Genomic DNA, 216,055 nt, shown 5'->3' on the forward strand with positions numbered 1-216,055 from the left:
AGCACCAGACGCCTCCGCCTCGACCGGCTGCAAACCTGTCGCCGTCATAGCGTTCCGCGGGTCTGGGGAGAAGAACCTCGTCGAGACTGTCACCTCGAACGCCGGGAAGGATCATCGCTACGGCAAGACCAACCTCGTCACGAACGGCTGGGAGGGGTGGCGGCTGAAAGGGATGCTCGAGGAGTACGCCCCAATCACCTACAAAGACGGGTTCAAGGCTGACTCCGTTCCCGTGATCGCGATCGCGCCGCCGGACTCCACCACCGATGTCGGGTACCCGGCAGTCGAAGCATGGACCGAGGTGTTCTCGAAGCTGAACGGATCAGCTGTCGCCGGAACCAACGCAGCTGTCAAGAAGATGACTGCGTTCAAGGCCAGCCAGCCCGCCGGATGCCCGTCCCCGCAGTTCATCGCGGTCGGCTACTCACAGGGAGCGATGGCGGCACGGCTCCTCGCCCAGGCGAACCCGAAATCCGTCATCGGGGTTATCGACATCGGCGACCCATACCAAAAGCCTGACTCCGCCGGCAACGAAGGGTCGAAGAAAGCCGGGAACGGCTTCATGCGGTGGAACTACCCGTTCCTGCAGTCGACCATCGACAAGTTCTACGGCGAGTCCTTCGCCAAGGCGGCCATCTGTCATGACGGCGACGTCATCTGCGACTTCCGATGGGGCACGTCGTACAAGTTCGCGACAGGGGACTTCAAAGACCACGGTTCGTACTACACCTCCGCCTACCCAAACGAAGCGAAGGACAAGGCGAAGCAGGTAGCCGACCTCGCCCACACATCGTGGAAGCGGACCACGACGACCACACCGCCGACCACCAGGCCCGCGGATGTCGTGTTCGTCATCGACACCACGGGATCCATGTCGGGATACATCGACCAGGCTGTCGCAACCGCAGCCAGCGTCGCTGCGTCAACGCTGGCCGCGGCGCCCGGCTCACGTGTCGGTCTGGTCCAGTTCCGAGACCACGGGGACGACATCGTCGCCCAAACAGTGGTGCCGCTGACCACGAACTTCTCCTCATTGACGGCTGGACTCTCCACCCTCTACGCCGACGGCGGCGGCGACTGGCCTGAAGCCGTCTACTCAGGAATTGTGGAAGGAGCCCGCCAATCCTGGAAGGCTGGTGTCTCGCGCTCCATCATTCTGATCGGAGACGCCCCGCCCCATGACCCGGAGGACGTGACGGGCTACACGGCGGCTCAGGTCACAGCAATCTTGAAGGGCGGGCCGATCCCGGCAGCCAAGATGCTCGCCCGCAGCGCTCCGGTCGAAGATGACTCCCTGGGGCAGGGAACCCAAGACGGACCCGATGCCGTACCACCGACAGCGGACGTTCCGGTTGACGCAGGCGACGCTCCAGCCGAGCCGCATGTGGATGACACAGGAGACCCAACTCCAGCAACAACACGCTTGGCGCCCACCAGCCCGGTGGCCGCCGCAGAAGAGGCTGGAAGCTTCGACCCGATCGTCCTGTACGCAGCATCTGCCGTGCCGGAGCTCACCGAAGCTCTGACCCCCATCACCGACGCGACAGGCGGTCAGGTGTTCCCGATCGACGATCCCGATGGCCTCGACGGAGCGCTGGAGGAGGCGCTGGAGGACACCACTGAGGCACCATCAGCTGCAGTGCGGGTCGGTGAACCGGCCATCGCAGGCTTGCAGACCGTCATCTCTGCTGTGGACTCCGCCACCTTCGACAACGCCGGAACCTTCGAGTTCGACTTGGACGGAGACGGGACGTTCGAGTTGACTCCATCGGAGCCGTCGTTCGCACACGCCTTCCCAACAGCTGGGACGTACACGGTGGGCGTCAAGGTCACCGACACTAAGGGTCGGGCAAGCGTGGCTCAGACGACTGTCGATGTCCTGCCTGAGTCCGCCACCGAACCGTTGCTGGACTTCACTACTCCGACCCTGACAGTGAAAGCGAGCCCGGGAACTGTGGTCCAGGGCGCGTTCGCGCCAGTGACAGTCGAGGGCGGAGAGCCATCCGAGTACCTCCTCGTCCCGGAAGGGGACGACGTATGGACCACCGCTCCGACCTACACCGCGCCGGTTCCAGAGAACTGGGCAACTGCAGGCCTGGAGATCCCCGCAACCGTACCCACCGGCTCATACAGCCTCGTCATCGGTTCGGAAACTTCCGGCTGGGGTCAAGGGACACTGCAGGTCACGGCGGCACCCGCCGGACCGACCACCCCGCCGACGACACCGCCCAGCGCCGGCCCCGCGGGGGCCGACGGCCCTACCCCGATAGCCGGGCCGTCCGGAAGCTCGGGAACTACGCAGCTTTCATCCACCGGTGCTGATCCGTCGGCCGCATTGCTGACCGCATCCCTGCTCGCTGTCGCAGGCTTGCTTCTCGCAGGGTTCGCTCGCCGCCGGAAAGTTGGCGGCGACCGGTAGCCCCGCGGTTAGCAGCCCCGTCAGGAGCCAGGAAATCGACGCGTGACCTTCTGGTGAGGAACGCTCACAGCTTGCTTCCAACGTTCGTACAGACGTCACTCACTCCCGCCATGTAGCTTCGCCGATTGGGGTGAAGTAGCCTCGCGCCCTCTTCCCCTCACCTGAAAACCGTTGATGACTCTTAGCACTCCGATCGTCGCGAGCTCCGCGACGCTCTTCCTCGCTGCTGCCGCAGTTGTACTGTTCGCGGCTTCCCCTGCCTCTGCTCCTGGTTACAGCGCCGACTCAGCAGACCAGAATCTCTCGAACGTGGTCGTCACCGAGTCGGACTACAGCACCATCAGCGACGGCACGACGCCGATCGACAACGAAACCAAGCGGTTCGTGCATCGGCACAACGAGCAGTCAGCTGGCCGTGATCAGGTTGCGTTCCCGGCTGAGCCGACGGTTGCGCCGTCGACGTCCGAACCGGTTTCCGCCGAGCCCGTCGACGAGACGTCACCCACCGTGAAGCCGACCCCGCGCCCGGAACCCGCGAAGCCTTCCGAGCCGACCGGCGCGGTGGAGACGCCGGAGCCGGCCGCCCCTGAAGCGGAACCTGACCCTTCGAAGCCCAACGTCGGCTCGTCAGCACCTGCCAACGACGACGAGGCCGTGGAGCCAGGCCCGACCGTCGGCTGACGCTTCGTCTACCTGGTTCGGTCTCGCTTGGCCCTGACCATCGTGTAGATGGTGAGCGGCGCGATCCAGAGCAGGGCGAGCGCGGTGAGGATGATGGCGACCACCTGCATCGCCCCGGTCGCACCGTCGAGGTAGCTCAGGATCGCGACGGTCAGGCCGAGGGCGAGCAGTGCGGTCGCGGTCAGCCCCCACCGAGTCGGGATCATCCACCATTGACGGTTCTGCTGTGGTGTGGTCATCGGCTTCACCATAGGGCTTTCTGTGTTCGGATCTCGCTCTGGGGCTCGATGGCGTGTCTGTGCGCGCCTGCGGAGGTCACGCCGCCTCGAGCATCTTCTGCTGGGCGAGCACCTGCTGCGCTGCGCGTTCCACCGCCACGGTCACTGGGTCGGTGATCTCCGCGTCGGGGCGGGCGTTGAACCGGCCGTAGAACTGCCGCACCTTCCCGTCGGTGGACAGTTCGATGTTGGCGAGTAGGCCGCCGGTCTCCTCGTTGGTGACGGCGAGCAGGTACGTGTGGCCGCTGATCGCCTGTGACCGGTACGACGCGATGCAGTGCTGCATCTGGTCACCCCAGTCGAGCAGCTGGTCGGTCTCCCGTGCCGCTTCGATGATGTGGCCGGCCGCACGGATCCCGTCGACAGCGTCGGTGACCGGGTGCGACGGGATCGGCAGGTTCATGTTCCTGAACCGGCGGACGGTTGACGCCAGGGCGTCGTGGAGTTCACGCCACGTCTTCGCCTGCGCCACAGCGGGTGGCGGTGTGGTGGTCCACGCTTCGGTGCCGGCAGCGTCGGTCAGCGTCTTGTACGAGTAGACGGCGTCTTCGATCCAGCGGAACCCGTCCTTGGTGATTCCGGGGATCAGCATCAGCAGCCGTCGGCGGCGTTGCGGCGGGACGAGCGCGAACAGCTTCCCGAAGCTTGGTAGCTCACGCTCACCTCCCCACCCGAACTTGCGGACCTTCGCCCAGTCGGTCGGTGTGGCGACGGACGCTCGGAGGAACTCCACCAGCCAGTCCACCTCAACGTGCTTCGCTGCCTCGCGGGCGATCTGGACGTCGAACATGTTGGCTGCGGCCACGGCCTTCACCAGGTCTTTCCGGGTGCGGCGGACGCCGAACGTTGCAGTGGTGAACTCCGCGGCGGTCTTGGCCCGAAGTGCACGTGCCGGGATGTGTCGGTGGCGGGGACCGGTGAGGATCCCGTCCTGACCTGCCTTCGCCAGCTCCAGGAGGTACGGGTGGGCGACGGCACGGAACAGCTCAGACTTCTTCATCGTCTCGTGGCCCTCGGGGACACCAGTGGTGCGGTGCAGCATTCGTGTGGCGGCTTCCAACAGCTCCGGCGGGAAGGTCCTGTCGTTGTCCAGCAGATGCCGTGTCTGCTCCCACGATTCCGTCATCACCGACGGTTTGTTCCTGGTGGCGGCGCTGCGGCTGCGGATCCGCAGCAGACGTTCGCCGGACTTCGTCGGCTTCGCGGAGAAGAACGTCCGCGCGCCGTAGTACCAGTAGCTCACCTCGCGCCCATCCTTCAGGGGGCGGGTGCGAGTCTGCGACTCGGTGAACGTGACGGTGTCGAACTTCTCGATGATGATGCCGCGTTCGGGGATGACGGTGTGGCGGTCCACCCAATGCTGGGCGGGCAGGGCGATGGTGGCGGGCGCGGTGGGCATGGTGGAACCTCCTTGGTTCCTACATGCGCGGAATCACCAGCTCGTGAGGAAGGCGATAGCCAGGCTCAGGTGTTCGGCGGTTCCACCAGCAGCACCGGCCCAGCCTTCGGCGCCGGCCACACCTGCACGACGTACACCTCGTCGAGGTCGTCGCTGACACCGTCGTAGTGGAGTTCGCGGCCGCGGGCTGAGATCCGCACCCGGTAGTCACCGGGTCCGTTGATCGCTGCGCTGCGGATCTGCGCTGCATCTTCGAACGAGGTGATGTCGATGATCCCGAACTCGGAGTGGATGGATGCCTCCCCGACCCATTCGCCGTCCAGCATCGGCGGTTCCTCACGGGTGGCTTCCACCCGGATGGGGACCAGTCCGGTGTTCAGCCCGGTGAACACCACCACCCCGGTGTCGGACAGCGCGAACAGACGGTTCTGGTAGTTGGTCGTGGTGAAGATGCTGCCGTCGCCGTCCGGGTGGGCTCCGTCGACGGAGAAGAACCCTTCGTGGATGCGGATGGTGGCCGCCGCCGTGAACGGCTCACCGCCCGTGTGCGTCTTCGGCGGTCTGACGCCGAGGTTCGCCCTGATCGCCGCCGCCCGCTCCGCGTCGGTCATCGGCGGGTGGAGTTCGTGTGCCCGGATCAGCGCCGCCCGCGCCGCCGCGGCATCTTCATCGTCCTGCAGAGGCTGGATGATCTGAGCGAACAGGTAACTGTCTCGGTCGCGGTCGTCTGTCACGACGGTCAGAGTATCGCGGGCTTCCCACACTGGATCTCGGATCCATTGGTCAATCGGGTCTGAGCGGCGTACTACTCGGTGCAGCCACTCAGCAGCAGCGGCTCACACCCTCCCGCCAAATTGGGTCGGTGAAGCGCTGGCCACAGCGCCGCCAGCTGCGTATGAGTAGTCGGGACCAAATCGGCCCCAGCACCGAAACGAAACGAGAACCCCATGACCAACCCCTTCAACCCCAGCTTCGACGACATGCTGCGCGACCTCCTGTCGACGCTCGAGGCGACCGGCACCCACCCGGTCCCGGACGGCATCACCGACCCGACGGACGCCGGCGGAAAGATCCTGTCGGCGATCGAGAGCCTCCGCTCGACCGCCGGCATCCGTCCCGGAGACTGGAAGGTCGCGAACCAGCACCGTCTCGGCGGGATCGTCGAAGCGTTCACCGTACTGCTCACCGCTGTCCCCGGCACCGTCCTCATGGACATGCCGACGTCGATGGTCGAGGACGACGGGCCGTCCATCGGGTTCTTCGCCCTCCTCCCCTACGGGACGTTCGCACCGATCACCGTGATGTTCCTCGCCCAGCACCAGGCCGTCACCAACCCGTGCTCGCCGTTCACCGGCTTCGTGGAGGAGGAGATCCAGGTGACGCTGGCCGGGGTGCGCCCGGACGCCGAGACGCAGCAGGTGTGCGACCAGGTGGAGGAGTTCTTCATGGCGCAGCTCCGCCGCGGTCGCGGTGTGGCCGGGTACTACGGGATCGCCGACCAGCTGGTGTGACCGAAGGCGTGGCCGGGGTGGGAGCGGAACTCACCCCGGCCTGCCTGTTCAGCTGAAGGACTACGGTGCGAGCAGCGCCGCGACAGCGTCAACCCGATCCTGCACTTCCTGTTCCGGTGTGCCGAAGCCGACTGCGGGGAGCATCGACAGCATGGTGATCCAGGCGTTCTGAAGTGACGGCGTAACGTCGACGCCGGCTTTCCAAAGCTGGCCGACCCGGACGGCGACGGAGTTGCTCCGCTCCCGGTACTTCCCGTGTTCCGCCACCTCTGCCGGCGACCATTCCCTTGCTGCGGACACCCGGTTCTCGGCGACGAGGATGAACAGGCACACGTCGTACCCGTCGGACCGGATCGCGGAGAACGTCTGTGAGCTGCTGGTGTCCGCGGCGACGTTGCGGACCTTCACCTGCACACGCCGGCCATCCTCGGCGATGAGGTCGTAAGACTTCGCGGAGTTGTTCTCCAGCGTCCCGCCGTAGGCGATCGCAGCCGCGTATTCGGCGAGGTCACCGACGGGTGCGTTCTTCGTCCGGACGAGACCGCGCCGGCGGAGCTCGTCGAGGATCCCGGAGTACGTGTCGAGGAGCTCCCCGACGGTCAAGGTAGTGAGGTCGATGCTGGTCACCGGTCGATTGTGTCAGCACCGTGCGACGTAAACGGGCGGCGCCACCGAAGTGACAAAGTCCGCACATGTCGGTGGTGAATCCCAACCCCACCGTCGAAGGAGCCACCTTGGTCACATTCACCGGCATCGACGCCACCGTCGAGCTTCTCGCCCCGTTCCTCGGACAGCCCGTCGTCATCACCTCGAAGATTCCGGGCGACCGTGAACTCCAGGCCTTCGGTGTGTTCGGGTCCGCGGTCATCGATCCCATGCACCACCGCGGCATCAGTGCGGACATCACGTTCTCGGGCGGCGGCTCATTCAGCTGGCACCACTCCGCTGCAGTCACCGTCGACCTGCTCGACCAGACGGCTGACCTGATCCCTCCCGTAGCTCAGGTCGGCAGCCGGTCCGACAACGACAAGACCACCATCACCCTGTACACGGCGAACCGCGGCGACGTGATCGTCACGGAAGACGTGCACAACGACGACAACTACAGCGCGTACCCCGGGCATTACACCCCACGACAGGCCCTCAGCGCCTACCTCGGCCGGGACCTCCTTCTCCGCGACATCGTCAACGGCGGGCAGCGCGTCGCCAACGGTGAAACGTGGGACATCTTCCACGTCACCCGCTAACCACGAAGGACAACAACTCATGATCACGTTCACCGGCACCACAGCCACCATCGAGCAGCTCGCTCCGCTCATCGGGCAGGTCCTCACCGTCAAAGTGACCGACGCGATTCAGGGCACCACGGTCGCAGCTGGCGTCGTCGCTTCGCTCGAACTGCGGGATCTCTCACCGCACCCCGAAGACAGGACCCAAGGCCGGATCTACTTCGCCGGCGGCGGCCACATCGGCTGGAAGCGCAGCAACGAGATCGTCATCACCCTGCCCGACGACATGACCTGGAAGCCAGCGCCTGCCGCCGAGAAGGACGAGCCGGACAACGACAAGATCACCTCCACCTTCTACGTCCGGTACACCACCGAGGGCACCATCGTCACCACCGACCCGACGGCCACCGGTGTCACTTACAGCGACATGCCGTCACCGCTCAAGGCGCTGTCCCATCAGGTCGGCCGGAATCTGAAGCGCGGCGACATCGAGGACGGCGGCCAGCTCGTCACCCCCCACGCCACCTGGGAGGTCTGGCACGTCCCCACGAACGCCACCGCCCACACTGACAAGCCGGCCACCGCCGACAACACCATCACGCTGTACGCCCAGTACACCGAGGAGGGCACCGTCGTCACCGCCGACCCCACAGAACCCGGCATCACCTACGAGCGGAACCTCGGCGCTGTGCGAGCCATCCGCAAGCACCTGAACGACCTCCCCGGCGACGACATCTACTCATCCGGCATGTACACGCTCCTCGGCGAAGAGTGGATGGTCTGGCACGTAACCGTCTGACCTGACCCGCCGCCACCCATCACAACTTCGAAGGAACAACACCTCATGGTCACATTCACCGGCACCGCCGGCTCTCTCACCGAGCTGGCGCCGTTCCACGGTCAGCCTGTCTTCGTTGTCGTTCGCGGCCGCGAGTACGTCAAGCAGGCGTTCGGTACTGTCAAGTCGATGAACTTCAGCGACGCTGCAGATGGCTTCGCGCGCATCGGAATCATCAGCTTCACGAACGGTGAGGTCAGCTGGGAAGCCGGTCAGGAAGTGACCGTAGACCACATCGCCAACCTCGACGCCGTGGACACTTCACCGATCCCCGAGGTGGACATCGAGATCCCCGACACCCTCTACTCCCACTACGACGGCCGATGGTTCAACGTCACAATGAGCACCGACAGCACCGGCGGCCGATACCCCGGACGGGACGGCCTCGCGGAAGTGTTCAGCGAGTACATCGGCCGGGAGGTGCACATGTCCGACTTCGAGCGCGGCGAAGACACCGACTTCCTCAAGAGGACGTGGATCGCCTGGCACAAGAAGCCCCAGCCAGCCGAGTAGCGTGGAGCCCAGCATGAGCAGGACAGACGACCACGACGGCGGCGCCCACCCGCGCCCCACACCCTGCGCGTCCTGCCCCTACAGAAGATCCGCCCCATCGGGTGTGTGGCATGGGGAGGAGTACGCGAAACTCCCCCGGTACGACGGTGAGACGTTCGAGCAGCCGATCGCAGCGTTCATGTGCCACCACGGGGCAGGGGACGTCTGCTCAGGATGGCTCGGCCATGCCGACCCGACACAGCTGCTCGCTGTCAGGCTCGGAATCATGCACGGGAACCTGCACCCGGACTGCGCCGACTACACCACCACTGTTCCGCTGTTCCCTACCGGCGCCGCGGCCGCCGAGCATGGGCTGGCTGAGCTGCGGGAGCCCGGCGGTCGAGCGCAGGACACCATCGACAAGCTGGTGAAACTGCGTCAGCTGAAAGGCTGACTTCACTCTGCGGCAACGGGCCTTTGCTGTCGCCGAAGGCCGAGGCGTACGATGGCGCCATCGCGGGGGAACACGCGCGGAGGCGCAGCATGGATATCGGATTCTGGATCCTGGCAATCATCATCCTCGCCTTGGTCGTACTGCTCGTCGTACGAATGGTGCGACGGCGGTCAGAGCCGCCATCAGAGGACCTGACCGGCGAGCGTCTCGCAAGACAGCGAGCGTCAGAGGAGCACGAACGCGGCACGGCCGGGAACGGACCGGGGCAAGGCAGCGCCGACTTCTGAGCTGATCCAGGCATCGAGAATGCCCGCAACGCCATCAGGCCGCGCATCCCAGCTCCGTGTCGCTGCTGCCGGCAGTGCGCGCCGAGTAGGTTGGAGTCCGCGACGCGATCGGAGTGGACTGTGAATGCAACTGAACCGGATGCCGGCGTGAACCCGGAAGACGAGTACGACGAGGTCGTCGAAACGGTCGACGACCGCGACTACGGGACACTTCAGGAAGCGTTCCAGCAGCACCGCCGCTCCTTCGCGAACCAGCAGTTCCTGGCGCCGATCGCAGAGAAGTTCGATGCGGCCGGCTACTCGGGGCGCTCCGCTTACATCAAGGTGTCACGCCGCGACGGCGGGCCGGCGTTGGAGATCCACGCCGGCTACACGAACGGGTTCGCATCCGAGGATGAGATCGTCCGCATCTTCGGCGACGTCGAACGTTGGCACAGCGGCCGCGGGACCGGGCTCTGGGGTGTCACTCACCCTGACCATGGCTCCCCCAGGAACGGCACCGGCAGGTCGACGAAAGACAAACGGTACGGCGGCGAATGCCCGACATGCGGTGCTGTGCTTCCACTGTCCGGAACCTGCGACTTCTGCGGCTGACCCGTTGGTCATGGCTCCTGGTACTGCGCCGCCAGGTCGGTGATGAAGCTGTCCCGCGGCATCTGCAGCTGCCTCCGGGTGGTGTTCCCGTTGTTGCTGACGACGAACACCTCCAACCCGAGGGCCACGAAAGCCATCCGATACTGACTGACGGTCCGGATTGGAAGACCGCTCTGCTCCGCGAGTTCGGCAACGGTCAGGTCGGTGCGCCCGAACTGGTCAGCGCCGCCAGCTTCGGCTTCCGCGACGCGACGTCCAAGTTCCAGGTCGAGCTCGTGAAGATCTGCGACAGCGGAGACGTCGGGCCGGCCTGTGGCGGCGACACAGGCTTGAAGCCAATCCTCAGCGGTGGTGAACCGCGCCAAGGGCATACCCAGAGTATGGACCGATCGCACGTGCGCCGCCAGTGACCTGGTCAGCCGTCCGGCGAGGTCAGTTCCCGGTGGCGTGCTCGCATCGGTGAGGGTCGCCGAACACGAGCGCTTCCTCGCAGGTCCGGCATGGGTTCGCGGACCGGCAGCAGCCGCAGTCCGGTGAACCCTCCAACAGCCGGCGCCACCACTTCATCAACTCAGCTCACCGCCATCGCTGGCACAGCCGTCCGGGGCTTCGAATGCAGGGTGGGGCATGTCAACTCCTCACTGAGTTGGTCCGCCCGCCGAGCGGGGCGGCCGCGGGTCTGAGGTGAACGTATCGACGGGCAACTGCGCCGGGAGAGCCCCGCTTGAGGGGACAGCGCCCAGCAAACAACTGGGAGTTGCGGTGAGGCGGTGGCCCCAGAACGCCCACAGTCACCCCTCTAGGTCTCAGCGCGACGGCGGCGGCCCGAAATCCCGGGGCGCCGCACATGAAGGTGGCGACACCAAACCGTGACGTCGGGCGAAGGCCTGACGATCACGGCAACTGGAAGGATGACGCCATGACCGCCGAGCAGCCACCCACAGTCCGCACGCCGCTGTACCGCCGCACGGTGTTCTGGCTGGTGATGGTGATCGCCGTCCTGGTCATCGCCCTCGCAGTCACGGCCGGTGTCGCCTTCCGGAGCCCCGGAGACACGGCGCCGACCGCCGGGACCCCTGCCGCTTCCGACCCGCCTGCATCCACGGCAGAGCCGACACAGGAACCGACTGACCCTCCAGCCACGAGCACACCGTCCCCGACTACCCGTGCGGTCGCGATCCCCGGCGACTGCCGGAACATCTACACGAAGGACTGGACGCCGGAGATGCACGGCGAGGTCCTGAACCCGGCATGGTCGCTGGAAGAACAGAACGCCAACACCGGCCGCGCCCACGACGAACAATTCGCCACCCTGCTTGATGCAACATCGGAGATCACCTGTGCATGGCATGGACCTTACGGCGGAAACGACATGATGCTGCGAACCGACATCGCTCGTCTCACCGCGGAACAGTTCGACGGTGCTGTCGTGCACGCCCAGGATCTCGGCTGGAACTGCTACGAAGAGCTCGGAGGCACCCGATGCGTCACCGAAACCGCCATGACAGCTGACGGGAACAACGGGTACTCATACTTCTTCCGGGACGGAATCTGGATCTCCACCAGATGGACAAACCTGCAACCTGACGGGTACACACACGACATCGTGAAGGCGCTGTTCGGAAACTGATCAGATGCCTACGGCGACATGATCCTCGCACCGGATCTGAACATCCGTCTCCGCCAGAAACCGGCAGGAGTATTCTCGGTGGCGTGACAGACGGTGAACAACCGAAATCCTTCTGGCTCCGTATCCCCTGGTGGGTGTGGGTCGGTGGGATAGTGGTCGTGTTCGTGATCGGTTCGATTACCAACGCGCTCAACGGGACGGCTGGGGCCGGCACCCCGACAGCCGCTGTGGCGACGTCGCCGACGCCGAGCCCAACGGTTGTGCCGGCGCAGTCACCGACGATAACGGAGTCAGCGACACCCCTGCCGTCTGCACCTGAACCGGCGCCCACAGCGGCGCCGCCGGCCGATCCGACGCAGACGACCACCGGTCTGACCGGTACCTTCGCGCAGTCAGCTTGCGACCAGGAGGGGCAACGCCTGTTCGAGTTCGGGTGGAACCCGGCGTTCATCTTCGGGCTGCTCGGGGAGAGCATCGACGGGGCGAACTACTTCATGAAGTTCACCGCAGAGGTGACGAACGAGTCGAACGCCGAGCGGGAGGTGACGGTGGAGTGCACTGTTACCGGGACGAATGACGCACCGGTGATCGTGTCGTTCTTCGCCTACTGACAATGTCGGGGCGCGGGTTGAGGTCAGGTGCAGGGGCAGGACAGGACAGCTAGATGACCGTGTCCGGGGCCAGGTCGTTCAGCTCTGCGAGCAGCTGCGCGTACGTCTTCGTGGCCATCTTCACTTGGTATGCGGGGCCAGGGAAGTCGTATCTCTGCCCGTAGGCGTGGACCGTCAGGACGCCTTCCGGCTGGCCTTCGGTGACGGATGCTTCCATCCGGTCGACCTTCCCGAGAGGGATCTGCGAAACGCTGATGTTGGGCCGCTTCGTTGCGTTGTCGGCGACGGCGTCCCATTCGAGCCTGTCATCCCATAGTCGCACCTGCAGCTCCGGTTGGCCTCGGCGCTTCTTCTGCCACAAGAAACCGTGCAACATTTGGTGCCCGTCGGATCCGGTGACAGGCGTTGCGTTCTTCCACAGCAGAGCCGCCTCGAGAGGGCTGATCGGCTGAGGTGCGACCGCTTTCAGCAACGCCTGGTGCTCGGCGCTGGAGACGGCGGCCAAGACCTTCCGTCCGTCACGGAACCGAACCTCGATCAGGGAGCCAGCTCTGTCCCGTGTTGAGAACACCACCCCAGCTGCAGCGCCGACAGGTCCCGCGACAAGGGCGCCGACAGCGGCTGAGCCCAGCGCTGAGTCGTACTGCTTGGACGTCGCGGTGTCGACAGTGTCAACGGCGACGACTGTGTACGCATTCACCTGGACGATCCCGGTCGGCCCGGTGATTGCATACCGACCAAGGACGTAGTCGCCGGGTCGCATGTCCCCGCTCAGGATCTTCACTGTCCGCTACCTCCGTCGGCACGCTTGATGTTGTAGTGAGAGTATCGGCATCTGCGATCCCAGCTTCTAGGCGCGAACCCCGAACTCAGTCATGACCGTCTCGCCGTGCCCACGTTCGATGTACAGGGTGAGGATCGCTTTCGCTTCGTCGTCGTAGTTGATCGCTGCGTGCGCCTGCTCGAAGGTCAGGCCGTCGGCGGCGAGCATCCCGATGAGGTTGCTGGTGGCGGTTGTGGAGTAGGCGATCGGGGTTTTCCGTCCGGGGACGTGCCACTCGACAGCGCCGCGGCTCTTGCGGGCGCCCATCAGGCGTCCTGGCCGATGACTTCGTGTTCCAGCTTCGCGGGAACCATGATGAGGGTGTCGTCCTTGCCGCCGGTGGCGGTGGCCCCGTCTTCGAACGTCAGCACGGTGTGGTCGGCGGTGATCGTGATCGACTCCGCCCGCCCGAGGACTGCACCGTCGAGGGTGGCGAACACCCGGCTGATGTGAGTACGGGACAGGGAGTGGAACGAGGTCGGCTTCACGTTGAAGAGGCGACGCTTCTTCCGGTGGGCGAGCGCGCTGGTGTCGCAGCGGTCGCAGGCGTTGTACGCCGGCATGTCCTCGATGTCGGCGAGCGTCACCATGGTCGGGAGGAGCGGCTCGACCCATGACATCTGCAGGTTGGTGTTGAAGTGGGCGTCTGTGCGCCAGCGATCCTCGAACTGAGCCCACACTGCGGGGCGGTCGAGCTCCTTGCGCTGCGAAACGCAGTCGACGGAGTGGATGACTGCGGAGCTGTTGCTCTCGCCGGCGTGGATGTAGATGCGGCCGGCGGCGATGTTCTCGGCGATCTGGGCGGTGTCGGCTTCAGCGCGCTGCGAGATCCCATCCCAGTACGCCCGCGTCTCTGCGGTCTCCAGGGCGAACGGGTCCTCCGGGACGGGCTGCACCTCGGTGAGCCCGGACTGGGCGCGGACGAGCCCCATCACCTGGATGAGGGAGTCGATGGTGGACGGGTCCAGCTCGGTGAGCTTGTTGGCGATGGTCGCGGTGTCGGCGTTCATGAACTTCCTTGCTTCTCGGTCATAGCTTTCATGCGCGGAGCAGCGGGGTTCTGCACGGCTACACAAAAACCTGCGAATACCGCGCATGATGGTGTTGAGAGCCGCAGCGCCGGCTCCTCTCCGAGACGACCAGGCCCGCGCCGACGGTCGTTTACGAGGACAAGGTCCTGAGTGGATTGCGCAGCAGCATCACCACGTCGACCGACTGCGGCGGGTGCGCGGGAACCCAGCCGAGATACGGATACGACCATGGACAACGCCAACATCAAGAAGACCGCCCGCGCCTACGCCGCCGAGCACGGTGTCACCTACACTGCAGCACTCCGTGCTGTCTCCGCCGCCGACAGGGCCACATCTCCTGCCGACCGGTACTCGTTCAAGGCGTGGATCTCCGACAAGGCTTACGACCCGTTCATCGGCGACCTCGCCGAATGGGTGAACGCTGACCCGGAGTTCCCGACCTCCCGCGACTACGCCACCGTGCACGCCTACTTCACGGCGAACGGTGACAGCGGCATCAGCCAGTTCCACGACGCCTGCGAGAAGTTCCGGTACTGGCTGGACACGCAGGGCACCGCAGTCGCTGCGCTGATCGCGCACGACTGGTGGAACCACGGCACCGGCCCCACCTGGTTCCAGAAGCTCCGCCTCGACCCGCAGTTCCCGGACACCGCCGACCACGACACCATCCTCGCGTTCGTGAAGGAGGCCGCCGCCGGCATCCCGGAACACCTCGACCGGTTCGAGCTGTTCTGGGAGTCCTGGTCGCAGAACACCACCACCCTGTCCGGGCTCCCCGGACGGTACACGATCTTCCCCGCCGACGACGCCGAACCCGGCGGGCCGTACATGCAGACCACCAGCCTTCCCGACGCCGGTGAGCGCGGGTACGTCCTCTACACGAGCCCGACCGACTTGGAATGGGCTGACCGGCACGTGGAGAGCGGCATCTGGTCGTTCCACGAGACGCGCCCCGAGGTGCCGCCGATGTCGGCGGTGTTCGACGCGAGCCGGATCGACAACCCCGACTACGGTGAGATCGTGTTCTACATCGTGGATGCCGCATGACCGAGCAGATCACGGCTCCCGCCCCGAGCCGTCACGTCACCCTCGTCAGCGTGATCGGGTACACCGTCCTGATCGGAGCCCTCACCGCAGCTGTTCTGTCGACGGTTCAAGTGATGGTGTCGTCGAGCAACCTGATGAACGGTTTCGCGAACTCGTTCATCGCTCTGCTGTACGCGGTCCCGGTCGGTCTGGTGACGGCGTTCGCCGCACTGATCACAGCTTTCTGCCTCCGCTCGGTGACGATCCGGCTGTCGAAGTCCCGGCTCGCTGGAAGCATCGCCGGCGCCGTTGGAGTGCTACTCATTGGTGTCGGCGTGACCCTGCTCTTCACCGTCGGCTACATGCTGCCGGTCGCCTGGATTGCTTTCGCGGGGACCGCGGTCGGAGCAACTGCGTTCTTCCTGTGGTCGCTCCGGTGCCTGGATAAGGTTGCTGCTCTGGCGGACTGAGAAGCTCCGGCTGGTGGCGCAGGAACCCTCGCTACCGCGCATGTTGGTGGTGAAGAAGAAGTTCACCTCAGCCTTGGAGCATCAATGCCCGCCAGAGTCCCCCGCACCGCCGCTATCGCTTTCGCAGCCGGAGCCGCCACAATCTTGGGTCTCTTCGTGGGCTGCGCCGTGATCAGCACCGTCGCCGACAACCTCGAAGCGGACCGGATGGCACCCATCGTCCGAGAGACCGCAGGTGAGGACTACGGCATCGCCCGGACCGCCGCGGACGCACGCCAGCTGTGGACGGACTCCAACTTCATCGGGTCGCAGATCCGTGTCCACGGGAAGATCATGTGGGTCAGCGCCATCACCCTCGGCGCCGGCGACGAAGTCGCCCTCCTCGACGTCAACAACAAGGAACTCCCCCGCCGCCAGTAACGGGCCCCGATGGGATCGACCCCGGAAAGCTTGAGCGGCCCCGCCCTTGCTTGGCATTATGGTCCCCGAACGGCGGCCACCCACCTTGGTCAGCCGAAGCCGGGGGTTCACCTTGAAGGAGCGATCTGTCGACGACCCGAAACGCACCTGGGATGAGTCGTTCCCGTTGTTCGTCGCGTGGGTTGCGGAGCATGGCCGGCTGCCGATGAAGACGGCGGAGCCCGGTGAGGAGCACCGCCACGCCACCTGGATGCAGTACCAACGTCGGCACCTGTCCCGCGGTACGTTGCTCCCCGATCATCAGGAGAAGCTCGACGAAGCCACCCCGGGCTGGGAAGGACCTGCCGTGCCTGGCGTTCCGACCGCCGACCGGTATGAGCAGCTGTGGGGCGCCCGCCTTGATGAGCTGGCGACGTGGGTTGCGCAGCATGGCCGGTGGCCGAGCTCGTTGAGCAGCGACCCGGTCGAGGCGCATGCTGGCCGCTGGATCGGGGTGCAGCGCGGAGCGAAGGCAAGCACCGGCCGACGCTACAACGAGCGGTGCGTCCGACTGACCGCTGCGCTGCCCGGATGGGATGCGGAGAAGCTGAACCGGCGCTGACCCAGCGTCCGGGCCCAGGCTTCAGAAGCAGGCTTCAGCCAACTCGATCGAGGTCGTCCCATGTTCGACGTATTCGGTCCCGCCGACGGTGTACCGGATCTGAACACTGGATGCCGTGCCACTCGTGTCGCCGGTCCGTTCGAGGACGAGGAGCAGGTTGCTGGTCGTGTCTTCCGGCAGCGTCGCCCCGGTCGCGTCCCGCCGCAGCGTCCACGCCTCCTCTGTCGGCGGGTACGCGGATGCTCCGATTCCTGACTGATCGATGATCGGCGCGATCGACGCTTCGGTCAGCTTCAGGTTGCTGGGGTCGACGAGGGTGACGTCGATCACTGTCGCTTCGACTCCGTCCGGAGCGGCGATGGTCTCCCCCACGACCATGCTGGTGTCCGGGACAGCGGGCACGCACACCTCGTTGTGCTCAGGGCCTTCGTATTCCAGTGGACCTGAGCCGGGGCTGGCGCTGCAGCCGGAGAGGGCGAGAAGGACGGCTGTGACAGCGGCCGCCTTTCCGCCAAGGTGAGTCACTGCGGGCTCGCCGTCAGTTGTTCGTGACGTCGCCGTCGTCGTCCGCCAGGAGGAGCGTGATCTTGATCTCCTGCGCGCGGCGGTAGCTCTGCAGCGCCTGGGTGGCGACGAACATCAGGCGACCGAGGAGAACCAGCAGCGTGAGCGTCCCGAGCGTCAGCAGGACGAGGAACGCGATATACGGGATGGTGAACCAGTCGACGGTGTACATGCCCTGAACCTATGGGCATGGTGCTAGTCGCCGATGGCAACTCGCCGCGCCTGATTGCGCTTCACTCTGGGCCGCATGAACCACAGCACGATGAGTGTGAGGACGCTCAAGGCGGCGGCGGCGAGCCCGTAGAACATGTGGATGCCGGCGAACGGGTCAGCTGAGTGGAACTGGTCGGATGTGCTGGCCGCGGTCATCGCCATCCACCCGAACAGCGGTGGGACAACGACAACAGCTGCGGCAGCCCACAGGTAGAACCATGGCCTGGACACGAACCGAGGATTCAACACTCGGAGCACCGACCACAGGATCGCGAGGAAGACCGGCACGATCAGGGTTGGGATCAGCAGCAAGATGATCATGGATGGCCCTCCCGCCGTTCCCGGAATCGTATCGGGCGGAACTAGAGCCCGTGCTCCCTGTTTCTCCTGGCGATCTCGTCGTGCCAGTACCGGTTGTTGTTGATCGACTCCCCACCGCGTGACGAATGGTCGTAGGGGAATTGCTTCACGCGGGGGTGCTCGCTGAGCTCGATCACGTTCTTCGTGTTCGATTTCGCAGTCTGGGAGATCACCTCGTACGGCCCGTCCGGTGTCGGGTAGCCGCGCAGCTTCCAGGTGTCGCCTTCCACGTTCAGGTGGATGAAGGTGTCCTCCCGGATCCTGGGGATGTACACCAGGTAGAACTCCTTCCCTGCCATGGACGCAGTGGTTCCGCCCGGCGTCCGCCGTTTGGGTGCGCACGCATCGCAGCGGTCTTCCTCGAGCCCGTGAATGCATTCGGTCATGTCCGCCATAGTGCCACGATCTTCGGCGACGACGTCGGCCAACGACAGCCGAAGTTCGCAGCCAGCTTCCAGCCTCCGCGTCGGCGGTCGGGTCTAGGCTCCGATCACTGCTGTTCGACTTTCATCGAGGGGGCTGACCGTTGACAGATGCGCTGTATTTCACCATCACCGGAATGGACGCCGGAGGGCGCACCGTTCAGATGTCTGCTCGTCCGTCGTCGGAGCCGCGCGGCATCATCCATGACGTATTCGAGTCGTTCGCTGCGCTGCACACCGAGACGGTGGCCATCCATGCGGTGAAGGCTGAGGACGGGTTCCCCGCCGCGGCCATCTTCGACGGCACCCATGTCGGGCTGCGGGCGTTCGACCAGGACCACCCCGGCGAATGGCTGCTGGTGGCGACGTTCGCGGAGCCGCCATTCTCCGACACCCCTGGCACATTCACCCCTGCTGGCGGGATCCTCTGGCAGGTAGTCACGCAGCTCGGCCGTCACGACGAGCAGGGGATCCTCCCCGATGTGTTCGACGGAGTTCGGGCCACTGCCAACCCCGCCCACCTGGTCGTGCCGCCACGGCTACACATCCCGGTCGCGGTCGATGACGACGGGCAGCCCCTCGAAGGGGCCGGAGCGTCGATCGGCTGAGCTGACGCCCAGCGACAGCGGGTAGCGTTGATCGGATGGCCGACCCCGACATCCCCGACGCCCGACGCACCCGTGACGAGGCGATGGCCCGCCTGAACGACGTGTTCAGCCGACGCACCCGGCTGCTGTGGGTTCTGGTGTTCCGGAACCCTTTCGACCCGGGAGAGCCGACGATCTCCGCGTCCACCGTCGGGCTAGGCGCGAACACGAAGTTCCGTGACGCCGCCCGGAAGAACACCGACGTCGACGTGGAGTTCTGGTTGCTTCTCGCCAGCCACCCGACAGCCCCGGAAGACGCCGCCGACACCGCCATCGAGTCAGTCGAGGATCCGGAAGCCGAATGGGTGCAGCTCCGCACCCGACGTGCCGGGAAGACCGGGTACCGGGACACGGAGCAGTGGAAGCTGCTCACGACGTTGGAAGCCCGCGGCGATGACGGGGCCGACCCGGAGGCGACTGGCCGTGACCGGTTCCGTCAGCTGGTGGCCAGCCTCACGCCGAGGACCCGGAACCGCCGGCCGTGGTGACGCGGTCCTTCTGACTGGGCCGGGATGGTCAAGCGCGGGACGCGAGCCATTCGGCTTTCCAGGCTTCATGCGCGGCTCGCTCCTCTTCTTCAGCGACTGCGCGTCCGCGCATCCATTCGTCGATGAACGCTTCGGAATCGGTGATCCGGTCGTGAGTCTCTACGCTTCCGGTTTGACGATCGACATTCCCGATCATCCCGGCTCGGCTTGCAAATGACCTCAGGTGAGCTGGCCAGTTCTTCTGCGGAACCCTTTTTGCCTTGAGTTCGTAGACCTGCTCCGGGTAGGTGTAGAAGGACGGGGTCGGCAGGGGTTCCGTGCTGATCCTGTTCAGCAGAAACCATGCCACCTCGAACCTATCCAGAAGATCGCGGAAGTTGGACCTCCTGGCGGACCAGGACGCCGCTTGGTCCGCCAGGCCGGTGTCACGCTCCTCGAAGCTGTCTCCTCCGGCAGGGTCGACGTAAGCGGAGATGAGCTGGCCGAGCTTGTGGATCTCGGATGCTTCTTCTTTGTGCCGTCCAACCCACTTGACGGCGGCCTTCCGCCTCGCGGCGGTGTAGTGGTATGGATCAATCCCGATGAACGGCTTCAGCTTCTTGGTGCCGAACGGTCCAGACAGAACGTAGTACTCGTGCTCGACGGACGAGGATGTTTCAGTGACGGTCACTGAGACGACATCGCGCATGTAGCTGTCGCCCTCCCAGTCCCACATTTCGACGAGGTCGTAGGAGACGGTGAAGGGGCCATCGGGCCACATAAGTGGGACGTTGTCCCCCTGGAAGTTGTGGCCCTCCATCTCTCCGAAAACGTTCCGCTTCAGTGGCGGTGCCGGTGTCGGCTCTTCGATGTAGGCGATCACCTTGTTGAGGTTCGGGGCGTCCCAGGGTTCGGGGGCCCTCGAAGGATCGGCGCTCATGGTCATCTCCAGTTCTGTGCGGGAGGCCCGCGGCGTTGTCGGGTCCAACATGCGCGGATGGCAACCCAATTGTCAATCGTCGAGCAGCAACGACGAAGCGCCCCGAACCGAAGTCCGAGGCGCTCCCCTTCTAGCCGATCCCGATTCAGGCCGGGATCGGCTCCAGCTGCGCGAGCTCCGCTGCGGCGTCAGTGTCCCAGATGATCGCCCCGGCCTTCGTGTGGGCGACCATGAAGGTGCGCCCGTCGACGGTGATGATCGAGTTGACCAGGAGTGCGGTGGCATCCGTCTCGTCGAGAGTGAGGTCGTACCGGAAGGCCGCCCAGTCGATGAATGCAGCCAGGTGCTCCTCGGTGGGGACGGGGTCGTCAACGATCTGCTTGGCCACGTTGATCCAGGAGAACAAGCCGGCCAGCACTGTGATGACTGCAGCGACCGCCAGCCAGATGCCGGGAGCGTCCTCGCCCGGGAGGAGGCAGAAGAAGAATCCGACGAGCCCGCCGGCGGATGCTGCCAACGGGCCGATGGCTCGACGTCCTGCGAACCGGGCTCCGCGGCTGAACTGCTTGCCTGTGTGCACGAACGGGGTGCCGGGGAGGTCGGGGTTGATGGGGTCGGGGTGTGCGTTCATACCCAGACCATCGGGGTGGTCGGCGGTTGCGGTCAGGCCGGAAGGCTTGGAGGTTGCTGGGAGGAGACGGTGAGTCAACTGGATCCGATCGGAAGGGTGCAAGGTCGTGGCCTTCATGCGCGGACCGGACCAGTTCAGCTGGTCGTCGCCGGCCGTCCGTCGTCTCGGACGTCGTCGAACCAGTGCACCTTCCCGGTGGTCTCCGCCGCCAGGTCCACCAGCTCCGCCGTCCGCTTCGAGGCTTCAGCAGCGTCGACGAGTTGGGCGGCGGCGGTCAGGTCAGCGGGCAGTTCCAGCTCACTGCTGTTCCCGTCGTGATGCACGCCGGCCTCCGCGCGGAGGTGCCAGCCGGCGAGCTGCTCCAGCACCGTGGTTAGCGACCACTGGGCCGCCGACAGTTGACCGAGCAGGTCCGTAACTTCAGCCGGATGCGGCACATGCTGTGTCGAGTCCGCCAAGGTGCGAGCATCCTCCGCCAGCTCAGCGGCTGCTTTCACCTGGCGGAACTCCTCGAACGTCGCCATGCTTCACAGTGTGGCACCGACAAGCGGCGGGCGACAGGGCCACCCGCCGCTGACGTCATTTGACGACCGCTGCCGTGGCCGCGCTCATCTTCGCCACCGGGGCGTACCCGACCTTGGAACCGGTCACCTTCACGGTGAGCTTCTTCCCGACGACCGCCGCGGTCGGCGTGAACGTGGAGTTTGTCGCACCGCTGACCGCTACCCCGGCGGCGTACCACTGGTACTTCAGTCCGACCGTCGCCGGCGACCAGGTGCCAGTCACCGCGGTCAGCACTCTCCCGACTTTCGCGGTGCCGGTGATCTTCGGAACCGGGGTGGCGGTCAGCTTCTTCGCAGCGGGGACAGTGATCGTCGTCGCGCTCGTCTTCAACACCGTCGTGTAGCCGGTCTTCGTTCCGGTGACCGCCACCAACAGTTTCTTCCCGATCTGGGCGGACGCCACCTTGTATGTGGATGCGGTCGCCCCGGAGATGGCCGTACCGTTCGCGTACCACTGGTATCTCAACGTGACCGGCGCCGGAGCCCACCCGCCAGGAGACGCGGTCAGAATCCCGCCGAGCGCCACTGTGCCGGTGATCTTCGGGACCGCTGAGATCAACGTCCCCGGTTTCACGGGCAGGGTCGCCAAGCTCGTCTTCGTCACGGTGACGTACCCCGCTTTGGTCCCGGTCACCTTTACGGTGATCTTCTTACCGACCTGCGGCGGCATCGGCGTGTAGAACGGCGCGGACGCAGACGGGATCGCCACCCCATCGGCGTACCACCGGTACGCGAAACTGACCGGCGCGGGAGCCCATGTTCCAGCCGACGCGGACAGCCTGATTCCGACCTTCGCTGTGCCGGTTATCTTCGGCGCGGGTGTGGCCGTGAGCGGCAGTACCGCCGGTGCATACTCTGCCGTCCCAGCCGACGTGCCATCCGTCAGGAACACCTTCCCCTCCAGGTACCCCTGCGACGCGACAAGAGCACGGTCGTTGGTGAGCGCGGCGGCGACAACCTCGGGAGCCCCGTTCACGAATCCCGAGCCGAGGTCTTTGACGAACACCGTCCCGGCGGCCGTCCCGTTCGACTTCCACAGCTGGGTGGCAGCGCCGATGTAGAGCACGTTCGTTCCTCCGCTGAATGGTGACGGCCCTCCGTACCGGGTGGGCACAGTCGCCAGGTCGATAGTTCCGGCTGCGGTTCCGTCGGTGGAGCGGATGATCTGCTGCTTGGGTACGTTCCCGTCAGAGGTGGCGAGGTACAGCCGCCCTTTCCACAGGTAGGAGCCGTTGAAGTACCAGCCGGCGCCGAGCGTCTCTTTAGTGCTGCCGTCCCATGCGTATGTGACGGTGCCCGTGTCGGTGCTCTGGGAGTAGACGAGCTTCCCGTTCACCCCTGCCATCGTCAGAGCGTTCTTCGAATCGGGCACCATGCTGGTGCCAGCGGTCGTCCCGTCAGTCACCCACAGGTTGTAGACGTGGCTGGCTTCTTCTTCATGGGTGATGGCAAGGAAGTACACCTTCCCGGCTACCTCCACAGGGTCCGCTCCTGGGATCGGTCCGGTGATGGGATCGCTGATGGTGTGGGTGCCTGCTGCAGTGCCGTCGGAGACGTACATCTTGGCGTTGGTCGGCGCCCACGGGGTGAAGTACGCACGGCCTCCCGCGGACGCGAAGCTGCTGGACGAGGAACCGTAGGCACCTTCGTAGACCTTGGTCGCGGATGTTCCGGCGGCGTTCGTCGCCCAGACGCCGCTCTTCCCCGTCGTGGTGTCGGTCGCTCCGAAGTACACGAGGCCGCCGGCTGCTCCCAGGATTCCGTACACCACCGATGTTGTCGAGCCGCTCACTCGTGTGGTCCCGGCGGCTGTGCCGTTGGTCCGCCATAACTCCTTCCTTGTGCCGTCCGACGCTGCGACGAAGTACGTGTACCCGCCGGCGTCGGTGAACCCGACGTCGCACTGGTCTCCATTGTTGGAGCACATGGATCCGCTGGCGCCGGGCGTGATGTCTTTCACCAGGCCGGTGCCGGCTGCTGTCCCGTCGGTCTTCCACAGCTCCATGCCGTAGGTGGCGGTGTGAGCTGCGAACAGGACTGTGTTGCCGGTGCTGTGCAGGTTCGAGTACGGGGTGATCCCATAGGACGAGTCAGCTCGCGCAGGTGCAGCCCCGACGAAGATGGTGGCCATGGCGACGGCCGCCGCGACAACCGCTCCGACAATCCGACGTGATGCGGTCAGGCGTTCAGACATGCGGGTGCTCCCCAGTTGTCGGCAGTCCACCTCGAGCCACTCGGGAACTGTTGCAGGCTGGGGTTGGTGCCGGTGCCCCAAACCGTATTGCGGTTCAAGCTGGTGTGTCTATGACCAGTTCGCGTGGTAGCTGCCGCCGGCGGCTACTCCCCCTTGGCCTCCCAAACCTCTTCACCGGTGGTGACGAGGGTGGCGACGCCTTCGCGGATGACGCGGTGGCAGCCGGCGGAGCTGACGGAGGTGATGGGTCCGGGGACGGCGGTGACGGGGATGTTGAGGGCGTCGGCGCACGCGGCGGTGGTCAGTGACCCGGAACGCATCCCGGCTTCGGTGATGACGAGCACGTCAGACGCGGCAGCGATGAGTCGGTTGCGGCTGAGGAAACGCCATTTGGTGGGCTGGGTTCCCGGCGGGAGTTCGCTGACGACAGCGCCGTGCTGGCCGATCCGGTGGATGAGCTGGTCGTGTCCGGCCGGGTAGGGGCGGTCGACACCACCGGCGAGCAACGCGATCGTCTTGCCGTCGGCGGCGAGGGCGGACCGGTGGGCCATCCCGTCCACTCCGTACGCTGCGCCGGAGACGATGGTGGCGCCGCGGCTGACGAGGTCGGCGGTGATCTCCTGCGTGGTGGTCTCCCCGTACATGGTGGCGGCGCGAGCGCCGATGACGCCGGCGCGGATGCCGTCGGTGAGGAGGGTGGGATCACCCTTCACGAACAGGATGATCGGGGCGGTGTCGCGTAGCTTCCCAGCCCATGACGGCCAGCCGTCACCCTCGGGGGTGAGGACGGTGATGCGTTCACGTTCGATGACCTTAAGCGCGTAGTCGACCTCGGTCTCGGACGGCCTGCGGCCGGTGCCGGGGATGGAGGTGCCCGGCAGCTTCGCCAGAGCGTCGACCGGTCCGTGGTCTGCGATGAACCGTCCGACCTCAGCGTTCCCCGGCTCGACGATGAACGACAAGGCGATCCGGGCGGTGGTCGGGTCGGTCGTGGTGAAAGCAGTCATGGTCGAACTCCAAAGCGTGAGGGTGTCGGTTCTTCTGACACCTACATGCGCGGAGAGCAGCCGTTCTGTGCGGTTGTGCACACACTCGATGTACGTCAGTGAGGATGCTCGCAAGGGGGTGTACCCGAGGCGTAAGGTCAGGGACCATGGAGTATCTCGAACCGGCGACGCATTGGTTCGCAGCATGGCGGGATGCGCAGGGTTGGCCTCACATCGATGTGCCCGACGATCTCGACGGCCGCACCTGGTTCAAGAGAGTCGCTCGCGCTCACCCCGACGTGGATGTGGAGTTCTGGCTGGCGAAGTTCGATCTGTGGGTCCTCCGCCAGTCGTTCCAGCCGATCGGCTTGAAGCAGGTTCGCTTCCCGCTGTCGATCAAGTTCGACTCCGCCGTCGAGGACGACGACGACGGATTCGGTGGGTTCAAAACCGAAGAGGGCGAAGCTGCCGACTCGGTCATCGAGTCGATCCTGACGGGCGAAGGTCGGTTCATCAGGTTCCGGGTCCGGAAGGCAAACTACGGACGGTACACCGATGAGCCCGTGTGGAAGCTCTGGTCGGAGCTCCCCCGCGACGAGAGTCTCTGGACCGAGGACATCGGCGGCGAATGGACATGGTTCGACGAGCGCAAGGCTTTCGAGGTTGCCCATGAAGCTGTGGGCGACGATCGACCGACGTTCCCGTTCATCGGCAGACCGGAGCGGACCTGGCCGGACCTGCTCACTCAGCACGAGCTCAACCCGGACGTGCGAACGAACATGTGACCGCCAGTGGTCGTGTCCTCCAGCGGCCCGTTATGTCAAGACCATTGCATGCGTGCAATGACTTTGGCCGAAACCATTGCGTGCATGCAATGACTTTCCCGATTCGGCTTCCAGCGGCTTGCGACACCTCATAGGTTTGCCCGCATGACCACAGACTGGCCCGAATACCTTGCCCAGATCACCAACGGGGACACCCTCACCGAGATCTCGAAGCGCACCGGTGCGAACATCGCCAGCGTGCACCGGTGGCTGCACGGGAAGACCAACCCGACCCACACCCAGATCGCTGCCGTGTGCCGCGCATACAACGTCTCCCCGGCTGCCGCGTTCGTCACCCTCGGCGTCCTCGAAGAGGCCGACCTCGACCCGGGATTCTGGACGCAGGACGCACCGGTCCGCCTCGCCGACTTCGACACCGACGTGCTGCTGCGGGAGCTCGGCCGCCGCGTCCAACCCCGCCCTGAACCCAAACCGAAAGGCCACGCCCGCCCGAAGGTGAAGACGCTGCCGGACTACTCCGAGACGGACCTCACCAAGGAGATGATGCGGCGCGCACGCGAACGGGAGAACGCCAACTCCTGACCGAGACCGGGCGCGGGCAATGCCCCCTCGGTAGGCTCATCTCATGAGCACCGACCAGGCTCACCGGAACGCCCGCACCGCCCAGGAGAAAGAAATCGCCTGGCGGGAACGATCCGCCCAGCTCGCAGAGTTCCTACGCGTCCACGGCCGGAAACCATCCCGCCGCTCCTACGACCCGATCGAAGTGCAGCTCGGCGAATGGCTCCACCATCAACGCCGCATCCAACGAACCACCGGCCTGCCCGACGAACGATGGCACACCCTCGACGACAACGCACCCGGCTGGGAAGACACCGTCGACAAATGGCAGCTCCGACTGGAGATGCTGATCGAGTTCCTCGCCACCGAACACCGGTGGCCCCGGCAGTCGGAGAACACCGAACCGCTGGAACACACCCTCGGGAACTGGCTCGGGAGGCAACGCACCGCACTCCGCACCGGCGAGCTCAGAGAATCACGGCTCGCAACACTGGACGAACGAGTGCCCGACTGGGAGACCGGGAACGGGCCGATCGGATGAATGGCCGACGTCGGAGAACGCGGGCGGCGAGGCATCAGCGAAGCAAAGCCGACCCCGGGTTGATCCTTGCCTTCGCGTTCAGCGGTCGGCCACAATGACCTCAGGTGTTTCACTCCCAGCCTGAGGAGAAGAAGTGACCGAACTCGACGTACTCGACGACCAGCAGGTCGCGTCCCCCAGCAAGATCGAAGCGGATCTCGGTGTGGGCGGGCGCAGCCTCATCATCGCTTCCGGGATCGCCATCCCCTCATGGGGCATCGACGACCCGAAACAGCACCGGGAACAATGCGTCGTCCACCTTCGAATACCAGCGGACCGAATCGAGCACGTCACCACTCACGTCGGTCTGGCCAGCATCGGCAACGACGACACCGGTTTCGGGATAGCTGTCGACAAGGCAGACGTTTCGATCAACCCGACCACCGGTGAGCTCGATTTGACCACTGAGCTTTCCTTGGCTGGCGACTCGGTCATGTGGAGGTTCTCCTACCAGGTGGTCGCCACTGTTGTCCGCACAGTGAACGAGATCACAGGAACGATCGGCTGGCCGAAAGACCGTCTCGACCCGGGCAGCACGTCGCCGTCGGCCGTCGCCCCGCATTTCCTCATCCAGCTGAACGACCGCGTCATGACGAAGATTGAGGGAGAGCCGGGCACCTTCGGCGGGGAGACCGAAACCCTGACCCCTATCGGCGTCGGAGAGATCACAGCTGTCAAGTACGGGTCGAAGAACATCCAAGCCACCTACCGGATCAACAACCCGCCGAAAGGCCGTGAGCTCCGGGTGACAGTGACCCCCATCGGTTTCCCCATTGGCGCTGGTGAGACGGTGGGCGCCGGTGCGGTTCCGGCTGGCACTGACGTGTTCACCTTGACGATCGATCAGCCGTCCAGGTCGAACGTCGACTTCAAAGTCGCATTCTCGAGGGTCCGATGAGCAGCTGGGACATCGAGTATGGGACCAGGTCACCGTGGGCTGTTTGGGAGGAGTATGCCATCGAACCGCCTGATGACCATGCTCAGCCCATCGTGAAGATCCCCGTGACAGGGCCGGCACCGTTCAACACGTTGGCGGTTGTTCGTGGCCGAGCAATTGTCGGAGACGGCTTCGTCTCCAACGACCGGCCGAAGCCAGAGCGACGGTTGGTGAGCACTCACCTGAAGATCCCGGACTACGACATGGAGCGGCCCTGGCAGGAGCAGCTGCAGCACTCCACCACAGCTTCCCTGTTCCACTTGTCGCAGACAGACCAGACCGGCTCTACCGATGCCGGCGCACACTTCATCGCCGCAATCGACTCGATCGTGTTCGAACCTGTCATCAACGAAGACACCGGCCGTCTCAGCATCAACATCGACACCAACAAGCTGGGCGACCAAGTCACCGCCATCCACTTCCTGGAGATGACCAGCTGGGTTCTCTACTTCGACCCGAAGACTGTCAAGCCGGGAACCCCGAAGCCACGTGAGCATCCGCCGGTAAGGACCGGACGCGGGGAAGGCACCGGCGGGCAGATCGGCCTCGACAACATCGGCGGCTGATCCCGCGACTGAGGTCGCGCCGGCGGTAGCCGCCCGCCGGACGGCGCCGACGTCGGAACCCAACCCGAGCGCAGCGAGGCAACCCCGGCGCGAAGCGACGGCCGGCGGTAGCCGTTCGCCGGAGGGCGGCTGGCTGGATTGGTGATGGGGTCGAGGCGAAATGGGTGTTAAAAGATTGAGGCTCGAAGGCTTCGCCTTCTCGCTCTCGTATTGATGAGCTCCTCGTTGGTCTTCATGTTCGTCGTCTCGTTCAAGTTGATCTTCTTGTTCGTCTCCTAGTTCGTGCGTGCTGGTGCACGGCGACGCGTAGCGTCGCTCGTGCGCATGCTGTCCGGAGCGGATGCGGAGGACAGCGTATGCGCGGCTCGGGCGTGGCTCGCCCTGGCGGGCTCGCCTGAGCTTCTGCTCGTTGGTCTGCTGGTGGGTCTTTACGTTCAGGCAGGTGTTCGTCGGTCTGTGGTTCGGTGTGTGGGACTTGAGCTCGGGCTTCGCCCTCGGCGTCCTGCGGACGCTGTCTCGGCCTGGCGGCCTCGGTTCGCTGCGCTCACGCATGCACCCTGCGGGTGCATGGCTCACCCCTGGCGGGGTTCGCCGGATCGCAACGTTGTTGCGATGGCTGCCGCCGGCGGCTTCGCTCTTCCGTGGTTCCAAGGGAGGGGGTCGTTGAGTGCAGGCGGGTAGTTCAGGCGTCATGTTGATCCGGGTGTTGCTCGTCCAGTTGGTCGGGGCGTTGTTCGTATCGGGTGTTGTTCGTGTCGTTCGTCGGGGCGTCAGTCGGATCGATGCCGTCAAGGGGTTCTGGGCGTTCACGCTTCACGGGGACCGTCACGGACTGAATGCTTCACCCTGCCGGGGGCGGCTTCGCATGGTTGGGTGGTGCTGTCTGGTGGCGGAACGATGGACGGGGCGGTGGCCTGCTCGATCATCTTCACGGTGGCGACGGACGCGTCTGTGGCTTGGTGGCGTATGCCCGCCCCCGGCAGGGAATGGCTGCGCAGCAGACATGCAGTGAGCTCGTTCTACGAGCGAACGATGCACCGCAGGTGCATCCCACGAGCGAGCGCCAGCGAGGGAGTACACACGGTGCCGCGAAGCGACATCGGGTGCATCGACGGAAGCTGCACACGGCAGCGACCAGACGACGGGAGTCTGCACACGGCAGACGAGCCACCCACGCCCCGAAACCGGGACGGTGAGGCGGTGACGGGAACCTCCCTTCAGGAGGTACACGGAATCGAAGAACTGGAAGACGTCCGTAAAGGGCGCCTGACAGGTGTGAGACGCTTCACGCCGCAGGCGGGAAGGCCGACAAAACGAAGAGCAGGAGGATGGCACCGACCGAGAAGAACCTATAGGGGTTCAGAAGGGAGGTGGCGGCGGGCGCGGAGCCGGTTCCACAGCGGGCGATTCCAGGAGCCGCTTGCGGGCTTGCTGAAAGTGGTTGCAAGCCGCTGGAATCCTTGCGTTGTTTTGACGTTTTCGCTGGTCGGTGGCCGTTTCCATTTGCGTGATTCCGCCGGATGCAAACGTGGCATTTGCCGGGATTCTCATTGTGACGAAATGCGGGGTGTTCGCTGCACGAAAAGTGGCCGCCGCACGCAACCCAGCTGTGACCGAAACGGCGGTTGTCGCCACATGTCAAAGGGGCATGTTCAACCTCAGCTCCACGATCCGCGCATGGAAGTTGACGCGCTCCGGAAGCCTCAACGCGAACCCTCAGGTGTTCGTCCAAACTGCCGGTGTTTTCGCTTCCGGAGTTGTGCCGGGAACCGCGATCGTCGCGCACCGAGATGAGCGTGGACTGGCTCACTACATGTTGACGCCGGAGCACCAGAACGCAGCGTCGTTGGCGTCGCATCTGTCGAGGGCTGTCGCGGCCCGCGTCGACCCTGTCGACCACCTGCCAGACCTCGGTTCCGTGGCGAAGGTTGTGTCGCTCCGCACCGGCCGCCGGCCGCAGCTGATCGCCCGCGATACACAGTTCGGTGCGGACCCGGCAGCGGTGTCCCGCGCTCTGTCGGTGTCGATGGCTGAAGGCGAATGGGTCGCTGCTGTGCTCCGCCGCCCGACGAACTCGGAACGCCGGTGGATGTTCGACTGGCTGGCCGGACAGTTCGGTCAGGCGAACCCGACGTACCACGCTCGCCGCGGCGAAGCGTTGCTGGTGTCGCTGTATGCCGGATCGGATTCCGTGGAGTCCGCCTCTCAGCTGCTCGCTGGGGTGACCGCTGCGATGCCCGGGTTCGACTTGGACGCCCGGCCGGTGGCACTGTCCCGCAGCCGCGACGCACTCCCGATGCTCGGCTTCTCCGTCGCCGCTGGTGTCGCCGCCTGGTTCCTCAGCCACGGTGTCGCCGACACCGCCCACCTGCCGGAGTTCACCGGGACCGCCGCCTGGGCTGCCGCCGGCGCTTCGCTGCTCGGAGCTCTGGGCCTGTCAACCGGACACATCCGTGGCCGGTACGCGAAGATGCGCGCTGGGCTGTCGGTGGGACGGTTCCCGAAGATCCGGAAGAAGGCGCTGCGGCCGGCCCGAGCTCAGGAGCCGACCTTCCGTGACGGCGTTCAGGTGACCGGCAAGTCGAACGCCGGGTACGGACTCGTGAACGACGCGTTCATGCTCGGCCAGGAACTGCCGGTGTCGCTGGCCGCCCCGCACGGCGGCACCGCATCCGGTGAGTCATCCACCGCAGTCCGTGAAGCGCCGGCGGTGATGAACCAGATCATCGGCCCGCGCATCGGACGCTCCGCCGGCAAATGGGTGGCACTGTCCGCGAAGGACCTGTGGCAGGGGATCATGTTCCTCGGTGTTCCCGGATCCGGTAAGTCCGTCGCCCTCCGCAACCTGTGGGCGTGGATGTGCATGGAGCGAGCACGACCCTCTGGCCGCGACGGGTACCCCGGCGCCCGCAACGTCGTCATCGCGTTGGAGACGAAAGGTGAAGGCGCCGCCGCGTACAAGCAGATGTCCCAGGAGGTCGGCGACAGTGTCGGCGTCTGCGACCTCGCCGATGACACCACCCCGGCGATCGACATGTTCCCCCGCATCGGCTCACTGGAGAACCAAGCCCGCACCATCACGAACGCGATGCGTTACGTCTGGGGCGACAACAGCATCGGCCACCACTCGTTCAACATGCTCGCCCGTGTGTTCACCGCCGCTCTCGTCGTCGACCCGGCGATCGCAGCTCAGGCCGGCACCATCCGGGTGGGCGCCTCCCCGTTCTACTACGCCTACATTCTGCTCGGCGGCCACGGCGACGACCACGCCGTGAACCTCGCCGACGCGATCCGGTCGCAGGCGGAACTGATCAAGGCTGTCGAAGGGTCCGACCTGGCTGTCGCCTGCAACGAACTGTCCACCATCTTCGGACCCGGCGTCACACCGAGCGCCCGGAAGACGATGACGGAAGCTCCCCGGAACAAGGCAGCGCTCCTCCTCACCGCTGAAGGCTGGTGGTCCCGCCCGGCGAAGGTGTCCTGGGATCAGATCCTCCAGCAGGGCTGGGGCGTCATCGTGAACGTCGGCCCCACCCCCGGCGGTCAGCCGGTCGACAAGCAGCTGAAGGAAGACATGGTCGCCATGCTCATGTTCTCCCTGTACGAGGCCATCGGACGCAACTGCTCCAGCTGGGAGTCCGAAGGCCGCCGCGTCTCCGTGTTCTCCGACGAGCTCACCGAGGTCGCCGGGCAGTCGCCGGAGATCATCGAGTGGATGAAGGACAAGGGTCGTTCGTTCGGCATCCAGCCGGTGTTCGCCACGCAGCGTGCCGGCCAGCTTGACCCCGCCGTCCGCGAGTCCGTCCTCGGCTTCGGCACCATCCTCGCGTACACGCAGGATGTCCCCGCTGTCATGCAGCAGCTCGTCGCTGACTTCTCCGCCGACGGCACCGAATGGTCCACCGCCGACGTCGCCAACCTTCCCCCGTTCGAAGCGATCGTCCGTTCGCGTGTGAACCGCGCCCGGCAGCCTGCGTTCACGGTGAAGCTCGCGAACTTCGAGGACAACATGTCCGACTACAGCCGCGTCCAGTTGGAAGCTGACGCTGAGGACATCCTGCTGTGAGCGAATACCAGTCGTGGGGTGACCTGCTCGAGGAGCACGGTGAAGACGCCCTCATCGAGACGTACCTGGACACCGCCCCCGCCGACATCGACGACTCCACCCCGGCGGAGAAGCTGGACACCGGCGACGGCGAACTCCCGGAGGCGGACGACGCCGACGACACGGTTCCGCACCAGACCCCCGGCCTGAACTACTCCCGCCGGCTGCACTTGGTGGAGGACTCCTTCACCGACTCGATCGACGAGGCGAACATCAAAGTCCGGGTGGACCCGTTCTACCAGGACCTGTGGCCTGTCGGCTCCCGCGCCTCCTGGGTGGACGTGAAAGCAGCCCGCGACCAGGTCGCCGCCGGCATCGGACGTCTCCCCGCCCACCTGAAAGGGAACCCAGCTGACGCAGGCCGGAAGATCCTCCGGAAGCTGAACCCGTACCTGGACGTCATCGCCGCCCTCGATCAATTTCGTGTGCTGACCGCCGGGCAGCTCGCCGCGGTCACCGGCAACCCCGCACTTGCCTCCGGCCGTTCCGCGCTCATGACTGACCTGTTCACGGTCGGCGCGATCGAGGTCGGCATCTTCTCCAACGCCCTCTTCCACACCCGCGACACCCCGTCCCTCACCCTGTACCGTCCCGGGAGTTCATCGTTCTTCGACAAGAAGATCAGCCCGGAGCTCACCTACGCCGAATGGCTGTCCGTCACCAGCGGGAAGACCGAGAAGATGGGCGGGCAAGGCCATGACCGTCACGCGGTCCTCAGCGCCGAGCTGGCGTTGCGTGTCGCCGAGCTCGGCTACAACGTCCAGAACGTCGTCGGCGAACGTCTCTCCTCCGCCGCGCTTCTCGGGTTCACCGGTCTCGGTTTCAAGCAGCCGGACAAGGCGAAGTTCACGAAGGCTGGCGACTTCACCATCCTCCGCGCGGACGGCGCCCGCGTCGTCGTGGAGGTCACCGCCACCATCGGCCGGGCCCTGCAGCAGAAGATCGAAACGTGGGCGCAGCTGCTCGCCGGCCGCCGCATGGACGAGTCCGGCCTCGCAGTCATCTTCGTCATCGCCGAGCACGGGGCGACCGGGTCCGGGAAGGTTCGGAACGCCGTCTACAAGATGCTGCGCGACGCCTGCCGGAAGTACCCGGGTCCGAACTTCGACCGCACCTGCAAGAGGTTCGGTGTCGCCGACTGGCGCGAATGGTTCCCCGCCTCCACACACCTGTCGGAAGACTTCTACAACCTGGTGTGCGACCGGCCGACCGCGCCGGGCGCCGCCGACTTCGAACGCGCCGGGTTCCTGAACCCTGCCGACCTGCCGTTCAACCCGGAAGGTGACTGGGCTGACGCAGCGCTCGACAACGTCGCTATGCTCCGCGGCACACCCGTCTGGCTCCGCGGCCACCGGAACCCGGTTGACCTGCTCCCTGTCCTTCTCGAGAAGAGCGAATGGAAGACCATCCCGGTCCCGCCGCTGCACCGCCCCGACCTGACCGACGGGAGCAGCGTGTTCGGTGTCACCCCGATCGCGGAAGCGAAACCGCCGAAGCGGATGCGGGTGTAGGCGAGGCGTTCAGGGAAATCCGGTGGCGTCCGCACATGTGTTGGGCGAAGCAGATCAACCTTTCGAACGGACATCTCCCATGCACGCCATCTTCTCCCCGACCGCCGGCATCGACCTCCTCACGGCTCACCTCCACAGCGAGATCGACTCGGCCCTCGCCGAGCTCGCCTTGTCGGACGACGCCGTGTTCATGGAGTTGTTCATGTCTTTGACTGCTGTGGCGTTGATCGCTGCGACCCAGGTCGAGATCGAGAACGGGGCTGAGGGCGGCCAGTCGACTCAGGCGATGGAGTGGGCAGCGGAGCAGCTCCACGACGACATCCACGCCGGGTCTGAGGACCGGTACGTGATGGGAGGCCGTCTGTTCCCGTCCGGGACAAGCGACCACACCAGGGTCACCGAGTTCCTGGTTCACATGCACCTCACCCTCGACACGTGGATGGGGAACCCGCCCATACAGATGCCGCTCAGCTACGTGGTGACGGTGAAGGAGCGCACCCGGATGTTGCGGATCGCCGCCCACGTCACGAACTTCTATGCCGCCGCGCTCAGCCAGAGCCTGCAGCTAGATGCCGAGTCGATCCTCGTCTGGTTCCACAACACCAACTCGAACCTCTCCCGCGCTGCAGCCTGAACACCCTGCACGATTCTGTCTCGTCCCAGCTCGTCACCGGGCAGGAGCCTCTACCGCTGCCGACACTTTCGTGGGTGAATAGGCCGCATGGCTGACTTCATCATCGCCACAGCATCCGCAGCCCATCTGAATGCGATCGCGGAGATGCTGGCGATCGGCGATCCAACCGCGTCGACGCTGGCGAAGTATGTGGTGCAGGACACAGCCCAGCGCCGCGGGTTGTCGATGGTGGCGGAACGTCCGGACGGCTCGATCATCGGGATGGTGGTCGGGAAGATCCGCGCTTCCGACGACGAACCGGTCGATGTGACGACACTGGACGTGAAAGCGGAACGCGTCATCGAGACGGCTGATGCGGCTCGGGTGTGGGATGCGCTGTTCCAGCAGTACGCCGTGACCGCGGCCGAGCTCGGGTTCCAACGTGTCCTGTTCCGCACCGATGAGGCGACTGCGGCGAGGATGGTCGCGCTCGGGTGGACCTTGCTGGATTCCGGACTGTCGTGGAACGGCGCCGGCGGGCCGACGGACCTGCATACGGCTTCCCCGGAGGACGGGCACCAACTGGTGGCGTACCCATGTGATCCGGAACGTTTCGGATGGCCAGGACCTCAGCCCTCTAGGGCGTGAAGGCACCGACGCTTCCCGCCTGGCTCCGGCTTGCCGCACCTAAGCGGCACGTCCTCTACCGCCGGCCCCGGTTTCGTGGGTGAATGGGCGCATGGCCGATTTCATCATCGTCAAAGCGTCAGGTGTTCACCTTGAAGGGTTGACGGAGGTGCTGGCGGAGGCTGGCGATAACGCACCGCAGATGGCGCATTTCCTAATCGAAGACACCGCGCACCGTCGTGGGTTGACGTTGATCGCTGAACGGCCTGACGGGTCGATCGCTGGGAGCGTCTCGGGCACTGTCCGGCAGACTCCGGACGGAGACCAGCCACGGGATGACCTGACGACATTGGATGTGCAGGACGTTCGGGTCACCGATCACGATGACCCGGAGGCTGTGTGGAACGCGTTGTTCCGGGAGTATGCCAAGGTCGCCACCGCCCGCGGCTACCACCGTGTCCTGTTCTCAGCGCCCGCACCCGTTGTGGAGCAGCTGGCGAGCATCGGGTGGATGGCGTTGGAGGCTGGGCTGGCGTGGAACGGCGCCGGCGGCATGATGGACATCTTCGCTGCGTTCCCGGAGGACGGGCACCGGTTGGCGGTGTTCCCGTGCGACTTGGAACGGTTCGGTTGGGAGGTGACGTCTCCACCGTTGTTGGCTCACGGGGTCGCCCCGGAACTGTTCGCACGGTTGGCGAATGAGTCCCTCGCAGAGGAGGGCGGCTCGAAAGCGCGCGGGCTGGGCGAGCTGGACATCAACAACGTCGACCGTGGCCTGCTGATCCAAGGGAACGTGGACCTGGTGTCGATGCTGTTCGACGACCTTGCCGTCCTCGACGCCGTGACCGAAGGGGAATCCGCCACGTTCGACCAGGTGGATCAGGAGTCGTTGGACATCATCCCGCTGCTGCCGAAACGGTTCCTCGGCCAGTACGACCGGAGGTTCGCCCGTCAGTTCATCGCCGCAGCACTCGACGTCGGCGGCCGGTTCGCACGCCATTGGGATGGCCCGGCGTCCGTCGCTGAGGCATTGGCGGTCCGATTGACTCTGCTGGTCGCGAAAGCGTATGCCGATGACGTGAACGTGGTGCTCGACCCGGAGACCGGGTGGATAGAACAGATGATGGAGGAGCTGCTCGAAGACACCGACCACATGTACCTGTACGAAGATGAGCTCCCACCGTCAGTGGTTCAGGAGTCTCTGGGTTTGAACAACCTGGCGTTCGACGAGTGGTTCGACCCGTTCACCGACGAGATCACGTCGACGCCGTTCGCGGACGGTGAAGTGTTCGGCCGCGATGACGCAGGCTTCGACAACGAGGACGGAACCTGGCCGGTCTAGTGAGCATCGAGGCGGCTACGCAGCCCACTTCACGGGGACCGCGACATCGGTGAGCCGGAACGGGATGAATGCGGGCAGCAGTATCTCGAACGAGACGACATCCAGCACCACGATCGCGGCCGATGCGAGCCTGGCAGCTTCACGCAACGCCAGCTCGTCAGAGGCCGCCCAGCTGAGGGATCTCACCGCGGCACTCGCTGCCTCCCGTGCGGCGTCTGCTTGCCTGGACCGGCCGATAGCGTCGATCGCCAAGATGATTGTCTGCTGTGCGGAGTCGAGGCCTTCCTCGAGACTGACAGTGGTGTTGATCATCGACACGATGCTCGCGTCCCATTCCTTCAGAGAAAGGGTTGCCAGCGAAGTGATGAACGGGTTCACATACGCTGACATCGGTCCGAAATCCATGCCCTGAGCATATGACCGGGGCGCAGTTCAGCCGCGGAACTCCCACCCGTACCGTGGGTCGTTGTCGATGACGACGGCGTGGAAGAAGCTGACGGACGCAGGCAACTTGGTGGGTGGGGTGAGCATCGGGAGGACTGTGTCGTCGTCGATGCCGTAGCCGGCCGCGATCAGCAGCTCAGGGTCGTCGAGCAGCTGGACGATCGTGGCGTGGACGGCTTCCTCGGAGTTGACGGTGATCCGCAACTCGCGGGTCATGTACCCGACGTGGATCTCGTATCTGCCGCTCATGCCAGGTGGACATGTGGCGTGGCCCCTCGTCTGGGCGGTTCCCGGTGTCTGATCGGCCCGGTACGCTCAAGCGACTCGCCGATCTTGGAGGCTGCCGTGCGCCTGACCATCCCGCTCACCGTGCTGCTCACCGCTGCCGCTCTGACCCTGACCGGTTGCGCTCCGACGAGCACGGGCGCGGCGCCGACGAAGACCGCAGCGTCAGAGATCGCGGAGACGCCGACGCCCACACCGACACCGACACCGACACCCGAGCGGATGACGACAGAAGAGGCTGCCGACTACTACCTGGACACGGTGTGCCCACAGAACCGCTTGATCGGCGACTCGAACTTGGCGCTCACCGATTACGACACCACCGGCAACTACGGACCGATTGCCGGCACCGCAGCGAAAGCAAGAGACGGAGCTCAGGCCGCCGCATTGCGTCTCGATGACAAAAACGTGCTGTGGCCGTCTGATGAGATCGCCGAGGACATCGTGAAGATCCGGGACGACTACTTCGCCACCATCAGCACCTATGACGCCTGGTCGTTCGCGACCGACTTCACTGCAGTCGAGAACACCACCTGGCCTGACCGCACTGAGGTGAAGGCGGCAGCGCAGCGCGTCCGCGCTCGGCTCGGATTAGCTCCCGACATCGTCGAGAGCTGCACCGGCCACTGAGCTCAGCCTGCCAGGTGCGCCACCGGCCGAGCCTGGCTCACCGGCTCCGGCGCACAGAGCTTGTACGAGTCGGTGACAGTTGCCGGATGCTGATCCCAGCGCTGACGAAGCCGCGCTCGGGCCCTGGACAGGAGCACCGCGGCGTGGCCGGGGGTGACTCCGGTGGCTTCGGCGATCTCGGCTGTGGTCTTCTGCTCGACTTCGGCGAGCCAGATGATGGCTCGCATCCGGTCGGGCAGCAGGTTGAACGCGTCGATCGCGTGACGGCCGCGTTCGGTGGTGATCGCCAAGTCCGTCGGGTCGGGCAGCACGGGGTCGAGGACGCCGTCGTCGACGTCGGTTTCGAACTCAGCTGCTTCCCACATAATGCCGGTGGTCAGCACTTCGGTGAAGGTGGAGCCGATCCCTTTCCCGCGGGCGACGTGCTCAACGACTCGGGTGAACACGTTGGCGACGACATCGTCGGTGTACCCGATGTCGAGTGATCTCACGTCCAGCTCGCGACGGGCCGCGGCGACAGCCCACGGGTAGGAGCGGCGGAGCATCTCGTCGAGCGCGGACATGTTGCCGGCGCTGACTTGTGTGGTGAGCGCCTTGTCGCTCATGCGTGCGTAGAGCTGGTCTGTCCGGGGCGCGGACGGGTGGTGCTGCAAAACTTCCCCCATTGAAAGCTGTGTGACTGCTGTGACGATTAGACATTAGTGATTGTCGGCGCGCCGTGAACCCCGGAAGGTACCCCCCAACCGCGGAGGTGCCGTCGGGCGACTGGCGGCATCCCCGGAATCTCGGGCATCCTGGCGAGAGCCGGTTGTCACGGTGTCACCCGAAAGCCCCCGCACTGGGGCGGGCTGACGATCACCTACAGGTGTCAGACGGAAGGAAACCGGCCCGGACCGCGCATGAAGGTGGTGACCAAGGAGACCCTGTGACCGCCGACGTGCCCACCATCACCAGCCCCGACGAAACCCACCTCGCCGGATTCATCCGCTTCTTCGCCGCGAACGGCCACGACGCAGCACTCGCCACGAGCATGTTCCGGAAGATGCTGGCCGGCGCTCATTCCCCCGGCGTTGTCGGGGTGGTCGCCGAGGGTTCCGACGGTGACATCATCGGATTCGCCAGCGCCTCCGTCTGCCTTGGCGGAATCGCCGACGGCAACGCTGTGGTCGACGACTCCACCCTCCGCATCGACGTCGTGGACGGGTACACACACGACCGGTTCCCTGACCTCGACCTCGCCGTCGCGTTGTTCGAGGGAATCGCCGCCGTCGCACGGAAGCGCGGATTCGCTCAGATCGTTGCGTCAGCCGACCAGATGACAGCGACCGCTCTCGGCGAGAACTGGACAGTCGCCACCAGCTGGCGATGGACTGGCGCCGACGACTTCCTCGTGACCCAGTTCCCGATGGCTTTCCTCCCCGCTGAAGACGACGGCCATGTCGTCGTCCAGGTGTTCCGCGACGTGCACGGCACCGGGTTCGACATCCCCGACACTCTGGCGGACATCACCAGCTGAGCTCAGGCGGTCAGTCGGAGCCTGGTCTTCGCCAAGCAACAAAGAACGCCCGGCAGGGATCCCCCGCCGGGCGTTCTTGCTGTCACCGTGGCGCGGTTACGCGTCCGGGTTCAGGTGGATCAGGTCAGCCTCGTCGACCTGCGGGATCTGGAACGCCCAGTCGGGGATGAACCCGCTGTCGGTCATCGTCTTCAGCAGGGCGGGGAACGTGTAGTCCGGGTCGATGGCGATCGACTGGTCGGCGAACACGGCGGCGCGGGACGACTGGCCGAGCGCCCAGGCGCACCAGCCGGCCATGACCAGCGGGGCGGCGCGCTTCTGGGTGGGTGCGGACGCGGCGAGGAGCAGCGCGACGTCGAGTGCATTCTTGAGTCGGTCCACGTCCGGTCGGTCTCCCATACCTGCGAGGGTGGCGCCGAGGGTGTCGTGGATGACGGTGTGGTTCGCGACGTTCAGGAGTGCGTGTCGGGCGATCTTGTCGGACTCGTCGTCGCGGCCGCGTGCCCACTGGATCAGGGCGACGTCGCGCATGGTGGGGCTGTCGAAGATCAGCAGGAGTCGTGCCCGCTCCGTGGCGGTCAGGGCGTCCGCGGTGATCGCGTCCTCGAACAGGGTGAAGATGCTGTCGAGGTTCCCGAGGTCGGTGGACGGCTGGTCGACCAGGGCGGCGATCTCGTCACGGATGGTGGCGTCGACGTCGGGGAGCTTGGTCTCACCGAGGTACGTGGCGGTGGGCGCTTCGACGAGCTCGCTCACGGCGGACTCGCCGATCTCCGCCAGCGGGTGTCCGTCGGCGGGTGTGTCCTTGTCGACGAAGGACATCCACCGGGTCGGGGTGACCATCAGGAAGTCGCGGAGGGGCGGGCCGACCATGTCGGAGTACGCGGTGAGGTCGGCGGCCACCTGAAGGTGCGGTGCGTACCCGTCGACGTAGTCGTCGTTGGTGTAGATGACGGGGACGATGTGGGTGAGGTTGTCGACGCGGGTGACGATCTTCAGCATGTCGGTGACCCAGTTCGGGCGGTTCGTCGCTTCCAGGTCGAAGCGGATCCCACCGATGGTGCGGTTGCCGTTGAACGCGACGAAGACGATGCTGTCCGTCGGCGTGTATCCGAGCATGGTGGGGAGCAGGGCGAGGAAGTCGTTGCCGGACTTGGCTTTGATGACGTTGGTCATGAGGTGATTCTCCTTCTGGGTCGTCACCCACATGTGCGGAACAGCCGCAATCTGCGCTCCCGCATAGCCGATCTGATTCAGCTCAGAGTGCGAGAAGCTCCAGCACCAGCTCAGCACGCTCCGGCGGCAGAACCCCAGCGTTCGACGCCACCTTCTGCTTCGACAGCCACCGGCCGAGCTTGTCCTCAGCGGCACGCTCCGGCGGCAACGTCGACGACGGCAACCGATGCGTCAGCGGCTTCCTGCCTGTCGAGTCGATGAACTCCCGCACAGCTTCCGCTTTCGACTCCCACCGGTGATCCCGGGGAGCGCACTCAACCCACAGATCACCCAGCGCAGACTTCAGGTACGCCCGACGCGGATCGGTGAGAGTTCCGTGCCGGTCAGCTTCACGCTGCTTCGACACCCACCTGCCCAACCGGTCCTCCGCCGCCAGATCAGCCGGCATGTCCCGGGCAGCACCCATCCGCGACAACGGCAGATGGCCGTGCTCGCCGAGGAACGCAGCGACCGAGTCAGCGGTCTCACGCCAACCAGCGCCGACCACCTGGTCGACGAAGGAATCAAAGGGGAAGTCCATACATCTTCTATGCGCGAGGGAGGGTGCCGGCTGCTGATGCCAGCCGGGTGCAGAGGTCACGCATAGAACCGGTGGAACGAATACCGGAGACCCATGATGATAGACATCGACCAGATCCTTACCGACGCTGCAGAGGCGGTGACCGCCGAGATGCCCAAAGACACAAGTGCGCAATGGCGTTCCCGCTTGGACGCCTTCAAGGCGTGGAAGGAGGTCTCCGGGAAGTGGCCGTCCATGAACTCTGTCGATCTGGACGAACGCAGCTTCGCCCAATGGCGCAACAAGCAACTGCGACTTCCAGCTGGGTCTGACCGGCGTGCCACCCTCGACAACGAGGTGCCGGGCTGGGTCCGTTCGCAGTCCCGCTGGGATGAGGCGTTCGCTGCGCTGCTCGACTGGTCCGCCGACCATGACGGTGCCACCCCGCGCGTCGGCGCGTCAGGCGATGAAGGGCCCCACGCCACATTCCTCAGGCACAACCGACTTCACCCGGACCGGGTGACCGCAGAGCAGCGTGCGCTTCTGGATGTGGCTTACCCAGGTTGGTGGAAGACGCAGCACGACAAGTGGATCGAGGAGCTCGACGGGTTCTGCGTCTGGTTCGACGAGAACGGCAAGACGTTCCCCCGCCGATCGGTGAAGGGGACAGAAGAGTTCCGCTGGAACCGCTGGCTGGAAGGGCTACGCCGCCGCACCAACGACCCGAAGAAGCTGGAACTCCTCGACGCCAGAGTTCCGGGATGGCGAGAGTCGGGAAGCGTCGCGGAAAGAATCACCACCCCAGACCTGACATGGATGTTGGGGTTCAATGCGACATCCGACTGGGTCGACGAGCACGGAGCGCTCCCACGTTCCAACGGCGACGACACCGATGAGTCGTTGCACGGGAACTGGCTGAGACTCCAACGCCGCCTCGCTGATGGTGAATGCGCCGAACTCCTCGACGAGCGGCTCCCCGGATGGCGGACAGGCCGGGCCTCTTCCCCTCGCTGGCACATGTTCGTTGCGAACGTGGAAGCGACAGCTGCTTGGCTGGAACAGAACCCCGGCCGCACGCCGACATACTCCGAACCGAGTGTTGAAGGGCGCGCCGCGCACCAGTTCCTCACAAGGCTGAGGCACGCGTCGGACAACTACTCAGAGAAGGCCCTCGCCCTCGCCGATAAGCGATTGCCTGGATGGCGGACCACGAGACAGAGCTGATCTCGGAGGAGCCGCGGGCCTCCAACCCGACGCTGAAACGCGCAGCCGGCCTGTTACGCCACGCATAGGACCCCTATGCATGACACAACAACTACCGATCAGGCGTTCACCGACGCGCTGGACGCCCTTGCCGCTTTCGTGACTGACCACAGCCGCACCCCCAGCATCAAAGAGACCTCAGACGGCGTCCGCGTCGGCGAGTGGCTCGCAACGCAGCGCGCCCAGTACCGCAACGGCCGGCTCACCGGCGAGCGTGCCACCGCGATCACCGCGATCATCCCCGGAAGCCTCGACACCCTCGAAGACGCATGGCGGGCACGGGCTGCCGACCTAGAACGCTTCATCCAGGTCCGTCACCGCACACCACTCCGCAACGGCCGCGGCGAAGCATCCCTCGCCATCTGGCTCATGAACCAGCAGACCGCAGAGAAGAAGGGCACCCTCCCGGCACCCAGATCCGAGCGCCTCGCCCAGATCCTCAGCCAGTCCGGCGAGACCCTGGCGAAAGGTGCCTGGTCGACCACGCTCAGCAATCTGGAGGCGTTCGTCGCCGCCAACGGCAGGCTCCCCCGACGCGGCAGCTCAGACATCGTCGAGCGCCGCCTCGCCGATTGGGTCAACACCCAGCGCCACCGCCACAACACCGTGAAGAACCTCACCATCGACCGGATCAACCGGCTCGCCGCCATCCCCGGATGGGCATGGTCAGCGAAGGAACCCAGCACCGTGCTGAACGCCGGACTGGCCTGAAACTGCCGAAACACGTCACGGCCGCGCATGTCGGTTATGACTGAACGGATCCACCCATGAACCCCTACACCACCGTCGAGGAGCGCTTGTCGCTGCTTCGAGTGTTCGTCGACCGTGAAGGTCACGCTCGTGTCCCTGCCCGTCATGAGGAGTCGGGCCGCGGGCTGGGTAGATGGGTCGACAAGTGGCGTCGCGCGCATCTGAATGGCGCCCTGGACACTGACCTGGCTCGCACCCTGGAGGCTCTGCCCGGTTGGGTGTGGTCCGGCAATGAGTTCATGTACGAGCGCGGGCTGAACGCCCTCCGCGAGTACGTTGCTGTGGCCGGCCACTGCAACCTCAGGTCCGAGGAGATCCTCGGCGGTGTGGAGCTCGGCAAGTGGGTGCGGCGCCGCACCCTGGAGTTCGAGCGCGGCGAACTGTCCGATGACCGGCGTGCTGCGCTTGAAGAGATCCCCGGCTGGTTCTGGGACCGCCGCGACCGGCAGCTGTTCGCTGAACTTCGAGTGTGGGCGCGGTGGTCTGAAGCCCGGAACCTCCTCGTCCCCGCCCGGAACGAAGCGTTCCGCGGGTTCCCGATCGGGCATTGGCACCGGGACCTGGAGAAGAAGTCAGCTGCGGGGAAGCTCTCACCGTCGGCCGCCGCGATGGTCGAGAAGGCCGGCATCATCCTCGATGTCGACGCCGCCCATTTCGCGACGTTGCTCCGGGCGGTGAAGGAGCATGCTGATCGGACCGGGTCGTTGGACATCCCGTGGGATGTCCGTGTCGACGGTGTGCTGCTCGCCCGGTGGTTCTACAGGCAGCAGGAGCTTGCCCGGTTCGGTGACCTTGACATGCCTCGCGTTCACGCGTTGGCGCGGGTGATCGAGGAAGGTACCGGTGAGGACGTCCCGGACCGGTTCTACTTGCTGGCGCAGTCCCGCCGGCTGGAGCATGAGTTTCGGCAGGCGCCTGCTGGACTCGTGTCTCCTCCTGCCCGGCGTGCGACCTGGGCCCGGATGCCGGTCCGCGAGCTGCACGACGTCGTCATCGGCTGAGCACTCCTACCCGACGGCGTCCCATCCGTTGACCCGTCGGACGTAGTCGGCGAACCCGGGGACGGAGAACTCGAGGATCCCGGCGGCGGGCGATGCGATGATCCCCTTCTTGATGATCCGGTCGCGTGCGGGCGCGAGCGCTTGCGTGGATTTCCCGAGCGAGTCGGCGACGTTCCCGGAGAATGCACGGTTGCCGGCTCCCATCTGGTGGACCATCGTGTCGACGTACTCACGCTCGCGGGGCGACAGGCGGGAGTACCGGATCTGGTACAGGCCGTTGTCGAGCTGTCGGCGTCCGGCCGCCACTCCTGCTTCAGCGTCGGCCAGTGTGATGGGGCTTCTGTCGGCGACTTTCCACGCTTCGCTGGCGAAGAGCTGCACCATGAACGGGTAGCCCTCGGACTTGTCGGCGATGAGCTCCGCGGCTGCTGGTTCCCAGATGACACCCTGACCGAAGGCCGGGGCGGTCACCGCTTCGATGCTGTCGGCTCGGGCCAGGAACCCGATGCTTTCGTAGCGGAACCTTTCGGCGTAGGTGTTCGCTTTCGCCATGTCGGCGGGGAGGTACGGCAGGCCGGCTCCGATCAGGACGATCGGTTCGTCGCGGACGGCGCCGAGTGCCTGGATGAGGAGTGCCAGGTCTCGGACCAGGAACTCCTGGAGCTCGTCGACGATGAGCGCGACGCCGACGCTGTGGCTGCGGGCGGTCTTCCCGAGGGAGCGGAGGAACAGGACAAGGTCGTTGTACGGGTCGGTGATCGGTTTGCCGGATGCGACGGAGAACGACACCCCGGCGGGCCCTGCGGTGAGTCGCATCCCGCCGATCTTCGCCAATGCTTTCGGCAGCGCTGCCCTGAGTCCGCTGTTGGGGAGCTGGTTGGTGCTGTCGGTGACGATGGTGCGGATCGCGTCGCCGGTGTCTGTGTTGCGTCGCACTTCGAAGTAGCCGGCCATCCACCCGCGGGCGCGGAGGATGTCGCGGACTTCGAACAGGAGGCTGGTCTTCCCGACGCCGCGGTATCCGGTGAATATCATCGGGTTCACTTCCCGGCCGCCGTCCACCTGGTCGGCGATGGACATGGCGATGGCGGTCTGCTCGAACCGGCCGGGGAGATCGCCTGGTCTGGTGCCGGCGCCTGGGGTGTACGGGTTGATCAGGTCCATCCTGCTCCGATGCTCAGTTTTGATATACGCTACTGGATCGCAACATGATGGTGTTGGCGATTTTCGCTCACCGAGACCGCGTAGCTGACCGTGAGATCCGTGGATTTCCGGGCATCTCAACCACCTCCCCCGAAGTGGGGGTAGGGCTTAACCCTCTCGGAACGTCATTCCTGCGCATGAGAAGGGTGCAGGTCGCATCCGCCTCCTGCATCACTCAGCAGGAAGAAGCCCATCATGACCGAGAACACCAACCGCAGCAACAACGTCGACACCCATTGGAACGCTGTCCGCGCCGCCGCGCTCACCGTCCAGGACTGGACCGAGTACACGTACAACTCCCAGAACCTCTGGCAGCTCGACTTCGAGGACGGCTGGCGCGACACGTACGCCGGGTTCGTCTCAGTCGCCCGTACTGTCGTCATGGCATGGGCAGTGGATGAGTCCGGCCTCACGAAGGAGGAGCACACCGGGTGGGCGGCGTCGATGATGTGGGGCATCGCGGAGGACATCTCCGCGGGCGGGTTCACCCTCGCTGACGGCCGCCGTGTCGACCCGGGCTCCCAGAACGCCGACCGGGCAGCCCAGTTCGCAGCTCTCCTCGCCAACAACCTCGACGGCGCCAACGGTGTCGGCGGGTTCAAGCCGCTCCGTCACGCAGACTACGACGAAGCGCGGATGGAGACCATCGACATGGTGTGCGGAGTGGTGGCGCACTTGGTGACGCTCGCCGAGCGGAAGTCCCCGGTGTACGACGCCGACTACGGGGTGCTGGACGCTGTCGTCGACGACGTCGACGAGATGCTCGCCTGAGGACGGCTCGGCCGACATCAGCAGGTGTTCGAATGACGGCGGGTTGCCAGTACTCTGACGCCATGAAGGTTGTCGCTGGTCCGTTCCCCGCTACGGACGGATACTCCATCTCCGCTGGCGCGATGGCCTTGGTCGTGAAGACCTGGGCTCTCGACAGCAGCACGGTCGAGCGTGTCCAGTTTGTGGATTCCGGGAAGAGCTACAACTACGCGAAAGGCGGCGCCGGCGTTTTCGTCGGCGCCGCTGTAGCCGGCCCGGCGGGCGCGCTCGTCGGCGGGCTGCTTCCGAAGGCGTTCAAGGACTCAACGGTTCGCTTCGTGATCGAGTTCAAGGACGGACGTCAGGCGCACTGTGTTGGTTCCCCGAGAGAGTACGAGCGGGCGCTGAAGTACTCACTTCGTCCGCCGCACGATGGATCGCCAGAGAAGTTCGTTCCGTCTGTGGCTGACAGAGATCGGCTCCGTGCTGAGCTCGATGCCGATGAAGCTGCGAAGAGGACTGAAAAGAGGACTGAAAGGGACCGGCTTCGGGCGGAAGCGGCCGCAGGCAAGGCGTCGAAGAAGATCGACAAGGCCCAGCTCCGTGCAGACTCCGCTGCTCAGAAGTTGACCCCCGAGCAGAAGGCGGAGCGAAAGGCCCGCATGAAGGCCGTCATCGATCAGAACCTGCCGTTCAAAGAGGCAATGCGCCGCAGCGCGGAGATCGACGCGGAGTACCGCTGAGCCTGGACAGCCACCCCGATTACGCCTGGCAGCCGCCGGCACCGGAGGCGTCGTGACAGCCGGCCCGATCCGCCACGCATAGAGATAGGTTGCGGTTCTGCAAAACGTTCCGTGTCCGCACATGAAGGGGGCACGACTGTACCCACAGTCGGACCAGCCCACCAACTTGTAGGAGCACCACCCTTGAACCCGACCAGCACAACACCCGGAAACGTCCTGAACGACGCCAGCTACGCGTTGGAGGCGTGGGTGACGCAGGAGCAGCTGTTCGTGAACCACGACGTCACCGTCGACACGTTCCAGTACCTGTACTCCGGGTTCGTCACCCTCGGCGCGTTCTCGCTGTTCTCCTCCGCTTCGCTGGCTGTCACTGACGACGCCCAGGTGGCGTTCACTCTGGCCGGCAGCACCCTCGAGGCGATCCTCGACGACGTGTACACCGATGGTGACCCGGCCGACCTGGCTGTCGCCGCAGCTCACCAGTTCGGTGCTGCTGTCGCGGAGTTCATCACCCGCGCGGCCGCCGGCGCCGGCGACACCGCCGATCTGCAGATCCCCGCCACGTCGGAGGAGCGCGCTGTCGTCCTCGACGAGGCCGCCCGTCTGGTGGAAGCGATCGTGTCGATCCACGCTGAGCTGACCGAACTGTCGCTCGACGAGATGCTGTACGAGTACCGTGCTGAGGCCGGGCTGCTAGCTTGATTCCATGGTGGGTGAACCGCCGCGGGAACTGAACCCGCGGTACGTGGAACAGCTTCTCGGCTTCGTCGAGAAGAACGGCCACGCCCGTGTCCCGTACAGGGTGCCGGGGTTGGGGCCGTGGGTTTCCGGTCGAAGGAAAGCGCGTCGGGCTGGACGCATGGATCCGCAGACAGTGAAATGGTTCGAGTCGGTACCTGGCTGGGAGTGGGAAGGAACCCTCCCCGCAGGCGTCGACGGTGAACGCCGGCAACATCTGGAAGCGTCACTTCGCACCGGTTGGGGCAGCGCCCGCGCGATGGAAGCGTTCGACGCTTTCGTTGCCCGTGAAGGGCATGCCCACATCCCGATCGACCATGTCGAAGGGGACTTCAAGCTGGGCCGCTGGGTGATGGTGCAACGAGATCAGTACCGCACCGGGCAGATGTCCGAGGAGCGCCGTGAGGTGCTGGAATCAGCTCCCGGATGGCGGTGGAATGGTCGCGTGAACAGCCGGGAGGAGAAACTCCAGGCGTTGGACGCGTACGTCGGCCGTGTTGGTGACGCCAAGGTTCCGAATGCTCATGTCGAAGACGGTGTTGCGTTGGGACAGTGGGTGGGAGCGCAACGCGTCGCCCACAAGGCAGGGAAGCTGCCGGCGGAGTTCGAAGCGAGGCTGGAGGCCTACCCGGGCTGGGAATGGCGTTCAACTCGAACCCAGTGAGGATTTCTGTCCGCATCCGCACATGACGGTTCCAGGTCGCATCTGTCCCGACGATGCCCTGTTAGGAGCTCCCCCTCATGTACGGTGCCCGTACCGTCCTCATCGGCTGCGCAATCGCGGCCGGCGTGGTCGCACTATGGCCGCAGTCGGCGACCCCTGACGAGCCGGTGAAGAAGGACGAACCGGCCGTCTCCGCACCGGCTGAACCCGTCATCGGTGACGAGCCGGTCCTGGAACAGACGACAGCGTTCATCCCTCCGAAGCCGGAACCTGAAGTGGCGCCCCCGCCGCCCGTGAAGGTGAAGCCGGACCCGCCGAAGACCCACATTCCAGATCCTGACCCGTCAACCGACGACGGTGACGACCCGGCCGACCCTGACACCGACCCTGGCACCAACCCCGATGACGGTGACGAAGATCCGACCCCGGAAGACCCAGACGGCACAGACCCCGATGACACCGACCCGGACAACCCCGACGATCAGGACCACTCCGCGGAGATCGTCCTGGCTGCTGAGACGGCAGTCGCCGACGGCCGTGTGCTCTACGCGGCCGGCGACGTCGACATTGCTGTCCGTGTCGACTTGCTCACAGCGATCGACGCAGTCGACTCCGAACTGCTGAACCCGTCACGGAACATCGACCTTCTCGCCGAGCTCACCGACACTCTCCTCGCTGCCATGCAGACGGTCCGCGACTACGACCTGGCGAACACCGACATGTGCCTGCCGGATGGCGAAGACGAGCCAGTCGACGAGGTGCCCACCGGAGAGCCGGAAGGCCCTGCCGGGGACTCGGCCGCCGCAACCACCATCGTGATCGCAGACGAGTCCTCAGACCAACACACCGCGGTGACCACCGATCCGGACGCTGAGCCCGAGGACGAAGGCGAAACCTCTGACGGCGAAGACCTCTGCGAGCCAGACGAGGACACCGACGGAACAGCCGATCCCGACGACACCGAGATCACCATCACCCCGGTCCCCGACGACCCCGACCTGGCCGACCCGGCGAACATCACCGCCATCCTCCGCGACCCGTTCGGCGACAGCGAGTAGACCCTCACACTGGGTGTCGCGGCACTCTGAGGCCGCTGCTACCTTCACGTCGTGACCCCGAACGAAGCCGCCATCACCCTCGGAGTCCGTCCCGGTGCCACCGAACCGGAGGTCCTCGACGCCTACCTGACGGCTGTCACCCCGTCGCACCCGCACCTGTACGAACCCGGGTCACCGGAACGACGGACAGCGCAGCTCGCGTTCGCGCAGCTGACCGGAGCGCGTGACGTGCTCCTCGCCGAGACGCCCCGGCTTGTGCTGGCGCCGGCGCCGTCCGTTCAGCCACCCGACTACCAGCCGGCCGCCGGCGCTGTGACATCCACCCAGCCGACCATCGCTGCCGCACAGGCGTACATGGCAGTCCACCCGCTGCCGGAACCGCCACCACTGCCGCCAGCCCCGCGAGACCCTTCCCGCCTCATCGGGTTCATCGTGCTGGGCGTGCTGGTCATCGCACTCATCATGGGTGTGGCCTTGGCCGTCAGCCGGGACAACGCCCAGCAGTCCTCCACGTCGTTCCCCTTCACGGACGTCACCCCGGACGGTGAGCCATCCTGCGAGGATGACGTCAACGACTGCTGGGAGTGGAGGCTCAACTTCAACGACGACTGCAGCAGAGCCATGGTGCGTATCGGCTTCTCCGACACCGAGGACGGGGAAACGAAACGGACGACCATCCGGTGGATCACAGGCATCGAAGCCGACGAGACAGCGACCCTCCATGTCGAGAACAGCACCGGCTACCCGGAATGGGCCGGCATCGAAGACATCACCTGCGAGGACTGACGTGACCACCATTGAACAGTTCCGATACGCCATCCTGAGCCCCGCCGGCCGCAGCAACGTCGGCGTCACCATGACCGACGAAGACGCCACCTGGATCGCCGCGGACGGAGAACGCCTCCACGGTGCTTTCACAGCTTGGTCCTCCACCCGGCCCGCCGCCCTCGCGCAGGCGGTACCGGCGTTCGCTGCACCACCGCCGTCCACCCCGCCGGTGTTCAGGGCACCACCTCAGGCTGTCACCGCGCCACCTCCGGCGCCGGATCCGGTCAGCGCGTTCTGCATCTCCCTGGTCGGGTTGGTGCTGGCCGCAGTCCCGTTCCTCGCTCTCCCGCTGGGGATCGTCGGCGTTGTGGTGGCACGGAAGAGTTTGAGCCGAATGCCTGCCGGGGCGCCCCGCCGAGCTCTCGCCTCCTGGGCTTTCGGTCTCGGGGTCGCCGCAATCTCCATTACCAGCGCCCTCGTGCTGCTGGCGATCTCGGGAGCTATCAGTCAGAGCTTCTGGTGAGCTGACGCCACACACCTACAGGTGCATGACCACCACAGCTTTCACAGCATCTGAGCACCCCCGCGGCCGCGACCTCGGCATCATCGTCGGCAACGGCACCTCCGGCAGCTTCGCCGAGAAGGAACAGCCCGCCGGCGCCCCAGTCAGCACCCTCGGTTTCGACCCGCACGACCCGAACATCGTCGGCTACCGGTTCCGCAGCGGCGACATCTACGACCTCGAATACCTCCTCGCCCGCGGCAACGCAGTCGCCGGCACCGACCACACAGACCTCACCGCGCTGATCGCCGACCTCCAGGTGAAGCACCCCGACAAGCCGTGGTTCGTCCCCGAGCCGATCGCAGCGATCGACGACGAGATCACCAACCAGCTCGAATACGCCGAGCAGGCAGTCGGGTTCGCCTTCCGTGCCGACATGCACCCCTCCTACGACCTCGGCGACACCCTGGCCGCAGCGTTCCCCGAGGACGTCGCCGCGATCACAGCGGACGGCCTGTACCGCACCGACGCCCACGTCCTCACTCTCCTCGCTGACCGTCTCGGCTACGACATCGCCGATGAGACGTCCTACGACAGCGACGAGTTCCCGAAGATGGTGTTCGACAGGAACCCCGACGGAAGCGGCCTCGACATCGCCTCCCACCCCTACCTCAACCTCCCCTACTACGAAGGCGCCGACGGGGAGCCCATCACCGGCGACGCCGCCTGGGACGTCTGGTGGGCGGATGTGTCCAGGAACCACGACCACAAGCCCTGGTTCGACGGGCTGAGGGCCCGGTTCAGCTCCGCGTACGGCGGAGGATGGGGTGACGACCACTTCGCAGAGCTGCTGGAGGACTACGGCACCGAGTCCACGTTCCGGCGTCGAGGCGTCCCGCTCCCCACCCGCCACAACGTCTGGCAGCTCGAAGACGGACGCACCGTCGACGGCGCCGAGGCATTCGACGAGTGGTGCGACAAGGTGAACCTCGACGACGACCTGTTCAACACCATCGCTCGCAGCACCGACCACAACGGCGCGCACAACCTCCGGCTCGTCGAGAAGGAAGCCCGCCGACTCGGCATCGACCTGGACAAGATCGGAGCTGGGCTCCCGGCGTTCAAGGCCTGAACGCGGCCCGGTGGGAGCCCTGTCGCCACATGGCTCCCTCCCGTAGGACAGGAGGTGCGACCATGCCGTCACGGGTCATGGCTACAGTTCGACGCACCCGAGCAGCGATAGATCTCGCCTCGATCATGGTCGGCGTCCTCGTCATCGCCATCGTCGCCGGCGCCCTCAGCGTCACCACCTTCGGGGTGATCCCTTGGGCTCAAAACGAAGCCGCGAAGGCGTACCTCACAGAAGTGTCGGACGCGGAAAGCGCAGCGAAACTCCCCAACCCGACAATCCAGCAGTCCGGCCGCTACCTACCCAATGACCTGTTGGCTACCGCCGGCTTCCTGGATGAACGGGCCGGCGCAACAGTCGCGACCGACCTCGGCGGCACCTGCTTCGCCGCTGTCGCGAAATCGGACAGCGGCCCTGTGTACTGGGTGTCGGACCGGTCACCGAAACCGTTGCTGTACCTCGGAGATCACGACCCATGCACCGACCTGAGCGCGATGGTCGCCGCGGTCGGCGGCGCGCAAGGTCTCACGTCCGTTACCAACCTGCTGACCAACCCGTCATGGGAAGCGGTCACCCCGGGCACGGCGTTGCTCCGCTCGAACCTCACCCAGAGCCCGGCAGTCCAATCCGTTGCCGGCTGGTCCGTGTCGGCCGCTGGCGGGGCCGCGCAAGGCAGTGCCGGTGGGAAGATCGGACCGGCAGGAGCGTCGTACAAGGGCACGGTCGCCGCCACGAGCGGCTCAGCATCGATCGCGATAGCGGCGACAGCCCCGGGCGGTTTCATCCCGGCAGCCTCATACACAGCGTCGATTTACGGCACCGTCACCTGGAACGCTGTCACGTTCGCGTCCATCAGCTGGTTCGACGCCTCCGGCACACTCATAGGCACCACGTCTGGGTCGGCATCAGCCCAAACTGCAGGTGCGGTTGCGCGCCGTTCCGTGGCGGGTGTCGCACCGACCAACGCTGCGACAGCCACAGTCCAGTTCGTCACCGACTCATCCGCCCCACCGAAGGTGGGCGACACCGCCTCCGCATCCGCCGCACTCTTCGAACGGACCACCTCACTTCGCACGTACTTCGACGGCAGCACCGTCGACACGAACGGATGGGCTTTCGCATGGGACGGGCCTGCATCCGTGGCCATGGCAACCCCGGTGGAATCCCGGCGGAACCTCGCGTCGTACACCAACGGGCTCGGTTTCATGCCGGACGTCACCGGTGCCGGGTTCCGGAACAGTCGGGCACCCGCGAACGTCACCTACTCGATCGTCCCCACCCCAACCGACGCCGCCGCCCTCTCAGCACGGTCCTATGTTCGGAAGACCTGGAAAGCTGTCACGACCGGCGCCGGCAACGGATTCGCGCTCACCCAAGCCGACCCCGACTCAGCCTCACCCGGCACTGACACAGGGCTCCCCGTCGACGCCGGCCAGACGTACACGATCAGTTCGTACGTGAAAGCCAGCGCCACCGGCAAAGCAGCCCTCGTCCGGGTCAGGTTCTTCACCCCCGGCTCCGGGTGGGTTGGAGCAGCGACATCCGGGGCCAGCCTCTCCCTGTCAGCGAACGCGTGGGCGCGCCCACGACTCACCATCACCGCACCGACCGGCGCGACGATGGCGGCGATCGTCGTCGACACCGGTGCCGGCACGACCAACTGGAAGGCCGGCGACACGTTCGACGCCACCCAGCTCCTCATCGAAGAAGGCTCCGCCCTCCAGTCGTACTTCGACGGAACCACCGGCAGCGGAGGCGGAGCATCCCAGGAGTGGGTCGGCGAGGAGGGGAAGTCCCCGTCTCGAGCGATGTCGCCCCTGCCCGCCGGAGCGGAATCATCACTCTCCGGAAACGACAGGGTCGCAACGGTCGGCGGCACCGCCTGGAAGACCGACGGTGCACAGAGCATCCGGATCTCCGCCCTCGGTGACGGAACAGCCACGTCAGTGACCGTCGCGGGGAGTGGAGCGGGACTCTCCGGCCATGGTGTGACATTGGAGCCGGGGAAGACCTACACGATGGTCGGCACCGCCCAGCTCAGCGTCACCCAGAAGGGAACGCTGGACTCTCGGGCCCGCTCGATCGTGTTCGCAGACTCCACAACCGGGGACGCCGGCATCCGCTCCGATCAGCTCCCGAACGTCGTCGGCGCAGGCGATCTGCGTCTCACCTTCACGGTGAGCCCCTCAGCGACCTGGGCGACCATCCGGTTGTTCAACGGCGCATCCGTGGGGAACGGAGACGTGTCATGGGACCACCTCGCATTGATCGAAGGCGAATACACCGGACCTGCGTTCAACGGCAACACCCCACGGACCGATCAGGTCCGGTACGACTGGGCAGGACCTGGCAACGCGAGCGCATCGACGATGCACCGGTACCGGTGAAATGTTCGCCACATGCCCATAGAGCATGACCAGTCCGTCGCCGACACCCTCGCATGGCGCCACGATTCTGATCGGGCAGCTGACAGGGAACCACATCCGTTCCTGCGCTCCGGCTCTGCCGTTCGGGCAGTCAGTCCGCGGGAGCCGTGACCTGTTCTACGACCCCGTGTCCCGGTCGAACCTGCTGCTCGCCGGCCCCGCCCGGTCCGGGAAGTCGAACGCCGGCGATGTGCTCGCTGCGGTCGCCCGCGTCCAAGGAGCATCAGTTCTCGGGATCCGCGCCCAAGGGGTCGAGGATTCCCGATTCAGCTCATTCGCGAACGGGCTCGAGGACGCTGAGCGCATCATCGTGAACCTGTACACGGAGCTGCGGAAGCGGATGGCGACACTGAAGAAGAAGGACCTCCGCTCCGTCGAATACCTTCCCGCCCGGCAGCAGCCGGAGCACATCTTCCTGTTCGTCGACGGGCTCGCAAAACTGCCGATGCAGACCAGCCTCCACGGGGAGGAGCTGAAGGAAGCCAGGTCGGAGTTCTACTCGTACCTGAAACGCGCCATCGACCTGCTTTCCCGTGTCGGTGTGCTGGTCCGCATCCATGTGATCGTCGTCACCGACCGTCCGGTCGCGAAAGCACCGTGGAACACCGGGGTGCTGAAGATGCGCACCGCCGGAAAAGGCACATTCGATGACGGGTTCACCGTCCCGGAGTCCGTCGATGTGTGGCCTGCTCCGTCCGACCAGGAGCTCGTCGCGGAGCTCGTCTAGGGCGGTCACCTCGAACCCGGCTCTGCTCGTCGTTCTGAGAACGTTCCGCGCATGAAGGTGGGGAAGAAGGGCGCCACGCCCACCCAGCCCAGACAAGGACCCCGAATGTCAGTGAACCAAGCCGCCGCCCGCGTCGCCCGAGCCGAGAACAACCTCAAGGAGGCGACCGAGTTCTACTCGATCCCCATGGAGGAGCGGCTTCAGCCGCTGCATCGGAAGGCTCGCCGCGCTCACCTCACGGTCGTCTTCGGGCTCGTGGCCATCGCCGTCGGTGTGGTGGTCATCCTGGTGAACAGCAGCGGATTGGGCATCTTCGTCTCAATCGCCGGCGTGCTCATTGCGGCCTTCGCAGGGGCGCATGCCGGTGACATCGGGGATGAGATCTACTCCATTGACAGGGACTACCAAGGACGCATCCCGACGGTCGAAGAGGCCACAGCTCGTGTCGCCAGCGCCAAGGAGAAGCTGACGAAGGAGGTCGAGAAGAAGGAAGCCGCTGACGCTCAGGAGGCAGCGGCCGCCCAGGAAGCGGCTGACGAGCTGGAGTTCCGACGGGTCATCCGCCGCCGCGTGATCGAAGGTGACCTGTCCGAAGAGTCGATCTCCGCGCTACTCGCGAAGCTCGCCTGACGGTCACGCGGCAGTCCGCGCATGTAGGTGTCGTAGAAGCCGCCGTCGGCGGCATCCTGTAGAACAGGACCATCGATCGAAGGACCAGCCATGCCTCAGCCTCTCACCGTGACCGACACCCTCCGTGACGTGCAGTTGGCCATCAGCGGCCGCCAAGCCGAAGCCCGCGCGGAGGTCTACGCTGTCCATCAGTACCTGACCGGACTGTGGGCCGGCGGGAACCTCACTCCCAGCCATTCACTTCCGCAGCTGGAGACGGCCGAAGCGCGCCTGAAGGTGCTCACGCACGTCCTCGACTTCGGCACCACCTACGAGATGCTCCAGGAGCTGCACCGGGTCGCGATGCACAAACGCCACGACCCGGTCGGGTCGACCGCTGCAGCGTGGGAGGAAGTCTGGGCGACCCTCGGGGAGCTCGGCGTCGAGTGACCACCGCCGACCATCAGCGTCACCGCATCACGGCTCAGACGGGCTGGAGAACCCCGCCGGACTCACGCAGGTAGCACTTGCCGCACAGCGACTCGTACTCGACCGCCTGCCCGTCGATTGCGACCTGGTCGCCGTCGAACACGTAGGCGCCGTCGATGCGTCGACCGTTGAACATCGCCTTCGAGCCGCACCTGCAGATCGTCTTCAGCTCCTCCAACGAGTGGGCGATCTCCAGCAGGCGGAGAGAGCCGGGGAACGCCTGGGTGCGGAAGTCGGTTCGGATGCCGTACGCGAGCACAGGGACGCCGTCGAGCAGGGCAACCCGGAGGAGGTCGTCGACCTGGGCGCCGGTGAGGAACTGCGCTTCGTCGACGATGAGGGCGGCGACATCCTGGCCATGCTCGTAGAGCACCGCAGCTCGGCGAGACGCGAACGCCTGTCGGAGGCCATCGTCAGGGGCGACGGTGAAGTCGACAGGACGGGACACACCGAGGCGGGACACCACCCGGGTGTCACCCTTCGTGTCCACAGCCGGCTTCACGAGCAGCACACGCTGTCCGCGCTCCTCGTAGTTGTACGCCGCCTGCAGCAGCGCGGTGGTCTTGCCGGAGTTCATCGCCCCGTAGCGGTAGTAAAGCTTCGCCATCGGGACGCGCTCCTTCTTGTTGTCGATTCGAGGAGGAGCCATGTGGCGGAGATCGGCGCCTCTTTACGAGAACCGCCCCCTCCTGCGTAAAGAAGTCGCCGCTACGCCCGAACTCTTTCCGAGACGGCCGGCGGGTGCCCCCAGCACTGGAGATAGCGGGCGTCTGCGGCTCGCGATAGCTTCACGGGATGGCCATCCTCGTCTTCCTCGCTCTCGCCGGCGTCGTCATCCTCGTCGTCGGAACGCTCGCAGGATGGGCAATCGCGGTGTCGATCGGCGGACCCGTCGTCGACGTGACCCCTGAACCGAAGCCGGAGCCGATGGACCGCACCCCACGGTTCGCATCCCTGGCCGACCAGATGGCTGACGTCGAACGGAACCGCGACTAACCCGGTGCGCCACATGCCATCAGGGCAACCCCGAGGAGCCCCGATGACCGCGCAAACCCCCACCACAGAGCAGCTCGCTGAACGTCTCGACTGGCTGGCTAACGCCCGCACCGAGTACCTCTCCCCTGAACTGCGGAAGATCATCGCCGCCGACGAGAACTACTCCCACTGGGCCCAGTCGGAGGCCGACAAGACTCTCCTCGGGGAGATCTCCGGAATGAAGTCCGCAGCCCGGGCTCTCCGCGGTGCTGACATGCTCGGTTGGCTGCCGTCGTGGCGATGGGATGACTGGGAGCCGATCAACGACGGTGCGGCGCGAGTCCCAGCCCGTAGCAGCTGACGCCGCTACAGGGTTTCCGGTAGCCGGCTCAGCCTTCGGGCGATTCAGCGACTGCGGCCGTCTCTTGCTTCGCCGGCGCCGAGGTGCGGCTCTCATCAGCGACCGGTTCGCTGCCGAACTCAGACATCCACTTCACGATGGCTGCGTGCCCGGCGAGGGCGTCCGCTTCGGATGAGTACCGACGGGTTTCATGGTCGAAAGGTGCGGTGAAGTCAGGAGTCTGGGTGGTGCCGTCCTCGGATGCGTCGGCGCTGGCGAACACCATCGTCTCGAAGATCAGCGGCGCTTTGTTCGGATCCCGTCCGTGGTCGATCCCGAGGAGAACCGTCGACACCGTCGCTTTCGCGCCGTTCGGGGTGACGACGTCGGTGATCGCAACCCGGAAGTTCTTCTCCCAGTCCCCGTCGAGCGCAGCCCACTGCTCGAGGGTGATGGCCTCGCCGCGGCGGTTGTAGAACAAGGACATGCCCACGATCGTAGCGTGGGCGCCGGAAACGGTCAGGTCCGCGCATGTAGGAGGCGAAGAACTGCCGCAACGGAGAACCCCGTGGTGCGAACACGTCGCCCTGATCCGTTGCATGCAGGTGAGGAGCGTCGGTGATCAAGTCGTCGAAGGACTACGACCAGAAGAACCTGCACGCGAACGGCTGCTCCTGCTGCAACACCAAGCAGGAACGCCGCACCGTGAAGAAGGCGACCAAGCGCAGGGAAGAGACCCGTTGGCGCCGCGAAACCCAAGACGAGAAACGAGGAGGCTCCGATGCCTGAGGCAGCTGAGATCAAGGTTGGTGATGTCGTCCGCGGATTCGGTTGGGGCTTCTTCGGCCGCGACAGCATCGACGACAAGGAATGCATCCAGGTGGGTGTGCATAACGGCATCCGGTACGCCGTGTTCGCCACAAAGGAGTCCTTCTTCGTGTCCCCGATCACAGCTGTTTCCGGGCACGAACTGGATCGGCTAGAGGCCCTCCAGGCCGAAGCTGCGGAGGAGAGCCGATGAACGCAACAGAGCGAACCGCTGAGCAGCAGCTCGCCGACGCCCGCGACTGGTTCCTCGCCAACCGGGAGGCGCTGTACCGGGCAACCCCGCACGTCGCCCGGCAGCTCGCCGAGGCCATCGACATGACCATCATCGACATCCCCGGAGTCTGCTCCCTCGACGAGCCCGAGGATGAGCTCCGCGGAGTCGTCGAGGATGCCGTCCGGAAGACGCTGGCGGAGTGGCACACCTTCGACGGAAGCCCCGCGCGCCTCACCTCGACCGGTGAGTTCACCGACGATGTCTGGGGCCGTGTCGAAGCCGCGCTTCCGACCATGGTTCACCGTCCGTCCGAGGTGCGCCCCACTAACCAGTCCGCCCAGCGGGAAGCGTTCGAGTCGCTGCAGCTGACCCGCACCGTCAACGGTGTCGACGTGCCGTTCGACGCGAACGACCCCGCCTACTCGGTCGCGCTCGGAGTCGGGTACGCCATGTTCGACAAGGGGTACCGGGTGCGCCGCGCTGAGGAGGAGCGCCGATGAGGCACCTCCCCGAAGGCACATGCCTGCAGTGTGAACAGACCCGTGACGAAGTCCGCCGTGAGCACACCATCTGCGGCATCGAAGGCGGCTACGAATACCGCGAGCTCATCGAGCAGTGGGACCGTCACCACTGGCGTGACTGGTCCGACGCCGAACTGCGAACCTTCGGCATCCGGGAGGAACGCTGGGCGGATATCCGCCGTCTCATCCTCGCCGACCTGGACTGGGTCGCCGTGGAAGAGCGGTGCGCCCGCGACGGTCACACCCCACCAGACGATCTCGACGCGTCCGGTCGCTGCGCCACCTGCTTCAGCCTGATCCCTCAAATCGCGACCGCTGTGGAGGCACGATGACCGCCGACTGGAAGCCGATCACCTACCCGCCGCTGAACGGTGCGATGGACCTCTCGACCGCCGACTGGCAGGAGTGGCGGTCCTCCCGCCGCTGCCGTGACTGCGGCCGCCAAGGTGCTCCCGGCCTCGACTCCCGCGGTGGAACCAACACCGCCGGCGGCGGCACCGCGTACGGGGTCTGCGACGACTGCTCACCCCTCGACGGGTGCGACGAACGCTCCGCCCGACACCCCGAAGACATCCAGCCCGGCACGAAGCTCTCTCACTGGGGCGACCGGGTCACCGACACCGAACACGACCGGCTCCTGGCCCTCCAGGCCACCCGCCGCACCAACTACCTGAACACCACCGAAGGAACGAACTGATGGCCGACCAGACCGACACCGCCGCCGCCGAACTCGCGCACCTCCGCGGGATCGTCGCCGAGCTCACCGAATACTGGCTGCACGGCCCCGTCGGGAAGAACGACTACTACGTCAACGGGTTCCCCGACCGACTCTCCCAGCTCGGAGAGTTCTTCTCCGAGGACGCCGAGAAGGTCAACCGCGACATCCTGACCCGCGCCGGTGCCGGTGTGCCGGTGAGCACACACCCGGACGCCGAGACGATCGTCACCTCGGCACAGAGGTACCTCCGCCAGTGTGGGTTCCTCCGCGCCGAACCGAACAAGTACGTGCTCACCGCCATCCTCTCCGGAGAGGAGTCTCCGTTCGACCAGGCCGTCTCCGCTGAGCTGACCGCCGAGTTTGACCGACGTGTCGGCGTCATCGTCGACGTGATCACGGAGAACGGCGGGAGAGGGCCCGCCGGAGGGATCATGCGCGAGACCGCCACCCGCCTCGGACTCGCCGACAACGAGACCGGCACCCTCTTCGACGAGGCGATCGCGAACAACCTGATTGGCGCTGAAGAACTGAGCGGCTGCATCATCGCCTACACCCTCGTGGACGACGCGCGATGACCGCCGAGTGGATCCGCCGCAACTACCGCGTCCCGGTGAAACGCGGCCAGCGCGTCACCGTCGAAGGCCGGTGGGGCACTGTCGTGTCGTTCCCCGCCCAGTACATCGGTGTGAGGTTCGACGGTGAGAAGCGCACCTCCCGGTGCCACCCCACCTGGGAGGTCGACTACCACCCGCAGCGATCAGACCCGGCTAAGGCTGCCCCCGAGGTGCTCGCATGAGCGCCCTGAAGACGGCCCACGGCGGTGACAACTTCTCCACCTGGACGATCAGCCACACCGGCGACGGCTACGACATCCTCGTCAGCTCAACGCTGGAGACGGAACGTCAACCCAACCCGGCCGGCTGGGGGCCGAAGACGATCGCCGAGGAGCACATCTCCGACCCGATCGGCCACCAAGCCATCGACCGTGCCATCGCATTGGCCGCCGAGTACGAGAACAGGATGACCGCATGAACGCCGACCGCCGCCGCGCCAAGCTGACCACTGAGGCGTACAACGAGGTGACCGACTCGGACTTCACCCCGGAATCCATGCAGGCTGCAGTGGAGAAGCTGTACGACGCCGCATACGCCGCCGGCCGCCGCGCCACCCTGAAGGAGGTTCGGGACGAGATCAGGACGATCCCCTGCTGGATCGCACCGACCGGCGCGAACGGGTTCGACGTCGACGGGAACGAACGCCAGATCGTCCTCGACTACCTCGACGAAGCGATCACCCCCGGGTCCGTCGCCTCGAAGGTGCCGGCTCGGCGCAAGCCGGTGCGCATCCCCGCGGCGTCACCTGTCGAAGCGCCTAAGCCAGCCGAGGATCAAGGGCGCACCAAGGTGCTGCGCCGGCCGCCGATGTGGGGCCTCACCCTGATCGATCCGTCCGGGAAGTACGGCCAGCACAACGCGTTCGTCGAGTTCGGTGAGACCGCAGAGGAGGCGATGGCCAGCGCGATCGGCCGGTACCGACCTGCCGGCGGTGGGCACGCGGCCGCAGACCCGGCAAACCCGCCGTACCTGATGTCGCCTGCCATCGACCGGTGAGTGCGCCACATGCCACAGCTGTGACTAAGAGCCCGACCCCTGATCACCCGATCCTGTAGGAGCACCCCGTGGGAACCACCCGCACCTTCCAGCACCACGACGACGTCGTCGCGCTGCACGGCATCCTGACCCGCGCGTGGGCGAAAGCGGAACCCGACCACACGGTGACGCAGAACCCTGCCGCGTACTCCGAGACGTTCCTCGATTTGGCCCGCGCCGCTGTCGACTCCGGGTACCGCCACCCCGACTCGAAGCAGGAGTGGGTGGTCTACAACTGGGCGAACGGCACGCGCTACCTCGTTGACGGCGGGACGCAGGAGAACGCGGAGAAGGAAGCCGCCCTCTGTGACCACGACCACCAGGCTCAACCGGCGGAAACGGCGCGGCTCCTCAGCAATGCGTTCAACCACGGCCGCCACAAAGGCGTCCGCGAGGCCGGTGACCGATGAGCGCCAGCATCTTCAGCCCAAGGCCGTTCCTCTCCGGCCGCTGCCGGGACCGGGAGCCGGTCAGCTTCGGCTGCGGCACCGCCAGGCTGAACGCCCGCATCCAATTCTACGAATGCGACCTCGACGTCGACCACGACGGCGACCACTACGACAAGCGCGAGAAGCGCAGCTGGGAACGCTGGCCGGAAACCGCTGCCACCCCGACACTGGAGGACACGAACCATGCCTAGCCCGCTCCCTGCGTACCGCACCGACCGCACCCACTTGTACCGGATTCGCGGGAACTGGACCACCGACGCCGGCATCCACCTGTCGGAGGATGCGCTTCTGTTCGACCACCTCCCCGTCGACCAGCTCGGACCCGACGACAACGTCGTGGTGAAGATCGACGTCACGAACAGCGGACGCCCCCGATTCGACTGGAATGCGCCGGACAAGTCCTGGCTCGGCCGGACTCGCGACGCCGTCGCAACGAAGATCGCGATGTTCGCGTACCGGTTCATCGCCACACAGTTCTACCGGGAGAACGTCACCGCCGCGTTGACGTTCGGGCTGAAGGATGCCCGTGCCGACTACGAGAAGTCGATCCCGAAGGTGTCCGTCGACGACCTGTTCAATACGAAGCAGCCGCAGCCGTGACCCTCTGGGCCACCGCGCTGATCATCGCGGCGTTCGTCCTCGGCGGAGCGTCCGTCGGCGTCGTAGTGGTGAACCACTTCCGCGGCGACGCGAAAGCCATCTCGGACGCTCAGGTGTGGGCGGTGTTCAACTGGGACTCCGGGGAGCTGTTCAACGTATCTCCGGCAACACAGCTGAACGCAGAGCGGGAGGCTCAGCTCGCCGGGCCCGGGCATGAGGCGTTCGAGATCGTGACCGCCGCGTACCTGCGGCGCGCGTACGCGCACGGCCGCGATGGTGCGCCCGACCGCCACATGCCTCACGGCTGATGACATCCAAGAACCCTGTACTCGACGCGTTCCTCAACAACTGGGACGGCTCCGCCTCGGAGGTGTCTGAGGCGATCCACAATCTGGTCACCGACCCGGAGTCCGCTGACGGTCTCGGCTGGAGCAGAGACGAAGTCCGGAACGCGATCGCGAACCTCCGCCGCCTCGAAGCCACGGCAAGCGTCGATGCTGTCCTGGTCTGAACGACGGCTGATCCGTCGTGCCCGGAAGGCAGCGGAAGCTTCCCGATGGCTCCACGAAGCGAACCTGCAGGCCATCCGCGCTGTCCATGAGGCAGAACGCAACGGCTCCTGCCCGTTGGCGTGCTGCTCTTCCTATGCGTACGCGGCGATGCTCGCCTGGGAGCAGGAGAAGCTCGGCGGGTACTACCTGTCCGGCACAGAGCAGGACGCGTTCGAAGCCGGATGGGACGCCCGCGGCCCCGGATGGCGGACCGGGACCCTCACCGTCGACTTCCAAGTCCTAGCCGGCCCCGCCTCCTACCAGGAGGCCGACGAGAAGATCAGGGCTCTGCTCGAGGAGGCCGGGTACACGATCGGGTCGTTCGGCATCTCCGGCCAGCTGCCGAAAACCGATCCGTCGGACTGACCGAAAACCAGCCGATCCGCACATGTTCGTGGTGAAGAGGAAGGACCACAGACAGTGGCTAAGAACGCAGACCGGATCGTCAAGCACGCCGGGTACAACTACGCATCCATGACGGTGAACGCGTATCGCGCGCAGGGTTCCCAGACCGGTGAGATCAGAGCATTCGGTCGCACCAACGCTGCGGAGCGTCAGGATCTCGCCGACAAGATGGCGTCCGTCGTGGAGACGGCGACGATCACCGAAATCGAGAAGAGCGTCTGGCGGGTCGACTTCGAGGTTACCCACAAGATCGTCCCGATCGCCGCCTAGGAGAACAACCGCATGCCAGAGCTCACTACCCCAGCCCAGACCATTGAACCCTCCCTCGGAATGGTCGTCACCTTCGACGATCCGTGGTCCAACCCGGAGAACCCCTCGCGCGTCGTCGTCACCTGCCTCGCCCGCACCAGCGAAGACCGAGTCGACGACGACCTGTTCTGCTGGAAGGACATCCTCCGCACCGAATGGTCGCTGGCTCAGATCAACGCCGGCCGCCCAGAGATCGAACGGGCCGCGTGACACCCCTGCGCCAGACGCCCCCACCGGAAACTGTTGCCGTCCTGAACTCGGACGACCTGTTCACACCTTTCGGGTTCCACCGCGGGAACATCATCACCGACACGTTCGCAGCTGAGTTCACCGGCGACGACCTCGACATCATCGAAGGCCAGACCCACGCCGTCCTCTACCGGGCCGTCTGCAACCTGCTGCTCCCCGAGGTCCGCAAAGCCGGCCACGACATCGACGTCATCTGGGCCGACACCGACAACAATCCCGTCCGTGCCACCACAGTCGACGGTGTTTACCTCAGCCGCCAGGACGCGAAGCCAGATGCGCTGCCATCAGTGTCGGTTGAAGTGAACCGCGACGCGCTCCTCGGAGTGCTCCACTACATTCGGATCGCAACCCGCGTCCCCACCTTCGCCTAGCCCACGCGGGAACAAACCCGCCAGGGTCCGCACATGACGGTTGTGAAGAAAGAAGGATCTCCCTATGAGCACTGACACCAACGGCACCCGCGTGCGATACGACGTCCACCTGTTCGTGACCGGCAACGACGGCACCCCGGTCGTCGCCATCCAGGTAGACGACGTCACCGAGAAGCCTCTTGCCGAGGGGATGACCACCGCCCTGATCGGGATCAGTGTCGCTGAACTTCGCCACCACCCCGTCGCCCGGGCCATCGCCCGCCCCGACAGCTACCCTGCTGACGCCGTCGTCGTGTCCGCCACCGTCGTCGAATCGACCATCCTCGTGGAGCACACCTCCGCACCGAAGCTCAACGCCGCGCAGATCGCCGAGGACCTCTCCTACGCGAACCAGGCCGGCACCTGGTTCCAGTACAACTACCCGGAGGACCCGGAAGCCGACTTCATCGACATCGGCGAGTACAACGACGAAGGCCAGATCTTCCGAACCCACCGCGCCACCATCCGAATCGAAACCATCGACCCGGCAGCGGAGAGCACCCCCGTCCAGATCACCGAGCCGGCCGTCGGCATGGTCGTCACGTTCGACGACCCGTACGACGGAACAGACGGCCGGTTCACCGCCTCGTTCATCCCCGGTGCTGTCTCCCAGGACGGTGAGTTCATCGACTGCGTCTTCGTGGACGTGTACGGCGGCTCGTGGAAGCTCGACGTCATCAACGCCAACCACCCCGAGATCATCGTCCCCGGGATCGTCGGCGCGAAGCCGACCACCGGAAGCCGCGTCGGGCCTGTCGATGAGTGAATAGCGGCTCTCTCCTATCAGTAGGGCCCTTAGGGCCACTGGGTAAAGCTTCGTCGGTCCGCACATGACAGTGGTGAAGAAGACAGTGCCGCTCATGGCCGAACTGAGAAGGAAGCCCAACCCTTGATCATCACCCAGACCCCCGCCGTTGACGAGGCAAACCAGCCGATCACCGACCCGGAGCCCGGCTCCACGTTCGAACTGGAAGCCGTGATCGTCGACAAGACCGGGAAGGGCTTGACCGTCGGCGTGTTCGGGAAGTTCACCGACCTGCACGAAGCCCGCAGCAACGCGGAGGACATCGCCGGCCTTCCGCTCGACCAGGTCGCAGCATCCGCCGAGTACCGCTCGTTCGGCTTCGACGCCGCCGAGTACGGCTACGACTTCGACGCGGACACCCAGGTCGTCGGCGTCACCGTCGTCTGGAACGACGGCGAAGACAACACCTACGCCCACGAGGAGTTCAACGTCAGCACGGCCCGTGCGGAGCCGAACATCGGCCAGGTCGTCACGTTCGACGACCAGTGGGACGAAACCATCCGCATGGTCGCCACCTACGTGCCCGGTTCTGTCGACGAGGACGGCGAGTTCATCTCGTGTGACTGGGTGGACTCCTACGGCGGCACCTGGGACCTCGACCACATCAACAACAGCCGACCCGAAATCGTCGTCCCCGGTGTTGCCGACGCCCGCGCCAAGACAATCGCCCGTGGCGCCGGCCGGCTGCAGCCGGGAAGGGTGAGCGCATGACCGCCAGGCTGATCGTCTACATCGACCTCGACAACACGATCGTCGACTTCCCCAGCTCGTTCGAGCGGCTGGAGCAGCGCGTCCACGACGAGTACGACGGCCGCATGGATGAAGTCCCCGGCATCTTCGCGCTCATGGACCCGCTGCCCGGCGCTATCGAAGCGTTCCACGCCCTCGCCGAGGTGTACGACGTGTACATCCTGTCGACCGCTCCGTGGTTGAACCCGAGTGCCTGGAGCGACAAGCTCGAATGGGTGCAGCGCCACTTCGGCACCGACGAGGGAACACCCGCGTGGAAGCGTCTGATCCTGTCGCACCACAAGAACCTCAACCGCGGCGATTACCTCATCGACGATCGCCCCAACAACGGGGCCGCGCAGTTCGAAGGCGAATGGCTGCACTTCGGGCCCGGCAACGCCTACGAGACATGGGCTGACGTCCTGGAGCGTCTGCTGTGAGCGCCGGCACCCACCCGAACGTCGACGCGATCGTTGTCGCGATCATCGCTGATGCCGTATCGAAGTGGACCGACCCGACCACCGACCATGAGCGCCGCAGTCAGGAGATCACGAAGGTGCTCCTCGCCAACCTTCTCGTCCCGGAAGTGCGGTTCTACCTGACGTTCGCCGCCGAACACCCCGGCAGCCTCCCCAGGGATGCGTCTTTCGCGTGGGCTGAGCTTGGCCGGCTGTCGGCCAATGAACCGACTGTGAAGAACCAGGATGCCGCTGACGATCTGGTCGGAAAGGTTGCCCATCTCTCCCTGCCAAACGCTGTGTTCACGTACCGGCACGCCGACCTTGAAGGGGTGACCGCATGACCGACCTCCTCCCTATGGACGAACTCACCGAGCGGATCGCTTCCGCTCTGGCCCAGCACTTCCCGACTCGCGGCATGTCCGTGTCGATGGGTGTCACCTGCGAATGCGGGTACTGGACCGGCGCCGAACCGGAAGCAGGGAAACGCCCGCTCCCGTGGGGTCGTGACCAGCTCGGTCTGCACCGAGCCCGCATCATCCGCGAGCTCCTCGGCCTGCCGACAGAGTACGAATACGGAGTCGCCTCACTGGATCTGGACGGCGGCATCTACATCGTCGACCACGCGACCACCACCGCCGACGTACCCGTCCTGCTCCGCTGGGCGCTTGAAGACATCGCCGATCAGGACCACCTGAGCGACGCCGTCGTCGTGCGCCGCATCGCTCAAGGCGAATGGGAACGGCACGGGGCGACCGCCGTCTGATCAAAACACGGATCCTCCGCGCATGTGGGTGGTGACAAAGACACCCCGACGATCCGGAGCTCCGATGACCGATCACTTCCTGCAGCAGCTCGCCGAGAAGATCTGCACCACCCGAACCGGGCATGTGCTGCTCAGCTACGAACCGTTCGCCGGCGACTACGCCATGGCACGAGCACTCATGCCGATGATCGAGCAGGCCAAGCAGGACGCCGCCGACGCAGCCCGCGCCAGCTTGTTCGAGTACGGATCCGGCATGCTCTCCCCGGAAGGCACCATCTGGGATGAGGCGCCCGCCTGGGACGTCACCGACGCTCAGAACCAAGCCGCCCGCGCCAACCTGGAGAACGCCGACGACCCGGACGCCAACCTGTGCGTCCCCATCCGCCGCATACGCGCGAGCAACTGGTCGCAGATCCCGGGGATCCCCGCCGACACCGACACCACATTCCCGGTCGTCGGAGAGGGCCTTCGCGCCCACTGGGACGCCCTCATCCCCGCCGGCGCCGCCTACGAACTGGTCCGCCGCGACAGTCTGAAGCCCGGCGACCATGCCGTCTCCAGCCACTACGGCGCAAGCATCGTCCGTTCGGTCTTCTTTGCCGGCGACAACAACCAGACCACTGTCATCCAATGGGAGAACAACTCCACCTTCCACCCGTTCTCGGAGCGGTACGACAGCGCCTCCGTCATCCCCCTTCTCACCCGAGCGGCGGTGTCAGCGTGAGCCGCCCCGGCCGTCTGCTGAAGGACACGCTGGTGTACACGGTGAAGAGCCGCGGCATCCCGGACAAGCATCAGTACGCCACCGCCGGCACCACCATCACGGTCCTCCGCGAGAACCCGAACGACCTCGACCACATGTACGGCGGCCGGCACCTGTGGTGGTCCGAGGTTGACGGCCTGTCCGTCGGCGTCGAAGAGGGCGTCGACTTCGAGTTCACAGACCGGACCGCCGCATGACCACGCTCGCCATCGTCCTCATGAGCGTCTTCGCGATCCTCATCCCGATCTTCATCGCCTACACCGCCCACGGCTACCTGAACGACGCGGAACGTCTCCGCGGGAAAGCGCCGACCTGCGACAACTGCGGCCGCCGCATCCTCTGGCAGGACGGAACCGCCGGCGAGCCCTCCGACCGGCTCCGCGACCACACCAAGGCCTGCCTGGCGTAACGCCGGCACCCGCCCGCAACCTGAAACGAGGACACCATGACCATCACAGACCCGCTCGCCCCGATCACCGACCTGGACGAGCTCATCAAGGCAGCCGACCACGACCTCGGCCTCACCTCCGCCCGCCTCACACCGGAGGTTCTCCGCACGAAGACGCTGCTGTTCAGCGCCGTCGCGCTGCTGAAGGAAGCCCGCACCGCAACTGTCGCAGACGTCGAACCGGACAAGGATTGGGACTGGGCCGATGCGGCCGGCGACGACCTCCGCAACTTCAACGACCCTGACGACGCCGAGGACGACCGATGACGAAGCTCCTCCCCTACTTCTCCTACGAGACCATCTCCGAGCTCGACTACGACGGCGGCATAGGCTCCACCACCGGGATCCTCATCGACGGCCACCTCGACCTGTTCGAGGTTGAATGCTTCCTCGCCCGCGACGCCGAGGAGGAGTTCTACGACGCCCCCAGCCGCGGGTTCGACGTCGAGCATGTCTACTGGCGGACCGAACCGTACGCCGGCGAAGATGGAGACAACGAGTACGACTCCTACGTCTACGTGTGGGACAAGGACGATTCCAAGGGCGGGAAACCCGCCACGAAGCTGGAGATCGAAACCACCTGGGATCGGCGCTGCGTCAACCATGAGTTCGAGGTCGCGAAGTCCGGTGTGCCCATCGCCACCATCGTCGAAAGCCAGCATCACCTCGCCGACGACCACGGGTACATCTACCTCTGCGAAGACTGCGCCACCAGCTATGACGCGCGCCTGAAAGCCGCCCGCATCGCCGCGATCGCTGAGCTCTCCGCAGCAATGGAAACGGTCGGATAGCGCGTGAGGACTTCAGCAGCGCGTCGCCTCCGCTACCTGGCTGTGGAGCGCATCCGTCGACAGAGGCTCGACGTCGATCTCCCCGGCTTCTACGACCGGAACCCGATCGGCGCCCAGCGGTGTGTCGACGGGGGATGGCAGTACGGGTCGTCCGTCTCTGGATACGGTTCGGCCATCGGGCATTGCAAACGTCATCGCCCGCACCTCACTCGTCTGGCGGCTGAACTGTGCGGGTCACGGTTCGAGTCAGGTGCGCCGTCGTGGGCGTTCTGGAGGGTGTCGCTGGCAGAGCTCCCCAGATAGCCTCGCGTTCCTTCCGAGGTCCGCGCATGTAGGTGGAGACGAAGGACATCCGCCACCTCTGAGGAGCCCCAATGACCCTGCTCAACTACGACGCAGCCGCCCGCGCTGCCTGGAAAGCCATCCACCCCGAAGGCGACTGGGACAGCATCCCGTCCGACGAGCACACCAACTGGATGAGCCTCGTCGGTGACGCCGCCCGCCGCGCCGAAACCGCAACCACCCGTCAGCGCTCCGGTGAGCCGGACCACATCTACCGCGCCGGGGTCCTCGGCGACACTGAACGCGCCGCCATCGACCGCGGATACCGGAACCGCACCGAAGTCCGCACCCCCATCACCGTCAACGAGTACGACTTCGCCGTCAAGTGGGACGACGAGCGCACCTTCCCGTTCTTCGAGGACGAGCAGGCCATCGGCATCTTCGGGTACGGCCACACCGACAAGCAGGCGTTCGCCGCCGCCGTCAACGACTACGACGTGTACGTCGGGAACGTCGACCCGGGAGAAGCGACCTACGACGCCTCCGTCGTCGAGCACGACTGGGCTGTCGCCTACACGGTGAACGGCGACGTGAACTCCTGGCTGCTGTCCACCCACGATGTGACCGAGACCACCAAGGGTGCGTTCCCCGTGACGGTGGTCCCCCGATGACTGTGTTCGAGGAGGCAGCCCGCGCCGCCTGGCAGCACCTCCACCCCGACGAGAACTGGGACAACCTCACCCCGGCAGACCAGCGAAGTTGGACACAGTACGTCGGCTGGTCCGTCCGCCAGGCCGAGTACACCACCAACCCGGACCGGTTCCAGCAGCCTCCGTACATCTACCGCGACGACCGCGACGTCCTCCACAACGGTGTGATCAACGACGTCACCCGACGGTTCCAGGACGACACCGAGGTCCGCCGGGTGATCGACGTCACCGCTGAGGATTTCCGCACCCAGTGGGATCCGACCACGTCATACCCGTTCTTCGACGACCGCGAAGGAACCGGTATCTACGGGCACGGGCACACAGACCAGGCCGAGTTCGTCGCAACCGTGAACACCTGGAGCAACTGGTTCAGCGAGGAGGAACCCCGCTACTACGCCGCGGACGTTCAGCACCTCTGGGGTGTCGCCATGACCACCGGTCCTGACAGCCCCCGCGAGGAGTGGATGCTCCTCCTCGACGAGGTCACCGCTGAGACCCCCGGTGCGTTCCCCGTGACGGCGATCCTGTGGTGAACGCGATCATCACCGACATCACCACCGCCCGCCGGCGCCGCGACCTGAACGTGTTGCTGGACCGATGCCGGAATGGACTGGATCAGCCGCTGACCGAAGACACTCGCGACCGTATCGTCGAGCTCGTCGCCGACCCGTCCGAGCAGACATGGGATGCAGCCCACGGCGTCTTCGTCGACGGGCGCACCACGCTCTGGCAGGCGCTGCTCGCTCACACCCGCTACCGGCACGGCGCCGCACCGCAAGACCGGGTCACCGACGCCGGCTTCGAGCCGTTCCGCCCCCCGCAGATCGCCCGTGTCCGAGGGTGGGAGAAGGTGCCGACGCCTACGCAGGTGCTGGCAGCGATCGGCGCGCAGCTGGACGCCGCCGACACGCACCCGCACGAGAACCTCAACTAGCCAGCAGGGCCGTACTCTGAGCCGTCGCCGAACGAAACGGGAACCATGAAGAAGTACATCCTCGCCGCCGCCATCACCCTGGTCGCCACCCTCGCTGTGATGTGGGTTCTCATCCAGGCCGTGCCGAACGCGTCCACCCAGGCGCACCAGCAGTGCTTCCGTGCGACCAGCCACAACATGGACCTGTGCAGCGCCATCTTCCCCTTCCCCGGAAACAGCTGGCTCAACGGCACCTCACTGATCGGCTGAGAACACGTCGGCTCGGCTCGGCTCGGCTCGGCTCGGCTCGGCTCGGCTCGACCGGAAAGCTCCGCGGCAGGGCCACACACCTACGAACGCATGACCAAGAACCAGAAGCCAGTCACCCGCCGCGACCTCGGCCTCGAGCGACAGGACGGCCACTCCTCCACTGAGTTCGCCGCCCACAAGAACACCGCCGCATCGGCCGCAGCCGCACCCCTCACCGCTCCGCAGCAGGCGATCGCCGACGCGGAAGCAGCCTGGTGGAACGCCATCGACGAGAAAGCTCGGGTGATGATCGCCGCCCAGAAGACTGTCGACGACGCGAAGGTGGCGCTGGTCAGCGCGCGGATCACCGCCGTGTACCCGGATGCTGTGTCCGCGAAGTTCGAACTCACCGGCGTGCAGAGTGGCAAATCCCTGCGACTTGTCGAGGTGACCGCCGGGAACGGATCTCAGACGTTCACACTCCAGGACGGCGACGCCACCCTCTACAACCAGGTCGCCCTCGACCTGAAGAACCTCCATGACGGCTTCGACGCCATCCCGATCGACACCGGAGGGTGGGGCGGCCGAGGATTCGGCACCATCAACCTCGGCCACAAGCACCGCGCCGACGCCGCCTTCGGAACAGCTGCCGGTGAACTCGACATGCGCAAGATGATGCCCGGCATCCTGGTGGAAGCCCGGAAGCTGCAGAAGCTCGACGACGAGAAGCTCGCCACGATCACCGACGATGACCTGAACTTCGTCTACAACACGACGCTGGCTTTGGCGCTCGGAGACCTGCGGACGATGGAAGCGTCGTACCTGGTCGGGCAAATCCCTGAGGACATGGACGGGTTCCTTCGCGAGGTGACCGTTGACGCTCCAGTCATGCATGGGATCTTCGCCCAGCTGAAGGATTGGGGCGTGCTGAGGGACGAGAACCTCGCAGCCGTCAGCCGAACGCAGGCCACCTGGCTGTACAACTCGTATGTCAAAGGGCCGCTGGAGGACTTCGCCTATGACCTGTGGGCGAAGTACGGAAACGACACCGAAGAGGGCTGACGGTCAGTCAACGCAAAGGGGTCCGCATCCGCGCATGTAGGTGCTGAAAGAGAGGTCCCCTCCCATGGACAGCACCGAACTCGAGTACAAGGCGAAGTGGCGGAACAACCGCACCGGCCGCACGTACTTCATCAACGCCTGGCACGACACCGACGGCGGATTCATCCAGCTGCTGTCTGATGCTGAGCCGCAGATGCTGCACTGGCTGACCATCAAGGGGTTCCGCCGCGACTACCGACCCGTCACCGACGAGAACGAGGCATCCGCATGATCGACATCGACACCCTCCCCACTGCTGAGAACAGCATCCCCAACGTCACCCCCCGCGCCGAGGAGATCTACGTCATCGAGACCGGCTACCCGTCCCTCGAAGACGTCGGCTTCGGCGAGTACACCTATACCCTCGCCACCGAGGAGGGGTTCTTCACCTCTCCGCGAGCAGCGCAGCTAAGGGTCGACGAGCTGAACGACTACGCCGACGACTACGCCGTGCACGTGAACACCATCGAGCGGTCCAACTGGAAGGCCCGCGACACGTACAACCAGCTGATGGACCAGCGCGCCTACCTCCGGAAGAACGGGGTGATCCCCGCGGGCGACGAGCCGCGCGAGCCGATCCCCGCGAAGCCGCGCGTGCACCACGAGTGGCTCATCATCATGCAGAAGAACCTGCACCGCGCCACGAAGCTCGGAGCCGCCGCATGAGCACCCCCGTCACCCTCGCCGACGCGCTCGGCGGCGACATGATCACCGTCCAATTCCGTGACACGTACGAGCGGACCACGGTCATCACCACCGAAGGCGGCGCCCTCTACGCAGACGATCGTGCACTCCGGTCCAAGAACGGACTGATCGGCAAGGACGTCGAGTCGTACACGATCACCCGCCGCGACCTTCCCGATGATGGAAAGGAACGCGAGTTCGCAATCCGGATGATCGACGGCCGCATCATGAAGCAGTCCGTGTCTCCGACGTACGAGAAGGCCACCGACTACTTCTCCTCCGACCTCGACACGATCGTGTTCCGCGAGGTCAACCCATGGCAGAACATCGTGGAGGCCACCCGATGACCGACGACGAGCTCGACTACGCCATCTCCGAAACCCGCAACACCCTCACCGAGCTGCTCCAGGACCGCGCCAACCGGAGAGCCGCCCGCGGCGCCGAACTCCTCGCGAAGAACCCGTGGACGGTCGGCGAGTGGGTGTCCACGAAGTGGTCCGTCCACAACTACAAGGTGCTCTCCCTCAACCCGAAGAGCGTGGTCGTGGAGGCGACGTTCGGGATGAAGGAGACGATCCCGCTGCACCGTGTGCACCCGGCGGAAATCACCAAAATCGGCGGGCCCGGCATCCAACTGCCAGCACCGATCAGGCCGCCGGCGCGCACACCGGGTAACTGGGGCTGGCAAGACGATGAGTGACTTCAGCATCAACGGAGGACCGCCATGGCTCAGCGCCGGAATCTGACGACGATCGAGACCGGGACGAAGTTCGCCGGTCTGATCAAGTACGCCCGAGTCGTTGAAGGGGATGTTGTCCACTACTCCTTCCGCAGCTTGAACGCCGCGAAGGTCCTTGAGGAAGCGCAATTCCGGTCCCGATTCCAGGATGAAGCGATCCGAGCCCACAACACCATCGTCGACGGACCATCGGACGCCGCAAGGCAGCGCGCTGACGTCGCCGACCTGCTCGCCGCCTACCCCACCGGGAACCCGAAGCTCGACGCGGACATCCTCCGCGCCCGCGACGCCCTCGACAAACTCGACAAGACCATCGCCCACACCACCTTGGTCACCGCCATGGCCAACGGGATGACCCTCGAACAGTGGAACAACTCCTGAACCCGGTCGCCCACGACCCTGACACAGAAGAGACACGCATGCCCAAGACAACCGACCCGCAGGACGCCCTCGCCCAGCTGTTCGACCAGGTGCTCCACACCGCCGGCGATGACGCCGGCCGACAGCTCGCTGTCGACCACTACGACCTGATTCGCGACGCCATCACCCTGAACGACGAGGCTCGGGCTGAGAACCGGCGCTGCACCATCAATCACCTCGCCGACCTCGCCGAAACAGGCGACGAAGAAGACCACGCCGACAAGTGGGCCCAGTGGCTCCGCAACCAAGCAGACCGAGGCGCCGTATGAGCATCTACCTGATCAACCGCACGGCGTACGACCACGAGACGGGTGCCTGGGCCACCAGCGCCAACATCGACTCCGGCTACTACACCGACGCGGCGGCTGCAGAAGCGGAAGCCGACCGGCTGAACGCCCGCGAGCACGAGTACACGACCTACGCCAACATCGAACGCGGCACCATCCGTATGGAGCAGCTCGCCTACGACGAATACCTCCTGCAGAAGAAGGCGATCGCCGACGCCGGACTCACCTCCACCATCCCCGCCGTGCGTCCGCCGGCCCGAACCGAGCCACTCACTCACGAGCGGTGGCTGCAGGTCCACCCGTCCGACACATACGCCGTCGTCGAGGTGGGCCCCGCCGGCACCGGTCAGGCCGCCGCGCCCGGAATCCCGTCCCGCGAGGCCCTGGTCGCCGCGTTCACCGAAGCCCGACTCACAGCGCACAGGTTCCGCGGCGAGGATGGCTACACGTCCGTCGCCATCCACACAGACGAGACCGCCGCCGAGCTGGCCGCAGACGTCGTCATCAAGTTGATCGGTGCTGCCGACGCGGGCCCGGCCGAAGCCACCGCAGCCGACACCACCGAGACCACCATCGACGAGGAGCAGCCGGTCGCAACCTGGTACGACCTGGACCGGCACCGCCAGAAGCAGGACTGCTCGTACCGGGACGCCTACAAGTACTTCCGGACCAACGGGTACGACATGGCCGCCGTCCCGGAGCCCTGATCGACAAGAATCTCGGCGGTCCGCGCATGTAGGTGTCGAAGAAAGAAGGACACCCATGCCGCAGCCCACCCAGGAGCCCACCGAACCGCCCTGCTCGTTCCAGCCAGAGATCTGGTCGATCGAGTTCGTCGACGGCGCCCCCGTGATGCTCTGCAACACCCACGGCCACGCCGGCTGGGGTGAAGTGTACGAGTTCGAGCCCGGCGAAGCCGTCGGCACCTGCCAGTACTTCGACGACCCCTCCACCGGCGACCTGACCCGGTACGACCAGGACGACGTCCACCGGATGCGCACGAACACCCAGCACGACCTGTACTCGGTGGTCGGTCGATGAGCGCATTCGCTGAAGTCACCATCAACTGCGACGGTCCCGCCCTCAGCCACCGCGCCCCCAACCTCCCCTCCGACCTCGGCGGCTGCCCCGGCTGGTTCCAGTCCGACACCGCCCGCACCGGCGAAGCCCGCCGGCAAGCGAAACGAGCCGGATGGCGCACCGAACGCGTCGACGGCCGCACCTACGACATCTGCTTCGCCCACCACCCTGAAGGGAACCCCTCATGAGCGCTTTCGTTGAATGCTTCCTCTGCGACCAGCGGATCACCACCCACGCAGACCACCTCACCGACAAGCAGATCGCGAAGGAGTTCGCGAAGAAGGGCTGGACGGTCGGACCGAGCCGCTGCCCCGAGCACGTCGGCCTGGACGCAGCACCTCCGAAGGAGGACTGCACCCTGGAGCACGACCCGGAACCGATGCTCCGAACCGGCATGGCCGCATCCTGCCAGACCGTATGGATGAAGAAGGCCCGGTTCTCACCCCGCGAAGGCACCTGCCGCTGGTACGACCACTACGTCACAGACAAGGCAGCAGCAGCATGACCATCTTCATGATCGAAGTCGGAACGCTCGACAACGACCGATACATGAAGTGGGCGGTCTATCCGGACTTCGGCTACTTCACCGAACGCAAGGACGCTGAGGCGAAGATCGACCGGTTGACCGACCGCACCGCTGAGTACAAGAAGTACGTCGCCTCCCGGTACCGAGTCACACCAGCCGACACGGAACGGTACGAGTCGTACCTCGCACAGAAGGCAGCGATCGAAGCCGCCGGCCTCACCTCCACCATCCCCGTTGTTCGGGAGCCGAAGGATGCTGTCGCCGTCAGCTACGAGAAGTGGCTGGCTGGGCAGCCGGCCGACACCAGGTACGACGTCTACGAAGTCGAGCCTGGGAAGGCAGCGTAGCCGGGCGCTCACGCCACATGGCTCACCTGTATGCCAGTGAAATCCGGACCGATGCACGCGTCCCGGTGCGATCGCACCGACGTCCACGAACGCCACCGCCACACCTATGGTGTCGACGACGAAGACGGGTACGAAGTCTGCGACGGGATCGAACCGCCCCCGCCGCCCCGCCTGCTGCCGCCGGAACTGGTGGAGCTCCGCCGTCTCGCGGAAGCCGCAACCGACGGCCCCTGGAACACATACGAGACTCTGCACGGCGAAAACCACGTCATCGACGGCCGCGGGTTCCTCGGAGGCGGGATCATCGCCACCACCACGTACAACCGGGAGGACGCTGCGTTCATCGCAGCCGCGAACCCGGAAGTCGTTCTCGAGCTGATCGCCCGCATCGCGAAGCTCACCGGAGTGAACACGTAGCGACCAAATCCCCAGCAGCACGCAGAAGCCCCGCACCAGATGATCTCGGTGCGGGGTTTCTTGTTGTCCTGGGGTCAGCGTTCGATGAACCCGGCGGGGATCCCGTCGCGGTCGCGGCCGGCGAGGAACTCGCGGAGGTTGGTGAGGATCGTCTCGTGGTTGTCGCGGGTCATGCCGTCCACCTTGGAGTTGTTGTGGAACCCGTCCACGAGCTCGTCGACTGTGGTCGGGAACGTCCCGCCGAGGTCTTCGGTGTCGAGCTCGATGATGACGTCCTGCTCCTCCCAGTTGCCGGTGCCGCCGGACTCCAGGCGGGCGTCGTCGAACGCGTCACGGATCCACTGGTCGATGACGTTGGTCCGGTCGTTCAGGTAGGCGGTGGAGTCCGTGACTCCGGACGGGACCGCGTCGTAGAAGTCGAACCGGACGTGGCCGGTGGCGACGAGCTCCGAGCCGCCGGTCTCCTCGTAGATCGTGGCGCTCTCATCGGTGCGGAACACCGCGATCGTGTGCAGGGCGTCGTCCTCGACGTCGAACATCCACTCGGTTCCCTCGCTGATGTCGTCGAAGTCGCTGGCCATCGTGATGTTCAACCCAGCTTCAGGGGAGGTCTGCACGTTCGCGTACCTGCCGTCCTGGTTCCGCAGGACACCCTCATCGAGGTAGGCGAATGTCCCATCCGGGTTGGTGTGCTTGGGGCGGTTGATGTTGTTCATGACCTGTAGGTGTGTGGGCTGGTTCCAGCGATTGCCTGGCTGTCCGCACATGTAGGGGGCGAAGAACACTCTCACCGAAGGAGCACGCCTGTGCCGACATCCACGAAGTTCACCCACCGCATCCTCGCGGCGCTCGAGGGCGCCTCAACGGAAGGCGCCACCGGCCGTGAGCTCGCGAAGCAGCTGTGGCCGGACTCCCCCGCCTGGGATCGCCGCACCCGCGGCCGCAGCGGCAACAGGAACGGCGCCCTCGGCGGAACCCTCCCGATGAAGGGCGCGAAGGCGGGCCACGACATGGTGAACCTCGGGTACGCCCGAGTCCTGTACACCGAGTACAGCCAGCCGCTGTTCTCGATCACCGACACCGGACGCGCCGTCCTCGCACGAACGGAAAACGTCCCCGCATGACCCATGTACTCACGATCACGAACGTCGACCATGACCCGGAGTTCGGGCATCAGGACGACGACGTCGCATGGACGGCGCTGTGCGACAACACCTGCAACCTCTGGTGGGAATGCACGGAGTGCAGCCCGCCTGCCAACATCGACTCGTACGAGAGCTACGAAGCACACGGCGACGAGCACGAACACCGCGAGGGCTACTGGGCGATCATCAACCAGAAGATCTGCGCAGTCGGCCAGTGCGACGGCGCCTCCGAGGCGATCAACGATGCGATCAACACTCAGCTGTTCCGCCACAACCGCACATTCGTCGTCGGCGAGACGATCCCGTTCGACCTGGACTTCGAGGGCGACGACTACTGGACTGTCACTTTCACCGAGGCCGCAGAGAGTGCGGCAGCCTGATGGGGTTCCGCCGTAAGAGCGCCCCGTCACGACAGCCGGTGATCCCCGGCGAACGCTGCCCAGCGGTCCGCACGAACTCCTCCCGCGACCCCAACGTCACCACCACCCGCACCCTCCGCGGTGGCCGGGAAGGAACCACCACCTGCGCCATGTGCGGATCCACCGTCGCCGTGTCGCAGGCCACCTCCGATGACGGCGCCCCGATGACCGCTTGGTACTACGGCCCGCACACAGTACCTACGAAGGAAGGCTCGCTGCCATGACCACGAAGAAGGTCGGAGAGATCGTCATCCGGATCCCGCTCATGCGCGGCGAAACCGGACGAGCAGATTTCATTGAAGCCGGCAACGTCGACATCCTCGCCCTGGACTTGAAGGGCGACAACATCGAACTCGCCCGCAAGGAGCTCGCCGACGGCGACTTCTGGGGTGAGACGGACCTGTACCTGAAGGTCCGAGACGCAGTGAACGCCCGCCCGACCGGGCAGGAGATCGCAGCCCAGATCCTCGCGCAGCCCTGGCTGCAGGAGATCCTCGCCCAGACGCGGGCCGAGCAACACGAAACGAAGCGTGATGCCTGAAACGCGCGCAGCCGAGCACTCTGAGCTCCCCGAGCTCCCCTACCTGACCGGACCGAAAGTCGAATGGGGAGTCATCCTCGACGACGTCGGATCCACAGACATCTTCGACACCGAGCATGAAGCCCGCACCGCCCAGCTCGACGGCGGGCAACTGGTGAAGATCACCACCGAACCGGTCATCGACTAGAGAGCGGTACGAGCTCCTCCAAGGGTGCTCAGGCGAACCCGTCGTCGCTGTCGCCTTCGTCGTCCGGACCGTCGTGATCCTCCATGCGGACCGGGACAGCATGCGGTTCCCACAGCACCAGAGCTGGAACGCGCCAGGACTGCTCAATCCCGCACATGAAGGAGATGAGGGACGGACCGCCCGGACCTCAGTTCAGGGATTCCTCATGCAGATCGGCGATACTGTCACCACCGAAACGGAACTGCGAGCCCTCCCGGCTGGCACTGAGTTCATCGACGGACGTGGACGCCCGTGGGATTTCGGTTCCGAGCAGTGGTCCACGGATCTACGTGAACGGCATCTGGTCGTTGGTCTCATCCCCAACCTCCCCATGCACATTCGGATGCTCCGGCATCCGGCTGAGACATCCCGCCCTGACCTCGTAGCTGAGGCCGACCGGATCCTCCGGCTGTCCGAGCACGATCGCCGGTGGGCCCTCCTCGACCTCCTGGTCGCGGCAGACCACCCCAACGGGGAATACCGCTGACCGGCGTGCCCCCGATAGCCTCCCACCAGCCCGACCCGAACGAAGGAGCCACTGTGCGCACAGCCGCGCCCACCCGCAACCCCGGCACACGCCGCGCCATCGCCGCCGCCACCACCGCAACCCTCGCCCTTCTCGGCGGCCTGCTCAGTGCAGCGCCAGCCCATGCTGATGAGGACACCGCTGTTCCCCTCGTGACCGCGAGCAACATCTCTGTCACCAGCAGCTACAACGGCGCCGACTACGACGTCCATGTCGCCTACGACGCCGCCTTCGCGGACACCTGCACGTACGGTCAAGTGAACCCGGTCGTCATCACCCCGAACCCGTCCGGCTTCGACGACCCCGCCTACCGGGTCCAGGACAACGGTTGGGTGGACGTGACCGCCAGCGGCGCGAACACCGTCGACTTCACCCTGCCCGCCGCCGGCACCTACCAGCTCGGCATGTTCACCGCTGTGAACGCTGCCGGCAGCTGCGACGTGACCAGCGACGTGAACCCGACCCTCGCCGGCACGGCTGACTTCACTGTCGTCGCCCCGGTCACCCGCAACGAGACCGCACCCACGATCTCCGGCACCGCAACGGTCGGGAAGACCCTGACTGCGACCCCCGGCACGTACTGGCCGGGCACCGCTGTCGTCACCTACCAGTGGAACCGGAACGGCGCGCCGATTGCCGGAGCGACCAACTTGGCGTACGCGCTCAGCGCAGCCGACAGCAAGACGAAGGTCACCGTCACCACCACAGGCGCAGACGAGCAGTTCGGTTCCGCATCCGCGACCTCCGCCGCTGTCACCGTGCAGCCAGGGACGATCACCGCGTTCACCCCCACCATCACCGGCACGAAGACGGTCGGGCAGACGCTGACCGCTGTCACGCCCGCCGGTCTCACCTACACCTACCAGTGGTACCGCGGGTCGTCGAAGATCTCCGGAGCCACCGGACGCACCTACAAGCTGGTGACCGCTGACGGCGGGACCACCGTGAAGGTGGCCGTGGTCGGCTCCAAGTCCGGGTACACCTCCCTGACCCGCACCTCCGCATCGACCAGCACCATCGTGAAGCTGCTCACTGCGACTCCAACCCCGAAGATCACCGGCACCGTGAAGGTTGGCTACAAGCTGACCGCTGTCGCCAGCACCTGGGCTCCCGCAACCGTCTCGTTGAAGTACCAGTGGTACCGCGACGGTGCCGCGATCAGCGGCGCCACCGGCTCGACCTACACTGTTGCCGGGTCCAGCGCCGGGAAGCGCATCACCGTGAAGGTGACCGGAGCCAAGACCGGGTACGCAACCGTCGCCAAGACGTCCAAGTCCACCGCCGCCGTCGCGAAGGGCACCATCACGATGGGCGCCCCGAAGATCAGCGGAACCGTGAAGGTCGGGTACACGCTGACCGCCGCACGAGCCTCCTCCGCACCCACCACCGGCGTCACCTACAAGTACCAGTGGTACCTGAACGGCGCAGCAGTCTCCGGAGCAACCAGCTCCAAGCTGGGGTTGAAGACGTCCATGCAGGGCAAGCAGGTCCAGGTGCGGGTCACCGCGTCCGCGACCGGCTACGGCACTCTCGGGGTGTCATCGGCGAAGACCGTTGCTGTCGCAGCGGCCGCATCCGCCATCAAGGGCGACGGCACCTACCGTGTCGGCATCGACGTGAAGGCCGGCACCTACTACACCGCCTCCACCACCAACTGCTACTGGGAGCGGTCGTCCTCCAGCCGCGACATCATCGACAACAACTTCGGCTCCGGCCGACAGATGGTGACGATCTCCGCGACGGACAAGTACTTCGAGTCCGACCGTTGCGGTGCGTGGTACCGGTACGACGGCACCGGCAAGAACGCCTCCTCGTTCCCCGGTGACGGCATGTACGCAGTCGGGGTTGACGTCCGCCCGGGCACGTACAAGTCCTCCGGCGGGAATGGTGGCTGGTGCTACATCGCATCACTTTCTACCCTCTCCGGAGGCTACGACGACATCATCGACAACGACGGCAGCGGCAGCGGAACCAAGTACTGGGAAGTGCACGCCGGCGAGTTCGTCGACACCAGCGGCTGCGGAACCTGGACACGCGTCAGCAACTAGCCGAGGAACTGAATGAACGGCGGGCACCCTCATGGTGTCCGCCGTTCGTCACTCTCAGCCCCTACGTCGGCAGATCTGGTCACGACCGCACATGATGGTGACATGAACGACGAAGCCCAGCCGGCATCCCTCACCCTCGATGGCAGCAGCCTGCTGTCGAAGTGGGGTTTCGGCGACGGTGACCTTGTCCACGACTGGTACGCAGATCAGGCGACTGTGGGATGGTGGCCCAGGCCTTTCGACCACCACGACGTTCTCATCGACCTGGTCAAAACCCACCTGATTCCTGCGGTCGCGGCCGCCGGCCATGCCTTCATCGTCTACGTCATCCCTACGAACCACAACCCGATCCGGTTCAGCGAGCTCGACGGGCAGATCGTCGAACACAGGCGATCGAAGCTGACCATCGACGTGTACGTGACGGTGACCCCGGAGCAGATCCAGGAAGCGATCGACCGAGTGAAGGGGGCCGCAGCATGACCACCAAGTACCACGGCTACGACCTGGTGTACGAGGACGGGCGCACCTTGGTCCGCGGCCGCCACCCCCGCGGCCTGTACCAGGTGTTCATCGGCTTCACCACGGAGAACATGTCGAGCTCCTCCGACGAGGAAGCTGCGACTTTCCGTCGTGCGAAGAGGATCGCGCGCAGGCTGCGACGACGCCACGGGTACCACACGAGGATCCTGTACAGCACCTACCGGTACGACTTCGACGCACCGGATAGCTTCTGGGACTCCCTCGCCAGCCTGGTGCGCCCATCGACACGCGACGAATGGGATCAAGCAGCCACCGCGAGCCTTGCGGCCGCGACCACGGCAGCCACCGTTTCAAGCATCATCTGACCCGTCATCGCCGCACCCGATATGGAAGAGACCAGCATGAACACATCCCCGACTGACGAGCGTCTCGCCGACAGCGGACCCACGTACCGGTGGGCCATGCCCGCCTGGTGGCTTCCGTTCTCGACTGCGCTCCTGCTGTTCATGGTCGTCTGCGGCGCCTGGGGAGCTCCTCGGATGATCGAGAAGAACGGATGGCCTGCCGCCCTGTTCATGGCTGCATGGTTCGGTGCTTTCCTCTGGAATGTGTACTGGTGGTACTTCCGGGTCGCCTACAAGCTCGAGCTGGACGGTGACACCCTCCGCTGGCAGGCGCCGCTTGCCCGCGGGGAGCTGTCGGTGCATTCGATCACTGGCGTCACCCCGTTCCTGAACACCCAGGAGCAGATACCCACCATCCGCGCCGTCGGTCACCGCAGCATCCCCGTGTTCGCCCGCGGTGACCTGTCCTCGTTCCTGGCCCGCCTGAACGTCATCAACACCGCCGTCCCCGACCGCGTCGGCGGGTTCTCCGGGTTCTTCGACAGGGCCGGCAGCCGCAAACGTCCCCAGTAGCGAGCCGGCAGCCTCGCGACAACAACCCGTTCGCGCCCACACACCTACGGTCGCATGAACTCCAAGAAGATCCCGGCCAACGCCGAGCTGTGCACCTCCGATTGCCGGAACAGCAGCGGGACGAAGATCCAGTACCACTTCCGCGGTGAGCAAGCGCTGACCGACTGCCGAAACCGACGCGACAACGACGTCAGTCTGGTGGCCGACCTTCAGGTGATCGAGCCGCTCAACGCCTCCTTGGGCGATCTCACCGTCATCTGGTCCCGCTACGTCGGTGGTCTCATCGGTCACGAAGAGGACATCGAAGACGTCACCGAGATCCCCGATGACGTGATGCACGCGGTGCACGCGGCAGCGCTCCAGCACCTCAGCTCCGCCACCCTCGACGTGGAGACGTTCATCCGACACACCGGTGTGAAGGTCAACTACAAGAACCCGCACAATGACGAGCTCATGCGAGCAGTCCGGCTTCTCCATTCTCTGACTCGTGTTGGTAGAGCCAAGACCGAGCTCGCCCACCCGGAATACGACGAGGCCGCCGTGTACGAGAACGCGCCGTTCGCTTGGCCGGACGTCTACGAGGACGAAGCCTGGGACGCCGCGCAGGCGACGTTGGACAAGCGTGACCGTCTCCGCAGCAAGCAGCCCAGAAACGACGAGATGACGGCGCTGCAGATGAAAGAGAAGCAGAAGGCTGACGCCTGGCAGGAGAAGCAGTACGCCGACCGGACGGCGCCTCGGAAGCGTGGTTTCTGGTCCCGGCTGATCGGCCGATAGCCTCATGCCGGGAATCCCCGCCAACGCGGAGCTGTGCACGTCCGACTGCCGGAACAGCAACGGCACCAAGATCCGCTACCACTTCCGGGGCGAGGCAGCCCTGACCGAATGCCGCGCCCGCACCAGCGGTGACCTCGGTCCCGCCTCCCTCACATTCGAGGAGCACCCCCGGATCACCGATGCGCAGTTCCACGAGTTCATCGACAAGATCTGCGGCAGGCCGTTCGGCAGCCATGGGCTGTGGGCGAAGTTCTACGGCGAGTTCGGCGGTGAATGGGAAGGCAGCATCCGTGACTCCGCCGGCAACGCAGTCGGCTGGTTCATGCGCTCATTCAAAGACGACGGCACCGTCCGGAACAACAACCTGGACATCGCCGCGGAACACCAAGGAACCGGGTTCGCCACCGCATTCAACAATGCCGCCATGGAGCTGTACGCGGAGATGGGGATCCGGGAAGTGAAACTGATGGCGACCGACGACGGTGCTTACGTGTGGGCGAAATCAGGGTGGCTGTTCGACGACACCGACGACGGATACAGCGACGGAACCGCCGCGAAAGCCAGGAACGGCATCGCCGACAACATGATCGGGTGCGCTGACGGAACTGCGGAGAACAGCGACGGGACTCCCCTCGCGGAGGCCGACCGAGTGCTCATCCACGAGCTCGCCGAACAGTTCCGCGCCAGCGACGACACCGTCACCATCCAGGACATCGCCAACCTCACCGCCGAAGGACGCCCCAAGCTCGGGGAGGACATCCTGAAAAGCGGTGTGAAGTGGCCGGCACGACAACCAGTGTCGGCGGCCCAGTAACCAGTGGATCTTCGATCCCCAGCGGCGGACGTCTTGCCACATGCCCTCACGGTGAATCCACCGGAGGAGAACAAGAATGCTGCGCCTGCGCCACGCCATCACCGCTAGCCGCGCAGCCATTGACCTGGCCTCCATCATGGTGGGCGTGATCGTCATCGCGATCGTCAGTGGAATCATCGGAGTGTCAGTGTTCGCGGTGATCCCATGGGCACACGAGCAGGCGGCGAAGTCGAACCTGCAGTCGGTGGTCCTCGCCGAGCAGACAGCACGGGTCCCATCAGCGGTGTGTGAGAAGTCCGGCAGGTACCTGAGCCGTTCCGACCTGAACGAATGCCATTTCCTGGACGCACCCGACAACGTGACGGTCGGCGCTCCCGCAGACGGCTCCTGCTACCTCGGCATCGCCACAACCGGGAACAAGGTCTTCTGGGTCGACAACAAGACGCCCACTATCCACGACGCCAAGACCGAACCGGGAACCAACGACTGCGTCAACTTCGCCGAGCTGCTCGCCGAGCTCGCCCCCGCGCAAGCCCCGGAACCGGTGCCGGTCGCAGACCCGTTCACCGTCCTCACGAAGTACGACCACCGAACCCCGATCTCCTCGAAATGGGCCGCGGTGGACATGTCCACGGACGGCGCAGTGATGGTCGCCGCTCTCACCGACGGTGCCCTGTACCGGTCCACCGACGTCGGCCAGACCTGGGATCCGATGACGGCGGCCGGGCAGCTGGCCTGGTCGTCCATCGCTGTGTCCCCGAACGGCGACCACATCATCGCGTCGGTCACCGGCGGTGACCTGTGGACGTCAGACGACAACGGAAAGCACTGGAAGGCGCTGGGTGTCGGAACCCAGGACTGGACCGACGTCCAAGTGTCCTCCGACGGGAAGACCGTCATCGGCACAGCCCGCGGCCAGAACATCTTCCACTCCGAAGATGCCGGCTCCACCTGGACGACAACCCCGACCGGCGAGTTCACCGCCGTGGCCACCTCCAAGGACGGCGCCCACTTGGCAGCGGCAGTCAAAGACGGACCGCTGTACACGTCAGCTGACTCCGGGAAGCATTGGGCAGTTCGGACGGCCGCCGGCCAGCTCACCTGGTCTGGTCTGACCTCATCCCAGGACGGCGACATGCTGGTCGCTTCCGTCGCCAATGGGTTCCTGTACCGGTCCACGGACTACGGCAAGACGTGGACCCCGCTCCTCTCGGACTCCGCCCGAAACTGGTCGTCGGTGTCCTCTTCGTACAACGGACAGAAGATCGTCGCAACCGTCTCCGGCGGCACCGTGTGGCACTCCACTGACGGCGGGGCGAACTGGGTGCAGCGCACCAACCCGACCGGCACCATCACCTGGTCAAGCTCCGCGTACGCCGGCAACGGCAGCATGTTCATCGTCGGGAACCTGACCGGCAACCCGTACACCTCCGTCGACGGTGGTGCGACATTCACGAAGCAGACGGCAGGCGGAAGCCTCATCAACGCTGTCGCCGCGAACAAGGACGGGTCGAGGATCGCAGCGTCCCGCTCCGGATCCTCGGCGGCCGTGTACTCATCATCGAACGGCGGGACCAACTGGGTCACCAGCAGCAACTCCCCAGCAGCCTCGTCGATCGCCATCGACCCGGACGGCACCACAATCCTCGCGGGCCGTGCGACATTCGCCGAGTACTACCTGGCGGTGTCAACGAACGGGACAACCTTCACCGACCAGACGCAGGAGCGTAAACGCGACTGGGGCCCCATCGCCCTTGCCGACGGCGGGAAGATGATCGCCGGAGTCAGCGGAGCAACCGGGCAGATCATCCTGTCCTCGAACAGCGGCACCACCTTGCGATCAGTCGGTTCCGATCCGGCGTCCTGGGAGGACGTCGACATGTCCGACGACGGTGTGCACGCCGTAGCCGGGCAGAACACAGGGACGTTCGGGGCAGCAACCACTGACGACGGCGGGTTCACCTGGCGTGCGGCTACATCTCCCGCAACCGCGGAAGCTGTTGCCATCTCCACTGACGGCCAGCGCGTCCTCGCCTCCCGGAACTCAGGCAACTACGCCTATGTGTACCTGTCCACGGACGGCGGAGTGACATTCTCCCAGACAGGCTCGCAAGCGCACGTACCCACCGTCGCATGCGACAAGGACTGCAAGGCGATGTACTCCCCGAAGATCTTCAACGCCACCCAGGGCTACGACCTGTACAGGTCGCCGGACGGCGGAGCAACATGGCCTAGCGTCGGGAACCTGCTCAACAATGAGAGCCTCTACCAGTCGATCGCCATGTCCAAAGGCGATGAAGGCAAGATCGCCGTCATGGCTACAGCCGGCACAGTCGGACAAGTGTTCGTCAGCACTGACAGCGGCACCACCTGGCGGACAACAAACCTCCGCGCGGGCGGCTGGACTGCCGTGTCCGCATCCGATGACGGCAGTCACCTCGTCGCGGGGATCAGCACATCCAGTCAGTACCTGTACGAGTCGAACGACGCCGGACAGACATGGTCGCAGCGCACCACTTCGTCGGACATCACGACGGCGGCGATCAGCGGCGACGGCAAAAAGATCTTGGTCCGAGCCAACACCAGCTACCGCAGGGTCGACGCGGACGGCGGTGCTTGGACGGCGATGACGGGAGGAGGGGGCACCGCAAAGGTCGCAGCGCTCAACCGAGACGGCTCCATCGCCTACACCGGCTCCTGGTTCTCTGCCACGACCGGGTACGGCCTCTACCGCGGCAACACGACAGCGATGACCACCACCGGAGTCACCAACTCGCTCTGGACTGGGTTGGACACCAGCTCCGACGGGAAGCTGGTGCTGGCACCGGTGAAGACCGGGCAGATCTTCCGCACCGTCGACGGAACAGCCACCACGCCCGTCTGGACACCCGTCGGCCCCACCGCAACCTGGAAGGGTGCGACCATCGCATCCGGCGACAGCACCATCGCCTACGCCGTCGCCGACAACCGCAAGGTGGTGAAGTCCACCGACAGCGGAGCCACCTGGTCTGACAAGGAGTCTGGTGAGCACCCGTTCGTCGGAGTGGCCACCTCTTCGGACGGCTCCAAGGTCGTAGCTGCCGCATCGGACGGACACATCCACACCTCCGTCAACGGCGGTACGGCCTGGCACGACTGGGATGCTCCCGGCGCCTGGCAGTCGGTGGCGATGTCCGGAGACGGGGCACACATCTACCTGCAGTCCGCTGACGGCGTCGTCCGGTACGACTTCAACCAGGGCTGACCCGCCGCACACCTACGTTTCGAAACCCTGAGGAGGGAGACGAATGACCGAACAGAAGCGCGGCAACAAGACCGTGATCACCAACCCCGACGGCACCACACAGATCGTCGACAACGCTGGCGCGTTCGCCGGCAAGGACGCGCCTGGCGCGAGCGAGTCCAGCGTGTCGAACCCGCTGGCCGGCCTCGGCAGCAAGCCGGTGCCCGCGTCTGCGTTCACCGAGCAGTTCACCGGCCACTTCAAGAAGGACGGCGTCTACCGCCCGAACGAGTTCCCGCAGTTCGCCACCGCGGATGAGATCCCCGATGACATCCCCGCGAACCGAATCTGGTCCGCCACCTCCACCGCCGGCGAGGTCGCGTACACCCCGGGTGTGCAGCCCGGTGCGACGTCCTTCACGGTCACCGATGAGCCGCACTCGTTCAACACCCCGTACACGTTCGACCAGTTCGACAACTTCTACGAGCAGGTCGAGACGATGGACGGCGATTTCGCCCAGTACGACACCATCGACCAGGTACCCGACGGGTACGACCCGTCGGAGATCTTCGCTCTACGCGACAGCAACGTCACCGACCCCCGCGGCCCCGAGTACGAGGTGGAGTTCGTCCACGGGTACGACCAGGACGCCATCTACTACACGGTCGCGGTCGCGAAGTAGGCAGCGGAACGACGCCGGCCGTTGGAGAGATCCACGGCCGGCTTTCTGCGTCTAGTAGTTGACGGCTTCCCCACCGAGCTCCGACTGGTATTTGCCGGGGTTCTCGTCTTCGGGTGCGATGACCCAGTTCTCTCCGACGAGCAGGTGCCTTCCGAGTCCCAGGTCGTTGTCCTTCATCTTCTTCAGGAACGCATCCTGCTGGTCGGTGTCCTCGAACAGCGCCAGCCGTGACTCGCCACCGTTGCAGTCGCCGTAGGCCATCGTGAACGCCGGGCGCTCCCCGATCTTGCTTTCGGTCAGCAGGCCGCATTCACCGTCGGCGGCCATGTAGTCCTGCCGCAGCTCCTCCAGGGTGTCGTACGCCTTCGACGGCTGAGGCGCAGCTGCGGCGCATCCGACTGTCACGAGCACGAGCAGGACGACGGGAAGGAGCTTGAGCATCCCGGCAGTCTACGAAGCACGGGAACGCGGCGTACACGCCCAGTCCGGGGGCGGGCCTTTCACCTCGCGTACGCCACTGCCAGTTCATCCCAGTGCGTGGTCGCTCGCGGGCTGAGCTGCTCCCGTCGCATCTTCCATACCGGACCTTTCCGGATCCCACCGAGCCCGAGCCCGATCGCGCCGGTGCCGACCTTCTTGGTGACTGAGTCGATGACCGCCCCCAGGTCTTTCTGGTCGTACAGCGGGGTGAACGGTTCCAGGAATGCATGCGACGCCTTCGGCGTGATCCCGGTCAGGATGACGCCGGCCCGCACGTACTTCGCACCCGGCACCAGCTGCGGACCCAACGACTGGATGGCTGCTTTCGACAAGGTGATCGGGTCGTCCGTCGGGACGGAGAGTGTGACGGACACGGCCGGGTAGGACTGGACGGCGTCCGGGTTGAACCCGTGCGTGCCCGCGAACACTTGCAGGTGCTGGGCGACGGACCCTTGCTTCCTGAGCCTGGCTGATGCCCGTTGGGCGTAGACGGACAGCATCTGCTCCATGTCCTCCGCCCGGGTGACCGGCTGCCCGAACATGCGGGAGTAGATCAGCTGCTCCTTCGCCGCCCGCGTCGGTTCGGTGACGATCGCGTCCGTGCCGCGGAGCTCGTACACGGTGCGCTGCAGCACGACGCTGAACTTGGTGCGGATTAGCTTCGGGTCGGCGTCCCGCAGGTCCTTGATCGTGTGGATGTCGAGGACGTTGAGTCGCTTCTCGGTGCGGCCGGCGACACCCCAGATTTCGGTCACCGGCAGGCTGTCCATGATCACGTCCTGCTGGGCGGGTGTGTACGCATCCCAGTGAGCGACGCCGCCCAACGCGGGTGTCTTCTTGGCGCCGTGGTTCGCCAGCTTGGACAATGTGCGGCTTCCGCCGAAGCCGACGCAGACCGGCAGGCCAACGTTCCGGAGGACCGCGGCGCGGATCTTCCGTCCGGCGGCTACGAGCTCGTCGACGTTCCCCCGCAGATGGACGAAAGCTTCATCAATACTGTACGGCTCAACACCGGCACAGAACCGGCCGATCACTTCGAATGCCCTCGAGCTGAGGTCGCCGTACAACTCGTAATTGCTGGACCGGTGCTGCAGGTTCCAGTGTTTCGCGAGCGGCGCCAACTGGAACCATGGGTCGCCCATCTTGATGCCGAGGGCTTTCGCTTCGGCGCTGCGGGCGACGACACACCCGTCGTTGTTGCTGAGGACGACGGTGGGGACGCCATGAAGTTTCGGGTCGAACACCCGCTCGCAGGACACGAAGAAGTTGTTGACGTCGACGAGGCCTATGCGGCGGGGGCCTCGGTCACCGGACATGGTGCAGGCAGATGGTGACGACGCCCCAGATGCTGAGGTTCGCGTCGCCGCGCAAGATGATGTCGGGGAAGTCGGGGTTCTCGGCGTGCAGGGCGACGGACCCGCCCCGCATGCGCAGGCGTTTCAGGGTGAGGTCGCCGTCGAGGATGGCGATGACCACCGACCCGTCGGTCGGGGTGAGGGACCGGTCGACGATCACTTCGTCCCCGTCGTAGATGCCGACACCGGTCATGGATTCGCCGGACACCCTGATGATGAACGTCGAGGTCGGGTCTTGGATGAGGTGGGTGTTCAGGTCGACGGGCCCGTTGTAGTAATCCTGGGCTGGGGATGGGAAGCCGGCTGGGACGGCGACGGGTGCGTAGAGCGGCAGTTGGCGGCGGAGTGACTTAGCCGGGTCGATGGGGAGCACGGCGAGGGTCATGCGGTCTCCCTTCCATCGAACAAGCCTTCGAAAGTCTGATGGTACGCGCGACGGCTGACGGAAGGAAGTTGAGGGACGCTCCCCAGTACGGGGACGCGGCTTGCTACCGTTTGCCACATGGCCTCTACTCGTGACTACCCCAACGACGCAGAAGACCCCGCACAGAGTGCTGGCATGAGCGAACGACGTCCACCGAACTGGCCTTTGGCGATCACACTGAGCGCCATCCTCATCGCCGGCCTGACGGTGCTCGCAGTGTTCTTCATCGCGGTCATGCCCACTCTGGGCCCGTAGCCCACGCGACCGCACCTCGGCCCGCCGCGAGAGAACGGAACAGCAACGTGCTCGAAATCCTGCCCGCCGTGTTCGATGCGCTCACGGTAGTTACCGCCCGGCAGCGCGGAACCCGAGCTCAGCGCGCTGCGGCACGTGCAGCGGGACGTCGCCTGAACTTCACCGGGCACCCGTCTGGGCTCTCCGCCGTGCTGTCTCCTACCAAGTACCGGGAGGAGTTGGAGGCGTGGAAAGCCCGCGAGGACGCCGCCAACAGACGACCCGATTCACCCGCGCAGTAACCGCGGTGACGTGTCCCCACACTGCCGGTGCCCGGTGGTCGATGTTCACGGTTGCTGTTTCTCGTATCGCCAGGCGATCAGCTTCTTGAACCATTCCGGGTCGTCATCGCCGACGACATAGTCGTCGAGTGCTGATCTCCGGTGGGGCAGCCCTTGCTCTTCCCGCCAGGCGTATTCGATCTGCGCCCGCTTCTCCGTCTTGGCGATGATCTGGACGATCTTGAGGTGAGCTCGGGCGTCTGGGTCGTTGTACCACTCGACAGCTTGGGCGAACGCGGCTGCCATCCGTTGCGGGTCCGGCTCACCGTACGGGGCGTCGCTTCTGACCTGGTTGCAGTACTGGTGGACGACACGGACGTTCCCCCAGATGTCCGGGCCCAAGTCGACCTGCGGGATGATGTGGTCAACCTCGGCCGCGCCGGGGTGCGGACGGCGCAGGTCAATGTCGATCGGCGTCTCGCAGATGTCGCATCGACCGCCGAACGCGGCGTGCAGGAACACTGCCACCAGGCGCCGGTCTTTCGGGACCGGCGTCTTCAACCAGACGTTGTACGCGACGACATCGGCAGGGTCCGGGTGAGCGTTCTTCGCGGCGAACTTCGCTGCGAGCTCCTGCTCGTACCACCGGGTTTCTTCCGGGTCGGTGGGCACGTATTTCATCCCCGCAGGCTACTGGCGGTCGCCGACACGCTCCCCCGCCACACACCTAGGAACGCATGACCGTCGACGTACGCAACAACATCCATGACCTCCTCGGCCGGTTCGCCGGCAAGGTCCCCACCGCCTCCAACTCCGTCCTCACCGCACTCACGCCGGTGGACACCACAGCCCCGCAGTTCGACGGGTTCACCTACCAGGGCATCCACTTCGTCGACGAGTTCTCCCTCCTCGAACACATCGAAGACACCACCGGCGGGTACCGACCCGAGAACCTCCAGGAAGTGATGGAGAACCTCACCCACCGCTACGGGGGCGCAGCCGCCACAAACTCCTACGTGTTCCCGCTCGCTGGAGCCGGCATCGACCCCGAGCAGGTCCCAGCATCCGACGCCCTCTACGGTGCCGTCGGATGGGACTACGAATCCCAGCCGGTCGACCACGACGAGGTCGTCGGCAACCTCACCCGCAACCACCCGGACGAAGCCCACCGCGTGAACTCCGACGGTCTCCACCGCACCACCGAGCAGTTCATCGTCGCGATGGCCGTCGAGCTCGGCATCGACCTGACCGACCAGAGCTCCTACGACGTCGACGACTTCCCGAAGCCGATCGCATCCGAAGCTGTGGGCGCGGCCGACCTGCCCGCCCTCCGCCTCCCGTACTTCTCCGTCGACCACGGCCCGGAGACCGGAGAGTACGAAGAGCTGAACCCGACCGCCCACACTCTCCAGGACTGGGTCGACAAGTACGACGACGAGATCGGCGACTTCGGCCAGCGCGGCCAGCTCCTCGACGGCGTCAACTGGCACGAAGACCCCATCCACTGCCTCGAAACCATCAGGGAGAACGCCGCCAAGCACAACATCGACCTCGACGCCCTCGGCGTGGAGCTCCCGAAGCCGCACAACTTCTGGCGCACCCCCAACGGGTTCCTCGCCACAGCCCAGGACGCCCTCGACGAGTGGGTGAACAACGCCGAGTTCCCCGAGTACGGCGACGCGAACCTGTCCGACGTCCTCTGGGACGGCACCGACTACGCACGCCGCGACATGGGCTGGAACATCCGCCAGATCCGCTTCAACGCGAAGAACCTCGGCATCGACCTGGACAGCTTCGGCACGAAGTTCCCGCAGGAGGTCTGAACGACTGCCGACCGACACGTTGCATGAAGCCGCTGCCGCCCATCACCCGGGCGCAGCGGCTTTTGCGTTGCCCCAGCTGGTCGCACTCACTAACAGGTAGCGCGGATGCCCCCGGGATTCAGCCCGGGGAGGAAGCACTGCCTGTCACGTCTGACATTTCGGTGCAATGCCGCACATGAATGCACTGATGATTCGCCGTTATCGCTACGAGATCATGCCGGGCCCTGCCGCCCAGCAGTCTCTGGCGCGCGCCTTCGGGTGCGCACGAGTGGTGTTCAACGACTACGTCGCCGCGAACCGTGCCCGACACCTGAACAATCAGCCGTTCCTGTCCGATGTGGAAGCCCAACGCCTCCTGATCACGGCAGCGAAAAAGGCCCCGGAACGGGAATGGCTGGCTGAAGTGTCTGTCGTGTTGCTGCAGCAGTCGATCCGTGATGCCGGCACCGCGTACCGGAACTTCTTCAACTCCCTCTCCGGCCGCCGCAAGGGACGCCGGGTGGGGCTGCCGAAGTTCAAGTCCAAGCACCAGGGCGAGCAGTCGATCCGGTTCACCGTGAACGGGTTCTCCATCCGTGGCGGCCACACCAACACCCACCCGGACAACCCCACACCGGGACGCCTGTATCTGGCGAAGATCGGCACCATCCCCGTGCGCTGGTCACGAGCACTCCCGTCGGCACCGAAGTCGGTGACGATCACCCACACCCCGGATGGACGCTACTTCGCCTCCTTCACCGTCGACGTGCCCGAGAAGGCTGCGGTTGCGCCTGCCCATCCGGGCCGGGTCGCCGGCATCGACCTGGGGTTGAACGAGTTCGCTGCTGTGGTGTACTCCGACGGCACCCGGGAGATCATCGACAACCCTCGCTTTGCTCGTGCTGCCGCCCGCCGGCTGTCCCGAGCGCAGAAGTCCCTGAACCGTAAGGTGAAGGGCAGCAAGAACCGTGCCAAGCAGAAGCGCCGTGTGGCTTCTCTGCATCGGCACGTCGCCAATCAACGCCTCGACCACGCCCACCAGGTCGCTGCCCGGCTGATCCGTGAGAACCAAACGATCGCCGTGGAGACCCTGAGCATCACCGGGCTGGCCAGGACGAGTCTGGCGAAATCCATCCACGATGCCGGCTGGGGCCAGTTCCTCAGCATCCTCGGCGCGAAAGCGGTCGAGCAGAACCGCACCGTGGCAGCAGCACCCGCCGGGTTCCCATCCACCCGGGCCTGCACCCTGTGCGGGACCAACAGCGGTGCGAAACCGTTGCATGTGCGCATCTGGACGTGCGCGTGCGGTGCGGTCCTGGACCGCGACTACAACGCCGCCACCAACCTGCTGATGGTCGCCGGAGGACATTCGGAGACCCTAAACGCCTGTGGAGCAGATGTCAGACGACACCTCGCCCGACCCCGGTCGGACCGAGATGCCGCAATCCGCGACGAAGCAGGAACCCGCCCCACCCGCACCCCCTCGAGGGTGCGGTAGAGGGAATCCCCGGCATTCATGCCGGGGAGGATGTCAAGAATCTGACAGCCGACATTCAGGCTCGCGCATAGGAACAGGGAGGCACTACCCCGCACTCCCCGCCCAACGAAGGACCAGCTATGCGAAACACCCTGAACCGTCTCCGCCGCGACCAGCGCGGAGCCATCAATGTCATGAGCGTCATGGGCGCCATGTTCGTCGTCGCCGCTGTCGTCGGCTTGACCCTCGCGATCGTCGCCACTGTCTGGGTCCAGAACCTTCACGACGATCTTCGTGACGACATCCGTCACGCCGCAAGCCAGGAGTACGGGCTCAAGCTGACCGATGCGCAGGCGGAGAAGTTGATGCCGTACGACGCTCGACGCTCTGACGTCGAGGTTCACCCCGAGTACGGCGTGAAGATCGACGGCAAGCAGTACACCGTCCACTACGTCGACTCGACCGACGGTCCGCGTCTCGTCCAGCCGGACGGAACGGAGCTGCCGAAGTCATGAAGACCATCCTCAGCTTCCTCGACCACGGCCGTCCGGGAGGCATCGACCTCGTGTCCGTCTCGATCGGCGTGATCGCGATCCTGCTCGTGTCAGTCATCGCGACCGCAGCCATTGCTGGGCTCACCAACGCACTCGTCGGCCACGACGTCATCGTCTGGGGCTAACAGCCACGACGCATCGCGGCCCATCCGCTGAATGCCAAAGGTCGCGCAGTAATCCAGCATCCCAACTCCCCTGACCCCGCACCTCGAAGGACAACCACCTATGAACGACATCACCACCCTCGGCGGCATCACCCTCAGCGCTGCAGACACATTCTGGCTCAACAGCATGACTGTCGCCTGCTTCTTCATCGCCTTCATCGCCGTCTGGTCGACCGCCAGCACTGCCTCTGAAGGCATGGCTAAGACGGCGGCAATCTCCGCCGTCGTGCTCGTCCTGGCCATCGTTGGCGGGATCGTCGGTGCGACCAGCGTCGGAAGCGCGGAGAGCAAGGCAGACAGCGCCAACCAGAAGTCCGTCATCGAGTGGGCTGGGGACCGGTACGACGTGGATCTGTCGAAGAACGCAGCAAACCTCCTCATCGACGGCGAGGTCGTCGCCGTCGACGGTGCCGGCGTGAAGCTCACCGTCGGCCAGGACGACGGCTACTACCTGCTGAACGTCAAGGGGCTCGTCGAGCTCCCCGTTAAGTAACCCAACCCCGCATCTTCTGAAAGGCATCATCATGCTGCACCTCAACAACGGCGGATTCGCCTTCACACTCCTCAAGCCCGACATGACCGCGCCGCTGGTTGCGGCCGTCGCCCTCATCGTTCTCAGCGCAGCCGCAGCGGTCATCGCGTACATGTTCCCGACCGGGCGCATCAAGGCCGCCCTCGTCGTTGGGATCGGCGCCGTGCTGCTCTTTGCCGGCGGGGTCACAACCTTCGCCGTGTTGGCCGGAAATGTGATCTACGCCCAGCAGGATGCCCTCGCCGCGGACCACGCCCGGTTCATCGACTGGGCTGCCGACCGGTACGACATCACCCTCGACCAGGACACCGCCGACCAGATCATCTCCGGCCACACCATCCTCGTGAACGGCCGCGGCATCAGCTTCATCAAGTCCACCGACAAGAGCTACTACCTGCTCGCCGACGGCACCGAGCTGCCGCGCGCCCACTAACGACGACCCCAGCGTCACCCATCCACTTTCGAAAGGCATTCCCATGCGAACCATCCGGAACCGTCTCCGCCACGACCAGCGCGGAGCGATCACCCTTGAGGCAATCGCCTCCGCCGTCATGCTCCTCTGCATCGCCGGCCTCATCACGTTCGTCGCAGTGACTCTCGTCCAGGAGCAGCAGCACAGAGCGGAAGTCCAGGCGGAGTCCATCGCGGCCGAGGCTGCACAGAAGGCCGCATGGGACGACGCCACCGATCAGCTGCGCACCGGCGCCGCCCTCGACTACGGGCTGAAGCTCTCCGCACGCCAGGTGGACCGGCTCGTCAGCAGTAGCCACAACGAGGTCTCCGTCACCGTGAACGGCGAGCAGTTCACAGTCCACGCCGTCCCCGACCGCGGCGGGGACCTGGTGCTCGTCATCCCCGACGGCACTGAACTGCCGCACATCAACTGATCGTCACCGACTGGCCCGTAACTCCACCTCCGAAAGGCACCATCCTCATGCTTCACCTGAACACCACCGCCGGCTTCGTCAGCCAGAACCTCCCCCTGTTCCTCATCATCGCCATCTACGGCGCTGTCGGCGGCATCCTGCTCGCCGGCCTCATCTGGACCGCCGGATGGGTCGCGAAGAAGGCGGTCACCAACCGGGCGCCCGGCTGGATCCTCAACAAGACCGCCAAGGGCACGACCATCGCCGCCGGCGCCCTCCTCTTCGTGTCCTTCTTCGGAACAGCCATCGGCGTCCCCGCCACCGCGGCCGCGAACACCGCCAGCATCACCGGCTGGGCTGCCGACCGCTACAACGTCGACCTGACCGGGGACCTCGCCGAGCACCTGATGCGGCACGGCACCGTCAAGGTCGACGGCCGCACCCTCGCTCTCGCCCTCTCCGACGACGGCTCCTCCTACCTGGTGTCCGGCGGCCACGAACTCCCGACCGTCAAGTAGCACACCACCCACGAAAGGCATGAACCCATGAGCACCACCCAGGAACTCAATCGACGCATCTTCCGCAAGCGGATCGGCATCGGCGTCGCGGTCGCTGTTGTCGTGGCCGGAGCGGCCGTAGCACTCGGCTCCGCCGCAGGCTCCTACAACGAACGCGACGCAGCCATCCAGGCCACAGCGGCGGAGTACGGCATCACCCTCACCACGAACGACGCCGGCAAGCTCGCCGGGCACTCCGAATGGAACGAGACCACCCCGGTGCGCGCCAACGGGAAGATCGTCGACGTGACCGTCATCCACCTCAACAACGGCGAGTACGCGATCGTCAACGCTGACGGCAACGAACTGCCGAAGCGCTGACACGCCTCGTCCGCACCACAGCGCCAAAATCCCCCGCACCCACCAACCGCGCAACCCCGAAGGAACCCCTCATGCCCGCACCAGGCAAACAGGAATCAACCGGCCGCACCCACTGGCCCACCGTCTTTGCCGTCTTCGGCACCGTCCTGAGCCTGGCGGTTGTCGTCACGTTCGTCCTCGCCTGGTCAGTCGCCTCCCGATCGCACTACGCAGCCATCGAAACAGCCGCAGCGGAGTACGGGATCGTCTTGAGCACCAAGGACGCGAACACCCTCGAGTCTACGATGGCCGACCACGGAACCATCCCCGTGCGGATCGACGGGGAGGTCGTCCAGGTGGGGCTCGTGAAGCTCGCCGGCGGCGAGTACGCCCTCGTCGACGCTGACGGTGACGAGCTCACCAAGCGATAGCGCCACAAGCCCCGTCGCGGGACGACCCGCGTACGGGACACGGGGCCGCTCCTCCGCGTCCGAGCACTCGCCCAGCAGACAGCCTGAGCCCTTCGCCACATGTCGAACACACGTGGCAGGGCTCAGGCCCACTGGGCTGTGCTCATCGCCGCATACCTAAGGATGTGCGTCCGTAGGAGGGGCGAAGACACATGAAATCATTCACCAGCAAGGCAGCCATCGCCTGCACCATCATCGCCGCCATCACCTTCAACGGTGTCGGCGCGTACGCCGCCACCCTTTCAGACGCACCCGAGCTGTCGGCGCAGTCCGCAGAAACCGCTCCTGCAACCGACAAGTACAACTTCGCGGCCGCGTACCGGGCGTCGAACGCCTTCAGCGCTTCCGCTGCCACCATCGCCGAACTCGTCGCCGCGGCCGACGCCTTGAAAGCTGCGATCGACACCGATTCAGACGATGAGACCCTCACCGGCCTGATGAGCTCCACCGATGTTGCGTTGGCCGCAGTCCAGAAGTCCGTTGCGGTCTACGCCACAGCCCGGACGGCTCTCGCTGACCAGACCTCGTTGACCGCCAAGGACCTGCCGAAGGGCACCATCGACGCGCAGAGGACCACCGCTGCAGCACTCACGAAAGCGCTCACCGACCTGGCGCCCGACGCCACCGTCAGCGCAGCGACGAAGACAGTTACGGCCTGGACCACGAACGTCCGCGGCTACCGGCCAGCGAAAGCAGCAGCCACCACCGTCTCCACCCAGATCACCGCGCTGCGGAAGGCGAAGGCCTACCCCGCAGCGACGATCGTCACGACAAACGAGGCGGCGAACGCACTGAACGCCGTCAACGCAGCGCTGAACGCCACCGTCCCGCAGACCGTCACACTGAACGCAGCCACCACCCGCGGGAAGAACGCCGTCGCCGCCTGGAAGAAGAGCGACGCCGACCGCGCCGCCACCTACAAGACAGCCGGCACCGTCTACAGCGCCGCATCCGCCACCTACAAGAAGTACGCCACGACCGTCAGCACCGTGTACTCGAACCCGCTGAAGACGACGATGGCAGCTCTCGCCGCAGGGATCCACACGGCCACCCCGTCGCAGCTGACGACGCTCACCAGCAAGGCGAAGACCGCCACCGCCAACGTCACCGCGGCCGCCGCGAAGCTCGCCATCGCGAAGACAACATTCGCGAACGGGTCGACCTCACAGAAGGTGTACACCAGGGTTCCCGCTGCGCAGAAGGCCGCACTGGCGAAGGCTCTTGCTGCGCTGAAGTCGTCGATCAACGCCAAGTCGTCACCGGCGACGCTGCAGGTTCACATCACCGACGTGAGCTCGAAAGCTGCAGCTGTCAAGCAGGCCCACATCAACGCCCCGGTGCGTGAACAGCTGGAATGGGTGTCCGCGTATGCGTGGGCTCGCGGGTACGGCTGGGGTCACGAGTACATCTACAACGAGGACTGCGCCAACTTCGCATCCCACTCCCTCTACATCCGTGGTCTCGGACCGCAGGTGCTGAACATCTCCTCCACCGCCCTTCGCAACCACCTCGTCGGCCGCGGGTTCCGGGAGACTGCAGACAGCCAGGCTGCTCGCCGTGCCGTGAAGCTCGGAGATGTGATCCAGTTCGATTGGCAGCCGAACGGGAACACCTCGGACCGTGACCACACCGGCATCGTCACCCGGATCGACAAGAACGCCAACGGCACGATCACCATCCGGTACACCGCTCACACCGACCCTGGGAACGACCCGAAGGTGAACCAGACCATCGAGGCGTCCCTCGCCGACAACGGTCACGACCGCAACGGCCGGGTGTACTTCATCAGCATCTAACCCGACAGCACGAAGACGGAAGCCGGCCGCGGCCCACACTGCGCGGTCGGCTTTCGGCATCCTCCGAGGCTGAAATCCAGTCATCCGCACATGTTGGTGGCATGAAGAAGAACTCACGCCAGGCCCGATCCGCTGAACGACGCCTCAGTCGGGTCGTCCAGATCTCCACCATGTCGAAGAAGCGTGCCTACGCTGCACCGCTGATCGCCTTGACGTCCGGGGCAGCTGTGTTCCTCATCGCCATGGCCGGGCTTGCGATCTCCGATCTGAACGGGACCAGCGAGGAGCTGTTCAACCCGGTCGCAGCCATCGGGTCGCTCCTACTGCTCGCCGGGTTCGGGATGGTGCTCCGTCTGCACTACATGGACGTCCACGCGGAGATCCTGCACGCCGAAAGCCGCCTCGACCGCGCCACCAACGCCTGAGCCGCACACCTACGAGAGCAACGGGAAGGTCACCACATGTCCGAGTTCAACGCCCAGCATCCGCGCCGCAACGACGGCACCAAGGAGCGGACCCTGTTCGCCGTGAAGGACCAGCCTGCCGGCGCCCCGATCGACCCGACCCCCACTCCGCAGGAGCGGATCGAGGCGACCGTGGAAGTCCAGTGGATGGACTACTCGAAGAAGCCGAAGAACGGCGACCTCCGCACCGGAGAAGCCACCATCGGAGTGGACTCGTACACCTCGGACGAAGCCCCGATCGCATTCGTCGCCACAGTCAGCTCATACCGTTCCGACGAGAACGGCGAGCCGGCATTCGTTCCGGTGCAGCACCTGTTCCGTGAGATCGACGGTGAGCTGTACGGGCAGCACTTCGAGGGCCGTTTCCGCGACAACCCTGTCGCCGTGGACGCCGCCTGGTTCGAGAGGAAGGCAGGCGAGCTCTCCTACCGAGGCGAACGGTCCATCGAATCGGCGGCCCGCACCGCCGAGCTCCGCATCCAGGACTTCATCGCCATCGACGGGCAGCTGTGGGAGAAGACCCGCGAGCCCGCCTACCAGGTGATCACGTTCGGTCTCAGCGGCCCGAACAGCACCAGCCTCTCCATCGTGAACGCACCCCACCCGGAGGACAACGAAGACAGTTGGGACGACAACGTCTCGGATGAGTGCTACTTCCCGGCAGACCAGTACGAAGCCGCCGTCGAGTACGCGCTGAAGGTCGCGGAGAAGCGCGGCGACACCGGCGCTCTTGGGCGCATCCGCGGCACCGTCCCGATCGAGATCACCGGCGGCTACAAGCCCGGGACCGTCTGGACTCCCGCACCTCGCCTCGACTACGTCCCCGTCTACGACTCCCGGTTCGGCACCGCGGACTTCGCTGAATCGCTCGCCGATTTCCGCCGGCAGCTTGCAGAGCTCCCCGGCGTTGTCACCCGGACCGACGACGGGTTCGGCGGCACGAGCGTCACCATCGACTACTCGAAGCTCACGACACGTCAGGCAGGCGACTACAAGGAGTACCTGGCCCGCGAAGAGGAGCTCCGCCGACTCGGGCGCTGAACCCGCCACACATGTAAGGGGATGGTCGGGCGTTCATCGACACTGGTCTGGGCGCCCGATACACCCTCGCCACACACTTACAGGTCATGACCACTTCGAAGCGCACCCCTGGCCCCCGCACCGGCACGTTCTGGCACCTGGAACAGGATCCTCGAACCGGCGCCCCCGTGAAGGTTCTCCGGGACGAGGCCGGCAAGTGGGCCGATGCCCCGTCCGAGCCTGGCGTGGAACTTGTCAGCCCGTCGGCAGCCGCTGGTACCTTCTCCGATGTGAACTCTCAACGCGACAGCCGGTACCTCCTCGAACGAGTCCTCGCCTACGACGTGTTCCAGTCGACGTTGTGGGGGATGTGGAACGACGGTGACGTCCCCGTGAACGCTCAGGCGAACGAGACACCGTCCCCGAAGGACGACGCCTGGGTGAAGTCCGTTGTCGCGCAGGCGACGCTGGACCCGAACTTCCAGAAGTTCGAGGACATCTCCGACCTGACCGAAAGCTCCGCCGAGCTCGACGACGTGAACGACCTGTCGTACGCCCTGATGCAGGACGCGATCATCACGGTGGGCCGGATCGGATCCGCCGGTGGCGACGTCCGCCCGGCCGTGGACGAGAGCGTCTACCTGACGCTCCCCGCCGGCGCCGAGACGTCGGTTGTGCAGCGCGTGAAGCTGACGCAGGTCAGCGGCGAGGAGACGCTGATCATCGCTGAGCAGCGGATCGACTTCTCCCACGGCGTACCTGCCGGCGCCGACAAGGCCGCCTGGCTGAAGGAGAACGGCGACCGGATCATCGACGACCTCCGCAACGAGCTCCACGTCACCCCGTCGGCCGACAACACCACCTGGGATGAGGACGGCCGCATCTGGATGTCCGCCCAGCCCATCCGACACTTCGGCCCTCTCACCACCGAGCTCGCAGTCGCCCGCGCGCTGCACGAGACACCACTCCTCGAGCTGTTCGACATCGACGAGGAACCCATCGAAATCTGAGCGCATCGCGCCTTCAGCTTCCTGGCAGCGTTCCGCCTCCGGCCTCCCGTACCCTATGGGAGGCCGTTGTGGTGTGCGCCTGTTTGCGCTTCACTAGCCGATTCCGCGACGACTGCCCATAACCGGGTGAGTCCGCTCATGTAGGTGGTGAGATGAAAGACGTCTCCACACAATTTGCTCCAAAGGATGTACCCACAGATGAAGAACGAGATCGTCAACGGCACCAGCTTCAAGGTTTGGCCGAAGCTGAACGGAGACCAGCAGGTCGGAGGGAGCTACAAGTGCGAGGCCTGCGGCACACGTCGTGAGTACGTGTCGATGAGCTCCGCAACGAAGTTCATGGAGGAGCACTCGACGCCGGGCCCGTTCGCCTGCAAGAACCTGCCGGCTGAGACCGCAGCTGCCGTCTGAAGGCGGCTTGTAACGAACTGATCACAACCTGATCAGATACTGGGTGGACCCTGTGAGCCCGCCACATGCCTTATCTGTGAAGCGCCGAACACGATGAAGTGATCGGCGTTTCGTTGTCCCAGCGGTGAGTCCTCAGAACCGGTCGTACACGTGCAGGTAGTACTGGTCGTCCTGGTAGTCGTCGTCGGTGTAGTCGTCCTCATCCTCGAACGGCTTCAGCATCTCGCCGGACTCCAGGTCCCTCTGCTCGGCACGGGACCGGAATCGTTTCGGCACGCGGTCACCGGCCTCCCAGATGTTCGAGTCGATCGCCACCTCGGCGTCTGCTTCTACGAGGACGACGGGCACCCACGTCATTCCGAGCTCGATGGCCGCGGCGAGGCGATGTCCGCCGTCGCAGAACATCGGCTCGTACTCATCCGACCAGCGTGCGGTGAGCGAGCGGACCCAACCGTTCTCCGCCAACGACTGCTTGATCCCCTCGTATCGCGGGTCTGCTCGCTTCACCTCGAGGAGAGCTCCCCACAGCACGTTCGGATCCTCGGACTCTGCCGCGGCGACGTACTGCTCCAACGCAGCGATCTTCGCTCGGAGCGCCGCAGCGACTTCCTCATCGCCGTCCTCCACCGCCATGCCCAGGTCATCCCTGGCGTCCGCGAGCTCTCCCGCCGCGTTCACCTTCAGCTGTGCGCCGTCCATCGACACCCATTCGGACAGGATGCCGGCAATCGAGACGGGGCGTTCCTCGTCGACGTCCCAGTAGGTGAAGTCGTGCAGCGATCCGTCAGAGATCTCCCTCCCGTCCTCTGTCAGCGGCGGCAGTGTCGACAGTTGGTTGAACACGGCATCGTCGGCGCGGCCGCCGTTCGTCATGTCGATGCCGGGAAGGACACGACCGTTCGCCAGTCGATGCTGGACGGTGTTTCCTTGGACGAGGGGTGACGGCATGCGCCGTATGTGTGTGGCCGGACCGCGAACTGGGGGCCGCGCTGCCTGCCGTCCCGTCCGTAGTGTGGTCAGCCGAGGAGGGCTTCTTGACCGCACCAACGCCCGCAGCAGCATGGTTCCCTGACCCGCTCGACGCCACCCGTCAGAGATGGTGGGACGGGACGAAGTGGACCGACCACCTCCACGTTCCGGAGCCTGTTCCGGTGCCGGCACTGCTGCCGGCATACGCCTCGTTCCCGCCGCCGGCGGCGGCAACCGTGGTGTCCGCCCCTGCCGCGGTGGCAGCAGAGCCGTCACTGCCCGCCGAAGAGCCAGCGCAGCTTCGGCCGCGCGGCGCCGACCGAGTTGCAGCTCCTCCACCCAAGGGGAAGTCGAAGCTGTACTGGTCGAACCTGCTGTCATTCCGGCAGTACTGGTTCACCCTCGCCAGCACGTTGGTGATCGCGTTCGTCGTGACGTTGATCATCCCGCCGGTCGGGCCGGTGATGATCCTCTTGGCGCCGCTGATCTTCTGGGCGTTCCTGCATGTTCAGATGCGCTGCCACCACTGCGGTTCGGCGCTGAACACCAGCAAGGTCGGCGGGGTGGAAGTCTGCAAGCGATGCCAGCAGCCGACCGATGCTGGTCTGGCCGCAGGGCGCGGCTAGACGACCGGGGAGACTGCAGCCAGCAGCTCTGTCAGCCCGTCCCAGATCCGTCCGCTGAACTTCCCGTCGTCGCCGCTCAACACCTCGGCTGCGACGTTGTCGTCACGGGAATGCTGGATGCTGAACCGGCGGCCGTCGACGCCGAGCGCGAGGACGATCTTCACCTCGACCCTGTTCGGGTGATCCCGAACACCGTTCGTCGCCAGCCACCCTTGCAGGTCGTCGGAGGCGGGGCCGTTCTTCACCCGCACCTCCCAACCTTCGGTGAACAACGCCACCCCGTCCAGGGTGGCGCCGGCTGAATCCAGTTGGTCGTGGAGGCCGGGGGTGCCGCCGAGAATCCTCGCCAGGATCGGCAGCATCTGATGGACCTCCACCCTCTCCCAGAGCTCGTCCGGAATCGGGATCGGATCCACCTCCAGGATGCCGTCATGCGAGATCAGGAGCGCCACGGAAGGCCGCCCATCCCAGCTGTTCACAGCCGCCTCCGCGGCGGCGAGAGCGGCGAGAGTGTCGAGAATGGTTGCGGGCTGCATCCGGTCCTTTCTGCGGAAGCTCCAGTATCCAGGTCGGCTGCGACATCGGCCACGCACATACGCACAATGGCGATCACCCGAAACCGTGCAGGTCAGCTGTACTCCACCGCAGACGGCCGGTGGGTCGAAGACCAGACCGCGGCCGCGAACGAGGCCGCCCTTCGCGACCCCCTGCCGGAGCTCACGTTGGGCGGACAGACGGCAGCCGTACCGGATGCTTCCAAGGGTGAAGTTGAGGCGTTCGCCGCCAGGATCTCAAACAGGCCTTTCGGGTCTGACGGGTTCACCGTGGATATCGACGGGATCTACCCGTGGAGGTCGGGCGATGGGCCCTGGTCGACCGAGTTCAGCGGCATCGTCCGTGACGCTGGCGGTGAGGCAGTCGGCTCGTTCACGCGCACCTTCGACGGTGAGCTCGGCACTGTCGCCCACAACAACCTCTACATCGATGAGGACTTCCAAGGGACTGGGTTTGCGACCGAGTTCAACGCGGCGGCGTTCGAGCTCTACGCAGAGATGGGCTACACAGCTGTAACCACTATCACCGACGATGATGGCGGGTACGTGTGGGCGAAAGCCGGCTCCGGGTTCGAGTTCAATAGCGACCACGACATGGCCGACGGAGCGCGCCTGTCAATCGCCCAGTCCATCAATCGGCATGCAGGAGGGCCGGATCTGGACGTGTTGCTTGCAATGGCCGACGAGTTCAGGTCAGGCGATGGTGGCACGACCATCCATGACATCGCAGCGCTCCGCACGAAGGAGAACCCGAACCTCGGCAAGGACATCCTCACGGGCATCAACTGGCCTGGAATCAAGAGATTCGCTAACTAGGCTAGTAACTCTCAAGATTCCGGACATGGATGCAACACGCGTGCGTGGGCGCCGTGACATTCTGATGCGGATGTCTCCCGAACACCTCCCCCAGGTCGCTGCCACCCCGTTACCGCGGCGCGGTTCGTCGTACTCAGACGGCTGGGATGCGATCCGCACCTACGCCGCGAAGAACGGCCACGCTCACCCGCCGCGCGGTACATCGTCCGGCGGGCTCGACCTTGGATCGTGGGTGGCGCAGCGCCGCAAGGAGTACCGCTCAGGGAAACTGACCGCAGATGAGATCGCCGAGTTCGAACAGCTCCCGTTCTGGTCGTGGGACCCGCGGACGGAGATGTTCTCCGAAGGGATCCACGCACTCGACGCGTACATCGCCCGGGAAGGCCACGCCCGCGTCACCTCCATGCACATGGAGGCTGGGTTCGCTCTCGGCCGTTGGGTGATCGACCGGCGCACCGAATATCGCCGCGGACAACTGACCGAAGGCCGAATCAAAGCGCTCGAAGAACGCCAAGGCTGGGTCTGGGATGCCGTCGCAGACAACCGCCGCGCCGGCCAGGAAGCGCTGCTGGCGTTCTACACCCGCGAAGGCCACGCCCGTGTCCCGGCCGAGCACATCGAGGGATTCGTCAACCTCGGGTCCTTCGTGCGATGGCGCCGCCGCGAATACCAAGCCGGCACCATGTCGGAGGAACGCATCCGCCGCCTGGAATCGCTGCACGGGTGGGTGTGGGAAGCGCGCTGACGCGCTGAACCTGGCGGGCCACATACCTAAGGAGGTATGCCCTCCAACACCGTCACCCGTCTGCACCCGGACGGCTCTTGGCGACTCATCGCGAACGGTCAGTTCACGTTCGCGCCGGGCAGCAGATTCGAACCGGCCGTCGAGGTCAAGCATGTCGCGACCCTGGAGAGCTGGTTCGCATCAGAGGACTCCGGAAGCCCGGACGAGTTTCTTCTCACATCCCTCGGGCTGCATCATGAACCAGAGACGCAAGCCGAACTCAGCGCGGCCGCCTCCGGCCTCCCCGCCATCGCCGATGACATCTCCGACACCGTGTTCGCCCTGGGTGTGGATGGAGTCTCCTCCGCCGTACACAACCTCCTCGCGGATGCCGCCACGCTGCGGTTCCGGATCATCGATGACGTCTTCACCCTCACCGGCGCCGAAGACCGGGACGGCACCACCATCTGGCGTCACAACACCACTGACACCCGGACGGACCGAGCCGTGAGCACAGCCGTGGCGGAGTTCGCCCCGTTCCTCCGGCACGGATCCAACCTCCGGTTCGGCCTGGCGGAGCACCCCGACGGGTCCGTCACAGTTCCCGCGGCCGCAGACGACGATGACAGCTACGACCACATGGACCGTCAAGGACTGGACGGCATCCGCGCGAAGATCGCACGCGTCGCACCGCTCACCACCGCCGTCAAACGGCTCGCCGCCGTCACCGCGGAGCGCGGCATCAGGGAGGCAGCCCTGGACTGTGTTCCGAACGTGGCCACCGTCGAAGTCATCCACGACAGCGGGCGCGCAACCATCGGGACTCTCCGCGATCACAACAGCTCCGCCCTCCACCCGACCGGGCGGTTCTGGGACGCAACCGAACCGTTCGAGCATCTCCTCAGCCACGTCAGCCCAGACACCATCACCCAGTACGCAGCAACCCCGGACGGCACCGTCCGCACCTGGACCGGGTACATCCTCGGCACCTGATCGCCACATGCCCACTGGACATGGAACACCCCGCACCACTTGAACTGATCCAGCGCGCCACCGACTCGACCGACCCCGTCGAGCTGCTCCACCTCGCCGACAGCTACGCCACCACCACGGTGACTGTCGCGGTTGCAGGCAACCCCGCCATCGACGACGAGACTGTCGGTCTGCTGATGGCTGAGGACTCCAAGGTCCGAGCCCAGTTGGCGAAGAACCCAGCCACCGGCCGCCGGCACCTGGACGTTCTCCTGAAGGACGGGCGGATGCGTGCCCACCTCGCCCAGCGCGTCGGAGACCCTGACGTGCTCCGCGAGGTGTACCTCGGCGGCCGTGACGACGAAGTGGTGTCCTGGATCTGCCAGAACCCCTCCACCCCCGCTGACGTGCTCGCAAGCGTCGCCCGCGACGAGAAGGCGTACCGGCGGATCGCGCTGGCCCACAGTGTCCGCGGTCCTCACACCGGGGAGATCCTCACCGCCCTCGCCGACGACCGCAACCCAAAGGTGCGCTACGAAGCCGTCCGGATGCTGACTCTGCTCCAGGCGGCATGACGGACAGCCGGCCGATCGTCCGGGCTGTCGCGCTCTGGCTGGTCGCCCTGTTCCTGTTCGGATCCCTGCTGACCTCTGTCGACTCCCACCGACGTCGAGCAGCCGAGCACTGGATCGACGCTGACGGCGCCTCGCCACATGCCCAGAAGGCATGAGCGACAACTACGACAAGAAGAAGCTGCAGCGCGACCAAGCCGAGTCGGTGTTCACCTCCGGCATCGGTGTGATCGCCGTAGCCATCCTGCTCGCCGGCGGCATCGTCTACACGATCGTCAACACGATCATCGGGGCGGTCCAGTGACCACCCCACGGGTGTACGGGAACGCCGGCGGGTCGCTCGAGGGCGGAACGTTCGCTGCGAACAAGCACGTCGCCCGTTTCGGAGCCGCCGGAGAGAAGAAGACCGCGGCGTTGCTCGCTGAGCTGGCCGCCACGGGCCCCACTGTCCTGCATGACCTGAAGATCCCGAACCAGAAGTTCACCGCGAACATCGACCACGCCATCGTCTCCGGCAACAAGGTCGTCCTGGTGGACACGAAAGCGTGGGCGGGGAACTTCTACTGGACGTTCGCCGGAGCCACCTACCGCGGCCTGAAGCGTTTCGCCACCGTCGACAAGCAGGGGAAGACCACATTCCCGGCCGAGAAGAAGACGTTGCCGATGGCGAAGGACGCGATCGCTGCGTACCTCGGCGTCCCGAAGGAGAACATCCGGCTCGCCCTCATCATCTGGCCGACCGGGAAGAAGCCCCTCACCACATGGCTGATGCGTTCACCTGGCGGAGCCACAGTCCTGAACGGGCCTGTGCTCACTGTCGGACGACTCCGCTCCCTGGCAGGTAAGAAGGAAGCGAACGAGTTCATCGTCCGGAAGCTCGCCCAGCTGGTGATCCGCTAGCTGTGAACGAATCTCACCACTCGCCGCCGAGAAGCAGTGCGTCCGTGCTTGGTGAGATCAAAGCGACCGTAGACAGGCATGCTCGGAACTTCGAGGCTGCCGTGGGGCAACGAATGGTCGACATGGAGCTCGACAACCACGACCACCACCTGGCCTATCGGCTACTTGGGGTGGGATCGACAGATGGGCAGTCCATCGACCGACATCAGAACACTGGTCGATTCCTCTACCGGCACGCCGGGTCACTCATGGAAGAGGTCACCATCGCCTGCTTCGCACACGCCTTCCCCGGGTCTGGAAAACAGATGATCGACAACACTGTCGGGACAAAACCCGCGCAGTTCGAGATCGACTGCCTCGTCGGACAGGACGCGATTGAGATCAAGTGGCGCGACGCGACGACGGACGGAGATCACGTCTCCAAGGAGCTGGCCCGACTCACGACAATCGCGGCAGCGGGCCTTCGGCCGGTTCGGCTGATGTACTTCGAGCCCCAGAGGCAGCAAGCGCGTAAGATCCAAGGTCGTCTCCGCGAGAGCTACCTGCAATCGGGCGGTGAGTACCATAGCGGCGACGACGCGTGGATCTACGTCGAGAGCCGAACCACCGTCGACCTCCGCTCCGTCCTCGAAGATCTTTCATCGCACCTTCGCTAGTGCGCCCCTACTTTCAGCGCCCGGCGGCGTAACCCTTCGCGAACGCCTCACGGAACGCCAACACCGTCATCGTCTGCGTGTACTCGCCGTGAGGGAACTCAGACTCGGCAAGCTCGTCGACGTTCCCGTCCGGGGCGGTGTACCCGCGGATGAAAGCGTCGCGGAATGCAGCGAGGATCGCTACGTGCAGGTCCCCGGTCTGAGGGAAGGCAGCCTCGGCGGCTGACTGAGCTGGATCGAACGGCATAGGTGGGTCTCCTTCTTCACCACCATCATGCGCGGCGCCGCCGATTTCCGCGAAACACCCCGGACTTGCCACATGTCTTCATGTCGGTTGCACCGGATGTCGACGTAGTAGTCCCAGCCTGTGCGACCCGCTACCAGGAGGACCCACCCCGCATGGCTTCGAGAGCTCAGACTCCAGAACCGACTACGAACATCGCACCGTACGTGGCGCTGCTCGGCATCGCCGGCGCCGGCGTCGCGCTCTTCTACCAGTACCCCGGCTTCGCCCTCCTCTACATCGCGTTCATCGCGGCCGGCCACCTCGCCACCCCGCCCGTCCTGACCGGCCTGATGGGCCGCACCAAGGACTCCGGTGCCAAGCCCGGCAACCCGCAGGAGCAGAAGCAACTGCAGACATACCGGCTGTGGTCGAGCCTGAAATGGTCGCTGATCACCCCGAAGCCCACCTGGATGCCGTTCTGGCCGGGAAAGCGACGCCAGCCGGTCGGATGGATGGCGAACTCGAAGTTCAAGCCGCTCCAGATCCTCTCCGGCGTCACCCTGTCCCAGGTTGAGACGCAGTTCACGTTCTACATCGCGCTGGGCGCCGCCGTCATCGCATCCGCGTTCCCCACCACCCCGCTCGGCGAATACGCCGGAATCGGGCGGATCGCAGACGCCGTCGGCATCTACATCGTCATCATGCAGGTGTCCGCCGCATTCCGGCAGAACTCCGCACCTGAGGATGCAGCACCGTCCGCAGGGTTCGAGCACTACCTCGCCATGTTCAACAACCCTGAAACTCGCGGCAAGGCGATCGGGGCGGGAGTCGCTGCGATCATCGTCTCCGGCATCGCCTGCCTCGGCTTCGGCATCTGGGCCACCAAGTACGACCTCTGGTACGACGTGTACCCGACCCAGCTGTGGCAGATCACGCTGGGCATCTGCGCCGTCGTGACCGGTCTGATCCTCCACGCGGCGACCCGCGGATCCGCGCTTCAGGAATGGCGGGACCTGGTGCAAGCCCGCGCCGAATGGGAGCCGCGCTGGCAGGCGTCGGAGTTCAAACTGGACACCCCTCCTCGGATGACCTCGCACAAGCTGATCGCCGACATGGTCACCGTCGACTCATTCGAAGTGCCACCGACAGGCGGCGGCGCTTCCAACCTCATGATGATGACGTCACAGCTGAGCATCCTCATGGGCTCCGGCCGGAAGATCGCCATCCTCGAAGAGCCGGACGTGGACGTGCAGGGGCAGCCGGTTCCCGGGTCCATGCACCCGCTCCGGTTCCGGGTCGTCTGCTGGCTCACCGGCGAGCTGCCGGACCTGTCAACCTCCGACGTGGACCCGGAACTGCTGAACCTCGCCGTCGCCAGCGCATTCACATGGGCTGTCACCGACGACGGCAAAATGGGCCGCTGCATCCCGATGGCGATCGACAACATCGCCGCCGGAGTCGCCGACGCCGGCGACCAGCCCGTCTGGGAAGGCGAAGCCGCGACCGGCGAGGACATGTACGAGGACATCGACGCTGACGGTGAGCCAGAAGTGTTCCAGCCGGGCCCGCCGCCCGTGCAGCGGATCCCCGGAGCGTGGGCCTCCCAGTGGGCGTTCCCTGACGGTGGACAGCTCGGCTACGTCCAGATGTCGCAGGGCGGCATCGGTGCGTACCTCGGCGTTGAAGTGATCGTCGACGCGAAAGCGGGCGTCGCCTACTTCGGTGCACTCACATCCGGAGCTCCGGAGTTCACCGACCCGGGCCTCGCGAAGCACTTCGTCGAGATGGAAACCGAACAGCGATGGAACCGACGCTGGACCGACATTCTCAAAATGGGCGCGAGGCAACCGGTCCCGCAGCACAACGTGTACATGGAGGAGAAGATCCCCGTCGGCCCTGGTGGTCGCAAGGAGACCATCAAGTGCCAGCCGATGGTGATCCCACAGGGTGTGTCCATCCTGGAGTACCTGCAGCCGCCGAAGCCGTACGAGCCGCAGCTGTCCACCACCCTGGTCGCCGCACCGTTCGTCTCCATCACCGGCCTCAGCGGACTGTCCGGCATCAAGCCGGGCGACCGTCACCAGCAGGCGATCGCCGTGTACTGGTCAGAGCGCCAGCTGCCGAACAGCCCCGACCAGGTGATCCCGTCCGACAACAACCGGGCCGCCGGCTGGCTCCTCGCTGCGCTCGTCAACAACGCCTTCGATGTGTCCCGACTCGCCCGCCCGGAACTGATCGACGCGCAGCCGATGTCCGAGAAGACCAGCCGCGGTCACATGTGGAAGATGCGCATCAAGCTGTACGGCGGCGTCACCATCGGCGAGGTCCGCAACAACCAGCAGAAGATCAAGCAGACGCTGCGGTCCCAGTGGCTCCGCGTCGCTGACGCCGGCGAAGGTGTCGTCGTCCTCGTCGCCGGCGTCGACCCGGCAAGTGCCGGCTTCAAGTTCGCTGAGGTCCGCGGACGCCGGATGCCGCACCAGGATTACGTCACCAGCCTCGACTGGGAGCAGGCGTTCCTGGTGTCGAAGGTGGTCGGCGACGGCGGAAAGCTGCCCGTGCTGTTCAAGTCGGCGACGCTGCCGAAGAACGAAGACGTTGCCGTCCTCGACTTCGAGCTCCCCGCCGGTGTCGACCCCCGCCAGATCAAGTCCGCGGTGCCCGCGCTCCGGTCAGCGACCGACAACTCCTACGTCGACGTCCGCCCGTCCCCGAACGGCGCGAAGCAGGTGCGTCTGCTGGTGGCGAAGAACAGCCCGCTCCCGAACGGCGCCCCTGTCGACTGGGAAGTCATGGAGCAGGCCGACGGCGTCCTCCCGTTCGCCACGGGTGTCGAAGGTGAACCGGTCGTGTTCAACCCGCGAGAGACCCCTCATGTGCTGGTCGCCGGAATGTCAGGTGGTGGAAAGGCGCAGCCGCTGTCTGCTCTCATCCCTGTGCCGGTCTCCGAACGGTTCCCGACCGGCTGGGCCACCAACCGTGACCTCACCGTCGGTGACATGGTCTACACGGCGAACGGCGCCACCACCCGGATCATCGACTTCTCCCCCGTTACCGTCGAGACCGCCTACGACATCACCTTCGCCGACGGCCAGGTCGTCCGCACCGGAGCGAACCACCTGTGGAAGGTGACCCGCACCAACGGCCTCACCGGCGCCCCAGAACGCGGCGACGACTTCCGCGCACGGGCCAGGAGCCTCCGAGATGCAGCTGCCGGCTACACGGCTGGTACGGTCGCCTCCCTCGAAGCGATCGCACAGATTGCCGGCTACGCGCCGCTGTCCCTGTTCCAGGTGGAAGAGATCCGGCCGCTTGCCGTGAAGGCACTCCGCCCCACCCAGAAGCCAGCACAGGTCTTCGACGGAAACGCCATCCACGCCTACCTCCGCTCAGCGGCGATCAAGCGCGGCGGAACCACCACCTTCGCAGGCACGTCATTGACCGTTGAGATGATCGACAAGTCTGACCTCCGCGGCCAGTGGCTCTCCATCCGCGACCTCGCCGAGCTCGTCATCGGAGAAGTCTCCGCGCGCCGGCACCGGTACGCGGCGAAGAGCGTCGTCACGAACAGCGGCGCCGAAGCCCGACCCGGCTACGCAAAGTCGCTGGTCACCGCCTACCCCGTCGATGAGGTCCTGCATCTGCTCGCCGACCGCCTCGACACCCAGGCCGGCCGACGCCCGGCAGAGACGATCCTCGACACTAAGGGGATCGCCTCCGCGAAGCACAGCTACTCCGTCCGGGTCGCCTCACCCATCCCCGGCGACGATGTCGAGCTACCGGTCTCCCCAGGCCTGCTCGGAGCGATGGTCGTCGTCGAAGGTGCCCGCATCACACCGGAGTACCTCCGCGCCTCCGAGGCGCAGCGACGGGAGCTGCTGGACTCCATCGCAGCCGCCTCCGGCTTCCCGTCCGACGACGTGGTCACCCTCATGCTCGGCGACGCCGACGTAGCTGAGAACGTCACAGAGCTGGTCCGATCCCTCGGCCACTACGCCACCACGACCGGACGAGTCGTCGCGTACAGCACCCAGACCCGGAACCGGATCGTGGACGTCACCGAGGTCGGCACCGACGAGATGCGCTGCATCATGGTCGAAGACCCGGAGCACCTGTACCTCACCCACCAGTTCATCCCCACCCACAACTCCGTCTCCCTCCAGGTGTTGCTCTACCCGGCCGCGTTGCAGGGGAACGAGATCTACGTCGTAGACCCGACCAAGGGTGGTGCCGACTTCGGTTTCGTGAAGCCGTACGCGAAGGCGTTCGCCACGACTGTCGATGAGGCGGCAGCGTTGATGCGTCACCTGTACGGCGAAGTGGTGCGCCGCAAGGAGCTGAACATGACGCACAACGTCGGTTCGTACCGCGACCTGCCGGAGGAGATCCGCCCCGCCCACGTGTACCTGCTGATGGATGAGTTCACCTCGTTGATGCAGCCGGACCCGGTGTCGAAGACCCCGTCGGACGACCCGGAAGTGGAAGCGGACCGTCTCGCTCAGCTGCAGTCGAACACCGCGAAGCAGTACATCGGAACGATGACCGGAAAGATCGCCCGTGAGGCCCGATCCGCCGGCGTCACCCTGATCCTCGCCACGCAGAAGCTGACCGCGAAGATGCTCGACACCATCCCGGGCAGCGGTGACCTGAAGACGAACCTGAGCCGCATGCTGCTCGGAAACGCCACCCAGGGCGACCGTGCGTCCGCTCTGAAGAACTTCACCGACGCCCCGTCCCTCGGAGACACCATCCCGAAGGGCCGCGGCCTGTACGAAGGCGAAGGCATCGCCGAGATCATCCAGGTGTGGTTCGAAGCATCCCAGGAGACGTACGCGGCGAAGCTCGCGGAACGTCTCACACCGCTCACCCCTGACGAGCAGGTGGACCTGCACGCCCTCATCCCGAAGCCGACGCAGGTGTCTGAGTTCAGCATCGAAGGCGGCGCCCCGCCGAAGGATGACACCGCAGCGGCGCAGCCGTCCGGGGAAGGCGAGACCATCCACGTCATCGACATGGGCGAGATCGAGGTGGACTTCGCTGCGTTCCTCGCAGAGATGGAAGCCGAGCAGGAAGAAGCGGTCGACGTCGCCACCGCCGCGGTCGACGAAGCCGGAGAGTCGATCCCGATCCCCCGCGGTGACTACGAGATCAGCGAGTTCGGCGGGCAGGCGTTCGATGAGGACGTCGCAGTCGATGAGGAAGATGAAGAAGAGGACACCATGACCGACCACCAGCCCGCCGTCCGGGTCAACAACCACCCGAACCAGCTGTTGCTGCTCTCCGTCGACGGTGTCATCGCCCCGCTCGGAGGGAACCCCGGAGACCCCGGCTACGGCGACTGGCAACCCGTCGACGTCCCCGGCACCGGGGTCCGCGGTGTCAGCCGTTCGATGCTCCGACGCATCGGTGAGATGAACGCGAAGATCGTCTGGGCGACCGACTGGCAGGGTGACGCGAACAGCATCCTCGCCGAAGCTGTCGGCCGCGGCGAACTGCCGGTCCTCACACCGGCCGGGGAGTCCGAGTACGGCTGGTGGAAGATCGACGCTGTCCTCCGGCACCTCGAAGCGAACCCCAGCATCCGCCGTGTCTTGTGGGTCGACCACAAGCTCCCGGAGGAGGACCCGATGGGTCTCACCTACGGCGAGCTCGCTCAGGAGGCGCTGGAGGACACCGGTGTGGAGCTGCTCCTCGCCCCCACCCAAGGCAGCCTCGGGTTGCGGATCTCCGAGCTCGAATACATCGAATGGTGGCTCGACCAGGGTGAGCACTTCACAGCGGCGGAGGCCGCGGCTGAGCTGCTGTACCAGCCGGCCGAAGAGCCCTCTGGGCCGGCGGTCACCGATGACGGGTTCGCGTCCATGGAGGATGCGCTCGACTGGGCCGAGGAGCTCTTGCCGAAGGGCCCCGTCGCGCCGTCTTCGCTGGAAGCGGCGCCGGTCTTCGATGACGACGACGACGACCCCGGATTCACGAAGCCGCAGTCCCGCCGCACCCTGAACGTCGACCGTGACTTGTGAGCTTCACCGGGTGATTTCCCAGGGGTTCTGCCACATGCCTGACAGGTATGAGCAGAACCCCTGATCCGGAATCATTCACCCACGCCATCGACTGGGCCGTGGTCGACCACGGCGGCGTCTTCTTCGCCTCCGACGAGCTCGGCGAACCCGTCGAGCTGCCACTGGCCGTCACCGCGCACACCCTCATCTCCGGCCCGGAGACCACCGCCCGGACTCGTGCCCTGAACACCGTCGGCTACGCCGCGCTGGTGAACGGCTACGACGTGCATCTGATCGCCCCGTCGAGCGGTGGCGCCCACGCACCCCTCGAGCCGTACCTGGCCGGGTACGCGACCAGCCTGGACGCCGCCGAGGCGTTGACCGCAGACCTGGTCGCCGAGGTGAAGCGCCGGGCAGCGCTGACGGACCCGGAACACGTGCGTCCCATCCTGGTGATCGTCGACTACCTTCCCGCCCTACTCACCCTCGAGAAGCTCCCGCGCAAGGGCAGCTCCGCAGTCGAAGAGGAACGCAACGAGATCGGCAGCCGCAACCTCGTCCGGAAGTCGATCGCATCCGATCTGGGCATGCTCGGACAGGCCGGAGCACCCGCCGGTATCCACTTGGTCCTCGGCACCGACTCCCCCGACAAGCTGCGCTCCCACCTGCCAGCCGCAGCAGCGTTCGACCTGACCCGCCTGACGACCGGCCCTGGCAACCTGGCTGGCCTCACCGTCGCCGGCCACCAGGACAGCATCCACATCTGGGAGGCGAGCGACACCGAACTGGTCGTGAACCTCCTCGGACGCCTCACCCCGACGGTGGCCGCAGGCCCGGAGCCCGAGGCTGCCGAACAACCTCACCACGCGTCCAAGGCCAGCGACACCGTCACCCTGTCGCGGCCTGTGTTCAACACCGCCGTCGTCCTCGGAGCAGCACTTCTGGCGTTCAGCGTCGGGACCACCGCTGCTGTCCTCGGCGGCCACGGCCCCCACCAGCACTCCGAGTTGCGGGGTCACCACACCCACTGGGTGCACGAGCAACAGGTCCCGCAGGACGGCTGGACGTTCCAGTACGAGCACGACACACCCAGGGTCACGCCGGACTTCGGCGCACCGGACATCGCAGTGGACCCCGGCCCACTGCACGACCCGTACACGGCGCCAGGCGGGCCGGAATGGGTCCCCGTCGAACGGTGATGCCCTACGAACGTCGCGGGTGGTGACGGACGGTCCAGACCGTTGTCAGCCGTGAACGCAAGAAGCCCCGCCATTGCTGGCGGGGCTTCCTGTTTGGGGCGAGGTTACTGCTTACGCAGCGGCGACAGCAGCCGCCTCAGCCGGACGCTCCACCTTGGGCGGGACGACGTACGACTCGACCTTGCCGAGGTCCTTGAACAGACGGACGACGCGGACGTTCTTCGAACCGTTGCCGATCGGCTCGTTGATCTTGTAGAACACGGCGCGGTGTCCCACGAGGCCGGAAGCCTGCGCGGCGAGGTTGTAGCCGTCGATCGCGTCGGTGCGCTGGGTGCGGATGCACTCCAGTCCCTCGGGGAGCTGGTACTGCTGGCCGTTGGCGCGAGCCGCGACGAACGCCTTGTGGTGCGCGAGCACCGTCTGGAAGTCGAACGTGGGGACGGGCGTCTCGCCCTGGCCGACGCGCGGCAGGACCTGGAAGTACACGAGGCCGCGGGTGGAGCTGCGCTCCGGACGGACCAGCGAGACGAGAGCGACGAACTTCGCCGACTCCTCGATCTCCTCGATCGCCTTCGCGAAGATGTTCGTGTCGTCGCCGAGGATCGCGGTGATCTGGCGCGACCCGGCGAGAACGCGGGCCTCCCAGTCCTCGATGCTGTCTCCGACGGGGCCTGCGCCGCTGATGGCGCTGAGGATGATGGAGTCCTTCACTGCCTTGTCGAGTGCCATGGTGGTTTACCTTTCAGTTGGGTGATGTGCCGGAGGCGGGCGCCTGCCGACGTTTCTTCTTCTTTGGTGAAGTTGTTGGGCCGCCGGTCAGGCTGCGGCCTTCCTTGCGACCGTGGCGGGGCTCGGAGCCGCGACAGGGAGCAGGGCGGAGTAGGACGGCTCGGGGATGACGTCGAGCTGGTTGTAGGTGCGGATCGCCTTCGTGACGAAGACGTGGGTGCGCTTGGTGGCCTTCGCCCTCCACGCCTTCCACTCGTCCTCGCTGGTGGCGTCCCACGGGAGCGGGAGCGTCTCGAGGGTCGTGCGGAGGGCACCGCGGATGCGGGTGTTGATCCCCGCTGCCCAGTCGAACTCGCCGCCGCGGAGCGGCTTCTGGACGTCGACGATGATTCCAGCGAGCAGGTCGGTGAGCGCGTCCACAGATGCGCCGGTGATGTCGCGGCCTGCCTCGTGGAGGAGCTCGCCGGCCATCTGCGGGAGGCTGATGACGGCGATGGCAGCGTACGAAGCGCCGTTCAGGGTGCCGTTGATGGTCGGCTCCCAGGGCTTGCCGTCAGAGAAAATTGCGGCGGGGTTGGTCACGATGTCTTCCTTTGCGTATGTGGGGTACTTGTCGTTACCTGCATGTGCGGATCCGGCCGGTTCTGCTGCGGTGGCGACGTCAGACCAGGGGATGTCGGCGTACGGGTCGGTGGGCGTAGACACGGCGGAAGCGGCGATCTGGTGCAGCTTCTGGGCGACGTCGACAACGACCGGGGCGACCGGTGGGAGCTTCGAGCCGAACTTCTTGGCGTCGGGTCGGATGGTCGGGATTCCCAGCTGAACAGCCGGGTAGGCGGTCGCCTCCAATGTGGGGTCGACGACACGGCGGCCGTTCACCTTGGTGGTGTTGGTCAGGTCGACCTTGCCGGCGGCTTTCGCTGCGGGGCAGGCGTTCACCAGTGGGCACCAGCCGCAGAGCGGTCCGACCTCGGTGGTGAACTCGCCGGTCTCCATCACCTTGTTGTGGGTGTCCCAGGCGGATCGGAACTGCTCACGGGTCTTCTGCATCGCCGCGTCGGTGAGGGGGATGTCGCGTGCGACGCCGAACTGGGTGTAGTGGATGCGGCCGATGGCTGCAGGCTTGCCGGTGACCTCGCGGATCGCGTCGGAGTACAGACGGATCTGGTCGCCGTGGTCGTCGCCGTGCTTGTTCAGCTCGAAGGCGTTCTTCATCTTCCCGGTCTTCAGGTCGATGACGAGGTACTCGTCCTTGTCTGCGACCTTGACGACCTCAACACGGTCGATGAAGCCCATCGCGGGCACACCAGCGATGTGGACGCCGTCGAACGGCAGCTCCGTCTTGTAAGTGGTGACCTGTGTCGGGTCGGTAATGTCGAACTCACCGAGCCCGAGACGGCTGACTTCGTCGATCCAGAACTGGCGCTTGCCGGCCCACGCCTCCGGGGTCTCCTCCGCTTCGAGGCGAGCTTTCTCGCTCCACATCTCGTCCGCGTGCTTGTCGCGGATCTCCAGGAACTTCAGCTTCGTGCGCTTCTTCGGGGTGACGTTGTAGAGGTCTTCGAGGACGGCGTGGGTGGAGGTTCCGAGGGCGGAGACGGTGAACGGGTCGTCGTCGCGCGGGAGGAGTTTCTCGCCGGCGAAACGGGCGAGGCATCCCTTCATGGACTTGGACGTGGACGCCGACAGGGCCTTGCGGCGGATCCTGTCGTCGACCACGTCAGGGTCAATGGCGACCAGGTTTTTACCTGACCAGGCCACACCCTGTAGGAGTGGTTCTGTTGCTGTGATTCTCATACCACCTGCATGTGCGGTATGAGTTGGGAATGTTGGGTTGGCTATGGAAGTTCTGAGCTCTGACAACCAAGGTGGAGCATGTCGAGGTCCGGGGTTCTACCTAAGGGGTGGAAAGCAGAAGGGCTGCCACGAGTTCCGGGTTCTCCGTCCGCCAACGCTCCCAATCAGGGTCGACCAGCAGGTGGCCCGCCAGTCCCGGTAGCTCCGGCTTCGGAGCGACGCCACGGTGATAGTGGATTTCGGTGAGGTGGGCCCAGCAGAAAAACAGTCCGCAGCCCGGTGCGATGACCTCTTCCATGGACTCCATGTCTGGGTCCCACCGGTATCGGAAGTGCTCGTCACAGAGTTGTGCGGGGCCACGGTCAATCACTTCAGAACAGCTGGGATGGTCGCAGTGGGCGGGGACGCCGCGGCCGATCCAACGGCCGTCTCTGCGTTCTAGCGTGTTCTCCACTCGAACCTCCAGGTCAGCGTCCGTGCAGTGGACATGTGGCGCAGCTGGGTCACGTGAGTATGGCTCGGAGGCTGTCGAGCTCGTCGAGACGTGAGGCGATATCGTCACCGCGTGCTGCATGCGTGCAGGCCTGACGGAATCGCTTCACCCACACCACTCGGTCGAGGACCCTCTGGTCGAAACTCAGCGGTCCGTACCCGGCGAAGAACTGCGCTACCGCGCCCTCATCTCGAAGGTGGTGCCGGTATGACAGCAGGCCAGTTGCGAGGTCGACCGTGCTCGGACCTGGCGACGATGAGTCGAAGTCGATCAGCACCAGTCCATCGGTGGTGGAAAGCAGATTGTGGTTCAAGGAGTCGCCATGCAGGGCGACGTTTGGAAGTTCGCCTTCTGCTTCCAGGAACGTCTCTGCGTCCGTCAGATAGGTACGCAGCACATGTGCGGTCGATCGGTCAACGGAACACAGTTGATCGATCCGGCGCCGGGCGGCCGACAGTTGGTCATTCGCTGCGAAACGTTCGTCGCCGCGCAGGCTGACGCGGTCGTGGAGCCGCCTCAAAACCTGCCCGTGTTCGAAGGCATGAGCGCCCGTGACTTCGCCGGACGCGACCACGTGCTCCCACACCGTCGCCGTCCAGGATTCGAATCGGATCGGAACTGCAAGGAGTGGCCGTTGAACTTTGACGTGCTCGGCAAAGCGCAATGCCCAGTCCAGTTCCGTTTCAGCCGGTTGGATCCGGTCGTCACCTGTGTCGGCGCATCGGACCACGAAGCCGGTGTCGGACAGTGCTGTCCACCGCTTGCTTCCACCTCCGCGACCTGCATCGTCGAATGGGGTGAGAGTGCCAGCTTCGAAACCCGCCAGGGAGAGGGCTGCGAGAAGGGCCGGAATGTGGGGAGCGGCGTCCATGTATTCATGGCATGTGGCGACCGCGTTGGCTACGTCACCCCCAGATGAGGGTGGCCGCGTAACCGTCGACTCAAGTTACCCAGCTACCCGAAACGAGTCGATTCATTAGCTGCGGTGATGGTTTCGACCGACTCGTAAGCTGTGCTTATGAATGCCCGAAGTAAACCCTGTGGGGTGAATGGAGCGCGCAGCGCAAAAATGCTGCCTCAGGATGGGGCTCATCGACGAATTACTGCCCGGCGTCACCCGGATCACCCAGAGTTACCACCTCTGGGTAACGCCGAAATCCCAGTAAATACAAGGCCTCTAAGTACTACTTACTACTACTGAAACCTTGTTACCTATTAAGTTAAGTAGTTAAGGGAGACCAAGCTCTTTCTTTCATCCAGAGGCAAGCAAGTGTCTATGCCCTCATATCTATATACCCTCCCCTCCGGCAGGTAACTGGGTAACGCCCTCTGGAACCGCACTCCCATCAGGGAAAATGCCGTGACCCACGGGCGGTATCAGTTGGTGACACGGGTACCGAGCACCGCAGCAAGCGCCTGCCGGCTGCAAAGTCGAGGATGTGCCACATGTCTCACCGACAGCCCGGCGCACCCTGAAGCCGGCCGACACTTCTGGACCACGAACATGGAAACCCGCCGCCGGCAGTACCTCACCAACCCAGGTGAGTCGCTCGTCCTTCCCCTCGTCGCGCACGACGTCATCGACCGTCGCATCGAATGGGCCGCTACCGTCGGAACCCCCGGAATCGACATCGTCACCTCCGCCCTCGTCTCCATCCCCATCCCCCTTCGAGCCCCCGGCGCCAAGCACCACCCCGACACCAACGCGGCGGCGTTCTGGCACCCGATCCTCTGGCTCGGAGACCACCTCGCCCACCCGATCCCCGGCGAGCCTCTCGATGTCTGGGCTGTTCGGGTCGCACTCGAACTCACCTACACCGGCGCCTACGACGCCGAGACCGGCACCTTCGTCGACATCCTCTCCATCTTCGAGCTCGACTCCGACGACCCGGTCGTCCAGGCGCGGATCACCGAATGGCTGGCCGGCGCCCCAGACAAGGAACTCGACAGCGTCACCTTCGCTGCAGCATTCGGTGCCCCCGAAGATCTCGGCCAGCAGCTGCTTCACGCCACCGAGTACACCGACTACCTCCGACCTGCATCCTGGGCAGTCATGACCAACAGCCTCCTCGAGATCAGCTACGCCGCCGCGGCCGACCCGGAGATCAACGCCGAGATCCTCGCAGCCGTCGCAACCCGCATCATCCACCTGGCACAAGCCACCCTCGGCGAGTCCATCCCTTCCGTCGAAGGTGAAGTGCCCGCCCACTCGCTCTGGCAGCAGGTGCTCGACGACACCGTCCACTGGGAAGCCCGCCCCATGCAGGCGAACATCGACGGGCCCTGGAACGCACTCATCGAATCGCTCAGTTCCATCCGGTCCGACTACTGGGTGTTCGTCGACGCGCTCCGCGAAGTCGAGAACGACGCGCCTGCTCGCACGGCCGAAACCGTCTAGGCGGCCGCACACCTACGCTGCATGACAATCACGCAGCCCCGTCTCGCCGGCGGACAGTTCACCTTCTGGGACGGCCTCCCGTCCGACGCCGCACTCTCCCACCGCAACCCCGACGAGGTCTTCACCGCTACCGGCGGCGAAAAGGACGGCCGCTGGTTCGTCCAGTCGCTCCAGACTCACCCGGCACCGGTGCAGGATGGCGCGTTCATGCGCTACACCCTCCACATCGGCGGCCAGCCGCACGTCAACGCTCGCATGTCCACCGCCGCAGCTCTCGTCCCCGACGAAGTCAAGGCAGAAGCCACCGAGAAAACCCACGAGCTCGCCACCGCCGGAGAGCGCTTCACCGTCCTCTCCGAAGTCGACGGGACCGTCCGCATCGACGAGCTCCGCGGCTACGTCAACGGCTCCAGCGTGTACGGGCTGGTGAAGAACAGCCGGACCAAGGGCATCGCCCTCGACAAGCTGAACATCCTCGCCGTCGAGAAGGGGTACGGCAAGCAGGAGAAGCTCGCAGCCAAGTTCGACCGAGTTGCCTCCACCGTCCCCGTCACCGAGGAAGTCACCTTCGACGGCATCCCCGACCTCGGCGAAGACTACTCCGAGACCACCGAGTTCGCCGCCGCCTACCTCGTCGACGGCCCCAACTTCGGCACAGCAGCACCCGGCTGCGTGTTCCTTGCCACCGACATCCAGGCCGAGGACGGCATCGTCAACGGATTCCTCTGGGCCCCGAACGACACCCAGCTGTTCAGCGAGTTCGGCTCCCAGTACACCGACAACGTGCACTACGACGAGGAGAACTCCCGCGGCATCAAGGTGACCAAGACCCGCCTCGGCCTGAAGCGCATGGGCGGCCGCATCCGCGACTTCGACCCCGCCAAGGTGGACCTCAACACGTTCTACGGGACCGTCCCCGAGGACCGCGCCGATGGCTACCGCTTCATCATGGGACAGGACAGCTGATGGCTGACGTCAACGACCGCAGCCGGCACGACAACGGTCAGTTCGCCACCGAAGCCGAGACGAAGACCGCCGCTGGACAGTTGGACGGTCTGACGGCCGCCCCGACAATCTTCACGATCGACGCCAGCATGGTCCGCGCCGGCGACTCCGTGTTCCTCGACGGCGAGTTCGTCGGCCACGCCATGCAGGTGTCCCCGAAGATCGGCGGCGGCACCTCCATCCGCATCCACAACGGCGGGATCGTCACCGCGGACGAGGACGACGTCGTCGGGATCGAACGAGCCACCCAGCCGATGGAGTGGGACGAGAACCTCACCTACTGGGACAAGGTCTACTACGCCAACCACCAGCTCACCGACACGGATGGGCTCCAGCACATCCTCGACACCGAAGCTGAAGACGACTTCATGTTCGCCGTCGCCAGCCACCGGAACGCCACTCCCGACCAGATCGAGCAGGCCTCGAAGCACCACTCCCTGTGGGTGCGGACCGCTGCACTCGACAACCCGCTCTGCCCGCAGCACACCGCCAAGCGGATCCTCGCCGAATCCCTCCACCTCGCTGAGGCGGAACGCGCAGTGATCCACAAGGAGGGCCGGAACCCGATGACCCCGTACCGCGAGGAGCAGGTCAAGGCCTACGTGAACCTCGCCGACCTTGCCACAGCGCGTCTCGATGAGTTCCTGGCAGCAGCCCGCATCAACGAGATGCTCACGGCTGCCGAAGCCGAGTAGAACCACCCACGGAGGCTCAGTCTCCGACGCTCGAACACGGTGAAAGCCGCTGCTTCGGCGCCGGGGACTTGCCACATGTCTTGATCCCGTGCCCACGCAAATCGAGAAAGCGACGTTGAAGCTTCCGCCGGACTTCAACCCGGACACTCACGCGCGCCTTCTCGACAAGTACGTCCTCCAGAAACTCGGCGAGGGCTGGGAGGTCGACTACATGACGATCGGCGATGGAACCGTCACCGCATCACGGCAGATGGTCGTCCACTCCGTCGGCGAGGAGTCGAAGAACTCCAACGTGAAGCAGGTCAGCCTGAAGCGCGGCACGAAGCCGGCCGAAGGCGACAAGATCGCCACCAAGCTCGAATCTGACGCCCCCGGCTTCTTCATGACGAAGTTCGAGCCTTACCTCGGGTGGGCTGAGCTCTCCCGCATGCGACCCGAGACTGTGCGGGCCCGCGGTGCCATCGCCCAGGTGCTCGGCGTCAAGCCCTGGGATGTCGGGATCAGCGACCGCGCTGACGGCGGGTTCGACATCGCCCTGCCATCCAACAAGTACTCCTCCGCGAAGCACGATGAGAAGCTGCAGGCGACGGTGGAGACGGACATCGGCCGCGAGGGCTGGTACATCAAGACGGACTCGAACCGGCTGACCGCTGAGATCATCCCGAGCGAGCCGCCGACCTTCAGCCCGATGATCGGATACCCGATCCAGAACCTCGGCCGCCTCAGCCGTGAGTTCACCCCGTTCGGGATGAAGCTTCCGAAGCCGGGCGAGGAGACCGGCGAGCTCGCCGGCATCGACTGGGTCAGCCAAGCGTTCGGAATCGTCGCCGGAACCCCCGGCGCCGGCAAGTCGGTGACCCTGAACGCCCTGATCGCAGGAGCCCTTGCAACCGGCGCGATCCTCAGCATCGTCGACTTGCCCGAGAAGGCCATCGACTTCTACCACTACCGCGACATGTGCGGCCCGCACCTGTGGGGATGCGACAGCCTGTCATCGGCCGTCACGACCCTCTCTCTGATCTACGAAGAGGGGAAGCGCCGGTCAGAGATCCTCGCCGAGAACGGTGTCGTGAACTGGCTGGAACTCCCGAAGTCCCAGCAGTTCCAGCCGATCCTCTGCGTCGTCGACGAAGTCTCCGGCCTCCTGGTGACCGACAAGATCCCTGCCGGCGTCCCACGCGATCACCCGCTCGCCGTCGAGGTGGCAGAGGAGAACCTGCTGAAGGTCGCACTCGCATCGTTGATCACGAAGATCATCTCGCAGCAACGCTTCGTCGGAATGCGAATGATCCTCAGCACTCAGGTCCAGAACAACAACACCGGCATCGGCCCGAGCCTCAAGGCGAAGATCGGCCACAAGATCCTGCAGGGCGTCAACCCGTCGAAGACGCAGCGCGCCCAGGCCTACAACGACGAGACTGCGGTCCCCCTCATCCCCGCCAACATCCGCGCTGACGCGAAAGTTGCGAAGGGTGTTGGAGCTGCCGAGCTCGAAGGATCCGAACCCTTCATCTACAAGTCGTTCTACGCTCCTGCGTCCGCCTACCGCGAAGCCCTTCTCGGCATGGGCGTCCCCACCATCAGCAACTTCGCGCCCACCCCGGAGCAAATCGACAAGTTCGCGCCCCGCCTCGAAGCGCCGGAGGAGCGCACCGCTCGACCCAAGTCCCGGTTCGATGAAGGCGGCTTCGGCCACACCACCGACCGCGAGGAGCCTCGCCTCCGGGGAGCGGCTGCCGCAGCGCATCAGCTGAAGATGGAAGAACAAGCACACCGGATGGGCGCCGTCACATTCTGAGCTCCGGGCCACCTCTGATCTTTCAGCTTCCTCCCAGTTTTCTCCACATGTCCTCAGGTTGTCGCGACGACGCGACCTGACCCTGGGGAGATCACCTTGTCCAACGTTTCGAGCGTTTCGAACACTGAGCTGCACGCGAAGGTGCAGTACTACGTTCCGCGCCTCATCATCGGTGCGGTTGTCGCCGTCGCCGGCGTGCTGATCTTCGCGATCATCACCGGCAGCTGGGACTTCCTGATGTGGAGGATGATCGGGACGGTCGCGGTGTTCGCCTCCTACGTCGCCGGCCTCTGGGCTGTGTCCCGGTTCACGCTGTCACGTCCGCTGTGGGCTTTCGCTACGCAGTTCGCGGCGATCAGCTTCGTGCTGTTCTTCGCCCTGTGGTCGTTGTGGATCAACCCGACTGGCTTGGCGGATGTCGGCTGGCTGTGGGCGATCCTGGTGGCGGTTGTCGCTGTTGCCCATGTGGAGCTGGTGGCGTTCAACGCCTCGCAGCAGTGGGGGAAGCTGGTCGGCTACGTCTCCGCCGCCACGTACGTCCTGATCGCGTTGCTCGCGGTCGGCCTGACCATCCCGTTCTACTCGTTCACCGCATCCCACTCGGAGGTGTTCTGGAAGTCGGTCGGAGTGATCGGCGTCCTGGACCTACTCGGCACCGTCATCATCCCGCTGGCGTGGTCGCTGCTGCACCGTGAGGAGATTGTCCGGTCCCGCACGCTGGCATGGCCGGTGTTCGAGGACGGCACGAAGCTGCCGAAGCTGTCGAACGGGAAGCCCGACTGGGCGGCAGCCGTTGCACCATCTAGGACCGAGTCGGGTCCCGTCGGTGAGCTCCGTCGCATGGCGTGGCCGAGCTACCTCGACGGGCGCGAGCTCGCCGCTTTGTCGGACGGCACCCCGGACTGGCCGGGCACCCGCTGACCTGATCAGATAGCGAGGGGCGCACCGCATGGTGCGCCCCTTTCTTCTGTCTCCGGGCCGCACACTTATGCCGTCATGACTCAGACCTCCGACTACGACGCCCAGAACAACGTCGTCAGGAACCCCAACGGTGACGGCACCTTCCACGAGCACACCCGCGACCTCGGCGGGGTGACGTTGGAGCTGAAGAAGTACCGGACCGGCTCGATCACCGCACAGGACTTCTCGGAGCTGGCCGCAGCCGCCCGCGACCGTCTCGGCATCGCCGTGTCGGTGTTCGGACGTGAGGATGTGATCGGCGTCGCCGGCGACTACACGTCCACCCCTAGTGAGGCGGAGAAGGTGTGGGAGCAGTTCCGTGACGGGTCCGCCACCCGCACCATGGTCGACATGATGACGGAGGCAGGGAACGAAGCTGTCGCTGACGGCATCCGTGAGCTGCGTGAGTCGCTCACCACAGGCACTCTGACGGATGAGGATGACCGCTGGGTTCCTGGGACGTTGGATTTCACGACCGAGTCGATGACCGCTGCGGACTTCGCTGAGGCTGCCCGACAGGACCGTCTGCTGAATGGTGAGGTGGTGGTGTTCTTCCAGAGAGCCGACTTCGACTCTCACCTCGCGGACGCCGGCCTGTCCAACGTGGACGCCGATGACGCGTGGGCGAAGTTCCGGTCGAACGGCGGCAACGGGGCGGTCGAGGATGCCATGGTGTACGCCGGGTCCGACTCCCTCCCCGTCCTCATCTCCGACATCGCTGGGAGCCTCCGATGACATACGAGTACGACGCCCGGAACGGTGTGATCCGCAACCCGAACGGTGACGGCACCTTCCACGGTCGCGAGACCACGCCGGCCGCCGACGGCACCGTGAAGAAGGTCCACGGCGAGTGGATGATCCGGGAAGCACCCCGTTTCGACGCCCGCCCCGCCGGCACCCACCTCCAGGACAACCTGGACGACTACGGTCACCCGTTGGACGGCAGCCCCGACGGCGGTCTCGACTTCTTCGTCGAGACCATCCGCGACGGGCACCTGTCCCGCGGCGTCCCCGGCGCCGGCCCGGTCGACTCGATCCGCGCATGGCGATGGTGGTCCGGCCTGAACGGACGCCTGAACGACGACGCCCGCTATCAGTCGTTCTCCGACGGAGTCGGCGGAGCGGCCGTGTGCCTGTCCCTGTCGAAGCTTCGGGAGCAGTGGACCATTTCCGATGAGGACGCCCGCGCATACGCGACCGGGCTGAAGGCAGCGCCGGTGCATCTGATGACGTCAGCGGAGCAGATCCTCCAGACGAAGCGTGTCACGAAAGAGGACCGGGAGCGCTGGATCGCTTCGGTGCACCAGTCGGTTGACCCCGAGAACTGGCGCGGCCAGTGGGTTGCCGCGGCGGCCCTGTCGAAGACCGATGAATGGTGGGGGTTCCGGGACAACCTGGAACGCACCGTCCTCGGCTGAGCCGCACACTTACGACGTCATGACCAAGAGACACGACGACGGCCGCCTCCGCGACGCGAACGGCCAGTACGCCATCGACCCTGCAGCGAACCAGGTCCCCACCGGCCTGCTCACCCAGACTGAGCTCCCCCACCGTCAGCACATCCAGTCGGTGTGCAAGGAAGCCGGCCTGGAGATGATGGTCGGTGTGTTCGAGGTGATCGACGACCGTGAAGAGGTCGCCACCGTCGCTTTCCAGCGGGTCACCACGGACGACATCGACGGGTTCTACGACGAGTTCATCGGCCCGGCTGTCGACAAGATCGAAGCTGAGCTGGTGCGAGACAACCCGAACGAGGACGACTTCCCCACCGCGGACCTCGACGCTGTCCGCACCCACCTGCACCAGGTGTCGGACGAAGCCGGCCTCGACGTCATGAAGGGGTTCTTCGACGTCCTCGTCGACCGTGAGACCATCGCCGATGACGTCCTCACCGGCGTCACCGTCGAGCATGTGGAAGCGTTCTACAGCTGGCGGGTCGCTCCGGCGATCGGTCAGGTCCAGAACTCCCTCTCCGCCACCTCCGACCGGTTCTGACGAACGAGGGTGAGCACCCTCTGACAGCCGCACACCTAAGTTCGACACCCACGAACTGAGGAGAACAGCACATGCCCCGTCAGGGAGACAACAACGTCCAGGCTGCGAAGCCCGGCTTCAACGGGACGGACGGTTCATTCGCGTCCCCGATCCCCTCCGCTGACGAGCTCGGCGGCCTCCACCGGACACCGAAGCAGCACATCACCGTCAGCATGCTCGTCGAAGCTCCGGCCGTCGACCAGATCGAACTGCCGGAATGGCCGGAGCAGCTGCCGTTCCCGACGATCGACGTCGACAACGGCAGTGAGCACGAGGGCCTGCAAACGTACATCTCTGTTGGTGGGGCGTCCGCTCACTTCTACGGCAACGCGGCCTACAGCGTCGAGGACTCCATCGAGAACTCGTCCGACGGTCAGGGCGACGGTGACTGGGACGGCGTCGCCAACCCCGCCACCCTGCAGCAGATCCGCCGGTTCGGTCGTGCCGTGCACCGCCGGAACCTCGCCATCGTGGCAAGCGCCACCGAGGAGCTCCTGAACGACGAGAGCGCGAAGGCGCAGTTGATCGCCGCAGCGTCCGGCCGCCCCGTCGAGCTCTCAGCCACCACCATCGACAGGTCCACCGAACGAGCAGCCCGCATCCTCGAGGTGGTTTCCGGCAGCGGAGTGTCCCGTCAGGGCGACGCGACCGAGGACGACACCTCCGCGCTTCAGGATGCTCTCTCCGACCTGATGCACTACGCCCACGCCCGCGGCATCGACTGGGGAACCGTGTCCGACAGCGCCAAGTACATGTTCGAGGACGAGATCCACGACCCGACCATCTGAGCCACCCGCGTCCTGCCAAACGCCGCACCTGTCCTGAAAGGGGTGCGGCGTTTCGCTGCCGGCGGGCGACCGATCCAGCCCCAAGTGGCCATTCGCCGCCACATACCTACAACTCGGACGCAATTCAGCGGGACGACAAAGGGGTGGGCAACGTGGGTGGATCGAGTAGCAAGGCAAGTTTCGGCAGATGGGGTGCGGGGCTCGCCGCCCTCATCGTCGGGGCGCTCGTCGCAGGGCTCGTTGTCGTGTCACCAGGCAGCGCCGCAATCGCTGCCGAATCCTGTGTCCCCTTGGCGATGATCGCCTTCCGCGGCACCGGCGAAGGCCAGGTTCAGTTCGACACCGAGTGGGATGGCCAGGCCTACAGCTACGTCCCGTTCAAGCACATCAAGAACGCAAGAAATGACCTCAACGGACAACGTCGCGCCACTGGCTGGGAAGGCATAAGGCTTCACGAACTGCTCCGCGGATTCGAAGCTATTGAGCCCGTCCTGGCGGAATCCATTCCACTCATCGAGATGGGCAATGTCAATGACCCGAGGACCCTGACGGAAAACGGGTATCCCGCCGACGTTAGCTACGACTTCTGGTCCGCAGGCGAAGGAGTCAAAGAGGGCCGAGCCAGAATTGAAGCCTTCCAAGCTCAACAACCCGCGCCGTGCGCTCCAACCAAGTTCATCGCCATCGGATACTCCCAGGGAGCGATGGCAGCGCGCGCCCTCATCCAGCAGAAGCCGACATGGTTCGCTGGGAGCGTTCTCGTTGCAGACCCATACCAGAAACCGAACGCCGAAGGTGTGTCGGGCGAAGGAGCTTGGGGCAACGGAATCGCTCGGACAGGATTGATGATCGCGCTTACTCGCCTAGCCTCCGCCAAGCCAAGCGCCACGGCCCTCTCTCGCTTGGACAGTTACTACGACACCTCAGCAACGAAAACCTCGTACTGCCACAAGATCGACCTGGTCTGCACCAGTGTGCCTTGGGGTGGCGCAGACCACCTGACCTACTTTCACGATCGGGATGAGCGGACCGCTCAGGCCGCTGAGCTCGCCACGCTAGTCAAGAGGTTTACATCCACGCCACCAGTACCCGAAGCAGTCTTCCCGAACCGGAAGCTCGACGTGATGGTCTTCTTTGACACGACGAAGCCCTCGGACCTACCCAAGATCGCGGCCATGCTCGAAGCAAACCGCAAGAAGTTCACCACAGGACGCGACATTCGGGTCGGCGTCGTGGAGATGGGTACGGGATGGCCGTGGCTGGCGCCCACGACCGACTTCGACGCGGTCCTCAACTTCATCAAGACCTACAAAGCGCCGACATCAACACAAGGAGACTGGCTCGACATGATCGAACACCAGGTGTTCGGTAAATGGGCCTATGACACCCAGCTCTTCAGGGCAGACGCTGACAGGGCGATCCTCGCGATTGGCGACCGCGGCGACCAGGCGGTCAGGTCGGAAAACTCTCTTTACTCCTGGACGCTCGAAACCTTCGTCGCAGACATTGTGGGCAGGTCGAAGGGGACCGGCAGATCGGTTGGCGGAAGTGGTGGGCGTCGCATTGCTGCACCAGTAACCAGGTTCTATGGCGAACCGGACGTTGGCAAGAAGACTGGAGGATCCTCAGCCACGCTTGAGCCCGGAGACACAGCGGGGCTGACCTCGATCATTGACCGCGTAGTATCGCCGCCAGTGGCCGCCATCACAGTCCCTGCGCTCGCACTTTTCGGCGGCAAGGGCGGCGGAACCGGGAGCGCTGCGGGCGCCCCATCCGTTGCCGCTGCGGTGCCGGTTTCCTCTGAAGGTTCTACTGGATCCAGCACCCTGACCACGGAGTACTCAGTTGACGGCGCACCGTTCTCAAAGCCAGTACTCAGCGCCGTTGCGACTTTGAACATCATCCAACCGGGAGAGCACGAAGTAACGACCCGTGTGACAGATGCGAGCGGCGACAGCTCCACCACAACTGAGACCGTCCTTGTTCTGGATCAAGAATCCCTGCGTGAGGCAGAGGAGTCGGTCGCCCGGTCTCTCGCTGCGTCAGTTTCTTGGAGTGGGACCGGCGCGACGGTTCAGGGAGGAACTATCAGCGCCATCCCCGGAACAAACAGATTGATCTCGGCACGCATCATCAAGGGGGCCGAGAGTGCCGACCTCAGTAGCGCCGCGGCAAGCGTGATCGACTTGGGGTACTCCAAGCCGGCCGGGACGGACGGAGTGGCGTCGATAGCGTTCAGCCTCCCAACAGGAATCCCTCGTGGGGAGTACACCATCCAAGTTGCTGACATGAATGGCAGGTTCGCACTCCTACCATTCTCCGCCCCGGTCCAGCTGTTCACGGGCTCAGCCCTGCCTGCGGTCTCAGGTAGTCACGTGGTCGGGGCGACACTGACAGCGGCGCCCGGCCTCGGCTGGGCACCCACTGCGACGTCGTTCACCTATCAGTGGCTGCGCGACGGCGTTGCAATTGCGGGCGCAACGAAGAGTTCCTACCTCCAGACAGCTGCCGATGCGGGGAAGGCTTTGTCGGTATCGGTGACGGCGATCAAGGCCGGCTATGTCAGTCGGTCCTTCAACTCGATACCCACGGTCACGGCAAATGGCACCTTCACCGGATCAGCGACTCCAACCGTCACGGGCACTCACTCAGTCGGGAAGCTCCTAACTGCCGCGCCAGCGGTCGGCTGGGCACCCACTCCGACGTCGTACACGTATCAATGGCTCCGCGCCGGGTCCGCAATCACTGGGGCGACAGCCCAGACCTACACGCAGTCGATCGCCGATCTTGGCTCAGCGATCTCCGTTCGCATGACAGCACTGAAGGCCGGGTACACGAGCAAGTCGTCGATCTCCACTGCTGTCATCACTGCAAAGGGGATCTTCGCTGGCTCGGCGTTGCCCACTGTCACCGGGACGCACACTGTCGGAAATACCCTGACCGCTGCGCTCGGGGCTGGCTGGTCGCCTACCGCGACGTCGTACACGTATCAGTGGCTCCGTGCTGGGGTCGCGATCTCTGGCGCCACGAGCAACACCTACAAGCAAGCCGTGGCCGACGCGGGAAAGACGATTGCGGTCACAATTACGGCCGTCAAGTCTGGGTACGCGAGCAGGGCACTAACCTCCGCAGCAGCGACGACTGGATATGGATCTTTCGCCGGGGCTACCGTCCCCACTGTGATCGGCACGCATGCCGTCGGAAAGACGCTGACTGCTGTACCTGCTTCCGGGTGGTCGCCAGCTGCGACGTCGTACACGTATCAGTGGCTCCGCGCTGGAACTCCGATTGCGGGTGCGACAGCCTTGACCTACACCCAGACAGCTACCGACGCCGGCAAGGCTCTTTCGGTGCGTGCGGTGGCGGTTAGGGCCGGTTACACGAGCAAGTCGTCAACCTCGACCGCCACTATCACTGCCAAGGGCACATTCGCCGGAACCGCACTGCCTGCCGTGAAGGGAACCAGGAAGGTCGGTTCGACTCTGACCGCAGCACCTGGGTCTGGCTGGTCGCCCGCAGCAACGTCGTACTCGTACCAGTGGCTCCGTGCGGGGGTTGCAATCCCTCGGGCGACATCTTCCTCGTACAAGCAGGTGTCCGCAGACCTCGGGAGGGTCATCACGGTGAAGGTCACCACGGATAAGGCCGGATACACGAGCAAGTCCCGGACTTCGGCGAGGGCCGCAACGACAACGAGGTGACCGCGCTCCGCCACATGCCTCCCTGGCACCTGCACCCCAAGGAGTAACTCATCGTGGACCGCCTAGCCACCCTTCGACAGGCCGCCAGCATCGGCGGCGTCAACCTGCACCTGCCCCATGAAGCGCTCGTCGGTCCGACCGGTCGTGGTGTCGCCACCGGCTGGGTGGAAGCCCAACCGTGGGTGGGCACAGAGCCTGGTCGGCACCTGGTCGACGCGCTCGATGTGATCGCCGGCGACCTGTTCGACGCCAGCATCAACACCGCGGTCATCCCCGAGGAGGACCGTCTCCATTTCCTTGTCCCGTTCTCCCCTGGCGGCACCATCCACGTCCATGTCGCCGGGACAGTCGACAGTAACGACACCCCCGGCCTCCTCGCCCGTGTCGAGGTGGAGCAGCCTGCTGTTCCGAACGGCCGGGAAGCGCATCTGGCCGATGAAGCTCACACCCGCACTCTGCGGCACATCTTCCAGCTTTGGGGTTCCGCCGTCGCCGCCTGACAGCCGAGCGTGTCACTCGCGCATAGAACCGTATGACTGAGAGCCCCACGCGCCCCGATGACCCGTCCGAACTCCCGGACCCGATCGAGGTCCCCGAGACGTCGTACGGTTACGCCGACGACGACACCGACTGGCCAGACGACCCCTACCGGAACGAAGCGCCAGCGGACAGGAAGCGCCGCCTCCGCACGAACCTGATCGTCGCCACGGCCGTTGTGGTCGCCGCGATCTTCGGCATCTCCGTCCTGATCTTCTCCCAGCTCTCCGATGCGGAGGTCGCTGACACGAAGGCTGCTGCGGCTGGGTACCGGTCTGCTGTGACTGTGTTCTTCGCGGATCAGATGGATGCGCAGAAGTCGGTGAACGAAGCGGAGGCTGCTGTAGCTGAAGCCCAGGAGGTGTTGGACGGTTCGGCTGGGAAGACGTTCGACAACATCGCCCGCGAGCAGCTGGCGGATGCGATCAAGATCCGGTCGGCTGAGGTGAAGGAGGCCGCCGACGCCGTATCCGCTGCAGCGCTTCCGGATGTGAAGCCGAAGCATGTGGCATGGGACCACGGTGTCGAATACGTGAAAGCCGCGAAGAAGATCGCTGCGATCGAGCTGCCGACCGCCGCCGCCGCCGCCGCCGCCAAGACCGACATCCTCGCTGCTCCGGCCGCTGCGGTGGTCGCCGCTCAGGCCGCGTGGCGGAAGGAGCAGGACCGCCTGAACACGATCGCCCACACGGAGTGGGTGCGCACTGCGGGGTTCCAGTCGGAGATTGACGCGTGTGACGGGTCGGTGGACATCTCTGACAACTACTGGGGGAAGCGGACGGTTGCTGAGCACTGGTCGTGCGGCGGCCGTGATTTCCCGACGGCTGCCGGGGCGATCGTGGAGTTCTCCGGGGTGGTGTCCGGGAAGTTCGAGGTCATCGGTGTTGTGGCCAGGTTGAACGTGAACACGGACGGTGTCGCGGATGTCCCGTCGGGCTTCGATCTTCTGTACCAGACGTGCTGGGCGGGTGACTCGTCGGACATGACGTTTGTCGGTCTCAGACGGGTTGCCTGATTTCCGCACATGTAGGTCGTGAAACTGCGAACCGAGCCCGGACGGTCCTCCCACCTCTCCCTTTTTGCCTTAGATCGGATCCACCTTGACTGCTGACACCCGCACTGACGACGACCGTAAGAAGCGTCGGTTCTTCATCTTCCCGTTCCTGCCGTGGTTCGGCGGGTTCGCTTTGACGACCGCCCTGTTCTTGGGCATGGCCGGCGCTGTGCTGCTGTGGCAGTTCAACGATGTGAAGCTCGATGAGGCGCACGCGTCGATCAACCGGTACAAGGAGTCTGTCGCCCTGTTCGAGGTGAAGCACCGTGTCGCGTCGCAGAAGCTCGCTGATGTGCAGAACGCCCTCGGTGACGCCGGCCTGCTGCTGGAGGAGTCTGACGGGCAGGTCGGCGATTCCGGCGCCCGGCAGGTGCTCGCTGATGCGATCGCTGCTGTGGAGGCTGACATTGCCGGCCCGAAGGGTGGGATCGCTTCCACGAAGCTGCCGAAGGGGAGGCCCGGGTCGACTTGGTTCGACGGTGGCGCCCAGTTCCTCACGGCTGCTGACTCCATCGACGGTCTGGTGTTCCCGGAGTTCGATGAGCATGCTCTGATCGCGAAGCTTGCCGGACCTGCTCAGGCAACGGCGGATGCTGTCGCTGCGGCGGGTGGGACGGTCTCGAACGGGCAGGGTGGTTTCGGTCCCGGGACCGGGCCGATTGAAGGTTCCGGGTCGGCTGGCTCCGGTTCCGCGGGCGGCGACGACGGCGGCGTGGGTGACTCAGATGACCCCGGGTTCATCGAGTACGTGAACACCGCCGGGTGGCAGCCGGAGGTCGACGCGTGCAAAGGATCGGTCGACGTCACCGCCCACTACAAGGTGAAGACCGTCGCGGAGCACTGGTCGTGCGGCGGGAAGAACTTCCCCCAGGAGCGTGGCGCGAAGGTGACGTTCACCGGCGGCCTCACCGGCCAGTACCGAGTGCTGGGGATTGTCGCCCGCGCGAACGGGTGGACTGATGACGCCCGCAACCTCCCGAAACGCTACGACGTTCTGTACCAGACCTGCTGGGACGGAAAGACGACCGACATGACGTTCACCGCGTTGGAGCGGATCATCTGACATGGGCGCCCATAGTTACCAGGTGACCGCCCGGCCGGTCGCTGACCGGCTCGTCGACGCTGCCCTGGTGACTGCCCGCATCACGTCGATCGGCGCCGCACCGGTCGCAACGAAGCTGAAGCCTGTAGCCCGGAAGGTGAAACCCCATCTGGTGTCCGCCGCCCGGTGGACAACCGATTCCGCGTTCGCCCTCAAACTCCGATGGATCGTCCTGGTCACCGCGGTCGTCACCGCGGTCACCGGCTCACGCCTCTGGATGTTCGTCTCCGGCCGGCTCGCCGGTCATGTGTACCGGCAGTACCGGTACGGGGTGATGCTCGGGAAGGAGGTCGCCGGCGGCGGTCTGGCGAACCTGGCTGAGCACCGCGAAGCCATGGATCTCGGGTTCCCGTGGACTCACCGCCAGTATGCCTACCTGCTGCAGTCGAAAGCTCGTGACCGTTTCGTCCGCACCCGCCTCCATGACGAGCTCGCCGCATTGCCGCCGCAGCTCCGGCTCGCCCACAAGGAACAGCTGGTCGCCGAGGCGACCGAAAGGTTCTCAGCTCGCCGTTCCGAGTTCATCCACTTCTGACCCCCCACAAGCCACACACCTACGTGTCATGCCAGAAAGCACACTCACCCGGTACAAGAACGTCGGCCTCGTCGGCAACGGCGGATGGATCGCACCCAAGGAGCACCAAGGCGCTTCCGCGCAGGTGATCGACGGTATCGTCGCAGCTCCCGCCTACCCGTTCAACGTGTTGGAGTACGAGACGGTCGGCGACGCGATCGCCCGCACCGTCCGCACTTACACCGGCAAGGACGGTGTGAAGGAGACCGTGAACACGTTCTACTCGGACGCCGTCGACGGGTTGACCACCGACCAGATGGACGCGATCCTCCGCGGAGAGGTCGCCGACGTCCGCGAGGAGATGAAGGAGCGCCTGGCTAAGGCGCACCGCGCAGCCGCTGAGCAGGAGGCTGAAGACATCACCCGGAAGCTCGGAGCTGACTGGCGTTCGATGGACGACGACGACCGGAACGAGATCGTCGAAGCGGTCATGGAGGTCGACCGTCACGACGCCGTCGGCATCCTCACCCACATGACCGAGAAGCAGCTGTTCCGTCTCCCGCTGGGGAAGACGATCGTCGAGCAGGCTGCCGGCACCGGGATCACCGGCATCGAGTTCTTCGACGAGGCGAACGCTGACGCTCAGGCCGCCGCCCGCCGGCAGGTTCTGCTCGGGATCTTCGCTGAGCACGGCGCCGACCCGGAGCACCCGGAGACGGTGGAGGCTGCACGCCGACTCGTCGAGGACGGCCCGAAGGACTGGTCTGAGCTCACTGTCGACGTCGCCTGGAACGGCACCCTCCACGAAGCTCGCATCCCATCAGACGAGTTCGGCCGCACCAACCCTGACGGCCGTGAGTTCGAGTTCGTCGGCGTCACCGTCATCATCCACGACCCGTACGACGGGGAGACCGTCGACGCTGTCCTCCCGACATTGAAGGCACGAGCCACGGACCGGAACCCGGTGACGGTCGACACTCCCGACAAGCCGGGCTCCTGGTCTGCACAGTCGGGCCGGCAGCACCGCGGCCTGACCCCGGATGAGTTCCGAGCGTCCGCTCCCGGCGGCACGTACTGATGAAGAACGCATTCCTGCAGGGAGCCGACGGGAAGATGGTCGGCTCTCTGCCTCAACCGAAGTCCGCACCCGAGGTGACGCTGTCCACCGTGTACGGCGAGCAGCAGGTCACACCCGGTCGGCTGGATGCCGGCGCCCGCGAAGCGTTCCTGAACGGGCAGTGCGTCGCGTTCGCCGCGGCCGCCGCCCGCCGGTTCAACGTGGACGAGATCGTCCTGTGCGTCGACACAGAGGATGAGTTCATCATCCACGCGCTCGTCGAAGTCGGCGGGGAACTGTTCGATGTCGACGGTGCCACCGATCAGGAATCGTTCGCTGAGGTGCACGGCCTCGACGAGGACGACTTCCGCTGGGAGCCTTGGACTGTCGCTGACCTAGACCGGTTGGCGGAGTCCGAGCTCGGGTTCACCCTGCCGGAGCAGGACGTTCAGACCGCCTCGACGATGATCGACCAGTGGCTCGAGGACGGCTTCGGACCGGAAGGGTTCCGGGAGATCTGATGAGCGTCTACCTGCAGAACGCTGACGGGAAGCTGGCCGGCTCACTCCCGCAGCAGAAGTCGGCGGCTGAGGCGGAACTCGTCTCAGCGGACACCGTGACTGTGGAGATCGCTGGCGGCTCCACCTACGAACTCACCCCCGGGGTGCTGAACTTCGATGCCGAATGGGCGTTCCAATCAGGGCAGTGCATCGCTTTCGCCTCAGCCTTGTCGAAGCGGATCGGCAGCGACGACATCCTCGTGTACCTCCGCGAGGACCGTTCAGTCATCCACGCCCTCGCGTACATGCCCATCGATGGCGGCGAAGGCGTCGCCTACGACATCGACGGGATGATGGACCTCGACTGGTACGAACGCGAGCTGAACGACAAGTACGGCGCGTACGGATGGTCGTTCGAGAGCTTCACCCCGGAGACCATCGACCTAGATTCCGACACCGGGATCGGCGCTGGTCTGCCGACCCAGAACTTCGAGATCGCAGAGTCGATGATGGACGCTTACGCGGACCTGGGCCGCTGCGATGCGATCGGCGTCTGACTACCGCAGCTCACGCCGCCACCCTGAGTTGACGGCCGACGCCACCTGCTGGAGCGCTTCGGTGGCCGCTTCATCGACGGTGTTCATGTCCGCCGCGGAAGCTCGCAGGTCAGTGTCGAACTGACCGGTCTCCGCGGCGAACGACGATCCGACGCGGCCGAGCTCACCGGCGAGCCCGGCGATCGCACGGTCGAGACGGAGTGTGGCGGGGAGCATCGCCAGGTTGGCTGCGTCTGATGGGCTGCCGGCGGCGCTCAGCCCAGCGGCTGCGTCTGAGAGTTCATGTTCAACGGCTGACAGCCGATCTGCGTGCAGTGCGATCTGCGTCATGCTCAGTAGTCCTTGAACCGGCTCTGACCCTCGGCAAGCTGCACGCACGGTGAGTACGACGCGATCGTCAGAGTGAGTCCGTCGTCGGCGCCGGAGGAGATGATGAGCATCGCCCCGTCCTTGGTGCCGACCGACACACGGTCGTACTTGTCACTGGGGCGGTCCAGCTCCAGCCGGGCCGGGTCGGTGGCTTCCAGCTTCTTCTTGATGGACTGCACCAGTGCGTCACCGTCTTGCGCTGTTGTGAACGTCACCACGGTCTCACCGGGCCAGGTGACGCCGTCTTCGACTTCCTCGCAGTTGGACAACCGCATCTTGGTGCGCTGGTCAACGTTCGCAACGATCTCAGCGGGAATCATTGCGACGACATCGTCTTCGAGCTGGAGGGCGCGCGCTTTGGCTTCTTCGACGGTCATGGTCGTTCCGCTCGGTTCAGGGGCTGGCTGGTCGGCGCATCCGGCGAGGACACCGAGCAGGAGTGCCGCTGCGACGACGGCGACAGGGCGGATGTGTCTCATCCGAAGAGGTCCCGCTTCATAGTGTCGATCACCAGGCGATTCTCCCAGCTCTTGGACGCCACCAGGTCGTGGTTCTTCGCCGCGGCGTCCAGGTCGAGTACCGGTCCGTTCGGGGTTTCACCGATGACGATCGGTTTCGGTCCTTCGTAGTAGTCGTCGTACTCGAACCCGGACCCGTCTGAGCGTGGGGTGTTCCCGTCACCGACCAGGCCGGTGGCTTGCGCCATCTGGAGGACATCGTCGTAGGAGTAGTCGCTGTAGTCGGTGCTGGTGTCCGCCTGCCAATCACCGGGCATCCACGCGCCGGACAGGGAGACGACATCGTCGTAGTGGGCGCCGAGGGTTTCGGATCCGGTAATGTTGGTCAGCCCCCACGAGTGACCCATGCCGATGGTTCGGGCGTCGTCGATGTTCTGGTCTTGGTCGAGCCCGTTCTGCAGGGAGACGAGACGGTCGCTGGTGACTTCGTAGGAGTTCGAGTCGTTCGCTTCCAGGATCCGGCTGTAGTCGACACTGCCGTCGGCGCTTTCGCCGGGGTATAGCCCGTCTTTCACGACGAACGCGAGACGGGTCGGGTCGCCGCCGGTGAGTTCGGATGCGATCATCTGGGCGCCGCCGCTGTAGAACAGTGGGCTGCTGGCGAAGGTGCCGGGCGAGTAGGTGAGAACGTCGGTGACCTGTGGGCCCGGGGTGCCGATCATCTCGATGATTCGACTGCGAGCAGGGTCGTACAGGTACAGCTGGATGTCGCCGTCCGCGACCCCTTTCAAGTACTCGAGCTCAGCCTCCTCTGCTGTGCTGAGCCCTCGATTGGCTTCCCGTTCGGTGAGGTCGTCAGCGCGGTCGGCGGCCATCACCTGGTTGGCTGCCACGCGTGCGGTCGCGGGGATCCCGTCGAGGGAGCCGACCAGCCACGGTGCCTTCTTAGTCAGAAGCAACATGGTTGCTGCGGGCAGGCTCGCCCACCAGGCGGCTGCGGTTTCCGGGTCCATCGACCAGCGCAGTGCCAGGTCCCGAAGTTTGTCGTCGGACAGGTGCGCGAGCTGGTTGGAGGTGTAACCGCCAAGCTTCAACGGGCTGGTAGCTGCGCCGGCTGCGCTCTGCGCGTTGGTGGTGATCGCGGCGAGCTCGGCGGCGGCAGCTTCCACCTTCATCGCCAGCTGGTCGAAGTCATCCTCTATGCGCTGGAGAGCTTCGTCGGGGTAGCCGATGTAGGAGTGCGGGATCTTGTTGAAGGCTGAGGCCGCATCGGCACGGATGCTGTCGGCTTCCCGCAGGTACCCGCGGACCTTCTCGACGATTTGCTGCACGTCGTCGTATCGGCGGGCGCGGGACGCCGCTGAGCGCGTGATGGCGTCGCCGGTCAACCCTTCGATGCCGGGGTCAGCGGCTGCGGACCGGTACGCGTCAGCCGCCTCCTGGAGGGCACCGACCATCTTGTGCAACGGGCCGTCGCCGTCCGTGTACGGGCTGGCAGCGGCGATCGAGCGAAGCTCCCTGAGCGCGTCGGCCACGGTCCCCCCATCCGGTCGAAGAGTCAGCCTATTCGCTGACCCCGGAAACCCTCGAGTCCTCTCTTGAGCGGACACCCGGCCACACACCTATGACGGCATGTCAGAAACCAACGACTTCCGTCTGAAGAACACCGCCCAGATCACCCCGCCCGGCGTCTCGTCCGGCCAGTACGCCACCCAGAACCTCAGCGAGACGGAGGATGCCGCGAAGCCGCAGGTCTCCGCGCTGCAGCTCCGACTCGAAGCCCTCGACCGCCAGAAGGCGGAAGCTGACCGCGCCCGTGAGGAGGTCATCGTCCAGATCATCGCTGAGCGTCTCGCCGAGGACTTCCCGAACGTCGCCCAGGTTCAGGTCAACCTCGACGATGAGGGGTACGCCTGGTACACCGTCGCTGACATCGCCGGTGTCGAGCTGTACGACGGTATGGGCGACGACGACCTGGACTCCGAGGTGCGCCACCTCATCTACGAACTGGGCATGGAGTGGGACAACGCACGCGTCTACGACGTCCCGGCTTCCCCTGAGAAGTCGATCCTCGCTCAGATCGAGTCCGATGGCCGGATCGCCGACGAGGCGTTCCGGCGCATTCAGGGCGGCACCGCACGAGGCATCTCCCACGTGGTGAAGAACCAGTTCCCGACCGCAGAGCGGGTACGTCTGGTGTGGCACTCCACGGACTCCTCCGCTGCAGTCGAGTCGATCCTCGACAAGGACGGCAACGTCCTAATCACCGGGATCGACCTGGAAGACGGTGAGACCGAGCTCCCTCAGGTGGACGGAATCGACTTCTACACCCACCTCGAGGACTTCTACCTGATCCAGCTGCCCTCATCCGACGAGGCCCGCTCGATCCTCCGTAGGGACCAGTTCGGCGACAACACCGACATCGTCATCTCCGAATGGGTGTGACCCACACCTCCTGACCAACAAGAAAGCGGCGGCCCCACTGGGACCGCCGCTTCCTCTTTGCCGTGTTCGGGTCACGGTCCCGTGTTCGGGTCACGGAGCTGCGCGGTTGGCGATGTCGTGCATCGTGTTCGCGATCCCTCGGGCAGCTTCTAGGTCGGCGCGGAGGGTGTCGTACTGCTCGTCAGATACGTCGCTGCTGATCGTGGTGGTGGCGGCGTCGAGCGCCACGATCTGCGGATCCCATTCAGCTTTCACAGCCGCGGGGACGTCGAGGCTTTGCAGCTGGGCGACATTGAACGCCAACTCCACCTCGTTCGTCAGAAGCCGGAAGAACCCGTTCTCGTCCAGGGTGGTGACCATGTCGTCGAGGTCCTTGGTGTAGTCGTCCAGGTGCCCGTTCGCGGTGGTCTTGAAGAAGGTGGCATCCGGGACCGGCGCTTCGCTAGGCTCCTCGACGACCGGCTCCTCTGACGGTTCCGGCGCGACCTCCGCCGGGGTGGCTGAGGTGGTGGCCTGAGCTACAGGCTCCCGCCTGTCCTGCCTGTCGCTCGCCCCACGGATCAGCGCGGACACCATGCCGATGACCACGATCGCTACGACCACGACGATGATCCACGTGATCGTCTTCCGGGACATCGCAGGCTTCACCTGGCCGGCCACGTTCGTGGACTGGTACACCGACGGGTCGTACCCGACAGCCTGCTGCGGGGATTGGACGACGGGGGCGGCCGGAGCGGCCGGGATCACCTGTGTGGCGGCCGGCGGCGCCGGTGCCGTCTTCGGTGCCGTGTGCGTCGTCCAAGCTGCACCATCCCAGTAACGCTGGATCGTCTGATCGCTGGGGTCGTCGTACCAGCCGGCGGGTGGGGTGGGTTGACTCACAGATCTCCTCAGGTGGGCGGCGCAGGGTGCCCGGTGAGTGTATCGACGGCCCACCGACACTGGCACCACCCCGTTGTGGGCGGCGGCAGCCACACACCTACGGTGCATGTCCTCTTTCAAGCACTCACAGGCGACAGTCCTGAACCGTGAAACCGCACGCCAGCGCGAAGGCGCTGTCGCCGCCGGCGGGAAGAAGGTCGGCGGCCAGTTCGGCGCCCAGATCTTCATCGGCGGCGTCCCCGTCCAGATCTCCGGCAACCCGGAACGCGTCGCCGCGTACCAGGAAGCGCTGCAGCAAGCCCGCTACTACGACCTCGCCGGCGAGATCCTCGGCGTCGACGACGTCGCCACCCGCCTGAAGACGAAGGAGAGCCTCGCCACCGCGAACGCCCTCATCTCCGACGAGATCAAGAACTCCGCCAACCAGAACGACTACATCGCCGTCCTCGCCGACCAAGCCGGCTACGACCCCACCGACCCGAACACCAACACCGACGACTTCCCCGTCATGTCCGGCGTCTCCCGCTTCTACGACGCCGAGCAGTACGCCACCGTCGACCAGGCGTTCTCCGACTCCGGCCTCACCCCGGACAAGAACCTTGAAGCGTTCGACAAGGTGTTCACCGAGATGACCGACAACATCTACATGCGCGACTTCGCGCTGGGCACCGACGAGGAGACGTTCTCCAACTCCGTCCTCATCATCGAGGAAGCCGAAGGCGCGATGGCCGGCATCGACGAGGACAACCCCGCATACGCCGCCGTGATGAAGGACGGTGAGAAGCTCGCCGAGCTGCAGAACGCGTTGGCCGTCGCCGGCCTATACGGAGCGATCCGCGAGAAGTGGGAGGCGTACTCCCCGAAGCCGATCCCGAAGGAAGGACCGAACGGTGTGAAGCAGCTGTTCAGGAACGCGGACTCCATCAAGGTGGAGAACCACACCAGGTGGAACAGCGAAGGCCAGATGACCGGCACCGGCTGGTCCACTGACCGCCGGCCCGTCGGGGAGACGAAGGCGGACGGCAGCGTCAACGCCGGCGACTCGTGGACGCCCGGGATCGACGGAGCACACATCAAGACCCGCCAGGACCTGAACGGTGACATCCTCGTCACCACTTACCACGACAATGGGCGGCCCGCGTCGGAGCTCCGCTACAAGGTGGAGAACTTCCCCCGGTTCCAGGACACGAAGGACCCGGGGGCCCGCCGCTACGCGCTGGAGAACCCGAAGCTGAACGCCGACTTCCTCAACGAAGCCGCTCGCACCATCATCGAAGGCCGAGCCGACGGGCTGGAGCGGAAGGACGGGATCGCGTTGGAGAACATCGTGAAGCACCCGAACGTCTCCCCCAGACTCCTGAACAACCTCGCGGAGATCTCCGACGACGGCCTGATCTTCCGGATTATGGAGTCGAAGAACATCACCCCCGAGGTGGTCGGCAACATCGTCCAGATGTTCGGTGAGGACAGCGAGGACCGGTTCATCCGGGCGCAGCGAGCTGTCGCCGAGTTCCGATACCCGCAACCGAACCGGTCCCCTGAACAGCGGGAAGAGGACCTGACGAACGCCCGAGCCGCTGTGAGGTACGCCCAGAACGTCGACGCGGTCATGGCCAAGGGCCTGTCGTACATGTCGACCAACAAGGTGGACTCGATCGCCGGCCTCAGCTACAACACCCTGGACGCCGCCGTCGAAGGGTTCATGGGCGGTGTGGAGAAGCTCCGCGACGAGCTCCGCGAAGGCGAGACGCTCTGGGGCGCCGCGGCTTAGCCGGTGAGTAGATGAGACGGGCGGGGTTCTTCGGAGCCTCGCCCGTTCGTCATCCAACCGCCTGCACCCCGTACTTCGATGCGAGCGCCGGGTCGACGAGCCGGACGGTGCAGCCGGAGTAGGAGCCGGTGAGCGCTGCCTTCTTCACAGCAGTGGATTCGGTGACCATCAGCTTGTCGCCGGGTGACTGGATCTTCGTGATGGCGTACCCGCTGACCAGGTTGCTGGTGAACACGATGTTCTTCGTCTTCGCGGCGTCGTACGTCTTCATCGCAGCGTCGTACTTGGTGCCGTTCCGCTGGGCGAGGATCGCGTTGCCGTACGAGTTGATGTTCTGGGAGGCGAGGCCGGAGACGATGCCGGTGCCGGCGTACGCCATCGTGTTGTACCGGATGATGACGTCGTTGGCTGAGCCGGTGACGTTGGATCCGCTGACCTTGATGTTCGCGCCTTCCGGAGCTCCAGCGAGGAGGTTCCGTTCGACGATCCCGCCTTTGGAGTACAGGGTCGGTTGAAGGTAGATGTCGTGGTACTGCCCGTGGATGCCTTTCCCGAGGTTCTCCCGGATGCAGTTGTTCGCGACGGTGTACGACTGCGGTGCGGCTTTCGTCCGTTCGGCTGTGGTGCCCTTGACGACCTGGGTGGCGTCTTCGCGGATCATCAGGTTCGCGTACCCGCGGCCGCCGGCGATCTCGTTGCGGGTGAACTTCCAGCCGCGGCCGCCGAACATGGCGACCACCTGCTCGCCTTTGGTGTGGACGGCGTCGTACTTGAAGTGGATGCCGGTGATCGTCCAGTAGTCCCCGGACTTCAGGTAGAACTGCCCGGCGAGTGTCACCGTCTCCTTCGGTGCTGCCTGAAGGACGATCGGCTTCGACGCGGTGCCGGGGCGGGCTCCGTACCCGACAGCTTCCTTGTAGGTGCCGGCACGAACAACGATGACGTCACCGGGCTTCGCCACCTGAACACCGTAGGAGATGGTGGCGAGCGGATGGGACGCGTCCGGCGCCTGGCATCGTTCCGGCCTCGTAGCCTCCCATCCGATGTTGATGCAGGAGCGCCGGTCGGTGTTGAACGCCTTGTCGGTGCCGGTCTTCGCAACGTAGATGTACCTGCCGCCGGGAGCAGGTTTCGCCAACGAGGTGGTGCCGACGGAAGTGACCGGCCCGAGCTTCGGGGTAGTCGCCGCTGTCGCCGGTGCTGCGCACCCGAAGGTGACGGTCAGCGCGAGGAGCGCCGCCGCAGCGAGGGTCCGCGCTCGTTTAGACATGGCCGATGCCGAAGTTGTACGGGGCGAAGATCACAGAGCCTTCATGCTGGTATCTGTTCTGCCCGGTGACGGAGTTCGAGTTCGAGTACTTCTCCATGTACTTCGGTCCGATCGGCGGTCCGTGCTCCGCCTGCACCTGGTTGAAGTCGGAGTCCGGGTTGTACGGCTCGTCCATGTACCTGGCCAGCCAGCCGAGGTCGTCGCCGGGCTGGAACCCTTGGATGGTGGAGACGCTGATGTCCCCGCCGATGACCGGTTCGAGGAACACGACAGCCAAGTTCATGTCCATGTTCTTCCCACCGGTCTCGTGGTCATCCATGACCTCGAAACCGGGCCATTTGTAGTGGGTGACCGGCCACCATTCCGACCCACCCGGTGTGTCCGAGATGGTCGGCTCAGAACCGATGACCCAGGTCATGTTCTGCACGAAAGTCTTGACGTCCAGGTCGTAGGACAGACCGACGATGATCTCGCCTGAGGCGTCCTTCATGTCGAGCTGCTCAGGGCGGACGGTGATCTGCGTGATGGTGTCCATCGGATCCACTGCAGGAACCGGATCAGGCGCGGGGACGGGAGCAGGTGTTGATGAAGGAGTCGGCTTCGGAGCCGGGACAGGTGACGGCTTCGCGGTGGCGATCTTCGTCGGAGCCGGCGCCGGTTCAGCTGTCGGTTTCGGAGGGGAGCTTGTTGCGGTGCAACCGGCCAAGGCGATCGCGGCGACAGCGGTCAGGGCAAAAACGGACAGTCTGTTCATCGGATCCTTCGTCGGACGGTGGTGTCTGACGGAGGGACATGTGGCGAACGGGTGTCAGCCGGTGCGGAACCTGCGGACCGTCGACGCCCGCCTGGCCTCAGCGGCGACACGCGGGTCCGGATCCTGCTCGAGGACCGCGAGGATCGGCTGGCGGTGCGGCCCGTGGACGTTCTGCGCCAACTGCACCCGGATGCGGGTGCGAGCGTCGGATGCGATCAAGTCGAGGAGCGCCTTGTCGGTGTTCGGGTCGCGCATCGCCCAGAACAGCTCATCGTCGGTGTGCAGCGCGTCAGCCATCCCAGGACCTCTCCGGTTCGCCGGGAAGGCATGTGGCGAGCATCCGTCTAGGGCCGGGTGGTCGCACCCATCACCGCTTCGATTGCTGCTCTGCCGGCTCGGATCTCGGCGATGTCATCGGCCATGGACGCCGACAGTTGGTCCATCCGCTCAGCGACTTCGACGAAACGTGTGTGCTCAGCAGCGCGAACCTCAGACCACGAGGGAACATCTTCCTCGACTCGGTCCTTGCGGTCGGAGCGGTTCGCTTCGTCGAGCTGTCGGTAGGACTCGTGCAGCCATGTGGGTGAGAACATCAGCGGACGAACGTGTACTTCATGCGGAACGTGGGCTCGAAGATGGCGCCCTTGGCGTTGCCGCTGACCGCCCGCCAGTAGATGTCGTTGCTTCCGGCGACGCTGTCGATGCGGGTGACCCTCACTTCGGTGCCGTTCAGGTTCCGCTTCCACACCTGGTCGAGCTCGACGGAGTCCGGCTGGGCCTCCGGTGCCGGGTCGGGTGCCGGGACGAACGGCTGGTAGGTGCCCGCGGCCACATCAGCCTTGTGCTGTCGGTGCCATGCGCGTCGCTGGTACGCGGACTGGTAGACGTCGGAGAGCTGCCCGCAGGCACATTTCGCACGACCGGTGCCAGACGTACCGCCGAACAGACCAGATGAGATGCGGTCGGCGTTCATATCGAAGGGTGCGCCTTCGTTGGCGAGTCCGTGACCGCGGACTTCGGTGTTCTTCGGCATAGGTGCCTCCTCTTCCACAACGTACATGCGCGGCATGCCGCGGTTCTTCTGAGAACAGATCGCGTCCGCACATGTTGGTTACGACCTCAACCAGCAGTCCAGGAGACATCGATGACGACCGCCGCGCCCACACGGACCCGCACGCTGCGGTCCGACCTTAGCCGTGCCGCACGGTCGTCGGTCGATGCTGCCGATGTAATCGTGGGTGCCGCTGTGCACGTGGGCGGAATCTCTGCTGCCAGGGTGCGTTCGCTCGCATCGGCTGCGCCGACGCTCGCTGAGCTCCGGGCTGCTGTCCGATCCGTCGACCGTGCGCGTCTGGTCGCCTTGCTGCCGACGGTGTCGTCGGGCCGACAGTCGGCCGCCGCGCGGCGGCACGCATTCCTTCTTCTGCTTGCCCCTTTGGATCATGCCCTGCTTCTGTTCCCGATTGCTGTGTCGATCGCGGCGACGTGGTGGTTCTGGTTCCTGGCGAACGGTGCGTTCGACGGTGCGTTGACCTTGACGTCGATCGAGGGGATCACGAGCTTGTGCGGGTGGTCGGCTGGGGCCGGCGCGGTGGGGCTTCTGGCGGGTGTGTTCCTGTTCGGTGAGAGCCGCAGGGCTGCAGTTTCGCGTTCAGACAAGTAGCAGAAAGCCTGATCGGTAAAGGTTTCTGTGGTGCGCAGGCATCAAAAGTGCCGCATGCCGCACATGGAAGTGGAGACAAAGAGCTCCAACCCGCAAGGAAACCCCCGCACCCATGTACAAGCACCACCCCCGCACCATCCGTTCACTTCTCGTCGCAGGTTCCGTCGCAGCAATCATCTGCGGCAGCAGCGCCACCGCATTCTCGGTGACAGCCTCAGCCCCGACGGAGAACCCCACCTGGAACCAGCTCAACTTCGTGAAGAAGGACGAGAAGGCCGCGACCACGCAGGCTGCTGTCCTGAAGAACAGCATCAAGCAGGTCGACCACAAACTGGCCGAAGCCCGGAAGGTCGCTGAAGCCGCAACCGTGCAGCTGGTCGACACCCGCCTCGAGGTGACCGGCGACGTCGTCGATGTCCCCTCCGAGGATGAACCGATCGCCGCTGCCGTCGTCGCGGATGACACCGCCGCCCCACTCCCCGTGAAGCCAACAGTCCAGCCCGTAGCAGTTGCGGACAGCGCCGCACCGGCGTCCGACGCGACACCCGACGAGGTCCTCGACGCTGCGAAGCAGGTCCAAGCCCAGGCCGAGGCCGACCTAGCCGCCCAGGAGGTGAAAGCTGCCGAGCTGAAAGCTCAGCTGCAGTTCCTGAAGGACAAGGACGCTGACGACACCGCCAAGTACGAAGCCGCCACCACGAAGGCGGAGAAGAAGGCGAAGGCGGCCGCCGACGAGCGTCTCGCCGACATCGAAGCGAAGAAGAAGGCGGAGGAGGAAGCCCGCAAGGCCGAGGAGGCCCGGAAGGCGGCGGAAGCAGAAGCCGCACGCATCGCCGCTGAGCTCGCTTTCAAGAACCGCTGGGTCGACCCCGCGACTGGCGGCATCTCGGACGGGTTCGGTCCCCGCGCAGTCATCTGCGCCGGCGACGGCTGCTCCTCCGGGTTCCACTCCGGCACCGACGTGTCCACCGGCTGCGACGCCCCGATCCTCGCCGCCCACGCCGGCACTGTGTCCTTCGCCGACTGGGACGGCACCCACGGTGAGTTCCTGATGATCGACCACGGCGCCAACACCTGGACCGGGTACGCCCACATCCGCCCCGGCGGGTTCGCAGTATCTGTCGGCCAGTACGTCGAAGCCGGACAGGTCATCGCCTACACCGGGACTACCGGCGCTTCCACCGGCTGCCACCTCCACTACGAGGTGTTCCAGAACGGTCAGCGCATCGACCCGCAGCCGTTCATGGCCTCCGTCGGCTCCGCCGTCGGCTAACGAACAACGAAGGACTTCACCATGCCGAAGTACACCCCCACGAAGGACGAGCGAGCCGAGCTCGACGAGATCGCCCAGGCATCTGAGGAGGAAGCCCTCATGGAGGTCGATGACGACTACTTCTACTCGCCGCGTGAGTCCGACGACACCATCTCCTACAATTCGTCGGTGGACAAGGATGGCGGCCGGGACTGGGAGCTGTCCCTCGGCGGTGCCGATTGCGAGTACTGCGGGTACAACTACGACCGGCTGGAAGTCACCGAGAAGCTCCCCGGTGCGTTCGACGCTCAGCTCTCGGTCGGCTGCTACTCCGGTGACGGTGTCACTGACGTTCGGCTCTCGGAGCTGGCGGCGTTCGTCGACGACCTCGCAGAACGGTACACCGGGTACGGCTGGGGGCGCGCGTTCAAACAGATGGCTGCGGACATCCGCTCGTCCGAAACCGACGCCCGTGACGGCTCCGGCTACAAGAAGGTGAGCAACGCTGCCGCTGCGATCAACGCCATGCTCAACGGGTACCTCACGAAGGACCAGGCGATCGCTGCTGCAGCCGCCGCCGGCGACCCGCTGATCGGCCGCCCGTCCGAGGACCTGCACGATGATGCAGCGGCCCCTTTCACCGCTCTGGAAGAGGCGTTCCGGGACGGCGGCGAATGGTGGGACGCGCTGTACGACGACATCGTCGAGCAGACCACCGGCCCCCACCCGGTCGCCCCGTGGGTCAGCTAGCCACACACCTACAGTTCATGCCTCAGAACCAGAAGCCGCTTCGCGGCAAGGACAAGAACATCATCCCCGGAAACGGGACCGCTGGTTCGTTCGTCGCCCAGGAGCACGCTCCGATCGACGACGACGCCCGCCCGCAGCCTGCCGCAGAGTGGGTGCCGGCGTACGGCTCGCATGAGGAAGCCGTCCGGGACACCTTTGAGGACGTCCCCGACCGCATGAAGTGGGGCACAGCCGCCGATTACCGGTTCGCGGTCAACGAGTTCGACGCGGCGATGTGGCGAGCAGGTCTCGACAAGACGGACGCGTTCGACTTCCACGCCGAGTACTCATCCGACATGGTCCAGCGCGTTCAGCACTCCGTCGCGCTGTCCAGCGCTCGCACCGCCGCGGAGATCCGCGAACGCGAGGCCCGCGAACGCATCGAACAGGCCGAACGCGATGTCGAGGAGGCCATCCACGACCAGACCGCGTTCCTCATCCTGTTCCGGGAGCCGCGCGCCGCCGCGATCCGATGCGAGATCGTCGACCTGGGCAAAGCGGTCACCGTTGTCCCCTTGGAGATCCTCGACCGTGACGGCAACACCCTCCCGGAGACGGAGAACTGGTCCGACATGCGCCAGGCGATCTCGAACACGTACCGGGACAGCACACTGCCGAAGTCAGCCCGTTGGTCTGGCGACCGCCACGGGTCGGAGCTCACCTTCACCTTCTGACCTTGTCGGCGGCCGTCAGTAACGTCGCCACATGGCTCACAGCTGACATAACTGACGGCTACGGAATCAAGGGAGGTTGAGATGGGCGAGCAGCACGAAACAGGCTGGTTCACATCGCGGGAGGAGCTCGAAGAGCACCGCCTGCTGGCTGAAGAAGAGGGCTAGAGCAAAACGGCGGAGATCCGCACATGTAGCTCGTACACCCGTGCCTGCACGGACCCCCGCACCCTAAGGACACCCATGACGTTCGTCATCTCCACCGAGATCGGCCCCGCACCGTTGCGCGAGGACGGCACCAAGTTCCCGTTCGCGTTCATCACCGACACCGAGACGGTGTACGCCGATTCGCTGACCAGCATCGTCGCCCGGTTCATCCCCGGCTACGAGGACCTGCCGGACAGCTACGACGGTGACGTCCAGTCGTTCATCCTCCGGGTCGAGGAGGCGGCGAAGGTCGCCAACCAGCTTCAGGCGATGATCGTGACCGCCGCGATCGACGCAGGCGAGCTGGATGTCCGCAACGCCGACGAGGACACCCTCACGGCCCTGTACGGCATCCGTGGAGGAGCCTTCGCGCCGTTCACCGGCGAGTGGGAGCACTCGATCCCGCTGGTTCTGACGTCCTCCGACTACGAGCCGTACACGAAGACGCCGGTCCCGACCGGTGAGGTGGTCCTGATCGACCCGACCGACGAGCGTCTGTTCCTCAGCTCGCTGGAGGACGCCGGCCTCGGCGAACTGTTCATGGACGCAACCGCAGCCTGAGCCGGCTACCAACACCCTTTTCTCCGCCACCGCGGAGGTGATCCGGAGCCAACCACAGCCCTGGACGTTCTCCGCCGCACGCGGAGGTTTCGTGAGACGGCGGCGCTTCGGCGCCGCCGTTCCGCACCCCTCGCCCTGACCATCCGGGCGACACACCGGCCGTCAAACAGCCGCACACCTACGTCTCCACAACACGACAACCCACGGCGTCCGGAAGGGCGCTTTTCTCACCTCTGGAAGGACCCACCATGACCGTCACCGTTTACACCAAGCCATCCTGCGTTCAGTGCACCGCCACGTACCGCGCCCTCGACAACAAGGGCGTCGAATACGAAGTCGTCGACGTCTCGATCGACGAGAACGCGCTCGAGACCATCAAGGCTCTCGGCTACCTGCAGGCCCCCGTCGTCATCACCGACGATGACCACTGGTCCGGCTTCAACCCCATCAAGATCGGCGAGCTCGCAGCGAAGATCGCCGCGTAGCTCTCTCCTGTCTGACCTGAACGCCCCGGCTTCGGCTGGGGCGTTCGTCGTTGCCGGCCACACACCTAGGAGTGCATGACCGACAACAACTTCGTCAAGCTCCCCAACGGCAAGCTGAACGGCTCCGAGCCGAAGCACCAGTCAGCCGCGGAGGGCCGTACCATCAGCGCAGCCCCAACCACCAAGTACGCCACGGAGATCCTGCCCGGAGACATCCTGGTCGGCCCGAACGGCACCCGAGCCACCGTCGACAACAGCGACGAGAGCTTCGTCTTCCATGGCTGCCGGGCGATCGAGACCGAGTTCGGGACGTTGTACATCGACGACGACCTCACCTTCGAGGTGGAGCCTGAAGGCGCCCCGGCCCTCACCTACCCGGAGCGTTCCACCTACACGAAGGCCGCAGAGGATTTCGAGGCGGGCGACGTGATCGTCGCACCGTCAGGCAACCTGCTCACCATCGACGACATCGAACGCAGCTCCGTCATGCCGGGATGCCTGGCCGTGGAGAACGAGTTCGGCACGCTGTACCTCGGAGAGGAAGTGGAGTTCGAAGTCCTCGACGAGTCCGCAGCTTGACGGGCCGCACACCTACGACTCCATGGACAAAGCAACCCTCACCCAGCCACGAGTAAGTGCCGGCGCCGCCGGAGGCCACGGAGGCGAGTGGGGCAACAAGCACCAGTCCCAGGCGAACATCTCGTTGCGCCCGAACCCTGACGCCCGCGACGCCCGCCGCCGTGCCTTGATCGATGACGGGTACCAGCCGGCGAGGATCACCGACTATGACGGGTTCAGCTCAGCAGCGGACTGGTGGGTGAGCCACTTGGCGTTGTCCGAAACCCGGAAGAAGGGCGCTTACCCGAAGCTCCCTGAGACCAATTCGGCATCCGGCCGCCGCACAGTAGTCCAGCGCTACGCCGGACCGCAGGTGTCGATCCAGATGCCGTCCGCGGCTGCGATTAAGAAGTTCTCCTACGACAACGGCGGCACCTTCGACGTGCCTGTCACAGGCACGTTCCCCGGCGGGTCCGTGTCCGGCTGGGTGCGAGTCACCCAGAACGCGCTGAACGAATGGTCGGTCCAGGGCCTCGGCTTCCCCGACGACAACCACCAGCTGGTCGCCGAGGCAGTCTCAGCGGTTCTCGAGTCCCGCCGCCCGAAAGCCGCACTTGCCGACGCCGGCAACCTCATCACCCGACGGATGGCACGGTTCTCAGCAGGCGGCGTCCGACTGGAGCAGCCCGCGGCCTCGTCCACGTTCATCGAAGCCCAGGCCTACGACCGGGATCGCAGCATTCTGGCCATCAAGATCCGCGGAAAGCTGTACGGGTACCGCGCCCACGAGGATGACTACCGCAAGTTCGGGAATGCCACATCCGTCGGCAGCGCCTACAACCGGCTCGTCCGGGGCGGCCACCGTGTCGACGTCGTCGAGTGCCGCAGCTGCCACCGGTTCTCCGTCGCCGAAGCCACTCACCGTTGCCCGTCCAAGCACATGCCGGCACCGTCCGCCAGACGTCTCGCGAAGATCAACGGGAACTAATTTCGGGCAATTCTCCCGGAGCGCCAGTTTTCGCCACATGCCCTATTGACAGCTGCCGGATACGGCGGCCAGGACCGGCCGGAACTCCCCTCTCCAACGGGGCGCTGTCGGGCGCGGGGTCTGAGACACCGCCCCTGAGGGTAGATGCTTCGGCCGGTCCGACCCCACAGATTCGACCCACCCCGCATTCACGAATCGAGAAGCACCCATGAAGAAGAAGTTCGACGACCTCGTCGAGGATTCCGTCCAGTACCTCGCTGACCGCGCCGGCACCACCCCCGTCACCGACGAGGACCTGCTCCCGAAGACGCCGAAGAAGAAGGTGTCCCCGAAGGCAAGAGCCTGGATCACCGTCGGCCTGATCGGAGCGGTCGCCCTCGGCACCGCCGTCCCCGCCACCTCTGCGATCGCCGACCAGATCCACCTGTCGACAGCCGCCCAGGTGAACAAGAGCCAGAACGCTGACGTGCACGCCCAGGCGACCGTCGCCGCGGTGAAGCGTGACATCCGCTGGTTCACCGACGTGTACGCCGACATGCCAGAGATCCTGAAGGGTGCTGTCCAGGAGCCCATCGTCACCGGCTTCACCGCCGACCTCGACGAAGCCAAGGCAGCCCTGGACACCAACGACCTCCCCCGCCTGCAGCGCGCCTACGAGCGCATGTACCGAGCCATGGCCCAGATCATCGACCAGGTCCACTACCGTGCTGTGTCCTCGTCGAAGTCGTCACCTGACGTTCCCGCCGACATGGTGGACAAGATGGTCGCCGCGGCCGCCCAGCTGGACGGCGCCGCACCCAACGACGACGTCCTCCACTACAACCTGGAGAACACCGCGCAGCAGCGAAAGGACGTCGTCGAGATCCAGCGTCAGGCGAACGTGAAGAAGGCCGCAGAGAAGAAGGCTGCTGCGGAGAAGAAGGCCGCCGAAGAGAAGGCCGCCGCCGAGAAGGCGATCCAGGACCGCATCGATGCCGCCGTCAGAGACGCTGTGACGAAGGCGGTCGCTGAGGCTCGCGCCCAGTGGGACGCCGACGCTGCGAAGGCCGACGCCGCGAAGGACGAGGCTGAGGACGACACGAAGAAGCCGACCATCCCCGCCCCGAAGCCGACACCTGAACCCACTCCGACGCCGACCAAAACGGCCGACCCCGAGGACGAGGTGGCTGAGTAAATCTCAGCCGAGGACCCGTATAGCCTGCCCCCTAAGATGGGGGCAGGCTATTTCATTTGGGGACACGTGTCGACGGATTTCATCAGGACCTACCGAACAGCGTTGGGTATGTCGAGAAGGGCTCTTGCAGAGCGCGTCGGACGCACCACCAACGCGATCGTGAAGGCCGAGGAGAACGAACGAGCCGGCGCGATCTCGCTGAAGAACTGGATGACCAACCTCGAAGCTCTCGGCGTCACAGTTCACATGCGCGCCGAGATGCCTCCCGCGAAACGTCTCACTGAGGAAGCACGGCTGTCGTTGGAACTGCACCGGCACATCGCCGGAAAGCTGCTCACCGACGACGGCGCCATCCTCGGAGGCGCCGGCCGCGCGCTGACCGCTGCGAAGGCTCATTCCAACGGTTCACAGTCCCGGGAATGGATCAACGAATGGGAGCGCCTCTGCGGGGGTCCTCTGCCAGAATTGGTGGCGATGATGATCTCCGAATCCGAGCTGGCGATCGACATGCGCCAGGTGTCTCCGTTCGCGTTCGCTCTGACGAAGGCTGAACGTTCCGCTCTGCTCCATCGGATCCTGTCCGGTCCACGATGACCATCAGCCCGGAGGAGCTCGCGATGGCGGCCCGTCGGGCTGCCGAGCTCACTGACTCCAGCGAACTGCTCCTGGTTGGGTCGCAAGCCATCGTCGCGATGTACAAGCCCGCACAGATTCCCGGCGAAGCGACGATGTCCGCAGAGCTCGACGTTGTGGCAAGGAGCCGCGAAGACCACTTTCGGATCACCGAGGAGCTCGGCGAGATGAGCGAGTTCCATCAGGAGCACGGGTTCTACGTCCAGGCGGTGAGGAACGACTTGATCTCCCGGGTACAGGGCTGGGAGGAGAGAGCCGCTCGCATCGAGGTTGCCTCCGGGGACCGTGACGTTGCCGTCTGGTGCATGGACGTCAACGATCTGTGCCTGTCGATGCTCGCCGCCGAACGAACCAAAGACGTACTGTATGTCAACGCGATGTTGCAGGACGGCCTCGCCGATCGGGCTGTCATCGAGGAACGCGCCGAACTGATGCTCTCCCCTGACGACATCCCCGCCGTCAAGCGCACATTGCAACGGATCGACGAGTTGCCAGCCGACCGCTAAACGCCGTGCATCGTGCGGACGGACCTCGCCACATGCCTGAAGGGTGTCGGCCTGCTGTGGCCGGCACCGCCCACGCGGCGGTTCCCGATCGGCCAGTAAGCCGAAGATCCCGAACGGCAGACCCGTGCCCGCCAACCCCCAGAAGACGTCCCTGTGGCGCACCGCCCTGATCCGGACAGCTGCCGCTGCAGTCGCATGCGCAATCATCGTCGGCGGCATGTCCGCTGTCGACACGAACCGCGCCTATGCGATCGGCCTGTCCGCCGACCGCTACAAGTCAGCAGTCGATCAGTTCCACAATGACCGGGTCCGTGTGTACGGTTCGGTCGCCGTCGCGAACGCCGCAGCAGCCTCAGCCCAGAAGACCCTCGACTCGTCCGCCGGCAAGGTGCTGACCGAAGCCACCCGGACCGCCCTGGCCGAAACGATCCAGCAGGTGAGAAAGGCGGCCGCGAAAGCGAACCGCCAGGCGAACCATGCCGACGACGGCGTCGACGCCGCTGAGAAGACCGCCGACTTCCAGCAGCCCGACGCTTACGCAGCAGCTGCGGAGCGGTTCGGGAGCATCCACCTGACGGGCGTCGCTGATCTGGCGGACGCTCAGCAGAAGCTAACAGCAGCGTCGACCGCCGTCACCTCAGCTGTGGACGCATGGACGAAGGAGCAGGCGAGGATCGCCGCCGAGAAGGCTGCGGCGGATGCGGCAGCCCGTGCAGCAGCTGAAGCTGCAGCGGCCGCGGCAGCCGCGGATGCTGCAGAGGAGAACGACGGCACCGGCGAGTACGACGGCACCGGCGAGTACGACGGCACCGGCGAGTACGACGCTCCGACGGCCGGCGAGTCCGGTGGCGGCGCCGAGCACGACGAAGGCGTGTGGACGTACGGGTGGCAGGGTGAGATCGACGCCTGCAACGGATCCGTGAACGTCACCGCCAAATACGGGACCACGGCTATTGCGGAGCACTGGTCGTGCGGCGGCTCCAGCTTCCCGACTTGGCCAGGAGCAACTGTGCGCGTCCACGGCGCCGGCGTCGACGGCCTCTACCGCGTCGAGGGTGTCGTCGCTCACCTGTCGGTGTCCCGCAACACCACCGCGGATGTCCCGCACGGCTACGACCTCGTCTACCAGACCTGCCTCGGCGGCTCCAGCGAGAACATGATCATCGTCGGGATGACACGGATCGGATAGCCGCCAGACATCGGTTCGATCACCTCTGATCCGCAGCTACTGTTCAATCTGCGCTGCTGTTCAACAAACTTGAACGCGCACGAAAGTTGAACACCACATCACGCGAAAGCGAGCGCCCGAGCTGCTTCCGGCCTGGTGAACGCAGGACGCATGTCGACGGTGGCACGGCCTCCCTTGTTGAGCTTCGCAACCGGGGCGGTGACCCTTACCGACCTCCGCGGCTTCGCCGCGGCGAGCTTTTCCTCCTCAACAGGCTCATCGGGCGCCTCGGCTGCCTTCAGGAGCTCCTCCATCAAATCCCCCGACGGTGTGGTGGAGACGGGGTGGCTGTCCCAGCAGGCGCGGAGGTTCCGGATCGCACGGTGCTTCAACACGTTGGCTGTGTTCACCGACACACCCATCAGCTCGGCGATGTCGGCATTGGTCGCGCCGGACAGGGTGTGCCACAGGACGGTCTGGTACCGGGGTTGGAGGCCTCGGAAGATCTCGATCGCGAGAAGGTGGCGGGCGTGTTCGACCGCTATGTCCTCTGGGTGTGGGTGGTGGATGAGGTGTGCCGCGTCCGGCGCGTCCGCGTCAGGACGCGAGACGCGTCGTGCTTCTGCTTTCGCTGATTCGACGAACCCCTGAACGAAGTTGTCCGGCAGCCCCCACCCAGCGTTGATGTGGGCGACCGCCAGCTCCAACCGGTCGGAGATGATGTCCTCTGCCGAGATTGTCGCCGGCTGGTTGTGCAGCTCCGCACGAACGATCTCGAGTACGGCTTCGTAGTGGCGGTTGCACAGTTCCCCGAGTGCTTCCATGTCGCCGACGCTTGCCATTTTGATGATGGTCTCTTCAGTCGCATCGCGGTACTTGATGCTTGCCGTGCTCATTCCTGGTGCTCCCCTTTTGTGTTGCGAGATGAGAATATGTTCACTTCGAGGGTCGGAATGGACGGTGTCGCGGGCAGTATGCTGCCCCGCCGGTAACTAGCCAGGTTCCACATAGCCCCCGTTGCCTATGTTCTCGGGGATGTTGGCCCGGCGCGTCGCGCGACCTGCATGCATACGCATGCTGTGTGTACCCCCTCACTGGGTACATTTCGATCCGCGGAGCGAACACCTCTAGTTGATAGTCGGCGCACATTTCTTCCGTTCCGCGCCGGAACGTCGCGCATTTGCCACATGTCTTTGGGGTATGACAGACCCCACCCCTGATCTCTACGCTGAGCTGCTCGCTCGCAAGCTGGGATCCACAGCGCCGCATCCCGGAGAGGGAAGCCACCGCTCCCCCGCCGAACCCGCCCCGGTCATCAATGAGGTCCCCGCCGAGGACGCGCCTGTCACTGTCGAGCCCACCATCGACCCCGAAGCCACCGTCGCCCCCGAGGTCGAGCCGGCACCGGAGGTCACACCCGCCACCGAGGAGCTGGATTCTGCTCCGTCGCCGTTCGCGCTGTCCTTCGACGACCTGCTGACCTCACCGGCCGAGGAGGCTCCCGAGCCCGCCGCAAAGGTGACCGAAGCCATCGCACCCGCGGTCCCCGACTTCGCAATCCAGTTCCCCACCCCGAGCTTCGCGATCCAGCTCCCCGATGCAAACGCCACCGAAGCAGCCGCAGACAATGTCGAGCCGATTGCGGAACCGGTCGACTCGGCCCAGACAACGGCCCCGGCCTGGTCGGTCATCGCGAATGCCCCCGAGGCAGACGTCGATGTCGACGCCACTCCGGAGCTGGAGCCCGAGGTAGTCATCGACGTCCCCGTCGAGACTGAGGCGCCCGCCGAGCAGGCCGCACCCCTCATCGCCTTCAGCACCGCAGCAGCAACTGAGGCAGAAGCCTCACCCGAGGCCGAAGCTCCCGCGACCCCTGCACCGGCCTGGTCGCTGGATGCCACCACCCCGGCACCCGCTTTCACCTTCGACGCACTCGTCTCCGCCGCAGAGCCCGTGGCAGAGCCCGCCGCTGAGCCGACCATCGATGCTGCGCCTGAGACCGCCACCGTCGACCCTGACCCGAACGGCATCGCCGCAGCAGCCGCCGCAGCTGCAGCCGCCGCAACCGCTGCTGCCGCGGCTGCCGCCGCGGCCAACCCGGTCCCGATCTTCCTGGTGGACCGCGCCCCGAAGCGCGCCCCGGTCGTCGAACCGGAGATCGCACCTGCAGTCCAGCTTGTGCAGCCGGTGAAGCAGTCGTCCAGGAAGCCGCTCGCTGAGCTGGTCGACAACCACCCGATGGAGAACTGGGTCGACGGTGTCCTCCGCGACCTCGTCGAAGCAGGCGCATCCGACGTTCACCTGGACCTGTCTGGCGTGAACCGGGAGCTCACCCTGCTCGCTCGACGCGACGGCGACCTGGAGCATGTCCGGACTGTCACCGGCCGTGACGCCACGATGATCCTCAACAAGCTGAAGACGGCCGCTGACCTTCCGACGTCCTCGTCGATCGTCCCGTCGGATGGGAAGTACCCCCTCCCGATCGACGGGTACCCGTACCGTGTCCGCGCTGTCACCTTGCCGCTGTTCGACGGCGGCGAGAAGATCGTCCTCCGCCTACCGTCCATCGGCCGCCTGAAGACGTACGACGAGCTCGGCTTCAGCCCGACGAACCTCACCGCCACCAGGAAGCTCCTCGCCAAGCCCGGCGGGCTCACCCTCATCGCCGGTCCCATGGGTGAAGGCAAGACCACCACCGCCCACGCCACCATCTTCGACGTCGGAGTGGAGGGCCGCTCCACGATCGCTGTGGAGGACCCGGTGGAGCGGATCCTCCCGAACGTCCACCAGCTGGAAGTGAACGAAGGAGTCGGCGCCGGCTTCGGACACATCATGAAGTTCCTCGTCCGCGCGGACTTCGACACCCTGTTCGTCGGCGAGATCCGCGACGCCGCCACAGCTGAAGCCGCCATCCGTATGGCGAAGGCAGGCCGCCGCGTCATCTCCACCATCCACGCGACCGACAACGTCACCGCTGTTCTCCGTCTGATCGAACTGTCGGAGGACACCCCGCTGTCGGTCCTCGACTCCGTGCACGGAATCATCTCCCAGCGCCTCGTCCGGAAGCTCGACGGCAACGGCGGGTACGTCGGCAGGCACCCCATCCACGAGGTGCTGGAGGTGACCGACGATTTCACCGACGAGGTCATCGCCAACAAGTCCCTCGGCGACATCCGCGCCGCAGCGCATGAGACGTCGACCACGTTCGCCCAGACCCTCCGTGAGCTGATCGCCAGCGGAATCACCGACCAAGCCGAATCCAGAAGGGTCATCGGACGTGACGCATAGCCCCGTAGCTGAACAGCTCAACAGCCTCCTGGAGTACTTCGGCAGCGAGAAGTGCTCCGACATTCACCTGTCCGCACGCCGCGGTGTGTGGTTCGTGAAGGACAAAGCCACCCTCGCCCACCCGGACTACCCGGTCATGCCTCAGGAGTTCATCAACCAGATCATCGAGGAGTTCGTCCCCGGAGGCATCGCGAAGTTCGAGGAGCACCAGCAAGGTGACGCCTCGTTCGACATCGGCGGCAACTTCCGCGGCCGTATCGCCGCCCGTAAGACGCTGGCCGGCGCCACGATCACGATCCGCATCATCACCCGCGACATCCCCACCGTCGAGCAGCTGAACCTGCCGGAATCCCTCATCGACGCAGCGAACCGCCCCGCCGGGCTGTTCCTGTTCACCGGGCAGACCGGTTCCGGGAAGTCGACATCGATCGCAGCGCTGCTGAACAAGATCAACCTGGAGCAGCCGTCCGCCATCTACACGCTGGAAGCGCCGATCGAGTTCGTCTACCCCGACGGCAAGAGCCTGGTGAACCAGCGTGAGATCGGCGCCCACGTCGACTCGTTCGCCGTCGGCGTGGAGAACGCGAAGCGATCCCACCCGAAGATCATCCTCGTCGGTGAGATCCTCAGCCCGGAAACCGCCAGGTCCGCGATCGTCGCCGCCGCGTCCGGCCACATGGTGGTCTCCACCATGCACGCCGGCTCCACCGCCGAGACGATCGACGGGCTCATCTCCATGTTCCCGCCGTCGGAGCAGGCGCTGATCCGCACCCAGCTGTCCCAGGTGCTGATCGGCATCGTCGTTCAGCAGCTCCTCCCGAAGGTCGGAGGCGGCATGGCGATGGCGCAGGAGATCGCATTCAACACCCGCGCGTTCTCCGAGATCATCCTCGGCTCCGACATGAAGCTCGCCCAGGCCCACCTGCTCGGCACCGGCCGGCAGGACCGGATGGTCGCGATGGAGGCCTCCCTGGCGGAGCTGGTGAAGGCCGAATCGATCACACCTGAACTCGCAATGAAGATGGCCCGCGACCAGCGGACCATGAACGACCTCCTTACCCAAGCCGGCTTCACCCCCGCGAAAGGCTGACCCATGACCGACACATTCCAGTTCAACCTCGGAGCTCCGCTCCCCACCGCTGACGGTGCCGTCCCGGCTCAGCCGTCCGCTGCTGTGGTCGAGGAAACGTACGCAGAGACTCAGGAGCGTCTCCGTGACGCCGCCACCGGGAAGAAGACCAAGGCCCCTAAGGAGCCCAAGGCGGCGAAGGAACCCAAGGCTGCGAAAGCCCCGAAGAAGACGAAGACGGTGCAGTCGGCGACCAGCGGCGAGAAGAAGCCGATGTTCACTGTCGTGGCGAAGAAGGCCCGACCGGAAGACGTCGGCGAGACCCTCGAGGACCTCGCCTCCATGCTGGAGGCCGGCGAGTCCGAGGAGCGGGCCCTGACAGAGCTGGCTCGCCAGTACGAGAAGCTGAACGTCGGCGCCGCCTACAAGCGCGCGATCGACCGGATGCGGATCCACGGCGACAACATCATCGAAGCGCTCTGCGCCGAAGAGGACGTGTTCCCCCGCGTCGCCCGCGAGCTCCTCGCAGCGTCAGTCACCCCGAAGGACCTCCACGCCAACCTCCGCCACGCCGCGATGCTGGTCACTGAAGCATCCGACGTGAAGGCCGCCATCAAGGCTGCCCTGTTCAAGCCGTTGCTCACCATGGGCATCGTCCTGGTGTTCGTGATCGTCGCCGCCGAGTGGCTGCTGCCGCAGGTGGCTGTCATGTTCACGTCCATCGGCGCTGAGGTCCCGCCGGTGACGACGACGATGATCGCCGTCGGAGCTTCGTTCAAGTGGATCATCGGCGGCGTGGTCGTTCTCCTCATCGGCTTCGCGATCTTCTGGCTGTTCGCCGGCCACAAGAACCCGAAGCTCCGGGAGATGAAGGACAGCATCGCCATCAAGATGCCGCTCCTCGGACCGATCACCCAGATGGCGGCCGCCGCCCGGTTCGCAGAAGTGCTCGCCGCCTGCCTCGCATCCGGCATGAACGAGCTCGACGCACTCGAAGTCGCCGGCCGTGCCGCAGGCAACGACGCCGTCGAAGCCTGGGTGATGTCACACATCGAGAAGCAGCGCGTCGGTGACGCGGTGTTCGCCGACGTCGCAGCCACCCCGCTGTTCCCATGGAACCTGAAGAACCGCATCGACATCGCCCCCGGCCCCCGCCACCTGATCGACACTCTCCGCGACCTCGGGAAGATCTTCCACAAGAAGTCGAAGCGCCGCCTCGAGCAGTTCTCCGACCGGGTTGGTCCGCTCACCGAGATCGTCGTCCTGGTCGCGGCAGCCGCCGTCATCCTGATGGTTGCGATCCCAGTCACGACGTTTGCGCCGCAGATGATCAACATGGGTAAGCACTGATGGTCGGTGGGGAAGCCCCCATCGCCGCCTTCCTCATCGTCCTCACCGGGCTCGCCTACCTGGCATTCGTCGACGCGAAACGCCTCGAAGTGGACGGATGGTCGACTGCTGCGCTGGCCGCCGCCACCCTGATCGCGTTCCGGGTCGATGGCCTGACGGGCTGGCAGTGGATCTGGGCAGCCGCGGCCGGAGCCCTCGTGTTCGTCTTCTACCTGGAGCTCGGTGTGGAAGGCAGGGTCGGTGGCGGTGACGTGAAGCTTGCGGCGATCCCCGCCGCTGTCATCGGCACTGTCAGCCCGATGCTCGCAGTCTGGGCGGTACTGGTGGCTTTCGGAGTGCAGTCATTCCTTCGGCTGCTGGCCCGCATCTTCGTCGGACCGTCTGTGACGGAGCTCCCCCACGTACCAGCGATGTTTGCCGGGTTCGCCGCGGCCATCGTGTTCGGCCAGGCGATGCTCCTCATCTGAAGGCATGAGCGAAAGAACGCCCCGCACCGATCGACTGGTGCGGGGCGTTTCCGGTTGGCTCGGGGTCAGCGCACCGTGCGTGCAACCGACATCGTCGACGTCGACCCCTTCGCTGCGTACCCGTATTTGCTGGCTGTCACTCGGACGGTGATTCGCTTCGCGTAGTCGGAGGTGACTTGCTTGTAGGTGGACTTGGTCGCACCGGAGATGGCAGCACCTTCGCGGTACCACTGGTAGGTGTACTTGACGCTGGTTGTCGGTGTCCACTTGCCGGGCCGGCCGGTGAGGGTGGAGCCGACCTTGCGGGTTCCGGAGACTGTGGATGCGGATGTTCCGGCGAACGACTTCAGCGTGCCGACGGCTGCCGTAGCGGTGCTGGTCCGGGCCTTCGATGTGTACCCGGACTTGCCAGTGGTGATCCGGACCTGGATCTTCTTGCCCTTGTCGGCGGTGGTCAGCTTGTACGTCTGAGTGGTCGCCTTCGAGATCGCCGCACCGTTCCGGTACCACTGGTACGCGTACGCGGTTGCCGCCGGCGCCCAGGTGGAGCTGGGGTTCGCCTTCAGCGTGCGGGTCACGAACGGCTCACCGGAGATCGTCGGCAATGCCGAACCGGTGAACGTGCCGGCAGAGATCCTCACCATGGTGGACGACTTAGCGGTCGCCTTGTAGCCGGGTGCGGATGCCTTGACTTCGACGTAAACGGAGTGACCGTTGTCGGCTGACGTCAGAACGTACGTGTTGCTGGTCGCCTTGGAGATCGCGGCAAAGTCGCGGTACCACTGGTAGGTGATGACGGTGGGCTTCGGAGACGGGTTCCCGACAGTTGTGATGGAAAGCTTGGAGCCGACCTGCTTAGTGCCGGTGACCATCGGGGGCGCCGTCCAGGAGAGGCTTCGGTTCTCAATCACTTCGTAGTTGTCACTAGTGAAGCTGGTCGGGGTGTGACCTGCCGCGAAGGCGATTCCGACAACGGAGAGGTCGACGTACAGGTCGGTGCTCTTCACCTTGTAGGTAGACGCTGTCGCGCCAGCGATCGGGACACCGCCGAGGTACCACTGCCAGGCGATGCGGGTCGGCTTCGGGCTCCAGTCCGCGCCCGCCTGTGCGGTGACGGTCACCCCCGGGGTGACCGTTCCAACGATTGTGGGGAGCGCTGAACCTGAGACAGCGGGGAGGCTCTGACCGAAGGTGACGTCTACTGTGGCGGCCGGTCCGGTGAGCTCGTTGACAGTCAGGGAGAATCCGCCTGTGCGGGAGGTGAAAGTGCGTCCAGTGACCCAGACGAGGCGGGCGACAGTGGCACTGGTTCGGTCGGGAAGGACGACGGAGCCGCCATATGCGAGGCTGCCCTTCAGGATCCTGACACCAGACCCCATCCGGTCGAGGTTGTTGCCGTCGGTGATCTCGTCGGTGAAGAGGCTGTAGATGGATCCAGTGTCGCGACCTTGGGCGTTGCGGTACTCGACGTAGTAGTCCTCGCCGGAGATGGGGTCGACGATGTGGAGGCCGCGGATGCCTGACAGGTCAGATGCCGCCCCGATCGTGTACGTGTTCGTCGAGGGCTCATCTGTATTGCCGTAGAGCGTCGGTGCGTCGTCGGGGCTGATGACGCCGAGACGGTCTTTGCTGTTTAGGTTCAATGCCGGAGTCTGAGCGTTGGGGTGGCAGCTTTCGAAGTCGCAGTACAGGTATCCCATGCCCATGACGTCGTAGATGTCGGCGTATTCGTCTTCGGTGCATCCGTTGTCGTAACCGTCACCGTCGTACGCTCCGTCGAAGTTGGGGTAGTCGCAGTCTTCGACGTTGCTGTGTTGCAGGGAGAAGTTGTGCCCGAGTTCGTGTTCGAGGGTCTGCTCGTCGTTGGGGTTTCCGAGCGCAGCCCACAGGGTGCCGCCGGCGAAGCCGCTGCCGAGGGTGCCGTATCCGGCGGCGTTGCCGCAGGACTTGGGTGAGACGACGAGTAGGTGGTTCGGGTTGGATCCGTAGTAGTCATAGACGCTGTGCCCGAAGTGTTCGGCGACTTCGGACCAGAGCCGGTTGGTGTCGCCGCAGCCGTCGGTGGCGGTTGCGAAACGGTCGATTCTCTGGATGGTGATGGCTGGGACTGCGCCTGCGGACTGCTCGGACCAGAAATCTGATGCGATGCCTACGAGGTTGGTGAGGTACTCATCGGTGACGTTGGCTGTTTTCCCGTTCGCGGTGATGACGGCTACGTCGAGCGTGTGCTGACCTTCGACCGGTTCCGTCTGTGCGGCGGTGATGGTGCCGGTGGCGACTACGAGGGGTTCACCGGCTGCTTGTGCGGCGGCGGTGATCTTCTGTCCGGCGTCCGATGAGGCTGTGATGCTCCCGGTCGCGGTGACGTTGGCGGCGTCGAGCACGGCGTCTGTCGGCGTGGCGGTGATGTTCACGTCGGCGCCGGATGTGCTGTCGGCGGGGATTGTGTCGCCTTCGATGGGAATGAAGGTTCCGTCGGGGGTGACGACCTGATAGTCGGTCTCGCTTGCATCCGGCGGGGTGGTTCCGGTGATCTCAGGCTGGGTGACGACGAGCCGACCGGTGATCTGCAGGGCGGTATCGGCTTCCTCCGCCGAGGCTGGGGCGACCGCGGTAAAGGTGAGAGCTGCGATGGCGATGGCCGCCACGCTCCCACACAGGCTGCGCGCGACGTTGGACTGAGACCGCTTCGTTGTACCCACATCGCGTCGGCATGTGGCGAAATCTGAGTTCTTTGTGGCGTTCTGCATGGTCCTCTTCCGGGTCTTTCCTTCGCCACTTACATGTGCGGCACCACGACGTTATGTGCCTACTCCGACATCGGCTGCACCGGACACCCCTAGGTCACAGATGATGCCCCGAACTGGTGACGGGTACGACTGTCCGCCGATTTGCGGCACCTGAGGCTCGGACGCCCGCTTTTGCCACATGTCTGTTCTTGTGACCCCGCCAGGTACGCCCGGCGATCAACCCAACCAACAGGAGAAAGCAAAATGACAGATTCCCTCAAGGTGATCGACCGACCCGGCACCGGGCGTTTCCTCACCAACATCGCAGCCCGAAAGACCGTCCTCAGCAAGAAGGACGGCATCGAGGTCTCGATCCCCAACATCATCGTCGCCGTCACGATCTCGCTCGCGATCATCGCGTCCGTCATCCTCGGCGTCATCGTCCTCGTGCCCTGGGCACAGCAGGGCGCAGCAACCAGCGACCTGTCCACGGTCCAGACCGCCGAGCAGCTGTACGCATCGAAGGCCGGAGCGGGCGCATACGGCGATGGTGCCACGCTGGTCAGCGCGAAGTCGATCCTCGATTCGAAGAAGCCGATCGTGATCCGCCAGGGCACCGACACCACCACCGTCGTGGGGGTCTCGACGCCCGTTTGGTGTGCAGGCATCAAGTCCGCAGACGGCAAGTACTTCTGGGCAACCAGCGCCTCATCTGACGTCACCGACGGAAAGACAGCGGTCGCTCCGACCATCGTCGGCGTGACCTGCCCGGCGAAGACCGCCCTCGACAAGAAGGCTGACCCCGCCACACCTGCTGCACAGCAGATGGTGTCCTACGCCACGATCGACTAGCGATCCGCTCCATCGCCGGGGCCACTGAGAGATCAGTGGCCCCGGCGATCTTCTTCACGAAGGACGAACCCATGCTGAGCAAACTCCGCACACGCCTCAGTCTTGCGACCGACCGACGTCTCACCGCGATCGCCGACACCCGGGGGTCGTCCATCACCGACGCCGTGGGCGCCACCATCATCGCTGTCATCGTCATGGGTGTGGTCGCGACCATGGCAGTCAGTTCCATGACGGCCATCACCCAGTTCACCAGTGACTCGGAGCGCATTCAGGACCTCACCGCCTTGACCAGCAACCCGGGATCCGTCCCGGCGTGGGAGACGGCCATCACGACGGAGATCACCGAGCCTCGGACGTTGCCGTCCGGCACCAAACTTGACGCCCGCCTCTGGGCGGATAAGTTCGCCGGAGGCATCCGGTACACAGCCGCCCTTCCGAAATCTGGCTACACGGGCACAGCCTGCACGACCCGCACCGCCGTCCCGGCGACGTGCCTCTACTCTTCGAACTTCGTGGCGACCGACACGAGCCGGCTCCCACTTCGCAGCGCCCTGTCGTCGCACGTGGACTGGAGCGACCCGGTTCCCGCCCGCACCACCATCGCCACCTCCGCGACACCGTCCGGAACCGCGGGAGCTGGCACGCCCCTTTCCCTGTGGCGGTACTACATCGACGCCAGCGCAGTCGGGTCAGCTGGGCAGATCCAGATCGTCCAGAACCGGATCGTGATCGCCACCATCCCAGTTACTACAACCCCGACCAGCTACTTCGGCACCCTCGTCCTCCGTCCCGGTTATCCCGCGACCATCGTCAGCTACGACCGAGACATGGACATCAACGACGTCCTCATCTACAAGGCAGGCACCCTGTGATCACCAGATTCAACGTCCTCAGATCAAGACGCGGCTTCGCTGAGGCTTTCGGCCTCGCTGCAATCATGCTCATCCTCATGGTCGGTGTCGGAGCAGCAGTCGTCGCCTTCGCATTCCAGTCCCGCACTGCAGCCGACACCATGATGCTTACCAGCGCTGTGGTCTCTCGTGCGAACGTCTATGCAGGCGAGTTGACCGAAACCGCGGCCGGAGGATTGGCTGCCGGCCCGAAAGCCCCCGAGCCGTACTCCGGCGTCACAACCACGATCGACTCTGTCGCCGACGTTGACTCTGCTACCAAAAGGTTGACGATCACCGCCAGGTTCACCAACGGCACAGACGTCAAACGCGTAATCGACATCCACAGGAACGATGTCACTCACATCGCCAGCGTCGACCCGGACACCGGCAAGTACACCTGGACGAAAGCCACGAACACGGCCGACACAACGGTGTTCTCGGTCTGGAGTGCCGCCACCGATTCAGTCCGGAAGCTCACCGCCGCAGAAAGCGTCGGCCTGTCGAACGCGCGGACAAAGTGGCTTGTCCTCCAGCCTCGCGGCGGGATCGACTCCGACGGGCACCTATGGATGTGGGGCTCCAACACTTACGGCCAACTTGGTGACAATTCGACAGTGAACAGCGCGACGCCGAAGCAGATCGGAACGAGGACATACTCGGACCTGATCACGCTCGCGAAAACCACATTCGCCATCGACACCTCCGGCAACCTGTGGGCTTGGGGGTTCGACGGAACCACCAACCTGATCTACAACGCAGACGTCAGCACCAACGAACTCGAGCCCGTCAAGATCATCTCTTCCGTGTGGATCGACATCGCATCCGACGGGGACCGTGTCTTCGCCGTGAACAGCTCCCACAACGTGTACGGCTGGGGCAGCACGGCCAATGGCGGGCTCGGCGGCGCCACAGGAGCGTCGGCCACCACACCTGGCAAGCTCCCGATCTCCGGGATCATGCAGGTGGCGGCCTCCGGAAACGCAGGCTGGGCATTGGCCGACGACGGCGACCTGTTCGGCTGGGGCACCGGCATCATCGGCGATGGAACGGACGCAGTCAACGCACCTCCCACTCAGATCAAGGCCGGCACCAAGTTCACGATGGTGACCGCATCGAACGAATCCGGTGCGTCAGACGGAGCCGCGGCGATCGACCGGGCGGGCAAGGTCTGGTCTTGGGGAACCAACACCGACGGACGCCTCGGCGACGGGACCACCACAACACGCAAGAGCCCGGTCGCAACGTCATCCGGAACGTTCATCTCGGTATTCATGGTGCGCGACACCACCTACGGCATCGCTCCAACCGGAGCACTGTACGCCTGGGGATCCGACGAGTACCGGTATGGAGGAGCATTCGATTCCGGCTCGAAGGTTCCGGTGAACATCATGGTTGGCCAGAAGTTCTCCTACATCGCTCCCGCCTCCGTCAATGGCTCTACCGCGAACGCCGTAGCCGCCATCGACGACCAAGGCGACGCTTGGAAGCTGAACCCCGGAGGCACCGGTCTGTGGAGTGTTTCGCCCACGCCGGTCGGCACAACGAAGGCGTTCAGGATGCCCGTCCCGTCAGGATTCGTCACCTCGGACTGGTAGCCGTTACCGCCGTGTTGCGCCTCTGGGAGAAGCGCCCGCAGCGGCTGGCCAGCTTTCGCCACATGTCTGTCGTTCAGAAGTAGCCGCGACGGCCGCACACCTACGGGACGTCGCATGAGAAAACCCACGGAGGTGTTCCACCACATGCAAACGTCACGATTCCTAACCCGCACCCGCGAGCTGATGTCTCAGCGCGCCGGAGTAGCAACTTCTGTGTCCGAGCTCATCGTCTCCATCACCGTGAAGACGGTCATCATCAGCGCCCTCGTCGGCATCGTCGGAGCCACCATTGGCTTCTCCGTCATGGCGCAGGAGAACACCCACCACAGTGTCAGCCAGCAGGCCGGCACCATCCGGTTCACCGAAGATGTGAAGTCCGCGGACATGGTCATCGGCAAGAGCATCGGTGGGAAAGCCCGCCAGGCCGCGCTGCTGACCAACGTCAGCGGGCCCAAGTGCAGGGTGAAGGTGTGGCGTGACGTCGATGCCGGCAACGGGAAGTCTGACCTGGTCGTCGACAATTTCTCCCAGCCCGGCGCCTGCTCAGCCAGCACCCCTATTCCCGACACGGCCTCCGGACGTGCCATCATCCTCGACGATGTCGCCCCGAACGTCTTCAGTTACACCAGCGTCGCGAACCGGATCGTCACCTTCGATGACCTGTCTGTCGCAGCTCTCGGCGGAGACGCCAAGACGGGAAACGTGGTTCGACCGGTCAGCATCAGCCAGGAAGACTGGGACGACAAGCGACCTCAGACCGTGACGCTGAACGTGTCCTCGAACAACAAGGAACTGACCAAGTACACCAAGAACGCAAAGTTCGTCGGTCAGACGAAGTTCGTCAACTATGCCCAGGCGGCACCTAATCAGAAGTACGTTCCACCGGCCGGAACCCCGGGCCTCCCACCGGACCCCACACCTGTTCAGATCCCCGCGATCACAGTCACCCGAACGTCAAGCACCTCCAGCACCGCGTACGGCGGACTCCGTGAAGGCATCGATTTCGCCTTCACCGGCGGTCAGTGCGCTGGCGGCATCAACAGCGTCGGAACAGTCAAGTGGACAGCAACATCACCCTCCACCGGTGTTGCTTCTAAGAGCGTCGCCATCGACGCGGTGCTCGGAGCTGCTGCCAGCACCGGAACAATCAACGGCGTCCCCAACGGAACCACCGGGACCGTAACCGTCAGCCTGACCTGCGGCACCAACAAGGACGTAACCAAGGCATCGACAACCTACGTTCAGACGCTCCCGGCTACCGTCCTCACCGTTAAGGCTGGCGCCACCCCGGAGAAGCATGTCCTGACCTGGACGGATGTCTCCTCGCTGGTCGCGACGTATGACCTGGTCTGGTCGTCCGACAACGGGCTCATCGCTTCAGGGACGCCGCTGGTCAGCGACATCACCGCGCAGACGTACACGACGTCACAGCCGTCCGGGACCACCTACGGCGCAACGACGAACTACCGTGTGGTCCCCACCGTCAACGGTCGAGGTGCCGGCAGCGACACAGCGTCGATCTCAAACGCTTGGCCTGCCACCCCGACACCGGGCACCTTCAAGTGGACTGTCGTCAGCGGAACCAAGGGAAGCGCTGACTGGGCGTACGCGACGTCCTGCCCGGCCGGCACCACCCTGTACAACAAGATGTACAAGAGCCTGCACTGGCCTTCCAAGTCGTACGACGCCACCTCTGGCGTGTGGGACGACACCGGATGGGTGACCACAACCGCACGTGCCAACTACACGCCGACCGGCCAGTACCAGGACTACCCGTTCCGCTACTCCGTCCAGGCGATGTGCAAGTCGGCCTCCACCGGGAACACGTCCGCAGTCAAGACGGTTCAGTCGCCCCAGTTCGACGCCGGCTACCTGCAGCCGGCAGCTCCCACATGGGCTGGCCCTGCGACCATGAAGCAGACGTGCCGCAACTACTACATCAACTGGCCCTCCGGGTGCAGCCCGAAGGTCGACGGGATCATCCTGAAGTACACCACCTACTGCCCGGCAGGTTCCGACCTGTACGACACCTACGCTCTGTCGATCAAGCCCAGCGGCGAGAACACCGGCATGGTCCAGTTCAACAACGGTGACGGCTGGGAGTGGCAGAAGGGGTACGCGAAGGCGGACCGAATGGCCGAGTACCGCGACGCGAAGTACATGTGCACCAGCCCGTGGAACCACTCAGCGTGGTCGAAAACCACCACCCACTTCATCGAGGTGATTGACCCGTGACCGAACTGATGCCCAAGCATCAGCAACGCGCCACACGTCGGTTCCGTCGCAGCACTCTCGTGCTCGCCGCTCTGGCTGTGGCTGGCGTGGCGATCACCGGTGCGATCGCGGTCAACGCCGCCGCCCAGAGTGCCGCGGACGCGGCGTCTCAAGCGCTGACCGCTCAGGAGCAGAAACTCGCGGACGCCAACAACTACGACGACTGGGTCCGCGGCGAAGACACCACCGACCCGGCGAACGAGCCTCCGATCAACCCGTACGTGAAGCCTGGCGAAGCAAACCAGAAGCGTTGGGTGGACGAACCGATCCCAGCTGCAGGGTTCGACGATGGCATCGGCATCGTCGATTCGACCTCGTACACCTTCACCAACTTCCAGGTCGCTGCGTCCGCAGTGTCAGGTGCTGATGTGAACTCCGTCACCGTCGAAGCTGACACCTGCCTGGCCGGCTGGGCCGCCAAGACCCTGCCTGAACGGAACCACACCGCCTCGATCGGTGTTGAAGAGGTCTGCGGCCGGGATGCGATCGTCCTGGTCGGCGGGTACTCGGTGACCAACAACGACCTGATGGCGCACGCCATTGACGGTAAGGAGAAGGACGTACTCGCGCCGGTCCTGAAATCAGACACCCGGTTCGCGTACGCGTCAGTGGCAACGACAGACGGGCGCGGCATCCTCATCGTCGCAGCCCCTGGAGCTGGCACCGGAGACCCGTCCGGCCTACCCGGACACTGAGCTCCGCATCCGCCACATGCCTTGAAGGTGTCCGCGTTCGCGCGGGCCGACCCTGAAAGGCGCCACTGTTGCCCCGCACACAGATCCCTTCCCTGTCCGAGCTGCGCCCGAAACCGTCAGCACGCCGACGTGTCACGTTCGACTGGGAGGACCGGGAGCGGGGTGTCGCCACCCCGAAGGTCATCTCACACTTCGGTGACCTTCACACCCCGTTGGAGGAGTTCATCCGCGGATCCGAAGCGATCGTTGGGTGCGTCGCCTGGATCACCAGCATGCGACTCGTCGACGCGCTGGCTTCCCGGCCGGTGTCGCTGATCGTGAACAAGGAGTGGGCGCTCCGCTCCACCGACCAGAACCCGATCGCTGTCCGGAACCGCGACACCCTGTACCGGCTCACCGGCGGGCTCAGCCGGAAGGACTTCCCGGCCCCGTTGTCGGAGATCACCGGTGACGACCTGATCGACCCGGTCCGGTGTGTCGGCGCTGTGTCCCGCAGCGAGCAGACGCCGCTGATGCACCACAAGTTCATCGTCCGCCTCGAGCGCGGGAAGCCGACCGCCGTGTGGACGGGCTCATTCAATTTCACGGCAGGCGCCGACCGGAACTTCGAGAACTCGGTCGAGATCTTCGACCCGAAGATCGCCCAGTCGTACCTAGCCGAATGGGCCCGAGTCGCAGCACTGTCGGAGCCGATGGAGTTCGCCGCGGGGAAGGCGGACCCGGACTGGACGCCACCGAAGCCGGGGACGGCAGCGAAGCCGTCGACGAAGGCGGCAGCTGCGAAGAAGCCGGCGCCGTCCGGGAAGGACAAGCCCCGCACCAGGAAGTCCGCCGGCCGGAAGCAAACACCGTCCCGGAAGCCGTCGTCAGGTGCCCGGACACGCCGAGCAGCCTGACCAAACACCACCCCGAAAAACCGCCGCACACCTAGGAGAGGTGATTCTCCCTGTTGGGCGGATCCCCCTACGCAGAAGGAAACACAATGTCTACCACCACCGTCAAGCCTCGCGGCCACGTCGGCGTCGACGGGAAGTTCCACAAGTCGAAGTTCACCTGGAAGGACCAGGCGCAGCCTGAGGCCGGATCGTTCCTCGTCGCCGACGAGTACACCGCCGACTACAACGTCGACGACTTCCACGACCGCGTCGCCGGCAAGTACATCCCCGAGGTCACCAACCTCAGCGAGGAGGAGCGCACGTTCGCTTCCGCCGCCTCCGCCGCCGTGAACGGCGTCTGGGAGCTCGAGCACCTCAACGAGATCGAAGACCTCCGCAAGCTCGGCATGCAGGACGACGCCACGTTCATCGAGGCGAAGACCTACCGCGACGGCGACCGCCTCCTCGTCTCCGTCCGCCACACCGACGAGGCAGAGTCCCCCACCGGTTCCCTGTTCGTCCTCAACACCGACGGTTCCGTCTCTGCCTACGACGACTATTCCGACAACTACGGAGAGCGCTGGGTCGAGATGGCCGGCTACCGCGGCGAGCAGATCTCCCAGCTCATGGGCGCAGCCCAGCACGGCTCGGTGTCCGAGTACATCTGATCCCGGCCACACACCTAGTAGGGGTCGCCATTCCGGCGGCCCCTACTTTTGTGAAGGACCGACACCATGCCTGTTTTCGATGAGACGAAGGTCGCCCGCGGCGGCGTCCTCCCCAACGGCACCGCCCACTCCGCCCTGTTCGCGGAGAAGGGCCAGTCGAGCCCGGTCGCGAACGTGGTCCAGCCCAACCCGCCCTTCAACGAGGACCGCCACATCAAGGGCTGGCTCGGCGGATCGGCCGACGACCTGAACAACGGCCAGAAGAACGCTCTCGCTCACCTCGCCGGCGTCCTCCACGACTTCGACACCCCAGAGATCGACATCCACGACGAGAACGAGATCATCGCGCTCTACACAGACATCAACGACTGGGACAACGAGAACACGTTCCGCCTCACCCTCGACCGCAACGGCCTCGTCACCGGTTTTGGATCCGGCACCTACTGGACTGACGACGACGAGTACGACGAGCAGTACGGCGGCTACGACCACCGCGCCTACGCCCTCGTCCGAGCAGCAGGCCTCGCCGCCGAGTAGATCCCTCCCGCTCCGCACATGTTGGTGACGGAAAGGGGCACCACATGCCGGACTACGACCTTGTCGCCTTCAACTGGGGAGACGTCACAGCCACTTTCGACGACCTCGTCAACAGGCTGGACGCCCACTCCCCCGGAGCAGTCATCGACACCCGACCGACGAGCACCGTCGCGACCAACGGTGAGGTCAAGCCTGGCATCCGCGTCACCCTCAACCCCGCGCTGATCCGCAACACTCACGCGCACGACATCTCCTGCCGGCTCGGGTTCATCACCCACGCTGAGTCCGGCGATCAGAGAGACCGAGCTCGCGCCGCCGAAACGTCGAGCCTCACCACATGATCACCCGCACCCCACCAGTCTCCGTCGGCGACCACGGGGTGCGCCACCCCGCGCACCGCCTCGCTGTCGACGGGCCGGCATCGTCGGCCGTCCAGGTGATCGAAGAGGTCCTCGGGAAACAAGGGTGGGCGCCTGTTCACGAGACAGACACCACGGTTGTGTTCCGCTCCGAAGTCACCATCACTCCACCAGGGACACCTCGATCGTTCCGCACCCGACCGATCCAGAAGCGAGCGTACGCAGTTGTCGAGCACACTCCCGTCGGCGGCGGTCTCGACTTCACATTGTCCCTCGTCGCCGGGGACTTCCTTCCAGTCAGCTTGACCGATGCCGCGGCTGCCCTGGAACGCCGATTCGCATCCTCCGGCACGTTGGTGAAGTCAGCACCGATCGGCTCCGCATACTCCCTGCCGGCGGGAAAGCTTGGACACCCTGACGCGTTCGCGAAGTGGCTTCGACGCCGTTGAACCAGTCAATGCGGTTACAGGCGGCAGAAGCCTGGGGCCATGTAATCCGGTGGCGCGACGTCGTCCACAGCCTCTGTCGGCCGATGTAAACCGGTGGCGCTCTCACAGGATCCACCAAGAGACCCAGGCACCATGTAAACCGGTGGCGCTGAGTCGCCACGGGCGATGTAAACCGGTGGCGGTTCACCCCTGAAGCCCTGTCCCTTACTCGTAACCGCACAATGGAGTTACCCAACGCCGGTCCCGATGTAAACCGGTGGCGCGTGGCGCCTTCAGACGATCGCGATCGCCTCCCGAATACCCGCTGCGAGCATGTAATCCGGTGGCGCACCGGTTTTCCAGCGGCGATGTAATCCGGTGGCGGTGCCTCCAGTCGTCTCCATCCTGGCTCTCCATGTAATCCGGTGGCGGATCTTCACCGACCGGGAGCGTCGGAGCCCCTCCGGCAGCGATGTATTACGGTGGCGGTGAGCCTTCCGACGCCATCGACGCTCGTCTTGCCTGAACCTCGTCGACGAATCCACCAATCCGGAATCCGTGAACCCTTGACGTCGAAATCCGAAGCCCTCTGTGGTCGCTTTAACCACCCAGAAGAGAGTCACAGGTAGATCTACAGGGGTTAACTACAGGGGGGAGTCGGCGGTGAGTCACGACTGCCCTACTGATCACTGGGATCCGGGCCCGTTCGGACACGATTTCCGCGCCACCGGATTACAGATGGAGCGCCACCGGAATACTTCCTGAACGCCACCGGATTACGGGGACCGCCACCGGTTTACATCCGTCAAGGCGAGTACTTTGGTGGCGCTCATGTATTCCGGTGGCGCCCCATCGGCTTGAGAACACTGGGGACACGCCGCGTCAAACTACGCCTGGTGGCGGTCGTATGCGGCAGTGTGTCGTCAAAGCCCCGCGAATGCAGAGGATCCGCCATGTTCGACGAAAGCGCCACCGACGCCGTTTCCGACGCCACAGCAGAACTCGAGCCGAAACCTCTGTCGATCCCCCGCAACCGCGTCGGTGCGCTGAACTACGCCGGAGCGATGGAACACGCCGAACGCGCTGGATCCGACATCCAGGACCGAGGCTTCTCCGCGAAGATCTGGGCCCAGGTGTCGATCCCGTACCTGGAGCCACCCGCCGGCACGCAACTGTGGGAACGCCGCAACGGCGACGTCGTCCTGCGCATGCAGCCCGCCCTCATCGACGACCCGACCACCGGAGAGCTGAACGTCCCGAAGTTCCCGTACGGGATCATCCCACGTCACGCACTCACCTGGATGGCAACCGAAGCGGTCCTCACCAGGTCCCGTGAGCTGGAGATCGGGTCCAGCGTCAACGAGTTCATGCGGAAGCTCGGCATGACGCCCAGCGGCCCGAACGCGAAGAAGATCCCCGACCAGCTGAACCGCATCTGGGGCTCCCACGTCACCGTCTCTGAAGTGTCCCGCGGCGGCGGCCGCACCCCGAACCACACCGGCGGCGACCGAATGCCGATCCTCGACAACATCCGCCTGTGGACCAACGACGACGGCGACATCGACGACTCCGGCCACTGGCGATCCTCCGTGAAGCTGTCCGAGGCGTTCTACGACTCGATCATCAAAGCCCCCGTCGCCGTCGACCTGAACATCCTGAAGCTGCTGAAGAACTCCCCCATGCAGATCGACATCTACATCTGGGCGACCCACAAGGCGTACGGCCTGGAGAAGCCGATGATGATCAAATGGGAGACCCTCGCGATGCAGTTCGGGTCCAACTTCTCCCGCATCCGCGCCTTCCGCGAGAAGTTCATCAAGCACCTCGACCTGATCTCCGTCATGTACACCGGCCTCAACTACGAAGCGACCAGCACGCACCTGATCATGAAGCCGAGTAAGACCAGCATCAAGCCGAAGCGGCCACCCCGCCAGATCGCCTGACACGCCGCCTGCGGACCTATCGCGAGCCAGGTCGAAGCCCGGCACCCTCCACAGGGTCGCCGGGCTTCTCTGCGTCCAATGGCGGACCTGGACCGGCACTGTGCGCCCCACTTGGCTACGGATCATCTGGTGGGGGTCCCCACGCCGACCAAGGCACCTACCTACCTAGGTAGGTATTTCCTTGACGTCCGATTGCTCTTACCGGAGCACTGAACAGGGTCAGTTCGGCATGCCCGCGAGAGCCCGCGTGCGCCTCATACAGGCCCTAATACCCCGTTCCCGGTGCATCCACCCATCCGGTGGCGAGATCGGGCGTCTCAGAGGATTCCCGCATAAACGCTGGGGAGAACAGGATGCCAAGATTGCAATCTAGCTAGCTAGGTGCCTAGCGACCTAGGAACGTAACTACACACTTAGGCACCAACCTACGCGCCTAAGTACCAACCTTGGCGCGTAGGTTGATAGCAACCTTGCGACCTTGCTACGCACCTAACGACCTAGGTTGCAACCTATGTAGGCGGGAGTCCGCTATTGTGAAATGCAGCGGCTCGCGCAATCGCGCGCGAGCAAGGCAGGTAGCTTGGCACCTAGCTACCTAGGTACGCACGACAGAACAGTGGGATGGCGAAGATGCGCGTAGTGATGGTCTACTCCGAAGCCGGGGGAGTGTCGAAGACGACCACGGCGGTTTCACTGGCCATGTCAGCTGCTCTCGCAGGGAAGCGTGTCGTCCTCATCGACCTCGACCCGCGAGGCGCGTCCACCAAGTGGCTCGGTGTCGAACCCAAGGAGAAGGGGCACCACGTCGGCGCCATCCTCGCCAACGACGAGGACACGGCCGGCTTCGCCGAAGAGCTCGCGTTGCCGACCACCTGGTCACCAAACCTCCGCATTATCCCGTCCTCGCGATCGGTATCGAACCGTGAGGCAGACCGGGTCGACCACAGCGAACTCAGGCTCGCTCGCAGCCTCAAAGACCTCGAAGCAGACGTCGTCATCATCGACTGCCCGAACCGACAGGGCGGAATGCTCACCCTGAGTGCGCTCAACGCAGCCGACACCGTCATCTACGCGGCGAAGCCGGACGTCGACGGTGTCGACGGATACCTGGGCGCGAAGGACTCCGTGCAGAAGTTCATCGAATCTCGAAACAGGATCGGTGCTCCTGTGAACCTGAGCGAGTTCGGCATCGTCGTCTCCGGCCTCCCGACGATCCCTTCGAGGATCGCGAAGTTCACGATCGCCGAGCTCGAAGCAACCGGAGAGCTCATCTACCCGATCGTCCCGGAGCGAGTCATCGTGAAGGAGATGCGCTCGACCAACGAGTGGTACGGCAACTACGAGAAGGGCGACCCGGTCGCCGCAGCCTACGCCGAACTGGAGCGAAAGGTGTTCGCATGAACGCAGAACGACAGGCCGCACCTGCGGCTTTCAAGCCAAGGGTCCGCATCCCGATCGCAGCCGATGAAGACGTCGATCCGATCACCCCAACATCTGCCCAGCCCGCCACGGCACCTACCCCAGCACCGACACCCCTGCCGGGGGAGCGGGTGGACAGCTCCGCTGAACCTACTGCCGCTGCAGAGTCCGCGGCACAGGGTCAGTCGGAGGGGTCGACGATGGCGCCACCCACCGCCGCTCCAACACCGACCCAACCAGTTCCGCCGGCTGCGCCGGCTCACACCGTCGAGACCGAAGCGCAGTCACCTGCAGCCAACACCGCGCCTCGACCGCCACGGGCCCGCCCGGAGCCTGAGATCCAGACCAACATCGGTCTGAAGTACCCGGTCCGCGACCTCCTCGATCGGATCGGCATGGTCGAGGGCAGGAACATCAAGACGGTCGTCGCCGCGGCCATCCTCGAATACGCCAAGAACCACGGGATCGACTAGCTAGGTAGGTACGTGCGCGAGCTCTGCGGCCACACACCTAAGAGGCATGACCACTGATGCCAACAACAACATCCACGCCGGCGCTGGAGAAATCAACCCCGGCACCGGCCTGCCCGTCGGCGGCCAGTTCCAGCAGAAGCCGGCTCCTGGCGCGTCCCAGTCGCAGCTGACGGAGGGCAAGCCTCCGGTCATGTCGACCATGCGCCTGGAGAAGTGGACCGGCGCGAACGAGGATCACCTGGAGGTCGTCGAGGAGGTCGACTTCGACTCCCGCCCCGTCCTGGACACTCTGCCGTTCGCGCTCCTTCCGGACCCGGACGAGACCTACAACGACGACACCGTGTTCGAGCTCGCGTTCACCGCCGGCCTCATCCCAGAGCACCGCGGCATGCCGTTCACGTTCCTCGGCGGTAGCGACTACGAGGAGTACTACGAGGACCGCAAGGAGAACGGCCCGGAAGCACCGACCGACCGGAAGACCTACGCCCAACTGGTCGTCAAGAAGGCCCAGGCTGACTACTTCCTCGCCAACAACCGACTGATCAACGCGGCCTCCAACGCAGCAGCAGCGACCATCGCCGACGAGCCCGACCTGCACGGCGCCGTCGAGTTCACTGTCAACCTGGACGTCGAGATGGGAACCAGCTGCATCAACGTGGCCTCCGTCACGAACGCCGACGGCACCGACCTCCTCGAGGAGCTCGACTGGGAGCGTGCCGAGGAGATCAAGAACGGCATCAACGAGGACCTCGGCCCGCTCATCTGGATGGACGAGCCGTGGGAGTACATCCGCGATGCCGGGTTCAACAGCACCGACACCGACGGTGTGTACACCTACACGCTGCAGCCGTGACGCACGCATCCGACGACCAGCCACGAGACACCGGTCGGCGGTTCAGCCACCGGCCAGCCCGTCCTCACGAGTTCAAGCTGGAGGCGTCACCAACTCTCGCCGGCGTGCCGGCTCCCGTGGTCGCGCTGCACGGTCTCACCCACATCGGGACGTTGAACCAGGAGTACAAGAAGGACTGGTCGTACGAAGGCCAGGGCCTGTCCGTGTCGATGGATCCTGACGCGTGGGAGCAGATCGCTGAGCTCGGCGGGAACCCACGCTGGTCTGTCGGTGTCGACAACCCTCAATTCCTGGACTTCCACGAGCTCACCGCGGAGCAGAAAGACGCGATCAACGACTGGGGTGTGGAGCGAGGCTACGTCATCCCGGTCACCGCGACCCGGATCTACACCTGGGACTCGGAAGACGAGAGCTGGAGGTACTACCTGACCACCGACGAGTCCGACGTTGAGTTCGAACGCGATGAAGCGGAGGCCATGGAGTACGAGGTTAGGGAAGGCCGGCCCATGGACGGTGAAGACGAGGACGGGTTCGTGTACCTCGACTCGGAAGCCACGTTCGCGACCACTGATGTGTTCCCCGATCCGACCGTGAGGCGAGGCTCACTCGGTGAAGACCAGATCCTCGCCACCCTCTGGGTTCAGGAAACCACCGACTTCGACGGTGTCTGGTGGGAGGACGACTACGACCCCGAACGTCTGAGCGCGCCTCGTGGCGTCATCGTGCCGAGGGCGATCCAGAAGTGGGTCGCCTCAGCGGTTGAGGCTGACCAGGACTCCTAGGGTCACTCCCAGGCGTGGAACCGGAACACTTCCTCCGGCCAGGTGCTCTTGATCTCAGCAAGCTGCGTGGCGATGGTTTCGGCGAGACGTCGGTCGGTTTCCCCGTCGGCCAGCTGACCGTCGCTGATCCTCATCCGCACGTACTTGCCGCTCGGGCTGATGGTCCTTGGGCAGTCGGAGACGAACAGGGAGTCGTGGGCGCCGAGTGATGCCTGGTTGTCGACGTGGACGCCTGCCATGAGGTCGACACCGACGTCGCGCGCCGCCGTGATCGCTGCGCGGTTGATGATGTGGCTGACGCCGCGGTGACGGTGTCTGGGTGCGATGAAGATGCTGGTCTGCAGACCGAGATACTGGTCCGTCTGACCGATTGAGAACATGCCAGCGAGGGCGTGGTCGACGAGCACTGACCAGGAAGTGGCCGGAGCCCTCCCGGTGTAGACATCAATCAGCTCGGCTGCGGTGCGCACACCACCGACCGGGTAGTCGAGGTCGCCGATTGCGTCAGCGACGACGCGGCGGCCGTCGTTGGACAGGCTCGTGAGGAGATCGAAGGTGACGCGCATGCCCTAGAGGCATGTGGCGGGGGTGGTCACCAGCTGCCGGAGTCGCCTCCGCCTCCGAAGTCGCCGCCACCGAAGCTGCCGCCGCCGCCGCCGCCGAAGTTGAAGCCGCCGCCGGACGAGCTGCTGTCAGACGATCGCGATGAGTTGTCGGACAGGGAGGAGCCGATGGCGTAACCGATGACACCGGCGGTCAAAGGGTCGATCCCATCCTCGCGACGGGTCGGCCTAGGAGCCGGACGACCAGGTGTACGCGATCCCGACGAACGGCCTAGCTTCTCTCTGGCCTCGCGCACCCGAGCTGAAGACGAGTAGGTGCGGATGTGCTCAGCTCGTGCTCGTTGCTCGGCGTCGTACCTTCTCGCCGAGAGACGGTCGCTGATGATGAAGATCGCGCTGCCTCCGAGGAGGAGGACGGCGAATGCGAGGACGGCGACGGTGAGGGTCCAGGTTGGCACCGGCGATACAACCTCGGCCCTGTCGGTCGTGGCTGCCGCACCAAGGTCGGGGGAGTGGATGGCGTTGGCCGCTACGGTGAGCGCAGCGTAGAGGTCGTTGTCCTTCATCTTCGGGACCATGAGGTTGTCGACGATGTTGCGGGCCTCGGAGTCGGTGATGTCACCTTCGAGGCCGCGGCCGACCTCGACACGGAGTTTGTGGTCGCCGAGTGCGACAAGGACCAACACTCCGTTGTCCTTGGCGTCGTCTCCGATGGCCCAGTCGCGGGCGACGTCGATGGAGTACTCCTCGATCGTCTGGCCCTTCGGTAGGTGGTCGATGACCAGGACGCCAGTTTCGCGGCCGTCGGCGATGCGCCCGGCGTCGAGGATGTTCGAGAGGGTGTCAGTCTCGGTCGAGGTCAGGGTGCCAGTCTCGTCGACGATCGGATGCTCCAGCGGGGGAGCGGCGGGAACGTCTGGAGTTGATCCGAACAGGGCGGCGCCGGCGAGGGCGAGGGCTGCGAGCTTGATCATGGGGTCCTTCCGGAGCGGGGGAGACCGGGGGATGCCCGGTCTCTTCTTCGCTACCTACATGTGCGGGACAGCGAAGATCCGCAGGGTGGTCAGCCGATCTGCGTCAGCCCGACGATGATCATGTTCTCGCTGGATCCGTTGAGGCAGGTTTGGTACACCAGGTCGTATCCGCGCGGGACGTCGGCCGTGGTGTTTCGGGTCTGCGACAGGTGGGCGATGACGCCCTGGACTTGGTAGATGCCGTCGATGCCGGCGCCGTGGATACGGACTCTGGCACCTCCCCAGGTCGGGAAGTCTCGACCGCCGCATGACCAGTGTTCTGCGATGGCCTTCAGGCCGTAGTTCGCTGTGACGTTGACGGATCCTCTGCAGGCGTCGATCTCGTTCTGGAAACCGTACGTCCACACGGATTCGTCGTGATTCACTGGCTGGTTCCTGACCGCTGCCAACGCTGCTGCCTTGGCGGCTGCGGCCGCCTTCGCTGCGGCGGCGGCTCTTGCTGCGGCTGCCTTCTTCGCTGCCTCTGCAGCCTGGATCTGATGGACCTTCTTCGCGGCTGTCTGAGTGGCAGAGCTCACCTTGCGGTTGTCGTGCTGGAGACGAGCCGTCGCCTGGCGAAGGCGGTGGACAGCAAGACCCTTCGAGGCCTCGGTCCCTTTCGTGAGGACAGTGGTGGAGTAAGTGATCAATGATCGAAGGGAGGTCGCTGACCTCGAGTCATCTGCTGTGGCCTGACGAAGTTCGCTGCGGATGGCGAAGGCGACACCAGCAGTCTTGTCGGCCGCGGCCTGTGACGTGCGCGCTGCAGCAACGAGCTTCGTTGACTCATTCAGGAGCTTCCGCCCTGAGTCCACATAGTGGGATCCGATCGCCGATGTCGACGAAGACGTGGACGCCGTCGTATTTGGAGCCGCCTCTGCTGGTGCTGCACACAGCAGGGAGGCGACCAGGGCTATCGCAGCTGCTGCGATGGGTACGGTCCGGGAGAGTGGTCGGGTCATCAGGGTGCCTTGAGGTGGTCGGGGCCGGCGTGGTTACGCCCTTCAGACATGTGGCGAGATGCTGGGTATCGGGTATCGGGTGTCGCGTGGTGGCCACTCTTGACGTACGACTTGGCCATTTATCGGTTGCATCCGGCCGTGACGAGAATCGTTCTCACCATCGGCGTTTACTGGTTCCCGCTTGGAGGCCCGCTCTTTTGTGCACGATTATGCGAGTAATCCGGGCTATGTCGGTGGTTCCCTTGTATCCTGCAGAAACGACGTTCTGAGGGGTTCCTGTGGCATCAGCTGAGGTTGCGAAGCGCACAAACGGCCGCGGCCGCGCGCCTGCGGGCCGGGTGGAGCGGGGGAGTGGCGCTGAGCTGACGATGGCTGGCCTCCACTCCGACATGAGGAAGTTCCAGGAGGCGTCAGCCGCCGACCGCACCCGCCGCGGCTACGAGACCGACTGGGCGGCGTTCACCGCGTGGTGCACCGCCCACCGAGTCGTGTCGCTGCCAGCAGACCCCAAGACCGTCGGGGCGTACTTCACGGATGCCGCCAACATGCTCGACAGTGCGGGGGAGCCGTTCTACGCCACCGGGACTCTCGACCGATGGCTGTCCTCCATCAACAAGGCCCATGAGCTCGCCGGCCACCCGAAGCCGGGCAAGAGCCCGGAAGTGATGACGACCATCGCCGGCATCCGCCGAGTCCGCACCCGACCCATCAACCGGAAAGCGCCGCTGCTCCTACCGGAGCTGAAGCGGGTCATCACGTCGATCGACCCGACCGTGTTCGCCGGGGGAGTGATCGGTCTCCGCGACCGTGCCCTGCTGCTGTTCGGGTTCGCGGGAGGGTTCCGCCGTTCCGAGCTCGCCGCTCTCACGATCTCCGACGTCACACTGCATCCCTCCGACGGGCTCCACGTCCGCATCCGGTCCTCGAAGACGGACCAGGAGGGGAAGGGGCAGGTGAAAGCGCTGCCGTACGGCTCTGAGCCGGTCACTTGCGCTCCGTGCGCCTTCATCCACTGGGTCCGTGCCCTGGCGGCGACGAAGCATGGTCGTCCAGCAGTCATGCGGTACCTCTGGCAGCTGGACGAAGAGCACCACGTCTGCCGTGACGGGATCCCTGAGTGCCACGAACTGGGGGAGTGGGACCCGTTGTTCCGGCCGGTGATGAAGAACGGAGCGCCGCACCTGCGTCACATCAGCGGCGATGTCGTGAACGACGTCGTCAAACGCCGGCTCCAAGCCGTCGGTATCAACCCGGCCAGGTTCGGTGCACACTCACTCCGCGCTGGATTCGTCACAGCGGCGATTACGAACGGCGCCAGCTACCACGAGATCATGCGCCAGACGGGGCACAAGGACCCGGCCACTGTTGAGGTGTACGCCCGCGAGCACGCCCCTTTGACGAACAACGCCGTGACGAAGCTGGGGCTCTGATGGGGTCTACTTCACTTGCGCGCGGCTGCCGCGATCTGGTTGGCGACAGTGAGCAGCTGCTCGTCGGATGGGTACTTGAACGGATTGAGGCCCAACCCGATGTTCGTGATGCCGAGGCTGAGAAGGCCCTCTGGGGTGTCGATGCTCAGAAGCACGGACGAGTAAGCCCTCGCGCCCACGGTTGCCCAGCCTCGCGTGATGCTGAGGAGCTTCTCGGACGGCACGTCGAGGACCACTCCGTTCTTCCGGACGAGCCTGAAGGCCGATGCGTCGAAGACGGCGACCAGGACGGAGCTGGTGGTGAGCTTCCGCTGCTGGACTCCGAAAGCCTTCTGGATCAACGTCACCTCCGAGGGCAGCTCCATCGACGAACCGACGGCCAGGACCAAGGAGCCCGGGTAGCGACGCTGAGCAGTGGCGATGCGCTTCAGGTACAGCGCACGCATGCCGAAGAGGACCAGAGCGAGAGCTGCCACGAAGACGAAGAGGAACCATCCGACGGCTGCGAAGCTGATCCGGGAAAGGGCGCCGTTCGCGGCGAGCTGGTAGACGACAAACACGAGAACCAGGATCGGGAAGATTCCGCGCAGACCGACAAAGGGCCGGCGGGCCTTCTTCTCGGCATCGTCCCGAGCGGGCCAGGTCACCGGCACCGGCGGGACAGTCATGGTGGTGTCGTTCACACCTACAAGATATGTGGCGGGATGCCGAAAGGAGGCCAACCTCGATGAACCTAACGCTCGAGCGTGAATGGTCCCTGTTCCGTGACTGGTGCGAGGCGACGGACATCGACGCCGTCCCGGCCGGTCGCACAGCCGTCGCTGCGTTCATGGCGACGTTCCCAGCTGCGCCCTCCACGTGGCGCCGGCGCATCCAAGCGATTCGCGGCGGCCTGGAAGAGGCCGGCTACAGCCTCGACTGGGCGAAGCCGGCCGTCGCGTCTGTGTTCCGTGAAGGGGAGCGGTGGGCGACAGCCCGGCAGGCGATCGCACAGCTGCCGACGGTTCGGTTCCCCACCGGTCTCCGCGGCCGGAGGGACGCCTGGCTGGTCCTGCTCGTCGGGGAGCTCGGCTTCACCCGCCGGGAAGCTCAGCAGATCACCGAGACCGACATCTCCCTGTTCCCGGAGCTGACAATTCGCGGTCGGACAGTGCATCGCGCAGAAGATCCCGCCGAATGCCCGCGGTGCGCAGCGACCAGGTGGCTTCGGGTGTACGGTCCAGCCGCTTTCGGGTTCTCCAACGAGACGAAGGAGATTCTGAACCCGTGGGGTGAGACACCGGGTGTGCATGACTGCTCGGTGGGACTCGACGGGGTGTGGAGGGTCGCTGAGACGCGCAGCCCGGTGACGACGATGATGCCGTCCGTAGACGTGCACGGCTGGTTGGGGACCGAGGCTGCGCTGTCCTTGACGTCGATCTCGAAGATCGTCCATGACGCCCAGCGGATCACCAGCACCCGCGAAGTGGTCGTCCGTGGACCAGTGCGGCGGTACACCGCTGACGAGCAGAAGCAAATGTCCCACGAACTCGCCGACGAGCTCGACGACGTCAACGAGCAGCTCGATGCTTTGTTCGCGTTGACGAAGCAGCTGCTCGATGACACGAAGGATGCCATCGGGCTGTGATCCGCTCCGACCGGCGTCGAGCTACGCCTAGCAGCTGGTGCGCTAGGTGCGGTACCACGCGAACCATCGGCGCCACCGTGGCGGCTCGACTTCGGTGATGATCGCGTCGGCCAGGGTGCGTACTGTGCACGGCCAGGTGATGCCGCACTTCGCGCAGGTCGGCAGCCCTCCTGCTGGGTGAGGGGACCGCATGGCGTGCCACCGTGATTCTTCCAACGCACGCTCCAGGGCCTCAACGGTGAGCGGCACCGGCACCCGGCGCGGTACGGTCGGCAGAGGCGTTCCGATTCCGACATCGAGAGCCCACGGGCCCTGCATCCGCGACTCTCGCAACCGCGGATCCGATGCCGACCGCTCCTTCGATCGCCGCCTCTTGATCAGCATGTCTCCTCGAATCTGCACCACTCGGTGGTGAACCTGGCTCCGGCGACCCACCCCATGGTGATGATCACGGAGACGGCGATGATGACGAACACGATCGACACCACGATGATCCAGCGGGTGTCGGTGTCCTCCTTCTGGTCCTGCGTCACCGGGCGAACCCGACTGCGACAAGCACGATGACCGCGGCGCCGAGAAGGAAGAGGACCACGCGTTGCTTCATACGGCACGGTCACAGGTGTGGAGGGTCCCGGATGCTCGGAGGTCCGCACAGTCGGTGCAATCGTTGCGGACGTTGCAGCAGTGGCATTCGCTGACGACAGGAAACAACCGGCGGAACCAGCGCACTCGTGATCCCCTTTGATCGTTGTGGGCCTCAAGCTATAGCTTGAGTTCGCGGTGGGGAGACCCCACGTTCGGGGTTCAGGCGCACGCCATCACGGGCGTGGCGGGCAAGCTCGTGGGAGGATGCCGGTTACGCAGTGGTCGGAGGGGGTAGCGCGTGGCTCGCCTCATCGCTGTGCTCGGGAAGGTGAACGGACAGTCTGAGCCGGCTGTGGTCGAGTGGGTGAACCCTGACCATGTGTCCGCTGTCCGACGCGAAGTTGTCGGCACGGAACCGCGGGTGGAGCTGTACGTGTCGCTGAAGGTGTCCGGGATGCCTCTGACCCGCAGCTGGTTCGGGGCGTTCTCGACGGCCGCAGAAGCAGAGTCTCGCTGGGAAGCGTTCCTGGCCGAGATCGCCCCAGCCGACTGACGAAAGCAGGGGCGCCGGTCTCCGAACCGGTCCGTCAGTTGGTGTAGCCCCTGCGTGCCCGGCCGGCGAAGATGGCGGACAGGCCTCCAAGCAGCAGCGCCAGCGACAGGCCCGCGGGGAGCAACGGGTTGAACCCTGTGTCGGGGTGCTCATCCAATCCGCTCTCCTCGGTGTCGGGTCCAGCCGCGGGAGCTCCGTTGCTGGCGCCGACGGCAGCCCCGTCATCGGTGCCGTTGTCTGTCACATCATCTGAGCCGTTCCCGTCCATCGGTCCGCTGGTGATTGTGATGTCGGCGCTGGTGAACACAGCCCCTCCGATGTCCTGCAGCACGATGTGGTGGGTGCCGGCCGGTGCGGTGTTCGGGATGGTGACCTGGCCGTTCAGCACACCGTGCTCGTCGGCTGTGACAGTGCCGAGCAGGATCGGGTCTGAGTGGAGGAACACCTTCACGTCTTCGTTGGGGAGGAATCCGGTTCCGGTGACTGTGAACTTCGCGCCGGCGGTGACGGAAGCCTTCTCGATCGTGTTCTTCGGCTTGTCTGCCGGAGCTGGCGGCTTCGTCGGGTCCGGAGAGGAAGTCGGCGTCGGCTTGGGCGTCGGGGTTGGTGGGGTCACCGTGCTGAATGTGGTCTTCGACCCGTTCCAGGTGACGCTCTTCACGAGGCTGGGGTAGTTGCCGAGGATGCCGAAGCTCCGGTAGTACAGGTCGCCTTCGTCGTCGAGCAGGTTGTCGAGGACGGAGAGGTCCTTCCATCCGGTGATGTCGAACTCGGGTGTGTAGCCGTCGGTGAACGGCTGGACCTTGAACTGGTAGTCGTCTTCGTAGCCGGCAGACGCGATGGTGCTCGGTGCGGTGTACAGGGTGGTGCGGTGCGCAACTCCGCCGTCGTCGACGACGGTCAATCCCACGAGCGGCTGTGCAGCGCCGGTTGTCGCTTCAGAGTCGGCGGTGAGATCGACACCGAACCCGTTCAGCAGCCTGGTCAGCTGGGGGCCTGTGACGGGAACGCCGTTGCTTGCGGGGGCGGTGACCTGGTTGATGAACCGGTTGAACCCGCCTGTTCCGTAGTGAAGCCCGTCCGCTTTCAGAGACCAGGTTCCGACGCCGGGGTTCGTGCCGGCATCCATGAACCAGCCGGTGCCGTCGATCGGGCCAGCGGTGATCGCGGAGACGGTGACGCCTGGCGCGGCTGCATACAGGGGCGCCGCAGCGGCGACCCCGAGAAGCCCTGCTGCGCCGACTGCCATGACGGCAACCCCGGCGATCGTGGTGTTCTTCCGGCGCTTGCCAACGTGCTTCGATGCCAAAACGGTGCTCCTCATGTCTTAGATGGACGGTTCTTCTCCGTCCAGACATGTGGCGACAGATACTCAGCTGGCCTGCCTGAGCTGCAGCGGTCCTGTGTTGGCTGCCTTGCCGAGCACGACACGCTTCGCTTCTCGGTGATCGGCTCGGTTGTTCGGGCCGCGCGGGTATTCGTTGCTGGGTGGGCGGCCGACGGAGACCAGAAGAACCGAGGTGGGTGGAGGCCGGCGGCCGGGCTTTCGGTGTTCCGACTTCATCCATTCGTACTCGGCCTGCCACCACGCCCAGACCTGACGTTCGATGTCGTAGCGGTGCCTGCGGCCTTCGAGGTAGCCGGCAACGCCGAACTCGACTGCCACCCGTTCCCTGGCGGTGCCATTGGTCCGCTGCCATCCCGTATCGGTTGTCACCACGAGCCCCTGCTCTGACAATCGTGTGAGAGCTGCCCGGAGTCGTTTGATCGTGAGCGATATGTGGGCGAGAAGATCCAGGGTTGTCGCGGAGCTCTCGGATCCCAGCGCAGCGAAGATCGTACCGGCGTCGCGGCCGAGGCTCCCCGGTGAGGCGAACGCATCGTGGTTGCTCAGCTCGAGCCGGTTCACAATCTTCCGCAGCTGGATCTTTCTTCTCTCGTCGGGAGGGACCGCGGGGCGCGTAACCGCTTGTGCCCACTCTGTTGAAGAAGGGTCTGTGGAGAACCTGTCTCCGAGCCTGAACGTGGCTCCATGAACTCCAGCTGCCGGCGTCGTCAGTACCAGCCAGTTGTTCTGTGTCAGCCAGAGAAGGGCGAGGCGGCAGGCTTCCCGGCCGTACCCGGTGTCCTGAGAGAGCCGTCGGGTGTCCGCTTCGACCTCGGAGCTCACCGACTGGAGGATGTAGGCGCTGACTGCATCCAGGATCTGGCGGCGGCTGCGGTTTGTTGACCAGAGTCCTGGGGATGCGTCTGCGGCCCGCTGGGCGGCTTCAACGGCGTCGGAGACTGCCGCGGCGCGCGCGTCGAAGGTTGCGTCGAACGAGTCGCCGGCTGGGAGGTTCGTCGCGACGAACTGAACGGCGTATCGCCAAGCGTTCTGCAGCGCTTTCTCCTGCTGCCGGACTGATCGGTCGAGCCGCATGTTCGCGCCACGGCTGGTGCGGGCGTGTTCCAGTGCGGGGGAGTGGGCCAGGAGTTCGTGCACGTCTGCGTACCGCCATCGGGCTCGTGCGCAGCCGGAGAGGACAACGGCCATGACCCGTGACAGGTCCTGCTCATCGGAGGGCTCGTCGATGAGCTTCCGCACTTTGGTGGTCACCGGTCGTCGGTCACCGATCAGGTGAGGGTGTCCGTGGTCGTCGACGGTGACTCCGCGGGGCGTGGAGGTGGTGGACTCCGGCAGGGCAGCACCCAAGTCGATCAGGTGGTCCCTGAACGCTTCAAGCTGCGCTGTGACTGTGGACGGGCTCAGGAGGGGTTCGAGCGACGTGACAGGTATGGAGTGCCCACCGTTTCGATGCGGAGCTCCGGGAGGGCGAACACATCCGGTCAGTCGGTTGGAGAGCGGGGCTGTGTCCACGGAGTGGAGCAGCTGGGACGCAAGCACACCGATGGCTGCCACCAGGTTTGCCGCGATCGGCTCGGCGGTAGCCACCCAGACGTGGCGCCCGCCTGCTGGGGACGACAGGCACACGGTGTACCCGATGGAGAAAGCCGTCAGCCAGGCGGTGAGCCGTTTGGAGTCGCGTTCCGGGTTGCCTTTGCTGGCGTCAAGGTCGAAGACGACGTACCGGAACGCCTTGTTCATGTCGGTGAGGTACAGAGCCCATGGGGTGTCTGGTGCCTCACCACGGATCGACGCAGTGTCGGTGTACCGGTTGGTCGCGGAACCGTCAGGTCCGGGTGCTGCTACACGGACCGTGGGGCGGCAGGACAGCCGCCTGGTGAGATCCCAAGCTGCCTCCGACACGCCGGGGAACCTGTCGGAGGTACGCCAAACGTCGGTTGCTATAGTGGCCACATCCCCTCGGGGTGCAGTGAAGACGCGAAAGACCCTCCGGTCTCTCCGGCTTTGATCTGGATCAGTCCGAACCTTCTGTCGCCAAACAAGTCAGGTTCGAACTGCGAAACTTAGAGCGGCCCGTCACGTGAGTGGCGGGCCCTTTCGTTTATCCGGGAGTGATCGGCAGCTCCACTCTGGTCGGGTCGGGCTGCTTCGGAGCCTGCTCCGGCATCCCCATGTACTCCGCCATACCGATAGCTACGAGGTCGCCGACGGGGATGCCGAGCTCAGATGCTCGATCCCTCAGTGCGCCGGCCAGGGTCTCGGAAACGCGCGCGGTGATGGTGTGCCGCGGACCTTTCCATTTCTGACTCATGGGTGGATTCAAGCGTTAACCGGAATCAGATTCAGATACGCGGGAGGCGTGTCGTGGAAACCCGTCAGCATGCAGTTTGCGGGGGAGTGGCGGCGACGCGGAATGGGGCTGCTGGACCCGCGACACACCGGATGACATATCGCATGACATTTCGGTGTCCCGCTACGTTTAGCTCAACACGGGAGGTGTGATGGCAACGACGGAGCAGCGGCAGCGCAAGCGCGAAGCTGTGCGTCTCCACGCCCGTGTGACCGAGCTTTCTGCTCAGGAGGTGGCGCAGGCGCTGCAGTCGGTCCTGGGGAATGAGCTCGTCTCAGCCGTGGTCGGCAAGGGTGTGCGGACGATCGCCCGATGGGTGTCCGGGGACGGTGCCCCGCCTCTTGCTGTGGAACGGAAGCTCCGCAACGTGTACCAGATCGTTTCCGTGATCGAGGCTGCGTCATCGGCGAGTACGTGTCGGGCGTGGTTCATGGAGATGAACCCGCTGCTTGATGAGGAAGAGCCGGTGGAGGCTCTGGCTGCAGGCAGGAACCGTGAGGTGATGATCGCTGCACGAACCTGGGTTGCCGTCGGCTTGTCAGCCGCCGCTTAGCTCTCCTTGAACGCCGAAACGGCCGGCGGAATCTCTGCCGGCCGTCTCGGGGGAGTGGGATCAGGAGAAGCCGTTGCCGTTCGGGTTGGCGCCCTTGCGCGCGAGCTCCGATTCGACGAGAGCCTCGCGCTCGTCGACGACAGAGGCGATGCTCGAGCGAGCGGCCAGGGCTGGCTCGTGCTGGCTGTAGTGGTGGGCGCAGTACAGCAGCTCACCGACGATGGGCTCGCCGGCCTTGTTGAACGTGTGGATTCCAACCTGGGCGTAGGCTCGTGCGCCGCAAGCCTTGCGGTCGCAGCGGTCGTGCGCGCTCAGCTTGTACTTCGGCTCGGGAGCGGCGGTTGCTTCGATGGGTGCTGGCGCCTGCATGGTCGTTGCTGTCATGTGGTGCGTGTGTCCTTCTGTGTTGGAGGGGCTTCGTGTCCTACATGGGCGGAATGTTGCGGTTCTGCGTGGGTCGGCAGGCTCACTCACCGAACGGGGTGCCGCAGCTGAGGCAGTTCCCGCGGAGTGAGAACGGCTCTTCGGTGTCGCAGGTGTCGCAGTCGCGCCAGGCGAACGCCTTCGGGTGCTTGTTAAGCCATGTGCCGAGGGCGTGCTCGCCTTCAGCTTCCTGGACTGCGTACGCCTCGTCTTCGAATGCTTCGTCGAGGCACTTCAGGTGGATCATCAGGTCGTGGTTGAACCCGTACATGCTGTTGTTGCCGTACGCGCCGTTCAGGCTGTTGTGAAGCTCGACGATCTTCGTCTCCTTCTCCATCCGCTCGGCAGCTCCCTCGATGGTCAGCGGGAAGGGGTTCTCGTCGGTTTCCTCGACGGTGAACTGCAGCTCCACGTCCTCCCAGGTGTAGCCGTCAACGTCGGCGCCGTACTTCTCTTTCACCCATGCTTCGAACGCGTCCACGTGGTAGTTCAGGTAGGTGTCGATGTCGCCACTGATTTCCTCACCAACGGCGGCGACGGGGTTGACGACGATCCCGCCGGTGATCCGAAGCTTGCCTTCAGATGAGCGGCTGACCTCGATGCGGTCCGCGTAGGCGTGGCCGATGACGGACGGCATGTACTGCTCACCGTCTCCGTGTTCGATGCTTCCGAACTGGGACTCAGCCGCGACGAGCCGCTCGTACCGGGTCACCTGGGCGGCGAGTTCGGCGTTACCGGAGTCATCGGCGAGCTCCTGGCGGAGGATTTCCAACGTCATGCTGTTGAAGGCGGCCGCGGCAGCAGCTTCGATCTCCTCGGCGGTCTTGCCGTCGGCGATGAAGAAGTCGAAGCTGCGGTGGTCGATGCCGGAGCCGACCGTCTCAGAGACAGTGAAGATGTTGTCGTCGATCTGCTGGATGCGGAGCTCCTCACCTTCGCTGCTGAAGAAGTGGGTGCCGCCGCCGGCGTTGACCCACTTCTCGGGCAGGTCGTAGCTCTTGAAGGTGAAGGTGCCGTCGCCGAGGCGGGGCTGGATCTTGTTGGTCATGCACCGTAGGTGTGTGGCCAGCCCAGCCTCGGGGAGCCGGACCTACTGCCGCCAGTTCGACGGGGCGTGGTTCTCCTCGACGGCCGCCTTGTGCTCAGGGCTGGCGTACAGGCGGAGGATGTGGATGCACGGGTCCGATCCCTCCTCGAACTCCTCAGCCTCCTCACGGCTGAGCGGGGTGATCGGGAGGGCCAGCTGGTCCTCCTCGTAGGCGGCCTCCTCAGCTTCGCTCATCGGGAACCCATCGTGGGTCTCGCAGATGCCGGGGCCGACAAAACCGGCCTCAAGGCCGATCCTCAGCCACTCGTAGATGTCGAGCTCGGGCTTGATGGTGTCTGTCATGGCTTGCGCCTTCCTCATGGGGAGCGGGGGTGTGCCATGAGGGCATGTGGCGAGTATCTATGGAGCGGTGCGCCGTGCGTTGGCGGCCGAGCGGAACCCAAGTTGCGGAAATCCTAGGCACCCCGTGCTCCGCCGTGCAGTATTCTGAGCGGCACTCACATCACCGATTGCTCCACCCGAAGGAGACCAGATGGAGATTCAGCGGAACACGCCGGTGGCACGCAGCTCGGGCGCCAGCCTGAGCATCGGCGGGAAGACGGCACCGCTCGAGCGAAAGTTTGCCGGGGCCACAAAAGTGGACGTCGGGTTCGTCTTCGACACCACAGGTTCGATGTCGGCGAAACGCGACAGCCTGATCGAGAGCATGAGCGGGTTCATCGACGAGCTCGCCGGCCTCGGCCTGGACTGGCGTGTGTCAGCGATCCCGTTCGGTGACCTCACCGTCCCTGGGGACCGGATCGACTCAGCATTGCCGTTCGTGACCAACGTCGCCGAAGCCAAGCAGCAACTGCGGGGAATGCCGCAGTTCTCTGGTGGCGGCAACGAGGGCGAATCGTCGATCGAGGCGATGTCCGCGGCGGTAGGCAAAGCTTGGCGCAACGACGCGGTGAAGGTCCTTGTGCTGCTGACTGATGACTATGCGTTGAACGTCAACCGCGCCACGGAGATCACGAGCCTGCTCACCCAGACCCAAACGCTGTGCTTCGCGGCAGCTCTCGACACCGGGTACTACCGGGACTGGTGCACCAAGTCCGGGGGAGAGTGGACGGAGATCGCCTCCACCATGGACACGGGATCTGTCCTCCGCCTCATTCGGACGCTGGTCTCGAAAGTCGCGATCACCGCGGCAGCGGTTCATGCAGTCGGCGGCGGCTCCGTCAGGAAGTACCTGGAGATCACGGGGCGCAGTTGACCGCCCCGATCGAGGAAGACCTCTACGAAGTCCTCGGCGTCTCCGAGAAGGCTCCTCCAGAGGTCATCAAGGCTGCGGTGAAGGCGCTTCAACGCAAGTGGCATCCGGACAGGAGCCAGGACCCAGCGGCAGAAGCGACCATGAAGCTGGTCAACCTTGCAGACGAAGTGTTGACGAACGAAACGAAGCGACGTGAGTACGACCGCGATCGAGCTGAACAGGAAGCGCACACTCGCCCCTCAGGTCACAGCTCAACGCGCTCAGAGTCCACCAGACCGGCAGTTCCGGCGCCATCCCCTTCAGCTGTCGACTTCGGAGTCCTGCGCGTAGGAGACCAACGTGTCCAGTCCATCTCGGTTCAGTCAACAGGACGTAGCCCGTCAAACATCTCCGTGAACCCGGACTCACACGCGCATGGATGGGAGATCGTCGACGCATACGAACCGGACGATGAGCCCGGCGTCGTGCTGCGGCTTGACCTGAAGATGACCGCCCCAGATAGCCGGGCGGGTGAACGCACCAGCCTGTTGACCGTGTCCTTCGACGGCAACGCTGTCACAGTCCCGATCCGGTACGAGCTCGTGGTGCCACCCTCCCCGAAACCTCCACCAGCTGCGGCTCCCACGTCACCCCCTTTATCACCCGCTCCCACGTCGTCGTCGTCGTCGTCGTCGTCGTCGTCGTCGTCGTCCTCGTCCAGCGGAACCAGTTCAGGCACTGCAGCCGCCGCGAAGGCAGAACGTCAACGTCGCGGACGCGCCAGGGGAGTGAGCGACTGGATCGTTCTGGTGTGGGCAGTGATCCTCTGCGTCACCGTCCTCGCTCCGTGGCTGATCGGGTTGAATCTGCTGCGCGGGAGCGTCCTTCACCCCACAAGCCCGGAGGTGTGGGACACCGAAGTCCGGGAGATGGGCAGATACTTCCCCTCCGACTGGCTCGGCGGTTGCGTGGTGATCCTGCTTCTGGCTGCAGCGATCATCCTTATCGGTCGATGGACCTACCGTCTGACAACAGTCATCCTGGCGTTCGCTGTGGTCGCCCTCACGCTCGCTTTCGTTCTCCCCGCGTCGACCAGTGCGTGGGAGTCCGCAGAAGCAAGCTCAGCAGTCAACCTGCGTACGACGGCCGGGCCGGATGGAGCCCCGAGCTGCGGATCCGGGGATCCGCTGATCCTCAACAACACAGACGGTGACCAAGCCCTTTATCAAGCCTCAGAAGTGAACGTCCTCACAGAGCGGAAAGACATCCTCGGCGGGCAAGAACCGGACACCTGCGGCTCAATCGAGATCTACGAAGGCTGGGAGCACTTCACGACGGTCCCACTCCCAGACGGCCAGTCAATTCTTCAGCTCGGATATGGAGACAGAGCATTGGGTGTCAGTGGGGGACCATCAATTGCGGAAGGGTTCGCGTGGGCATTCACCTCAGGCAATGAGCTGGACGGCTTTGCGCTCACCGCGCCAGAAACGGTGTGGCGCATCGGCGGCGCGTACGATCCGGAGAACCAGGCAGTCCTATCTGGCGGCGCGAACATCTACGTCCCTCGCGGCGCCGGCGCTCCCGGCGCCCATTTGGACGCGCACAACGGAGTTTCAGGCGCGCTTGGTGTCTCCTTCGACCCATGCGCAACCGGCGGGTATATGACCGACCTCTTCAACACATCAGATGAGCCGCCTCCCGCCACCGGTGGCGGACCAGGCGTCTTGGTCTATTGCCGGCTTGACGATGACAACGTCCAGATGCTGTGGGTCATGGACGCTGGCGGCATCTTCGACGAGGCCGGCACCAAGGTCGACTGAAGGTGAGGACCAGATCATGACGCCGAACGACAAGCCCTACCGTCGCCAGGACGTCGACCTGCCACGTCTGCAACGGTACGCGCGGAGAGTGGCAGGGGAGGCCGACCCCGCGAAGAAGGCCGCGCGCATCTCTCAAACCGAAGAACGGGCGGTGGCCGTCCAGAGGAGCCGCCGGGCGGGGTTCCTGGGGCTGCGCAAGGAGATGTTCGACGCCACAGAGAACCGGTCTGTCGAGGTTGAGCTAGTCCCACCTCACTGGGTGCTGTTCAGCACGACCTACTGGAACATCGATGACGCGAAAGCGTCCTTGACTGAATACAACGAGCAGAACTACTGGGTTCTGACTGAAGGTGGTGATCTCCTGGTGATTCGACGGTGGGAGGAGACGAAGATGTTCAAGGGGTACCCGAACCACGTCATGGACGGGGAGACGACCGCCGCCCCGATGAGCGTCGAGAAGATCCTGGAGCTGGACCATCAGCATCCGAGCTATGACCGCCACCATGGAAGCATGCATTTCTGGGGCAATCGGGAGGCCGGGAAGCTGATCCGACATGCACCGGGGGTGGGGCTGTCGTTGGCGCTGAAGGGCCTGACGACGACGTAGGCCCTCTTCTCGCCAGGAGACAAAAGGGCGACCCCCGACTCCGACAATGATGTCGCGTCGGGGGTCGCCATCGGCCTCGTGCCTTTCGGGCCGCGGCAGGCGCCCTCAGGGACAGTGTCGTAGGTGGCTACAGACCGAGACCGGCAACCGCAGCTGCCGCCTGCTCCTCGGTGAACTTGTCGAAGATGAGCTGGTCGTGGAGGGCGCCGCCGGACATCGCCATCGTCTCCGCGTACACCTTCGCCTTCTTGGCTGCCTGCTCGTTCCAGTCCGCGCCAGAGTTGTCGGCGCCGAACGCCGCGTCCTCGGGGCTGAACTGGTCGAACTCGAGCTGGGTGACCATTCCGTCGCGGCTCAGCGGGACGGTGCTCAGGTAGATCTTCGCCTTCGCGACCGCCGCCGCCTGGCTGGGGGTGACGTCGGGAGCAGCGGGCGTCTCTGCGGCCGGGGCCTCGGCGGCTGCCGCCGGCTTCGTTCCTGCGGTCTCGGTGCTGGGCTCACCACAGGCGGACAGGCCGATGGCGAGCAGAGCGATGATGGGCAGGCTGATGAGGGTCTTCTTCATGGGTTCCATATCTGTGCAAGACCGATCCGCACACGCGCGGGTCGACTAACGGAAGGTCGCGCAACTGCGCGGAGCTCGGACAACCGGGTACTCGCCACTATCATGCGCGGCATCGCTGACATTCGTCGTCAAACGTAGATAAGCCCTGATCAGAGATCAGAAATACCAACTCTTGACATAATCACGCATATCGGTCATTCCGATCCCGGGGGAGAACTGATCTCAGGATGCCCGAGCGGCAGACTTTGAGGCCTCTCGACCTTCATATACGCGAGGTTCCGCACGGGAGTGGATTCTCGTCGCGTGGGCGATCACTTTGGGGTCATCGGTGAAGTGTCCGTCGGCGTAGGCCTTCAGGATCCGGAGCCGTTCTTCGGCAAGGTCCAAACCGGTTTGCTCTGGTGAGGCGGCGAACTCGCCGTCCGGGTCCCGTAGCGATCCGTCGATCTCGTAGACGATCGATGCGGCGATGATCGACAGAACCGGCATGATGGCGGGCACCTTGCTGGAGATCCGGAGGTCGGCTGCTGCGACTGAGACGTTGTGGTCACCGGCGACCATCCACCGTCTGCAGTGGATGAAGAATCGTTCCGACATGTGGGTGTAGATGGTGTGGATCGATCCTGAACGTCCGCGACTGGTCGGTGGCTCGGTGACGAACACCAGTGTCGGGTCTACCTGCTGGAGTTTCGCGGCGACGGCTTCCAGCCGTTTCTGGTTCCGGCTGGGCATGTCAGCCGGCCAACGCGAGGGTGTTCACGAAGTCGGAGACGTCGCTGACGAGGAGGCGGGCGTGCTTGGCGGTGGCTGTGTCGGTTCTGGCCGACCCGTCAGCGATGGAGGTCATGATGTTGACGCGTGCGACGGCGAGGCGGATGACGTCAGGGTCGGGCTCGCCGTTCCGGTCTGCGTTGGGGTTCCACATTGATGTGTTGAGCTCGTTGACCAGGGTCGCTGACAGGATCGACAGCGCGACGATGCTCGGTTTCGCTCCGGCGCGGACGCCGATGTGGGCGGCTGTTCCGTTGGGCATGGACAGGTCTTTGACGAGCCAGTCGCTGCCCCAGATGAAGAAGCATTCGGTGCCGCGGTCGAACACCAGGTGCAGGCAGGGTGTGTTCGGGTCTCCGCAGCTGTCGAGGAGGTCGAGTTCGAGGCTGGGGTCGACGCGGATGAGCTCGTCGCGAACCGCGATCAGCCTCCGGGTGTTCCTCTTCATCTGTCCTCTGGGCGTGCGTGTAGGGGCGCGGCTGGTGTGGCTGCTGTGGGCTGGGTCAGGCTCAGACAGCGAAAGCGAAACGCTTCGGTGCGAGGTCGAAGGAGTTGAAGTAGCGCTTCGCGGAGTCGTATGCCTGCTGGGCGTGAGCTGTGGTCCCGCGGTCGGCTTCGAATCCGGCTGCGTAGTAGGAGAGAGTCTCCAGTCGAGCGCGCATCGTGTTGACGACTGCCGGATCTGGTGCAGATTCCTTCTCGATGGCGCCGGAGAGTGCGGACCCGTCCATGCCGTGGATGATGCTGCCGCTGAGGATGGACAGTGCGATGTCGATGGCTGGGGCGTTCGCTCGGAGGCCCATTGCGGCCGGGGTGAGGGTGTGGCGGGCGGAGTTCATGACGACCCACTCCCCCTGGCTGATGTAGAACAGGTCGATGGCGTACGCGTGGTGGTAGAGGCGGATGCCGTCAACTCCAGGCTGCAGGTGTCCGCCGCCGACGATGACCTGGGCGTCGATGGTGGCGTCGAGGGCCGTGAGGGCGGCAGCGACGTCGGCCACTTTGCCTTTCGCGCGGCCGCGTGACGTGAACCACATCAGAACTTCTCCAGACAGTCGAAAGCCCCGGCGGGTGCACCGGGGCATTGGTCCTATGAAACCACGTTGTTCTGGGCAAGTTCTGCTCAGTTGCTGGGCAGATGCTGAGTCGGTGTAATGGGGTCCGGAGCGGCCACCGGGCTGGGGCCGCTCCGGGGTGGCTCAGGCGGGGAAGTTGGCCGGGTCGACGGTCTGGAAGACGCTGAGGACGAACTTGCGAACGTCGTCCTCGGTGCGGCCGAGTGGCTGGTTGGCCCACTCGGTGGTGGCCTTGGCGACCGGGGCCCAGGTGCTGGCGATGATCTCGTGGGCGGCGATGAGGGCTTCCTGGGCGTCGCTGGAGACGGCTGCGGACTTCGTGTTGAAGTCGGACTCGAAGGCGCACTCCTTAGCGATCCATGCGTTGACGAGGTCCTTGGCGTTGCGGCGCCATGCGGATCCCGGGACGGCTGCTGCGACGATGCGGACGGCTGCCTGGACGTTGGGGCGGCTGGGCTTGGGCAGGCCGGTGATGGCTGCGGTGGCGATGGTGTGTGCGACGACTGCGTCGAGTCCGGCGAGGTCGTCCGCCTGGTCGATGGTGAAGTCGTCCCACAGCCCGAGGAGGCGGTCGTCGAGCTGGTCGGTGACCTTCCAGGAGCCGGAGACGATGGCGAGCCACTGGTGGAGGCTGCGGAACGCGAGCATCGGGGTGGCCTTCAGCTGGTCGAGGACCCAGGCGCGGTCGAAGGAGTCCTCGGGGACGACGATGGGTGCGTCGATGCGGTAGACGGCGCGGAGGTGCTTGGCGTCCCAGTTGAGCTTGCGGGTCTCGCGGAAGCCTTCGGTCTCGTTGGCGTCGAGGTGCTGGTCGTAGGTCTCGAAGTACTCCTCGTCGACGGCGTCGGCGTCGGAGGTGGAGTTGGTCATGTGGTACGCGAACTCCAGGTTGGACATGGAGTCTTCGCTGTTGGGGGCGGTGGGGTCGGTCAGCAGGGCGAAGCTGTCGCGCTTGGCGAGGTTGCGGATCTCGGACTTGGCGGCTGTGGTCAGCAGCTGTCGTGCCCAGCCGACGGCGCTGGCGCCGTCTGCGATGCGCTGGAGGTTGAGGCTGGAGGGGGTGTCGTCGCCGTCGACCTTCTTCAGGAGCAGGTCGAACAGCTCGGCCTGCAGGTCCTTCTCGAGGTAGCGGTGGCGCTCGTCTCGGGTGCTGCGGTGGGCGACGTCGGTGACGACGTTGGTGTCGCGGACGATGAGCCATGCGATCTGGCGTCGGGCGTCGGCTTCGTTGATCTGGCCGTCGATCGCCTCCTGGGCGATCTGGCGTGTGCGGACTTCGGACGGGGTGTAGGTGTTTGTATCGGTCACCCCGCAGACATGTGCGGCTGTCTACAGAAATCTGACGTTCTACACAGGCGCAGCCCGGGAGGAAACCTCAGCTATTGACGGGGTTCCACAAGGTCGCCATTACACCGATCCGGGTTATTCACAGGGTGTTTGTTGCAGAACACACAAAATCGACCCTCAGATGGTCCGGAGCGTGATGGTTTACCGCTAAACCACGAAAACGACGTCCCCCAGCCGAGGGACGCCGTTTTCGTAGCTCTTGTCACAAAGCACGAATCTTCGTGTGGAAGGCCTACACAGCCTCCCGAGCCACCTGATCCTGCCTGTTTGTAGAAGCACGATCAAGGAACTCCTTGGAGAGCCTCACTTCCACAGGGATGGCACGACCCGCGAGGTCACTCGTGATGAAGACCGTTCCCCGGAGGTTCTGACGGGTTCCAGGCTTGTACAGAGGGCGAAGCGAGTCCCAGTTCGGAGCCGTCTCATCACCCGATGTGCCGATCGACTTCTTCGCCGTGATGCGCCGCATCCGCTCGGGGGTCGGTTCCAGCTTCGCGACCTGCAGGGCAGCCAGTGCCTGGCTCTCGTCATCCAGCGGGCCGATCGCCACACGAGACACGTGGTTCATCAGCTTCGCCTCGACGGCGCCGAGCATGTCCTGCGAGTACAGGATCGGAAGGAACCGCTGAGAACGGCCCAGACGACCCGCGCGCTCCGCCTCCTCCGGTGTCGAGCCTGTGACGATCCAAGCCTCGTCCTGGTGGATGACGCCGTCACGGCCGGTGAGGGCCATGCCGGCTCCGGTGAACATTGTCTTCACCGTGGCGATAGCCAGCCGCTGCGGGAACGTCATCATGTCGCGCGGAGTGCCGGGGGTCGGCAGCTCCAGACGGTAGTCACCGACACGGATCAGGGTGGTGCCGTTCGCGACACGCAGACCGTTGGACTGCGGGTTCACACCGAAGAACGCACGGAACAGTGGGCTGGTCTGGGCGATGCGGAACAGCGGGGAGATGATCTCTTCCAGCATCGCCTTGTACTTCGGGTCCGTCTCCGCCTGGTAGGCGAGCTGCAGCGCCTGCCCGGTGCAGGTTGCGCCGAGCTCAACGCCTCGGCCGAGAGCTGTGTACAGCGGCACTTCGACCTCGTGGATCCTCGGACCCCACGGGTTCACCGTGAGGATCGCCGAGGCCGCCGCGTCGACACCCACCTCGGGGCTGGCAGCGAAGCGCAGAGCGTCGAGCGCGCCGTCTGAGGAGACCAGGTTGTCGAGAGAGATGACCTGGCCACCAGACGCCAAGACCGAGGCGCTGAGGTCAGAGCCGGTCTTCGGGTCGATGATGACGTTCGGGATGCCCATCCGGGCCTGCTGATCCGCGAGGTTCAGCATGGCCATGGTCTTTCCCGAACCGGAACCCGCAGCAACAAGGAAGATAGGTGGAACGTCCTCGTCGGAGACTGCCACGTTGGACAGCCACACCGGCTGACGGTCACGTTCGGTCACTCCGAACAGCGCGCCGGCCTTGTCGCCGACGTTGGAGAGGGCGGGAAGCCCTGAGTAGGCGACTGTGGTGGCCGGCAGGTCTTCGAGGTATGGGTTGGCTCGGATCGCGGACGCGATCATCATCTCCGCCCAGGCGCCGGCCTGACGGTTGTGCATCGCGCTGAGCTCCAGCTGGTAGGCGGTGGTCTCCGCCCGCAGGTCGTCCACGATTCCGCGGAGCGCCACGACGACAGAGGTGTCGACGAGGGTGGCTCCCGCTGCGCCGTTCTGGCTGTAGGAACGTTCGACGTCGTGCAGCTCCTGGAACTTCTCGTCCAGCTCCGCCCGGTCCATCTTGTTCTGCTCTTTGCGCTCCTCGAGCTCGGCCTTGTAGTTGAGGATCTGCTTGCGCATCACCTCGCGGGTCACGACAGGGGGTTCCACGTTGGCGCGGATGGACACTGCGATCGCCTGTGATTCGATCAGGCGGGAAGCCCACCGGCCACGGTCGTCGGTGATCGGCACGTAAGGCAGGTCGAAGCTCTCGACGGCAGCGAACGACAGCGCACGGACGCCGTCCATCTCACGCCACACGTCGCAGTCGTCCAAGCCGTGAGACTCGGCGACGCGGGCGATGGCGCCGTTCCGGAAGAAGTGGATGTGGTTGTCGTGGTGGACGACAGGGACGTCGGCGTTCTCGCCGTAGTTCCACCAGCCGTTGATGTACTTCCATGTGTTGGGCTTCGGGTCGTCGAAACCGGCTCGGGTCATGATGCCGTTGATGAGCTCGAAGTCGGAGTCGTAGTCCGACATGGGGGTGCCGCCGGAGGTGAGCGACTCGATGGCGGAGTCGAACGCCGACCGGAGAGAGCCGTTGCCGAGCGTCGGCACGAGGCGGACGCCGAACAGCAGGGTGCGGTTGGTGGTGACGAGGTCGTCGTACGCTGCGTCGAGGTAGTCGCGGATGGGGTGATCTGCGGGCGGTTCGAAGTAGGCGGGGACGTTCGAGAGCGACAGGTGGATCTGTCGGTACTGCTTCTGGTTCATCGAGCGCTGCTTGCCGCGGACGCGGACCAGGCCGCCGAGCTCGTCGATGACCTGGGCGATGCTGTTGCCGGCGGCGACGGCGTCACCTGAGGTGCGGGCTTCAGACACCGGGCTCATCGGGACGGACTTGTACAGCCAGACGGAGTTGTCGATGCCGACGACGCGGCCGTCGCGGTACCGCTTCTTCACCATGGTGGGGAAGTCCGGCTGGTCGCTGGCGTTGGTGTCGCCGACCTTGGGGGTCTTGGCCATGTCTACTTCTCCTCTTTGTCGGATGCGGCCACGAGTTCGCGGTCGAGGATGGCGTTGCCGAACGTCTTCAGGTGCTGTCCTGAGCCGGGCCCTCCCCATGCGACGACGACCGGGGCGGCCGTGTCAGCCTTGTTGATGAGCAGGTCATAGGTGATGGACGCATCGCCCGACTGGCCGACGTACTGGGGCTCCTCAGCACCGGATTCCGGCTCCCACGTGATCTTCAACTTGACCTGAACGACGACGGACTTGGGGGTGGCTTCAGAGAGCCGGCCGTCGATGAACTCGGGCACGTAGCCGGCGTTGTCGCCGAGCTCCACGGTGACGGCCTTGACGCCGGAGAGCGGCATGTAGGAGCGGTCACCGTCCGGGTCGCTGACGATGAGGCGCAGCTGGTCAGGGTCACCGGAGGTGAAGGCTTTCGCCCACGCCTTCACCGCAGGGCGGATCGACTCGGGGGCGCTGATCGGCGCGAGCCCGTACCAGGTGCCGGAGCCGGACCATCCGGTGGCGCTGGTGGCGACCGGGTTGAGGGAGGGGGTTCCGAGCGCAGAGGATCCGTTGGCTTCGGACACGGCGACGGCGACGTCGCTGAGGTACTGGATCCCGCGGCGGTCGACGACAGTGAAGTGGTGGATCTCGACGTCGTAGTCGGGCTGAGGAATGGCCTTCGCCTCGTCTTCCGTCAGCTTCGGCTTCGGCTGCACGTCGAATCCGTCCCAGGAGAGGATCTTGCCGCCGTCGACAGGTGACGGCTTGGCGTCCATCCACGTGTTGACGGTCTGGATGGCGGTGGCCTTGCCAGCTGAGTCGACCTGGTTCACTGTCTTCGCCTGCACCGGGGCGACGGTCTCGTTCATGGAGCCGTAGACGGCGAAGATCAGGACGAGGAAGATCGGGAACGACCAAGCGGCCACCTTGATGTACGTGCGGGCGACTCGCTGCCAACGTTCGCTGAGCTCGACCGGCTTGGAGGCGCGGTTCGGCTTCTCAGCGAGGTTGTCCTCCGCCCAGATGTCGACCTTCTTGTTCTTTGCCATGTTCTGCTTCCTTAGAGGTTCGCCCAGGGGTCAGCCCCGGTGTGGGTTGTGTTCTGGGAGTCTTCGTCGAGCTGCTCGAGCCGGGTCTCAGCCGCCAAGGCGACAGAGAAGTCAGGGTCGCCGGACAGCTGGATGAGGACGGTCTCGTCGATGCCGTCCTCACGGATGAGGGCGCGGCGGACGCGGGAGTCGGGGTGGTTGAGGATCAGAGCGGTGCATTCGTCGCACCGGTTGCTGCCGGCGGGCACCTTGTTGCGGCACACAGCCCAGCACCCGTTGCAGCTACCCGGGAGCTCAGGGGTTTCATGCTTCGGGTGCGTCTTCGGTTTCCACGACTTACAGGTCGGCATCAGTGCTTCCTCGCCATCTGAAGCACGGCGTTCAGTTCAGCGACCGCCGCCTCGTCGAGCTCGTCGATGGCTTTCGCCACCTCTCCCCCGGCCTTGACGTCGGATGTCGGCAGCTGGCCGGTGACGGCGGCGAGTTCGGTGAGGACAGCCCAGACGCCGCGAAGCCGGGCGCGGCCGAGGGTCATGGCGAGGATCAGCCGGTCGTACGGGTTGTCGGTCCCGGTCAGGGAGATGGCGTCCACCAGCGGTCGGGCTGCGTTGCGGCCGCCGGTCATGATGGTGAAGGTGATGTCGACGGGGTTCTTCTTCACGCCGAGGGCGACGGCGAGGAGTTCCAGGTGTTCGGGGCGGGCGTTCAGCAGCTGGTCGTACTTGACGATGGCGCGGCGGATCGCAGCGTGGTCGCGGTTCCGCTTCCTCGGCCCACCAGCTTCAGCGGTGTCGTCGTCTTCGTAGTCACCGGACTCGTCGTTCTGGTAGTCGTCGGAGTCGTTCGGGGCCTCGTCAGCAACGGGTTCAGGAGCGGGTGCGGCAGGCGTCTCCCACGTCGGTGTGGTCACGATGGGTGCGCCGAACACCGGGACAGGTTGAGCTACTGCGGGCGCAGGCTCCGGCTGCGGAGACACAGGAGCAGGCTCAGCGGGGGTCGCGAAGAGATCGATGTCGTCGGCCGGGCCGGCGGTGTGCCGTCCGAATACCGGGGTTGCGGTGTCGCTCACGATGTCGTCCTAGAGGTTGGGGTCAGCAACAAGACATGTGGCGAATCCAGTCGGATCATGGGGCGATCCGTTATCGAGGAGCCCAGACGGTGGCGATGACCTCGGTGAGGTTCAGGCCGAACATCGCGATGACAGCAAAAATGACGCCGTAGATCGCGTACAAGGAGATCGGGATGAGAAGCAGCCACTCCCGATAGGAGCCGGCGTTGCCGAGGATCGGAAGAGCCATGTACCCGTTCTGTGCCCAGATCCGGTCGAGGATCGGTTTGCCTTTCCACGACTTCGGTGGTTTCGGTATCCACGGCCACAGCAGAGGCAGGCCTCCGGTGGTCAAGAAGTCCCCCATCAGGTGGACTCCGTACCCGAGGGTGAAGCACACAACGAACCAGGACTGTCCTTCTGGTGCGAACAGGGCGATGAAAGCGGCGATCACGAAACCGATCAGCCACGCCAGGAACCACGAGCCGCGGGAAAGCTTCAGCGCTTTGGCGGCGAACGCGATCGCAGCCATCGACATCACTGCCGGCCCGAAGGCGACGGGTTGGTTCCACCATTCCGGCTGCCAGGTGATGAAGCCGAGCCCGACGGCGAGTATCCACGCGCATAGGACTGCGAGGAGGCAGTGGAGCCCGTGGCGGTGTCCGCCTGATGCATGGGAGATGGCGCTGGTGACGGCTTTCCCGACGACGGGGACGGAGTGGGCGATCGTTGCCGATGAGTGGTCAGCGTCGGCTAGAAGCGCGGCGCCGGCGCAGAGCATCGCTCCGGCGAGAGTGCCGACAGGGTCTACCGGGTAGAGGCCGAGGCCGTGGCCGGTTGCGGTCACTGCGATCCACGCTGCTGCGCCTGTGGCTGCGTGGTGTCCTCCCATCATCGGCGGGTCTTCCTTTCACGCTGGGGTCGGCGGAAAGGCATGTGGCGATGGCTAGAAGTCCCAGTCGAAGCTGTTGGCGATCCTGAAGCGGCTGGTGTCTCCGTGGAGCTCGACGGAAGCGTCGCGGTCGCGGACGTCGAGGATGCCGCGGGACCCGGGTTCGGCGAACACCGTCACGGAGCAGTGGCCTGCTGCGGACACCCGGCTGGCGTTCCCGCGTCCGACCACGACGGTGACGTCAGTCCCGTCCAACGCCACAACGTCGACCGGCTGGCCGGAACGGATGAGCACTACCGCGTAGCCGGACGCGACATGCAGTTGCCCGGCCCCGTGGCTGATGTCGACGAGCATGGGGCGGCCGTCCGTGGGGGCGTGAATCTCGTATTCGTCGAGTGTCGCCATCGGATTCTGAACCCGGACAAGCCGGACACCTCCGCTCTCCGGCGGTGACAGCCGTGAGTCAAGTGCATTCTGCAGATCGAACACATCCAGAGGGATGAGCGTCGACACTGGAGCGCCTTCGGCGAAGTCGCGCAGGGACAGGGTGGTGCCAGCGCCGGTGAGGATTGAGGTGTCAGCTTCAGCCAGCAGCTTCTGCACGAACATGCCCCCGAAGCCTCGGGGGTGCTCGATTTCGAAGTCAGGGTTGAAGGGGACGACGGGGCGAATCCGTCTCACATTCGCGGTAGGAGGTGAGTATTCGGGTGGTGCCATCGGTGCTGCTCTCCGATTCGTGCCAGTGGATACGAGGCGTCTTCGTCTCGCTGCGCCCGTATGTGTGTGGCGAACAATTAGAGGTGCGCGTGTCGCAAGAAAATGGCCCCCGATCAGGCGGGAAGACCCTCCCCCACGGTCACGTTCCGGGCGTTCGTCAGAGCGGTCTGGAACGTGTCTCCGTACATGGTGTTGTCCTTCACGGACGCCGACCCGATGGTCATGGTCCCGCCCACTTCCACGTCGATGTCCTTGGATGCGCTCCAGGTGAGGACGTGACCCTCGTCGGTGTGCATCACCAACCAGGTGGAGTCCCGCGTGTGCCCGTTCACTTCGAAGGTGTCGTGCTTGACCCGGTCGACGGTGACTTTCAGCTCTCGGAGCTTCTCTTTCGGGGCGGCCAACCATTCCTTCTTCTCGTTGGCGCGCAGATCCTCGGCCGCCTTCCGGGCGACCTTCTTCTTCCCGTCGTTCTGGAACGCCCCTACGGCAGAGACTGCATAGCCGAGATGCTTCGCGCGAACGAACTCTTGGCCCGGATCCGCACCGAAGATGGCGGCGAGGTTGCCGAGGTAGCTACCGGGTGCGTCCTCGCGGGTGCGGGCCCAGGCGACGATCTCTGCCGCCTTCTGGCGCTGCTCGTCGGTGGCCTTCGCGAGCAGCGATGCGAACGTCTTGCTGACGACGGATGCGGTGGGTGGGTTGTTGAAGGTCCCGTTCTTCCCGGAGACGAACTTCTCACCGTTTTCGGATGCGACGAGCGCGGCGACGACGAGGTCGTTCTGGTCGAACACTCGTGAGGCGCCGGCGTTGCTGCGTTCGCGGTCGTTGGCCTCGATGACGTCGAGTTCGAGGTCGGACTCCAGAGCCCAGAGTCCCTGGGGCCGCACGCCGAGGAATGCGCTGAGGCAGGATGCGCCGATCTGCTTGAAGCCGAGCTCCGGGTGGCGGACTGTGTACAGCTTGGTGCGGTGGCGGGTCTGGCCGCAGTGGTCGCAGGCGGTGCCGTTCGGGACGATGTTCGCGAGGTGGTCGCCGGTGAAGTGGTTCACCCAGTTGCCGTTCGCGGCGACGTGGTGGGCGCCGGCGAACGACCAGCCGTCGTAGCTGATGGAGGGCCGGTTCAGTGTCAGCGTCACGTATTCGACGGTGTCGCCTTTGAGCTGCTCGAAGGAGGATTCGATCTCGAACTCGAACCGTTCCTCGATGCCGAGCTTCGCGAGCCGGTTGTTGGCGCGTGCGATCTTCTGCTCGGCGATCTCGAGCCGTTCGGCGAGGAACCTGTACTTCGGTTCGTACCGTTCGGGTGCGTCCTCGACACGGGAGAGGGCGGGGTCGCCGGTTTCGTCGGCCTCGTCGTACACGTACAACGGTTCGGCGGCCAGGACCACTCCCCCGAGGTCGCCTTGGTCGGATCGGCGGTTCATCGTGATGAACTCACCGGAGAACGGGTGGCGGAGGTGCTCCTCGGGGTCCCATTCCTTCGTTGTCGTCTGATTCATGACGGCTTAGGTGTGTGGCCTCAGAGTTGGACGACGGCGCCGTTTCGGAGTCGGGTTTGAGTTCCGGGGCTGTTCCACGCACGCACTTTCCCGCGGGTGTCGGCGGCTTCACGGTGCATGCGGGCTGCGGCCTGCTTCGCTGTCTCGATCCGTTCCGCCAGTGGAGGCAGTTCCATGTAGGCGCGTTCGGCGTCGAACATTCGGTCCATCTCCCGGACGAACGCGTCGGATTCACGGTCGGCGTCGGCGAGCAGCAGGTCCCGGTACTCGGCGAGGGCGAGCTCCGCCTTCTTCGTCAGGTGGTCCGCTTCCGCGGTCAGCCACTTCCCGTAGGCGGTGTTCTCCTTCTCCACTGCCGTACGGCGCTCGGGCTCGGTGATCCGTTTCCGGCGTGTGGTTCTCGCTTCGACCAGCTTCTGCCAGGAGCGGTGAGCGCTGTCGCGTCGGTGTTCCGACATGGCGAGCGGGTCGGTGGTGTCCTCTGCGGTGATTGCTTTCGCAACCACCGGTGGGATGCGGACTGGTTCCTGGTTGGTGCGATGCAGCCGCCAGACGAGCTCGCGCTGGGCGCCGCGGCGCACCCACACCAGGTCCTGCGACTTCGACTCGGCGGCGAACTCCCGGTACAGCGACTCGTACGACGCCCCGGTACCCGGAACGGACTCCTGAAGGTGGGCTTCGAGAAGCGTTCGCTCCTTCGGGGTGAGGCGAGCGACGTCAAAGAGAGGGGCGGTGTCGGAGTCGAAACTGAGGGCGGCATCCGATGAGGACAGCATGGTGCTCCCCCACTGCCCGTGGCCTTCCCGGCGCTGATCTCCCCAACCCATGGGGGCATAGGTGTGCGGGGCGCGCCACATGGCTTACCGGCATGTCCGATCCCCGCGATTCGACGGATGCACAGACGCAGCCGTCCACCGAGATGCCACCCGTATGGAACTTCGTTCCGACCTCGAGCCCGCTGCCCGTCCCGCAGCGGGAGCACGCGGCGCCCAAGACGCTGGCACTGAGGCCAGGGCAGCCTCCACGGCCTTCACGCGCGAAAGCCGCAGTCCGATCGGGCATGCAGAAGCTGGGGTGCGCGGCTATCGCCATCGTCATGCTGGCCCTCATGATCATCGTCGTCGTGGCAGTCTGCTCCGCGATTAGTTCTTCGTCGCCGTCGGGAACGCCAGATCCCACCGCCCCAGGGCTCGTCGAGGCTCCAGCACCCACTCCTACACCGTCGGCTCCAGTCGTGACCGAGCAGCCGGACAACACCGGCACTCAGCAGCAGGCGCCTACAGAAGAGTCGCCGTCAGAACCCCAGCAAGGCATCCAGAAGGGGCGGTACTGCTCGCCCGCGGGGGCACCTGGACTCAACGACGCCGGAGTACCTTTCGTGTGTGGAGCAAATGGCGCTGACAAGCACGGCAAATATCACTGGGGCTAGCGGCTGGCTCAGTCACAATCCATTTTTGATGCGAGAGTCGCCTGGAGCCGGCTGTCCGAATCCAGCATGGTTGGCTTTGTTGTGGGCCCCAGATTGAACTCCGTCCGCGCATGTAGGTGTCATGAAGAAGAATGCGTCGCTCGCCCAGCAGTGGGACCGCACCGTCTACGCCGTCTTGAACGGTGTCGAGGTTGTCCGTTACGACCGTGCCAGCAAGTGGTACGCGGAGAACTCGGACGGCACCCGCAAGCTGATCCCCATCGCTCAGGCAGTGGAGATGGCTGTCGAGGCTGCAACCACTGACGGCTCCCATGTAGCTTTCGACCGCCTCGGCGGACTGTTCGGCAAGAAGGTCCGTGCCGGTATCGCCAGTCGGGAGGCCGCCAAGTGACCGCCGGCGAGACGAAGGAGCTGACGAAACGGCAGCTGGTCGACATCAACCTCCTCGCCAGGATGTCCGTCCACGGCGTCCAATACGCCGGTGAAGTTTTCTGGCCTTCCGGCGAAGGACGCCGTTGGCCCGCTGTCGCCACGAAGCGACTCATCGACGCTGGTTGGCTGACCATCGCCAACAAGTACCTCAACTACGCCGTGACGGACGCCGGCATGGATCTCATCGAGAAGTACGCCGCTGATGTCCGTCGCCGTGAACAGATCGTCGCGGAGGTCTCTGCTGCGCACTGGCTCGACTACACCACCTACTCGCGCGGGAGCAGCCCGATCAGGGGCTGGGGCGCGACGTCCCGAGGTTGCCGGGTCACATGCTCCTGCGGGTTGGACGCTCGCTACAACGGCGGCCGCGCTGACGCGAAGGACGCCGGGAAGCTGCACAAGTGGTCCGCCCTGAACACCGCCCTCGCCGCTGCCGGGTTCGACGAACTGCCTATGCCGGACTGATGTCGGTGGGCAGGCGCATGATCTGCCCATGACAACGCTCACCATCCTCGCGGTTGCCGAGTTCGAGCATCACGGCACCCACCACGTCATCTTCGAAGCCGGCAACGACCGGTTCGACGTCGTCGCCCAATCAGCCGAGGACATCGGTTCGGACCACGGCACGACCGTCACCACGTTCAACTGCCCACGGGCTGCGTCGTTCGATGCGCTGGTGAGGCGAGCGAGAGGCAGCCTCAGCTGAACCCGTCCGCTAGCCCCACCGCCACCTGGATCGGGGCATGGTCACCGACGCCAGCGAGCGGTACGCTGCCGCGTATGAAGCTCACAGCATCTTTCGCCGGGGCGGCCGCGATCGCCTTCCTGCTCTCTGGGTGCGCCGCCAGCGCGGAGGGTGCCGCTGAGCCAACGAAGACGACGGCCGCAGCTCCAACGAAGACGCCGGAGCCAACCGCCGAGGCTGAAGTCGACCACCCGGAAGGGTGGGAGTTCTGTGACGTGTTCGTCCCCGGGATGGCGGCGTACGCCGACTACATCCTTGAGACCGGCAACGGCGACTTCGTCGTCTCCCACCACCGCACCCAGACGACGTATGTCACCAACATGCGGAAGTATGCCACGGCGGAGCAGGCACCCGACGTTGCCGGGTACACGGCGCCGTACGACCAGATCGATGCCGTGTACAAAGCCGGTGGCGGGGCCCTATCCCTGAACAACCAGCCGTACAAGGATGCGGTGCTGCCGCTCACGACAAGTTGTGTCGACATCGGCTACAAGATGGACTGACCCGTCTTCGCGGTCTGTCAGGCGTTCGAGAAGAAGTCCGCCCCGGTCATCCACTTCGTCGGGTCGTACCAGAGCTCGTCCTCCGGCTTCGGCGGAGCGGCCGGCTGCGGTTTCACCTTGACAGGTTTCGGCGGTAGCTCGGTGATCTCGTTCACCTGGTCTCCGAACACGTTGCGGAGCATCGGCAGCACCATCTCGTCGGCAGTCAGGGCTTCCGGGTGGTGGTTGGTACGGCCGAGCACCCATTCCAGGGCAGCCATCACCTGGTCGACGTCGGCCGGGTCGGTGACGAGCACGTTGGCACACAGATGTGTGGGCCTGGCCCGGAGCGCCAGCACCCGAAGGTTCTTCGGGGTCGCAGCCGCATCCATCGGCCTCACCATGTACGGCAGGTCGAGGCCGGCTTTCGCTTCCCTGATCGCGTCCATGTCCCCGAGGAGCTTCTCGCCGAAGATCGGCAACGGGACGGTATTCATGCCGCGTCTCGCATGTCCTGCCGGCCGGCGAGGAACTCGACCGCTTTGCTCAGGTCGGTGGTCTTCTGACCGAACGCATTGATGGCGTCCATCATGTCGTTCCGGCTGGATTCCTCGTAGGAGAACGGGTGGTTCTTCAGGAGGCGCGGGTCGAGCATGGCGAACATGCCTCGGTCGTTCTGACCTCGGACCAGACGGCCGCGTGACTGGCCGAGCAGTTCGCAGGCGTCGGACACGTACACGAGACGTCGAGCTGTCCATTCGGCTGCCTTGTCGCCGCCCATGCGGTCGGCAATCAGTGCCGCGCGTGCGTCGTCGACAGGGTTCCCGGCGGCGCGAGGGACACGATCGAGGATGACGAGGGAGTTCGTCTCCCCCGGTGCGTCCACTCCGGTCATCAGGCCCTGGGTGCCGACGAGCACACCGGTGGGGTCTTCCTTCCAGCGGGCGATCGTGATGCGGGGCGATGACGCATCCCACTGCGTGTAGACGCGGAACCGGCCGCCGGCGTGGGCTTCCAGCGCAGCGGCGTACTTCTTCGCACCGCCGGAGGTGGCAGACAGCACGAGCGCGTGACCGCGGTTCGCGTCGATCAGCTCCTTCATGACGTCAAGCGCCCATTCGTGGTGCTTTGCGACGTTGAACTTCCGCTTCCCGCCGTACGGGTTCGGGTCGGTGAGCGCAGCGACAGCATCCGGGTTCTTCGCGGACGGGATGAACAGCATCGACTCGTCATACGCTTCCGCGAACGGCAGCTTGTACGCGATCACCTGCTTTGATGTCAGGCCCGCCTCGGACACGAAGTTCTTCGGCAGCGTGCCGGAGATGCAGGACACGCTCGGGGAAACGTCAACCTCTTCGTGGGTCTCCGGGTCCTCGATGGTCTGGGTCCACAGGTTGCTCCGGAGCGCACCGCCGACCTCCACCTGGGCGGACTGGGCGATGTACCACGACTGCGACTTCTTCCGCTGCTGCCCGGGAGCTGCCAGCGGCGGAGCCTGAAGCCAACGAGCGACACCCTTCTTCTCCGTGCGGACGGTGTTGACGTCGGCGATCAACGAGTCGATACCAGCCTGCGCTCGCTTCCCAGCGATGATCTGCTTCATGTTCCCGGCGACGGTCGCCTGGCCGATCGGCTTCTTGATCAGACGGGAAGCGATCCGAGCCCAGGCGACGATCGCATCGCCGGTGTTCTCCAGCGGGTCGTCCTTCTCGGTGAGGCGTCCAATGTCACCCGTGGAGGTGTCGCGGAACATGCGGTGCAGCTCCTGCTGGACGAGCTCGCCGACGTGGTAGCCGTCCTCAACCCATTGGGCGACAGGCTGCTCACGCTCATCTGCGATCGACTTCACGAGACGGACCAGCTGGGTCATGCGGCGGCCGGACACGCCAGCCTCCCCCTGCGAGCGGACCACCTTCGGGAGCTCATGGGCTTCGTCGACGATGATGTGGTCGAACACACCGAGGGTGGAGTTCCCGAGGACGACAGGTACACCGATAGCCGCCTGCACGGCGAGGAGAGAGTGGTTGGTGACGACGACGTCAGCCTCAGCGGCCCGGTTACGGGCACGGTCAGACTTGCACATCTCCGCGAACGGGCAGACGGAGACCCCGACACATTCGTCGGTGGACACAGACACGCCAGCCCAGTTGACCTCGGTGACGGCGCCGTCGTACGTGTCCTTGTCGCCGGACGTCTCGTCACGGAGCCCCTGGTTCAGAGCCCACAGCACCAGCGGCTTCATGGTGGCCAGGTCGAACTCGAACCCGTCCATCTGCTTCTTCCCGATGTCGGGGAGTCGCTTCAGTTTCGCGATCAGCGGGGCGATCGAGCCCTTGCCGGGGAACGAGGAGGGGACCTCACCGATGAGTGCCATGCCGGTGTCGTAGGCCTTGTTCATGCAGGCGTAGTTCGCCCAGCCTTTGAGGACCGCGGTGGTGAACGGCTTTCCGAGCACCTTCTCTGCAGCTTTCGACACGACAGGTGCGTCTTTGTCGACGATCTGCGCCTGCAGGGAGAGTGACTTCGTGGAGTAGAGGGTCCGTTCGCCGTACTTCGCGCTTCTCATGCCGGCGTTCGACAGGGCCGCGAACGACTTGCCGATGCCGACCCCGGCGAGCCCGGCGAGGTGTCCTTTGCCGGACCCGGCTGCGTCGTCGTTGCCGACCGGGGACATGACGGTGGCGATGTCACGGGCGAGAGCCAGCTGCCCTTCTCGGGGGCGCGCGTCGACGCTGCCGACGCCGATGGCGACGGCCTCAGCGAGGACGTCTTCTACAAGCTCTTGGTTCGATGGGGCATTAGTCACGAAGCTCTCATGTGCGGATGGGAAAGGTTCTGCCGCCACATGCCCACCTGTTGTGGCACAGAGAGATCAACTTCGTCTGAACCGGTACGGAACCGTCATCAACGTCGCGTCTTCAAGGCAGGAGCTGAAGCTCGCGGAGGCGGTGACGGCCGCGTCGGAAGCTGTGATCGCGGAGTTCGGCCTGCAGCTCGACCACCGGAAACGCACCACCCTCACCGACCTGGTTCTCAAACTCCGCACAGCGGAACCGGATGTGCATTTCTCGGATCCGCTCCCCACATCGTTCATGAGTCCAGACGGGGGAATCCTCTCGGCCATCCGGTCGATCGATGGATCACTACACCCGATCCTCATCTCTGAGGTGAAGAGGCAAGGGACGAACGACCTCCGAGCCACCGAGGGCCTGAAGAAGCAATCCATGGGCAACGCGATAGAACGGCTCGGCAAGAGCGTCATCGGCTACCGGGACCTGTTCTTGGAGGAAGAGATCTTCCCGTTCATCTGCTTCGGATACGGGTACGACTTCCACGAAGGAAGCTCGATCTTGGATCGCGTCCGGACGATCGCCCAGCATGCAGAGCTGAACACGGTGAACGTCCATAAGGAGGGTAAGAACCGGCTGGCTCGAGGGAGCTTCTTCTTCCGGGAGCAGCCGTGGAGCAAGGACGAGATGATCCAGGCGATGACGCAGGTCGCTTCAACGGCCACGCAGTACTACCTCGATAAGCACGGGGCCGAGTCGTTCCTCATGATCGACGACACAGCCCTTCGCCACATACCTATTTTCTGAGCGGCCCCGACCCGCCCGCTCACACTGTGTGGAGGTGAACGATGGGCAGTCCTTGGGACACTCCGTACATTCCGGGCCGCCCTAACGCGAACCCTGGGAACCAGGTTGCGTCGATCCAGTCCGCACCTGCACCCGCCACTCCTTCGCAGTACCAGCCGCAGGCTGAACCGCAGACGATCCGTCTGGCTCCGGAGCCGTTGCAGCAGGTCGCGAACCCGTTCACAACGTCGGCGCCGGCGCAGCTTCCTGCGTACTCACCCGGCCCGTCCCCGGTCCGGCAGCAGCAGCCTCAGGCACCGGTGCGTCAGCAGCAGCCGCAGGCTCCTGTCCACCATCCTCAGCAGGAGCAGCCCCGCACGGTTGCCTACCTCGATGACGTCCGAGCCACAGCTGCAGTCCGTTACGAGGAGCCGACGGTCGCACCGATCAACAAGTTCGCGATCGCAGCGCTCATCTCAGCGTTCTTCGTCCCGATCATCGCGGTCATCTTCGGCCATCTGGCGTTGCGAGACATCAACGGCGGGAAAGGTGAGGGTCGCCGCATGGCGGTCGCCTCGTTGATCCTTGGCTACTTCGGGATCGTCTGGGTGACGGCGTTGGCGATCACGTTCGCCGCCGGCATCCTCGTCGTCGGCGCCGGCGGCAAAATCATCATCGGCTGAACCCGATCTAACAGCCGCCGGGCGGTCTCGCGCATAGAGACCCCATGGCCTCAAAACCCCGCGCCGCGCGCCAGCATGCCGTCGACCCTGCCCTCTGGGGCAAGCTCGGCAAAGCCCCGCACGCCCCATACCCTCTGATCAAGCATTCGCTGGACACGTCCGCGGCTGCTTTCGCCGTCTGGGATCTGTGGCTCCGCTCTGGCCTCCGTGCGCTCCTCACCGAAGCGCTCGCCCCCGGGCAGCCCGGCAAGGCACGGTCGAT

Annotated in this window: 268 protein-coding genes and 2 pseudogenes (2 of these 270 only partly in view); 196 read left to right on the forward strand and 74 right to left on the reverse strand. The window is 65.1% G+C overall.

The window, feature by feature from the left end; all coding sequences use genetic code 11:
* Together ASF30_RS10890 and ASF30_RS10895 are read left to right on the forward strand one after the other, a co-directional pair.
* Nucleotides 1-2,419, forward strand: the 3' portion of a protein-coding gene (locus ASF30_RS10890) for a cutinase family protein (RefSeq protein WP_055906035.1). 68 nt of this gene lie to the left of the window's left edge; only the last 2,419 of its 2,487 coding nucleotides appear in the window; its start codon lies off the left edge, out of view; the stop codon is at nt 2,417-2,419.
* Nucleotides 2,420-2,593: 174 nt separating this feature from the next.
* Nucleotides 2,594-3,100, forward strand: a complete 507-nt coding sequence (locus ASF30_RS10895; protein ID WP_055906039.1) for a hypothetical protein — start codon at nt 2,594-2,596, stop codon at nt 3,098-3,100.
* Between the two features lie 8 nt (nt 3,101-3,108).
* On the opposite strand, the gene ASF30_RS10900 is transcribed toward ASF30_RS10895, so the two are convergent.
* From ASF30_RS10900 to ASF30_RS10910, 3 genes are all read right to left on the reverse strand, one after another.
* Complete coding sequence (locus tag ASF30_RS10900) at nt 3,109-3,339, reverse strand: hypothetical protein (protein WP_157497227.1); 231 nt, start codon at nt 3,337-3,339, stop codon at nt 3,109-3,111.
* A gap of 76 nt (nt 3,340-3,415) precedes the next feature.
* Entirely contained in the window at nt 3,416-4,777 is a 1,362-nt protein-coding gene (locus ASF30_RS10905) for a PcfJ domain-containing protein (protein ID WP_055906045.1), read from the reverse strand.
* Between the two features lie 65 nt (nt 4,778-4,842).
* Entirely contained in the window at nt 4,843-5,511 is a 669-nt protein-coding gene (locus ASF30_RS10910) for a hypothetical protein (RefSeq protein WP_157497229.1), read from the reverse strand.
* A 213-nt stretch (nt 5,512-5,724) separates the two neighbouring features.
* Here ASF30_RS10910 and ASF30_RS10915 point away from each other — a divergent pair, with 213 nt between their 5' ends.
* The gene (locus ASF30_RS10915; protein ID WP_055906051.1) at nt 5,725-6,288 is read left to right on the forward strand and encodes a hypothetical protein; all 564 of its coding nucleotides are present in this window, start codon (nt 5,725-5,727) and stop codon (nt 6,286-6,288) included.
* 60 nt (nt 6,289-6,348) lie between these two features.
* On the opposite strand, the gene ASF30_RS10920 is transcribed toward ASF30_RS10915, so the two are convergent.
* Nucleotides 6,349-6,915: a DUF6998 domain-containing protein gene (locus tag ASF30_RS10920; RefSeq protein WP_055906053.1), complete on the reverse strand. Its 567-nt coding sequence runs from the start codon at nt 6,913-6,915 to the stop codon at nt 6,349-6,351.
* Nucleotides 6,916-6,980: 65 nt separating this feature from the next.
* Between ASF30_RS10920 and ASF30_RS10925 the strand changes: the two genes are divergently transcribed.
* From ASF30_RS10925 to ASF30_RS10950, 5 genes are all read left to right on the forward strand, one after another.
* A complete protein-coding gene (locus tag ASF30_RS10925; RefSeq protein ID WP_055906056.1) occupies nt 6,981-7,535 on the forward strand; it encodes a hypothetical protein in 555 nt (184 codons plus the stop codon).
* A 19-nt stretch (nt 7,536-7,554) separates the two neighbouring features.
* Complete coding sequence (locus tag ASF30_RS10930) at nt 7,555-8,316, forward strand: hypothetical protein (RefSeq protein ID WP_055906059.1); 762 nt, start codon at nt 7,555-7,557, stop codon at nt 8,314-8,316.
* Between the two features lie 45 nt (nt 8,317-8,361).
* Nucleotides 8,362-8,868 carry a hypothetical protein gene (locus ASF30_RS10935; protein ID WP_055906062.1) on the forward strand — a complete coding sequence of 169 codons (507 nt, stop codon included), beginning with the start codon at nt 8,362-8,364 and terminating at the stop codon, nt 8,866-8,868.
* Between the two features lie 13 nt (nt 8,869-8,881).
* A complete protein-coding gene (locus ASF30_RS10940; protein WP_055907296.1) occupies nt 8,882-9,301 on the forward strand; it encodes a DUF6283 family protein in 420 nt (139 codons plus the stop codon).
* 407 nt (nt 9,302-9,708) lie between these two features.
* Nucleotides 9,709-10,182 carry a hypothetical protein gene (locus ASF30_RS10950; protein ID WP_157497231.1) on the forward strand — a complete coding sequence of 158 codons (474 nt, stop codon included), beginning with the start codon at nt 9,709-9,711 and terminating at the stop codon, nt 10,180-10,182.
* Nucleotides 10,183-10,190: 8 nt separating this feature from the next.
* Here the strand turns inward: ASF30_RS10950 and ASF30_RS10955 are convergent, their stop codons facing one another.
* Nucleotides 10,191-10,547 (reverse strand): hypothetical protein, encoded by a 357-nt coding sequence (locus tag ASF30_RS10955; protein ID WP_157497235.1) that lies wholly within the window; start codon nt 10,545-10,547, stop codon nt 10,191-10,193.
* A gap of 554 nt (nt 10,548-11,101) precedes the next feature.
* Between ASF30_RS10955 and ASF30_RS10960 the strand changes: the two genes are divergently transcribed.
* On the forward strand, nt 11,102-11,812 hold the full coding sequence (locus ASF30_RS10960; protein WP_055906075.1) for a hypothetical protein: 711 nt from the start codon (nt 11,102-11,104) through the stop codon (nt 11,810-11,812).
* Between the two features lie 83 nt (nt 11,813-11,895).
* Nucleotides 11,896-12,423, forward strand: coding sequence for a hypothetical protein (locus ASF30_RS10965; RefSeq protein ID WP_157497238.1), 528 nt, complete (start codon nt 11,896-11,898; stop codon nt 12,421-12,423).
* Between the two features lie 49 nt (nt 12,424-12,472).
* Here the strand turns inward: ASF30_RS10965 and ASF30_RS10970 are convergent, their stop codons facing one another.
* The 3 genes from ASF30_RS10970 to ASF30_RS10980 form a co-directional block, all read right to left on the reverse strand.
* Nucleotides 12,473-13,123: a hypothetical protein gene (locus ASF30_RS10970; protein ID WP_157497241.1), complete on the reverse strand. Its 651-nt coding sequence runs from the start codon at nt 13,121-13,123 to the stop codon at nt 12,473-12,475.
* A gap of 150 nt (nt 13,124-13,273) precedes the next feature.
* Entirely contained in the window at nt 13,274-13,513 is a 240-nt protein-coding gene (locus ASF30_RS10975) for a hypothetical protein (protein ID WP_055906082.1), read from the reverse strand.
* Entirely contained in the window at nt 13,513-14,256 is a 744-nt protein-coding gene (locus tag ASF30_RS10980; protein ID WP_055906085.1) for a hypothetical protein, read from the reverse strand. Before ASF30_RS10980 ends, ASF30_RS10975 begins: the two co-directional genes overlap by 1 nt.
* A 249-nt stretch (nt 14,257-14,505) precedes the next feature.
* Here ASF30_RS10980 and ASF30_RS10985 point away from each other — a divergent pair, with 249 nt between their 5' ends.
* The 4 genes from ASF30_RS10985 (at nt 14,506) to ASF30_RS11000 (ending at nt 16,794) form a co-directional block, all read left to right on the forward strand.
* Nucleotides 14,506-15,324, forward strand: coding sequence for a hypothetical protein (locus ASF30_RS10985; protein WP_055906088.1), 819 nt, complete (start codon nt 14,506-14,508; stop codon nt 15,322-15,324).
* A complete protein-coding gene (locus ASF30_RS10990) occupies nt 15,321-15,773 on the forward strand; it encodes a hypothetical protein (RefSeq protein WP_055906091.1) in 453 nt (150 codons plus the stop codon). The genes ASF30_RS10985 and ASF30_RS10990 overlap by 4 nt, the downstream gene beginning before the upstream one ends.
* An 84-nt stretch (nt 15,774-15,857) precedes the next feature.
* Nucleotides 15,858-16,193, forward strand: coding sequence for a hypothetical protein (locus ASF30_RS10995; RefSeq protein WP_055906094.1), 336 nt, complete (start codon nt 15,858-15,860; stop codon nt 16,191-16,193).
* A gap of 112 nt (nt 16,194-16,305) precedes the next feature.
* The gene (locus ASF30_RS11000; RefSeq protein WP_055906098.1) at nt 16,306-16,794 is read left to right on the forward strand and encodes a helicase associated domain-containing protein; all 489 of its coding nucleotides are present in this window, start codon (nt 16,306-16,308) and stop codon (nt 16,792-16,794) included.
* A gap of 21 nt (nt 16,795-16,815) precedes the next feature.
* Here ASF30_RS11000 and ASF30_RS11005 read toward each other — a convergent pair whose 3' ends face one another.
* From ASF30_RS11005 to ASF30_RS11020, 4 genes are all read right to left on the reverse strand, one after another.
* Nucleotides 16,816-17,196 (reverse strand): hypothetical protein, encoded by a 381-nt coding sequence (locus tag ASF30_RS11005; protein WP_157497244.1) that lies wholly within the window; start codon nt 17,194-17,196, stop codon nt 16,816-16,818.
* 136 nt (nt 17,197-17,332) lie between these two features.
* Complete coding sequence (locus ASF30_RS11010; RefSeq protein ID WP_055906103.1) at nt 17,333-17,530, reverse strand: hypothetical protein; 198 nt, start codon at nt 17,528-17,530, stop codon at nt 17,333-17,335.
* A 23-nt stretch (nt 17,531-17,553) separates the two neighbouring features.
* A complete protein-coding gene (locus tag ASF30_RS11015; protein WP_055906106.1) occupies nt 17,554-17,892 on the reverse strand; it encodes a hypothetical protein in 339 nt (112 codons plus the stop codon).
* A 41-nt stretch (nt 17,893-17,933) separates the two neighbouring features.
* Nucleotides 17,934-18,230: a hypothetical protein gene (locus tag ASF30_RS11020; protein ID WP_055906109.1), complete on the reverse strand. Its 297-nt coding sequence runs from the start codon at nt 18,228-18,230 to the stop codon at nt 17,934-17,936.
* A 227-nt stretch (nt 18,231-18,457) separates the two neighbouring features.
* Here ASF30_RS11020 and ASF30_RS11025 point away from each other — a divergent pair, with 227 nt between their 5' ends.
* Entirely contained in the window at nt 18,458-18,961 is a 504-nt protein-coding gene (locus ASF30_RS11025; RefSeq protein ID WP_055906113.1) for a hypothetical protein, read from the forward strand.
* 35 nt (nt 18,962-18,996) lie between these two features.
* A complete protein-coding gene (locus ASF30_RS11030) occupies nt 18,997-19,488 on the forward strand; it encodes a hypothetical protein (RefSeq protein ID WP_055906116.1) in 492 nt (163 codons plus the stop codon).
* Between the two features lie 28 nt (nt 19,489-19,516).
* Here the strand turns inward: ASF30_RS11030 and ASF30_RS11035 are convergent, their stop codons facing one another.
* From ASF30_RS11035 to dprA, 5 genes are all read right to left on the reverse strand, one after another.
* Nucleotides 19,517-20,407 carry a hypothetical protein gene (locus tag ASF30_RS11035; protein WP_055906119.1) on the reverse strand — a complete coding sequence of 297 codons (891 nt, stop codon included), beginning with the start codon at nt 20,405-20,407 and terminating at the stop codon, nt 19,517-19,519.
* A 145-nt stretch (nt 20,408-20,552) separates the two neighbouring features.
* Nucleotides 20,553-21,038: a hypothetical protein gene (locus ASF30_RS11040; RefSeq protein WP_055906121.1), complete on the reverse strand. Its 486-nt coding sequence runs from the start codon at nt 21,036-21,038 to the stop codon at nt 20,553-20,555.
* Nucleotides 21,039-21,172: 134 nt separating this feature from the next.
* Nucleotides 21,173-21,562, reverse strand: a complete 390-nt coding sequence (locus ASF30_RS11045) for a hypothetical protein (protein ID WP_055906124.1) — start codon at nt 21,560-21,562, stop codon at nt 21,173-21,175.
* A 55-nt stretch (nt 21,563-21,617) separates the two neighbouring features.
* Nucleotides 21,618-23,795: a hypothetical protein gene (locus ASF30_RS11050; RefSeq protein ID WP_082467714.1), complete on the reverse strand. Its 2,178-nt coding sequence runs from the start codon at nt 23,793-23,795 to the stop codon at nt 21,618-21,620.
* Between the two features lie 143 nt (nt 23,796-23,938).
* Nucleotides 23,939-24,802, reverse strand: coding sequence for a DNA-processing protein DprA (gene dprA / locus ASF30_RS11055; RefSeq protein WP_055906130.1), 864 nt, complete (start codon nt 24,800-24,802; stop codon nt 23,939-23,941).
* 146 nt (nt 24,803-24,948) lie between these two features.
* Here dprA and ASF30_RS11060 point away from each other — a divergent pair, with 146 nt between their 5' ends.
* The 10 genes from ASF30_RS11060 to ASF30_RS11105 all read left to right on the forward strand — a co-directional run bounded on the left by ASF30_RS11060 (nt 24,949) and on the right by ASF30_RS11105 (nt 36,408).
* Nucleotides 24,949-25,566, forward strand: coding sequence for a hypothetical protein (locus ASF30_RS11060; protein WP_055906133.1), 618 nt, complete (start codon nt 24,949-24,951; stop codon nt 25,564-25,566).
* Between the two features lie 144 nt (nt 25,567-25,710).
* Nucleotides 25,711-26,148, forward strand: a complete 438-nt coding sequence (locus tag ASF30_RS11065) for a helix-turn-helix domain-containing protein (protein ID WP_055906136.1) — start codon at nt 25,711-25,713, stop codon at nt 26,146-26,148.
* A gap of 43 nt (nt 26,149-26,191) precedes the next feature.
* Nucleotides 26,192-26,668 carry a helicase associated domain-containing protein gene (locus tag ASF30_RS11070; protein ID WP_055906139.1) on the forward strand — a complete coding sequence of 159 codons (477 nt, stop codon included), beginning with the start codon at nt 26,192-26,194 and terminating at the stop codon, nt 26,666-26,668.
* A gap of 133 nt (nt 26,669-26,801) precedes the next feature.
* Nucleotides 26,802-27,605 carry a hypothetical protein gene (locus tag ASF30_RS11075; protein WP_055906142.1) on the forward strand — a complete coding sequence of 268 codons (804 nt, stop codon included), beginning with the start codon at nt 26,802-26,804 and terminating at the stop codon, nt 27,603-27,605.
* Nucleotides 27,602-28,210 carry a hypothetical protein gene (locus ASF30_RS11080; protein ID WP_055906145.1) on the forward strand — a complete coding sequence of 203 codons (609 nt, stop codon included), beginning with the start codon at nt 27,602-27,604 and terminating at the stop codon, nt 28,208-28,210. The genes ASF30_RS11075 and ASF30_RS11080 overlap by 4 nt, the downstream gene beginning before the upstream one ends.
* Nucleotides 28,211-30,023: 1,813 nt before the next feature.
* Entirely contained in the window at nt 30,024-32,276 is a 2,253-nt protein-coding gene (locus tag ASF30_RS11085) for a hypothetical protein (RefSeq protein WP_157497247.1), read from the forward strand.
* Nucleotides 32,273-33,826, forward strand: a complete 1,554-nt coding sequence (locus ASF30_RS11090) for a hypothetical protein (RefSeq protein ID WP_055906151.1) — start codon at nt 32,273-32,275, stop codon at nt 33,824-33,826. Before ASF30_RS11085 ends, ASF30_RS11090 begins: the two co-directional genes overlap by 4 nt.
* Before the next feature lie 79 nt (nt 33,827-33,905).
* Nucleotides 33,906-34,460 carry a hypothetical protein gene (locus tag ASF30_RS11095; RefSeq protein ID WP_055906153.1) on the forward strand — a complete coding sequence of 185 codons (555 nt, stop codon included), beginning with the start codon at nt 33,906-33,908 and terminating at the stop codon, nt 34,458-34,460.
* A gap of 144 nt (nt 34,461-34,604) precedes the next feature.
* Entirely contained in the window at nt 34,605-35,087 is a 483-nt protein-coding gene (locus ASF30_RS11100; RefSeq protein WP_157497250.1) for a hypothetical protein, read from the forward strand.
* A 91-nt stretch (nt 35,088-35,178) separates the two neighbouring features.
* A complete protein-coding gene (locus tag ASF30_RS11105) occupies nt 35,179-36,408 on the forward strand; it encodes a hypothetical protein (RefSeq protein WP_055906159.1) in 1,230 nt (409 codons plus the stop codon).
* A gap of 15 nt (nt 36,409-36,423) precedes the next feature.
* Here ASF30_RS11105 and ASF30_RS11110 read toward each other — a convergent pair whose 3' ends face one another.
* Nucleotides 36,424-36,813, reverse strand: a complete 390-nt coding sequence (locus tag ASF30_RS11110; RefSeq protein ID WP_157497253.1) for a hypothetical protein — start codon at nt 36,811-36,813, stop codon at nt 36,424-36,426.
* Between the two features lie 27 nt (nt 36,814-36,840).
* Nucleotides 36,841-37,101 carry a hypothetical protein gene (locus ASF30_RS11115; RefSeq protein WP_055906165.1) on the reverse strand — a complete coding sequence of 87 codons (261 nt, stop codon included), beginning with the start codon at nt 37,099-37,101 and terminating at the stop codon, nt 36,841-36,843.
* A gap of 96 nt (nt 37,102-37,197) precedes the next feature.
* On the opposite strand from ASF30_RS11115, the gene ASF30_RS11120 reads away from it, so the two are divergent.
* Complete coding sequence (locus ASF30_RS11120) at nt 37,198-37,767, forward strand: hypothetical protein (protein WP_055906168.1); 570 nt, start codon at nt 37,198-37,200, stop codon at nt 37,765-37,767.
* Between the two features lie 2 nt (nt 37,768-37,769).
* On the opposite strand, the gene ASF30_RS11125 is transcribed toward ASF30_RS11120, so the two are convergent.
* Entirely contained in the window at nt 37,770-38,432 is a 663-nt protein-coding gene (locus ASF30_RS11125) for an RNA polymerase sigma factor (RefSeq protein WP_082467720.1), read from the reverse strand.
* A 260-nt stretch (nt 38,433-38,692) separates the two neighbouring features.
* Here ASF30_RS11125 and ASF30_RS11130 point away from each other — a divergent pair, with 260 nt between their 5' ends.
* Complete coding sequence (locus ASF30_RS11130; RefSeq protein WP_055906174.1) at nt 38,693-39,283, forward strand: hypothetical protein; 591 nt, start codon at nt 38,693-38,695, stop codon at nt 39,281-39,283.
* 96 nt (nt 39,284-39,379) lie between these two features.
* On the opposite strand, the gene ASF30_RS11135 is transcribed toward ASF30_RS11130, so the two are convergent.
* Nucleotides 39,380-40,459 carry a DUF4192 family protein gene (locus tag ASF30_RS11135; RefSeq protein ID WP_162240754.1) on the reverse strand — a complete coding sequence of 360 codons (1,080 nt, stop codon included), beginning with the start codon at nt 40,457-40,459 and terminating at the stop codon, nt 39,380-39,382.
* Nucleotides 40,460-40,541: 82 nt separating this feature from the next.
* Nucleotides 40,542-41,039: a helicase associated domain-containing protein gene (locus ASF30_RS23000; protein WP_055906179.1), complete on the reverse strand. Its 498-nt coding sequence runs from the start codon at nt 41,037-41,039 to the stop codon at nt 40,542-40,544.
* Between the two features lie 498 nt (nt 41,040-41,537).
* Between ASF30_RS23000 and ASF30_RS22705 the strand changes: the two genes are divergently transcribed.
* The 3 genes from ASF30_RS22705 to ASF30_RS11155 all read left to right on the forward strand — a co-directional run bounded on the left by ASF30_RS22705 (nt 41,538) and on the right by ASF30_RS11155 (nt 44,032).
* On the forward strand, nt 41,538-42,242 hold the full coding sequence (locus ASF30_RS22705; RefSeq protein ID WP_157497259.1) for a hypothetical protein: 705 nt from the start codon (nt 41,538-41,540) through the stop codon (nt 42,240-42,242).
* 75 nt (nt 42,243-42,317) lie between these two features.
* Nucleotides 42,318-42,992, forward strand: coding sequence for a helicase associated domain-containing protein (locus tag ASF30_RS11150; RefSeq protein WP_055906184.1), 675 nt, complete (start codon nt 42,318-42,320; stop codon nt 42,990-42,992).
* A 56-nt stretch (nt 42,993-43,048) separates the two neighbouring features.
* Complete coding sequence (locus tag ASF30_RS11155; RefSeq protein WP_055906187.1) at nt 43,049-44,032, forward strand: helicase associated domain-containing protein; 984 nt, start codon at nt 43,049-43,051, stop codon at nt 44,030-44,032.
* Nucleotides 44,033-44,038: 6 nt separating this feature from the next.
* On the opposite strand, the gene ASF30_RS11160 is transcribed toward ASF30_RS11155, so the two are convergent.
* On the reverse strand, nt 44,039-45,196 hold the full coding sequence (locus ASF30_RS11160) for an ATP-binding protein (RefSeq protein ID WP_055906190.1): 1,158 nt from the start codon (nt 45,194-45,196) through the stop codon (nt 44,039-44,041).
* A gap of 234 nt (nt 45,197-45,430) precedes the next feature.
* On the opposite strand from ASF30_RS11160, the gene ASF30_RS11165 reads away from it, so the two are divergent.
* From ASF30_RS11165 to ASF30_RS11220, 12 genes are all read left to right on the forward strand, one after another.
* Entirely contained in the window at nt 45,431-46,006 is a 576-nt protein-coding gene (locus tag ASF30_RS11165; protein WP_055906193.1) for a hypothetical protein, read from the forward strand.
* A gap of 62 nt (nt 46,007-46,068) precedes the next feature.
* The gene (locus tag ASF30_RS11170; RefSeq protein WP_157497261.1) at nt 46,069-46,728 is read left to right on the forward strand and encodes a hypothetical protein; all 660 of its coding nucleotides are present in this window, start codon (nt 46,069-46,071) and stop codon (nt 46,726-46,728) included.
* Nucleotides 46,729-46,911: 183 nt separating this feature from the next.
* A complete protein-coding gene (locus tag ASF30_RS11175) occupies nt 46,912-47,430 on the forward strand; it encodes a hypothetical protein (RefSeq protein WP_055906200.1) in 519 nt (172 codons plus the stop codon).
* A gap of 4 nt (nt 47,431-47,434) precedes the next feature.
* Entirely contained in the window at nt 47,435-48,130 is a 696-nt protein-coding gene (locus ASF30_RS11180) for a helicase associated domain-containing protein (RefSeq protein WP_082467722.1), read from the forward strand.
* A gap of 77 nt (nt 48,131-48,207) precedes the next feature.
* Nucleotides 48,208-49,188: a hypothetical protein gene (locus tag ASF30_RS11185; protein WP_055906206.1), complete on the forward strand. Its 981-nt coding sequence runs from the start codon at nt 48,208-48,210 to the stop codon at nt 49,186-49,188.
* 51 nt (nt 49,189-49,239) lie between these two features.
* Nucleotides 49,240-49,974 (forward strand): hypothetical protein, encoded by a 735-nt coding sequence (locus tag ASF30_RS11190; protein ID WP_055906209.1) that lies wholly within the window; start codon nt 49,240-49,242, stop codon nt 49,972-49,974.
* A 1-nt stretch (nt 49,975) separates the two neighbouring features.
* A complete protein-coding gene (locus tag ASF30_RS11195) occupies nt 49,976-50,479 on the forward strand; it encodes a hypothetical protein (protein WP_055906212.1) in 504 nt (167 codons plus the stop codon).
* Nucleotides 50,480-50,504: 25 nt separating this feature from the next.
* Nucleotides 50,505-51,590 carry a hypothetical protein gene (locus ASF30_RS11200; RefSeq protein WP_055906215.1) on the forward strand — a complete coding sequence of 362 codons (1,086 nt, stop codon included), beginning with the start codon at nt 50,505-50,507 and terminating at the stop codon, nt 51,588-51,590.
* Between the two features lie 77 nt (nt 51,591-51,667).
* Nucleotides 51,668-53,974: a hypothetical protein gene (locus ASF30_RS11205; protein ID WP_157497263.1), complete on the forward strand. Its 2,307-nt coding sequence runs from the start codon at nt 51,668-51,670 to the stop codon at nt 53,972-53,974.
* 25 nt (nt 53,975-53,999) lie between these two features.
* Nucleotides 54,000-54,740, forward strand: coding sequence for a hypothetical protein (locus ASF30_RS11210; RefSeq protein ID WP_055906221.1), 741 nt, complete (start codon nt 54,000-54,002; stop codon nt 54,738-54,740).
* A gap of 105 nt (nt 54,741-54,845) precedes the next feature.
* Nucleotides 54,846-55,370 (forward strand): hypothetical protein, encoded by a 525-nt coding sequence (locus ASF30_RS11215; protein ID WP_055906224.1) that lies wholly within the window; start codon nt 54,846-54,848, stop codon nt 55,368-55,370.
* 90 nt (nt 55,371-55,460) lie between these two features.
* Nucleotides 55,461-55,799 (forward strand): hypothetical protein, encoded by a 339-nt coding sequence (locus tag ASF30_RS11220; protein ID WP_055906225.1) that lies wholly within the window; start codon nt 55,461-55,463, stop codon nt 55,797-55,799.
* Between the two features lie 34 nt (nt 55,800-55,833).
* On the opposite strand, the gene ASF30_RS11225 is transcribed toward ASF30_RS11220, so the two are convergent.
* Entirely contained in the window at nt 55,834-56,445 is a 612-nt protein-coding gene (locus tag ASF30_RS11225) for a thymidine kinase (RefSeq protein WP_055907299.1), read from the reverse strand.
* A 188-nt stretch (nt 56,446-56,633) separates the two neighbouring features.
* Here ASF30_RS11225 and ASF30_RS11230 point away from each other — a divergent pair, with 188 nt between their 5' ends.
* Both ASF30_RS11230 and ASF30_RS11235 read left to right on the forward strand, forming a co-directional pair.
* The gene (locus ASF30_RS11230; RefSeq protein ID WP_055906226.1) at nt 56,634-56,834 is read left to right on the forward strand and encodes a hypothetical protein; all 201 of its coding nucleotides are present in this window, start codon (nt 56,634-56,636) and stop codon (nt 56,832-56,834) included.
* A 43-nt stretch (nt 56,835-56,877) separates the two neighbouring features.
* Nucleotides 56,878-57,174 carry a hypothetical protein gene (locus ASF30_RS11235; protein WP_055906227.1) on the forward strand — a complete coding sequence of 99 codons (297 nt, stop codon included), beginning with the start codon at nt 56,878-56,880 and terminating at the stop codon, nt 57,172-57,174.
* A 28-nt stretch (nt 57,175-57,202) separates the two neighbouring features.
* Here ASF30_RS11235 and ASF30_RS11240 read toward each other — a convergent pair whose 3' ends face one another.
* The gene (locus tag ASF30_RS11240) at nt 57,203-57,640 is read right to left on the reverse strand and encodes a hypothetical protein (protein ID WP_055906230.1); all 438 of its coding nucleotides are present in this window, start codon (nt 57,638-57,640) and stop codon (nt 57,203-57,205) included.
* A 131-nt stretch (nt 57,641-57,771) separates the two neighbouring features.
* Here ASF30_RS11240 and ASF30_RS22710 point away from each other — a divergent pair, with 131 nt between their 5' ends.
* The 45 genes from ASF30_RS22710 to ASF30_RS11460 all read left to right on the forward strand — a co-directional run bounded on the left by ASF30_RS22710 (nt 57,772) and on the right by ASF30_RS11460 (nt 76,571).
* Nucleotides 57,772-57,942, forward strand: coding sequence for a hypothetical protein (locus ASF30_RS22710; protein WP_157497265.1), 171 nt, complete (start codon nt 57,772-57,774; stop codon nt 57,940-57,942).
* On the forward strand, nt 57,935-58,174 hold the full coding sequence (locus ASF30_RS11245; protein ID WP_055906233.1) for a hypothetical protein: 240 nt from the start codon (nt 57,935-57,937) through the stop codon (nt 58,172-58,174). Before ASF30_RS22710 ends, ASF30_RS11245 begins: the two co-directional genes overlap by 8 nt.
* Nucleotides 58,171-58,695, forward strand: coding sequence for a hypothetical protein (locus ASF30_RS11250; RefSeq protein ID WP_055906236.1), 525 nt, complete (start codon nt 58,171-58,173; stop codon nt 58,693-58,695). The genes ASF30_RS11245 and ASF30_RS11250 overlap by 4 nt, the downstream gene beginning before the upstream one ends.
* On the forward strand, nt 58,692-59,048 hold the full coding sequence (locus tag ASF30_RS11255; RefSeq protein ID WP_055906239.1) for a hypothetical protein: 357 nt from the start codon (nt 58,692-58,694) through the stop codon (nt 59,046-59,048). Before ASF30_RS11250 ends, ASF30_RS11255 begins: the two co-directional genes overlap by 4 nt.
* Nucleotides 59,045-59,413: a hypothetical protein gene (locus ASF30_RS11260; RefSeq protein WP_055906242.1), complete on the forward strand. Its 369-nt coding sequence runs from the start codon at nt 59,045-59,047 to the stop codon at nt 59,411-59,413. The genes ASF30_RS11255 and ASF30_RS11260 overlap by 4 nt, the downstream gene beginning before the upstream one ends.
* A complete protein-coding gene (locus tag ASF30_RS11265) occupies nt 59,413-60,009 on the forward strand; it encodes a hypothetical protein (RefSeq protein WP_055906245.1) in 597 nt (198 codons plus the stop codon). Before ASF30_RS11260 ends, ASF30_RS11265 begins: the two co-directional genes overlap by 1 nt.
* Nucleotides 60,006-60,230: a hypothetical protein gene (locus ASF30_RS11270; RefSeq protein ID WP_055906248.1), complete on the forward strand. Its 225-nt coding sequence runs from the start codon at nt 60,006-60,008 to the stop codon at nt 60,228-60,230. Before ASF30_RS11265 ends, ASF30_RS11270 begins: the two co-directional genes overlap by 4 nt.
* Nucleotides 60,227-60,466 (forward strand): hypothetical protein, encoded by a 240-nt coding sequence (locus tag ASF30_RS11275; RefSeq protein WP_055906251.1) that lies wholly within the window; start codon nt 60,227-60,229, stop codon nt 60,464-60,466. The genes ASF30_RS11270 and ASF30_RS11275 overlap by 4 nt, the downstream gene beginning before the upstream one ends.
* Complete coding sequence (locus ASF30_RS11280; protein WP_055906254.1) at nt 60,463-61,044, forward strand: hypothetical protein; 582 nt, start codon at nt 60,463-60,465, stop codon at nt 61,042-61,044. Before ASF30_RS11275 ends, ASF30_RS11280 begins: the two co-directional genes overlap by 4 nt.
* A gap of 68 nt (nt 61,045-61,112) precedes the next feature.
* Nucleotides 61,113-61,493: a hypothetical protein gene (locus ASF30_RS11285; RefSeq protein ID WP_055906257.1), complete on the forward strand. Its 381-nt coding sequence runs from the start codon at nt 61,113-61,115 to the stop codon at nt 61,491-61,493.
* The gene (locus ASF30_RS11290) at nt 61,490-61,723 is read left to right on the forward strand and encodes a hypothetical protein (RefSeq protein WP_055906261.1); all 234 of its coding nucleotides are present in this window, start codon (nt 61,490-61,492) and stop codon (nt 61,721-61,723) included. Before ASF30_RS11285 ends, ASF30_RS11290 begins: the two co-directional genes overlap by 4 nt.
* Nucleotides 61,716-62,132, forward strand: coding sequence for a hypothetical protein (locus tag ASF30_RS11295; RefSeq protein WP_055906264.1), 417 nt, complete (start codon nt 61,716-61,718; stop codon nt 62,130-62,132). The genes ASF30_RS11290 and ASF30_RS11295 overlap by 8 nt, the downstream gene beginning before the upstream one ends.
* Nucleotides 62,129-62,440: a hypothetical protein gene (locus tag ASF30_RS11300; RefSeq protein ID WP_055906267.1), complete on the forward strand. Its 312-nt coding sequence runs from the start codon at nt 62,129-62,131 to the stop codon at nt 62,438-62,440. The genes ASF30_RS11295 and ASF30_RS11300 overlap by 4 nt, the downstream gene beginning before the upstream one ends.
* Nucleotides 62,440-62,643 (forward strand): hypothetical protein, encoded by a 204-nt coding sequence (locus tag ASF30_RS11305; protein ID WP_055906271.1) that lies wholly within the window; start codon nt 62,440-62,442, stop codon nt 62,641-62,643. The genes ASF30_RS11300 and ASF30_RS11305 overlap by 1 nt, the downstream gene beginning before the upstream one ends.
* Complete coding sequence (locus ASF30_RS22715; protein WP_157497267.1) at nt 62,627-63,049, forward strand: hypothetical protein; 423 nt, start codon at nt 62,627-62,629, stop codon at nt 63,047-63,049. Before ASF30_RS11305 ends, ASF30_RS22715 begins: the two co-directional genes overlap by 17 nt.
* A 54-nt stretch (nt 63,050-63,103) precedes the next feature.
* Complete coding sequence (locus ASF30_RS11315) at nt 63,104-63,358, forward strand: hypothetical protein (RefSeq protein ID WP_055906276.1); 255 nt, start codon at nt 63,104-63,106, stop codon at nt 63,356-63,358.
* Nucleotides 63,359-63,370: 12 nt separating this feature from the next.
* Complete coding sequence (locus tag ASF30_RS11320; protein ID WP_157497269.1) at nt 63,371-63,607, forward strand: hypothetical protein; 237 nt, start codon at nt 63,371-63,373, stop codon at nt 63,605-63,607.
* Complete coding sequence (locus tag ASF30_RS11325) at nt 63,604-64,017, forward strand: hypothetical protein (protein ID WP_055906282.1); 414 nt, start codon at nt 63,604-63,606, stop codon at nt 64,015-64,017. Before ASF30_RS11320 ends, ASF30_RS11325 begins: the two co-directional genes overlap by 4 nt.
* 64 nt (nt 64,018-64,081) lie before the next feature.
* Nucleotides 64,082-64,822, forward strand: a complete 741-nt coding sequence (locus ASF30_RS11330; protein WP_055906285.1) for a hypothetical protein — start codon at nt 64,082-64,084, stop codon at nt 64,820-64,822.
* Between the two features lie 123 nt (nt 64,823-64,945).
* Nucleotides 64,946-65,572 carry a hypothetical protein gene (locus ASF30_RS11335; RefSeq protein WP_055906288.1) on the forward strand — a complete coding sequence of 209 codons (627 nt, stop codon included), beginning with the start codon at nt 64,946-64,948 and terminating at the stop codon, nt 65,570-65,572.
* Nucleotides 65,569-66,030 (forward strand): 5' nucleotidase, NT5C type, encoded by a 462-nt coding sequence (locus ASF30_RS11340; RefSeq protein ID WP_055906291.1) that lies wholly within the window; start codon nt 65,569-65,571, stop codon nt 66,028-66,030. The genes ASF30_RS11335 and ASF30_RS11340 overlap by 4 nt, the downstream gene beginning before the upstream one ends.
* Nucleotides 66,027-66,392, forward strand: a complete 366-nt coding sequence (locus ASF30_RS11345) for a hypothetical protein (RefSeq protein WP_055906294.1) — start codon at nt 66,027-66,029, stop codon at nt 66,390-66,392. The genes ASF30_RS11340 and ASF30_RS11345 overlap by 4 nt, the downstream gene beginning before the upstream one ends.
* Complete coding sequence (locus ASF30_RS11350) at nt 66,389-66,814, forward strand: hypothetical protein (RefSeq protein ID WP_157497271.1); 426 nt, start codon at nt 66,389-66,391, stop codon at nt 66,812-66,814. The genes ASF30_RS11345 and ASF30_RS11350 overlap by 4 nt, the downstream gene beginning before the upstream one ends.
* Nucleotides 66,815-66,878: 64 nt before the next feature.
* The gene (locus ASF30_RS11355) at nt 66,879-67,538 is read left to right on the forward strand and encodes a hypothetical protein (protein ID WP_055906300.1); all 660 of its coding nucleotides are present in this window, start codon (nt 66,879-66,881) and stop codon (nt 67,536-67,538) included.
* Complete coding sequence (locus ASF30_RS11360) at nt 67,535-67,774, forward strand: hypothetical protein (protein ID WP_055906303.1); 240 nt, start codon at nt 67,535-67,537, stop codon at nt 67,772-67,774. Before ASF30_RS11355 ends, ASF30_RS11360 begins: the two co-directional genes overlap by 4 nt.
* Nucleotides 67,771-67,986: a hypothetical protein gene (locus ASF30_RS11365; protein ID WP_055906306.1), complete on the forward strand. Its 216-nt coding sequence runs from the start codon at nt 67,771-67,773 to the stop codon at nt 67,984-67,986. Before ASF30_RS11360 ends, ASF30_RS11365 begins: the two co-directional genes overlap by 4 nt.
* Before the next feature lie 36 nt (nt 67,987-68,022).
* Nucleotides 68,023-68,292, forward strand: coding sequence for a hypothetical protein (locus ASF30_RS11370; protein ID WP_055906309.1), 270 nt, complete (start codon nt 68,023-68,025; stop codon nt 68,290-68,292).
* Nucleotides 68,289-68,816, forward strand: coding sequence for a hypothetical protein (locus ASF30_RS11375; protein ID WP_055906312.1), 528 nt, complete (start codon nt 68,289-68,291; stop codon nt 68,814-68,816). The genes ASF30_RS11370 and ASF30_RS11375 overlap by 4 nt, the downstream gene beginning before the upstream one ends.
* Before the next feature lie 374 nt (nt 68,817-69,190).
* Entirely contained in the window at nt 69,191-69,769 is a 579-nt protein-coding gene (locus ASF30_RS11380; RefSeq protein WP_055906315.1) for a hypothetical protein, read from the forward strand.
* On the forward strand, nt 69,766-70,341 hold the full coding sequence (locus ASF30_RS11385; RefSeq protein WP_157497273.1) for a hypothetical protein: 576 nt from the start codon (nt 69,766-69,768) through the stop codon (nt 70,339-70,341). Before ASF30_RS11380 ends, ASF30_RS11385 begins: the two co-directional genes overlap by 4 nt.
* Nucleotides 70,335-70,742 carry a hypothetical protein gene (locus ASF30_RS11390; RefSeq protein ID WP_055906320.1) on the forward strand — a complete coding sequence of 136 codons (408 nt, stop codon included), beginning with the start codon at nt 70,335-70,337 and terminating at the stop codon, nt 70,740-70,742. The genes ASF30_RS11385 and ASF30_RS11390 overlap by 7 nt, the downstream gene beginning before the upstream one ends.
* A gap of 45 nt (nt 70,743-70,787) precedes the next feature.
* Nucleotides 70,788-70,991, forward strand: coding sequence for a hypothetical protein (locus ASF30_RS11395; RefSeq protein ID WP_055906323.1), 204 nt, complete (start codon nt 70,788-70,790; stop codon nt 70,989-70,991).
* A 90-nt stretch (nt 70,992-71,081) separates the two neighbouring features.
* Nucleotides 71,082-72,032 carry a hypothetical protein gene (locus ASF30_RS11400; RefSeq protein ID WP_055906326.1) on the forward strand — a complete coding sequence of 317 codons (951 nt, stop codon included), beginning with the start codon at nt 71,082-71,084 and terminating at the stop codon, nt 72,030-72,032.
* 64 nt (nt 72,033-72,096) lie between these two features.
* Nucleotides 72,097-72,303 (forward strand): hypothetical protein, encoded by a 207-nt coding sequence (locus ASF30_RS11405; protein WP_055906329.1) that lies wholly within the window; start codon nt 72,097-72,099, stop codon nt 72,301-72,303.
* Entirely contained in the window at nt 72,300-72,737 is a 438-nt protein-coding gene (locus ASF30_RS11410) for a hypothetical protein (RefSeq protein ID WP_055906332.1), read from the forward strand. Before ASF30_RS11405 ends, ASF30_RS11410 begins: the two co-directional genes overlap by 4 nt.
* Nucleotides 72,734-73,102: a hypothetical protein gene (locus tag ASF30_RS11415; RefSeq protein WP_055906335.1), complete on the forward strand. Its 369-nt coding sequence runs from the start codon at nt 72,734-72,736 to the stop codon at nt 73,100-73,102. Before ASF30_RS11410 ends, ASF30_RS11415 begins: the two co-directional genes overlap by 4 nt.
* Nucleotides 73,099-73,455, forward strand: a complete 357-nt coding sequence (locus tag ASF30_RS11420) for a hypothetical protein (protein WP_055906338.1) — start codon at nt 73,099-73,101, stop codon at nt 73,453-73,455. The genes ASF30_RS11415 and ASF30_RS11420 overlap by 4 nt, the downstream gene beginning before the upstream one ends.
* A gap of 24 nt (nt 73,456-73,479) precedes the next feature.
* Nucleotides 73,480-73,875 carry a hypothetical protein gene (locus ASF30_RS11425; RefSeq protein ID WP_055906342.1) on the forward strand — a complete coding sequence of 132 codons (396 nt, stop codon included), beginning with the start codon at nt 73,480-73,482 and terminating at the stop codon, nt 73,873-73,875.
* 38 nt (nt 73,876-73,913) lie between these two features.
* Entirely contained in the window at nt 73,914-74,183 is a 270-nt protein-coding gene (locus ASF30_RS11430) for a hypothetical protein (protein WP_157497275.1), read from the forward strand.
* On the forward strand, nt 74,180-74,908 hold the full coding sequence (locus ASF30_RS11435; protein ID WP_055906348.1) for a hypothetical protein: 729 nt from the start codon (nt 74,180-74,182) through the stop codon (nt 74,906-74,908). The genes ASF30_RS11430 and ASF30_RS11435 overlap by 4 nt, the downstream gene beginning before the upstream one ends.
* Nucleotides 74,909-74,963: 55 nt before the next feature.
* Nucleotides 74,964-75,242 (forward strand): hypothetical protein, encoded by a 279-nt coding sequence (locus tag ASF30_RS11440; RefSeq protein ID WP_055906351.1) that lies wholly within the window; start codon nt 74,964-74,966, stop codon nt 75,240-75,242.
* Complete coding sequence (locus ASF30_RS11445) at nt 75,239-75,469, forward strand: hypothetical protein (RefSeq protein WP_055906354.1); 231 nt, start codon at nt 75,239-75,241, stop codon at nt 75,467-75,469. Before ASF30_RS11440 ends, ASF30_RS11445 begins: the two co-directional genes overlap by 4 nt.
* A complete protein-coding gene (locus tag ASF30_RS11450; RefSeq protein ID WP_055906356.1) occupies nt 75,466-75,786 on the forward strand; it encodes a hypothetical protein in 321 nt (106 codons plus the stop codon). Before ASF30_RS11445 ends, ASF30_RS11450 begins: the two co-directional genes overlap by 4 nt.
* Nucleotides 75,783-76,154 (forward strand): hypothetical protein, encoded by a 372-nt coding sequence (locus ASF30_RS11455; RefSeq protein ID WP_055906360.1) that lies wholly within the window; start codon nt 75,783-75,785, stop codon nt 76,152-76,154. Before ASF30_RS11450 ends, ASF30_RS11455 begins: the two co-directional genes overlap by 4 nt.
* 30 nt (nt 76,155-76,184) lie before the next feature.
* On the forward strand, nt 76,185-76,571 hold the full coding sequence (locus ASF30_RS11460; protein WP_157497277.1) for a hypothetical protein: 387 nt from the start codon (nt 76,185-76,187) through the stop codon (nt 76,569-76,571).
* A 74-nt stretch (nt 76,572-76,645) separates the two neighbouring features.
* Here ASF30_RS11460 and ASF30_RS11465 read toward each other — a convergent pair whose 3' ends face one another.
* A complete protein-coding gene (locus ASF30_RS11465; protein ID WP_055906365.1) occupies nt 76,646-77,287 on the reverse strand; it encodes a hypothetical protein in 642 nt (213 codons plus the stop codon).
* Between the two features lie 90 nt (nt 77,288-77,377).
* Between ASF30_RS11465 and ASF30_RS11470 the strand changes: the two genes are divergently transcribed.
* The 14 genes from ASF30_RS11470 (at nt 77,378) to ASF30_RS11530 (ending at nt 88,369) form a co-directional block, all read left to right on the forward strand.
* A complete protein-coding gene (locus ASF30_RS11470) occupies nt 77,378-77,695 on the forward strand; it encodes a hypothetical protein (RefSeq protein WP_055906368.1) in 318 nt (105 codons plus the stop codon).
* Nucleotides 77,692-78,096, forward strand: coding sequence for a hypothetical protein (locus tag ASF30_RS11475; protein WP_055906371.1), 405 nt, complete (start codon nt 77,692-77,694; stop codon nt 78,094-78,096). Before ASF30_RS11470 ends, ASF30_RS11475 begins: the two co-directional genes overlap by 4 nt.
* Nucleotides 78,096-78,359, forward strand: coding sequence for a hypothetical protein (locus tag ASF30_RS22720; RefSeq protein WP_157497279.1), 264 nt, complete (start codon nt 78,096-78,098; stop codon nt 78,357-78,359). The genes ASF30_RS11475 and ASF30_RS22720 overlap by 1 nt, the downstream gene beginning before the upstream one ends.
* Nucleotides 78,356-78,676 (forward strand): hypothetical protein, encoded by a 321-nt coding sequence (locus tag ASF30_RS11480; RefSeq protein WP_055906374.1) that lies wholly within the window; start codon nt 78,356-78,358, stop codon nt 78,674-78,676. Before ASF30_RS22720 ends, ASF30_RS11480 begins: the two co-directional genes overlap by 4 nt.
* Nucleotides 78,669-78,863, forward strand: coding sequence for a hypothetical protein (locus tag ASF30_RS11485; protein WP_055906377.1), 195 nt, complete (start codon nt 78,669-78,671; stop codon nt 78,861-78,863). Before ASF30_RS11480 ends, ASF30_RS11485 begins: the two co-directional genes overlap by 8 nt.
* 205 nt (nt 78,864-79,068) lie before the next feature.
* Nucleotides 79,069-79,389, forward strand: a complete 321-nt coding sequence (locus ASF30_RS11490) for a hypothetical protein (protein WP_055906380.1) — start codon at nt 79,069-79,071, stop codon at nt 79,387-79,389.
* 53 nt (nt 79,390-79,442) lie between these two features.
* Entirely contained in the window at nt 79,443-81,476 is a 2,034-nt protein-coding gene (locus ASF30_RS11495; protein WP_055906381.1) for a hypothetical protein, read from the forward strand.
* Nucleotides 81,477-81,578: 102 nt separating this feature from the next.
* Entirely contained in the window at nt 81,579-81,956 is a 378-nt protein-coding gene (locus ASF30_RS11500; RefSeq protein WP_055906385.1) for a hypothetical protein, read from the forward strand.
* The gene (locus ASF30_RS11505; RefSeq protein WP_055906388.1) at nt 81,953-82,321 is read left to right on the forward strand and encodes a hypothetical protein; all 369 of its coding nucleotides are present in this window, start codon (nt 81,953-81,955) and stop codon (nt 82,319-82,321) included. Before ASF30_RS11500 ends, ASF30_RS11505 begins: the two co-directional genes overlap by 4 nt.
* A gap of 36 nt (nt 82,322-82,357) precedes the next feature.
* Nucleotides 82,358-82,873, forward strand: a complete 516-nt coding sequence (locus tag ASF30_RS11510) for a hypothetical protein (RefSeq protein ID WP_055906390.1) — start codon at nt 82,358-82,360, stop codon at nt 82,871-82,873.
* Between the two features lie 54 nt (nt 82,874-82,927).
* Nucleotides 82,928-83,650: a hypothetical protein gene (locus ASF30_RS11515; protein ID WP_055906393.1), complete on the forward strand. Its 723-nt coding sequence runs from the start codon at nt 82,928-82,930 to the stop codon at nt 83,648-83,650.
* Between the two features lie 4 nt (nt 83,651-83,654).
* Complete coding sequence (locus tag ASF30_RS11520; protein WP_055906394.1) at nt 83,655-84,464, forward strand: hypothetical protein; 810 nt, start codon at nt 83,655-83,657, stop codon at nt 84,462-84,464.
* A gap of 76 nt (nt 84,465-84,540) precedes the next feature.
* Nucleotides 84,541-87,708, forward strand: coding sequence for a sialidase family protein (locus ASF30_RS11525; RefSeq protein WP_055906397.1), 3,168 nt, complete (start codon nt 84,541-84,543; stop codon nt 87,706-87,708).
* A gap of 43 nt (nt 87,709-87,751) precedes the next feature.
* Nucleotides 87,752-88,369, forward strand: coding sequence for a hypothetical protein (locus tag ASF30_RS11530; protein ID WP_055906400.1), 618 nt, complete (start codon nt 87,752-87,754; stop codon nt 88,367-88,369).
* Between the two features lie 51 nt (nt 88,370-88,420).
* On the opposite strand, the gene ASF30_RS11535 is transcribed toward ASF30_RS11530, so the two are convergent.
* From ASF30_RS11535 to ASF30_RS11550, 4 genes are all read right to left on the reverse strand, one after another.
* Complete coding sequence (locus tag ASF30_RS11535; protein WP_055906402.1) at nt 88,421-88,810, reverse strand: hypothetical protein; 390 nt, start codon at nt 88,808-88,810, stop codon at nt 88,421-88,423.
* A 59-nt stretch (nt 88,811-88,869) separates the two neighbouring features.
* Complete coding sequence (locus tag ASF30_RS11540) at nt 88,870-90,165, reverse strand: Y-family DNA polymerase (RefSeq protein ID WP_055906405.1); 1,296 nt, start codon at nt 90,163-90,165, stop codon at nt 88,870-88,872.
* The gene (locus tag ASF30_RS11545; RefSeq protein ID WP_055906407.1) at nt 90,155-90,589 is read right to left on the reverse strand and encodes a LexA family protein; all 435 of its coding nucleotides are present in this window, start codon (nt 90,587-90,589) and stop codon (nt 90,155-90,157) included. The genes ASF30_RS11540 and ASF30_RS11545 overlap by 11 nt, the downstream gene beginning before the upstream one ends.
* Nucleotides 90,590-91,209: 620 nt before the next feature.
* On the reverse strand, nt 91,210-91,824 hold the full coding sequence (locus ASF30_RS11550) for an HNH endonuclease (RefSeq protein ID WP_082467724.1): 615 nt from the start codon (nt 91,822-91,824) through the stop codon (nt 91,210-91,212).
* Between the two features lie 56 nt (nt 91,825-91,880).
* Between ASF30_RS11550 and ASF30_RS11555 the strand changes: the two genes are divergently transcribed.
* From ASF30_RS11555 to ASF30_RS11620, 15 genes are all read left to right on the forward strand, one after another.
* A complete protein-coding gene (locus ASF30_RS11555) occupies nt 91,881-92,966 on the forward strand; it encodes a hypothetical protein (protein ID WP_055906413.1) in 1,086 nt (361 codons plus the stop codon).
* A 187-nt stretch (nt 92,967-93,153) separates the two neighbouring features.
* Nucleotides 93,154-94,443: an RNA-guided endonuclease InsQ/TnpB family protein gene (locus ASF30_RS11560; protein ID WP_082467781.1), complete on the forward strand. Its 1,290-nt coding sequence runs from the start codon at nt 93,154-93,156 to the stop codon at nt 94,441-94,443.
* Between the two features lie 119 nt (nt 94,444-94,562).
* Nucleotides 94,563-94,937, forward strand: a complete 375-nt coding sequence (locus tag ASF30_RS11565; protein ID WP_055906418.1) for a hypothetical protein — start codon at nt 94,563-94,565, stop codon at nt 94,935-94,937.
* A complete protein-coding gene (locus ASF30_RS22725) occupies nt 94,934-95,101 on the forward strand; it encodes a hypothetical protein (protein WP_157497281.1) in 168 nt (55 codons plus the stop codon). The genes ASF30_RS11565 and ASF30_RS22725 overlap by 4 nt, the downstream gene beginning before the upstream one ends.
* A 100-nt stretch (nt 95,102-95,201) precedes the next feature.
* Entirely contained in the window at nt 95,202-95,633 is a 432-nt protein-coding gene (locus tag ASF30_RS11570; RefSeq protein ID WP_055906421.1) for a hypothetical protein, read from the forward strand.
* A 31-nt stretch (nt 95,634-95,664) separates the two neighbouring features.
* A complete protein-coding gene (locus ASF30_RS11575) occupies nt 95,665-96,105 on the forward strand; it encodes a hypothetical protein (protein ID WP_055906424.1) in 441 nt (146 codons plus the stop codon).
* A gap of 43 nt (nt 96,106-96,148) precedes the next feature.
* Nucleotides 96,149-96,559, forward strand: coding sequence for a hypothetical protein (locus ASF30_RS11580; protein ID WP_055906425.1), 411 nt, complete (start codon nt 96,149-96,151; stop codon nt 96,557-96,559).
* 47 nt (nt 96,560-96,606) lie between these two features.
* Nucleotides 96,607-97,056, forward strand: a complete 450-nt coding sequence (locus ASF30_RS11585) for a hypothetical protein (RefSeq protein ID WP_055906429.1) — start codon at nt 96,607-96,609, stop codon at nt 97,054-97,056.
* A gap of 27 nt (nt 97,057-97,083) precedes the next feature.
* Nucleotides 97,084-97,416 carry a hypothetical protein gene (locus tag ASF30_RS11590; protein ID WP_055906432.1) on the forward strand — a complete coding sequence of 111 codons (333 nt, stop codon included), beginning with the start codon at nt 97,084-97,086 and terminating at the stop codon, nt 97,414-97,416.
* A 71-nt stretch (nt 97,417-97,487) separates the two neighbouring features.
* Nucleotides 97,488-97,826: a hypothetical protein gene (locus ASF30_RS11595; RefSeq protein ID WP_055906436.1), complete on the forward strand. Its 339-nt coding sequence runs from the start codon at nt 97,488-97,490 to the stop codon at nt 97,824-97,826.
* A 191-nt stretch (nt 97,827-98,017) separates the two neighbouring features.
* On the forward strand, nt 98,018-99,661 hold the full coding sequence (locus ASF30_RS23475) for an amidase domain-containing protein (protein ID WP_055906440.1): 1,644 nt from the start codon (nt 98,018-98,020) through the stop codon (nt 99,659-99,661).
* Between the two features lie 101 nt (nt 99,662-99,762).
* Nucleotides 99,763-100,086 (forward strand): hypothetical protein, encoded by a 324-nt coding sequence (locus ASF30_RS11605; protein WP_055906443.1) that lies wholly within the window; start codon nt 99,763-99,765, stop codon nt 100,084-100,086.
* Between the two features lie 36 nt (nt 100,087-100,122).
* Entirely contained in the window at nt 100,123-101,166 is a 1,044-nt protein-coding gene (locus tag ASF30_RS11610) for a hypothetical protein (RefSeq protein ID WP_055906446.1), read from the forward strand.
* A gap of 86 nt (nt 101,167-101,252) precedes the next feature.
* Nucleotides 101,253-102,155, forward strand: a complete 903-nt coding sequence (locus tag ASF30_RS11615; RefSeq protein WP_055906450.1) for a hypothetical protein — start codon at nt 101,253-101,255, stop codon at nt 102,153-102,155.
* A 198-nt stretch (nt 102,156-102,353) separates the two neighbouring features.
* Nucleotides 102,354-102,566, forward strand: coding sequence for a hypothetical protein (locus tag ASF30_RS11620; RefSeq protein ID WP_055906453.1), 213 nt, complete (start codon nt 102,354-102,356; stop codon nt 102,564-102,566).
* Nucleotides 102,567-102,698: 132 nt separating this feature from the next.
* On the opposite strand, the gene ASF30_RS11625 is transcribed toward ASF30_RS11620, so the two are convergent.
* The gene (locus ASF30_RS11625; RefSeq protein ID WP_055906456.1) at nt 102,699-103,514 is read right to left on the reverse strand and encodes a ParB/RepB/Spo0J family partition protein; all 816 of its coding nucleotides are present in this window, start codon (nt 103,512-103,514) and stop codon (nt 102,699-102,701) included.
* A 62-nt stretch (nt 103,515-103,576) separates the two neighbouring features.
* Here ASF30_RS11625 and ASF30_RS23580 point away from each other — a divergent pair.
* Both ASF30_RS23580 and ASF30_RS11630 read left to right on the forward strand, forming a co-directional pair.
* Nucleotides 103,577-103,705: pseudogene (locus ASF30_RS23580) on the forward strand (DUF2510 domain-containing protein); the annotation flags it as partial.
* A gap of 12 nt (nt 103,706-103,717) precedes the next feature.
* Complete coding sequence (locus ASF30_RS11630; protein ID WP_235480322.1) at nt 103,718-104,161, forward strand: hypothetical protein; 444 nt, start codon at nt 103,718-103,720, stop codon at nt 104,159-104,161.
* On the opposite strand, the gene ASF30_RS11635 is transcribed toward ASF30_RS11630, so the two are convergent.
* Nucleotides 104,158-104,697, reverse strand: a complete 540-nt coding sequence (locus ASF30_RS11635; RefSeq protein WP_055906462.1) for a hypothetical protein — start codon at nt 104,695-104,697, stop codon at nt 104,158-104,160. The two genes, ASF30_RS11630 and ASF30_RS11635, sit on opposite strands and share 4 nt — an antisense overlap.
* 66 nt (nt 104,698-104,763) lie before the next feature.
* Between ASF30_RS11635 and ASF30_RS23005 the strand changes: the two genes are divergently transcribed.
* From ASF30_RS23005 to ASF30_RS11665, 8 genes are all read left to right on the forward strand, one after another.
* Nucleotides 104,764-105,531, forward strand: coding sequence for a hypothetical protein (locus ASF30_RS23005; RefSeq protein ID WP_055906464.1), 768 nt, complete (start codon nt 104,764-104,766; stop codon nt 105,529-105,531).
* 70 nt (nt 105,532-105,601) lie between these two features.
* The gene (locus tag ASF30_RS11645) at nt 105,602-106,276 is read left to right on the forward strand and encodes a helicase associated domain-containing protein (protein WP_162240755.1); all 675 of its coding nucleotides are present in this window, start codon (nt 105,602-105,604) and stop codon (nt 106,274-106,276) included.
* A 36-nt stretch (nt 106,277-106,312) separates the two neighbouring features.
* Entirely contained in the window at nt 106,313-107,248 is a 936-nt protein-coding gene (locus ASF30_RS11650; RefSeq protein ID WP_055906470.1) for a hypothetical protein, read from the forward strand.
* Between the two features lie 20 nt (nt 107,249-107,268).
* Nucleotides 107,269-107,802, forward strand: a complete 534-nt coding sequence (locus tag ASF30_RS11655) for a hypothetical protein (protein WP_055906473.1) — start codon at nt 107,269-107,271, stop codon at nt 107,800-107,802.
* Entirely contained in the window at nt 107,799-107,957 is a 159-nt protein-coding gene (locus ASF30_RS22730) for a hypothetical protein (protein ID WP_157497283.1), read from the forward strand. The genes ASF30_RS11655 and ASF30_RS22730 overlap by 4 nt, the downstream gene beginning before the upstream one ends.
* Complete coding sequence (locus ASF30_RS23010; protein ID WP_162240756.1) at nt 107,954-108,103, forward strand: hypothetical protein; 150 nt, start codon at nt 107,954-107,956, stop codon at nt 108,101-108,103. The genes ASF30_RS22730 and ASF30_RS23010 overlap by 4 nt, the downstream gene beginning before the upstream one ends.
* Entirely contained in the window at nt 108,100-108,699 is a 600-nt protein-coding gene (locus ASF30_RS11660; RefSeq protein ID WP_162240757.1) for a nuclease-related domain-containing protein, read from the forward strand. Before ASF30_RS23010 ends, ASF30_RS11660 begins: the two co-directional genes overlap by 4 nt.
* A 44-nt stretch (nt 108,700-108,743) precedes the next feature.
* Complete coding sequence (locus tag ASF30_RS11665) at nt 108,744-109,355, forward strand: ApaLI family restriction endonuclease (RefSeq protein ID WP_200918458.1); 612 nt, start codon at nt 108,744-108,746, stop codon at nt 109,353-109,355.
* A 13-nt stretch (nt 109,356-109,368) separates the two neighbouring features.
* On the opposite strand, the gene ASF30_RS11670 is transcribed toward ASF30_RS11665, so the two are convergent.
* The gene (locus tag ASF30_RS11670) at nt 109,369-109,602 is read right to left on the reverse strand and encodes a hypothetical protein (protein WP_055906479.1); all 234 of its coding nucleotides are present in this window, start codon (nt 109,600-109,602) and stop codon (nt 109,369-109,371) included.
* Nucleotides 109,603-109,754: 152 nt separating this feature from the next.
* On the opposite strand from ASF30_RS11670, the gene ASF30_RS11675 reads away from it, so the two are divergent.
* Nucleotides 109,755-115,601, forward strand: coding sequence for a hypothetical protein (locus tag ASF30_RS11675; protein ID WP_157497285.1), 5,847 nt, complete (start codon nt 109,755-109,757; stop codon nt 115,599-115,601).
* Nucleotides 115,602-115,648: 47 nt separating this feature from the next.
* Entirely contained in the window at nt 115,649-116,779 is a 1,131-nt protein-coding gene (locus ASF30_RS11680; protein WP_055906487.1) for a hypothetical protein, read from the forward strand.
* Between the two features lie 111 nt (nt 116,780-116,890).
* On the opposite strand, the gene ASF30_RS11685 is transcribed toward ASF30_RS11680, so the two are convergent.
* From ASF30_RS11685 to ASF30_RS11700, 4 genes are all read right to left on the reverse strand, one after another.
* Nucleotides 116,891-117,508, reverse strand: coding sequence for a hypothetical protein (locus tag ASF30_RS11685; RefSeq protein WP_055906490.1), 618 nt, complete (start codon nt 117,506-117,508; stop codon nt 116,891-116,893).
* Nucleotides 117,509-117,595: 87 nt separating this feature from the next.
* A complete protein-coding gene (locus tag ASF30_RS11690) occupies nt 117,596-119,227 on the reverse strand; it encodes a RecB family exonuclease (RefSeq protein WP_055906493.1) in 1,632 nt (543 codons plus the stop codon).
* Nucleotides 119,228-119,405: 178 nt separating this feature from the next.
* Nucleotides 119,406-119,603 (reverse strand): hypothetical protein, encoded by a 198-nt coding sequence (locus ASF30_RS23170; RefSeq protein ID WP_200918459.1) that lies wholly within the window; start codon nt 119,601-119,603, stop codon nt 119,406-119,408.
* 205 nt (nt 119,604-119,808) lie between these two features.
* Nucleotides 119,809-120,669, reverse strand: coding sequence for a phosphotransferase family protein (locus tag ASF30_RS11700; protein ID WP_055906499.1), 861 nt, complete (start codon nt 120,667-120,669; stop codon nt 119,809-119,811).
* 633 nt (nt 120,670-121,302) lie between these two features.
* Here ASF30_RS11700 and ASF30_RS11705 point away from each other — a divergent pair.
* The 17 genes from ASF30_RS11705 (at nt 121,303) to ASF30_RS11785 (ending at nt 138,498) form a co-directional block, all read left to right on the forward strand.
* Nucleotides 121,303-122,196: a hypothetical protein gene (locus ASF30_RS11705; protein ID WP_055906503.1), complete on the forward strand. Its 894-nt coding sequence runs from the start codon at nt 121,303-121,305 to the stop codon at nt 122,194-122,196.
* Between the two features lie 21 nt (nt 122,197-122,217).
* Nucleotides 122,218-123,162: a hypothetical protein gene (locus tag ASF30_RS11710; RefSeq protein ID WP_055906507.1), complete on the forward strand. Its 945-nt coding sequence runs from the start codon at nt 122,218-122,220 to the stop codon at nt 123,160-123,162.
* Nucleotides 123,162-123,896, forward strand: a complete 735-nt coding sequence (locus tag ASF30_RS11715; protein WP_055906510.1) for a hypothetical protein — start codon at nt 123,162-123,164, stop codon at nt 123,894-123,896. The genes ASF30_RS11710 and ASF30_RS11715 overlap by 1 nt, the downstream gene beginning before the upstream one ends.
* Nucleotides 123,897-123,984: 88 nt before the next feature.
* Nucleotides 123,985-125,694 (forward strand): FtsK/SpoIIIE domain-containing protein, encoded by a 1,710-nt coding sequence (locus ASF30_RS11720; protein WP_157497287.1) that lies wholly within the window; start codon nt 123,985-123,987, stop codon nt 125,692-125,694.
* Between the two features lie 96 nt (nt 125,695-125,790).
* Nucleotides 125,791-126,615 carry a hypothetical protein gene (locus ASF30_RS11725; protein ID WP_055906516.1) on the forward strand — a complete coding sequence of 275 codons (825 nt, stop codon included), beginning with the start codon at nt 125,791-125,793 and terminating at the stop codon, nt 126,613-126,615.
* A gap of 75 nt (nt 126,616-126,690) precedes the next feature.
* Entirely contained in the window at nt 126,691-127,389 is a 699-nt protein-coding gene (locus ASF30_RS11730; protein WP_055906519.1) for a hypothetical protein, read from the forward strand.
* Nucleotides 127,386-128,072, forward strand: coding sequence for a hypothetical protein (locus ASF30_RS11735; protein WP_055906523.1), 687 nt, complete (start codon nt 127,386-127,388; stop codon nt 128,070-128,072). Before ASF30_RS11730 ends, ASF30_RS11735 begins: the two co-directional genes overlap by 4 nt.
* A 19-nt stretch (nt 128,073-128,091) precedes the next feature.
* Nucleotides 128,092-128,649 (forward strand): hypothetical protein, encoded by a 558-nt coding sequence (locus ASF30_RS11740; protein WP_055906526.1) that lies wholly within the window; start codon nt 128,092-128,094, stop codon nt 128,647-128,649.
* A 71-nt stretch (nt 128,650-128,720) separates the two neighbouring features.
* Nucleotides 128,721-129,476 carry a hypothetical protein gene (locus ASF30_RS11745; protein WP_055906529.1) on the forward strand — a complete coding sequence of 252 codons (756 nt, stop codon included), beginning with the start codon at nt 128,721-128,723 and terminating at the stop codon, nt 129,474-129,476.
* 143 nt (nt 129,477-129,619) lie between these two features.
* Nucleotides 129,620-133,177, forward strand: a complete 3,558-nt coding sequence (locus ASF30_RS11750) for a cutinase family protein (protein ID WP_157497289.1) — start codon at nt 129,620-129,622, stop codon at nt 133,175-133,177.
* A 53-nt stretch (nt 133,178-133,230) separates the two neighbouring features.
* Nucleotides 133,231-133,677 (forward strand): hypothetical protein, encoded by a 447-nt coding sequence (locus tag ASF30_RS11755; RefSeq protein ID WP_055906535.1) that lies wholly within the window; start codon nt 133,231-133,233, stop codon nt 133,675-133,677.
* Nucleotides 133,678-133,709: 32 nt separating this feature from the next.
* Nucleotides 133,710-134,729, forward strand: a complete 1,020-nt coding sequence (locus ASF30_RS11760; protein WP_055906539.1) for a hypothetical protein — start codon at nt 133,710-133,712, stop codon at nt 134,727-134,729.
* Between the two features lie 85 nt (nt 134,730-134,814).
* Nucleotides 134,815-135,831 (forward strand): hypothetical protein, encoded by a 1,017-nt coding sequence (locus ASF30_RS11765; protein ID WP_055906542.1) that lies wholly within the window; start codon nt 134,815-134,817, stop codon nt 135,829-135,831.
* A gap of 22 nt (nt 135,832-135,853) precedes the next feature.
* On the forward strand, nt 135,854-136,405 hold the full coding sequence (locus tag ASF30_RS11770) for a hypothetical protein (RefSeq protein WP_055906546.1): 552 nt from the start codon (nt 135,854-135,856) through the stop codon (nt 136,403-136,405).
* Nucleotides 136,406-136,433: 28 nt separating this feature from the next.
* A complete protein-coding gene (locus tag ASF30_RS11775) occupies nt 136,434-137,462 on the forward strand; it encodes a hypothetical protein (RefSeq protein WP_055906549.1) in 1,029 nt (342 codons plus the stop codon).
* Complete coding sequence (locus tag ASF30_RS11780; protein WP_055906552.1) at nt 137,462-137,962, forward strand: hypothetical protein; 501 nt, start codon at nt 137,462-137,464, stop codon at nt 137,960-137,962. The genes ASF30_RS11775 and ASF30_RS11780 overlap by 1 nt, the downstream gene beginning before the upstream one ends.
* Nucleotides 137,962-138,498 carry a hypothetical protein gene (locus tag ASF30_RS11785; protein ID WP_055906555.1) on the forward strand — a complete coding sequence of 179 codons (537 nt, stop codon included), beginning with the start codon at nt 137,962-137,964 and terminating at the stop codon, nt 138,496-138,498. Before ASF30_RS11780 ends, ASF30_RS11785 begins: the two co-directional genes overlap by 1 nt.
* Here the strand turns inward: ASF30_RS11785 and ASF30_RS11790 are convergent, their stop codons facing one another.
* From ASF30_RS11790 to ASF30_RS11800, 3 genes are read right to left on the reverse strand one after another with little or no spacing between them, the layout of a single operon-like run.
* Nucleotides 138,499-138,828 (reverse strand): hypothetical protein, encoded by a 330-nt coding sequence (locus ASF30_RS11790; RefSeq protein ID WP_055906559.1) that lies wholly within the window; start codon nt 138,826-138,828, stop codon nt 138,499-138,501.
* A gap of 2 nt (nt 138,829-138,830) precedes the next feature.
* Complete coding sequence (locus ASF30_RS11795) at nt 138,831-139,346, reverse strand: hypothetical protein (RefSeq protein ID WP_055906562.1); 516 nt, start codon at nt 139,344-139,346, stop codon at nt 138,831-138,833.
* On the reverse strand, nt 139,343-140,860 hold the full coding sequence (locus ASF30_RS11800) for a hypothetical protein (RefSeq protein ID WP_055906564.1): 1,518 nt from the start codon (nt 140,858-140,860) through the stop codon (nt 139,343-139,345). Before ASF30_RS11800 ends, ASF30_RS11795 begins: the two co-directional genes overlap by 4 nt.
* 97 nt (nt 140,861-140,957) lie before the next feature.
* Here ASF30_RS11800 and ASF30_RS11805 point away from each other — a divergent pair, with 97 nt between their 5' ends.
* Nucleotides 140,958-141,770, forward strand: a complete 813-nt coding sequence (locus ASF30_RS11805) for a hypothetical protein (RefSeq protein WP_055906567.1) — start codon at nt 140,958-140,960, stop codon at nt 141,768-141,770.
* Between the two features lie 90 nt (nt 141,771-141,860).
* Here the strand turns inward: ASF30_RS11805 and ASF30_RS11810 are convergent, their stop codons facing one another.
* A complete protein-coding gene (locus ASF30_RS11810) occupies nt 141,861-142,652 on the reverse strand; it encodes a DUF2510 domain-containing protein (protein WP_055906570.1) in 792 nt (263 codons plus the stop codon).
* Between the two features lie 106 nt (nt 142,653-142,758).
* On the opposite strand from ASF30_RS11810, the gene ASF30_RS23015 reads away from it, so the two are divergent.
* Nucleotides 142,759-144,423, forward strand: coding sequence for a hypothetical protein (locus ASF30_RS23015; protein ID WP_055906573.1), 1,665 nt, complete (start codon nt 142,759-142,761; stop codon nt 144,421-144,423).
* 49 nt (nt 144,424-144,472) lie between these two features.
* Here the strand turns inward: ASF30_RS23015 and ASF30_RS11820 are convergent, their stop codons facing one another.
* The 4 genes from ASF30_RS11820 to ASF30_RS11840 form a co-directional block, all read right to left on the reverse strand.
* Nucleotides 144,473-145,693 carry a chondroitinase-B domain-containing protein gene (locus ASF30_RS11820; RefSeq protein WP_157497293.1) on the reverse strand — a complete coding sequence of 407 codons (1,221 nt, stop codon included), beginning with the start codon at nt 145,691-145,693 and terminating at the stop codon, nt 144,473-144,475.
* Complete coding sequence (locus ASF30_RS11825) at nt 145,686-146,228, reverse strand: hypothetical protein (protein ID WP_055906579.1); 543 nt, start codon at nt 146,226-146,228, stop codon at nt 145,686-145,688. Before ASF30_RS11825 ends, ASF30_RS11820 begins: the two co-directional genes overlap by 8 nt.
* A gap of 273 nt (nt 146,229-146,501) precedes the next feature.
* On the reverse strand, nt 146,502-146,744 hold the full coding sequence (locus ASF30_RS11830) for a hypothetical protein (protein ID WP_055906582.1): 243 nt from the start codon (nt 146,742-146,744) through the stop codon (nt 146,502-146,504).
* Nucleotides 146,745-147,039: 295 nt separating this feature from the next.
* Nucleotides 147,040-147,480 carry a hypothetical protein gene (locus ASF30_RS11840; RefSeq protein ID WP_055906588.1) on the reverse strand — a complete coding sequence of 147 codons (441 nt, stop codon included), beginning with the start codon at nt 147,478-147,480 and terminating at the stop codon, nt 147,040-147,042.
* Between the two features lie 111 nt (nt 147,481-147,591).
* Between ASF30_RS11840 and ASF30_RS11845 the strand changes: the two genes are divergently transcribed.
* The 12 genes from ASF30_RS11845 to ASF30_RS11900 all read left to right on the forward strand — a co-directional run bounded on the left by ASF30_RS11845 (nt 147,592) and on the right by ASF30_RS11900 (nt 157,123).
* Nucleotides 147,592-148,110: a hypothetical protein gene (locus ASF30_RS11845; RefSeq protein WP_055906591.1), complete on the forward strand. Its 519-nt coding sequence runs from the start codon at nt 147,592-147,594 to the stop codon at nt 148,108-148,110.
* Between the two features lie 112 nt (nt 148,111-148,222).
* Nucleotides 148,223-149,383, forward strand: a complete 1,161-nt coding sequence (locus tag ASF30_RS11850; protein ID WP_055906594.1) for a M23 family metallopeptidase — start codon at nt 148,223-148,225, stop codon at nt 149,381-149,383.
* 21 nt (nt 149,384-149,404) lie between these two features.
* Nucleotides 149,405-150,112: a hypothetical protein gene (locus ASF30_RS11855; RefSeq protein ID WP_055906595.1), complete on the forward strand. Its 708-nt coding sequence runs from the start codon at nt 149,405-149,407 to the stop codon at nt 150,110-150,112.
* A gap of 17 nt (nt 150,113-150,129) precedes the next feature.
* Complete coding sequence (locus ASF30_RS11860; protein ID WP_055906598.1) at nt 150,130-150,825, forward strand: hypothetical protein; 696 nt, start codon at nt 150,130-150,132, stop codon at nt 150,823-150,825.
* Between the two features lie 240 nt (nt 150,826-151,065).
* Nucleotides 151,066-151,590: a hypothetical protein gene (locus tag ASF30_RS11865; RefSeq protein ID WP_055906601.1), complete on the forward strand. Its 525-nt coding sequence runs from the start codon at nt 151,066-151,068 to the stop codon at nt 151,588-151,590.
* A gap of 248 nt (nt 151,591-151,838) precedes the next feature.
* Nucleotides 151,839-152,075 (forward strand): glutaredoxin-like protein NrdH, encoded by a 237-nt coding sequence (gene nrdH / locus ASF30_RS11870; protein WP_055906604.1) that lies wholly within the window; start codon nt 151,839-151,841, stop codon nt 152,073-152,075.
* 75 nt (nt 152,076-152,150) lie between these two features.
* Entirely contained in the window at nt 152,151-152,654 is a 504-nt protein-coding gene (locus tag ASF30_RS11875) for a hypothetical protein (protein WP_055906607.1), read from the forward strand.
* Nucleotides 152,655-152,676: 22 nt separating this feature from the next.
* Nucleotides 152,677-153,621, forward strand: a complete 945-nt coding sequence (locus ASF30_RS11880; protein WP_055906610.1) for a hypothetical protein — start codon at nt 152,677-152,679, stop codon at nt 153,619-153,621.
* Nucleotides 153,622-153,829: 208 nt separating this feature from the next.
* Nucleotides 153,830-154,795: a hypothetical protein gene (locus ASF30_RS11885; RefSeq protein WP_055906612.1), complete on the forward strand. Its 966-nt coding sequence runs from the start codon at nt 153,830-153,832 to the stop codon at nt 154,793-154,795.
* A 108-nt stretch (nt 154,796-154,903) separates the two neighbouring features.
* A complete protein-coding gene (locus tag ASF30_RS11890) occupies nt 154,904-155,389 on the forward strand; it encodes a hypothetical protein (RefSeq protein ID WP_055906617.1) in 486 nt (161 codons plus the stop codon).
* On the forward strand, nt 155,386-155,934 hold the full coding sequence (locus ASF30_RS11895) for a DUF6036 family nucleotidyltransferase (RefSeq protein ID WP_055906620.1): 549 nt from the start codon (nt 155,386-155,388) through the stop codon (nt 155,932-155,934). Before ASF30_RS11890 ends, ASF30_RS11895 begins: the two co-directional genes overlap by 4 nt.
* Nucleotides 155,935-156,151: 217 nt before the next feature.
* A complete protein-coding gene (locus ASF30_RS11900; RefSeq protein ID WP_157497295.1) occupies nt 156,152-157,123 on the forward strand; it encodes a hypothetical protein in 972 nt (323 codons plus the stop codon).
* A gap of 98 nt (nt 157,124-157,221) precedes the next feature.
* Here ASF30_RS11900 and ASF30_RS11905 read toward each other — a convergent pair whose 3' ends face one another.
* A complete protein-coding gene (locus ASF30_RS11905; RefSeq protein ID WP_055906626.1) occupies nt 157,222-157,998 on the reverse strand; it encodes an RNA polymerase sigma factor in 777 nt (258 codons plus the stop codon).
* Between the two features lie 304 nt (nt 157,999-158,302).
* Here ASF30_RS11905 and ASF30_RS11910 point away from each other — a divergent pair, with 304 nt between their 5' ends.
* Genes ASF30_RS11910 through ASF30_RS11925 form a run of 4 tightly spaced genes read left to right on the forward strand, consistent with a single transcriptional unit; the run spans nt 158,303 to nt 163,276 of the window.
* Nucleotides 158,303-160,390, forward strand: coding sequence for a GspE/PulE family protein (locus ASF30_RS11910; protein WP_055906628.1), 2,088 nt, complete (start codon nt 158,303-158,305; stop codon nt 160,388-160,390).
* Nucleotides 160,380-161,480, forward strand: a complete 1,101-nt coding sequence (locus ASF30_RS11915) for a type IV pilus twitching motility protein PilT (protein WP_055906631.1) — start codon at nt 160,380-160,382, stop codon at nt 161,478-161,480. Before ASF30_RS11910 ends, ASF30_RS11915 begins: the two co-directional genes overlap by 11 nt.
* Before the next feature lie 3 nt (nt 161,481-161,483).
* Nucleotides 161,484-162,809, forward strand: coding sequence for a type II secretion system F family protein (locus ASF30_RS11920; protein ID WP_055906634.1), 1,326 nt, complete (start codon nt 161,484-161,486; stop codon nt 162,807-162,809).
* Entirely contained in the window at nt 162,809-163,276 is a 468-nt protein-coding gene (locus ASF30_RS11925) for a prepilin peptidase (RefSeq protein WP_055906637.1), read from the forward strand. Before ASF30_RS11920 ends, ASF30_RS11925 begins: the two co-directional genes overlap by 1 nt.
* A 65-nt stretch (nt 163,277-163,341) precedes the next feature.
* Here the strand turns inward: ASF30_RS11925 and ASF30_RS11930 are convergent, their stop codons facing one another.
* Nucleotides 163,342-165,924: a hypothetical protein gene (locus ASF30_RS11930; protein ID WP_055906640.1), complete on the reverse strand. Its 2,583-nt coding sequence runs from the start codon at nt 165,922-165,924 to the stop codon at nt 163,342-163,344.
* Between the two features lie 345 nt (nt 165,925-166,269).
* Between ASF30_RS11930 and ASF30_RS11935 the strand changes: the two genes are divergently transcribed.
* From ASF30_RS11935 to ASF30_RS12005, 15 genes are all read left to right on the forward strand, one after another.
* Entirely contained in the window at nt 166,270-166,857 is a 588-nt protein-coding gene (locus ASF30_RS11935) for a hypothetical protein (RefSeq protein ID WP_055906643.1), read from the forward strand.
* Between the two features lie 71 nt (nt 166,858-166,928).
* The gene (locus ASF30_RS11940; protein WP_157497297.1) at nt 166,929-167,729 is read left to right on the forward strand and encodes a hypothetical protein; all 801 of its coding nucleotides are present in this window, start codon (nt 166,929-166,931) and stop codon (nt 167,727-167,729) included.
* A complete protein-coding gene (locus tag ASF30_RS11945) occupies nt 167,726-169,345 on the forward strand; it encodes an RCC1 domain-containing protein (protein WP_055906649.1) in 1,620 nt (539 codons plus the stop codon). The genes ASF30_RS11940 and ASF30_RS11945 overlap by 4 nt, the downstream gene beginning before the upstream one ends.
* 213 nt (nt 169,346-169,558) lie before the next feature.
* Entirely contained in the window at nt 169,559-171,580 is a 2,022-nt protein-coding gene (locus tag ASF30_RS11950) for a hypothetical protein (protein ID WP_055906652.1), read from the forward strand.
* Complete coding sequence (locus ASF30_RS11955; RefSeq protein ID WP_055906655.1) at nt 171,577-172,314, forward strand: hypothetical protein; 738 nt, start codon at nt 171,577-171,579, stop codon at nt 172,312-172,314. Before ASF30_RS11950 ends, ASF30_RS11955 begins: the two co-directional genes overlap by 4 nt.
* Nucleotides 172,315-172,382: 68 nt before the next feature.
* Nucleotides 172,383-173,210, forward strand: coding sequence for a phospholipase D-like domain-containing protein (locus tag ASF30_RS11960; protein ID WP_055906658.1), 828 nt, complete (start codon nt 172,383-172,385; stop codon nt 173,208-173,210).
* Between the two features lie 86 nt (nt 173,211-173,296).
* On the forward strand, nt 173,297-173,857 hold the full coding sequence (locus ASF30_RS11965) for a hypothetical protein (RefSeq protein WP_055906661.1): 561 nt from the start codon (nt 173,297-173,299) through the stop codon (nt 173,855-173,857).
* A 66-nt stretch (nt 173,858-173,923) separates the two neighbouring features.
* Entirely contained in the window at nt 173,924-174,394 is a 471-nt protein-coding gene (locus ASF30_RS11970; RefSeq protein ID WP_055906664.1) for a hypothetical protein, read from the forward strand.
* 44 nt (nt 174,395-174,438) lie between these two features.
* A complete protein-coding gene (locus ASF30_RS11975; protein WP_055906667.1) occupies nt 174,439-174,735 on the forward strand; it encodes a hypothetical protein in 297 nt (98 codons plus the stop codon).
* The gene (locus ASF30_RS11980; protein WP_055906669.1) at nt 174,732-175,202 is read left to right on the forward strand and encodes a hypothetical protein; all 471 of its coding nucleotides are present in this window, start codon (nt 174,732-174,734) and stop codon (nt 175,200-175,202) included. Before ASF30_RS11975 ends, ASF30_RS11980 begins: the two co-directional genes overlap by 4 nt.
* Before the next feature lie 932 nt (nt 175,203-176,134).
* Nucleotides 176,135-177,124 (forward strand): replication protein RepA, encoded by a 990-nt coding sequence (locus ASF30_RS11985; RefSeq protein WP_055906672.1) that lies wholly within the window; start codon nt 176,135-176,137, stop codon nt 177,122-177,124.
* 621 nt (nt 177,125-177,745) lie between these two features.
* On the forward strand, nt 177,746-178,525 hold the full coding sequence (locus ASF30_RS11990) for a ParA family protein (protein ID WP_235480323.1): 780 nt from the start codon (nt 177,746-177,748) through the stop codon (nt 178,523-178,525).
* Nucleotides 178,522-179,016 carry a hypothetical protein gene (locus tag ASF30_RS22735; RefSeq protein WP_157497299.1) on the forward strand — a complete coding sequence of 165 codons (495 nt, stop codon included), beginning with the start codon at nt 178,522-178,524 and terminating at the stop codon, nt 179,014-179,016. The genes ASF30_RS11990 and ASF30_RS22735 overlap by 4 nt, the downstream gene beginning before the upstream one ends.
* Nucleotides 179,017-179,062: 46 nt before the next feature.
* Nucleotides 179,063-179,869 carry a hypothetical protein gene (locus tag ASF30_RS12000; protein WP_055906678.1) on the forward strand — a complete coding sequence of 269 codons (807 nt, stop codon included), beginning with the start codon at nt 179,063-179,065 and terminating at the stop codon, nt 179,867-179,869.
* Entirely contained in the window at nt 179,866-180,651 is a 786-nt protein-coding gene (locus ASF30_RS12005; protein ID WP_157497301.1) for a hypothetical protein, read from the forward strand. Before ASF30_RS12000 ends, ASF30_RS12005 begins: the two co-directional genes overlap by 4 nt.
* A 2-nt stretch (nt 180,652-180,653) precedes the next feature.
* Here the strand turns inward: ASF30_RS12005 and ASF30_RS12010 are convergent, their stop codons facing one another.
* From ASF30_RS12010 to ASF30_RS22745, 3 genes are all read right to left on the reverse strand, one after another.
* Nucleotides 180,654-181,217, reverse strand: coding sequence for a GNAT family N-acetyltransferase (locus ASF30_RS12010; RefSeq protein ID WP_055906683.1), 564 nt, complete (start codon nt 181,215-181,217; stop codon nt 180,654-180,656).
* 26 nt (nt 181,218-181,243) lie between these two features.
* Entirely contained in the window at nt 181,244-182,188 is a 945-nt protein-coding gene (locus ASF30_RS23175; protein WP_055906686.1) for a TPM domain-containing protein, read from the reverse strand.
* A gap of 89 nt (nt 182,189-182,277) precedes the next feature.
* On the reverse strand, nt 182,278-182,766 hold the full coding sequence (locus ASF30_RS22745) for a hypothetical protein (protein ID WP_157497303.1): 489 nt from the start codon (nt 182,764-182,766) through the stop codon (nt 182,278-182,280).
* 812 nt (nt 182,767-183,578) lie between these two features.
* On the opposite strand from ASF30_RS22745, the gene ASF30_RS12025 reads away from it, so the two are divergent.
* Complete coding sequence (locus tag ASF30_RS12025; RefSeq protein WP_162240758.1) at nt 183,579-184,619, forward strand: site-specific integrase; 1,041 nt, start codon at nt 183,579-183,581, stop codon at nt 184,617-184,619.
* 11 nt (nt 184,620-184,630) lie between these two features.
* Here the strand turns inward: ASF30_RS12025 and ASF30_RS12030 are convergent, their stop codons facing one another.
* Entirely contained in the window at nt 184,631-185,302 is a 672-nt protein-coding gene (locus tag ASF30_RS12030) for a hypothetical protein (RefSeq protein ID WP_157497305.1), read from the reverse strand.
* A gap of 44 nt (nt 185,303-185,346) precedes the next feature.
* Here ASF30_RS12030 and ASF30_RS12035 point away from each other — a divergent pair, with 44 nt between their 5' ends.
* Nucleotides 185,347-186,246, forward strand: coding sequence for a hypothetical protein (locus ASF30_RS12035; RefSeq protein WP_055906697.1), 900 nt, complete (start codon nt 185,347-185,349; stop codon nt 186,244-186,246).
* A gap of 377 nt (nt 186,247-186,623) precedes the next feature.
* On the opposite strand, the gene ASF30_RS22750 is transcribed toward ASF30_RS12035, so the two are convergent.
* The gene (locus tag ASF30_RS22750) at nt 186,624-186,779 is read right to left on the reverse strand and encodes a hypothetical protein (RefSeq protein ID WP_157497307.1); all 156 of its coding nucleotides are present in this window, start codon (nt 186,777-186,779) and stop codon (nt 186,624-186,626) included.
* A gap of 350 nt (nt 186,780-187,129) precedes the next feature.
* On the opposite strand from ASF30_RS22750, the gene ASF30_RS12045 reads away from it, so the two are divergent.
* The gene (locus ASF30_RS12045) at nt 187,130-187,384 is read left to right on the forward strand and encodes a hypothetical protein (protein ID WP_055906703.1); all 255 of its coding nucleotides are present in this window, start codon (nt 187,130-187,132) and stop codon (nt 187,382-187,384) included.
* A 34-nt stretch (nt 187,385-187,418) separates the two neighbouring features.
* On the opposite strand, the gene ASF30_RS12050 is transcribed toward ASF30_RS12045, so the two are convergent.
* The 3 genes from ASF30_RS12050 to ASF30_RS12060 form a co-directional block, all read right to left on the reverse strand.
* On the reverse strand, nt 187,419-188,693 hold the full coding sequence (locus ASF30_RS12050) for a hypothetical protein (RefSeq protein WP_055906706.1): 1,275 nt from the start codon (nt 188,691-188,693) through the stop codon (nt 187,419-187,421).
* Nucleotides 188,694-188,756: 63 nt separating this feature from the next.
* Nucleotides 188,757-190,634, reverse strand: a complete 1,878-nt coding sequence (locus ASF30_RS12055; RefSeq protein WP_157497309.1) for a hypothetical protein — start codon at nt 190,632-190,634, stop codon at nt 188,757-188,759.
* A gap of 199 nt (nt 190,635-190,833) precedes the next feature.
* Nucleotides 190,834-191,043, reverse strand: a complete 210-nt coding sequence (locus ASF30_RS12060) for a hypothetical protein (RefSeq protein WP_055906712.1) — start codon at nt 191,041-191,043, stop codon at nt 190,834-190,836.
* Nucleotides 191,044-191,290: 247 nt separating this feature from the next.
* Between ASF30_RS12060 and ASF30_RS12065 the strand changes: the two genes are divergently transcribed.
* Nucleotides 191,291-191,635 carry a hypothetical protein gene (locus ASF30_RS12065; protein ID WP_157497311.1) on the forward strand — a complete coding sequence of 115 codons (345 nt, stop codon included), beginning with the start codon at nt 191,291-191,293 and terminating at the stop codon, nt 191,633-191,635.
* 60 nt (nt 191,636-191,695) lie between these two features.
* On the opposite strand, the gene ASF30_RS12070 is transcribed toward ASF30_RS12065, so the two are convergent.
* The 3 genes from ASF30_RS12070 to ASF30_RS12080 all read right to left on the reverse strand — a co-directional run bounded on the left by ASF30_RS12070 (nt 191,696) and on the right by ASF30_RS12080 (nt 193,448).
* Entirely contained in the window at nt 191,696-192,019 is a 324-nt protein-coding gene (locus tag ASF30_RS12070) for a DUF7455 domain-containing protein (protein ID WP_442914957.1), read from the reverse strand.
* 82 nt (nt 192,020-192,101) lie between these two features.
* Nucleotides 192,102-193,106 carry a hypothetical protein gene (locus ASF30_RS12075; RefSeq protein ID WP_055906718.1) on the reverse strand — a complete coding sequence of 335 codons (1,005 nt, stop codon included), beginning with the start codon at nt 193,104-193,106 and terminating at the stop codon, nt 192,102-192,104.
* A 42-nt stretch (nt 193,107-193,148) separates the two neighbouring features.
* Nucleotides 193,149-193,448, reverse strand: coding sequence for a hypothetical protein (locus tag ASF30_RS12080; RefSeq protein WP_055906721.1), 300 nt, complete (start codon nt 193,446-193,448; stop codon nt 193,149-193,151).
* Nucleotides 193,449-193,638: 190 nt separating this feature from the next.
* Here ASF30_RS12080 and ASF30_RS12085 point away from each other — a divergent pair, with 190 nt between their 5' ends.
* Complete coding sequence (locus ASF30_RS12085; protein WP_055906724.1) at nt 193,639-194,361, forward strand: vWA domain-containing protein; 723 nt, start codon at nt 193,639-193,641, stop codon at nt 194,359-194,361.
* Nucleotides 194,358-194,552, forward strand: a pseudogene (locus ASF30_RS23585) (DnaJ domain-containing protein); the annotation flags it as partial. The gene ASF30_RS12085 and the pseudogene ASF30_RS23585, both read left to right, overlap by 4 nt.
* Nucleotides 194,553-194,719: 167 nt before the next feature.
* Here the strand turns inward: ASF30_RS23585 and ASF30_RS23340 are convergent.
* Nucleotides 194,720-195,079 carry a hypothetical protein gene (locus ASF30_RS23340; RefSeq protein ID WP_055906727.1) on the reverse strand — a complete coding sequence of 120 codons (360 nt, stop codon included), beginning with the start codon at nt 195,077-195,079 and terminating at the stop codon, nt 194,720-194,722.
* A 49-nt stretch (nt 195,080-195,128) separates the two neighbouring features.
* Here ASF30_RS23340 and ASF30_RS23345 point away from each other — a divergent pair, with 49 nt between their 5' ends.
* Both ASF30_RS23345 and ASF30_RS12100 read left to right on the forward strand, forming a co-directional pair.
* Nucleotides 195,129-196,160, forward strand: a complete 1,032-nt coding sequence (locus ASF30_RS23345; protein WP_055906730.1) for a hypothetical protein — start codon at nt 195,129-195,131, stop codon at nt 196,158-196,160.
* Between the two features lie 16 nt (nt 196,161-196,176).
* Nucleotides 196,177-196,767 (forward strand): hypothetical protein, encoded by a 591-nt coding sequence (locus ASF30_RS12100; protein WP_055906733.1) that lies wholly within the window; start codon nt 196,177-196,179, stop codon nt 196,765-196,767.
* Between the two features lie 127 nt (nt 196,768-196,894).
* Here ASF30_RS12100 and ASF30_RS12105 read toward each other — a convergent pair whose 3' ends face one another.
* From ASF30_RS12105 to ASF30_RS12165, 13 genes are all read right to left on the reverse strand, one after another.
* Nucleotides 196,895-197,332 (reverse strand): Ltp family lipoprotein, encoded by a 438-nt coding sequence (locus tag ASF30_RS12105; protein WP_055906736.1) that lies wholly within the window; start codon nt 197,330-197,332, stop codon nt 196,895-196,897.
* Between the two features lie 222 nt (nt 197,333-197,554).
* Complete coding sequence (locus tag ASF30_RS12110; RefSeq protein WP_157497313.1) at nt 197,555-197,893, reverse strand: hypothetical protein; 339 nt, start codon at nt 197,891-197,893, stop codon at nt 197,555-197,557.
* A gap of 172 nt (nt 197,894-198,065) precedes the next feature.
* Nucleotides 198,066-198,551, reverse strand: a complete 486-nt coding sequence (locus tag ASF30_RS12115) for a hypothetical protein (protein ID WP_055906742.1) — start codon at nt 198,549-198,551, stop codon at nt 198,066-198,068.
* Between the two features lie 61 nt (nt 198,552-198,612).
* A complete protein-coding gene (locus ASF30_RS12120; RefSeq protein ID WP_055906745.1) occupies nt 198,613-199,140 on the reverse strand; it encodes a hypothetical protein in 528 nt (175 codons plus the stop codon).
* Between the two features lie 162 nt (nt 199,141-199,302).
* On the reverse strand, nt 199,303-200,487 hold the full coding sequence (locus tag ASF30_RS12125; RefSeq protein WP_055906748.1) for a hypothetical protein: 1,185 nt from the start codon (nt 200,485-200,487) through the stop codon (nt 199,303-199,305).
* Nucleotides 200,488-200,758: 271 nt separating this feature from the next.
* Complete coding sequence (locus ASF30_RS12130) at nt 200,759-203,248, reverse strand: hypothetical protein (protein ID WP_055906751.1); 2,490 nt, start codon at nt 203,246-203,248, stop codon at nt 200,759-200,761.
* 2 nt (nt 203,249-203,250) lie between these two features.
* Nucleotides 203,251-204,288 carry a hypothetical protein gene (locus ASF30_RS12135; protein WP_055906754.1) on the reverse strand — a complete coding sequence of 346 codons (1,038 nt, stop codon included), beginning with the start codon at nt 204,286-204,288 and terminating at the stop codon, nt 203,251-203,253.
* 11 nt (nt 204,289-204,299) lie between these two features.
* Nucleotides 204,300-204,638: a hypothetical protein gene (locus ASF30_RS12140; RefSeq protein ID WP_157497315.1), complete on the reverse strand. Its 339-nt coding sequence runs from the start codon at nt 204,636-204,638 to the stop codon at nt 204,300-204,302.
* Nucleotides 204,638-205,357: a hypothetical protein gene (locus ASF30_RS12145; RefSeq protein ID WP_055906760.1), complete on the reverse strand. Its 720-nt coding sequence runs from the start codon at nt 205,355-205,357 to the stop codon at nt 204,638-204,640. The genes ASF30_RS12140 and ASF30_RS12145 overlap by 1 nt, the downstream gene beginning before the upstream one ends.
* A gap of 70 nt (nt 205,358-205,427) precedes the next feature.
* The gene (locus ASF30_RS12150) at nt 205,428-206,231 is read right to left on the reverse strand and encodes a metal-dependent hydrolase (RefSeq protein ID WP_055906763.1); all 804 of its coding nucleotides are present in this window, start codon (nt 206,229-206,231) and stop codon (nt 205,428-205,430) included.
* A 51-nt stretch (nt 206,232-206,282) separates the two neighbouring features.
* Nucleotides 206,283-206,837, reverse strand: coding sequence for a hypothetical protein (locus ASF30_RS12155; protein WP_055906766.1), 555 nt, complete (start codon nt 206,835-206,837; stop codon nt 206,283-206,285).
* Nucleotides 206,838-207,058: 221 nt separating this feature from the next.
* Nucleotides 207,059-208,447 (reverse strand): hypothetical protein, encoded by a 1,389-nt coding sequence (locus ASF30_RS12160; RefSeq protein WP_055906768.1) that lies wholly within the window; start codon nt 208,445-208,447, stop codon nt 207,059-207,061.
* 20 nt (nt 208,448-208,467) lie between these two features.
* The gene (locus ASF30_RS12165; RefSeq protein ID WP_055906771.1) at nt 208,468-209,223 is read right to left on the reverse strand and encodes a hypothetical protein; all 756 of its coding nucleotides are present in this window, start codon (nt 209,221-209,223) and stop codon (nt 208,468-208,470) included.
* Nucleotides 209,224-209,997: 774 nt separating this feature from the next.
* Between ASF30_RS12165 and ASF30_RS12170 the strand changes: the two genes are divergently transcribed.
* From ASF30_RS12170 to ASF30_RS12185, 4 genes are all read left to right on the forward strand, one after another.
* Complete coding sequence (locus ASF30_RS12170; protein ID WP_055906774.1) at nt 209,998-210,267, forward strand: hypothetical protein; 270 nt, start codon at nt 209,998-210,000, stop codon at nt 210,265-210,267.
* Nucleotides 210,264-210,773 carry a hypothetical protein gene (locus ASF30_RS12175; RefSeq protein ID WP_055906776.1) on the forward strand — a complete coding sequence of 170 codons (510 nt, stop codon included), beginning with the start codon at nt 210,264-210,266 and terminating at the stop codon, nt 210,771-210,773. Before ASF30_RS12170 ends, ASF30_RS12175 begins: the two co-directional genes overlap by 4 nt.
* A gap of 28 nt (nt 210,774-210,801) precedes the next feature.
* The gene (locus ASF30_RS12180) at nt 210,802-211,014 is read left to right on the forward strand and encodes a hypothetical protein (protein ID WP_055906780.1); all 213 of its coding nucleotides are present in this window, start codon (nt 210,802-210,804) and stop codon (nt 211,012-211,014) included.
* 74 nt (nt 211,015-211,088) lie between these two features.
* Nucleotides 211,089-211,556 (forward strand): hypothetical protein, encoded by a 468-nt coding sequence (locus tag ASF30_RS12185; protein WP_055906783.1) that lies wholly within the window; start codon nt 211,089-211,091, stop codon nt 211,554-211,556.
* 17 nt (nt 211,557-211,573) lie between these two features.
* Here the strand turns inward: ASF30_RS12185 and ASF30_RS12190 are convergent, their stop codons facing one another.
* Both ASF30_RS12190 and ASF30_RS12195 read right to left on the reverse strand, forming a co-directional pair.
* Nucleotides 211,574-212,032: a hypothetical protein gene (locus ASF30_RS12190; protein ID WP_157497317.1), complete on the reverse strand. Its 459-nt coding sequence runs from the start codon at nt 212,030-212,032 to the stop codon at nt 211,574-211,576.
* Nucleotides 212,029-214,341, reverse strand: a complete 2,313-nt coding sequence (locus ASF30_RS12195) for an ATP-dependent DNA helicase (RefSeq protein WP_055906790.1) — start codon at nt 214,339-214,341, stop codon at nt 212,029-212,031. Before ASF30_RS12195 ends, ASF30_RS12190 begins: the two co-directional genes overlap by 4 nt.
* Nucleotides 214,342-214,393: 52 nt before the next feature.
* Between ASF30_RS12195 and ASF30_RS12200 the strand changes: the two genes are divergently transcribed.
* The 3 genes from ASF30_RS12200 to ASF30_RS12210 form a co-directional block, all read left to right on the forward strand.
* Complete coding sequence (locus ASF30_RS12200; protein WP_055906793.1) at nt 214,394-215,131, forward strand: EcoRI family type II restriction endonuclease; 738 nt, start codon at nt 214,394-214,396, stop codon at nt 215,129-215,131.
* 299 nt (nt 215,132-215,430) lie between these two features.
* Complete coding sequence (locus ASF30_RS22755) at nt 215,431-215,793, forward strand: DUF4190 domain-containing protein (protein ID WP_157497323.1); 363 nt, start codon at nt 215,431-215,433, stop codon at nt 215,791-215,793.
* A 44-nt stretch (nt 215,794-215,837) separates the two neighbouring features.
* On the forward strand, nt 215,838-216,055 hold the 5' end (the start) of the coding sequence (locus tag ASF30_RS12210; protein ID WP_055906798.1) for a CRISPR-associated helicase/endonuclease Cas3. 2,578 nt of this gene lie beyond the right edge of the window; only the first 218 of its 2,796 coding nucleotides appear in the window; its start codon is at nt 215,838-215,840; its stop codon lies off the right edge, out of view.

It is taken from the genome of Leifsonia sp. Leaf264 (assembly GCF_001422325.1).
GTDB lineage: Bacteria > Actinomycetota > Actinomycetes > Actinomycetales > Microbacteriaceae > Orlajensenia.

What these genes read in the sequence shown, in the direction of transcription:
- ASF30_RS11715 (WP_055906510.1), top strand. Translation starts at nt 123,162, where the DNA reads ATGGCTGACGTCAACGACCGCAGCCGGCACGACAACGGTCAGTTCGCC.
- ASF30_RS11225 (WP_055907299.1), bottom strand. Translation starts at nt 56,445, where the DNA reads ATGGCGAAGCTTTACTACCGCTACGGGGCGATGAACTCCGGCAAGACC.
- ASF30_RS11740 (WP_055906526.1), top strand. Translation starts at nt 128,092, where the DNA reads ATGACCAAGAGACACGACGACGGCCGCCTCCGCGACGCGAACGGCCAG.
- ASF30_RS11645 (WP_162240755.1), top strand. Translation starts at nt 105,602, where the DNA reads ATGTCTCCCGAACACCTCCCCCAGGTCGCTGCCACCCCGTTACCGCGG.
- ASF30_RS11115 (WP_055906165.1), bottom strand. Translation starts at nt 37,101, where the DNA reads ATGAGCGGCAGATACGAGATCCACGTCGGGTACATGACCCGCGAGTTG.
- ASF30_RS12035 (WP_055906697.1), top strand. Translation starts at nt 185,347, where the DNA reads ATGAACCTAACGCTCGAGCGTGAATGGTCCCTGTTCCGTGACTGGTGC.
- ASF30_RS11580 (WP_055906425.1), top strand. Translation starts at nt 96,149, where the DNA reads ATGCGAACCATCCGGAACCGTCTCCGCCACGACCAGCGCGGAGCGATC.
- ASF30_RS11735 (WP_055906523.1), top strand. Translation starts at nt 127,386, where the DNA reads ATGACATACGAGTACGACGCCCGGAACGGTGTGATCCGCAACCCGAAC.
- ASF30_RS11590 (WP_055906432.1), top strand. Translation starts at nt 97,084, where the DNA reads ATGAGCACCACCCAGGAACTCAATCGACGCATCTTCCGCAAGCGGATC.
- ASF30_RS11880 (WP_055906610.1), top strand. Translation starts at nt 152,677, where the DNA reads ATGGACAAAGCAACCCTCACCCAGCCACGAGTAAGTGCCGGCGCCGCC.
- dprA (WP_055906130.1), bottom strand. Translation starts at nt 24,802, where the DNA reads ATGACTGCTTTCACCACGACCGACCCGACCACCGCCCGGATCGCCTTG.
- ASF30_RS11560 (WP_082467781.1), top strand. Translation starts at nt 93,154, where the DNA reads ATGATTCGCCGTTATCGCTACGAGATCATGCCGGGCCCTGCCGCCCAG.
- ASF30_RS11410 (WP_055906332.1), top strand. Translation starts at nt 72,300, where the DNA reads ATGATCGACATCGACACCCTCCCCACTGCTGAGAACAGCATCCCCAAC.
- ASF30_RS11040 (WP_055906121.1), bottom strand. Translation starts at nt 21,038, where the DNA reads ATGAACGCACACCCCGACCCCATCAACCCCGACCTCCCCGGCACCCCG.
- ASF30_RS11420 (WP_055906338.1), top strand. Translation starts at nt 73,099, where the DNA reads ATGACCGACGACGAGCTCGACTACGCCATCTCCGAAACCCGCAACACC.
- ASF30_RS11985 (WP_055906672.1), top strand. Translation starts at nt 176,135, where the DNA reads ATGTTCGACGAAAGCGCCACCGACGCCGTTTCCGACGCCACAGCAGAA.
- ASF30_RS11850 (WP_055906594.1), top strand. Translation starts at nt 148,223, where the DNA reads ATGTACAAGCACCACCCCCGCACCATCCGTTCACTTCTCGTCGCAGGT.
- ASF30_RS11480 (WP_055906374.1), top strand. Translation starts at nt 78,356, where the DNA reads ATGACCACGAAGAAGGTCGGAGAGATCGTCATCCGGATCCCGCTCATG.
- ASF30_RS11475 (WP_055906371.1), top strand. Translation starts at nt 77,692, where the DNA reads ATGACCCATGTACTCACGATCACGAACGTCGACCATGACCCGGAGTTC.
- ASF30_RS11565 (WP_055906418.1), top strand. Translation starts at nt 94,563, where the DNA reads ATGCGAAACACCCTGAACCGTCTCCGCCGCGACCAGCGCGGAGCCATC.
- ASF30_RS12160 (WP_055906768.1), bottom strand. Translation starts at nt 208,447, where the DNA reads ATGAATCAGACGACAACGAAGGAATGGGACCCCGAGGAGCACCTCCGC.
- ASF30_RS11855 (WP_055906595.1), top strand. Translation starts at nt 149,405, where the DNA reads ATGCCGAAGTACACCCCCACGAAGGACGAGCGAGCCGAGCTCGACGAG.
- nrdH (WP_055906604.1), top strand. Translation starts at nt 151,839, where the DNA reads ATGACCGTCACCGTTTACACCAAGCCATCCTGCGTTCAGTGCACCGCC.
- ASF30_RS11170 (WP_157497261.1), top strand. Translation starts at nt 46,069, where the DNA reads ATGAAGGTTGTCGCTGGTCCGTTCCCCGCTACGGACGGATACTCCATC.
- ASF30_RS11910 (WP_055906628.1), top strand. Translation starts at nt 158,303, where the DNA reads ATGACAGACCCCACCCCTGATCTCTACGCTGAGCTGCTCGCTCGCAAG.
- ASF30_RS11455 (WP_055906360.1), top strand. Translation starts at nt 75,783, where the DNA reads ATGACCATCTTCATGATCGAAGTCGGAACGCTCGACAACGACCGATAC.
- ASF30_RS11980 (WP_055906669.1), top strand. Translation starts at nt 174,732, where the DNA reads ATGATCACCCGCACCCCACCAGTCTCCGTCGGCGACCACGGGGTGCGC.
- ASF30_RS11260 (WP_055906242.1), top strand. Translation starts at nt 59,045, where the DNA reads ATGACCGCCGACTGGAAGCCGATCACCTACCCGCCGCTGAACGGTGCG.
- ASF30_RS11020 (WP_055906109.1), bottom strand. Translation starts at nt 18,230, where the DNA reads ATGGCAGGGAAGGAGTTCTACCTGGTGTACATCCCCAGGATCCGGGAG.
- ASF30_RS11805 (WP_055906567.1), top strand. Translation starts at nt 140,958, where the DNA reads ATGTCAGAAACCAACGACTTCCGTCTGAAGAACACCGCCCAGATCACC.
- ASF30_RS12135 (WP_055906754.1), bottom strand. Translation starts at nt 204,288, where the DNA reads ATGGCAAAGAACAAGAAGGTCGACATCTGGGCGGAGGACAACCTCGCT.
- ASF30_RS11820 (WP_157497293.1), bottom strand. Translation starts at nt 145,693, where the DNA reads ATGTCTAAACGAGCGCGGACCCTCGCTGCGGCGGCGCTCCTCGCGCTG.
- ASF30_RS11655 (WP_055906473.1), top strand. Translation starts at nt 107,269, where the DNA reads ATGGAACACCCCGCACCACTTGAACTGATCCAGCGCGCCACCGACTCG.
- ASF30_RS12190 (WP_157497317.1), bottom strand. Translation starts at nt 212,032, where the DNA reads ATGAATACCGTCCCGTTGCCGATCTTCGGCGAGAAGCTCCTCGGGGAC.
- ASF30_RS11050 (WP_082467714.1), bottom strand. Translation starts at nt 23,795, where the DNA reads ATGTCTGAACGCCTGACCGCATCACGTCGGATTGTCGGAGCGGTTGTC.
- ASF30_RS11710 (WP_055906507.1), top strand. Translation starts at nt 122,218, where the DNA reads ATGACAATCACGCAGCCCCGTCTCGCCGGCGGACAGTTCACCTTCTGG.
- ASF30_RS11290 (WP_055906261.1), top strand. Translation starts at nt 61,490, where the DNA reads ATGAGCGCCAGCATCTTCAGCCCAAGGCCGTTCCTCTCCGGCCGCTGC.
- ASF30_RS10925 (WP_055906056.1), top strand. Translation starts at nt 6,981, where the DNA reads ATGTCGGTGGTGAATCCCAACCCCACCGTCGAAGGAGCCACCTTGGTC.
- ASF30_RS11030 (WP_055906116.1), top strand. Translation starts at nt 18,997, where the DNA reads ATGGCCGACCCCGACATCCCCGACGCCCGACGCACCCGTGACGAGGCG.
- ASF30_RS12110 (WP_157497313.1), bottom strand. Translation starts at nt 197,893, where the DNA reads ATGGTCGCCGGTGACCACAACGTCTCAGTCGCAGCAGCCGACCTCCGG.
- ASF30_RS11440 (WP_055906351.1), top strand. Translation starts at nt 74,964, where the DNA reads ATGCCGCAGCCCACCCAGGAGCCCACCGAACCGCCCTGCTCGTTCCAG.
- ASF30_RS11605 (WP_055906443.1), top strand. Translation starts at nt 99,763, where the DNA reads ATGAAGAAGAACTCACGCCAGGCCCGATCCGCTGAACGACGCCTCAGT.
- ASF30_RS12170 (WP_055906774.1), top strand. Translation starts at nt 209,998, where the DNA reads ATGAAGAAGAATGCGTCGCTCGCCCAGCAGTGGGACCGCACCGTCTAC.
- ASF30_RS11330 (WP_055906285.1), top strand. Translation starts at nt 64,082, where the DNA reads ATGAGCACTGACACCAACGGCACCCGCGTGCGATACGACGTCCACCTG.
- ASF30_RS11890 (WP_055906617.1), top strand. Translation starts at nt 154,904, where the DNA reads ATGTCGAGAAGGGCTCTTGCAGAGCGCGTCGGACGCACCACCAACGCG.
- ASF30_RS12085 (WP_055906724.1), top strand. Translation starts at nt 193,639, where the DNA reads ATGGAGATTCAGCGGAACACGCCGGTGGCACGCAGCTCGGGCGCCAGC.
- ASF30_RS11705 (WP_055906503.1), top strand. Translation starts at nt 121,303, where the DNA reads ATGGAAACCCGCCGCCGGCAGTACCTCACCAACCCAGGTGAGTCGCTC.
- ASF30_RS12165 (WP_055906771.1), bottom strand. Translation starts at nt 209,223, where the DNA reads ATGCTGTCCTCATCGGATGCCGCCCTCAGTTTCGACTCCGACACCGCC.
- ASF30_RS11255 (WP_055906239.1), top strand. Translation starts at nt 58,692, where the DNA reads ATGAGGCACCTCCCCGAAGGCACATGCCTGCAGTGTGAACAGACCCGT.
- ASF30_RS11500 (WP_055906385.1), top strand. Translation starts at nt 81,579, where the DNA reads ATGAACGACGAAGCCCAGCCGGCATCCCTCACCCTCGATGGCAGCAGC.
- ASF30_RS23010 (WP_162240756.1), top strand. Translation starts at nt 107,954, where the DNA reads ATGAGCGACAACTACGACAAGAAGAAGCTGCAGCGCGACCAAGCCGAG.
- ASF30_RS11125 (WP_082467720.1), bottom strand. Translation starts at nt 38,432, where the DNA reads ATGGGGGAAGTTTTGCAGCACCACCCGTCCGCGCCCCGGACAGACCAG.
- ASF30_RS11625 (WP_055906456.1), bottom strand. Translation starts at nt 103,514, where the DNA reads ATGCCGTCACCCCTCGTCCAAGGAAACACCGTCCAGCATCGACTGGCG.
- ASF30_RS11060 (WP_055906133.1), top strand. Translation starts at nt 24,949, where the DNA reads ATGGAGTATCTCGAACCGGCGACGCATTGGTTCGCAGCATGGCGGGAT.
- ASF30_RS22720 (WP_157497279.1), top strand. Translation starts at nt 78,096, where the DNA reads ATGGGGTTCCGCCGTAAGAGCGCCCCGTCACGACAGCCGGTGATCCCC.
- ASF30_RS11975 (WP_055906667.1), top strand. Translation starts at nt 174,439, where the DNA reads ATGCCGGACTACGACCTTGTCGCCTTCAACTGGGGAGACGTCACAGCC.
- ASF30_RS10940 (WP_055907296.1), top strand. Translation starts at nt 8,882, where the DNA reads ATGAGCAGGACAGACGACCACGACGGCGGCGCCCACCCGCGCCCCACA.
- ASF30_RS11885 (WP_055906612.1), top strand. Translation starts at nt 153,830, where the DNA reads ATGAAGAAGAAGTTCGACGACCTCGTCGAGGATTCCGTCCAGTACCTC.
- ASF30_RS11675 (WP_157497285.1), top strand. Translation starts at nt 109,755, where the DNA reads ATGGCTTCGAGAGCTCAGACTCCAGAACCGACTACGAACATCGCACCG.
- ASF30_RS11275 (WP_055906251.1), top strand. Translation starts at nt 60,227, where the DNA reads ATGAGCGCCCTGAAGACGGCCCACGGCGGTGACAACTTCTCCACCTGG.
- ASF30_RS12080 (WP_055906721.1), bottom strand. Translation starts at nt 193,448, where the DNA reads ATGACAGACACCATCAAGCCCGAGCTCGACATCTACGAGTGGCTGAGG.
- ASF30_RS11045 (WP_055906124.1), bottom strand. Translation starts at nt 21,562, where the DNA reads ATGGCGACGTTCGAGGAGTTCCGCCAGGTGAAAGCAGCCGCTGAGCTG.
- ASF30_RS11900 (WP_157497295.1), top strand. Translation starts at nt 156,152, where the DNA reads ATGTCCGCTGTCGACACGAACCGCGCCTATGCGATCGGCCTGTCCGCC.
- ASF30_RS10915 (WP_055906051.1), top strand. Translation starts at nt 5,725, where the DNA reads ATGACCAACCCCTTCAACCCCAGCTTCGACGACATGCTGCGCGACCTC.
- ASF30_RS11530 (WP_055906400.1), top strand. Translation starts at nt 87,752, where the DNA reads ATGACCGAACAGAAGCGCGGCAACAAGACCGTGATCACCAACCCCGAC.
- ASF30_RS11920 (WP_055906634.1), top strand. Translation starts at nt 161,484, where the DNA reads ATGACCGACACATTCCAGTTCAACCTCGGAGCTCCGCTCCCCACCGCT.
- ASF30_RS11550 (WP_082467724.1), bottom strand. Translation starts at nt 91,824, where the DNA reads ATGAAATACGTGCCCACCGACCCGGAAGAAACCCGGTGGTACGAGCAG.
- ASF30_RS12060 (WP_055906712.1), bottom strand. Translation starts at nt 191,043, where the DNA reads ATGAGTCAGAAATGGAAAGGTCCGCGGCACACCATCACCGCGCGCGTT.
- ASF30_RS11250 (WP_055906236.1), top strand. Translation starts at nt 58,171, where the DNA reads ATGAACGCAACAGAGCGAACCGCTGAGCAGCAGCTCGCCGACGCCCGC.
- ASF30_RS11525 (WP_055906397.1), top strand. Translation starts at nt 84,541, where the DNA reads ATGCTGCGCCTGCGCCACGCCATCACCGCTAGCCGCGCAGCCATTGAC.
- ASF30_RS10935 (WP_055906062.1), top strand. Translation starts at nt 8,362, where the DNA reads ATGGTCACATTCACCGGCACCGCCGGCTCTCTCACCGAGCTGGCGCCG.
- ASF30_RS12130 (WP_055906751.1), bottom strand. Translation starts at nt 203,248, where the DNA reads ATGGCCAAGACCCCCAAGGTCGGCGACACCAACGCCAGCGACCAGCCG.
- ASF30_RS11400 (WP_055906326.1), top strand. Translation starts at nt 71,082, where the DNA reads ATGACCAAGAACCAGAAGCCAGTCACCCGCCGCGACCTCGGCCTCGAG.
- ASF30_RS11595 (WP_055906436.1), top strand. Translation starts at nt 97,488, where the DNA reads ATGCCCGCACCAGGCAAACAGGAATCAACCGGCCGCACCCACTGGCCC.
- ASF30_RS11375 (WP_055906312.1), top strand. Translation starts at nt 68,289, where the DNA reads ATGACGAAGCTCCTCCCCTACTTCTCCTACGAGACCATCTCCGAGCTC.
- ASF30_RS11035 (WP_055906119.1), bottom strand. Translation starts at nt 20,407, where the DNA reads ATGAGCGCCGATCCTTCGAGGGCCCCCGAACCCTGGGACGCCCCGAAC.
- ASF30_RS11865 (WP_055906601.1), top strand. Translation starts at nt 151,066, where the DNA reads ATGACGTTCGTCATCTCCACCGAGATCGGCCCCGCACCGTTGCGCGAG.
- ASF30_RS11395 (WP_055906323.1), top strand. Translation starts at nt 70,788, where the DNA reads ATGAAGAAGTACATCCTCGCCGCCGCCATCACCCTGGTCGCCACCCTC.
- ASF30_RS11615 (WP_055906450.1), top strand. Translation starts at nt 101,253, where the DNA reads ATGACCACTTCGAAGCGCACCCCTGGCCCCCGCACCGGCACGTTCTGG.
- ASF30_RS11830 (WP_055906582.1), bottom strand. Translation starts at nt 146,744, where the DNA reads ATGGCTGACGCGCTGCACACCGACGATGAGCTGTTCTGGGCGATGCGC.
- ASF30_RS11575 (WP_055906424.1), top strand. Translation starts at nt 95,665, where the DNA reads ATGCTGCACCTCAACAACGGCGGATTCGCCTTCACACTCCTCAAGCCC.
- ASF30_RS23475 (WP_055906440.1), top strand. Translation starts at nt 98,018, where the DNA reads ATGAAATCATTCACCAGCAAGGCAGCCATCGCCTGCACCATCATCGCC.
- ASF30_RS11760 (WP_055906539.1), top strand. Translation starts at nt 133,710, where the DNA reads ATGACTGAGAGCCCCACGCGCCCCGATGACCCGTCCGAACTCCCGGAC.
- ASF30_RS11840 (WP_055906588.1), bottom strand. Translation starts at nt 147,480, where the DNA reads ATGCCGAAGAACACCGAAGTCCGCGGTCACGGACTCGCCAACGAAGGC.
- ASF30_RS11385 (WP_157497273.1), top strand. Translation starts at nt 69,766, where the DNA reads ATGACTGTGTTCGAGGAGGCAGCCCGCGCCGCCTGGCAGCACCTCCAC.
- ASF30_RS11535 (WP_055906402.1), bottom strand. Translation starts at nt 88,810, where the DNA reads ATGCTCAAGCTCCTTCCCGTCGTCCTGCTCGTGCTCGTGACAGTCGGA.
- ASF30_RS11370 (WP_055906309.1), top strand. Translation starts at nt 68,023, where the DNA reads ATGACCATCACAGACCCGCTCGCCCCGATCACCGACCTGGACGAGCTC.
- ASF30_RS12025 (WP_162240758.1), top strand. Translation starts at nt 183,579, where the DNA reads ATGAGGAAGTTCCAGGAGGCGTCAGCCGCCGACCGCACCCGCCGCGGC.
- ASF30_RS11445 (WP_055906354.1), top strand. Translation starts at nt 75,239, where the DNA reads ATGAGCGCATTCGCTGAAGTCACCATCAACTGCGACGGTCCCGCCCTC.
- ASF30_RS11270 (WP_055906248.1), top strand. Translation starts at nt 60,006, where the DNA reads ATGACCGCCGAGTGGATCCGCCGCAACTACCGCGTCCCGGTGAAACGC.
- ASF30_RS11065 (WP_055906136.1), top strand. Translation starts at nt 25,711, where the DNA reads ATGACCACAGACTGGCCCGAATACCTTGCCCAGATCACCAACGGGGAC.
- ASF30_RS11240 (WP_055906230.1), bottom strand. Translation starts at nt 57,640, where the DNA reads ATGTCCTTGTTCTACAACCGCCGCGGCGAGGCCATCACCCTCGAGCAG.
- ASF30_RS11185 (WP_055906206.1), top strand. Translation starts at nt 48,208, where the DNA reads ATGTACGGTGCCCGTACCGTCCTCATCGGCTGCGCAATCGCGGCCGGC.
- ASF30_RS11210 (WP_055906221.1), top strand. Translation starts at nt 54,000, where the DNA reads ATGACCAGTCCGTCGCCGACACCCTCGCATGGCGCCACGATTCTGATC.
- ASF30_RS11965 (WP_055906661.1), top strand. Translation starts at nt 173,297, where the DNA reads ATGTCTACCACCACCGTCAAGCCTCGCGGCCACGTCGGCGTCGACGGG.
- ASF30_RS11650 (WP_055906470.1), top strand. Translation starts at nt 106,313, where the DNA reads ATGCCCTCCAACACCGTCACCCGTCTGCACCCGGACGGCTCTTGGCGA.
- ASF30_RS11485 (WP_055906377.1), top strand. Translation starts at nt 78,669, where the DNA reads ATGCCTGAAACGCGCGCAGCCGAGCACTCTGAGCTCCCCGAGCTCCCC.
- ASF30_RS11220 (WP_055906225.1), top strand. Translation starts at nt 55,461, where the DNA reads ATGCCTCAGCCTCTCACCGTGACCGACACCCTCCGTGACGTGCAGTTG.
- ASF30_RS23000 (WP_055906179.1), bottom strand. Translation starts at nt 41,039, where the DNA reads ATGGACTTCCCCTTTGATTCCTTCGTCGACCAGGTGGTCGGCGCTGGT.
- ASF30_RS12000 (WP_055906678.1), top strand. Translation starts at nt 179,063, where the DNA reads ATGACCACTGATGCCAACAACAACATCCACGCCGGCGCTGGAGAAATC.
- ASF30_RS11015 (WP_055906106.1), bottom strand. Translation starts at nt 17,892, where the DNA reads ATGATCATCTTGCTGCTGATCCCAACCCTGATCGTGCCGGTCTTCCTC.
- ASF30_RS11245 (WP_055906233.1), top strand. Translation starts at nt 57,935, where the DNA reads ATGCCTGAGGCAGCTGAGATCAAGGTTGGTGATGTCGTCCGCGGATTC.
- ASF30_RS11730 (WP_055906519.1), top strand. Translation starts at nt 126,691, where the DNA reads ATGACTCAGACCTCCGACTACGACGCCCAGAACAACGTCGTCAGGAAC.
- ASF30_RS11200 (WP_055906215.1), top strand. Translation starts at nt 50,505, where the DNA reads ATGACCACCACAGCTTTCACAGCATCTGAGCACCCCCGCGGCCGCGAC.
- ASF30_RS10990 (WP_055906091.1), top strand. Translation starts at nt 15,321, where the DNA reads ATGACCGAGCAGATCACGGCTCCCGCCCCGAGCCGTCACGTCACCCTC.
- ASF30_RS11785 (WP_055906555.1), top strand. Translation starts at nt 137,962, where the DNA reads ATGAGCGTCTACCTGCAGAACGCTGACGGGAAGCTGGCCGGCTCACTC.
- ASF30_RS11450 (WP_055906356.1), top strand. Translation starts at nt 75,466, where the DNA reads ATGAGCGCTTTCGTTGAATGCTTCCTCTGCGACCAGCGGATCACCACC.
- ASF30_RS12120 (WP_055906745.1), bottom strand. Translation starts at nt 199,140, where the DNA reads ATGTGGTTCACGTCACGCGGCCGCGCGAAAGGCAAAGTGGCCGACGTC.
- ASF30_RS11350 (WP_157497271.1), top strand. Translation starts at nt 66,389, where the DNA reads ATGACCGACCTCCTCCCTATGGACGAACTCACCGAGCGGATCGCTTCC.
- ASF30_RS11745 (WP_055906529.1), top strand. Translation starts at nt 128,721, where the DNA reads ATGCCCCGTCAGGGAGACAACAACGTCCAGGCTGCGAAGCCCGGCTTC.
- ASF30_RS11085 (WP_157497247.1), top strand. Translation starts at nt 30,024, where the DNA reads ATGTTGACGCCGGAGCACCAGAACGCAGCGTCGTTGGCGTCGCATCTG.
- ASF30_RS11990 (WP_235480323.1), top strand. Translation starts at nt 177,746, where the DNA reads ATGGCGAAGATGCGCGTAGTGATGGTCTACTCCGAAGCCGGGGGAGTG.
- ASF30_RS22725 (WP_157497281.1), top strand. Translation starts at nt 94,934, where the DNA reads ATGAAGACCATCCTCAGCTTCCTCGACCACGGCCGTCCGGGAGGCATC.
- ASF30_RS11295 (WP_055906264.1), top strand. Translation starts at nt 61,716, where the DNA reads ATGCCTAGCCCGCTCCCTGCGTACCGCACCGACCGCACCCACTTGTAC.
- ASF30_RS12100 (WP_055906733.1), top strand. Translation starts at nt 196,177, where the DNA reads ATGACGCCGAACGACAAGCCCTACCGTCGCCAGGACGTCGACCTGCCA.
- ASF30_RS11165 (WP_055906193.1), top strand. Translation starts at nt 45,431, where the DNA reads ATGACCGAGAACACCAACCGCAGCAACAACGTCGACACCCATTGGAAC.
- ASF30_RS11215 (WP_055906224.1), top strand. Translation starts at nt 54,846, where the DNA reads ATGTCAGTGAACCAAGCCGCCGCCCGCGTCGCCCGAGCCGAGAACAAC.
- ASF30_RS12180 (WP_055906780.1), top strand. Translation starts at nt 210,802, where the DNA reads ATGACAACGCTCACCATCCTCGCGGTTGCCGAGTTCGAGCATCACGGC.
- ASF30_RS11080 (WP_055906145.1), top strand. Translation starts at nt 27,602, where the DNA reads ATGAGCAGCTGGGACATCGAGTATGGGACCAGGTCACCGTGGGCTGTT.
- ASF30_RS11585 (WP_055906429.1), top strand. Translation starts at nt 96,607, where the DNA reads ATGCTTCACCTGAACACCACCGCCGGCTTCGTCAGCCAGAACCTCCCC.
- ASF30_RS10985 (WP_055906088.1), top strand. Translation starts at nt 14,506, where the DNA reads ATGGACAACGCCAACATCAAGAAGACCGCCCGCGCCTACGCCGCCGAG.
- ASF30_RS11095 (WP_055906153.1), top strand. Translation starts at nt 33,906, where the DNA reads ATGCACGCCATCTTCTCCCCGACCGCCGGCATCGACCTCCTCACGGCT.
- ASF30_RS11460 (WP_157497277.1), top strand. Translation starts at nt 76,185, where the DNA reads ATGCCAGTGAAATCCGGACCGATGCACGCGTCCCGGTGCGATCGCACC.
- ASF30_RS22730 (WP_157497283.1), top strand. Translation starts at nt 107,799, where the DNA reads ATGACGGACAGCCGGCCGATCGTCCGGGCTGTCGCGCTCTGGCTGGTC.
- ASF30_RS11520 (WP_055906394.1), top strand. Translation starts at nt 83,655, where the DNA reads ATGCCGGGAATCCCCGCCAACGCGGAGCTGTGCACGTCCGACTGCCGG.
- ASF30_RS11435 (WP_055906348.1), top strand. Translation starts at nt 74,180, where the DNA reads ATGAGCATCTACCTGATCAACCGCACGGCGTACGACCACGAGACGGGT.
- ASF30_RS11230 (WP_055906226.1), top strand. Translation starts at nt 56,634, where the DNA reads ATGGCCATCCTCGTCTTCCTCGCTCTCGCCGGCGTCGTCATCCTCGTC.
- ASF30_RS10900 (WP_157497227.1), bottom strand. Translation starts at nt 3,339, where the DNA reads ATGACCACACCACAGCAGAACCGTCAATGGTGGATGATCCCGACTCGG.
- ASF30_RS12105 (WP_055906736.1), bottom strand. Translation starts at nt 197,332, where the DNA reads ATGAAGAAGACCCTCATCAGCCTGCCCATCATCGCTCTGCTCGCCATC.
- ASF30_RS11570 (WP_055906421.1), top strand. Translation starts at nt 95,202, where the DNA reads ATGAACGACATCACCACCCTCGGCGGCATCACCCTCAGCGCTGCAGAC.
- ASF30_RS12140 (WP_157497315.1), bottom strand. Translation starts at nt 204,638, where the DNA reads ATGCCGACCTGTAAGTCGTGGAAACCGAAGACGCACCCGAAGCATGAA.
- ASF30_RS11680 (WP_055906487.1), top strand. Translation starts at nt 115,649, where the DNA reads ATGAGCAGAACCCCTGATCCGGAATCATTCACCCACGCCATCGACTGG.
- ASF30_RS10995 (WP_055906094.1), top strand. Translation starts at nt 15,858, where the DNA reads ATGCCCGCCAGAGTCCCCCGCACCGCCGCTATCGCTTTCGCAGCCGGA.
- ASF30_RS11905 (WP_055906626.1), bottom strand. Translation starts at nt 157,998, where the DNA reads ATGAGCACGGCAAGCATCAAGTACCGCGATGCGACTGAAGAGACCATC.
- ASF30_RS11150 (WP_055906184.1), top strand. Translation starts at nt 42,318, where the DNA reads ATGCATGACACAACAACTACCGATCAGGCGTTCACCGACGCGCTGGAC.
- ASF30_RS11510 (WP_055906390.1), top strand. Translation starts at nt 82,358, where the DNA reads ATGAACACATCCCCGACTGACGAGCGTCTCGCCGACAGCGGACCCACG.
- ASF30_RS11135 (WP_162240754.1), bottom strand. Translation starts at nt 40,459, where the DNA reads ATGACCAACGTCATCAAAGCCAAGTCCGGCAACGACTTCCTCGCCCTG.
- ASF30_RS11895 (WP_055906620.1), top strand. Translation starts at nt 155,386, where the DNA reads ATGACCATCAGCCCGGAGGAGCTCGCGATGGCGGCCCGTCGGGCTGCC.
- ASF30_RS11100 (WP_157497250.1), top strand. Translation starts at nt 34,605, where the DNA reads ATGCTGGCGATCGGCGATCCAACCGCGTCGACGCTGGCGAAGTATGTG.
- ASF30_RS23005 (WP_055906464.1), top strand. Translation starts at nt 104,764, where the DNA reads ATGGCGATCACCCGAAACCGTGCAGGTCAGCTGTACTCCACCGCAGAC.
- ASF30_RS11160 (WP_055906190.1), bottom strand. Translation starts at nt 45,196, where the DNA reads ATGGACCTGATCAACCCGTACACCCCAGGCGCCGGCACCAGACCAGGC.
- ASF30_RS11305 (WP_055906271.1), top strand. Translation starts at nt 62,440, where the DNA reads ATGACATCCAAGAACCCTGTACTCGACGCGTTCCTCAACAACTGGGAC.
- ASF30_RS11490 (WP_055906380.1), top strand. Translation starts at nt 79,069, where the DNA reads ATGCAGATCGGCGATACTGTCACCACCGAAACGGAACTGCGAGCCCTC.
- ASF30_RS22735 (WP_157497299.1), top strand. Translation starts at nt 178,522, where the DNA reads ATGAACGCAGAACGACAGGCCGCACCTGCGGCTTTCAAGCCAAGGGTC.
- ASF30_RS11235 (WP_055906227.1), top strand. Translation starts at nt 56,878, where the DNA reads ATGACCGCGCAAACCCCCACCACAGAGCAGCTCGCTGAACGTCTCGAC.
- ASF30_RS11620 (WP_055906453.1), top strand. Translation starts at nt 102,354, where the DNA reads ATGAAGAACGAGATCGTCAACGGCACCAGCTTCAAGGTTTGGCCGAAG.
- ASF30_RS11700 (WP_055906499.1), bottom strand. Translation starts at nt 120,669, where the DNA reads ATGGACGCCGCTCCCCACATTCCGGCCCTTCTCGCAGCCCTCTCCCTG.
- ASF30_RS11110 (WP_157497253.1), bottom strand. Translation starts at nt 36,813, where the DNA reads ATGGATTTCGGACCGATGTCAGCGTATGTGAACCCGTTCATCACTTCG.
- ASF30_RS11940 (WP_157497297.1), top strand. Translation starts at nt 166,929, where the DNA reads ATGCTGAGCAAACTCCGCACACGCCTCAGTCTTGCGACCGACCGACGT.
- ASF30_RS10905 (WP_055906045.1), bottom strand. Translation starts at nt 4,777, where the DNA reads ATGCCCACCGCGCCCGCCACCATCGCCCTGCCCGCCCAGCATTGGGTG.
- ASF30_RS11685 (WP_055906490.1), bottom strand. Translation starts at nt 117,508, where the DNA reads ATGGCACTCGACAAGGCAGTGAAGGACTCCATCATCCTCAGCGCCATC.
- ASF30_RS12070 (WP_442914957.1), bottom strand. Translation starts at nt 192,019, where the DNA reads ATGACAGCAACGACCATGCAGGCGCCAGCACCCATCGAAGCAACCGCC.
- ASF30_RS10980 (WP_055906085.1), bottom strand. Translation starts at nt 14,256, where the DNA reads ATGAACGCCGACACCGCGACCATCGCCAACAAGCTCACCGAGCTGGAC.
- ASF30_RS11925 (WP_055906637.1), top strand. Translation starts at nt 162,809, where the DNA reads ATGGTCGGTGGGGAAGCCCCCATCGCCGCCTTCCTCATCGTCCTCACC.
- ASF30_RS11380 (WP_055906315.1), top strand. Translation starts at nt 69,191, where the DNA reads ATGACCCTGCTCAACTACGACGCAGCCGCCCGCGCTGCCTGGAAAGCC.
- ASF30_RS11430 (WP_157497275.1), top strand. Translation starts at nt 73,914, where the DNA reads ATGCCCAAGACAACCGACCCGCAGGACGCCCTCGCCCAGCTGTTCGAC.
- ASF30_RS11540 (WP_055906405.1), bottom strand. Translation starts at nt 90,165, where the DNA reads ATGTCCGGTGACCGAGGCCCCCGCCGCATAGGCCTCGTCGACGTCAAC.
- ASF30_RS11320 (WP_157497269.1), top strand. Translation starts at nt 63,371, where the DNA reads ATGCCAGAGCTCACTACCCCAGCCCAGACCATTGAACCCTCCCTCGGA.
- ASF30_RS11105 (WP_055906159.1), top strand. Translation starts at nt 35,179, where the DNA reads ATGGCCGATTTCATCATCGTCAAAGCGTCAGGTGTTCACCTTGAAGGG.
- ASF30_RS12155 (WP_055906766.1), bottom strand. Translation starts at nt 206,837, where the DNA reads ATGTTCGTGCAGAAGCTGCTGGCTGAAGCTGACACCTCAATCCTCACC.
- ASF30_RS11010 (WP_055906103.1), bottom strand. Translation starts at nt 17,530, where the DNA reads ATGTACACCGTCGACTGGTTCACCATCCCGTATATCGCGTTCCTCGTC.
- ASF30_RS11555 (WP_055906413.1), top strand. Translation starts at nt 91,881, where the DNA reads ATGACCGTCGACGTACGCAACAACATCCATGACCTCCTCGGCCGGTTC.
- ASF30_RS11425 (WP_055906342.1), top strand. Translation starts at nt 73,480, where the DNA reads ATGGCTCAGCGCCGGAATCTGACGACGATCGAGACCGGGACGAAGTTC.
- ASF30_RS11845 (WP_055906591.1), top strand. Translation starts at nt 147,592, where the DNA reads ATGACGACCGCCGCGCCCACACGGACCCGCACGCTGCGGTCCGACCTT.
- ASF30_RS11265 (WP_055906245.1), top strand. Translation starts at nt 59,413, where the DNA reads ATGGCCGACCAGACCGACACCGCCGCCGCCGAACTCGCGCACCTCCGC.
- ASF30_RS11875 (WP_055906607.1), top strand. Translation starts at nt 152,151, where the DNA reads ATGACCGACAACAACTTCGTCAAGCTCCCCAACGGCAAGCTGAACGGC.
- ASF30_RS11355 (WP_055906300.1), top strand. Translation starts at nt 66,879, where the DNA reads ATGACCGATCACTTCCTGCAGCAGCTCGCCGAGAAGATCTGCACCACC.
- ASF30_RS10975 (WP_055906082.1), bottom strand. Translation starts at nt 13,513, where the DNA reads ATGGGCGCCCGCAAGAGCCGCGGCGCTGTCGAGTGGCACGTCCCCGGA.
- ASF30_RS10895 (WP_055906039.1), top strand. Translation starts at nt 2,594, where the DNA reads ATGACTCTTAGCACTCCGATCGTCGCGAGCTCCGCGACGCTCTTCCTC.
- ASF30_RS11465 (WP_055906365.1), bottom strand. Translation starts at nt 77,287, where the DNA reads ATGAACAACATCAACCGCCCCAAGCACACCAACCCGGATGGGACATTC.
- ASF30_RS11070 (WP_055906139.1), top strand. Translation starts at nt 26,192, where the DNA reads ATGAGCACCGACCAGGCTCACCGGAACGCCCGCACCGCCCAGGAGAAA.
- ASF30_RS11405 (WP_055906329.1), top strand. Translation starts at nt 72,097, where the DNA reads ATGGACAGCACCGAACTCGAGTACAAGGCGAAGTGGCGGAACAACCGC.
- ASF30_RS11610 (WP_055906446.1), top strand. Translation starts at nt 100,123, where the DNA reads ATGTCCGAGTTCAACGCCCAGCATCCGCGCCGCAACGACGGCACCAAG.
- ASF30_RS11545 (WP_055906407.1), bottom strand. Translation starts at nt 90,589, where the DNA reads ATGACCCTCGCCGTGCTCCCCATCGACCCGGCTAAGTCACTCCGCCGC.
- ASF30_RS11935 (WP_055906643.1), top strand. Translation starts at nt 166,270, where the DNA reads ATGACAGATTCCCTCAAGGTGATCGACCGACCCGGCACCGGGCGTTTC.
- ASF30_RS11505 (WP_055906388.1), top strand. Translation starts at nt 81,953, where the DNA reads ATGACCACCAAGTACCACGGCTACGACCTGGTGTACGAGGACGGGCGC.
- ASF30_RS11780 (WP_055906552.1), top strand. Translation starts at nt 137,462, where the DNA reads ATGAAGAACGCATTCCTGCAGGGAGCCGACGGGAAGATGGTCGGCTCT.
- ASF30_RS11365 (WP_055906306.1), top strand. Translation starts at nt 67,771, where the DNA reads ATGACCACGCTCGCCATCGTCCTCATGAGCGTCTTCGCGATCCTCATC.
- ASF30_RS11340 (WP_055906291.1), top strand. Translation starts at nt 65,569, where the DNA reads ATGACCGCCAGGCTGATCGTCTACATCGACCTCGACAACACGATCGTC.
- ASF30_RS11180 (WP_082467722.1), top strand. Translation starts at nt 47,435, where the DNA reads ATGGTGGGTGAACCGCCGCGGGAACTGAACCCGCGGTACGTGGAACAG.
- ASF30_RS11635 (WP_055906462.1), bottom strand. Translation starts at nt 104,697, where the DNA reads ATGCAGCCCGCAACCATTCTCGACACTCTCGCCGCTCTCGCCGCCGCG.
- ASF30_RS11415 (WP_055906335.1), top strand. Translation starts at nt 72,734, where the DNA reads ATGAGCACCCCCGTCACCCTCGCCGACGCGCTCGGCGGCGACATGATC.
- ASF30_RS11280 (WP_055906254.1), top strand. Translation starts at nt 60,463, where the DNA reads ATGAACGCCGACCGCCGCCGCGCCAAGCTGACCACTGAGGCGTACAAC.
- ASF30_RS11825 (WP_055906579.1), bottom strand. Translation starts at nt 146,228, where the DNA reads ATGGACACCATCACGCAGATCACCGTCCGCCCTGAGCAGCTCGACATG.
- ASF30_RS10930 (WP_055906059.1), top strand. Translation starts at nt 7,555, where the DNA reads ATGATCACGTTCACCGGCACCACAGCCACCATCGAGCAGCTCGCTCCG.
- ASF30_RS11860 (WP_055906598.1), top strand. Translation starts at nt 150,130, where the DNA reads ATGCCTCAGAACCAGAAGCCGCTTCGCGGCAAGGACAAGAACATCATC.
- ASF30_RS23175 (WP_055906686.1), bottom strand. Translation starts at nt 182,188, where the DNA reads ATGATCAAGCTCGCAGCCCTCGCCCTCGCCGGCGCCGCCCTGTTCGGA.
- ASF30_RS11670 (WP_055906479.1), bottom strand. Translation starts at nt 109,602, where the DNA reads ATGCCGTTCGATCCAGCTCAGTCAGCCGCCGAGGCTGCCTTCCCTCAG.
- ASF30_RS11775 (WP_055906549.1), top strand. Translation starts at nt 136,434, where the DNA reads ATGCCAGAAAGCACACTCACCCGGTACAAGAACGTCGGCCTCGTCGGC.
- ASF30_RS12075 (WP_055906718.1), bottom strand. Translation starts at nt 193,106, where the DNA reads ATGACCAACAAGATCCAGCCCCGCCTCGGCGACGGCACCTTCACCTTC.
- ASF30_RS10960 (WP_055906075.1), top strand. Translation starts at nt 11,102, where the DNA reads ATGACCGCCGAGCAGCCACCCACAGTCCGCACGCCGCTGTACCGCCGC.
- ASF30_RS11155 (WP_055906187.1), top strand. Translation starts at nt 43,049, where the DNA reads ATGAACCCCTACACCACCGTCGAGGAGCGCTTGTCGCTGCTTCGAGTG.
- ASF30_RS11515 (WP_055906393.1), top strand. Translation starts at nt 82,928, where the DNA reads ATGAACTCCAAGAAGATCCCGGCCAACGCCGAGCTGTGCACCTCCGAT.
- ASF30_RS11970 (WP_055906664.1), top strand. Translation starts at nt 173,924, where the DNA reads ATGCCTGTTTTCGATGAGACGAAGGTCGCCCGCGGCGGCGTCCTCCCC.
- ASF30_RS11795 (WP_055906562.1), bottom strand. Translation starts at nt 139,346, where the DNA reads ATGAGACACATCCGCCCTGTCGCCGTCGTCGCAGCGGCACTCCTGCTC.
- ASF30_RS23015 (WP_055906573.1), top strand. Translation starts at nt 142,759, where the DNA reads ATGTCCTCTTTCAAGCACTCACAGGCGACAGTCCTGAACCGTGAAACC.
- ASF30_RS11205 (WP_157497263.1), top strand. Translation starts at nt 51,668, where the DNA reads ATGGCTACAGTTCGACGCACCCGAGCAGCGATAGATCTCGCCTCGATC.
- ASF30_RS12010 (WP_055906683.1), bottom strand. Translation starts at nt 181,217, where the DNA reads ATGCGCGTCACCTTCGATCTCCTCACGAGCCTGTCCAACGACGGCCGC.
- ASF30_RS22715 (WP_157497267.1), top strand. Translation starts at nt 62,627, where the DNA reads ATGCTGTCCTGGTCTGAACGACGGCTGATCCGTCGTGCCCGGAAGGCA.
- ASF30_RS11790 (WP_055906559.1), bottom strand. Translation starts at nt 138,828, where the DNA reads ATGACGCAGATCGCACTGCACGCAGATCGGCTGTCAGCCGTTGAACAT.
- ASF30_RS23170 (WP_200918459.1), bottom strand. Translation starts at nt 119,603, where the DNA reads ATGGAAGAGGTCATCGCACCGGGCTGCGGACTGTTTTTCTGCTGGGCC.
- ASF30_RS12115 (WP_055906742.1), bottom strand. Translation starts at nt 198,551, where the DNA reads ATGAAGAGGAACACCCGGAGGCTGATCGCGGTTCGCGACGAGCTCATC.
- ASF30_RS12150 (WP_055906763.1), bottom strand. Translation starts at nt 206,231, where the DNA reads ATGATGGGAGGACACCACGCAGCCACAGGCGCAGCAGCGTGGATCGCA.
- ASF30_RS12185 (WP_055906783.1), top strand. Translation starts at nt 211,089, where the DNA reads ATGAAGCTCACAGCATCTTTCGCCGGGGCGGCCGCGATCGCCTTCCTG.